The organism is Streptomyces clavuligerus (assembly GCF_005519465.1).
GTDB lineage: Bacteria > Actinomycetota > Actinomycetes > Streptomycetales > Streptomycetaceae > Streptomyces > Streptomyces clavuligerus.
Genome location: NZ_CP027858.1, coordinates 3,207,177 through 3,437,862, shown reverse-complemented (window position 1 = coordinate 3,437,862; position 230,686 = coordinate 3,207,177). Strand labels below are relative to the sequence as shown.

Genomic DNA, 230,686 nt, shown 5'->3' with positions numbered 1-230,686 from the left:
GAGCGGCAGCAGCCGCCAGCCCATGCGGTGCACCTCGGCGACCCAGGACCGGGTGGGCCGCGACCGCCCCGGGCACTCGCCGCCCCGGCCCGCGTACGGCACCCCCACCGCCCCGTACGGCGAGGACTTCCGCCAGGCGCTCATCACCGCCAGCGGCGGCGCCTCGCAGAGGTCGAACACGAGCCCCCGGAAGGTCACGGCGGTGTCCTCGGTGGTGTCGGCCTGCATGCCCGTCGTCGACGTCGAGGTGTACGCGGTGTCCGTGCGCGGGCCGGGCGACGGGGAGAGCAGCAGGTCGGGCACGCCGAGCAGCGCGGTGAGGACGAGGGCGGCGGCGGCCTGGGCCCGGCTGCGGGTGCGCATGGACCGAGTCAACGGCCCCCCGCGCCGCCCGGCCAGCGCAGAGGGCCCTCGCTCAGCCGTCCGCGCCCAGGATCAACCCGGACGTGGGAACGCCGGTACCCGCCGTGACCAGGACCCTGGCCGCGTCCGGCGTCTGGTTCACGGAGGTGCCCCGGAGCTGCCGGACGGCCTCCGCCACCCCGTTCATCCCATGCAGATACGCCTCGCCGAGCTGACCGCCGTGGGTGTTCAGCGGCAGGGTGCCCGCCGCGACGAAATCCGCTCCCTCCCCCGGCCCGCAGAAACCGAACTCCTCCAGCTGCATCAGGACGAACGGGGTGAAGTGGTCGTAGACGATGCCGACGTCGATATCGCCGGGGCCCAGCCCCGAACTCCGCCAGAGCTGACGCGCGACCACGCCCATCTCGGGGAGCCCGGTGAGACCGTCCCGGTAGAAGCTGGTCATCAGCTCCTGCGACCGGCCCGCACCCTGCGCGGCGGCGGTGATCACCGCGGGCGGATGCCGCAGCTCCCGGGCCCGCTCCACCGAGGTGACGACGAGCGCCTGGCCGCCGTCGGTCTCCTGGCAGCAGTCCAGCAGCCGCAGCGGCTCCACGATCCAGCGGGACGCGGCGTGGTCGGCGAGGGTGATGGGGCGGCCGTGGAAGTACGCGGCGGGATTGCGGGCGGCGTACCGGCGGGCGGTGACCGCGACATGGCCGAAAACCTCGGGCGTCAGGCCGTACGTGTACAGATAGCGCTGCGCCGCCATCGCGACCCATGAGGCCGGGGTGAGCAGTCCAAACGGCAGATTCCAGCCAAGCGCCGCGCCCTCCGCCGACGGCTCCCGGTGCTGGACGCCCGCACCGAAACGGCCACCGGAGCGCTCGTTGAACGCGCGGTAGCAGACGACCACGTCGGCCACGCCCAGCGCGACGGCGAGGGCCGCCTGCTGGACGGTGGCGCAGGCCGCGCCGCCGCCGTAGTGGACCCGGGAGAAGAAGGACAGCTCACCGATGCCGGTCGCCTGGGCGACGGTGATCTCGGGGCTGGTGTCCATGGTGAACGTGACCATGCCGTCGACGTCGGACGGGCGCAGCCCCGCGTCGTCGAGGGCGGCGCGCACCGCCTCCGCCGCCAGTCGCAGCTCACTGCGGCCGGAGTCCTTGGAGAACTCGGTCGCGCCGATACCGACGACGGCGGCGCGTCCGCCGAGGGTGTCCCCGCGGTGGAGGCTCATGGGGCACCGCCGCCCGGGGTGCCACCGGGACCGGCGGAGTCGTGAACAGAGGTGGGGACGGAGCCGTGAGCGGGGGCCTGGGCGGAGTCGTGAGCGGGGACGGGGAACGCGGGGTCATCGGGGACGGGGGCGGCGGCGAGGCCGGGGGCCGTGACCGTGACGGCGCCCGTGACATGGTCGCCGAGCCCGTTGGCGCCCACCACCCGGACCTCGGCGGTGTCCCCGTCGACCGCGGAGACCGTCCCCCGTAACACCATCGTGTCTCCGGGGTAGTTGGGCGCACCCAGCCGGATGGCGACCCTGCGGAGCACCGCGCCCTCCCCGAAGCAGTCGGTGATATACCGCCCCACCAGGCCGTTGGTGGTGAGGATGTTCATGAAGATGTCGGGGGCGCCCCGCTGCCGCGCCAGCTCCGGATCGTGGTGGACGTCCTGGTAGTCGCGGGAGGCGATGGCCCCGGCGACGATCAGGGTGCGGGTGATGGGGATCTCCAGCGGCGGCAGTCGGTCACCGGGCCTCACCGCGGCCCCCTTCCTTCTCGCGTGTCGTCTCCTTCTCGTGTGTCGGCGGGCCGTCCGGGCGCCCGAACCGCCGGTCGTCGGGGCGGCCCGGCCGCCGCGCGGAAGACCGGAAGTTCCAGTTCCTTGTCCACCCGCAGAAACTCCAGTTCCACCGGCATCCCGATCCGTACCTCGTCGTACGGCACACCGATCACATTGCTGACGATCCGCACCCCCTCCGCGAGTTCGATCAGCGCGACCGCGTACGGTCCCGGCGCCCCGGTCCCGTCGTCGGTGCCGTCGTCGGTGCCGTCGTCGGTGCCGTCGTCGGTGCCGTCGTCGGTGCCGTTATCGATGCCGGGACCGGTGCCGGGGCCGGTGCCGCTGTCGATCGCGGCGAAGGCCGGAAAGGGAGGGTGGTGCATCACGACGAAGGAGTAGACCGTCCCCCGGCCGCCCGCCGCGACGGTGTCCCACTCCGGTGAGCCGCACCCCTGGCACCCGGGCAGCCAGGGGAAGCGGAGCCGTGCGCACCCCTGGCAGCGCTGGATCAGCAGCCGGTGGCCTGCGACGCCCTGCCAGAAGCCGGCGTTGTCGCGGTTGATCACCGGTCGGGGGCGGAGGGGACGGGCCGGACCGGGCCCGGGGGGCGCCGAGGCCGGGACAGAAGGGGAACGGGGGGCCACCGGGGCGTATTTCAGGATGCGGAAGCGATGAGTTCCGGCCAGTTCCCCGTTCACCCGGAGCTGCATAAGGGTGGTCAGGAAGTACCCCGTCCCCAGCCGGGTCGTCTTCCGCTCGGACACCGACTCGATCACGACGTCGTAGGTGATCCGGTCCCCGGGCCGCAACGGCCGCAGATACTCCTGCTCGGAGTCGGTCGCGACGACCGAGGTGCACCCGGCGCCGTCCAGCAGGGCGAACAGCTCGTCGTGGACCGGCGAGTGCCCCGCGTGCCCCGACAGCCCGCTCATCGTCCACGCCTGGAGCATCGTCGGCGGCGCCACGGCGTCCGGCCCCCGGTACGCCGGATTCCGGTCGCCCATCGCCTCGCACCAGTGCCGGATCATCGGCTCGTTGACGGGGTCCATGCCGGGCCCGGCGGTGCGGACCGCGAGACCCACGAATACCGTGAGCCGCTCGTACAGTGCGTCCGGCGGCACCGCGCGCCACCTCCCCCTCGGTATCCGGCCCCGGCGACCAGATTTCTGACTGTCCGTCAGGAATCTTTCTCTGTCAAGGTCCACCGCCGGTCGCATCGGCGGGCCCGTCGACGGTCGCGCCACCACCCTCCTCGTCGCCACCACCGTCCTCGCCACCGTCCCCGCCCCCGTCGCCGTCGCCGTCCGGGAAGTCGAAACCGAGCTGCGTCGCGGCATACGCCTCCGGCAGCAGTTCCCCGGCCCGCAGGGAGAGCCCCCGCACCCGGGCCCGCTGGAGGCCCAGCGACTCGTACAGCGAGCAGGCGGCCGAGACCAGTACCGGCCCGCTGTGGGACGGTTCGGGCAGCGCCCTGTCGCGGGCCGTGGTGCTGCCGTCGGCATACCGGACCGTCAGGGTCAGCCGACCCGCGATCCGCCCGTCCGAGCGCAGCCGTCCGCCGATCCGCTCGGCGAGCGCGGCGACGGCGCGACGCCTGCGGCCGGGGTCGAGTTCGTCGCGCGCGAAGGCATGCCCGGCCGTACGGAAGGCGGGCGGCTCCCCCGGGCTGACCGGCCGGTGGTCGACGCCGTGGGCCCGTTCGGACAACCGCTGTCCCTCCGCCGCGCCGAGCAGGCGCCGCAGCGTCGGGAGCGGGGTGTCGGCGACCGCGCCGACGGTGCGCAGTCCGTGATGGACGAGGAGACGGGCCGTCGCGGGCCCGACGCCGGGAAGCGCGGTGACCGGGCGGGGGCGCAGAAACCCGGCGACCGCTTCCGGATGGCGCGGGATCAGGACGGTCCGGCCCGGCCCGGCGGCATCGGCGGCCATGGCGGCGAGCGTCCGGTTCTCCGCGCAGCCGATCGAGGTGACGACACCGTGGAACGTGAGGGCCCGCGTCCGGATCAGCCGGGCGAGGGCACCGGGGTCCCCGTCGAAGGCGCGCGGACCGCCGGTGACCTCGCAGTCGGCGTCGGCGGGCGGCAGCGCCTGGACCCGGGGGGTGACCTCGCGCAGCAGATCCAGCAGCCGTCCGTACGCGCCGGACCCGTCGTCCTCGGGGACGGGGGGCCGGAAGTGGAAGTGGACGTGCAGCACCTGCCGTCCGGCGGGTCCGGGGGCGGGTCCGGTGGGCATGGCGGTTCACCCCGCGCTGCCGGGGCTGGTGTATCCGAGGGAGGTCAGATCGGGAGCGTCCCGGTGCTGAGGCTCCTCCGCCGTCCGCGATGCCTCCGGGGTGTCGTGGCGGGCCAGGGCTCCCGGGTCGGCGGCGCGCCTCCCGGCGGGCTGGAGGTCGGCCCAGGGGTGGAGCAGCGCCCCTGTCTCCTGCGGGATGCCGCGCCGGAGCCGCCGCGCGTCGGACGCCGTATCGGGGGCGGAGGGAGCGGAGGGGACGGAGTCGGCGGGGGCGGCCGGTGCGAGCAGTCGGCGGACGGCCTCGGGGCCGCCGTCGCGCCGGGCGAGGGCCAGCGCCTCCAGGTCCCAGGCCATCGTGCCGACGACGGTGGCGCGCCCGCCCCGCCGCTGGACCGTGCCGCGCACCAGCAGCAGCCCGGAGTGGAAGACCGTATGGGCGCAGGCGTCATGGCTGTCCTCGAAGAAGGCGAGGTCGACCAGTCCGGACCCGTCGTCGAGGGTGACGAAGATGATCCGCTTGCCGGAGGGGATGGGCGGGGTCTGGGTGGCGGCGCGCACCCCGGCGACCAGGACGGAGTCCCCGGCGCGCAGCCCGCCGAGGCGGCGGGCGTCGGTGGCGCCCAGTTCCCGCAGCAGCCGCCGCTGATGGTCCATGAGGTGCCGGCTGACATCGATTCCGAGGACGCGCAGCTCGGCGTCGAGGGCCTCGCGCCCGGTCATCTCGGGCAGGCCGTCGGGCCCGTTCTCCCCGTACGGGACGTTGTTCGGGGCGTTGTCCGGAACGTTGTCCGGAACGTTCTCGAAGGTGAGCTGTCCGTCACCGGCGGTCCGTCCCCGGTGTCCCCCCTGATGGCCCGGGTGTCGCCGGTGTTCGCGGTGGCGCTGGTGGTCCCGGTGCAGTTCGGCGATCCGGAGCAGCAGATCGCGCCGGGTGACGCCGTCCCCCGCGAGCGGGGAGAGGGCGCCGATGTCGGCGAGACGTTCGGCGGTGGGACGCGTGGGGTGGGCGCGCCGCCAGAGGTCCGTGAGCGATATGTAGGGCTGACCGGCGGCGATACGGGTGACCTCGGCGCGGCTGATGCCGTGGACGTCGGAGAGCGCGAGCCGGACGCCCCAGGTGCCGTCGGGGGCCCGTTCGACGGTATGGGTGGGCCGGGAGCGGTTGATGTCGACGGGGAGGACGGCGATGTGGTGGCGGCGGGCGTCGGCGACGATGACTCGTTTCGGCCACATGCCGGGGTCGTGTTCGAGCAGTCCCGCGTAGAGCGCGGCCGGGTGATGGGCTTTCAGCCAGGCCGTCTGGAGGGCGGGGACGGCGAACGCGACCGCGTGCGCGCGGCAGAACCCGTACGCCCCGAACGACTCGACCGTCCCCCAGACCTCGTCCCGTACGGCGGGGGAGTAGCCGCGGGCGGCGGCCCGGCGGTGGAACCACTCCCGTATCCCCGGCAGCCGGGCCCGGTCGCCGAGCGCGCGCCGGACATGGTCGGCGTATCCCCGGTCGCAGCCGGTCAGCACCCGGAGGATCTCGATGATCTGCTCGTGCCAGATGACCACGCCGTAGGTGTCGGAGAGGACGGGTACGAGATCGGGGTGGGGGTAGGAGGGCGGTCCGCCGTGGCGGGCGGCGACATAGCGCTCCGGCATCCCTCCGGCGACCGGTCCCGGCCGGAAGAGGCTGATGTCGGCGATGACGTCCCGGGGGTCGCGCGGCTGCATCCGGGCGAGCAGGTCCATCTGGCCGGGCGACTCCAACTGGAACATGCCGAGGGTGTCCGACGCCTGGATCATCCGGAACGCGAAGGGGTCGTCGAGGGGCACCTGACGCGGGTCGTCGAGGTCGATCCGGCGGCCGGTGACCCGTTCGATCTCGGCGGTGGCGTGGGCCATCGCCGACTGCGTGCGGACACCGAGGACATCCAGTTTGATCAGGCCCAGATCCTCGATGTCGTGTTTGTCGGCCTGGACCATGGGGTAGCCGCCGGTCGGCGTGGGCTGTACGGGGAGCCGGGCGCGCAGCGAGGCATCCCCGATGATCACTCCGCAGGGGTGCATGGCGATGCCCCGGGGGAGCGCGTCCAGACCTTCGGCGAGGGTGAGGAGGAGCCGGTACGGGGCGGAGGCGGCGGCCAGTCCGCGCAGCTCGGGAAGGTCGGCGAGGGCGGCGGTGATGTCGCGGGCGCGGATGTGCGGAAACGCCTTCGCCATCCGGTCGGCCTCGGCGGGGGCGATGCCCAGGGCGAGCGCCGTGTCCCGCAGGGCGTGCCGGGCCCGGTAGGTCTCGGGCATCGCGGCGAGGGCGACCCGTTCCCGGCCGAAACGCTCGATGATCCTGTCGTACGCCTCCAGTCGGCGGGCGGACTCCACATCGAGGTCGATATCGGGGAGGTCGGTGCGCTGACGTGACAGAAAACGTTCGAACAGCAGCCGGTGGTCGAGGGGGTTCGCGGTGGCGATACCGAGGACGTGATTGACCATGCTGCCCGCGCCCGAGCCCCGGGCGGCGACCCGGATGCCCCGTTCCCGGATGTCCGCGACCACCTGGGCCACGGTCAGGAAGTAGGTGTCGAGGCCCAGCTCGGCTATGAGCGCCAGCTCTTGCGCGAGCCGCCGCCGGGCCTCGGGGTCGCGGTCCAGACCGCGGCGGACGAGCCCGGCGGCGCAGCGCCCGCGCAGCACCCGGACGGCGTCGGCGGCGTCCCGGGCACCGACCGCCCAGGGTTCGGGCAGATGTCTGCGGCCCAGGCCGAGCCCGGTGCCGGGGTCGAGGACGCACTCCTCGGCGGTCGCGCCCGTCTCGGTGATCAGCCGATCGGCCCGCTCGGGTCCGAGGCCCGCCGCCCCGGCGATCAGCCCGGCGGCCGTGCGCATGGCCGCCGGGTCCTTCAGCCAGCGCTCGCCGGAGTCCAGCCGGTCCCGGTCGAGGGGCCGCAGCAACCGGGCGGCGTCCAGGACGTCGGCGAGGCGGTGCTGCTCCGGGTCGGCGTAGCGGACGGCGTTGGTCAGGACGACGGGGATGCCCAGCCGGTCGCCGAGGAGCAGTGTCCGCGCGGCCAGCCGCAGCGACCCCGGCCCGGCGCCGGGGCGTCCGTGGTGGACGGCTTCCAGCCGGAGGCCGTCGCCCGCGAGCGCCCGCCAGGCCGTGAGCAGCCGCGCGGCGGACTCGTCCCGCCCGGCGGCGAGTGCCCGCGCGGGTTCGGACAGCGGGCCGAGCAGAACGGTCAGCCCGGTGTCCGCGGCTGCGGTGAACGCCTCCCGGGGGATCACCGGGTGCCCGTCGACGGGCCGGGCGTGGGCGGCCGAGACCAGTCGGCACAGCTCCGCCCAGCCGCGCGGGTCCCGCGCCAGCAGGGTGATCCTCAGCGGCGGCTCCCGGACATACGCACCCCCGCGCACGGGCGCCCGCACTACGGCCTCCCGCCCCGGAACAAACGCCTCCACCCCCATGTCCACCCCGAACACCGCCCGCACCCCACCCCCACGAGCCGCCTTGGCGAACCGCACCACCCCGGCGACCCCGTCCCGATCGGTCACCGCGAGCACTTCCATGCCCCGCTCGGCGGCCCGCGCCACCAGCTCCCGGGGGTGCGAGGCCCCATAGCGCGCCGAGTAGCCCGTCGCGACATGCAGATGCGCAAAACCCTCCATGCCGCACCTCCCACCTCGATGACTCCTCGGCCTCCCTCACACCCCTCAAGCCCGATTTACTCCTATAATCCAGAAAATTCCATCGAACTTACATTCGAGAACCGGCACGGCGGCGACCACCCTGAAGCACGACATGGGGCGGTGGGGCACCCACAGCTCCCGTCCGGGGTGCGGCCGGTCTCACGAGTGGGACAGACGGCACGCGCAAGGGGTGCCCCTCTTCGAGGAGCACCCCTTGCGGTCGGCGCGTTCGCCGACGTGTGGCGGTGGGTGTGGGATTTGAACCCACGGTGACATCGCTGCCTCGACGGTTTCAAGAGGGCTGCGGCTGGAGCGGAGAACCCGCCTCTGACCAGGCTCTTCCCCTCCCTGGGGCCGCGTCGGGCCGGGCCGTGGTCCACGCCTGGTCCACAGCCTCGGCACTGAGCCACAAACCGGCCTCAGCCGAGATACGGCCGCTCCCGGCCCTCCAGGAAGTGTCCGATCCTGAGCCGCTGGGTCGGGTGCATGGGCAACTCGTCCAGTTCCTCCGGAGAGACAAATCGAAGCTCCGTCGACTCGTCCGAGATCGCAAGCTGCCCACCGGTGATCCGCGCGGTGAAACAGACGTTGAACTGTCGCCGTACCTCGCCGTCCGTATACGCGATGATGTGCTTCGGGTCGGTGTACGTGCCGACCAGACCCGTGATCTCCACCTCCAGGCCGGTTTCCTCTCGTACCTCCCGGACCGCCGTCCCTGGCAGGGAGTCGGTCAGATCCATCCCGCCCCCGGGCAGCGCCCACAGATCGTTGTCCCGCCGCCGCTGGAGCAGAATCCGCCCCCGCTCGTCGGTGACCACGGCTGAGGCCGCGACGACCATGCTGTTCGGCTCGGGCGCCTCGGGGTCGTCGTAGAACTCGGTCCGCGCCACGCTCATCCCTCCTGATGCACCGGGGCCGCCGCCGCCCACACGGCGTCGAAGCTCTTCACGTAGGTGTCGAATATCCCTCCGCCCTCGCTGCGGCGAAGATGCCACATCGGCGCCCCGTACGCGTTCACGCCCCAGACGTGGGCGTTGACCAGAAGGTGATCGTCGGCGCGGTACAGCGAGTTGTAGAGCGTGGTGTCGTGGGTCCGCACCTCGATGCCGGGCACGCCGACCAGCGGCCGATAGTGCATCAGGGCGAGACGGCACCGGGACTCGATGCCATGGCCGAAGCGCTCCTCCTGGCCGCGTGCCTGGACGTTCTCGCTGGCGGGGTCGCCGATGGCTATACGGACCTGGCAGCCTTCGGCCACCCGTTCCTTGAGAAGGTCATTCAGTCGGGGGTACGCCTCGTGCAGGAAGATCGCCGCGTACACCAGGACATCGATCCGTTCACGTGCCTGAGTGATCAGGTCCACGAACGTGGATACGGGCACGTCCGCCCGCTGCTCGTAAAGGGCCACCAGCTCAGGGCTTATGGCTCGGGCGGGGCGTGCCTGTCGTAGGGCGGGCCAGAGTGCGTGCACGTTCTCTCCCAGGGCGTTCGCTGCCGCCAGGGCGGTCGTACGGCGCGGCGTACGGCCGAGATTGGCCCATCGTTCCACCGACTTGGGGTCGACCTCGACCGCCTTCGCGAGGGTCGCGTACGTCCAGCCTCCGGCCGCCATGGCCGCTCGTAGTCTCTCGTTCGGCATGAGTCTCCCCCTGGGTCTTGGGACGGCACTAGGGACGTTCTATCAAACGCGGGACGTCCCCAAATGGGGTTAGGGGGAGGTTCCCCCGTCCTGGCGGCCAGCGCGAAGATCACCAGACCTTCCGGCACCCCCGTCGCTGTGAAGGTCTCCCCTCTCCTGTTGAGGAGCCTTGTCGTGCTGATGCACATCCCCCGCCTCACCCGGGCGTTCCTGTCCCGGCTGCCCGCGCCTCTGCGCCGTTGCCGTCCCTCCCCCGACGACGCGGCGACGCGTCCCCGTCCGTCGCGCCCTCGGCTGAGCGGCTACGAGATCGCCATGGTCGGACCGTACGTCCTCGTGTACGGCGTTCTCTCCGTCCATTCCGCGAAGTGGCTGGGGTGGGTGGGATGAAGCGCCCCAGCTTCGGCGGGAAGGGCAAGTCGCGCATGACGCTGCGGGTGTCACGGGACTCCGGTCGCACCTGGGGGCCGTCCACGGTCGTCCGTGAAGGCGATGGGGACGGGGACTGCCTTCCAAAGAACGGCATCCCGTACCCGCCCTGCTACTGCCCCCGTTGTACGGGGGTCCAGCCGACTCCGGAGCCGTCGCGATGACACGTCGACGCTGCGGTGCCACGGTCGAGTTGCCGCACGAGCTGGTCTTCGCCCCGGACGGCCCTCTCTACCAGGCACATCAGGACTCTTGGGTCTTCTGCATCCTGGACCCGCATGCCTCGGGCCACCACTACGCCCTGCTGGAAACCCTGGAGGGCAGTGCCCTGTGGACGGTGTGGCTCGATGACGCCCTGTACCTGGCGAGCCTGCCGGACTGCGGACACCTTGGGCCGACGCCTGACGTGCCGTCGTGCTGCTTCTTCGCCGGGCACGGTGGCGGGCACTCCTGGAAGATCGCGCCCCAACCGTCCGTTGGCAGTCGTTCGGGCGGCGTGCCGCCCCCTGAACCGCTCATCCTCGGTCTGCCCGATGTGATCGGGAACCGCTGAGACATCAACGACCGGACCACCCCCTCGCCTGGACAGCATCCGGGGTGGCCCGGTCAAAGAGTCCCTGTTCAGAACCCTGGCGCCCGGTGGTACCGGGGTGATCGTCGTTCTCTCGGACGGCCTTGCCCGTACCGCCACGCGAGAGAGGACGGCAGATACACCGAAGAGACAGGGCAGTTGGCAAGGCGGTCGCCCAGGTGGTGATGCACCCGAGCACGCGGCCGGGCGAAGCCGCGCAGGCCGTCCGCCCCGGCCACGGGAGACCCGCCACGGAAGACCGGGTGTGCGCGCCCGGCCCGGGCCGTTTCTTCTGCTTGGCACGTTGAGAGCCCTGCGGCTTGTCTGGCTTTTCGGTGTGCTGATTGATAGAGCCCGCTCCTAGTTCATGATTACCGCTACCGAGCAAGAGAGGCGGCTCACATGAAGAGGAACCAGACGGAATCCTTTTGGCGGTCCACGAACCGTCCGGTACCTCTCTCTGGTCCACGCCTGGTCCACACACGCTGGTCAAGGGCGTGACAGGGGCGGATCAAGGTGAGCCAGAGCCCATGCAGAAGGGGCGCCCCGGGAACGGGACACCCCTTCTGACCTGCACATACTCTGATCTGGCGGTGGGTGTGGGATTTGAACCCACGGTGACATCGCTGCCACGACGGTTTTCAAGACCGTTCCCTTAGGCCGCTCGGGCAACCCACCCCCCGTCCGCTGCCGGTGGCGGCGGACGAGCGGGTCAAGCGTACCGGTTGGGGGGCGGGGGCGGGGCGGGGGTCAGGAGCGGTTGTCGCCGGTGCGCTGGCCGAGGGTGATGTCCACCGTCTTCTGCTTGCCGTCGCGTTCGTAGGTGAGCTTCACCTTGTCGCCGGGCTTGTGGTTCCAGATCTCGCCGATCAGGGCGGGGCCGCTGTCGATCGGCTTGTCGTTGAAGCGGGTGATGACGTCGTTCTCCTCCAGGCCGGCCTTGTCGGCCGGGCCGTTCGGGACGATGGCCGTGCCGTCGACGCCCTGGGAGGTGATCTCGGCGCCGGTGCCCTTGTCGACCATGTTGACCGTGGCGCCGATCACCGGGTAGACGGGCTCGCCGGTCTTGATCAGCTGCTCGGCGACGTTCTTCGCCTGGTTGATCGGGATGGCGAAGCCCAGGCCGATGGAGCCCGCCTGGGACTGGCCCGGACCGGCCGTGGACTGGATGGCGGAGTTGATGCCGATCACGGCGCCGCGGGCGTCGAGCAGCGGGCCGCCGGAGTTGCCCGGGTTGATCGAGGCGTCGGTCTGGAGGGCGCTCATATAGGACTGGTTGCCCGCGCCGGAGCCGTCGCCGGAGGCCACCGGGCGGCTCTTGGCGCTGATGATGCCGGTGGTGACCGTGTTCGAGAGGCCGAACGGGGCGCCGATCGCGATCGTCGAGTCGCCCACGGCCACCCGGTCCGAGTTGCCGAGGGGCAGCGGGGCCAGCCCGGAGGGGGCGCTCTTCAGCTTGAGGACGGCGACGTCGTAGCCCTCGGCCCGGCCGACGACCTCGGCCTCGAACGACTTGTTGTCGGAGAAGGTCACCGACAGCGTGCCGCCGTCCGCGGCGGAGGCCACCACATGGTTGTTGGTGAGGATGTGGCCTTCCTTGTCGTAGACGAAGCCGGTGCCGGTGCCACCGCCCCCCGGGGCCCGGCCGCCCGGCTCGCCGAAGCCGCCGTCGGTCCGGGCGGAGGCGGAGGCCGCCTGGATGGTGACGACACTCGGCAGGGCCTGCGCCGCGACGGCCGAGACCGTGCCCGGCTCCCGCTTGAGGTCCTTGGGCAGCTCGGCGGCGGCCACCGTCGTCGAGCTGGTGCTGTCGCTGCGGTTGGCCTGCCAGTAGCCGAGGCCGCCGCCGACACCGCCCGCCACCAGGGCGGAGATCAGCACCGCGGCGATGAGGACGCCGGAGCGCCGCCGGGGTGCCGGGGCCGGGACCGGAGCGCCCCAGACCGGTTCACCGCCGCCGTACGCACCGCCGCCGCCGTACACGGGGAGCGTGGGCGGCGGCGGGGGCCAGCCGGTGCCGCCCTGCGGATGGCCGGGGGCACCCGGATGCCCGGGAACCGGCTGCTGCGGCGGCGGCACCTCGCCGGAAGGGATCTGACCGGGAGGGATCTCACCCGACGGGCTCTGCCCCGGCACCGGGTACGGGGCCTGACCCGCCGCGGGGCCCTGACCCGCGGGTGCCGGAGCGTGCGCCATCGGCTGAGGGGCGGCCGGTGCGCCGTCGGGAGCCGCTGCCGGCACAGGAGGTGCCGACGGGGCGGCTGGCTGCGCGATCCCCTCAGTGCCCTCGTTCTCGGTGCTCACAGCTCTCTTCTCCTCAGGTCCGTATAGATCCGTGCGGTCCATGCCGACTCATGCCGGCTCACGCCGGCCCCTGCCGATCGGTGCCGATCCGTGCGGGACACCCCGGAGCGTCTTCCGGAGTGTCCTGGACCAGCATTTCCCATGGCTCGTCAGGCCACTGTAAGCGGGACCTGTGCTTCTCCCGGTCCGCCTTTACATACGAATATTCGTTATATAGAGGGCAACAGTCGGCACCGCCCGGAACCGGCCCCCATCGCGCCGCCCATCCCGTCGCGGTGACACCATGACGCGGTGACTCAAGCACGGCAGCACCACATCCAGGTCGTCGCCCACCGGGGAGCCTCGGAGGACGCCCCCGAGCACACCCTCGCCGCGTACATGAGGGCGATCGAGGACGGCGCCGACGCGCTCGAATGCGATGTCCGGCTCACCTCCGACGGCCATCTCGTCTGCGTCCACGACCGCCGGGTCAACCGCACCTCCAACGGCCGGGGCGCCGTCTCCGCCCTGGAGCTGGCGGATCTCGCCACCCTGGACTTCGGCACCTGGAAGGGGCGCGAGGACGCCACCGAGGTCCCCGACCGCACGGACCCCGCGCTCACCGCCGTCCTCACCCTGGAACGGCTCCTCGAACTCGTCGCCGACTCGGGCCGCCGGATCGAACTCGCCATCGAGACCAAGCACCCCACCCGCTGGGCGGGCCGGGTCGAGGAGCGCCTGGTCGCGCTGCTCGACCGCTTCGGGCTCGCCGCGCCGTCGTCGGCCGGGGAGTCCACCGTACGGATCATGAGCTTCTCGGCCCGTTCGCTGCACCGGATCGCGGCGGCGGCGCCCACCGTGCCGACCGTCTATCTGATGCAGTTCGCGAGCCCCTGGCTGCGGGACGGGCGGCTGCCCGCGGGGGCGCGGATCGCCGGGCCCGGCATCCGTCTCGTCCGCAATCAGCCGGGGCTCGTCGACCGGCTGCACCGGGCGGGCCACCAGGTCCATGTCTGGACGGTGAACGAGCCCGAGGACGTCGAGCTCTGCGCCCGGCTGGGAGTGGACGCGATCATCACGAATCGCCCCCGGCAAGTCCTCTCCCAACTGGGTCGCGGATAAACCCCAGCAGCAGGAGTCACTCGGATGACCCGGATTACCCGGAGTGCACCGGCGCGTTCGAACCGTGCCCGAACGTCAGGTGTGCGTCACCGGCCCGCGCTCGAACGGTTTCCGGTCCAGTCCATTGGGGCATTCACACCGTGGCGTGGGGCAAAGGAGGTCTCGGGGGTGGCGTTGGTGGTGGCACAGAATGTGCCCACGTCGTCGAGCATGGCCGTACCCCATGGCCCTGCGGGCGTGGGAGAGGCACGGCACCGGATGCGCGCGGAGCTGCGCGGCCGGGGCGTGCCCGACGCGGTGGTGGACGACGCAGTCCTGGTGCTCTCGGAGCTGCTCAGCAATGCCTGCCGGTATGCCAGGCCGCTGGGGCGCACGGAGCGGAACGAAGGAGACAGAGGAGCCGTACGCGCGGCCTGGCGGGTCGACGGAGCGGCGCGGCTGACGATCGAGGTGACGGACGGCGGCGGTCCCACCCGCCCGGTACCGGCCACACCGTCGGTCACCGCCCGCGGCGGCCGGGGGCTCAACATCATCAGTGCGCTGGCACAGTCCTGGGGCGTACGGGACGACAGTGCGGCGGGTGAGGTCACCGTATGGGCGGTTCTGCGGGCGAGGCCCCGTCACGACGATTTCGCTACGCGCGTCACATCCTCCGGTTACGAGGGCTACAACACCGGCTACGACCTCATGGAGGTCTACGACGAGCTCGGCTGAAGGCGGCCCCGGCGGGCCGTCGGCCGGCCACCGGCAGCACTGAGCGGCCGGTGGCCGGCAAGCAGGCGGTGGCCGACGAGGAGCCAGGGCCAGGCGGCGGTCGAGGGCCGGGCCCCGGACCGGAAGAACGGCCGGGAAGCCCGGAAAGCCCGGGGAGCCGTGCGACCGCGGAAGGCGGCGGAAGCCGGGAGCGCACCGGTCCGGAAGAACGGCCGGGGAGCCGTGCCACCACGGGACACGGCGGGAGAGAGCACCGGGGCCGCCCACCGGGCGCCATGGCAGCGGGTGCCCGGTGGGCGGCTAGGGTCGGGGGCGGACCAGCACCGCCGACCGGGGCGGCCCGGGGCATCGGCACCGGCAGCCCGGTCGGTACGCACGACGCCCAGCAGCACCGCCGCACTCGGGAGAAGCCGCACCATGGCCAAGAAGCGCCCCCAGACCAAGGCATCGAACGCCCGGACCAGGGAACGGGCCGCCGGTGCCCATGAGCCCGTGCCCGTGGTCGGGGCCCGGGAGCCCTGCCCCTGCGGGTCGGGCCGCCGCTACAAGGCGTGCCACGGTCGCGCCGCCGCGCACGCCGTGACCGAGCTGGTCCACCGGCCCTTCGAGGGGCTGGCGGGCGAGTGCGACTGGGTCGCGCTGCGCGAGCTGGTACCCGCCGCGACCGTACGGCTCACCCTCGCGGGCGGGCTGCCCGACGGCGTGCCGTCGGTGACGCTCGCGACGGTCCTGCCGATGGCCTGGCCCGCCCTGCGCCGGGAGGACGGCTCCGTGCTGCTCGGTCTCCAGAACGACACCTCGTCCGGCGACCTCAGCCGTGATCTCGCGGACACCCTGAGCCGTGCGCTGACGGCGGAGCCCGGCAGCCCGGTGGCGGGGGAGCGGGTCTCCGGCGACGGCCCCCGGCTCCAGGACCTGCTGGACCCGGACGCCGTGTTCGCCCCGGAGGTCCACTCCGGCTTCGAGTTCTGGCTCCCGGAGACCGCGGGGGAGGCCGCGTCGCCGGAGGTCGCGGCCTCCCTGGAACGGGCGAACTCCGCCGCGATCCCCACCGCGAAGCTCGCCGGGGTGGACGCCGCGTACTGGTGCGAGACCCCGGAGAAGAACCATCTGCGCTGGGTCATGCCCCACCCGGAGGAGGAGCTCCTCGACGCGCTGGCCCGGCTGCACGCCGCCGATGCGAGCTCCCTCGGCGAGGGCACCCGGCTCGTCGGCTCCTTCCGGGCGCACGGCCTGATGGTCCCCGTCTGGGACCTGCCTGTCGGCATGGGCGCCGAGGAGTGCGAGAAGCCCGCGGCCGAGTTCGCGGAGCGGCTCGCCGATGCTCTTGCGAAGGACGTTCCGCTTACGGCCGGGGAACGTCGCGCGCGCGGCGGGCTGACCAACCGTCAGATCACCCTGAGCTGAGTTCCGCTCCCGGCCCGGGGGCCGTACCACCGGGCCGGGGGCCGTCTGGGCGCCGAGGGAGCGGGCCGGGAAATCCCGAGTGACTCCAGTCACAACTCACTCAAAGGGAAGCTGAATCCCTGTCCGAATACCCGAGATCGAATTTGCGAACCGCAGATCTCTTGTTACCGTTCTGGAAGCCCGGTCGCTGGTGCATCCCCCGTCGCCAGCGATCGGGCATCTCCATTTTCCGGAACCATAACGGAATGGATCATTCCGCTGACGCTTGGTCAGCGGCGCGGCGCGTCAGGGCAGTTGCGCCCGGCCTCCCGGGGCGACGGCACCCGGTCTCCCCCCCACCCCGGTCGATCTTCGATCACTCCTTGATCCCTCTTGGATCGCACCCGTTCAGGAACTCCGGCGACCCCCTGAATTTCCCATGCCCATGTCATCGCCATCGCGACAGGAAAGGCGGGGAGATCACACCCGGGTGCTCTCGGACAACACCCTCGTCATCGGTCTGTACCAAGGGTTCCGCCGGGTTCACGGGCGGGAGGACGGGCCCTCCGCAGCCCCTCGGCACGGGCCGCAGCCCCGGTGCCCCGGCCCGTCCCCGCGACTCCCGCGGAGGGGCGCGACGGGTTCGGTGCGGCGGTGCCCCCGGTCCACGTCCCGCCGTGTTCCGCCCGGTCCCGGTGGCGCGCGACGCGTCCTCCCAAGAGGGTCGGCCGCTCCCCCGGGGCTCCGTCGCACCGCCGGGCGGGGAGCCGTGCTCCGGGGCGGCGGAAGCCCGCCGCCCGCGGCCCGGCCCCAGGGGGCGGCGCGGAGGGCCGAGGGCGGCGAGAAGCGTCGAGGGGTGCCAATCGGACACCTCGGGCAGGACGGCCCACTCGATTTCGGCCGACTCTCACGGCCTTGACCGGACCCGGCATTTCCCCTGGAACCGGACAGTGGCCCCTGTGCCGGGAACCGGCCCCGCACCGGAGCCGACCCCGGGCCGGGCACGAGCCGGAGCTTCCGCGGACACCTCGTGGGCCCGGCTCCCCGCAAGCGCTCCCGACCACCGCCCCGGGATTCCGGAAAACCCCGGGGCAGGGCGTACGGCCCGGCGGCCCCGGTGTCATCGGTCGGCAGCGGGGTCTCCGGAGATCCGCGGGGCCTCTCGTATCCCGGCCGTCCCCGCGGCCCCGCCCGCTCTCCCGGGACGGCTCGGTACGCGAAGCCTCGTGGAGCTCATGGAGCTCATGGAGCTCATGGAGCTCGCGAAGGCCCGCGAAGGCTCAGTACGCGAGCCGGCTGCCGCCGTCCGGAGCGTTGATGCTCGCCTCCACCAGCGCGTCGACCAGCGTCTCCACCCGGGGCAGCCACGGAGTCGCCGACCCCGGCAGCGGCGCGCGCTCCCAGCGGACCTGGCCCGCCCCCGTCTCCGACGGCGGCAGCACCACATAGCCGCCCTCGCCGTGGAAGCGCAGCGAACTCGGCACGCAGTCCTTGGCGAAGAGCAGCTCGCCGAGTTGCTCCAGGCTGTACGGGGCCACCAGCAGCGACCACCGGGTGGGGCTCGCGACCACGGGCCCGAGCCGCAGTTCTCTTCGTTCCAGCTCGGCCAGCGCACGGGCCCCGGCCGCTGCCGGAAGGCTCACCGCGCACGGCGCACACCCCCCGGTGGCCAGCACGACGGGAGCGGCCGGCCGGTTCGTCCACCACCAGCGCACCATCCGCTCGTCGGTGGTCGCGGCGAGGACTCCGGGGTCAAAGGGGTGCGCTCCGGGCACCACACATTCGAGGTCGGGGCAGGCACAGCCCTCCCCGCGCTCGCCGCGGGCACCGGCGGGCCGCCGCTCCACACCGGGGAGTACGGGCCAGTGCCACTCGGCGGCGCAGGTGAGTGCCACATCGAGCTGTGCCGGCTGCACGGGCCCCTTCCTCCGCCGGAACCAGAGCCTGCGTCGCCTTCCGAGGATCTCGCGCATGTGCGCTCGTTCCTTTCCGTTGAACGCCGACGAAAACATCACAAGGTGTGCAAATCTTCACTGCGCGTACGATTGGAACCGACGTACGGGTATCTACTGATCGGCGCATCACCGCCCGATCACCGACAACCCTGAACGACCCTCGCTTCATCTGCGGCAGGATCGCCGCGGAGGGCCGAACGCGAGCTGTACTCCATCACACTCAGCCCTGCTGGTGGCACGCACCCGGCGCTTGCCGTCCGCGCCGGTCCACTTCCGTGATCGCCCCCGTCCCGGCGGGGATCTGCCATGGAGCTCCGGCAGCGGCCTACGGCCATAAGGACGCGCGACCCGATCGCCGGGTTCCGAGGCGGCCCTCTTTGCCCCTGAACGTCACCGTTTACGCCTCATCATGTCCGGCGTGACGCTTTCCATGAGGGCTCTCCGGGGCTGACACTCCGAAGAGGTCCACCGACGAATCCTCCGCCGAACGCCTTCAGTCGACCTCAATTAACCTCCCTCAGCGGCATTTTTCAGCCAAGTTCAAGATTGCCCCAAGGGGGGCTCAAAGTCCCATAGACACCACCAACCCCACTGATGCAATGCTGGACATCTCCTCACCTCTCCGTGTAGATGTGGATCTCATGGACAGCGGCGCAGAATGACATGAATGACATGGGGGTTAGCCATGGTCTTGAGCGAAATGCGCCAGTCGGAAAGTCGGCCTCGATGAGTGCCCCTCATCCGTCGAAAGTGGCCGGAATCAACTCTTCAGTGCCCCCGCCCGCGCACACTGCCGCAGCCCTTTCCGCCCCCTCTGCCACCGTCGCCGCCCCCTCCGGGGAACGGGGCGGTTCCCCCGCCGCGACGGCCCCCACCCCCACCGGGGCGCTCCAGGACCGGCTCGTCGGCTGGGTCACCGACCTGGCCGCGCTGCACGATCTGACCGAACGGATGGTCAGGACCCGTTCGGTGGAATCCGCCCTCCAAGAGCTGTTGCACGCGGGCGCCGCGCTGATGGGCGCGCGCCGGGGGCTGGTCGTCCTCGAACCTCCGGCGGACCTTCCCCGCGCCGGACGGCCGGGACGCGCCACGGAGGACCGCGGTCCGTCGGTCACCCGTGGACTGGGGCTGACCCACGCCGAGTTGGGCTCCATCGAGACCATTCCCCGGACCGCCACCGCCTATGGCCGGATTCTGGAGGGACGGGAAGGAACGGAGAGCACGGAAAGCGCAGAGGGGTCGGAAGGGCCGGAGGGGGCGGGCGCGCCGGACGGTACGGACGGAGCGGGCCGGGCTGCCGTGACGGCGGACGGCTCCGAAGCTCGCGAAGATTCTGAAGCTCCCGAAGATCAGGACCAGGGCCGGGACCACGGCCACGGCGAGGACCACGGCCGGGCCCAGGAACGGGAACGGGGCCAGGAGCGCGACCGGGACCGCTCCGGCCACTTCGGGGATCTCTCCCTCGACCCGCGCGGACGCGAGGTGGCCGCCCGTCTCGGCTGCGCCGCCGCCTACACCCAGCCGCTCACGGCCCGGACGACGGACACCCTCGGGGCCGCCGTCTGGCTGTACGACGACCCCGGCGCCCCCGCCCCCGGCGAGCGCCGCCGCCGCATCGGCTCCCTCTACGCGGGCTACGCGGCCGAGCACCTGGCCCGGCTGCTGGAAGTGGAACGGGCCCGCGAGACGGTGGCTGCGGTCGCCGAGGAACTGCTGCCCAGCAGGCTGCCCCGGGTGCCGGGGGTCAGCCTCGCCGCCCGGCACCGCACCGGGGCCCGCGGCGGGGGCGACTGGTACGACGCGATCCCCCTGCCCGAAGGGGCGCTGGGGCTCGCCGTCGGCTCGGTCGGCGGCTCCGGCCCCGGTACGCCCGCCGTGATGGGGCGGCTGCGGGCCTCCCTGCGCGCGTACGCCGTGATGGAGGGCGAGGACCCCGTCGCCGTCCTCTCCGATCTGGAGCTGCTGCTGCGGATGACGGAGCCCTCCCGCACCGCCACCGCGCTCTTCGCCCACGCCGAGCCGACGGCCGGACGAATGGTGCTCGCCGGGGCCGGGCACACCCCGCCGCTGGTGATCGGCGAGCGGCGGACCGAGTTCGTGGAGACCTCGCTGTCCGCGCCGCTGGGGATGCTCACCTGCTGGGAGGCGCCGAGCGTGGAACTGTCGCCCGCGCCCGGCGAAACGGTGCTGCTGTACACGGACGGGCTGCTGCGGCGGACCGGCGACTCCATGGACCGGGCCTTCGCCCGGCTGCACACGGCCGCGGCGAGCGTGCCGAAGGCCGCGCTCGCATCGCCGGGTGCGATCGCCGACCACATCCTGCACATGATGTTCCCCCCGGGGGCCCCGGGCGGAGCGGGCACGGCGGGCGGGCCCGGCGCGCCCGGCAGCGACGAGGACATCGTTCTGCTGGCGGCGCGCTTCGGCTGACCCGGCCCGGGAGACGGGACCGGCCCGGGAGACGGGACCGGCTCGGGAGACGGGACCGGCCGCCCCACCGTCCCCACACCGCGGCCCGCCCCGCGCACCACCGCCCCCGACCCCGCCTCCGACCCCGCGTCTCGGGCCCGCCCCCGCCGCACGCACGCTCCGCACATCAGCCGTGAGTCATGACCCTTTTGTCTCACTTCTCACACCTCGTGAACCCGCTCCCGGCGCCCACATACGATGGAGACCTGGTCCAGCGTTGTACTTAGAGGAGGCAGACGTGGCCGAGGAGCTCAACCCGAGCACTGCGGAAGAAGAAGAGCAGCAGATCAAGCCGCGTAAGAACGGTCTCTACCCGGGTGTCTCGGACGAGCTGGCCGAGAGCATGGCGAGTGGCTGGGCCGACACCGAGCTGCACGATCTCCAGCCGATAGCGCAGGCCACGCACACCGCGGCGCGCCGTGCCGCCCTCTCCCGGCGTTTCCCGGGCGAGCGCCTGGTGATCCCGGCGGGGAATCTGAAGACCCGTTCCAACGACACGGAGTACTCGTTCCGTGCCGCCACGGAGTACGCCTACCTCACCGGCGACCAGACCGAGGACGGCGTCCTCGTCCTGGAGCCCACCGCCGACGGCCACACGGCGACCATCTATCTGCTGCCCCGCTCCGACCGGGAGAACGGCGAGTTCTGGCTCTCCGGCCAGGGCGAGCTGTGGGTGGGCCGCCGGCACTCCCTCGGTGAGGCGGAGCAGCTTCTCGGCCTGCCCGCGAAGGACGTCCGGGAGCTGCCGGAGCTGCTGCGCGAGGCCACCGGTCCGGTCCGCGCCGTCCGCGGCCACGACGCCGGTATCGAGGCCGCCCTCACCGACAAGGTCACCGCCGAGCGGGACGAGGAGCTGCGCGTCTTCCTCTCCGAGGCGCGGCTGGTGAAGGACGCGTTCGAGATCGCGGAACTCCAGAAGGCGTGCGACTCCACCGCCCGCGGCTTCGAGGACGTGGTGAAGGTCCTCGACAAGGCCGAGGCCACCAGCGAGCGCTACATCGAAGGAACGTTCTTCCTGCGCGCCCGGGTCGAGGGCAACGACGTCGGCTACGGCTCCATCTGCGCCGCCGGTCCGCACGCCACCACCCTGCACTGGGTCCGCAACGACGGCGCGGTCCGCTCCGGCGATCTGCTGCTGCTCGACGCCGGTGTGGAGACCACGGAGCTGTACACCGCCGACGTCACGCGCACGCTGCCGATCAACGGCCGCTTCTCCGAGCTCCAGCGCAAGATCTACGACGCGGTGTACGACGCCCAGGAGGCGGGCATCGCGGCCGTGCAGCCGGGGGCCAAGTTCCGTGACTTCCACGACGCCGCCCAGCGGGTGCTGGCCGAGCGTCTGGTGGAGTGGGGCCTGGTCGAGGGCCCGGTGGAGCGGGTGCTCGAACTGGGTCTCCAGCGCCGCTGGACCCTGCACGGCACCGGTCACATGCTCGGCATGGACGTCCACGACTGCGCCGCCGCGCGTACCGAGAGCTATGTCGACGGCACCCTGGAGCCGGGCATGTGCCTGACGGTGGAGCCCGGTCTCTACTTCCAGGTCGACGATCTGACCGTGCCGGAGGAGTACCGCGGCATCGGCGTCCGGATCGAGGACGACATCCTGATCACCGAGGACGGGAACCGGAACCTCTCGGACGCGCTGCCGCGCCGTGCCGAGGAGATCGAGTCCTGGATGGCCTCGCTCAAGGGCTGACCCGCCCCGGCCCGGCCCCGACGGGGCCGGGCCACCCGGGCGGCCGGAGGGCCGGTCCGGACACGAGGAGGGCGCGTTGCTCAAGGCGTCGTGGAACCCGGGTGGGGCTCACGACACTTTGAGCAACGCGCCCTCCTGGAATTTCAGCGCCTTGTCGAAGCTGACCACGGCCCCGTGCCCGGGCCGGTTGCCGAAGTGCACATGGTCGGCGAGCTGCTCGATCAGACAGAGTCCGCGCCCGCTCTCCGCGGTCGGCGGGATCTGCTGCGCTCTGGTGTGGGCGCAGCCCGCGCGCCGCGCGGGAAAGCCGGGCCCCGAGTCCGTGACCTCGATGCGGCACTTCTCGCCGTCCAGGTAGGCGGTCACGCGATAGGCCCCCGCGGAGTGCCCCGTTCCCTGACCGCCGCCGTGCTCGACGGCGTTGGCGCATGCCTCGCTGAGCGCCACGGAGAGATCGAAGGAGACATCGGGGTCGACTCCGGCGGTCTCCATCGCGCCGACCAGGAGCCGGCGTGCGAGCGGAATGCTCGCGGCCTCACGCCGCAAATGGAGTGACCACCAGATGCTCATACTCCGGCCTCCTGGCTGCGGCTCGACATACCGATACGTATTGCCCCTGGGAGGTGAACCATAAGCACGCCGTCCCCGGGATTGCGCTCATTCGGCCGACGGTGTGGCGGTGCCCCGGCCGTACCCGCCGGTCGCACCGGAGTGCGGGGGTCCGGGTGATCCCCGGGACATGGCCGAAGTCGGGCGCTCGGCGGAGCCGGTGCCCGGCGGCGCGGCCCCGGTGTCCGGCACGGCGCACGGTCCGGCGGGCGAAGCATGGACCTGGCGTCCGGGGGCACGGGGCGCAGTGGGATGATGACCCGGCCATGTCGTCCCCGTCCTCGCCGCCCCTTCCGCCCCGCGCGCCGTTGCCGCCGGACCCCTCGTCCGGACCGCTCGGCCGGGTGCGGACGAAGGCCGGCCCACGGCTGCTGAGGGCCGCGGTGTTCGCCGCGGTCTGTGTCGCGCTGTCCGCGACGGGGCATGCGGTGGCCTCCTGCGCGGCGGTCCCGTGGTGGACGCTCGCGGCCGGTTTCGCCGGGGTGTTCGCGCTGGTCCTGCCGCTGGCGGGGCGCGCGCGCTCCCTTCTCGTGATCGGTCTCGCGCTGGGCGCGGGGCAGCTCGCGCTGCACACGCTCTTCGGGCTGGGGCAGCGGCACCGCACCGGGGCCGGTGGCTCCGCGAGCGGTTCCGTGAGCGGTGACGACGCGCTGATCCGGATGGCGGCGGAGCTGGTCTGCGGGGCCGGTCCGGCCACGCTGGACGCGGCCGAGGCGCGACGGGTCGTCACACTCGCCGGTCTGAACCCGCCGGTGGCACCGGGTCCCGCGCACCCCGTGCCCGCGCCCGAGCTGCTGCCGTCCCTGCCGATGCTGCTCGGTCATCTGCTGGCCGCGGTGGCCACGGGCTGGCTGCTGCGGCGCGGCGATCTGGCGCTGGCGCGGCTGGTCCGGCTGTCGGAGCGCTCGGCGCGTACGGCCCGGGAGACGGCCGGGCAGGCGGAGGCGGCGTGGCTGGCCCCGCTGCGGGCCGCGCTGGCGCTCGCGTGCGCGCTGGGGGCCGGTCTGCCGACGGGGTCCGCCGCTCCGGCAGGGCCGCGGCGCCATCGGGAGGAACCTCCTCCGCCGGTCTCCGGCGAGGCACTTCAGCACACCGTGATCAGGCGCGGGCCGCCCGCCCGCTGCGTTCTCGCCGCCTGATCCGGCCCGCTCGTCAGGAGTGGGGCCGTGGTGCCCGTGTGGGTCGATCCGTCCACCCGGCACATCCCCTTTCCGCTCGCTTTCTCCCTGACGTGATGGAGTGTTCGCACCATGACCTTTATGCGTGGTTTTCAGCGTTCCCGCACCGCCGACACCGACGCCGCCGCCCCGGCCCGTACGGGCCGCGGTGCCCGTTCCCCTCGTATCGTTCGAACGGTGATCGCGGGCGGGATCGGCGCCTCCGCCGTACTGCTGTTCTCCGGCCCCGCCTTCGCGCACGTCAGCGTGCAGCCGCAGGGCGAGGCGGCGCGCGGCGGCTACGCCACCGTCAACTTCAAGGTCCCCAATGAGCGCGACGACGCCTCCACCGTGAAGCTGGAGGTGAACCTCCCCACCGACCAGCCGATGGCGTCGGTGCTGCCGCAGCCCGTCCCCGGCTGGAAGGTCTCCGTCACCACGGCGAAGCTGGACAAGCCGCTCACCGTGCACGGCAAGCAGATCACCGAGGCCGTCTCGCGGATCACCTGGACCGCGGACGGCTCCAAGATCGGGCCGGGCCAGTTCCAGCAGTTCCCCGTATCGCTCGGACAGCTTCCCGAGGACAGCGGCCGGGTGGTCTTCAAGGCGCTCCAGACCTACGACAACAACGAGGTCGTGCGCTGGATCGAGGTGCCCGCCGAGGGCGGTGAGGAGCCGCAGTCGCCCGCTCCGGTGCTGGAGCTGACCGCCGCGGGCGCGGACCACCACGCGAGTGGCGGGCAGCAGAAGGCCCAGAAGGGCGCGACGGACGGGAAGGGCACGAAGGAGGAGAAGGGCGGGGCGCACGGCGGTCACGACGGCGCGTCCGGCACCACCTCCTCCGCCGGGTCCGACCAGGGCGACGACGGGTCCGACCCGACCGCCCGGGTGCTGGGCGTGGTCGGCATCCTGGTCGGTGCCGCCGGTGTCGCCTTCGGTGTCCTCGCCGGCCGCCGCCGCGCCGCGTGACCCCACCGGTGACCCGCCGGATGAACCGCCGCACCGCCGCCCGTACCCGCCGAGCCGCACACACCCCTGGGATGTCGTTCCATGCGTAACGCCCGTACCCCCCGCACTCCCCGTACCTCCCGTACCTCCCGTACCTCCCGGCAGAAGACCGTGACCGCCGCCGCGCTCACCCTGGCCGCCGCCCTCACCCTCTCCGCCTGCTCCGGCGGCTCCGGGAACAAGGCGTCCGACGACGGCGTCGCCGAGATCTCCGCCACCCAGGAGGCCAAGCCCGGCACGGTGCTCGACCGCCCGTACACCAAGCCCGACCTCGTCCTCACCGACACCCGGGGCAAGAAGTACGACCTGCGGGAGCAGACCAAGGGCAAGCCCACGCTGCTCTTCTTCGGCTACACCCACTGCCCGGACGTCTGCCCGGTGACGATGAGCAACATCGCCATCGCCGAGAAGACCCTCCCCCAGGCCGACCAGGACAAGCTCCAGGTCGTCTTCGTCACCACCGACCCCGAACGCGACACCCCCAAGGCGCTGGGCGAGTGGCTGCCCGCCGCCGGGGACAAGTCCTTCATCGGCCTCAGCGGCGACTTCCCCACCATCCAGGCGGGCGCCCGTCAGGTCGGCATCGGCATCGACCCCGCCAAGAAGGAGAAGGGCTCGGTCGTGTCCATGCACGGAGCCCAGGTCGTCGCGTTCTCCCCCGAGACCGACCAGGGATATGTACTCTACGGCGAGAACACCTCGTCCGACGAGTTCGCCAAGGACCTGCCCAAGCTCGTACGGGGGGAGAAGCCGTGACCCCCCGGGACCCCCTGCGCACCACCGGCCGCCGGACCCCGCGCGCCGACCGCCGACGCCGGGACCCGCGCGCCCGCCTCGGAGCGGCACTCGCCCTCGCCGCGGCACTGGCGCTCACCGGCTGCTCCACCGGCGGCGACGGCTCCGGCCCGGACGACGGCCCGCCCCGGCTCACCGTCGACGGCGCCTTCATGCCCCAGCCCGTCAACGACGTGGCCGCCGGATTCCTCACCGTACGCAACGAAGGCGGCACCGCCGACAAGCTGACCGGTGTCACCAGCGCGCTCTCCGACGATGTGTCGATCCACGAGTCGAAGGACCAGCGGATGCGGAAGGTCGCGGAGTTCGACGTCCCCGCCCGTGGCGCGCTGGACCTCGAACGCGGCGGCAGCCACATCATGTTCATGGGCCTCAAGCACCGCCCCGAACAGGGCGACACCGTCACGGTGGAGCTGCGCTTCGAGAAATCCGACCCGATCACGGTCGACCTCCCGGTCGAGGAACCGTCGCACAACCCGAAGAACCACCGGTGACGAGGGGACGGACCACCGCATCATGACCGCCACCACCGCCCCGCGCCCCGTCCCGGCACCAGGCCCGGTACGCGCGCTGCTCGCCCTGGCCGTGCTGCTCGGCACGGTCATCGGCGCGCTGCTCGCCGCCGCGCCACCCGCGTCGGCACACGCCGCCCTGACCGGGAGCGATCCCCAGGACGGGGCGGTGGTCGCGACCGCCCCCCGGGAGGTGTCCCTCACCTTCTCCGAGCAGATCGCCCTGGGGAAGGACTCCATCCGGGTCCTCGAACCCAGCGGGAAACGCGCCGACACCGGCACCGTGCGCGACCTCTCCGAAGGCGGGACGGTCCGGTACGGCACCGAACTGCGGCCGGAGCTGCCCGACGGCACCTACACCGTGGCCTGGCAGGGCGTGTCCGCCGACAGCCACCCCATCTCGGGCGCGTTCACCTTCTCCATCGGCGCGCCCTCCGCGACCCAGGTCGCCCTCCCCGACCAGGAGGCGGGCGGCGGCGCCGTCGGCGTCCTCTACGACCTCGCGCGGTACACGGCGTACGGCTCGTTCGCGCTGCTGGTCGGCGCGGTCGCGTTCATCCAGCTGTGCTGGCGGCCCGGCGCGGGGGCGAGGCCGCTGCAACGGCTCGTCGCCCGGTCGTGGGTCGCCCTCACCGCGTCCACCCTCGCCATGCTGCTGCTGCGCGGCCCGTACACCACCTCCGGGACGCTCGCCGACGTCTTCGACCTCGGCGGGCTCCAGCCCGTCCTGGAGACGAAGACGGGCGCGGCGCTCGTCTCCCGGCTGCTGCTGCTCGGCGCGGCGGCGCTGTTCATCGCGGTGCTGTTCGGCACCTACGCGAGGGAGACGCGGGCGGTGGCGGCGGGCGGCTCCGGCGCGGACAGCGCGGATGACGCGGGTGACGGTGGTGCCACTGGTAACGGTGGTGCGCGGGACGGCGGTGACGGCGGCGCGCGGGACGGCGGCCGGGAGAAGGACCTCACCTTCGGGCTCGCGGTCGGCGGCACGGTGGTCGCCGCCGGGATCGCCGCCACCTGGGCACTCTCGGAACACGCCTCGACGGGCATCCAGACGGGGCTCGCGATGCCGCTGGACGTGCTGCATCTGCTGGCCGTCGCCTGCTGGCTCGGCGGGCTCGCGGCCCTGCTGACGGCGCTCCACCGGGTGCCGTCGTTCGGGGCGGACGCGGCGCGGCGGTTCTCCCGGGTCGCCTTCGCGAGCGTGGTCGTCCTCGCGGTCACCGGGCTCTACCAGTCCTGGCGGCAGCTCGGGTCGTGGTCCGCGCTGACCGGTACGGAGTACGGGCGCTGGCTGCTGGTCAAGGTGGCGCTGGTGGCCGTGATGCTCGGGGTCGCCCGGTACTCACGGACATGGACGGCGCGGCTGGCCGGTGCCGAACGCGGGCCGGAGGGGGCGGAGACGGGCGGCTCCGGGGCCGCTGAGGCTGCCGGTACCGCTGGGACCACTGGGACCGAAGACATGGGCAGGGGCACCGGCGACGACGACGGCAGCGCCAGCGGCGGCGGCGGCGCACCCGATCCCGTACGCGCCGCCCAGCTCGCCCGGCAGCGGGCCGTCATGGCGACCGCCCGCCGCAAGAAGGAGCGCGACGCCGACCCCGACCGCGCCGGACTGCGCCGTTCCGTGCTCGCCGAGACCGGCGTCGCGGTGGTGCTGCTCGCCGTGACCACCGTTCTGACCACCACCGAACCGGGCCGCACGGCCGAGGCGACGGAACAGAACGGCGGCCCGGGCGGCTCCTCGGCCGCGGCCCCGGCCGCGCCCCGCGGCCCGGTGGAGCTGAAGCTGCCGTTCGACACCGGCGGCACCGACGGCAGCGGCACCGTGCGCCTCACCCTCGACCCGGCCCGCCCCGGCGGCAACGCCCTGCATGTGTGGGTCGACGGCAAGGACGGCAGGCCCCTGGACGTGCCCGAGCTGAAAATCTCGTTCACGCTCCAGGCCCAGCAGGTCGGCCCGCTGCCGGTGGCACCCGAACGGCTGGCGCCCGGGCACTGGAGCACGGCTTCGGTGCAGATCCCCTTGCCCGGCGACTGGAAGGTCCAGGTGACCGTGCGGACCTCCGACATCGACCAGACGACCGTCGCCGACACTCTGAAGATCGGCTGATGCTCCCGTGAAACCCGTGCACGACACGTCCGGCGCATCGAGCGAACAGACCCGGCGGACCCCGCAGACGCAGCAGACGCAGCAGACGCAGCAGACGCAGCAGAACGAACAGACCCGACGCACCCGACGCACCCGGCGGACCGAGAAGCCTGTGAGAAGCGCCAAGCCCATGGAGTCCGGCGGACACCCGGCGGAGAAGGCCGCGCCGGAAAGCACCGTTCCGGAAACCCCCGTTACGGAGAGCACCGTTCCGGAGAGCACCGGTGTATCGAGACGACGACTCCTCGGCACGGCGGGCGCGGTCGGCGCCGGAGGGCTGGCCCTGGGGGCGGTGGGCGGCGCGGCCGTCCGGGCCGCCGCCCTCGACGACACCCCCGCCGAGCTGGCCTCGGTCGGCTCCACCACCGTCGCCTTCCACGGCGAGCACCAGCCCGGAATCACCACCCCGGCGCAGTCGCGCGGCCATCTGGTCGCCTTCGACCTCGCCCCCGGCGCAGGCCGCAAGGAAGCCGCCGCCCTGATGCGCCGCTGGTCCGCGCTGGCCGCCGGGCTGATGGACGGGCAGCCCGCCGGAACCGACGACACCGGGATCGCCCTGGACGCCGGGCCCTCCTCGCTGACGCTCACCTTCGGCTTCGGACGCACCTTCTTCGACCGCACCGGCCTGGCCGACCGGCGGCCCGCGGGACTCGACCCGCTGCCGCCCTTCTCCGCCGACCGGCTGGACCCCCGGCGCTCCAACGGCGACCTGTGGATACAGATCGGCGCCGACGACGGCCTCGTCGCCTTCCACGCGCTGCGGGAGATCCAGCGGGCCGCGGCGGACGCGGCACGCGTGCGCTGGCAGATGAACGGATTCAATCGTTCCCCCGGCGCGACCGCCCGCCCGATGACCGCCCGCAACCTCATGGGCCAGGTCGACGGCACCAACAACCCCCAGCCCTCGGACCCCGACTTCGACCGCCGGATCTTCGTCCCCCCGGCGGGCGCGGGAACCCCTCGGGGCGGCACGAACAGCGCGGGCGGCGCGGACGACTGGCTCGCGGGAGGCTCGTACGCCGTCGTCCGCCGCATCCGCATGCTGCTCGACGACTGGGAGCGACTCGCCCTGACCCGGCAGGAGGAGATCATCGGACGCCGCAAGGCGGACGGCGCGCCCCTCACCGGAGGGACGGAGACCACCCCGCTCGCCCTCGACGAGCTGCGCCCGGACGGACAGCCGGCCATCCCGGCCAACGCCCACGCACGGATCTCCGCGCCGGAGCAGAACGGCGGGGCCGCGATGCTGCGGCGGCCCTTCTCGTATCACGACGGGATCGGGCCCGACGGCACACCGGACGCCGGGCTGCTCTTCGTCTGCTGGCAGGCGGACCCGCTGCGGGGCTTCGTCCCGGTGCAGCGGAAACTCGACCGGGGCGACGCGCTCTCACCGTTCATCCGCCATGAGGCGAGCGGACTGTTCGCGGTACCGGGCGGGGCGCGGGAGGGCGAGTACGTGGGGCAGCGGCTGCTGGAGTCCTGACGGCTCAGGGCCCGGGGCGGTCGCGGCTCGGGGCGGCCGGGGCTCGGGGCGGTCGGGCACGGTCCTGCGGTGGGTCGGGCGCCGTCCCTCAGCGGGGCGGGCGCCGTCCCACGATGGGCCGGGCGGTGCGCGGACGGCGGGCCGGGCATCCCCGGACAGCCGGGGCCCGGCCCGGGTGCCGGTGGCCGCCCCGGTGGGACGGAGCCCGCTCCGGCTCGCATTAGGGTGACCGTATGTCAGCCACGCGCTACACGTATCTGGGTCCCGAGGGCACCTTCACCGAAGCCGCCCTCCGCACGCTCCCGGAAGCCGCCACCCGGGAACTCGTCCCGATGGTGTCCGTGCCCGCCGCCCTCGACGCCGTCCGCAACGGGGACGCCGCGGCGGCCCTCGTCCCCATCGAGAACTCGGTGGAAGGCGGCGTCACCGCCACCCTCGACGAGCTGGCCTCCGGCACACCGCTGATGATCTACCGCGAGGTGCTGCTGCCGATCGCGTTCGCCCTGCTGGTACGGCCCGGTACCCGGCTGTCCGACGTACGGACGGTGACCGGGCACCCGGTCGCCCAGCCCCAGGTCCGCAACTGGCTCCGGGCCAACCTGCCCGACGCGCTGTGGGAGTCCGCCGCCTCCAACGCCGACGGGGCGCGGCTCGTCAAGGAAGGCAAGTACGACGCCGCCTTCGCGGGCGAGTTCGCCGCCGCGACCTACGGGCTCGAAGCCCTGGTCACCGACATCCACGACGCGCAGAACGCGGAGACCCGATTCGTCCTGGTGGGCCGCCCGGCCCGGCCCGCGGCACCCACCGGCGCCGACCGGACCTCGGTGGTCATCTGGCTGGGCACCGACCGGCCCGGCGCGCTGCTCGAACTCCTCCAGGAGTTCGCGGTACGCGGCGTCAACCTGATGCTGATCCAGTCCCGGCCCACGGGAGAGGGAATCGGGAACTACTGCTTCGCCGTGGACGCCGAGGGCCACATCACCGAGCGGCGGGTGGCCGAGGCACTGATGGGGCTGAAGCGCACCGCCCCGAAGGTGCGGTTCCTCGGCTCCTACCCGCGGGCCGGGGTGACACCGGACAAGGTGTCGAAGCCCCGGGCGGGAACATCGGACGCGGACTTCACGGAGGCGTCGGACTGGCTGGGGCGCTGCCAGGACGGGCGGGGCTGAGGCTTCCCTTCACGCGCCTGGGGGTCGGTCCCCGGGGGGCTCCCCTCCCCCCCACCCCGCCCTCCCCGCTCCCCCGTCCCCACCCCCTCGCCGGGCGCCCCCGTCCCTCCGCGCCTCCCCGTCCCGGCTGCCCCTGCTCTTCCGGCCCTTCCGGCTCTTCCGGTTCCAGGCGATGACCGGGGGCCGCTTCCGCGTCATCCTCGTCGCTCTGGACCGCTCGCAGGTGTCCGATCCGATGACCGGAACTGTCCTACCTGCTGACTTTCTCTGTCCACAGAGTTATCCACAGGCTTTCCCGGGAGCCTGGGGACAAGTCGACATCACCGCGTTCGGCGACGGCATGCGACCTGACGGCCACCCTCCGCTTCCCGCCCTCCGCCAGAGATTCACCTCCCTCGCACGCCGTCTCCCCGTCACCCCGATTTCATTGATCAACTCTTTGGAGCGAGCATTTCCCACCCGAATGACCGCATCGAGAAGGTTTAAGAGGAGATGACTCCGCTCCTTCGCCGATCGCGTTATGGCTATGCTCCACGATCCACAAGACTTCCGCACAGCCTGTGGATAACTTTCTGGAATCCCGCAATCCTGTGGACAAGGTCCGGCCAAGTGCCGCACGACACACCGGACATGGGTCAAATTTCAGCCTCACCCCTGCCCCGTACCGGCGAATGCGGACACTCCGGCTTGACGGCACCATCACACATCACTGCATTCAGAATCTCGCTCACCCAATCCGGCAAAACGAGCAATTTAGACAAAAAGCCGTAGGTGGCGGTAAAGGAGTGGCCGGGCCGGGAGCGCACCCGGGTAGCCTGGTGGGGTGATTGACCTTCGCCTGCTCCGTGAGGACCCCGACCGTGTTCGCGCCTCCCAGCGCGCCCGTGGAGAGGACGTCGAGCTTGTCGACGCCCTGCTCTCCGCCGATGAGCGGCGCAGGTCGTCCGGCGTCCGCTTCGACGAGCTGCGCTCCGAGCAGAAGCAGCTCGGCAAGCTCGTCCCCAAGGCGTCGCCCGAGGAGCGGGCGGAGCTGCTGAAGCGGGCGGAGCAGCTGAAGAGCGAGGTCAAGGCCGCCGAAGCCACGCAGAACGAGGCCGACGAGGAGGCCAAGCGGCTGCTGCTGCGCCTCGGGAACATCGTCCACGAGGACGTCCCGGTCGGCGGCGAGGACGACTTCGTCGTCCTGGAGACCCATGGCACGATCCGCGACTTCGCCGCCGAGGGTTTCGAGCCCAAGGACCATCTGGAGCTGGGCGAGGCCCTCCGCGCCATCGACGTCGAGCGCGGCGCCAAGGTCTCGGGCTCGCGCTTCTACTACCTCACCGGTGTCGGCGCCCTGCTGGAGCTGGCGCTGGTGAACGCGGCGATCGCCCAGGCGACCGAGGCCGGTTTCACCCCGATGCTGACCCCGACGCTGGTCCGCCCCCGCGCCATGGAGGGCACCGGCTTCCTCGGCCAGGCCGCCGAGAACGTCTACCACCTGGAGAAGGACGACTACTACCTGGTCGGCACCTCCGAGGTGCCGCTCGCCGCGTACCACATGGACGAGATCATCGACGCGGACCAGCTTCCGCTGCGGTACGCCGGTTTCTCGCCCTGCTACCGCCGCGAGGCCGGTACGTACGGCAAGGACACCCGGGGCATCTTCCGTGTGCACCAGTTCGACAAGGTCGAGATGTTCTCCTATGTGATGCCGGAGGACGCCGAGGCCGAGCACAAGCGGCTGCTGGAGTGGGAGAAGCAGTGGCTGACCAGCCTGGAGCTGCCGTTCCAGGTGATCGACGTGGCCACCGGTGACCTCGGTGCCTCCGCCTCGCGCAAGTACGACTGCGAGGCGTGGATTCCCACCCAGGGCAAGTACCGCGAGCTGACCTCCGCGTCGAACTGCGACAGCTTCCAGGCCCGCCGGCTGTCGGTGCGGATGCGGGAGGGCAAGAAGGTCCAGCCGCTGGCGACGCTCAACGGCACGCTGTGCGCGGTCCCGCGCACCATCGTGGCGCTCCTGGAGAACCACCAGCTCGCCGACGGGTCGGTCCGGGTGCCCCCGGTGCTCCGCCCCTACCTCGGCGGCCGGGAGCTGCTGGAGCCGGTCGCCAAGTGAGCCCGGCCCTCTTTCCGTACACGCTGATCGCGACGGACCTCGACGGCACGCTGCTGCGCGAGGACCAGACGGTCTCGCGGCGCACCCGTGAGGCGCTGGCCGCCGCCACGGCGGCGGGCGCGGCGCACATCGTCGTCACCGGCCGGTCCGTGCCCTGGACCCGGCACATACTCGACGACCTCGGCTACGAGGGGCTGGCCGTCTGCGGCCAGGGGGCGCAGCTCTACCACGCCGGTGAGCACCGGCTGCTGACCTCGCTGACGCTGGACCGGCAGCTCGCCGGGCTCGCGCTGTCCAAGCTGGAGGCCGAGGTCGGTCCGCTGGCGCTGGCGGCGAGCCGGGACGGTCTCGATGGCGAGGTGCTCGTCAGCCCCGGTTACGCGGTCCATGAGGGACCCCTGCCGGTGATCGCTCTCGCGGACCGCTCCGAGCTGTGGGCGGCCCCCCTGAACAAGATCTACATCCAGCACCCCACCCTCGGCGACGACGCTCTGGCCGAAGCCGCGCGGGAGACCGTGGGCGCTCTGGTGGATGTGGTCATGGCGGGCGAGGGGATCGTGGAGATCCTCCCGCTGGGGCTCAACAAGGCCACCGGTCTCTCGCTGGCCTCCCGTCGGCTGGGGCTGCGCGCGGCGGACACCATCGCGTTCGGTGACATGCCCAACGACATACCGATGTTCGGCTGGGCCGCGCACGGTGTGGCGATGGCCAACGCGCATGACGACCTGAAGGCCGTGGCCTCCGAGATCACCGCGTCGAACGACGAGGACGGCATCGCCGTGACCCTGGAGCGCCTGCTCCAGGTCTGACCTCCGCCGCCGCGACCGAGCGGAAGCCCCGTTCCCCCGAGGACATCCGGAGGGAACGGGGCTTATCGCGCTCACCTACAGATCGGCCCCCGGGCTATGGTCACCAGCCCGGTGAACGCGGCGGCGGACACCATGAGAACGGGCCCATCACTCCGCTTGCTGTCACGGACGGGGACGACACCGTGTACGGACGCGTACGACGGCGCCCACTCCACGCACTCACCCCCATCGGGTCCGCTGTGGGTGCTCTTGACCCATACAGCGATCCTCGGGTCGAACTCAGAGGCCATGGCGCACTCCTTACTCGCTACTGCTCAACTCCCCGGGCTATGGTCACCAGCCCGGTGAAGGCGGCGGCGGACACCATCAGGACAGGACCGTCGCTCTGCTTGCTGTCACGGACGGGGACGACACCGTGCGCGGACGCGTACGACGGCGCCCACTCCACGCATTCGCCACCCTCGGGGCCACTGTGGCTGCTCTTGACCCACTCAGCGGTCTTCGCGTCGAACTCGGAAGTCATGGCGCGTACTCCTTGTGAATCTCTCGAATGCGGGCGACAGATGCATCATGCCCCAGGGCCTCCGCCCGCAGACGATCAAAGATCGCCAATGCCCTCTTCACTATCCTCGGCGTCTCCAACGGGCGGCCTCCCTGCGGCCCTTCGACATGCAGCACGGTATGTGAGCCGTCGAAGACCAGCAACGTAAAGGCAGCGCTGGACGCCGGGACCACATCGGAGGGGACGAGCTGAAGGGTGACGTTCGGCGCCTCCGCCTCCTGGAGCAGACGGTCGAGCTGGGCGGCCATCACCTCCCGGGAGCCCACGCACGTACGCAGGCACGCCTCGTAGAGGACCACCCACAGCTCGGGAGGGTTCTCCCGTTCCAGCACTTCATGGCGGCGCATTCGGGCAACCAATCGGGCTTCGATGGCGGCCGCCGTGAGCCGTGGCACACTCGCCCGATACACCGCACGGGCGTACTCCGGCGTCTGGAACAGCCCCGGCACAAATAACGTCGAGTAGTTGAGAATCCGAACGGCCTTGCGTTCCTGCTCGGTGTACGGCTCGAACCACGTGGGATCGTCCCCCTCCACCGCGCGAACGCGCTGCCGGGCGAGCATCGTTCCCGTTCCGAACGCCCGATCGCACCCCACCGCGAACCGCTCACTGGGAACAAGCAGCGCCCGCTCGACCTTGGAGACATAGGCCGCCGAATATCCGACGGCCTTCCCCAGGGCGTCCAAGGTGATCTTGCGGCCCGTCCGCATGCTTCTGACGTCAATCCCGAATGTCTCAAGCGGACTCAAAGAATACGAGAGATCGTCGTCTTGCATGGCTTTGACCTCCTGGTTTGGGGTTCCAGACGCTCTCGAACACGGGAGCGAATATTGAGGAATCACCCTCAACTGGTGTGACCTCAGCCATAGTTGTGCTCACCTGGTGACGCATCGAAACCGCCCGTCCGAGGGCTTTCTCCCAGGCGCCCGAAACTCCGGCCGCCCATCGCATCCAGCGGTGGCGGCAACGGCCCCCCGGACAGGCAACACCCCCATGATCAATACCCTCACCGGAGGTTGGCGATGAGTCAGCCCTATCGCTTTGACCTGGAGTTCAACCCCTTCGACTTCGGCCCCTGCGAATGCCCCAAGAAAGACTGCCCGCTCAAGCCGAGCCCGCCGCCCCAGGACGCGCCCTCACCGGATTCGAAAGGATTTCCGTGCGATCCCGAAAGCCCAAGCACCCCATAGCGAGCGCTCTGGTGATCTTCTCGCTGTGGGCCATCACCCTGGGAATCATCGCCTCGGGGATCGCGCGAGAACTGGAAGCACTTCATCTGCCCGCCTAACCGCGGGGCCTCCCATGAGGGGACGGTCCGCGCTCACGCGCGCTCGAAGCGACCGCCCCCTCACAGGGGTTGATATCTGCCGGTAGTGGTGCACATCCGGCTCCACCACTGTGCCTCCGCCGCCCGGTGCCCCGCCACCCGTTTTCCCCGGGCGCACCGGGCACCGGGCACCGTCACCGGCACCGGCACCGGCGACACGATCAGGTCAGGTCAGGTCACTCATCCCCCGCCAGCTTGAGCACCCGCAGCCGCTGCCCCGCGTACCAGGTGGCGGCCACCGTGAGCCCGGCGAGCAGGACGACCGCGACCGGCAGCCCCACCTCGGAGCTGATCACTCCTTCGGTACCGATCCGTTCGGCCACGGCGAGCGCCCACTGCAACACACTCAGCGTGCGGGCCCCCGGGACCAGGCTCCCGAAGAGGGACTCCCAGATCAGGGCGTAGATGAGGCCGATGACAACGGCGTTGCGGCTGACCGTTCCGATCAGCAGGAAAAGGGCGCTGTACGCGATCGAGGCGACCAGCGCGGCCACGGTGTAGGCGATGGCTATCTGCTGGCCGTTGCCGTTGAGGATGTATCCGGCGATCAGCGTGGGAACGGCCGAGAACACCATCGTGACGGCTATCGCGACCGTCAGCTTGGTCAGGATGATCGTCGGCCGCTTCACCGGCTTGGCGAGCAGATAGACGATCGAGCCGTCGTCGATCTCGGGGCCGATCGCCCCGGTCCCGGCGATCACACCGATCAGCGGCACCATGGTGGCGAGGGCGAACTGCCCGAGGATCTGATCGGCGACCTGGTCGTCCGCGCCGTGGAAGAAACGGACCGCGGTGGCGATCACCAGCAGCAGCGCGGGCAGGACGAAGAGGATGGCCGCCCGGCGGCGGCCGAGCACGGCCCGGTAGGTGAGCCGGGCGACGGTGGGGTCATACATGAACGTCACCGCTCCTTTCAGGCCGTTACGAGGTAGGAGAAGACGGATTCCAGGGACTCGTCCGAGGGCGAGACCGTGAGCAGCCGGATTCCGTTCGCCCGGGCGACCTGCGGCAGGAGCTGGGTGAAGCGGCCGAAGTCGACGGCCTGAATCCGCAGCCCGCCCTCGGCGAGGTCCACCTCGATCCCGGCCGTGGAGGGGTCGGAGATCAGGGCGGCGGCCAGGGCGCGGTCGTCGCTGGAGCGCACCTGGTAGCGGTGCGGGCGGTCCTTCATCAGCCGGCGAATCCTGCGGAAGTCGCCGGACGCGGCGTGCCGTCCGGCCACGATGACCTCGATGTGCGAGGCGAGCTGTTCGACCTCCTCCAGGATGTGCGAGGAGAAGAGCACCGTGCGGCCCTCGGCTCCCATCCGCCGCAGCAGTTCCATGAGCTGCATCCGCTGGCGGGGGTCCATCCCGTTGAAGGGCTCGTCGAGCAGGAGCACCGAGGGGCTGTGCACCAGGGCGGACGCCATCTTCACCCGCTGGCGCATGCCCTTGCTGTAGGTCGAGATCTTGCGATCCTGCGCGTACTCCATCTCGACCGTGGCCAGTGCCGTCTGGGCCTCCTTGGCGCCGAGTCCGTGCAGTTCCGCGTTGGCGACGACGAACTCGCGGCCGGTGAGGAAGTCGTACATCGCCTCCCGCTCGGGCACCACGCCGATCTCGCGGTACACGGACTCGTTGCGCCAGATCTGCTGGCCGTCGAGGGTGACGCTGCCGGTCGAGGGGGCGAGGAAGCCGCCCATCATATTGATGAGGGTGGACTTGCCCGCGCCGTTGGGTCCGAGGAGTCCGGTGACCCCGGGGCCGATGGTCATGGTGACGTCGTTGACGGCCACGACATTGCCGAACCACCGTGAGGTGTGGTCGATCGAGAGAGTGCTCATGGGCGCTGCCCGTTCCGTGAAAGGCTGCTGGGAGGGGTGGTGGCGGTCGGCGGGGTGCGGAGCGGGGGGCGCGGGTGGTCCGCGGCGGCGCTCACAGCCCGGCCTTGGCGTAGCGGCGCATCAGGGCGGCGTAGGAGCCGGCGCTGAGCCCGAGGATGACCAGCAGATAGAGCAGTCCGACGGCGGTGCTCGGCTCCGCTCCGCGGATGTCCGACGAGGCGCCCAGGAACACATCCTGGAATCCGGAGATCAGGCTGGACGGCGAGAACAGGCCGAGCCACTGGATGGCGGCGGTCGAGCCGGAGGAGTCGGCTATCAGTTGCACCACGCTGACGGCCATCGAGGTGGTGACGAGGGTGGCGATGATCGCGGCCACGCCGAAGCCGCGGCGCGGGGTGAGGGCGGCCAGTACCAGGCCGATGCCTCCGAACAGCAGCGAGAGCAGCACGACTCCGACCAGGCCCTGGCCGAATCCCGCGGTCTGGTCGGCGAAGTCCATTTTGGCGAGCAGTGCTCCGAGGTAGAGGACGATCAGGGGCACGGTGGTGAAGATGAGCAGCGCCGAGACCATCGCCCCGTACTTCGCGGCGACGTAGTCGACCCGTTCGATGGGGCGGGAGAAGTACAGCGGCACGGTGCGGAACCGCAGGTCGCGGGAGACGGACTGGGGTGCCTGGGAGGCCAGGTAGAGCCAGATCACCGGCTGGAGCGCCATCGCGTAGCCGGTGTATTCGATGGGCAGGGCCTTGGCTTCGGTGGCGACGGCGACCGCGACGACGATCGCGGCGGGCAGCACCATGATCGCGGCGAGGGTCATGGGCATGACCTTGGACTTGGCCGAGCGGCCGAGGCCGTAGGCGCCGCGCAGCGACTGGGCGAAGAGCGAGCGGCGCGCGTAGGAGCGGCCGAGCCTGCGGCCCTCGTAGTCGCGGTATCCGATGTTGTGGATCCGGGTGGCCTCGGGGACCGGCCCGGGGGTCTGGGTGCTCATCGGGGCTGTCCCTCCGTCGGCTGCTCGGCGCCGTGCTCCGCCGCCTCCGGGCGGAACACCTCGGCTATGTGGTGACGCCGCTGTTCCATGCGGACGAGTCCGAGGCCAAGCTCGGCGACGGTGTCGCGCACCAGGTCGTAGGTCTCCTCTCCCGCGGCCTCGACGAGGAGGATGTGCCCGGCCCCGGGCAGTCCTTCCTCGGTCGCCCGCTGGAAGACGGCCCCGGCGGCGGTCAGCCGCTCCCGGAGGGCGGCGGTGCCGTCGGGGTGCTCGTCGCTGTCGGTCACCTCGACCGCGAGGGTCGTGGTGGTGCGGGTGAACTCGCTGGTGGAGCTGGAGCGCAGCAGGGAGCCGCCGTCGATGACGACGACGTGGTCGCAGGTGCGTTCGAGTTCGCCCAGGAGGTGGGAGGTGACGAGGACGGAGATGCCGAAGTCGGTGTGGATGCGGCGGATCAGGCCGAGCATCTCGTCCCGGCCGACCGGGTCGAGGCCGTTGGTGGGCTCGTCGAGGAAGACCAGCCGGGGGTCGTGGACGAGGGCCTGGGCCAGCTTCACCCGCTGCTTCATACCGGTCGAGTAGCCGCCGATGGGGCGGTAGCGCTCCTCGTACAGACCGACGTGGCGCAGGGTGTCCGCGGTGCGTTCGCGGGCGGCCGTCGGCGGCAGGCCCGACATGCGGGCCATGTGCACGACGAACTCGGTGGCGGAGACGTCGGGTGGCAGACAGTCGTGCTCGGGCATGTAGCCGACACGTTCACGGATCTCGCCGCCTCGGGTCGCGACGTCGAGCCCGAGCACCGAGGCCCGGCCCTCCGTGGCGGGTGTGAGCCCCAGCAGGATCTTGATCAGGGTCGATTTGCCGGCCCCGTTGGAACCCACGAGCCCGGTCACACCCGGTCCGATGTCCAAGGAGAGCCGGTCGAGCGCGGTCACTCGGGGGAACCGCATACTCAGGCGTTCGGTCACGATCACAGTCACCACTCGACCGTAGTGGCGGGGCCCGTGCCGGGGCGTCAGCCCTGCGGTTGGATCGTTCTCCGACTCTGGGCGGACCCGACCCCGAGAGGGTGGCTACCAAAGAGGACAGCGCGGCCCCCACAGGACGACCGAAGAACCATGGACGGGGCAGGGCACATGCACCGGAGGAGGTACGGGAGGGGGCGGAGGAGTAGGGGATGGGGCAGGGAGAGGGGACGGGAGCAGTAGGGGACGGGGCGGGGAGACGTAAGGGAGAACGGGCGATTCCGGCCCCGAAGGCGATACCGGCGGGTATTGGCGCGGTCACTGGGCATGGTCCCTTGCGTCAGTGTCACCTTGGGCTGCGTACCGCGTGCGGTACGGAAGGGGGTCCCGCGGACGTGAGTGGGCAGGACATACGGGAACGCCGGGTCCGTACGGGCGGAATCGAACTCAGCGTCGCCGAGCGGGGAGACCCCGACCGGCCCACGATCGTGCTGGTGCACGGCTATCCCGACAGCAAGGCGGTGTGGTCGCCGGTCGCCGAGCGACTGGCCGACCGTTTCCATGTGGTGGCGTACGACGTGCGCGGCCATGGCCGGTCGACGGCTCCCCGGCCGCTGCGCGGGGGTTTCACGCTGGAGAAGCTGACGGACGACTTCCTCGCCGTCGCCGACGCGGTGAGCCCCGGCCGTCCGGTCCACCTGGTGGGCCACGACTGGGGTTCGGTGCAGTCGTGGGAGTTCGTGACGGTGGAGCGCGCCGCGGCGCGGATCGCCTCGTTCACCTCGCTGTGCGGCCCGTCCCTGGACCACGCCGCGCACTGGTTCAGGGCGCGGCTGTCCCGGCCCACGCCCCGGGGGCTCTCCCAGGTCGTGGAACAGGGGGTGCGGTCGTGGTACGTGGGGTTCTTCCACACCCCGGTCCTGCCCGAGCTGCTGGTGCGGGGGCCGGTGGGCAGCCGCTGGGTCGCGCGGCTGGAGCGGGTGGAGAAGGTGCCCGACGGTGACCGTCCGGCGGGTTCGCTGCGGCGGGACGCCCTGCACGGGCTCTGGCTCTACCGCGACAACATCCGGGCCCGGGCGCGGCGTCCGCGTACCGACGCCGTGACCGGGGTCCCCGTCCAGGTGATCACTCCGACCGGCGATCCCTTTCTCTCCGGGCACATCCACGACGACCTGGAGCGCTGGGCGCCGCGGCTGACCCGCCGCACGCTGCGGGCCCGGCACTGGTGCCCGCGCAGCAGGCCCGATCAGCTCTCGTCCTGGATCGCCGATTTCGTCCTGGAGCAGGAGGCGGCCGGTGCCGCCGGGGCGGCGGACACGGCGGGGGTGCCCGGGGCCGGTGCCGCCGCGACCGCCGCGGCGGGGACGGCGGGGACGGCGGGGACGGCGGGGGGACTTCGGGGCGTGCTGCGGACCCTGCGCCGGGGCGCGCGTCCGGTGCGGGGAACCGCCCGGGGTCCGGTGGCCGAGGAAGCGGGTTCCCGGAAGGCGGTGGCGGCCCGGGCGGCGGGCCGTGACCGCTGCGCGGAGCGGTTCGGCGGGCAGCTCGTCCTGGTGACGGGGGCGGCGAGCGGGATCGGGCGGGCGACGGCCCTCGCGTTCGCCGCGGCGGGCGCACGGGTCGTCCTCGTGGACCGGGACGCGGAGGGCGCCGCCGCCGCTGCCGGGGCGGCCCGGCGGGCGGGGGCGCCCGCGGCCTGGGCGGAGGCCGTGGACGTGGCCGACGCGGAGGCGATGGAGAAGCTCGCGGAGCGGGTCGCCCGCGAGTACGGCGTGGTGGACGTCCTCGTCAACAACGCGGGCATAGCCGTCGCCGGGTCCTTCCTGGACACCGGTGCCGAGGACTGGCGGCGGGTCATCGACGTCAACCTCTGGGGGGTCGTCCACGGGTGCCGGCTCTTCGCCCGGCAGATGGCCGACCGCGGACAGGGCGGCCATATCGTCACCATCGCCTCGGCCGCCGGGTACCAGCCCTCGCGGATTCTGCCCGCCTACAGCACGTCGAAGGCGGCCGTCCTCATGCTCAGCCAGTGTCTGCGGGCCGAGCTGGCGGGCCGGGGCATCGGCGTCACGGCGGTGTGCCCCGGGATCGTCCGGACGAACATCACGGCCACCACCCGGTTCACCGGGGTGGACGCGGCCGAGGAGCAACGGCTCCGGGACCAGGTCACCCGGCGCTACCAGATGCGCGGCTTCCCGCCGGAGAAGGTGGCCGACGCGGTGCTGCGGGCCGTGCTGGAGAACCGGGCGGTGGTCCCGGTGACGCCGGAGGCGCACGGGCTGCTGGCGCTGTCCCGGATCTCCCCGAAGGCGATCCGCGCCCTGGCCCGGCTGACCCCGCCCCGCTGATCCGGGCGGACGGGACGCGGCGGAAGCGGTCGAACGGGCGGTGAGGGCAGCGGCCTTGGGCCGGGTTCCGCATCTTCCGGAGGGTTCGGAGGTGTTGCCCAACACCTCCGAACCCTTCGGCTCGTTGTCCACAGAAAGGCCAAATAGCCTGTGGATAACTCGCATTGGCTGTGGATCAAACCTGGTGAACGAGGTTTTTGCCAATCCCTTCCCCGTCGCCGGGGCCCGGCCGCCCCGCCCGCGCACGGGCCCGTCCCGCCGCCCGTTCCCCCGCCCGCGCACCCGGGCCCGTTTCCCGCCGACCCGCCGCCCGTCCCCCGCCCGTGCCGCCGCGTCCGGCCACCGGAAGCCCCCGGGCGGAGCCCTCCGGGTCACCGGACGGCTCCACCCGGTGACAGCCGCCGTCCCCACCCGGGGCGGGACACCGCTCCGCGCACCGCCCTGCTCCCGGACGCCCGAAGCTCCCGATCCCCGGGCCCGCTCCCGCCCGTACCCGCGCCCGACCCGTGCGGGAGAATGGACCGGTGACCCCAGCTACCGACCCCCAGCCCGTGGCCGCCGTCCCCCGGCTGATCGCCACCGATCTGGACGGCACCCTGCTGCGCGACGACAAATCGGTCTCCGAGCGCACGGTCGCGGCCCTCGCCGCCGCCGAGAAGGCCGGGATAGAGGTCTTCTTCGTCACCGGCCGCCCCGCCCGCTGGATGCATGTCGTCAGCGAGCACGTCCACCGCCACGGGCTCGCGATCTGTGCCAACGGCGCCGCCGTGGTCGACCTCCGGGCCGGTGGGGAGCTGCTGACGGTCCACCCCCTGGAGCGCGCGACGGGCCTCGCCGTCATCGCCGCTCTGCGCGAGGCGGCCCCCGGGGTCTCCTTCGGCGTCGAGACGACCGCGGGCTTCCACCACGAGGCCGGCTACCCCCGGATCCAGGCCCACGACCCCGGAATGATCGTCGCCGTCGCCGAGAAGCTGCTCGGGGACACGGACGCGCCGTACGGGCAGGCCCCGGTGATCAAGCTGCTCGCCCACCACGGGGAGATGGCCCCCGACGACTTCCTCGCCCTCGCCCGTGCCGCCGCCGGGGAGCTGGCGACCTTCACCCGCTCCAGCCCCTCCGCCCTGCTGGAGATCAGCGCCCCCGGGGTGAGCAAGGCCAGCACCCTGGCCCTGTGCTGCGCCGAGCGCGGCATATCCGCCGCCGAGGTGGTCGCCTTCGGGGACATGCCCAACGATGTGGAGATGCTGACCTGGGCGGGCAGCTCGTACGCCATGGGCAACGCCCATCCCGACGTGCTCGCCGCCGCCTCCGGCCGGACCGTCGCCAACAACGAGGACGGAGTCGCGGTCGTCATCGAACGCATCCTCCGCGACCTCCCCCGCCCGGGCGTCTGACACCCCGCGCAGCGGACCGCCGGTACGCCGGACCGCGTCCACCGGTCCGCGATCCGCGATCCTCTACAGCGGGGCCTCCCAGCGCACCGTGGTACCCCGGCCGCCCGGCCCGATCCCCGGGCCGCAGACACTCGACCCGCCGAGGGACTCGGCCCGCCGGGCGAGGTTCCGCAGCCCGCTGCGGCGCCCTCCGGCCGGAAGGCCGACCCCGTCGTCGGCGACCGTCAGCCGGACCCCGGCGACACCGTCGGGAAGACGCGCCCCCGCGTCCACGACGACCTCGATCCGGGAGGCACGGGCGTGGCGGAAGGCGTTGGACAGCGCCTCGCGCAGCGCCGCGATCAGGTTCTTGCCCGTCAGTTCGGTGACGGCGGCGTCCACCGGCCCGAGGAAGCGGTGGCCGGGGGTGAAACCGAGCGGCACGGCCGCCATGTTGATCTCACGGAGGACCCGGGTCCGCAGCCCGGCCGGGGCCTCGGCCGGGCCCTGCTGCAACGCGAAGATCGCCGTACGGATCTCCTGGATGGTCACATCCAGTTCGTCGACGGCCTTGCCGACACCGTCCTGGAGCGCGGGGACCACCGACTTCCGCTGGGCGCCCTCCAGCATCATCCCCGTGGCGAACAGCCGCTGGATCACCAGGTCGTGCAGATCGCGGGCGATGCGGTCGCGGTCCTCGTACACCGCGAGCCGCTCCCGGTCCCGCTGCGCCTCCGCCATCACCAGCGCGAGCGCCGCCTGGTCGGCGAACTGGGTGGCCAGGGTGCGCTCGGCGGCGGTGAAGGGCCGGGCTCCGCGCGCCCTCGGGATGGCGAGGGCGCCCAGCACCCGGCCGCCGCTGTGCAGCGGCAGCAGCATGCACGGTCCGTACGCGGCGGCCTCACGGGTGGTGATCCTCGGATCGCCGGCCGCGTCGGTCAGGAACACCGCCTCCCCGCTCAGCAGCCGCGTCACCACGGGGCTCTCGGGGCCGACGACGAGCCCCAGCGGGACGACCGGTTCGGGGGCGGCCACCGCGACGACCTCCAGTCCGCCGTCGGCGGCGGCGGGCAGCATCACGATCCCGGCGGCGGCGTCGGCGAGTCGGCGGGCCTGTTCGGCGACGACGCTGATGCTGTCCTCGGCGTCGCCGCCCGACAGCAGGGCCGTGGTGACGGCGACGGAGCCGTCGATCCAGCGTTCGCGCCGCCGGGCGGCCTCGTAGAGACGGGCGTTCCCGATGGCGATCCCGGCCTCGGTGGCGAGGGCGCGCACCGTGCGGAGGTCGTCGTCGTCGAACTCCCCGCCGCCCCGCTTCTCCGCGAGATAGAGATTGCCGAAGATCTCGCCCTGGACCCGGATGGGCACTCCGAGGAAGCTCCGCATGGGCGGATGGCCGGGCGGGAAACCGGCGAACCGCGGATCGGTGGCCAGATCGGCCAGCCGGACCGGCGCGGGGTCGTGGATCAGCGCGCCGAGCAGCCCCCGACGGCCGCTGGGGCGGTGGCCGATCCGCTCGGCGGTGTCCTCGCCGACGCCATGGGTGACGAAGTCGGACAGGCCCTGTCCCTCCTCGTCCACCACGCCGATGGCGGCGTAGCGGGCGTCGGCGAGACCGGCGGCGGTCTCGCAGATCCGGTCCAGGGTGGAGTGCAGCTCCAGGCCGGTTCCGACGGAACGCATGGCCTCCAGGAGCCGGGGCACCCGGGCGGCCGGTTCGGAGGACAGCCCCTGGAGGCCGCGGGTCGCCGCGGTCCCGGCGTCGAGCGGGTCCCCCGGGCCCTTCGGCCCGTCGTCCTGCGGCTCCTGAGCGTCCTGGGGTGCGGGCACGGTCATGACCTTGAGCCTAGTAATTCCCATTTACGGAGGAAAGTCAGACCGGCATTCCCCCACGTGATCACCGCTCGGCCGCGCCACGACCGGCACGCGATCCCCCCTCGGCGGCCCCGCGGCCGGGACGCGGTCACCCCGCTGCCACCGGAGCCGCGACGGCCTCCGCCGCCTTCTCCGCGGACGGTGCGACCGCGTCCGGCGCCCCCGGGCGCTCCCCCACGACCGCCTCCCGGCCCAGCCGGTCCGCCGTCCGTTCCCGCTCCAGCATCCGCCGCAGCGGCCCGTCCACGGTGCTCAGCAGGGCGTACGGGCCGCGCTGCGCCACCCGGCCGTCCTCCAGGACGACGATCTCGTCCACCGTGTCGAGGCCGCGCAGCCGATGCGTGATCAGCACGGTGGCCCCGCCCCGGGCGGTCCGGCTCTCGCCCGCCGCCAGCAGATCGGCGGTCAGCGCGTCGGCGGTCTCCAGGTCGAGATGTTCGGCGGGCTCGTCGAGCACCAGCACGGGGAAGTCGGCGAGCAGCGCCCGCGCGAGCGCCAGCCGCTGCCGCTGGCCGCCGGAGAGCCGGGCCCCGTGCTCGCCGACGAGGGTGTCCATCCCCTCCGGCAGCGCGTCGACCCACTCCAGCAGCCGGGCACCGGCGAGCGCCCGCCGCAGTTCCTCCCCGGTCGCGTCCGGCCGGGCGATCCGCAGGTTCTCGCGTACGGAGCTGTCGAAGAGATGGGCGTCCTGGGCGCACAGCCCCACCCGGGCGCGGACCTCGTCCCCGTCGAGCGCCGCGGCGGGCACCCCGCCGAGCGTGTACGAGCCCTCCCGGGCGTCCAGGAACCGCAGCAGCACCTGGGCGAGGGTGGTCTTGCCGGAGCCCGAGGCGCCGACGACGGCGATCCGGCTGCCCTCCGTCAGAGTCAGGTCGATCCCGTCGACGGCGTCCCGCGCGGCTCCGGCGTGCCGGGCCCGCAGCCCCCGTACCTCGACGGGGAAGACGGACGCGGGGGCCGCCGCCGGGTGTTCGGGCTCCGCCACCGGTACGGGCGCGTCCAGCACCTCGTACACCCGCTCGGCACTGCGCCGGACCCGCTGCCGGTACTGCACCGCGAGCGGCAGGGCGTTGACCGCCTCGAACGCGGCGAGCGGGGTGAGGACGACGACCGCGAGGGCGACCCCGTCGAGCCGTCCGTCGCTCACCGCCCGGATACCGGCGAGGGTCGTGAGAACGACGGTCAGTCCGCAGGCGAGCGAGGTCAGTCCGCTGCCGAGGGCGGTGGCGGCGGCGGTGCGCGCGGCGATCCGGGTCAGCCGCCGGTCGGCCTCGCGCACGCCGTCGCGACGGGCCGGCATGGCTCCGGCCACGGTGAGTTCGGCCGTTCCGCGCAGCAGGTCGACCAGCCGGGCGGCGAGTTCACCGCGGGCCGGGGCGAGCCGGGGTTCGGCCCGGCGGGCGACGGCGCCGCTGATCAGCGGCACACCCACGCCCGCGCACAGCAGTCCGGCGGCGAGCAGCGCCCCGGCCTCGGGCAGCAGCCAGGCGGTGAAGCCGACGGACGCGGCGCTCACGAGCAGGGCCGCGCCCGCGGGCAGCAGCCAGCGGAGCCAGTAGTCCTGGAGTGCGTCCACGTCGGTGACCAGCCGGGAGAGCAGATCGCCCCGCCTGCTCCGGCGCAGTCCGGCGGGGGAGATCCGCTCCAGCCGGGAGTAGACCGCGACCCGGAGTTCACCGAGGGTCCGCAGCACCGCGTCATGGGAGACGAGGCGTTCGGCGTAGCGGAAGACGGCGCGGCCGATACCGAAGGCGCGGGTGGCCGTCACCGCCATCATCAGATAGAGGACCGGCGGCTGCTCGGAGGCGCGGGAGATGAGATAGCCGGAGACGGCCATGAGGCCCACGGCGGAGCCCAGGGCCAGGCTGCCGAGCAGCAGGGCCAGGGCGTACCGGCCCCGCTGGGTCCCGGCGGCGTCCCGGACCCGGGTGAGCGCGGGGACGGCGACCGCGTCCCGGCGGCCGTCGCTGCCGCCCGGTGCCGGGGCACCGGCCGCCTCCGGGGTCTCCGCGCGGTCCCCGAACGGGGTCTCCGCACCTTCCCCGGGCGGGGTCTTCGCGAGGTCCCACAGCTCCGGCGCCCAGGGGTCGTCGGCCCGCGCGGGCCGGTCCTCGTGCCGGTCGTCCGGCCGGTCGGCGTCGGGCGCACCGGACGCGCTCCCGTCGGCGGACGGGCGGCGGGTCAGGGTCACCACCCGGTCGGCGACCGCGAGCAGCGCCGGCCGGTGGACCACGAGCAGGACGGTCCGGCCCGCCGTCAGCCTCCCCACAGCCTCGACGAGCTGTGCCTCGGTCTCGCCGTCGAGGGCCGCGGTCGGCTCGTCGAGCAGCAGCACCGGCCGGTCGGCGAGGAAGGCCCGGGCCAGGGCGAGCCGCTGGCGCTGTCCGGCGGAGAGCCCCGCGCCGTCCTCGCCGAGCGGGGTGTCGGCCCCCTGCGGAAGCGCGGTGACGAAGTCCTCCGCACCGGCGTCCCGCAGCGCCGCCCGCACAGCGTGGTCGTCGGCGTCGGGCCGGGCGAGCCGGACATTGTCGGCGATCGTGCCCGCGAACAGGCAGGGCCGCTGGGGCACCCAGGCGATCCGCTCGTGCCAGCGGGCGAGGTCCAGGTCCGTGAGGTCGGTGCCGCCGATCAGCACCCGTCCCCCGTCCGGTGCGGTGAAGCCGAGCACCGTGTCGAGGAGGGTGGATTTGCCGATGCCGCTGGGGCCGACCAGGGCGACGGTCTCCCCCGGTGCGACGGTCAGCGAGGTCCGGTCGAGGGAGGGTTCGGCGCGTCCGGGGTGGCGGACGGTGACCCCGTCCAGCTCCAGCCCGGCCCGGTCGGGGACCGGTGCGCCGCCCTGTTCACGGGGCTCCGTCTCCAGGACGGTGAAGATCTCCTCGGCGGCGGCCAGTCCCTCGGCCGCCGCGTGGTACTGCGTCCCGACCATCCGGAGCGGCAGATACGCCTCGGGGGCGAGGATCAGGATGACGAGGCCGGTGTAGAGGTCCATGTCGCCGTGGACGAGCCGCATACCGATGGTGACGGCCACCAGGGCGACGGAGAGCGTGGACAGCAGCTCCAGGGCGAACGAGGAGATGAAGGCGATCCGCAGGGTGCGCAGGGTCGCGCGCCGGTACTCGGAGGTGATGGTCCGGATCGACTCCGCCTGTGCCCTGGCCCGGCCGAAGACCTTGAGGGTGGGCAGTCCGGCGACGACGTCCAGGAAGTGGCCCGACAGCCGGGAGAGCAGCCGCCACTGCCGGTCCATCCGGTTCTGGGTGGCCCAGCCGATGAGCACCATGAAGACGGGGATCAGCGGCAGGGTGCCGACGATGATGGCGGCGGATACCCAGTCCTCGGTGACGATCCGGGCGAGCACCGCCACCGGGACGACCACCGCGAGGCCGAGTTGTGGCAGATAGCGGGAGAAGTAGTCGTCCAGGGCGTCGATGCCCCGGGTGGCCAGGGCGACCAGGGAGCCGGTGCGCTGTCCGGTGAGATATCCGGGGCCGAGCGCGGCCGTGTGGGCCAACAGCTTCTCGCGCAGTTCGGACTTGACCGCCGCGCTGGCCCGGTGCGCGGCCAGCTCGGTGAGCCAGGAGACCGCCGCCCGGCCCACCGCGACCAGCGCCAGCAGGGCCAGCGGGGTCATGAGGTCGGCGGCGGAGAGTCCCTTCTCGAAGGAGCCGACCACCGCCTCGGCGATCAGCATCGCCTGGGCGACGACCAGCGCCGCCCCGACCAGTCCGAGGAGCACCACCGCGAGCAGGAAGCCTCGGGTGGAGCGGGCGTGCCGGAGCAGACGCGGGTCGATCGGTTTCACGTGAAACACACCCCTCAGTGGGCGTCGGCGATGTGCTGGGTGCCGATCCGCTTGCGGAACACCCAGTACGTCCAGCCCTGGTAGAGCAGGACGACCGGGGTGGCGATCCCGGCACACCAGGTCATGATCTTGAGGGTGTACGGGGTCGACGAGGCGTTGGTGACCGTGAGGCTCCAGGCGTCGTCGAGCGAGGACGGCATGACGTTCGGGAAGAGCGTCAGGAAGAGCATGGCCACCGCGGCCACGATCGTGACCCCGGAGAAGGCGAAGGACCAGCCCTCACGCCCCACCCGGACGGCCGCGATCGCCGCCACCAGCGACACCACCGCGACGATCATCGCGACCAGGCTGGCGCTGTCGCCGCGGGTCGCCTGCGTCCAGGTGAGGAAGCCCAGCGCGAGCACCGCGGTGAGCAGCCCCACCCTGAGGGCCAGGGCACGGGCCCGGACCCGGATGTCGCCCACCGTCTTCAAGGCGACGAAGACCGTGCCGTGGAAGGTGAAGAGGGTCAGGGTGACCAGACCGCCGAGGATCGAGTAGGCGTTGAGCAGATCGAGGACATTGCCCACGTACTCCTTCTGGGCATCGATCTTCACCCCGCGGACGATGTTGCCGAAGGCGACACCCCAGAGGAACGCGGGGATCAGCGAGGTCCAGAAGATCGCGTTCTCCCAGTTCCGCTGCCAGTTCTCCTCGGGCCGCTTGTGGCGGTACTCGAAGGACACACCGCGCACGATCAGACAGATCAGGATCAGCAGCAGCGGCAGATAGAAACCGGAGAAGAGCGTGGCGTACCAGTCGGGGAAGGCGGCGAAGGTGGCACCGCCCGCGGAGAGCAGCCACACCTCGTTGCCGTCCCAGACCGGGCCGATGGTGTTGATCAGTACCCGTCGTTCCTTGCGGTCACGGGCGAGCAGTTTGGTCAGGACGCCGACCCCGAAGTCGAAGCCTTCGAGGAAGAAGTACCCGGTCCACAGGACCGCGATCAGGACGAACCAGACGTCGTGGAGTTCCATGCCTCAGCTCAGCTCCTCGGGGCCTCAGTAGGAGAAGGCCATCGGGCGGTCGGCGTCCCGGTCGTCGCCGCCGATCTTGGTGGGCGGATTGAGGTCGGCCTCGGTCAGTTCGGGCGGGCCCGCCTTGGCGTACTTGACCATCAGCTTGAACTCGATCACGGCGAGGATCGCGTAGAGCGCGGTGAAGATGATCATCGAGGTCAGCACCTCGCCCTGGGAGACCCCGGGGGAGACGGCGTCCTTGGTGCGCAGCACCCCGTACACGACCCAGGGCTGCCGCCCCATCTCGGTGAAGATCCAGCCCCAGGAGGTGGCGATCAGCGGGAAGGTCATGGTCCAGAGGGCGACGACCCAGTACCAGCGGCTGAAGCGGGCGCCCAGGGGCTTGCGGAAGAGGACCAGATGCGGCACCTCGTCCTCCCCGGTCCGCAGCGCCCGGGGCAGCAGGAACTTCTTGCGGGTGAGCCAGAGGCCGAACGCCCCGATGGCCAGGGAGGCCATACCGAAGCCGATCATCCAGCGGAAGCCCCAGTAGGCGACGGGGATGTTGGGCCGGTAGTCGCCGGGCCCGTACTTCTCCTGCTCGGACTTGTTGACGTCGTTGATGCCGGGGACATACGAGTCGAAGTCGCCGTTGGCGAGGAAGGACAGTATCCCGGGGATCTCCAGGGCGACCGTGTTGTGCCCCTTCTCGACGTCGCCATAGGCGAAGAGGGAGAACGGGGCGGGCGCCTCGCCGTCCCACAGGGCCTCGGCGGCGGCCATCTTCATCGGCTGCTGCCGGAACATGACCTTGCCGAGCAGATCGCCGCTGACGGCGGTGAGCAGACCGGCGACGATCACCGTGACCAGACCGAGCCGGAGCGAGGTGCGCATCACCGGGATGTGCTTCTTGCGGGCGAGGTGGTACGCGGCGATACCGACCATGAACGCGCCTCCGACGAGGAAGGCGGCGGTGATGGTGTGGAAGAACTGGGTGACGGCGGTGTCCTGCGACAGCACCTTCCAGAAGTCGGTCAGCTCGGCCCGTCCGCGCTCCTCGTTGATGCGGTAGCCGACGGGGTGCTGCATCCAGGAGTTGGCCGCCAGGATGAAGTACGCGGAGCAGATGGTGCCGATCGACACCATCCAGATACAGGCCAGATGGATCTTCTTCGGCAGCTTGTCCCAGCCGAAGATCCACAGGCCGATGAAGGTGGACTCGAAGAAGAACGCGATCAGCGCCTCGAAGGCGAGCGGGGCGCCGAAGATGTCGCCGACGAAGCGGGAGTAGTCCGACCAGTTCATCCCGAACTGGAACTCCTGCACGATGCCGGTGACGACACCCATGGCGATATTGATCAGGAAGAGCTTTCCCCAGAACTTGGTCGCCTTGAGGTACTTCTCCTTCCCCGTTCTGACCCAGGCGGTCTGAAGACCGGCGGTGAGTGCCGCGAGCGAGATCGTCAGCGGCACGAAGAGGAAGTGGTAGACGGTCGTGATGCCGAACTGCCATCGCGCCAAGGTCTCCGGCGCCAGAGCCAAGTCCACGTCGTCATCTCCTTACATCGACGAGGTCGAGCGGCAGTTTGCCTGAATAATCCCAGCGATCACGGGACGAACAGGGACACGCTTGTGAACGCGTTCACATTCACAAGCAATTATGTCCCATGGCTGATTCACGATGACGACCGGGGGTCCCCTTCTCCCCGCCCTCTCCGTACAGAAGGGGACATATACCAGCAAAGCGGAGAGCGCCACCGTGCCGCCGCACCGCCGCACCGCATCGGCGGGCGAGCGGCACGGCGATCAGCGCACAGCAGTCAGCGCACAGCGCCCGGCGGGTCAGCGCCCGGCGGTCACAGCTCCTTGCGGAACTCCGCGGCGGCCCGCAGCAGGAGGTCGTTGGCCTCCTCCTCGCCGATGGTGATCCGCACCCCCTCCCCGGGGAAGGGCCGCACCGTCACCCCCGCCGCCTCACAGACCGCGGCGAAGGCGGCCGACCGCTCGCCGAGCCGCAGCCAGACGAAGTTCGCCTGGGTCACGGGCACCGTCCACCCCTGGGCGACCAGGGCCTCGTACACCCGGGTCCGCTCGCAGACCAGGGAGCCGACCCGGCCGAGCAGCTCGTCCTCGGCCCGCAGCGAGGCCACCGCCGCGTCCTGCGCGAGCTGGCTCACACCGAAGGGCACCGCGGTCTTGCGCAGCGCGGCGGCCACCGGTTCCCGGGCGACCGCGAAGCCGACCCGCAGCCCCGCGAGGCCGTACGCCTTGGAGAAGGTCCGCAGCACCGCCACATTGGGGCGCTCCCGGTAGATCTCGATGCCGTCCGGGACCTCGGGGTCACGGATGAACTCCCGGTACGCCTCGTCCAGCACCACCAGGACGTCCGACGGCACCCGGTCGAGGAAGCGCTCCAGCTCGGCCCGGCGCACCACGGTGCCGGTGGGGTTGTTGGGGTTGCAGACGAAGATCAGACGGGTCCGGTCGGTGATCGCGTCCGCCATGGCGTCGAGGTCGTGCGCCTCGCCCCCGGTCAGCGGCACCTGCACCGAGCGGGCCCCGCTGACCTGGACGATGATCGGGTACGCCTCGAAGGAGCGCCAGGCGTAGACGACCTCGTCGCCCGGGCCCGAGGTGGCCTGGACGAGCTGCTGGGCGACGCCCACCGACCCCGTCCCGGTGGCCAGGTGCTCCACCGGTACGCCGAAACGGTCCGCCAGCTCGTTCATCAGACCGGTGCAGCCCATATCGGGGTACCGGTTGAAGTCCCGCGCGGCGCCGAGCGCGGACTCCATCACCCCCGGCAGCGGCGGATACGGATTCTCGTTGGACGAAAGCTTGTACGCGACCGGACCGCCCGCCGCCGCGGGCCTGCCGGGCCTGTAGGTGGGGATGCCGTCCAGCTCGGCGCGCAGCCTGGGGCTTGTCTCGCTCACCGCGGGTCCTCCTCGACCGTAGACCAGATGACCAGTTGACTGGTCGACCACCGCTCCACCCTGGCGTGGCGGTGGGGCGCATCAGCACACCGAACAGCGGATTCCGGCCTCCGGAGCCCCGTTCCCGCGCCAATGCTGATCACTTTAAGAGGATTTCCCGGCGCTGCGTATGGGCTTTCGCGCGGGCTTCGCACGGAACGCCCGGCGCCGCGCGCCCGCCGCGCGACGGTCCCGGGGAAGGGCGCCGGGGGAGCGGTCGCCAGGTACCCGGCGACCCGCCGGACAGACCGGGGGCGCTCGTCACCCTGGCGCACGCCGGTGGCTCACTCCGTGGCGCGCATCCCCCGTAGAGGTGAGTTGAGACCTCTCCGAGACCTCCCGTTTCCGGTAACTCCATGCCGGAGGACTCCCCACTCGCTATAGATGTAGCGGTCAACTCCTTTATTTTCCAAGGCAGTTAATGCGTTATGATCATGCAGAAACGTGCCTGTCAACGAGTGAATATGCGACCGGGCCAACCCCCCGTGCGAGCCCTACTATCGGCTCGCCATGACAGCAGCAGGGAAGCACCAGGTGAGCCGGACGGACACATCCCGCCGGAGCAGCCGGCAAGGTCGGGCGGGCATCCGAGACGTCGCCGCCGCAGCCGGTGTCTCCATCACGACTGTCTCCGACGCGCTCAACGGGAAGGGCCGGCTCCCGGACGCCACACGCCGGCATGTCCGCGAGGTCGCCGACCGGCTGGGCTACCGCCCGTCCGCGGCGGCCCGCACACTCCGTACCGGTAAATCAGGGCTCATCGGCCTGACCGTGACCACGTACGGGGATGAACCTTTCACCTTCACGGAATTCGCCTACTTCGCCGAGATGGCGCGGGCCGCGACCTCCGCCGCGCTCGCCCGTGGCTACGCGCTGGTGATCCTCCCCGCCACCTCGCGCCACGACGTCTGGTCCAATGTCGCCCTCGACGGCACCATCGTCATCGACCCCTCCGACCACGACCCCGTCGTCACCGAGCTGGTGCGCCAGGGTCTGCCGGTGGTCTCGGACGGCCGCCCGGCGGGCACCCTCCCGGTGACCGCCTGGGTCGACAACGACCACGAGGCCGCCGTCCTCGATCTGCTGGACCATCTCGCCGACGCGGGGGCCCGCCGGATCGGGCTCCTCACCGGAACCACCACCGACACCTATACCCGACTCTCCACCACGGCGTATCTCCGCTGGTGCGAGCGGGTCGGCCAGGACCCGGTGTACGAGTCCTACCCGGCCCACGACCCCTGTGCCGGGGCCGTCGCGGCCGATCGTCTGCTGGCCCGCCCGGACCGGCCCGACGCCGTCTACGGCCTCTTCGACCCCAACGGCACCGATCTGCTCGCCGCCGCCCGGCGCTACGGCCTGCGGGTCCCCGACGATCTGCTGCTCGTCTGCTGTAGTGAGTCGACCGTGTACGCCACCACCGAACCGCCCATCACCACGCTCTCCCTCAAGCCGCGCCGGATCGGGACGGCGGTCGTCCAGCTCCTCATCGACGCGATCGAGGGCATCGACGAGGGGCGGCCGGTCGAGCAGGTGATACCGACCGAGCTGATCGTCCGGACCTCGTCCCAGCGCCGTTCCCCGAGGACGACGGTGAGCGCTCCGCGGTCACCGGCACCGGACTAGACCTCCTCAATCAGGACGAAACAGCCGACGCATCAGGGGTACGCGTCGATTCACCACCCCTGGTGCGTCACAGAGCGCGGACCTCGTTCCTATGATGGGCGCACAACACCGCGGACCACCCCGACCAGGCTGGGCCGAGAGGTGAACGGCGGCGCGACGGTGGTGGAGGGGTCAATGACTCAGGGGGCCGGTCAGGGACCCGTGGTGCGGACGGCGACAGGGCGTGACTTCCGTGTCCCCCCCTACGCCCAGGTGCCCGTCCAGTCGGAGACCGCCCCGCAGCAGACCCCCGAGGAGACGGCGCACCACGGGCACTCCGGCCCGCCCGCCGCCGGGGCGGCCCCCGCGGAGCCGCACTTCATGGAGCCGCTCCCCACCGCGGGTCATCAGCACCCCGATGACCACGGGACCGCCCCGGGCCACACCGCCCACCCGGAGGCGCCCGCGCGGACCTACCCGGGGACGCACCGGACAGAGCAGTACGAACCGCACCCGCATCCGTCCGCCGACGGGTACCCCCCGGCGCCGTATCCGCACCACCACGCCCCGGCGGAGCCCGTTCCCCCGCACGCGCCCGCGCCCTCGCACCTCCCCGACGCGCATGAGCCGCACCCCGCGCCGGGCACGCACTTCTCGCCCCCGGCGCACTCCGTCCACCCCGGCAACGCCGTGCCCGAGCATGAGCTGCCCGAGGGCTACACCCCCACCGAACGCGATCTTCCGGTGATCGGCCTCGCCGGCCCCGGAGACCTCAGGACCCGGCTCGCCCCCGAGACGTCCGAGACCGCCGAGGGACTCGGCCCGCTCTATGTCGTCGGCGATGTCCACGGCTATCTGGACGAGCTGGTCTCCGCCCTCACCGCGCACGGCCTCATCGACCTGGACGGCCACTGGGCCGCGGGCAACACCCGGCTGTGGTTCCTCGGCGACTTCACCGACCGGGGTCCCGACGGGATCGGCGTCATCGACCTGGTGATGCGTCTGTCCGCCGAGGCCGCCGCCGCGGGCGGCTACTGCAAGGCCCTGATGGGCAACCACGAGCTGCTGCTGCTCGGCGCCCGGCGGTTCGGTGACACCCCGGTCAACTCCGGTGCGGGAACGGCCACGTTCCAGGCGGCGTGGCTGCTCAACGGCGGCCAGAAGTACGACATGGACCGGCTTCAGGACGTCCATATCCAGTGGATGTCCCGGCTGGACGCGATCGTGGAGGAGGACCGGCATCTGCTGCTGCACTCCGACACCACCGCGTACCTCGAATACGGGGACACCATCGAGGACGTCAACGACACCGTCCACTCGATCCTCACCCGCAACGACGCCGACGAGTGCTGGGACCTCTTCCGCAAGTTCACCAAGCGCTTCGCCTTCCGCGACGACGCCGGTCCGCTGGCCGTGCGCGAGCTGCTGGCCACCTACGGCGGCGAACGTGTCGTCCACGGCCACAGCCCGATCCCCTATCTGACGGGGGAGGTCGGCACCGAGGACGGGGAGGCCGGGGAGCGCCCGGTGGTCGAGGGTCCGCATGTCTACGCCGACGGGCTGGCGATCGCCATGGACGGCGGCGTGACCATGGCCGGAAAACTGCTTGTGGCTCAGCTTCCGCTGCCCAACTGAACTTCGCGCCCTGCGCGTTTTTACCGAAAACCCCTGCCATCACCCGCTGTTGACGCCTTACCATCGAATGGTCCGTAGCAGGCTCTCTCCTCCGTTTCGGCCCCCTTGCCCCGGGTGGTTTCGCGGCGATCCGGCCGGACGGAGCATCGGGGGATGCACATGGGAAGCGCTCCACAGCTACCGGCCGAGGACCGGGCCGAATTCGAACGGGTCCTGGAAGAGGCACTGCGCACCGCGAGCGACAGACCGGATCTGGCCGCCCTGGGAGAACGGCTCAACGCGACACAGCTCCGGACGATGGCGCTGAACGCGATCGCCGTGATCACCGATGCCGCGGCGGCCGAGTACGCGCACTACACGGAGATCCGTGCGGAGGCACACGCCCCGCCGGGGTCCCCGCCCCCCGATGGGACGGCCGCCTCCCGGGGGTCACCAGGACCATCGGGGCCACCGGGCCGTATGGGACGGCCGGGACCGACCGCCACGGCCGAGCCCGCCCCGGACGGAACCGGAACCACCGGAACCACCGGCGGCTCAAGCAGCTCCAGCGGCCCTGGCGTCCCCGGCGGCTTTCACGGCAACGGAACCAGGACGGCGAGCAGCAGCCGGGCGAACGCGGGAAAACCAGGACGCGCCGGGCTCACCGCCATGATCACCGTGCTGGCCCCGGTGCTCGCCGCCACCGCCGCGCTCGCCCTTCTGCTCGTCGGCCATCTGCTGAAGCTGCTCGACCCGCCGCCGCCCTTCGCGTCCACGCTGATCACCACGGGCTGGTTCTTCGCGGCACTCACCGCGGCGGCGCTCCTCATCGCCGCGGCCGGTCTGCTGACCACCGCCCTGCGCAACACGTCCACACAGGTCCCGGCCGAGGAGCGGAACGACGAACTCCCGGACGAGCTGGCCCGCGCCAAGGACGCCTGGCGGCATGCCCTGCTGGAACGGGGCATCCTGCCGTTCCTGCGGGAGACGCTGGCCGACCCCGGCGCCGATCCGGCCGCACCGCTCCCGCCGCGCTCCCGGAACCGTCTGCCCAGAGTCGGCTACAGCGGACCGGACTGGTCCGGTCCCGGCGAGGGCGCCACGGAGGGGCAGCGTCCCGCCTTCAGCAGCCCCGATTTCACCAGTCCGGACTTCGGCGGTCCGGAGACCCGTACCTCCTGAACGTACGGAGCCGCCCCCCACGCCGAACGGTACGGGGGCGCGGCGGCACGGCCGTACGGGTGGATCACCGTCCACCCGTACCCGTCCGTACTCCCGTCCGTCCCCCGTCCGTGTCCGGCCCGGAGCCGTCAGTCGGCGAGCGGCAGATAGACCCGGTTGCCCGCCGCGGCGAACTCCCTGGACTTCTCCGCCATGCCCTCCTCGATCTCCTCGGCGGTCCCTCCGTGCTGCCTGCGGATGTCCTGCGAGATCCTCATGCTGCAGAACTTGGGGCCGCACATGGAGCAGAAGTGCGCGGTCTTCGCGGGCTCCGCCGGAAGCGTCTCGTCGTGGAACTCCCGTGCGGTGTCCGGGTCGAGCGCCAGATTGAACTGGTCCTCCCACCGGAACTCGAAACGCGCGTCGGACAGCGCGTCGTCCCACTCCTGCGCGTCCGGGTGGCCCTTGGCCAGGTCCGCCGCATGCGCCGCGATCTTGTACGTGATGACACCGGTCTTCACGTCATCACGGTTGGGCAGGCCCAGGTGCTCCTTGGGCGTCACATAGCAGAGCATCGCGGTGCCCCACCAGGCGATCATCGCCGCGCCGATCCCGGAGGTGATGTGGTCGTACGCGGGAGCGACATCCGTGGTGAGCGGGCCGAGGGTGTAGAACGGCGCCTCCTCGCAGACTTCCTGCTGAAGGTCGATGTTCTCCTTGATCTTGTGCATCGGGACATGGCCCGGGCCCTCGATCATGGTCTGGACGTGGTGGCGCTTGGCGATGCGGTTGAGTTCGCCCAGCGTCTCCAGCTCGGCGAACTGCGCCGCGTCGTTGGCGTCCGCGATCGAGCCGGGCCGCAGACCGTCACCGAGGGAGTAGGTGACGTCGTAGGCCGCCAGGATCTCGCACAGCTCCTCGAAGTTCTCGTAGAGGAACGACTCCTTGTGGTGGGCGAGACACCAGGCCGCCATGATCGAGCCGCCCCGGGAGACGATGCCGGTCTTGCGGCGCGCGGTGAGCGGGACGTACCGCAGCAGCACCCCGGCGTGGACCGTCATGTAGTCGACGCCCTGCTCGGCCTGCTCGATGACGGTGTCCTTGTAGATCTCCCAGGTCAGCTCCTCGGCCCGGCCGTCGACCTTCTCCAGGGCCTGGTAGAGCGGAACGGTGCCGATGGGCACGGGGGAGTTGCGCAGCACCCACTCGCGGGTGGTGTGGATATTGCGACCGGTCGACAGGTCCATGACCGTGTCCGCACCCCAGCGGGTGGCCCAGGTCATCTTCTCGACCTCCTCCTCGATGGAGGAAGTGACCGCGGAGTTCCCGATATTGGCGTTGACCTTCACCAGGAAACGCTTCCCGATGATCATCGGCTCGATCTCGGGGTGGTTCACATTGGCGGGCAGCACCGCACGTCCCGCGGCGATCTCCTCGCGCACCACCTCGGGAGAGACGTTCTCCCGGAGGGCGACGAACTCCATCTCCGGGGTGATCTCACCGCGGCGGGCGTACGCGAGCTGGGTCACCGCCCGGCCGTCGCGGCCCCGGCGCGGCTGACGGGGCCGGCCGGGGAAGACGGCGTCCAGATTCCTGAGGCCGCCCCGGGGGGAGGTGTGTTTGACACCGTCGTCCTCGGGGCGGACGGGACGGCCCGCGTACTCCTCGGTGTCGCCCCGGCTGATGATCCAGTTCTCCCGCAGCGGGGTCAGCCCCCGCCGTACATCGGTCTCCACCGCCGGATCGGTATACGGACCGGATGTGTCGTACAGCGTCACGTCCTTGCCGTTGGTGAGGTGCACTTGCCGAACCGGCACCCTGAGGTCGGGGCGGGAACCCTCGATGTACCCCTTGTGCCATCCCGGGGTGCGCTGAGCGGTCCCGTCCGACGGGTCGACGGCAGCCGTGCGTGCATCCTGAACAGTCATAACAGCTACTCCCTACGCCGGCATTACCCGGTAACAGGTTCGGCGGTCGACGCAGCCATGTCCGTGGTCGGCGTACTGGCTGCTGCCAGTCGGCCACCACGGAGGTCAGCGCCCTCTCAGCCCGGTGCTCCGAGCTCCCGCGTGTGCAAAGGTGCCCCCACGCTAGCGTCCCCGCTGGCGTGCTGAACAGAGGGAGTCCCTCGTTCTTGCGATGATCGGTCGGTGACCTCTTCGCCGCAGGACCCTCAGCAGGAGCACGCGCCCGGCCCTGGGCACGGCCACGTCCACAGCCCTGGCCACGCACACGGACAAGGCCACGCACACGGGCACACGCATGGGCACACGCACAGCCATGGCCCCGCCGCCCCCGTCTCCCGGCAGCTGCGCCGGGTGATCGCCGCCGTGCTGATCCCCTTCGCCGCGGCGGTCGCCGTGGGCCTGTTCGCCCTCTGGCCGGGTTCGGCCCCCGCCCATGAGCGCACCGGCGTGGGCTTCGACCGGCAGACCGAGAGCGCGGTGGTCGTCTCCGTCGAACGGATCGACTGCGCGAAGGTGAACGCCGGACGGGTGCCGCCCACCGGTGACACCAGCACCCCGCAGGGCCGTGAGGCGGTCACCTCCCAGCAGGGGAGCTGCGCCGCGGCCCGGATCGAGGTCACCAGCGGGGAGAACAAGGGACGGATCTTCGGCGAGGTGGTCCAGCCCGATGCGCCGCGCCAGCTGAAGAAGGGTCAGGAGGTGGTGGTGGCGTATGCGCCGGACGCGCCCCGGGAACTCCAGTACTCGGTGATCGACATCCGGCGCACGGTCCCGATGGCCCTGCTCGCCGGGATCTTCGCACTGGCGGTGGTCCTGGTGGGACGGATGCGCGGGGTGATGGCGCTGATCGCCCTCGCCGCCTCCTTCGCCGTGCTGACCCTCTTCATCCTGCCCGCGATCCTGGAGGGCTCCAACCCGCTGCTGGTCGCGGTGATCGGCGCGAGCGCGATCATGCTGATCGCGCTCTATCTCTGTCATGGTCTGACCGCGCGGACCTCGGTCGCGGTGCTCGGGACCCTGGTCTCCCTCATGCTGATCGGCCTGCTGGGCTCGGTCTTCATCGGCTGGGCGGCCCTCACCGGCAACACCGACGACAACACCGGGCTGATCCATGGGCTCTATCCCGGCATCGACATGAGCGGTCTGCTGCTCGCCGGGGTGATCATCGGCTCGCTCGGTGTGCTCGACGATGTGACGGTGACGCAGACCTCGGCCGTCTGGGAGCTGCATCAGGCGGACCCGCGCATGGGGCCGCGCGCGCTGTACCGCGCGGGCATCCGGATCGGCCGGGACCATATCGCCTCAGTGGTCAACACCCTGGTCCTGGCGTACGCCGGTGCCGCCCTCCCGCTGCTGCTGCTGTTCTCGATCGCGCAGAGCAGCGTCGGATCGGTGGCGGGGAGCGAGGTCGTGGCCACGGAGATCGTGCGCACGCTGATCGGGTCGATCGGGCTGGTCGCGTCGGTGCCGGTGACCACCGCGCTCGCCGCGCTGGTGGTGTCCGCCGACCGTCCCTCGTCCGGTGGTGGTGCCGCTTCCGCTCCCGCCGCCGGTACGGGTCCCCGTGGCGCAGCCGCTGCCGATACCGGTGTCGTCGGTGCAGGTGTCGGTGCCGGTGCCTTCGGTGCAGGTGCCGGACAGGTCGTCCCGGGGCCGCCCCGGACGCCGGAGGTCCCCGGGCAGCATCCCGGGCGCGGCGGAGGCAGGCTCCCCGGTTTCGGCGGCAAGGGCCGCCGCCGCAAGCGGTAGCGCCTCTCCTCAGCCCGCGTCTCTCCCCGGCCCGCGTCCCGGATCAGCCCGCGTTCTCCTCAGCCCGTGTCCTCGCCTCAGCCCGCGTTCTCCTCGGCCTCGGCGAGGATGCCGCACAGCGCGGAGTCGAGGTCGCCCGCGCAGTTCCCGTACGCCCGCTCCTGCCCCAGTGGCACCAGTCGGTCGGTGCGGTCGAGGAATGCCACCACCGGGGGCGCGCCGACCACGAAGTACGCGCGCTCCTGCCCCACCTGGAGCCGAATCCCGAGGTCGGCGCGGCGGCCGGGGCCGGTCGGCGCGATGTGGACATCGCCGTCGCCGGTGGGACCCGTCACTCCCCCCACCAGGAGATCGCGGCTGAACGCCCAGGTCACCGGTGCGTCCCCGGGCAGATGGAAGGTCATGCGCACGGCATAGGGATCATCTGTCTCATAACGCAGTTCCACCGGAATCCGGAACGACAACTCCTCGGAGACAAGGAAGTTCATCAGGACCTCGGCCTGGACCGACTCGCGCATCATGTACCCCGCGGTGGATGAATACTGCTGAAAAGTCTGTCGAAATCAGCCAGGAACGGTCCCCTGACCCTCTGCCGACATCGTGCTGTACGCAACCGGGGGACTACAAGGAGTGATTTTTCAGATGCTGATAGAGAAAAATCCTGGCGTTCCGTGACCGACTGGGGACCTTGGATGGCGCCTGACTAGACCAGTGGCGGTCATTCGGTCATTTTCGGGCGCTGGGGGTGACGTTCCCGCCCATGGCCAGTCGGCCGACCGCGCCGCCGATCACGAAGACACCGTTCTCCCGGCGCAGATAGCCCTCGTGGGCCAGAGTGCGCAGCAGGTGGTACGCGGTCGGCAGCGGAATGCCGGCTTCTCGGGCGAGTTGCTTGGCGGGGGCTCCGTCCGGGTGCGTGGCCGTGGCCTCCAGCAGGCGCAGGGCACGCTGCACCGAACCGATCAGCGTCGGGGCCGTGGCACTCGCATCGGTGGCGTCTGTGCCGTCTGTGGCCAAAGGTCACCCCTGGGCATGGTGACGAGCCGACGGCCCGCCCGCGGGGGCCTCCCCCGCGTACCCGCGCCCGGCCGCCCGGGGCCTCCCGAGAAGGCGGGACCGGGTCCAGGCAACGGCCTGCCACTGTAACGGCCCCGCGCCGGGCGGTTCGCCGAGCGCGGGACGGGTTCCCCCGGGCGGGTCAACGTCGGCCGCTGCGCCGCCCCGCTCAGTCAGTCCTCCGGCGGCGAGAAGACCACCATCACCCGCAGATCCTCGGTGATGTGGTGGAACTTGTGCGGCACCCCGGCGGGCACATGGACCACGCTCCCCCGCCCCACCTGGGTGGTCTCCATGCCGACCGTGAGCGAGGCCCGTCCGCTGACCACGAGATAGACCTCGTCCTGGTCGTGCGGCAACTGAGGGTCCAGCTCCCCCGCGTTGAGCGCATACAGACCGACGGACATGTTCCGCTCCCGCAGAAACCGCAGATAGGCGCCGTCGTTCGCGGCCCGCTCGGCTTCCAGTTCGTCCAGTCTGAACGCTTTCATCCCTTTTCTACCCCTGCCTTCGTCCCCATCACGTCTGCCACGATCAGACACATGATGAATTTCCTCGTCAAGACGATCGCCAACGGGGCAGCCTTGGCGGTGGCCGTCTGGCTGGTCGGCGGAATCACCCTCACCGGGGCGAACGCCGGCGAGAAGACCCTGACGCTGCTCGCCGTCCTACTGCTCTTCGGCGTGGTCAACACCGTCGTCAAGCCGGTCGTGAAGCTGCTGGCCCTGCCCCTGTTCATCGTCACCCTGGGGCTGATCGCGCTGGTCGTCAACGCGCTGATGCTGATGGTGACCTCCTGGCTGGCCGACTCGTTCGAGCTGGGCTTCCACGTCGACGGCTTCTGGCCCGCCCTGCTCGGCGGAATGATCATTTCGGTGGTCGCCTGGGCGCTGCACCTGGCGATACCCGACCGGGACTGACCCGGAGCGCCGCCCGGATGGGCGGCAGCGCCGAGCCGCACGTCCCCCAGCACACACCGCGCCACACAACGCACAGCACAGAACGCGAGAGAACCGGATGAACAGCACCACACCTCTGGGCGACGGAACACGAGCGGTACGGGCGGGACTGCCCGAGCCGGTGCCGTACGAGCCACCGCTGCCCGGTCCGGTCTTCGCCGCGCACTTCCATCTGCCGGGCGAGCCGACCGGCCCCTACACCTACGGCCGGGACTCCAACCCGACCTGGACCCGGCTGGAACGGGCGATCGGGGAGCTGGAGGCCCCGGGCGAGCAGGTGGAGACCGTCTGTTTCGCCTCGGGCATGGCCGCGATCTCCGCGGTGGTCTTCTCCCAGTTGAGAGCGGGCGACACGGTCGTCCTGCCGGTCGACGGCTATCAGGCGCTGCCGCTGATCGCCGAACGGCTGCGCGCCTTCGGTGTCGAGGTCCGGACCGCGCCGACGGGCGGGGACGCCCAACTGTCCGTGCTGGACGGGGCCCGGCTGCTGTGGATCGAGTCGCCGTCCAATCCCGGGCTCGACGTCTGCGACATCCGGCGACTGGCGGACGCCGCCCACACGGCGGGTGCGCTGGTCGCCGTCGACAACACCCTCGCCACCCCGCTGGGTCAGCGGCCTCTGGCCCTGGGCGCCGATTTCTCGGTGGCCAGTGACACCAAGGGGACCACCGGTCACGGCGATCTGCTGCTCGGCCATGTGACCTGCCGGGACGCCGCGCGGGCGGCGGAGGTACGGGACTGGCGCAAGGTCGCCGGGGCGATCCCCGGCCCCATGGAGAGCTGGCTCGCGCACCGTTCACTCGCCACCGTCCAGCTACGGATCGACCGGCAGTGCGCGAACGCCCTGGCGCTGGCGCGGGCGCTGGGCGACCGGAGCGAGGTCTCGGGGCTGCGTCATCCGGGGCTGCCGACCGATCCGTCGCATTCGCTCGCCTCCCGGCAGATGCGCCGATACGGCAGTGTGGTCTCGTTCGTCCTCCCCGACCGCGCCCACGCGGAACGCTTTCTGGAGACGCTGCGGCTCGTGGACGACGCGACCAGCTTCGGCGGCGTGCGCTCGTCCGCCGAGCGCCGTGGACGGTGGGGCGGGGACGCGGTGCCCGAGGGTTTCGTCCGGTTCTCGGCGGGGGTGGAGGACCCGGAGGACCTGGTGGCGGATGTGCTGCGGGCGCTGGACGAGGCGGCGGCCGGATAGGGCCGGGCCCGAGGCCCTGCCGCCGGGGCGCGCCGACGGGCGGCCCGAGCCTCCCCCCTCATGGCTCGGACCGCCCCGGTTCATCCCCCCAGAAGAACCGCGCGAACAAGGCTAGTTGACTCTGCGTCAGAGTCCAATCACCGTAGCGACAGCGGCCTATCGACTTATTTATGGTTGTCCGGTCCGTGGATATAGTCGGCCGGGAGGGGATCGGTATGGATTTGGCCCTGTTACGCACATTCGTCACCGTGCACCGGGCCGGTTCCTTCACCCGGGCCGCCGCCCTCCTCGGACTCTCCCAGCCCGCGGTGACCGGACAGATACGGACGCTGGAACGACAGCTCGGCAGACCGCTCTTCCTCCGGCAGGCCCGGGGCGTGACCCCCACCACCATCGGCGACGAGCTGGCCCACCGGGCCGCACCCCATCTGGACGCCCTTGTCGAGATCGCCGGGGCGGGACTGGACGAGGAGGCAGGCACCCGGACCCTGCATCTGGCGGGTCCGCCCGAGTTCACGGCGCTGCGCGCCCTGCCCGCCCTCTCCCCGCTGATCTCCCAGGGACTGGCCCTGCGGGTCTCCTTCGGCACCGCCGAGGAGATCCTCGACGGCCTGGCCGCAGGCCATCACGACCTCGCGATCACCACCGCCCAGCCGCGCGGCGGACTGCTGACCTCCGCCCCGCTCTGCGACGAGGAACATGTCCTGGTGGCCGCGCCCCGCTGGGCGGCCCGGCTCGGGCCCGACGTCCTGCGGGGCGGGGACGTTCTGCTGGAACAGCTCCCCGTGGTCGATGTCCATGAGTCGCTGCCCCTGATCTCGCGCTACTGGGCCACGGTCTTCGAGTCCCGCCCGGCCGCCGCCGGTGCCGTCATCGCTCCCGATCTGCGAGCCGTTCTGGAGACCGCCGCCTCCGGCGCGGGTCTCGCCGTCCTGCCGCGCTATCTCTGCGCGGAGGCCCTGGAACGCGGACGGCTCATCGCCCTGCTCGATCCCCCGATGCCTCCGCTGCGTACCTACTTTCTCGTGGTCCGCACGGGAACGCTCACCCTGCCGCCCATCGCGCGGGCCCATGAATGGCTGATGCGCGCCGCCGTCGACTGGTGACCGTGCGGCCCGGAAGCGTTTCAGAGCGGACCGAACGGGCCATTTTCCAGACATGACCGAACGTCCCGTGGTCAAACGCACCGCTCGCGCCATCCTGCTCGATGGCGACGATCTGATTCTGATCAAGCGCACCAAGCCCGGAGTCGATCCCTACTGGCTGACACCGGGTGGCGGAGTCGAGCCGGGTGACGCCACCGTGGTCGCGGCGCTCCACCGCGAGCTGGACGAGGAGCTGGGGGCCAAGGTCACCGATGTGGTGCCCTGCTTCGTCGACACTGTGGAGCACATCGCGGGCGGCGGGATCACCGGGGTGAAGGTCCAGCACTTCTTCGTCTGCCGACTGGAGTCCATGGACCCCGCCCGCCGCCATGGCCCCGAGGTGGAGACCCCCCGGGGGGAGTACGAGATCGTCCGGGTCCCCTTCAGCCGTATGGGAATCGCCGCCGTCCATCTCGTCCCGCTGTCGCTGCGCCACTACCTGGACGGCAATATCGAGGGCGTACGCGCCATGCACGCCCCCGACCTGGGGTAGCCCCGCTCACGATGGGTTCTGCCGGGTTCCCGCGCCCGGCAGACGCCTCGCCGTGCGGCCCGTATCCGGGCCGTGTTTCACGTGAAACATCGTCAGTTGCTTCCTCGGCCGGAGGCATTCCCGCCCTGCCGGGCCCTTCTGGCTCTCTGGGCCCTTCTGAGCCTTTCGGGAAAGCAGTGAACGCTTCCGGGAAAGCACTGGACGAGTGATCACCGTGTCAGCCAGCCTGATCCCTATGCCGACACCACTCCCCGAGCTGCCCATTCGCCGTCTCACCGTGGACGATCTCCCGTCCTGCGTCGATCTCGCGGAGAACCGAGGGTGGCAACGGGAGGAACACCGGTGGGGGCTGTTGCTCGCGGCCGGAACCGGTTACGGCATCGACGACCCCGTGGACAAGGGGCTGGCGGCGGCCTGCGTGGTGACCTCGTACGGCCCCCGGCTCGCGGCCGTGGGGATGGTGCTCGTCGCCGAGCAGTACGCGCGGCAGGGCATCGGCCGTCGTCTGATGCGGCATGTGCTGGCCGAGGCCGGGGACACCCCGGTCACCCTCCATGCGACCCCGCTCGGCCGACCGCTCTACGAGCAGCTCGGCTTCTCCGCCACCGGGCGGGCGGAGATGGTCTGCGGGCACTTCCGCGCGAACGGGGCGGACGGCAGGGACAGCGGGAAGGGCGGGGCGGTGACCACCCGCCCGGCCACCGCGGAGGACCTTCCGGCGATCATCCGGCTGGACAACGAGGTCTTCGGGGTGGACCGCACCCATCTGATCACGCGGCTCCCGGCCTTCGCCGACCAGATCCGGGTGGCGGAGCAGGGCGGTCTGCTGACCGGGTACGCGGCGGCCTGGCCCAATAGGGAGACCCATGTCGTGGGCCCGCTGGTCGCCGAGACCACCGAGACGGCGAAGGCCCTGGTCAGCTCGGTGGCGGCGGCCACGGACCGGCCGCTGAGGACCGATGTCGATGTGCGTCACACGGAATTTCTCGACTGGCTGAAGGCACACGGGCTGGAGTCGGTGACGTTCAACACCGTCATGAACCACGCCCAGGACGATCTGCCGGGGGACTGGACCCGCCGCTTCGCCCCGCTGTCGATCGCCATGGGCTGACCGGCCGGCCACCCTCGGGTATTTGCATACGCGGACTTTTGCGGATGTCGTCTACCCTGGGGATACGCCGCTGGGGCGTGGAGGAGGACAGAGATGGCCGTGACCGATCCCTCGCTCACCGGGCTCGCCCAGGGCTGGTGCGCCCTCTCCCTGCTGCACGGAAAGATCGAGACCCGGGTGGGGCGTGCCCTGGAGAAGCGGCACGGACTCAGCATGCGGGAGTTCTCCCTGCTGGACGTCCTCAGCCGACAGCACAGCGGCCCCGGCGGCCATCTCCAGATGAAGGAGGTCGCCGAGGCCGTGGTCCTCAGCCAGAGCGCCACCACCCGCCTGGTGACCCGGCTGGAGGACCGCGGTCTGCTGCGGCGCTATCTCTGCGACACCGACCGCCGGGGCATCTACACCGATGTGACCGAGGACGGGCTGACCCTGCTCGACGCGTCCCGTCCCACGCACGACACCGCTCTGCGGGACGCCTTCGACGAGGCGGCGGAGAACCCCGTCCTCGCTCCTCTGGTCCGGACGGTCCAGGAGCTGCACGCCCCGGCGGAGACCGGTTCCTGAACCCCGGGCATCACCCCTGGGACGGGTCGGGGAAGCCCCGCCAGCCCTCGGCGTCCACACCGCCGGGGACCCCGGCGCCGGGCTCGTAGGGCTCCCGGGTGAAGACGAAGGACCCCACGTCGAGATGGCGGACCGAACCGTCCTCCCGGCGCACCACCCGCAGCGTCTCCCCCGCGTGGTAGCCGTTCTGCCCCGTCCAGGTGCCGTCCTGTTCCGGGGTGAAACGGGCGCCCCGGCCGGAACCCTTCAGCGGCTGGAGCTCCAGCGCCCGGCCGGGAAGCAGCCGCAGCGCATACGTGTACGTCCCCCAGTACCAGGGGCCGGTCAGCGCCAGCAGCTCCGGATCAACCCCGGCCAGCGGCTTCCAGGGGGCGGGCAGCGGCGGCTCGGCCTCCGCCACGATCCGTACGAGGTCGGCGGCGACCGCCGGGACGGCGGGTCCCGAGGTGGCATTGGCGAGCGCGACCGCGGCGATCCGGTCCTCCACGCTGAACCAGAGTCCGGCGAGGAAGCCCGGCAGTGAGCCGCTGTGCCCGGCCAGGGTGCGGCCGTCGGCCCGGACGACCTGGAGCCCCAGACCGTAGGCGCTGTCCCACTCGCCGTTCTCCGCGGGCGTGGACGGCGTCCTCATCTCGCGCACCGAGGACGCCCCGAGCACCCGGTCGTCCCCCTCGGCCAGGAAGACGGCGAACCGGCAGAGGTCGGTCACCGTGGACCAGAGCCCTCCCGCCGGGGTCATCAGCCCCAGGTCCGCGCAGGGTTCGGGGAGCAGCACATCCGCCCAGGGGTGCACCGCCCAGCCCTCGGCGGCGGGCGCCTCGGGCCTGAGGCCGGTGCGGGTGAGCCCCAGGGGCTGAAGGATCCCGGTGCGCAGCGCCTCCTCCCAGGGGACACCACGGACCGCCTCGACCAGGGAACCCAGCACGGTGTAGCCGGGGTTGGAGTAGTGGAAGCGCCGTCCGGCGGGGTGGATCGGGCCCTCGCCGAGCACATCGGCGAGTCCGGGCCGGAGCGTGCCCGGGGTCCGCTCCCACCAGGGTCCGGGCGACTCGGCGCGCAGCCCGCCGCCGTGCCCGAGGAGCTGGGCGATCGTCACCGGCCCCAGCCCCGTGCCCGGCAGGTGCCGCTCCACCGGGTCGTCCAGGTCGAGCAGCCCCTCGTCACGGAGGCGCAGCACCAGGACGGCGGTGAAGGTCTTGGTGATCGAGCCCATGCGGTACTGCGTCTGCGCCGGCCGGAATCCGTCCGTCTCGGGACAGCCCCCGGTCCACGCGAGCTGCCCGTCGCGCGCGACTCCGGCGACCAGGGAGGGGCTGCGGCCCGTGGACTGGGCGGTGGCGACGCTGGTCAGCAGGGCCCGCTCGGTGGCGGGCAGCAGAGTGGTCACTGATGAGGTCATGGAGCAGGTCTATCGAAGTCCCCGCACCGCACCGTCCGCCGGGTCCCGGAGCTGCGGGGGCCGTACTCATCGATCCCGCTGTCACGTGATCGCGCGGAGGCGCGACAGGCATGCGCCGACGAAGGCGGGATAGGTGTCCCAGTAGTACGCCACCCCGCTGACTCCGACGGCGATGGCCCACGCCCGGGCACGCGACCACGTCACGTCGTCGAGGCTCATGGCGTCCCAGTACGCCTGTCGGGCCCCGGGGGGCAGATCCCACACAGGCGCGTGCTCGGCGTCGGGAAAGCCGACCGAGAGACACCCGAAGTCGATGACCGCGTGCAGCTTCCCCTGCTGAACCAGAAGGTTGGTGGGTTTGAGGTCGCCGTGGAGCCATACCTGCCGGCCGGACGGCTCGGGCAGGGCGAGCGCACTCCGCCACAGGTGCCGCAGGTACGCGAGGTCGAGGTCGAGACCCGGGATCGTCCCGCAGGTGTCGAAGTACTCGCTGATCCACCGGTCGCACGCTCCCAGGCCACCCCCGCGGTACCAGCTGAGCCCGCCCTGCCGCACAGCTCCCATCAGAGGGACGGAGTGCAGCCTCTGCACGGTCGCCGCCAGGTCGGCCCCGAAGGCGGGCCAATCGGTGACCGATCCCGGGCCGGCCTCGTCACCGTCGATCCAGCGGTAGACCGACCAGGCGAGCGGAAAGGCGGAACTCGGGGTACCGGCGTGCACCGGCTCCGGGATGCGACAGGGAAGATGCGGCGCCAGCCGCGGCAGCCACGTCTGTTCCTTCTGTACGGCCTTCGCGTTGTCCGGCGTGCGCGGCAGCCGTATGAGCAGATGGCTGCCGAGCCGGTACATGGTGTTGTCCGTGCCCGCGCCGGCCGGGGAGACGGGGAGGTCGGCCCACTCCGGTCGCTGCTCCCGCAGCAGCGACCGGACGACCGCCTCATCCACACCGATCTCGTTCTCATGAAGTGTCACGGTGACAGCCTTCTGCCCGGGCTCCGCCTCGGCCAGTGAATTACCCGGGCGGTCGGCTCAGGTCTGGGCCATGTCCACGAAGCGCGAGTAGTGGCCCTGGAACGCGACCGTGATGGTGGCGGTCGGGCCGTTACGGTGCTTGGCCACGATCAGGTCGGCCTCGCCCGCGCGCGGGGACTCCTTCTCGTAGGCGTCCTCGCGGTGCAGCAGGATCACCATGTCGGCGTCCTGCTCGATGGAGCCCGACTCACGCAGGTCGGAGACCATCGGCTTCTTGTCGGTGCGCTGCTCGGGGCCACGGTTCAGCTGGGAGAGCGCGATCACCGGGAGCTCCAGCTCCTTGGCGAGCAGCTTGAGGTTACGGGACATGTCCGAGACCTCCTGCTGCCGGCTCTCGGCGCGCCGGGAGCCGCCGGACTGCATCAGCTGGAGGTAGTCGATCACGACCAGTTTCAGATCGTTGCGCTGCTTCAGCCGACGGCACTTCGCGCGGATCTCCATCATCGAGAGGTTCGGGGAGTCGTCGATGTAGAGCGGCGCCTGCGACACGTCCGGCATCCGGCGGGCGAGCCGGGTCCAGTCCTCGTCCGTCATGGTGCCGGAGCGCATGTGGTGCAGCGCGACGCGGGCCTCGGCGGACAGCAGCCGCATCGCGATCTCGTTCCGCCCCATCTCCAGGGAGAAGATCACGCTCGGCAGGTTGTTCTTGATCGAGCAGGCCCGGGCGAAGTCCAGGGCGAGCGTGGACTTGCCCATCGCGGGACGGGCGGCGATGACGATCATCTGGCCGGGGTGGAGGCCGTTGGTCAGCGAGTCGAAGTCGGTGAAGCCGGTGGGTACCCCGGTCATCTCACCGCTGCGGGAGCCGATCGCCTCGATCTCGTCGAGCGCGCCCTCCATGATGTCGCCGAGCGGCAGATAGTCCTCGCTGGTGCGCTGCTCGGTGACCGCGTAGATCTCCGCCTGGGCCGAGTTGACGATCTCGTCCACGTCGCCGTCGGCCGCATAGCCCATCTGCGTGATCTTGGTACCGGCCTCCACGAGACGCCGGAGCACCGCCCGCTCGTGGACGATCTCGGCGTAGTACGAGGCGTTGGCCGCCGTCGGCACCGACTGGACGAGGGTGTGGAGGTAGGAGGCACCGCCGACGCGGGTGATCTCCCCCCGTTTGACCAGCTCGGCGGCGACGGTGATGGGGTCGGCGGGCTCGCCCTTGGCATAGAGGTCGAGGATGGCGGTGTAGACCGTCTCATGGGCCGGACGGTAGAAGTCGTGGCCCTTGAGGACCTCCACGACATCGGCGATCGCGTCCTTGGAGAGGAGCATGCCGCCGAGGACCGACTGTTCGGCGTCGAGGTCCTGGGGCGGCACCCGCTCGAAGCCGGGGGAGCCGCCGTCCCAGCCCTCGGAGTCCCTGCCCCGGTCGTGCTGGTCGTCCCGGCCGGAGCGCTGGTCCCCGCGCCGCTGACGGGAGACGGGCAGACGGTCGCCGGGGCCGCCTTCGGCCGCCCAGGGGTCGTCCAAGGGCTCGGAGACACTCACCCGGGCCACCTCCTCCCGTCCGCTCAGCGGACCTCGCCGTGCCCCCTCTTTCTACGGCACAGGACTGACAAAACGAGTGGCCCAACTCCGCTTCCGGCGCGTCGGGCGAGGGTCCACGGTAGGGCCCCGGGCACCGTCAGCCAATCTGGTTATCCACAGGCCATGTGGATGAGCGCCCCGATGCTGTGGAGAACTCCCCGGAACCTGTGCATGGAGCGGGGGACAGTGCTGTGGACAAAATCATGTCACGCCCGGGAGGACCCCTCTGACCAGCGAGTCTTCCATCCACGGCCTGTGGGGGAGAAAAACTTTTCCCCGGGGGCCAAGATCGCGACAAACGAGACGCCCCGGAACCGGCGCTTCGATGAGAAGTAATAGCCACACACGGTTTGCATCTATTACCTGTGGACGATTACCTTGAGCCCATGACCCAGGCCCCCACCTCCCCGAAGGCGCTCCGGCGGCGGCACGACCGAGAGATCGTCTCGCTCGCCCTCCCCGCCTTCGGAGCGCTGGTCGCCGAACCCCTCTTCGTCATGGTCGACAGCGCCGTCGTCGGCCACCTCGGCACCGCCCAGCTCGCCGGGTTCGCCATCGCGGCCGCCCTGCTGATGACCGCCGTGAGCGTCTGTGTCTTCCTCGCCTACGCCACCACGGCCGCCGTCGCCCGGCGGGTCGGCGCGGGCGATCTCGGTGCCGCCATCCGCCAGGGCATGGACGGCATCTGGCTGGCCACCCTCCTCGGAGCCGCCCTGGTGGCCCTGACCCTGCCCGCCGCGCCCGCGCTGGTGGACATCCTCGGGGCCTCCGACACCGCCGCCCCCTACGCCGTCACCTATCTCCGCATATCCAGCCTGGGCATCCCCGCCATGCTGATCGTGCTGGCCGCCACCGGCGTACTGCGCGGCCTCCAGGACACCCGCACTCCGCTCGTGGTCGCCGGGGCCGGTTTCGCCGCGAACGCCGTCCTCAATGTGGGCCTGGTGTACGGGGCCGGACTCGGCATCGCCGGTTCCGCCTGGGGCACCGTGATCGCACAGTGGGGGATGGCCGTCGCCTATCTGATCGTGGTCATCCGCGGGGCCCGGCGCCACCGTGCCTCCCTGCGTCCCCATGCGGCGGGCATACGGGCCAGCGCCCGTGCCGGAGCCCCCCTGCTCGTCCGCACCCTGTCGCTGCGGGCCGTGCTGATGATCGCCACCGCCGTCGCCGCCCGGATGGGGGACGACCAGATCGCCGCCCATCAGATCGTTCTCTCGCTGTGGAGTCTGATGGCCTTCGCCCTGGACGCGATCGCCATAGCGGGCCAGGCGATCATCGGCCGCTGCCTGGGAGCCGGGGACGCCCAGGGAGCACGGCAGGTCTGCCGCCGGATGGTGCAGTGGGGCATCGTCTTCGGAGGAGTCATGGGCATGCTGCTGGTGATCTCCCAGCCGCTGTTCACCCCGCTGTTCACCGACGACCCCCTGGTCCAGGACGCCCTGCTGCCGGCCCTGCTGGTCGTCGCGCTCTGCCAGCCCATCGCCGGAGTGGTCTTCGTCCTCGACGGTGTCCTGATGGGAGCCGGTGACGGCCCCTATCTGGCCTGGGCCATGCTGGCCACCCTGGCCGTCTTCGCCCCGGTCGCCCTGCTGATTCCCGCCCTCGGCGGCGGGCTGACCGCGCTGTGGTGGGCGATGACACTGATGATGGCCGTCCGGCTGGCCACCCTGTGGCTCCGTGCCCGCTCGGGGCACTGGATCGTCCTGGGCGCCACCCGCTGAGCCTCACGGCTCCTCCCGAAAGAGACTGTTTCACGTGAAACCGAGCGTTTCACGTGAAACATCGAGGCGTTCCGGAGCAAGGCGCATCTCAGAGCAGAGGCACGTCTCGGAACAACGGGAAGGGCCGTACCCCCCGGGGTACGGCCCTTCCGTGCGTTCACACGCGTGCGCTCAGACGCTGCCTCAGGCGGCGACGACCTCGATACCGAAGGTCGCGGCAACCTCGGGGTGCAGACGCACGGACACCTGGTGCGAGCCCAGGTTCTTGATCGGCGAACCGAGCTCAACGCGGCGCTTGTCGACCTCGGGGCCACCGGCGGCCTTGATCGCCGAAGCGACGTCGGCCGGGGTGACGGAGCCGAAGAGACGGCCGGCGTCGCCGGAGCGAACGGCCAGACGGACCTTCACGCCCTCGATCTTGGCCTTGACCTCGTTGGCCTGCTCGATGGTCGCGATCTCGTGGATCTTGCGGGCGCGGCGGATCTGCGCCACGTCCTTCTCGCCGCCCTTGGTCCAGCGGATCGCGAACCCGCGCGGAACAAGGTAGTTACGGGCGTAGCCGTCCTTGACCTCGACGACATCGCCAGCGGCACCGAGACCGGTGACTTCCTGGGTGAGGATGATCTTCATGATGCTGTCACCCTTCCCTTATCGCGCGGTGGACGTGTAGGGCAGCAGCGCCATCTCACGGCTGTTCTTCACGGCCGTGGCGACGTCACGCTGGTGCTGAGTGCAGTTGCCGGTCACGCGGCGGGCACGGATCTTGCCACGGTCGGAAATGAACTTCCGCAGCATGTTCGTGTCCTTGTAGTCCACGTACACGGTCTTGTCCTTGCAGAATGCGCAGACCTTCTTCTTCGGCTTGCGCACAGGCGGCTTCGCCATGATGTATCTCCTGTGTGATCAAGAAGTTGGGAGTGCGAGCACCCCGAAGGACCGAAGGGGTCCTTAGAAGGGGGGCTCGTCCGAGTAGCCGCCGCCGGAACCACCGGAGCCACCGGAGCTTCCGCCCCAGTTGCCTCCGCCGCCCTGCTGGCCGCCGGACGGCGCACCGGTCGCCCACGGGTCGTCGGCGGGTGCACCGCCGCCGCCCTGCTGGCCACCACTGGGGGCACCGCCCCAGTTGCCGCCCTGCTGGCCGCCGCCACCGCCGCCGTAGCCACCCTGGCCACCACGTCCGGTGGTCTTGGTGACCTTGGCCGTGGCGTTCTTGAGGCTGGGGCCGACTTCTTCGACGTCCAGCTCGTAGACCGTGCGCTTCACGCCCTCGCGGTCCTCGTACGACCGCTGCTTCAGCCGACCCTGCACGACGACACGCATGCCGCGCTGGAGGGACTCGGCGACGTTCTCCGCCGCCTGACGCCAGACCGAGCAGGTCAGGAAGAGGCTCTCGCCGTCCTTCCACTCATTGGTCTGACGGTCGAAGGTGCGGGGGGTGGACGCGATACGGAACTTCGCGACCGCCGCACCCGACGGGGTGAAGCGCAGCTCGGGGTCGTCGACAAGATTGCCGACGACCGTGATGACGGTCTCGCCTGCCATGGGTGAACCTCTCGGCGGGGATTGCTTCTGGCTGCTTGCTGCTACTCAAGCCCGATGACTGCTGAGCGGAGAGCTCAGTGGGTCTCGGGACGGAGGACCTTGGTCCGGAGGACCGACTCGTTCAGGTTCATCTGCCGGTCGAGCTCCTTGACGACCGCGGGCTCGGCCTGCAGGTCGATGACCGAGTAGATGCCCTCGGGCTTCTTCTTGATCTCGTAGGCGAGACGACGACGGCCCCAGGTGTCGACCTTCTCCACCTTTCCGTTGCCCTCACGGACGACGGAGAGGAAGTTCTCGATCAGCGGGGCGACAGCGCGCTCCTCCAGATCGGGGTCGAGGATGACCATCACCTCGTAGTGACGCATGTGGAACCCACCTCCTTTGGACTCAGCGGCCACGGGCGTTCCGTGGCAGGAGGGTCGTAATGCGTAAGCACCGGGCGCCTGAGCGCAACAGCTGGGGGTCGCCCCTCACCGACAGTGACGGACGTCCGGCTCTGGCCTGGGCAGACACCGGTGCAGACCGTACAGAGTACCCGCAGAGACGCGTGCGGTTGAAATCCAGTGCCCGGCGGAAGCAATCTGTACACATCGGGTGCGCACGGCGCTACGGAGCGCCGTGCTCCGGCAACGCCAGGAGGTGCCACATGGCACAGGCCATGCGACGTCAGACATCCCTCTTCGCCACGGACGGCAAGCCCCACCCCCTCCAGGACACCCTGGCCGCGGTGACGCTCGTCCTGGGCGCCCTCGCGCTCATCACCTCGCTCTTCCACCATCTGCACCTGGTCAGCTCCTGGGCGGGCCTGCTGGGAATCCTCACCGGGGGCTACGGCCAGTTCATCTCGGTGACGACACGTGAGCGCACGGCCCTGGTCATCGGTCTGGGCGCCTCCGCCGTCGGCTTCTTCCTCGGCATGGCGCACGGCGGGCTCTTCGGCGGCGTCATCGGCGGCTGATCCGGCACTGCCCCTGGATGGCCGCGTGGTCGGAGGGCCACGCGGCCATTCGGGCTGTTCCACCCGCCCAGTAGGCTTCGGCGCGAGAGCTGGAGCCCCAGACCCATGGGGACACACCTGCCGAGGAGCGCCCCGCATGAGCCTGACCCTGAGGACCATCAGCCGAGAGCAGCATCTGGCGTACATCCAGTCCCTGCCAGCGGCCAGTCACTGCCAGGTTCCGGCGTGGGCCGATGTGAAGACGGAGTGGCGTTCGGAGAACCTCGGCTGGTTCGACCGCACCGGACAGCTCGTCGGCGCGGCTCTGGTTCTCTACCGCCAGCTTCCCAAGATCAAGCGCTACCTCGCCTACCTCCCCGAGGGACCGGTGATCAACTGGTACGCGCCGAACCTGGAGGACTGGCTCCAGCCGATGCTCGCGCACCTCAAGCAGCAGGGCGCCTTCTCCGTGAAGATGGGGCCCCCGGTGGTCATCCGCCGCTGGGACGCGCCCGCCATCAAGTCCGGCATCCAGGACCCGGAGGTGAAGCGGCTGCGGGACGTGCAGGCCACCCATATCGAGCCGCGCGCCTTCGAGGTGGCCGACCGGCTGCGGAAGATGGGCTGGCAGCAGGGTGAGGACGGGGGCGCCGGCTTCGGCGACGTCCAGCCCCGGTACGTCTACCAGGTGCCGCTGGCCAACCGTTCGCTGGACGATGTCCACAAGGGCTTCAACCAGCTCTGGCGACGCAACATCAAGAAGGCCGAGAAGGCCGGTGTCGAGGTGGTCCAGGGCGGCTACTACGACCTTGAGGAGTGGCAGCGCCTCTACGAGATCACCGCGGTCCGTGACCGCTTCCGGCCCCGTCCGCTCTCGTACTTCCAGCGCATGTGGACGGTCCTCAACACCGAGGACCCCAACCGGATGCGGCTCTACTTCGCCCGGCACAACGGGGTGAACCTCTCGGCGGCCACGATGCTCGTGGTCGGCGGCCATGTCTGGTACTCGTACGGGGCCTCCGACAACATCGGCCGCGAGGTCCGGCCCTCGAACGCGATGCAGTGGCGGATGCTGCGGGACGCCTACGCGATGGGCGCCACCGTCTACGACCTGAGGGGCATCAGCGACTCCCTGGACGAGACCGACCATCTCTTCGGTCTGATCCAGTTCAAGGTCGGCACCGGCGGCGAGGCCGTCGAGTACGTCGGCGAGTGGGACTTCCCGCTCAACAAGCTCCTGCACAAGGCGCTCGACATGTATATGTCCCGCCGCTGACCCGGGGGCGACGTCCGGCGACCGCCGGCCGTCGGGTGGACACGGGCCCTCACGGCGCCCGCGCCCACCCCGTAACCTCGTAGATCCCGTCCATTTCGCACAGACTCCCGATACACCGCAGTCATCAGAAAGGTTCCGGGCCGGCCATGGCGCTCTCCCTGTATGTCGACACCGCACGCTGGCGGGCCCACCAGAAGTCCGTGATCGACCAGTTCCCCGGACTGGTGCCGGTCTGCAAGGGGAACGGCTACGGCTTCGGCCATGAGCGGCTGTCGGAGGAGGTCAACCGCTTCGGCACGGACATGCTGGCCGTGGGCACCACCTATGAGGCGGCCCGGATCAAGGACTGGTTCGGCGGCGATCTCCTGGTGCTCACCCCCTTCCGCAGGGGCGAGGAGCCGGTGCCGCTGCCCGACCGGGTCGTCCGTTCCGTCTCCTCGGTGGACGGGGTCCATGCCCTGGTCGGAGCGCGGGTCGTCATCGAGTGCATGAGCTCCATGAAGCGCCACGGTGTGCTGGAGCACGAGCTGCCGCAGCTCACGGCGGCCATCGACAACGTCCGGCTGGAGGGATTCGCCCTCCATCTGCCGCTGGACCGCACCGACGGCTCGGACGCGGTCGAAGAGGTCATCGCGTGGATGGACCGGCTGCGGGCCGCCCGGCTGCCGCTGCACACCATGTTCGTCAGCCATCTGCGCGCCGATGAGCTGGCCCGGCTCCAGCAGCAGTTCCCGCAGACCAGGTTCCGGGCCCGTATCGGCACCCGGCTGTGGCTCGGCGACCACGACTCGACCCAGTACCGCGGCGCGGTCCTCGATGTCACCCGGGTCGCGAAGGGCGACCGTTTCGGCTACCGGCAGCAGAAGGCGGCCTCCGACGGCTGGCTGGTCGTCGTCGCCGGGGGCACCTCCCACGGGGTCGGCCTCGAAGCCCCGAAGGCGCTGCACGGGGTGATGCCGCGGGCCAAGGGCGTGGCGCGGGCCGGTCTGGCGACCGTCAACCGCAATCTCTCGCCGTTCGTGTGGGCGGGCAAGCAGCGGTGGTTCGCCGAGCCTCCGCACATGCAGGTGTCGATCCTGTTCATCCCGTCCGACGCGCAGGAGCCCCGGGTCGGTGACGAGCTGGTGGCGCATCTGCGGCACACCACGACGCAGTTCGACCGGCTGGTCGACCACTAGGGCAGGTCAGGGGGCTCCAGGGCCTCCTCCGACCGCGGACCCGGCCCCGGAAAGCCCTACGACGGCTCCCGGGGCGTCCCGGGCTTTCCCGCGATCTTCGTGTTCCCTGCGGTCTCGGTGGTCTCCGGGTCCGTCTCCGGGCTGCGGTCCGGCCGCACGGCCGCGCCGTCCGGTTCCGCGGCAGGTCCCGTCCGCACCGGGTCGCCGGACGGCACGGGCCCCGCGGGCCGTACCGGACCCGGCCCGGAGGCGCCCGCGGGCTCGACGCCCCAGCTCACCGCCGGGCCTCCGAGCGGCCCGGCCCCGGCGGGTGCCCTCCGTGCCAGGGTGAACCGGTCCGGGGCGCCGTCGAGCACCCCGCCCGACGGATCGTCGGCGCCGTCCTGCCGTACTCCGTCCCGGTCGGGCCGCAGGATATCGCGCACCACGACCGCGCACAGATACAGCGTTCCCACCAGATGCGCCACGACGGCCAGGTGGTAGCCCTCGGCGGGCAGCCCCTGGTTCTTCCCGCCGGTGGTGAACGCGAGGTACATCCAGATCCCCAGGAAGTACAGGACCTCGCACGCCTGCCAGATCAGGAAGTCGCGCCAGCGCGGGCGGGCCAGCGCGGCGAGCGGGATCAGCCATAGGACGTACTGCGGCGAGTAGACCTTGTTGGTGAGGATGAAGGCCGCGACGATCAGAAAGGCGAGCTGCGCGAAGCGGGGGCGCCGGGGCGCAGACAGGGTGAGCAGGGCCATACCCGCGAAGATCAGCACCATGAGCAGCATCGCGTAGTTGTTCGCCGTCTCCGGGTCGAGCGCGGAGTCGGTGCGCTGCTGGAGGACCAGCCAGAGGGAGCCGAAGTCGACCTGGCGCTCCTGGCTGAAGGTGTAGAACTTCTTCCACCCCTCGGGAGCCCCGATCATCACCGGCAGATTGACCGCGAGCCAGGTCCCGGCGGCGGCGAGGGAGGCCGTGAGGAACTCCCGCCACCGCCCGGCCCGCCAGCAGAGCAGCAGCAGCGGGGCGAACAGCAGCGCCGGATAGAGCTTGGCGGCGGTCGCCAGGCCGATCAGCACCCCGAAGGCCACCGCCCGGCCGCGGGACCACATCAGCATCGCCGCGGCGGTGAGCGCGACGGCCAGCAGATCCCAGTTGATCGTGGCGGTGAGGGCGAAGGCGGGGGCGAGGGCGACCAGCAGCGCGTCCCAGGGGCGGCGGCGATGGGTCCGGGTCACACAGACGGCGATGACCGCGGTGCAGATCATCAGCATGCCCGCGTTGACCATCCAGTACATCTGCTGCTGTTCCTGGAGGGTGCCGTCGGACAGGTCGAGCCAGGAGGCGATCTGCATGAAGAGCCCGGTCAGAACGGGATACTCCAGATACTCCATGTCGCCGGTGAGGCGGTCGAAGTACGGAAGGAGACCGTCCGAGAAGCCCCGGCCCACATAGAGGTGCGGGATGTCGGAGTAGCAGGCGTGGGTGTACTGGGAGTTCGCGCCCCGGAACCAGGCCCAGTTGTAACAAGGCAGTTTCTGCACCATGCCCAGCGCGAACATGCCGATGGCCACCAGGGCGACGACCCGTACAGGGGTGGCGGAGCCGCCGGGTGAGCGCCGGGCCCAGCGTCCTGCCGGACCGCCGATGAGTTCACTGCCGGACGCCGCGACGGAGTCCCGCCGGGTGGGCCGGACGTCCGGCCGGTCGTCGTACACGCTCGTCTCTTCTGCGCTGGGCATGGTGCTCATCCTGCCGTACGGAGGGAAGGGCGGGAGCGCTGTCCGCGGGGGCGGATACGGGCGAGGGCCGCCGCACCGGGCGCCGCCTGCGTACACGGGGTACGGATGGCGTGCGCCGGGTGCGACGGCCCTCATGGCCGGTCCGGCCCCGCTCCGGCACACGGGGCCACAGGGCCGCGCGGGTGTCGGAGGGGCTGCGGGTGCTACTCCCTCGGGGCGCCCCAGAACCCGTTCGGGCCGGGGGCGGGTTGTCCGTCGTTGTCCCCGGTGTCTCCGTCACCCGGTCCGCCGGGGTCGCTCGACTCCGAGTTGGTGGGACTGGGGCTGCTGGGCTTGCCGCAGTCCCACTCCCAGGCGGGGCAGGAGGACGTGGCGGACGCCGTGGGGCTCGGGATGGTCGGCGGCTTCTCGGACGTGCTCGCCGTCGGGGAGGGGGAGGTCGGCTCCTCGGTCTCCTTCGGCGGCGGGCTGCTGTCCGGCTCGTCGGAGGCGGAGGCCGTGGGGCTCGGGGGCGGGCTGATCGCGCCGGCGCCCCAGACGGTCTCGCCCATGGGCACCGGCTTCGGGAACCGCTCCGTGGGCTCTCCCTTCAGGACCGCCTGCATGTACGCCTGCCAGATCTCCGACGGGAACGAGGCGCCATGGATCTTCATCTGGCCGCCGGTGCCGTACATGACCTCGAAGCCCCGGTTGGCGACCTTCTCGTCGTCGTTCAGCCGGAACATGTCGATCGCGGTCGAGAGCTGCGGGGTGTAGCCGACGAACCACGCCGACTTGTTGCCGTCGGTGGTACCGGTCTTCCCGGCGACGTCACGGCCCGAGATCTGGGCGTTGGTGCCGGTGCCCTTCTCGTTGTCCTCGACGACGTCCCGGAGCACATCGGTGACGTTGTCGGCGATCTGCGGGGAGAACGCCTGCTTCGGTGAGTCCTTGTGCTCAAAGATCACCGCGCCGCGCTTCTTCACCTTCTGCACCGAGTACGGGTCGCGCTGGGTACCGCTGGCGGCGAAGGTGCCGTAGGCGGACGCCATCCGGATCGCGCTCGGGCTGGAGATACCGAGGGAGAACGACGGGACCTCGGCCTTCTCCAGCGAGGAGTCCAGCAGACCCGCGTCGATGGCCGCCTTGCGCACCTCGGGAACGCCGACATCCATGCCGAGCTGCACATACGAGGAGTTCGCGGAGACGATCATCGAGTCCCGCAGGGTGATCTCACCGTGGGACAGATTGCCGTCGTTGACCTGCCGGAAGTCGTTGCCCGCCTCGTCGCGCCAGATCTCGCCGTTGTATCTCTTGATCACCTGTCGGTCGTCGGCCCGGTAGATGCTCTTGTCGGGGTCGACGATCGTGCGCTGCTGCGCGGTCTGGACGGGGCCCAGCTTCGGGTCGCGCTTTCCGTCCCGCAGGGCGGCGGCGAGCACAAAGGGCTTGAAGGTCGACCCGACCTGGGCACCGGTCTCGTTGGCGTTGTTGGCGAAGTGCTTGGTGGCGTCCTCACCACCGTAGATGGCCACGATCTTGCCGGTGTCCGGCTCGACCGAGGCGCCGCCGAACTGGACATGCGTGTCCGTCTTCGGGCGCTTCTTGGGGTCGATGTTCTTCGCGTAGACGTCCTCGACGGTCTTTTCGAGGATCCGGATCTTGGCCTTGTTGAAGGTCGTGTGGATCTCGTAGCCGCCCTGCGCCAGGTCCTTCTCGTCGATGCCCTGGTTGTTGTTGACGAGGAAGTTCTGCTTGGCGAGGTCGACCAGATAGCCGACCTGACCGCCGAGCTGTGCGCTCTTCTTCACCGGCTTGGGCATGGGGAAGCCCTTGTCGATGAACTTGTCACGCTCCGTCGCGGACAGGTGCTTGTCCTTGACCATCTCGTCGAGGATCCAGCGCCAGCGCTTCTCCGCGCGCTCCCGGTTCCGCTCCGGGGTCGCGGCGGGGTTGAGCTCCGGGGCGCCCGCGGGGTCGAAGAGCGTCGCCCCCTTGAGCAGCGAGGCGAGCACCGCGGACTCGCTCACGTTCAGATCCTGGGCGTCCTTGCCGTAGTACGTCCGGGAGGCGGCCTGTATGCCGTGGGCGTTGCGGCCGTAGTACGAGGTGTTCAGGTACCCGGTGAGGATGTCCTTCTTGTCGACCGTGCTGTCGATCTTGATGGAGATGAACAGTTCCTTGAACTTCCGGCTGAAGGTCTGGGACTGATCGTTGAGCCGGGCGTTCTTCACATACTGCTGGGTGATGGTCGAGCCGCCCTGGGTGTCCTGGCCCTTGGCCATGTTCACCATCGCGCGGGTGATACCGCGCGGGTCGATGCCCGAGTCCTTCCAGAAGGTCTTGTTCTCCGCCGAGATGACGGCGTTCTGCATGACCTTCGGGATCTGGCTGATGTCGATGTTCTGCCGGTTGACCTCACCGCCGGTCGCCGCCATCTGGGTGCCGTCGTCCCAGTAGTAGACGTTGTTCTCGGCCTCGGCCATCTTGTCGGGGTCCGGCACGTCCACCCATGCGTAGGCGAGGGTGGCCGCGGCCATCAGACTGCCGATGAAGCCGAGGCAGAGGCCGCTCACCAGCTTCCAGGAGGGCATCCAGCGGCGCCACCCGTACTTGCCCCGGCGCGGGTAGTCGATCAGCCTCTTCTTGCCGGGACGGCCGTCGTCAGGGCCTCCGTGGCCACCGCCGCGGCGTCCGCCGCCCGGGCCGCCATGGCCGCCGTGACCGGCTCCCGCGCCGTTCTGTGTCCGTCTGCGGCCACCGCGGCGCGCGGCGCGGCGGGCCTCGGCCCGTCCGCCGTAGGGTCGCTCCGGCTCACCGTACGGCCCGGGGGGAGAGCCGGATTCGGCTTCCTGGTGCGGGGCCGCCCGGCGGCCGGAGGACTGCTGGGCACGCCTGGCTGCCGCACGCCCGCCACCTTGGGGCTGCGGCGGTTTGCGACGGTGCTCGCTCATCGAACAACTACTCCTCGGGCAGGCGCGTACGCCTGGAAGCGGCAGTGGTGGTCCGGTACCCCCGAAATGGATACGGGCGAGTCCCGCGGAGGACTCAACCGCTGTGCATCCACGGTGATGACGCCTGAGGGCGGCACACGGTTCCCGGTGGTCTGCATCCGCACAGACTACGCACGCTCAAATCACTCCGGATCTCGAAGTTCACCCCAAAACAGGCAAGTTGCTCCGTATCAATTGACGATGTGACGCCGTTCACGATGACCCCTCTTGTCGCAGCAGAACCACCGGCCTATCGTGCTGATGTATCGAGTCGATACATCAGCACGGCATAAGCAGCCGGAACGGTGAAGGAGCGCCATGGTGAGCAGACGCTCGGGCATCCTTGAGTTCGCCGTACTCGGCCTGCTCCGTGAGGCTCCGATGCACGGGTATGAGCTGCGGAAACGGCTCAATACCTCACTGGGGATCTTTCGAGCGTTCAGCTACGGGACGCTCTACCCCTGCCTCAAGATGCTGGTCGCCAACGGCTGGCTGATCGAAGAGACGGGCAGCGCTCCCGAGGAAGCCCTGTCCGCTTCACTCGCAGGGCGCCGCGCCAAGATCGTCTACCGGTTGACGCCGGACGGCAAGGAGCGCTTCGAGGAGCTCCTCGCCCACACCGGGCCGGACAGCTGGGAGGACGAGCACTTCGCCGCCCGCTTCGCCTTCTTCGGACAGACGGAGCGCGAGGTGCGGATGCGGGTCCTGGAGGGCCGCCGCAGCCGGCTGGAGGAGCGCCTGGAGAAGATGCGGGCCTCACTGGCCCGCACCCGGGAGCGCGTGGACGGCTACACGCTGGAGCTACAGCGCCACGGCATGGAGTCGGTGGAGCGCGAGGTGCGCTGGCTGAACGAGCTCATCGAGAGCGAGCGGGCGGGGCGGGACCAACGGCGGTCCCCCTCCGACGGCTCCGCTCAGCAGGACGACAGAACCGGGCCGTCGGGCGGCCTGCCCCGGGACAGGGGTGACGCGTCCCCCGGAGGAACCTCCTCCGGGCCCGCCACCCCGCCGGATACGTCCGACGGACCCGTCAACTGAGACCTCGCGGTCGCGGGGTCTCATCCGAGATCACACAGGGAGCAACCGGAATGGGTTCGGTTCGCGTAGCCATCGTCGGCGTGGGCAACTGCGCCGCCTCGCTGGTCCAGGGCGTCGAGTACTACAAGGACGCCGACCCGAGCAGCAAGGTGCCGGGTCTGATGCACGTCCAGTTCGGCGAGTACCACGTCCGCGACATCGAGTTCGTCGCCGCCTTCGACGTGGACGCCAAGAAGGTCGGCCTCGACCTCTCGGACGCCATCGGCGCCAGCGAGAACAACACCATCAAGATCTGCGATGTGCCGAACACCGGCGTCACCGTGCAGCGCGGCCACACCCTCGACGGTCTCGGCAAGTACTACCGCGAGACCATCGAGGAGTCCCCCGAGGCCCCGGTCGACGTGGTCCAGATCCTCAAGGACCGCCAGGTCGACGTGCTGGTCTGCTACCTGCCCGTGGGCTCCGAGGACGCGGCGAAGTTCTACGCCCAGTGCGCCATCGACGCCAAGGTCGGCTTCGTGAACGCCCTCCCGGTGTTCATCGCCGGTACCAAGGAGTGGGCGGACAAGTTCACGGAGGCCGGTGTCCCGATCGTCGGCGACGACATCAAGTCCCAGGTCGGCGCCACCATCACGCACCGTGTGATGGCGAAGCTGTTCGAGGACCGCGGAGTCATCCTGGACCGCACGATGCAGCTGAACGTCGGCGGCAACATGGACTTCAAGAACATGTTGGAGCGGGAGCGCCTGGAGTCGAAGAAGATCTCCAAGACGCAGGCCGTCACCTCGCAGATCCCCGACCGTGAGCTGGGCGAGAAGAACGTCCACATCGGTCCCTCCGACTACGTGGCCTGGCTGGACGACCGCAAGTGGGCGTACGTCCGCCTGGAGGGCCGTGCGTTCGGCGACGTCCCGCTGAACCTGGAGTACAAGCTGGAGGTCTGGGACTCCCCCAACTCGGCCGGTGTCATCATCGACGCCCTGCGCGCCGCGAAGATCGCCAAGGACCGGGGCATCGGCGGTCCGATCCTCTCCGCGTCCTCCTACTTCATGAAGTCCCCGCCGGTTCAGTACTTCGACGACGAGGCGCGGGAGAACGTCGAGAAGTTCATCGCGGGCACCGTCGAGCGCTGAGCCACCGAGGCCGGTTCCCGTACGCTCCTCGGTCGTCGATGAGCGTGCGGCGATGACGGCCGCCCCGGTCCGGACGGCCGGAACTGCCAAGATCTGAGTCCGGTCATCGGCTGCTGTGCCAGAGAGGGTCCCCGGGTCATCGCCCTGGGGGCCCTCCGCGTATGTGACGCTTGACCGCATGCCCGTCGTCAGTGATCTTCGCGCTCTGCTGCGTCTGACCGGCTTCCGCCGACTGCTGACGGTGAGGCTGCTCTCCCAGTCGGCCGATGGCGTCTACCAGGTCGCCCTCGCCACCTATGTGGTGTTCTCCCCGGAGAAGCAGACCTCACCGGCGGCCATCGCCTCCGCCATGGCCGTACTACTGCTGCCCTACTCCCTGGTCGGCCCGTTCGCCGGTGTTCTGCTCGACCGCTGGCAGCGACGACAGGTCCTTCTCTATGGGGGCCTGCTACGGGCCGCGCTCGCGGGCGGAACCGCCGTCCTGATCCTTGCCTCCGTGCCCGACTGGCTCTTCTACGCCTCGGCCCTCACGGTGACCGCGGTCAATCGCTTCGTCCTGGCCGGACTCTCCGCGGCACTGCCCCGGGTCGTCGACGAGGAGCGTCTCGTCGTCGCGAACTCCCTCTCCCCGACCGCCGGGACCCTGGCCGCGACCGCGGGTGGCGGGCTCGCCTTCGTGGTGCGGCTGATCTCCGGCGACGCCGGACACTCCGACGCCGCCGTGGTGCTGCTCGGCGCCGCCCTCTATCTCTGTTCGGCCCTGGCGTCCCTGCGCATGGCCCGTGAGCTGCTGGGGCCCGACCTCGGCGGCTCGCAACCGGGCCTGGGCGCCGCCATCGCCTCCACCGCCCGCGGCCTGGCGGGCGGGGTCCGACATCTGGCGGAGCACCCGGTGGCGGCGCGGGTACTGGCCTCGATGACGCTGATGCGCTTCAACTACGGAGCCTTGACCGTCATGGTCCTGATGCTCTGCCGCTACGCCTGGTACGAGAACGAGGAGGACGGGCTCGCCCTGCTGGGTCTGGCCGTCGCGGTCTCCGGTGCCGGTTTCTTCGCCGCCGCCGTTCTGACCCCCTGGGCCGTCGGCCGTCTGGGACGCCCCGGCTGGTTGGTGCTCTGTGCCACTGCGGCAGCCGTACTCGTACCGGCCCTGGGACTGCCCTTTGCTCCGGCCCCGACCCTGGTCGCTGCCTTCGTTCTGGGGTTCATCACGCAAGGGTCGAAGATCACCACCGACACCGTCGTCCAGACCTCGGTGGACGACGCCTACCGGGGGCGGGTCTTCTCCCTCTACGACGTCCTGTTCAATGTCGCCTTCGTCGGCGCCGCCGCCATCGCGGCGCTACTCCTCCCCTCCGACGGCAGGTCGGTGGAGCTGGTCGCTCTGGTGGCGCTGATCTATGCGGGGATCGCCCTGACCCTGAACCACTGGCGACGGACGGGCGGAGTCCGCTGACCCTCGCGATGTTTCACGTGAAACATCGCGAGGGTGTTTCACGTGAAACACCGAGGGGTCGGGGTCATGTTTCACGTGAAACATGACCCCGACCCCTCGCGGATGCTTCAGGCTCTCCGGCCGCTCCAGCCGGTAAGGGCCGGCGTCACTGCTCGTTCTGCGCGGCCCACCAGCTCCTGAGCGCGGCGATGGCGGCCTCTTCCTCCATGGGGCCGTTCTCCAGCCGCAGCTCCAGCAGATGGGCGTACGCCTTGCCGATCACCGGCCCCGGGCCCACCCCCAGGATCTTCTGGATCTGGTTGCCGTCGAGGTCGGGCCGGATGGCGTCCAGCTCCTCCTGCTCCTTCAGCTCGGCGATCCGCACCTCCAGACCGTCATAGGTCCGGGAGAGCGCCGCCGCCTTGCGCTTGTTCCGGGTGGTGCAGTCCGAGCGGGTCAGCTTGTGCAACCGGTCCAGCAAAGGGCCGCCGTCGCGGACATAACGCCGCACCGCCGAGTCGGTCCACTCTCCACTCCCGTAACCGTGGAAGCGAAGATGCAGCTCCACCAGCCGTGAGACGTCCTTGACCAGCTCGTTGGAGTACTTGAGCGCGGTCATCCTCTTCTTGGTCATCTTGGCGCCCACCACCTCGTGATGGTGGAAGGAGACCCGACCGTCGCTCTCGAAGCGGCGCGTCCTCGGCTTGCCGATGTCATGGAGCAGCGCGGCCAGGCGCAGCACCAGGTCGGGCCCGTTCCCCTCCAGCGCGATGGCCTGCTCCAGCACGGTCAGGGAGTGCTCGTAGACATCCTTGTGCCGGTGGTGCTCGTCGCTCTCCAGCCGCAGCGCGGGCAGTTCGGGCAACACCTGGGCGGCGAGACCGGAGTCCACCAGCAGGGCGAGTCCCTTGCGCGGATGGGCGGAGAGGATCAGCTTGTTCAGCTCTTCGCGCACCCGCTCCGCGGAGACGATCTCGATCCGTCCGGCCATGTCCTTCATGGCCTCGACGACCTCGGGTGCCACATCGAAGTCCAGCTGGGCGGCGAACCGGGCGGCCCGCATCATCCGCAGCGGGTCGTCGGAGAAGGACTCCTCCGGGGTGCCCGGGGTCCGCAGCACCTGGGCCGCGAGGTCCTCCAGACCGTTGTGGGGGTCGATGAACTCCTTCTCCGGCAGCGCGACAGCCATCGCGTTCACAGTGAAGTCACGGCGGACGAGGTCGTCCTCGATCGAGTCGCCGTAGGCCACCTCGGGCTTGCGGGAGGTCCTGTCGTACGCCTCGGAGCGGTAGGTCGTGACCTCGATCTGGTAGCCGCCCTTCTGGGAGCCGACCGTGCCGAAGGCGATACCCACGTCCCAGATCGAGTCCGCCCAGGGGCGCATGATCCTCAGGACGTCCTCGGGGCGGGCATCGGTGGTGAAGTCCAGATCGTTGCCGAGCCGACCGAGCAGGGCGTCCCGCACGGAGCCGCCGACCAGGGCAAGGCGGAATCCCGCCTCCTGGAAACGGCGGGCGAGATCGTCGGCCACCGGCGCTACCCGCAGTAGTTCCGCGACCGCGCGGTGCTGCACCTGGCTCAGGGGGGTGGAGGTGTTGTCATTGGCGTTCGGCACAACAGAACAGGGTACGTCCCTCCGCCCGTCCGGACCTCCCTCCGCGGCGGAAGCCCGCGCCGCAGGAGCGGACAGCCGTTGCGATCTTGTGAAGCGGTCCGCGGCACCTCCGCGGGGCGCACCTCGTTACCATGCGTGGACGCGACCAGGGTCCGGCGACCGGACCCGGTGACTGCGACCAACCGCAACAGACGACGAGGGACGGACGTGCGCGTGGCCGAGGCGGCAGTCTTCCAGGGGATTCCTTCCCCCTCTCCGGCCCGCCGGTGGCTGCGCCGTACCGCCTCGGCGCTCCTCGGGGTGCCCCTCACGGCGGGGCTGCTGGGCGGGATGGCGGCCTCCCCCGCGCACGCCGGACCGCAGGCTCCGTCGGACGCGAGCACCGTGGATGTGTCCCTCACCACACTTCAGCCCATGGCTCCGGTGGCGGGGGAGACACTCACGGTCACCGGCACCGTGGTCAACAAGGGGAAGCAGCCCGTCACCGATGCCGAGGTCGCCCTGCGGGTGGGGCCCCAGATCTATGGCAGGACCGGGATCGACAGGGCGGCGCAGCGGGAGGACTTCCATCCCGACTACGACGGCACCCCCGTCGATGACTCCTTCACCGTCAAGCTGCCCCGCCTCGCCTCCGGGGTGAGCCGGGACTTCTCCCTCCGGGTCCCGGTCGACGAGCTGAACCTCGGGGACAACGGCGTCTACCAGCTCGGGGTGGCCCTCTCGGGCAGCCCCGGCTCGCAGTCCTACAGCCAGGTCCTCGGTATCGAGCGGACCTTCCTCCCCTGGCAGCCCGAGGCGCTGGAGAAGAAGACCCGCCTCACCTATCTCTGGCCGCTGATCTCGTCCACCCATCTGACCTCGGAGACCGGCTCCGGCAACGAGCAGCCCCCGGTCTTCGAGGATGAGTCGCTGGCGCGGGAGATCGCGCCGGACGGCAGGCTGGGGCAGATGGTCTCCCTCGGCCGGGAGCTTCCGGTCACCTGGGTGATCGATCCGGATCTGCTGGCCGGTGTGGCCGCGATGGCCGACGGCTACCGGGTCAAGCGGGAGGACGGCGAGGGCACCGTCCCGGGCCGGAACCAGGAGCTGGCCAAGACGTGGATGAGTGATCTCCAGGCGGCCGTCAAGGGCGCCAAGGTCGTGGCGCTGCCCTACGCCGATCCCGACCTCGCCTCGCTGGCACACCGGGGCAAGAACGTCTCCGGTTCGCTCAAGCAGCTCCAGCAGGCCACCTCGGTCTCCGCGTCCACGGTGGAGACGCTGCTGCACGTCAAGCCCTCGACCGACTTCGCCTGGCCGGTGGAGGGGGCCATCGACTCCTCGATCGTGAAGGTCGCCACCTCTGCGGGAGCAGACAAGATCATCACCCGGGGGGACAGCCTCCGGGACCAGCTGAACTACACGGCCAGCGCGGCCCGGCCGATCGGGGGCGGCACCACCGCGGTGGTCGCCGACTCCCGGCTCTCCAAGGCGTTCCAGGGCGACATGCTCGACAGCGGCAGGGCGACCCTGGCCGTGCAGGATTTCCTCGCCCAGACGCTGGCGGTGACCCTCCAGGACACCGACAAGCAGCGGAGCCTGGTGGTCGCCCCGCAGCGGACGCCGACCACCTCCCAGGCCCGGTCCATGGCCGCCGCGCTGCTCGCGCTGGGGCCGCAGCGCTGGACCCAGCCGCTGGACCTGCCCGGTGCCGCGGCGTTCAAGCCCGACCCCGACGCCACGACCCGGGTGCCGTCCACCGCGCGCTATCCCGAGGCGCTGCGCCGCCAGGAGCTGCCGGTGCAGGCGTTCCAGGACATCAGGAACACCCAGGACGACCTGAACCGGTTCTCGGTGATCCTCACCCAGAAGGACCGGGTGGAGACGCCCTTCGGCCGGGCCATCGACCGGGAGATGTCCACGTCCTGGCGCGGCCGTCCCACCGAGGCACAGGAGTACCGCACCTCCGTCCGGGACAACCTCCAGGTGCTCACCGAGCAGGTGCGGCTGATCGAGAAGTCGCAGATCACGCTCTCGGGGCGGAGCGCGACCATCCCGATCACCGTGCAGAACCGGCTGATGCAGGACGTGGACCGGCTGGTCCTGCGTCTCAGCTCCGACAACGCGGCCCGGCTCAGCCTCGACGGCGAGGAGAACGTCGCCAGCCGCCCCATCGAGATCCAGGCCGGTCACAGCGAGTCCGTGAAATTCGACGCCATGGCCAACGCCAACGGCCAGGTGCGGATGAGGGCCCAGCTCTTCACCGAGGACAACAAGCCCTACGGTCAGGAGATGGAGTTCACCGTCAAGGTCTCCGAGATCACTCCGACGGTGATGCTCGTCATCGCGGGCGGCGTACTGCTTCTCGTCCTCGCCGGTGTCCGGATGTACACCCAGCGCAAGCGGGCGGCGGCACAGGAGCAGCCGATGGCGGACGGACCGGAGCCGGACGACAGCGGCAGTACCGCCGAGGGGTCCGGAGCGGCAGCGGCCCAGGAGGGTGCCCCGGACGGCGGACAGCGCCCCGAGGGCGGTATCGACGGCCCCGATCCCGGGCAGCCGAGTGACCCGACACCGGACACCGGTCCGGAAAACGGCAAGCCGTCGGGCACGGGTGAGAAAGTGGACCGTTGAGCGATGTCGTGGCCGGCCGGCCCGGGACGATGAGGTGGGGTAGCAATGAACGCGCCGTACGACGGTGACCGCGGTCAGGGCCCGGGGATGGACCCGGCAGGCCAGGTCCCGCCGCAGCCCGCACCCGACCCCTCCCCGCAGGACGACCTCTATGCCCAGGGGTACGACCCCTATGCCCAGGGGCCCTATCAGCAGGGTGTCCAGCACCCGGGGGGCTACCCCCAGGACGCACCCCCGCCGGGCTACCCCCAGGACGTCTACGCCCACGATCCCTATGTGCAGGACGCCTATGCCCAGGACCCCTACCGGAGCCAGGACCTGTCCGCTCAGGACCCGGTGACGGAGGCGCTGTACGACCGCGCCTCCCATCCGCCGCCCCCGCCGGGCACCTACCAGGAACCCCAGCCGCTCTATCAGCAGCCCCCGGCACCGCAGTATGCCCCCGACCCCCGGGTATGGGCCCAGACCCCGCCGCCCGAGCCCGCCGGTCCCTCCCGTCATCTGCCCTACGGCGACGACGCCCGGACCACCCAGTACACGGGCGTCGACGATCTGGTGACACAGGCGGGCGAGCGGGAGCCGGAGCCGGACGCCTTCGCCCATCTCTTCCGGGACCAGCAGGTCGCGGAGCGGACCGTGCCCGCGCCCACAGCGGCGCCGGAGGCCCCCGCGCCCCCTGCGGCCCCGGCCGCCCCCCCGGCTCCCAAGGGTTCGGGCGGCAAGGCATCCAGCCTGCTCAAGTCGAGCGCGGTGATGGCGGCGGGCACGATCGTCTCCCGGATCACCGGCTTTCTGCGGGCGCTCGTGATGGCCGCCGCCATCGGCGTCAGCACCCTCAACGACTCCTACCAGGTCGCCTACGCCCTGCCGACGATGATCTACGTCCTCGTCGGCGGCGGCGCCCTCAACTCGGTCTTCATCCCTCAGCTCGTCCGGGCGATGAAGAACGACGACGACGGCGGCGTGGCCTACGCCAACCGGCTGCTGACCCTCGTGGTCGTCCTGCTCGCCGGTGTCACCACCATCTGTGTGCTGGCCGCCCCGCTGCTCATCCGGATGATGTCCGACTCCATCGCCTCCGATCCGCAGCGCATGGAGGTGGCGGTCACCTTCGCCCAGTACTGCATCCCGACCATGTTCTTCATGGGGCTGCATGTGGTGCTCGGACAGATCCTCAACGCCCGTGGCCGCTTCGGCGCGATGATGTGGACCCCGGTCCTCAACAACATCGTGGTCATCGCGACCTTCACCGCCTTCATCTGGGCCTTCGGCGGCTTCACCACGACCGAAGTCACCGAGGCCACGATCACCCCGGAGGGGGTGCGGCTGCTGGGCATCGGCACCCTGCTCGGACTCGTCGTCCAGGCGCTGGCGATGTTCCCCTACCTCCGGGACGCGGGCTTCTCCCTCCGGCTGCGCTTCGACTGGAAGGGCCAGGGCCTGGGCAAGGCGATGGGGCTCGCGAAGTGGACCTTCTTCTTCGTCCTCGCCAACCAGCTCGGCCTGATCGTCGTCACCCAGCTCGCCACCTGGGCCGGGACCCAGGCCGTCAAGGACGGCCACGAGGGCGCCGGTATCACCGCGTACCAGTACGCGCTGCTGCTCTGGCAGATGCCACAGGCCATCATCACCGTCTCCGTGATGACGGCCGTCCTGCCCAGGATCTCCCGGGCGGCCCACGACGGCGACCACGCGGCGGTCCGCGACGACATCTCCTACGGGCTGCGCACCTCGGCCGTCGCCATCGTGCCCTGTGCCTTCGCCTTCCTCGCCCTCGGCCTTCCGATGGCCACCCTGCTCTTCGCGGGGTCCGGTGGCGGCGCCCAGGGCATCGGATTCACTCTGATGGCCTTCGGCCTCGGACTGATCCCCTACTCCGTGCAGTACGTCGTCCTCCGCGGCTTCTACGCCTACGAGGACACCCGGACGCCGTTCTACAACACCGTGATCGTCGCCGCCGTCAACGCCGCCGCCTCCACCCTCGCCTTCCTGGTGCTGCCCGCCCGCTGGGCGGTCGTCGGCATGGCGGCGGCCTACGGCCTCGCCTACATGGTCGGCGTCGGTGTCGCCTGGCGCCGGCTCAAGCGTCGCCTCGGCGGCGATCTGGACGGGGCCCATGTCCTGCGGACCTACGCCCGGCTCTCCATCGCCGCGCTGCCCGCCGCCGCGGCGGCGGGGGCGATCAGCTACTTCGTGCTCCAGACCCTCGGCCGCGGCGCCCTCGGCTCGCTCGCGGCGCTCGCGGGCGGCGGGATCGTGCTGCTGGCCGTCTTCTTCCTCGCCGCCAAGCGGATGCGGATCGCGGAGCTGAACTCCATGGTCGGCATGGTGCGCGGGCGCCTCGGCCGCTAGGGAACACCGTCGCGGGAGCCCCGTCCCCACAGCGCACCCGCCGGGCGGGCGGGGCCGCGACGACCCGACCAGGGCCCCGCGACGGGGCTCGACCAGTTCCCGGCATACGCTGCCGCAACCATCGTCCGATGCCGCGTGTCGTGCATAGCAGCGGACTGTGGGCACAATTGGCTTGGCTGTTGGTTATGCGCAACGGATGGGGAGGCAGGAACGACGGTGGCGGAACGTAGCACGGCCGCCGTCGACGTGGCCGACAACAGCGGAAAGAAACCGCTGACCGCGCACGCGGACAAGGCCACGGCCGACGGGGCGGATCGATCCCACGAGACGGCGGAGCAGCCCGTGCCGGACACGGACGGTGAGCGCTCCGGTGCGGAGCCCGCCATCACCAGGCCCGAGCTCCACAGCGGTCACAAGCTGGCCAGACGCTATCGGCTTGAGGAGTGCATCACCCGTCTGGACGGTTTCAGCAGTTGGCGTGCTGTCGACGAGAAGCTGCGCCGCGCGGTGGGAGTCCATATCCTGCCCGCGGACCACCCCCGTACCCGCTCCGTCCTCGCCGCCGCCCGCTCCGCCGCCCTGCTGGGCGATCCCCGCTTTGTCCAGGTCCTCGACGCCGTCGAGGAGAACGACCTCGTCTATGTCGTCCATGAGTGGCTGCCCGACGCCGTCGAGCTGACCACCCTGCTCGCTCTGGGCCCCATGGAGCCGCACGACGCGTACCAGCTCGTCGACCAGCTCTCCCAGGCCATGGCGGCGGCCCATCGCGAGGGGCTGTCCCATCTCAGGCTCACCCCCGGAGCCGTGCTGCGGACCTCCACCGGCCAGTACCGCATCCGCGGCCTGGCGGTGAACGCCGCGCTGCGCGGGATCACCGCCGAGCGCCCCCAGCGCACCGACACCGAGGCGATCGGCGCGCTTCTGTACGCCGCTCTGACCCAGCGCTGGCCCTACGAGAACGATGCCCACGGTCTGTCCGGGCTGCCCAAGGGCATCGGGCTGCTTCCCCCGGACCAGGTCAAGGCGGGAGTCCACCGGGGACTCTCCGAGCTGGCCATGCGAGCCCTGGTCAACGACGGAGCCACGGCGTCCCGCCAGGAACCTCCCTGCACCACACCGGACGAGCTGATGAAGGCCGTGGCGGCGATGCCCCGCATCCGCCCGCCGGAGCCCACCTTCGCCCCGCCCCACGAGTACCCGCGGCCCGGCTACGGCCGTACCGCCCTGCACCCGGGACATGCGGCCACCCAGTCGGTCCCGATCCCTCCGGCGCCCCTGGAGAGTCGAGCCGGGCGGGTGCTGAAGTGGACGGTCTCCGCTCTGTTGATCGCCGCTCTGGGACTCGGGAGCTGGCAGATCGCCGACAAGATGCTCGGCCGGGACAACACCCGGGGCAGCGAGCAGGAGGCTCCGCCACCGGACGGGGACAAGAAGAACGACGGACCGAAGACCTCTGCGCGGACCGGCGACCCGGTGGCGATCTCCACGGTCCATGACTTCGACCCCTTCGGCGGAGATCCCACCGAGAACTCCCGGAACATAGGGCGAAGCCATGACGGCGACCCCGGCACCGCCTGGCAGACCGACTGGTACGCCAGCCGTGACTTCGGACGGCTGAAGAGCGGGCTCGGCGTCATCGTGGACCTCGGCTCGGTCCAGCAGATCGGTTCGGTGAAGGTCTCCTTCCTCGGCCACACCGCCGCGGATCTGCGGGTCGCGCCCGAGAGTTCCGCTGTCCGGCCGACCGCCCTCTCCGGTTTCACCCAGGTCGCCGAGGGTTCGGGAACCGAAGTCTCCCTCACCCCCGACAAACCGGCCCGGTCACGGTACGTTCTGGTCTGGCTGACCGAGTTGCCGCAGGACTTCGACGGCACGTTCCGGGGCAAGATCTCGGAGATCAAGGTCACCGGCTGACGTCAGCAGGGGAGGGGGCACACCGGTGGACGATGTGACACTCCAGGGCGTCAGCGACCAGGAGCTTCTCACTCGCCATGTGGAAGGGCACCCGCACGCGTTCGGGGAGTTGGTACGCCGGCACCGCGACCGCCTCTGGGCCGTCGCCCTGCGTACCCTCGGGGACCGTGAGGAGGCCGCGGACGCCGTCCAGGACGCCCTGGTCTCCGCCTTCCGTGCCGCGCACACCTTCCGGGGTCAGTCCGCCGTGACCACCTGGCTCCACCGCATCACCGTGAACGCCTGTCTCGACCGGGCGCGCAAGGCCGCTTCCCGGAGAACGTCCCCGGTGGAGGACACCGAGCGTCTGGACCAACTCCTTGAGCCCCATGAGTCCGCCGAGGCCCCCACGGAGCGCCGGGCCCTGCACCATGAACTCGTGGCGGCTCTGGCGCAGCTTCCCACTGATCAACGGGCCGCACTGGTACTGGTGGACATGCAGGGCTACCCCGTGGCGGAAGCGGCGCGAATCCTCGGGGTGCCGACCGGTACGGTCAAGAGCCGCTGTGCCCGGGGCCGGGCACGGCTGCTGCCTCTCCTCACCCATCTGCGCGGTGAGGCCGGGGGTAACAGCGAACTGGCCGGGGGAAGGAACCGGACACCGGGGGATTCCGTCCCACCGGCGTCGAGACCCAGGGACGCAGGGCCGCATGACCCTGCCGCTGCGAAGGGCGGAGGTGGGCGCACATGACATCGACGGCCGATATGACTCAGCACCCCGATGTCTCCGAGATCTCCGATCTCACGGAGGGCTTGCTGTCCCCATCCCGGAGCGTGGCTCTCCGTCAGCATCTGGACATCTGTGAGTTGTGTGCCGATGTCCGGGCCTCCCTGGAGGAGATCCGCGGTCTCCTCGGCACCCTCCCCGGGGCCTCACGGATGCCTGCCGACATCGCCGAACGCATCGATGCAGCGCTGGCTGCCGAGGCGCTACTCGCGTCGACCTCCCCCGGAGGGTCCGGAGCGCATGTTTCACGTGAAACATCGACGGTCGTTCCCGTGCTGGAGCCTCGACCCACCGTCGACCGCCCCCTGGGCAAGGGACAGGGGACAAACGGCCCTGACCGTGGCACGACCGGCCCCGGGCGTACCGTCCGTTTCCGGCGCCGCCGCAGGGCCATCGGAGCCGTGCTTGCCGTGGCAGCCGCCGGAATGAGTGTTCTGCTGGTCCAGAGCTTCTCCTCCCCGGACGAGGTGAAGCCTCCTTCCGCTCGGGGGGAGTCGATCGACACTCCGGTGGCCGGGTCCCAGGAGTTCTCCGACGAACGGTTGGAGGAGCAGGCCCGTGCGCTGGCTGCCGACCATGAGGGCCACACACGGGACTCCTCCGGCAGGAGCACGGACTTCGGCGCTCTGGACGAGGGCGGCGCCCCTCAACTGAAGCATCTGCCGACCGCACCGCCCTGTGTCCAGAAGGCCACCGACCGCGCGGACTCCCCCCTGGGAGTGGACACGGGCACCTATCGCGGTGCTGCCGCCTTTCTGCTGGTGTTCCGTGACGGCGGGGACTCCGCACGGATCGAAGCCTTTGTGATCAGCGCGGACTGTGTCGGCTCCACGCGCTCGTCCACCGGGAAGGTGCTGTTCCAGCGCGACTATCCGCGCCACTGAGGGCCGTGGAGCGCTGCGCGGAGCTCTCGGGAATGCCAGCCCCTTAGTATCCGTTGGGTGGGGTGAGAGTCATTGACCCGGCCCAGTAGCAGCAGCGCAGTCTTCAGAGACGAGGAATCCATCCGTGAGCGACGTCCGTAACGTGATCATCATCGGCTCCGGTCCGGCCGGCTACACGGCGGCGCTCTACACGGCGCGCGCTTCCCTTCAGCCGCTGGTGTTCGAGGGAGCCGTCACCGCCGGTGGCGCCCTGATGAACACCACCGATGTGGAGAACTTCCCCGGGTTCCGCGACGGGATCATGGGCCCGGATCTGATGGACAACATGCGGGCGCAGGCCGAGCGCTTCGGCGCCGAGCTGATCCCGGACGATGTGGTCTCGGTCGACCTCACCGGCGACATCAAGACCGTCACGGACTCCGCGGGCACGGTCCACCGGGCCAAGGCCGTCATCGTCACCACCGGTTCCCAGCACCGCAAGCTGGGCCTCCCCCGTGAGGACGCGCTCTCCGGCCGGGGAGTCTCCTGGTGCGCCACGTGCGACGGCTTCTTCTTCAAGGACCAGGACATCGTCGTGGTGGGTGGCGGCGACACCGCCATGGAGGAGGCGACCTTCCTCTCCCGGTTCGCCAAGTCTGTCACCATCGTCCACCGCCGGGACTCGCTGCGCGCCTCGAAGGCCATGCAGGACCGGGCCTTCGCCGACCCGAAGATCAGCTTCGCCTGGAACAGCGAGGTCGCCACGATCCACGGTGAGCAGAAGCTCACGGGGCTGACCCTGCGCGACACCAAGACGGGTGAGACGCGGGAGCTGGCCGCCACGGGACTCTTCATCGCCGTGGGCCACGACCCCCGCACCGAGCTGTTCAAGGGCCAGCTCGACCTGGACGACGAGGGCTACCTCAAGGTCGCCTCGCCGTCGACCCGCACCAACCTCACCGGGGTCTTCGCGGCGGGTGACGTGGTCGACCACACCTACCGTCAGGCCATCACCGCCGCCGGCACGGGCTGCTCGGCCGCGCTCGATGCCGAGCGTTACCTCGCGGCCCTCGCCGACAGTGAGCAGATCGCAGAGCCCGCCCCTGCGGTCTGACCCCCCACCCACCCTAGAGTCAAGGAGGCCGCCGTGGCCGGCGTGCTGAAGAACGTTACCGATGACACCTTCGAGGCTGATGTCCTCAAGAGCGACAAGCCTGTTCTGGTGGACTTCTGGGCCGAGTGGTGCGGTCCGTGCCGCCAGATCGCCCCGTCGCTGGAGGCGATCGCCGCCGAGCACGGTGGGCAGATCGAGATCGTCAAGCTCAACATCGACCAGAACCCCGCCACCGCCGCGAAGTACGGCGTCATGTCGATCCCGACCCTGAACGTCTACCAGGGCGGCGAGGTCGTCAAGACGATCGTGGGGGCCAAGCCCAAGGCTGCGCTGCTGCGCGACCTGGACCCGTTCCTCGGTAAGTAATCAGCGCCCCGCCAGCGGGACGGCGAATGTTTCACGTGAAACATGAAGCGTGAAACGCGAGCACATCAGGGGCTCACCCCCTCAGGGGGTGGGCCCCTTCGCCGTAACCGCTCACAGCGGACGCAGCGCCGGCTCTTTCTGTACGGCTCCCAGCAGCCGATCCAGAGCCATTTCGACGTCTTCCTTCCAGGAAAGCGTCGTCCGCAGCTCCAGCCGCAGCCGGGGAGAGACCGGGTGCGGCCGTACCGTCTTGAAGCCGACCGCCAGCAGATGGTCGGCGGGCAACAGACAGGCGGGTTCTTTCCAGCGTGCGTCGCCGAACGCCTCAATGGCCCGGAAGCTCCGCCGTAGAAGATCCTTCGCGACCGCCTGCACCATCATCCGTCCCAGGCCCTGCCCCTGGTGGGAGGGGTTGATCCAGGCCGTCATCAACTGAACGGCGTCAGCCGAGACCGGGCTGGTCGGAAAGGCCATGGAGCGGGGGACATAGGCCGGAGGGGCGTAGAGCACAAAGCCGACCGGTACATCGTCGACCTGGACCACCCGGCCACAGGAGCCCCACTCCAGCAGAACCGCGGAAATCCATGCTTCCTTCTCCAGCTCCGATCGTCCCGCTGTGACCGCAGCATCCCCGCTGACCGGATCGAGCTCCCAGAAGACACAGGCCCGACAGCGCCGGGGCAGTTCGGAGAGGTTGTCCAGGGTAAGGGGTACAAGCCGACGCCCCATGAAGGCTGTTCCTCGCTTCCTTCCCAGGCCGGGCCGCACACCACCGTCCAGTGCATCCCTCTCCCGCAGAGGGGCGCGAACCGTAAACGATCGTATCGATCCATCCGGACAGCGGCACCGTCAACAGGCAAAGGGGCGGGCCGTGTTCACCACGGCCCGCCCCTGGAACATCCCTGCTATTCGATCAGTCCTCGTCATCCGGAGCGGTGTCCTGGGCCAAGCCCTGGTCCAGGACCCGGCCCTCGCCCGGGGCAAGGGTGCTCAGAATGCGGTCCAGATCATCCATGGAGGCGAACTCCACAACGATCTTCCCCTTCTTCTGCCCGAGGTCGACCTTCACCCGGGTCTCAAAGCGATCCGAGAGTCGGGCGGCCAGATCGGAGAGTGCGGGGGAGAGCCGGGTCCCGGCACGAGGGCCCTTGGGCTTGGTGACACTCTGCGGGTGGGAGTTGAGCAGCGTCACGATCTCTTCGACCGCACGCACCGACAGCCCTTCGGCGACAATGCGATGGGCCAGCCGGTCCTGATCCTCGGAGTCCTCGACGGAGAGCAGCGCCCGCGCATGCCCGGCGGAGAGCACTCCCGCAGCGACCCGGCGCTGCACCGACGGCGACAGCCGCAGCAGACGGAGCGTATTGGAGACCTGCGGACGGGAGCGCCCGATCCGGTCGGCCAACTGGTCATGGGTGCAGTTGAAGTCCCTGAGCAACTGGTCGTAGGCCGCCGCCTCCTCCAAGGGGTTCAGCTGCGCCCGGTGCAGATTCTCCAGGAGGGCGTCCAGGAGAAGCTTCTCGTCCTCCGTGTGGCGGACGATCGCGGGAATGTGCTCCAGACCGGCGTCACGGCAGGCCCTCCAGCGCCGCTCCCCCATGATCAGTTCATAGCGCTCGGGCCCCAGTTGCCGGACCACCACCGGCTGGAGGAGCCCCACCTCCTTGATGGAGGTGACCAGCTCCGCCAGTGCGTCCTCGTCGAACACCTCACGGGGCTGGCGCGGGTTGGGGGTGATCGCGTCCAGCGGCAGCTCGGCGAAGTGCGCCTCGGAGGGCGACCGGTCCACGGCCACCGGCTCCGGGGCCGGTGCGGGCACCACGACCTCGGGCGCCACTGTGGGCAGGGTGGCCACCTTGGCCGCCGCCACACCGCGTTCCCCGGGTAGCACCGGAATCGTCCCCGAGGAGCTTGCGGCTCCACCGGGAGTCGTCTGCTTCTCCTGGGGAGCGGCAGGGATCAAGGCACCGAGCCCACGCCCCAATCCCCTACGTCGCTCACTCACTGAATCCCCTCCGAGATGTTCCGCTGGCTGTTCTGATGGCCCATGTGGGCATGCTGCGGGTCGTAGTGAACTCCCACGCCCCGCAAGGCGATCTCCCGCGCCGCCTCAAGATACGACAGGGCCCCGCTGGACCCCGGGTCATAGGTCAGCACCGTCTGCCCATAGCTCGGCGCCTCCGAGATACGGACCGAACGGGGAATGCTGGTCCGCAGCACCTCTTCCCCGAAGTGGCTGCGCACCTCCTCGGCCACCTGGGAGGCAAGGCGCGTCCGACCGTCGTACATGGTCAGGAGGATGGTGGAGACATGCAGTGTGGGGTTCAGATGCCCGCGTACCAGATCCACGTTCCGCAGGAGCTGGCCCAGGCCCTCCAGCGCGTAGTACTCGCACTGGATGGGGATCAGCACCTCGGCGCCCGCCACCATGGCGTTGACGGTCAGCAGACCGAGCGACGGAGGACAGTCGATCAGGATGTAGTCCAGGGGCTGCTCATACGCCTGAATGGCCCGTTGCAGCCGACTCTCGCGCGCCACCAGTGACACCAGCTCGATCTCCGCACCGGCGAGATCGATCGTCGCGGGGGCGCAGAAGAGCCCTTCGACGTCCGGGACGGGCTGAACCACCTCGGCCAGCGGCTTGCTCTCCACCAGGACGTCATAGATGGAGGGCACTTCGGCGTGGTGATCGATCCCCAGCGCCGTGGAGGCGTTGCCCTGCGGGTCGAGGTCGATGACCAGGACACGTGCTCCGTGCAGCGCGAGCGAGGCAGCGAGATTGACCGTGGTCGTGGTCTTCCCTACGCCACCCTTCTGGTTGGCGACCACCATGACACGCTTCTGCACAGGTCGGGGCAGCCGCGTGCCGCTCCGCCCCATCGCTTCCATCGCCATCTGGGCAGCTCTGCCGATAGGGGTGTCGTCCATCGGGGGGAGCGTTTCACGTGAAACATCCTCCCCCGCGGACTCGGTGCGGGGACCGGGGACCGGATCGGCCATCGGCCCCGCGAGGTTGGCGTCGGACCGCAACGGTTCACTCTCCTCGACTTCAGGCTCGCGATGAACAGAGCCTGCCATGCTTTCGGGTTCATGAACCAGCGAGGCCCGTGCTTCTGTGGATGAATCCGTCTCTGTGGACAACTCCGCAGCCCGCCCGAGGGGCTGCTTGAGGCTCCGGATCGGGGCGGCAGCGCGCCCGCGGCTGATGATTCCGTGCAGCAGTGAGCGACGTTTCACGTGAAACACGATGCACGGACCGTGGGACTACCTCAGGGCGACACTCCGAATAAATGGAGCAAAACGACCACTGTCGACCATTCTGGACATTTATCTCCACGCTGATCTCCGCCGTGATCTCCGCCCCTGCTGTCTCCGCTCAGCGGCGGCGACGGGCAGTCCGCCCGGCCCGGGCGGCCTTGGCCCGCTTCGTGGCGAAACGCACACCGCCGGGACTCTCCCCGACCTCCACCCGGACCACGGTGGAGAGCGGGTCGACCAGCCCTTCACCCACCTGGAGTACCGAGGTCTCCACCACACCGAGCTTGCTCAGCGCACTCCGGGCCGCCTGGAGCTCCTCCTCGGCCGTGTCGCCCTTGAGCGCCAGCATCTCCCCATAGGGACGGAGCAGGGGAACCCCCCAGCCCGCGAGCCGGTCCAGCGGCGCGACCGCCCGCGCGGTGACCACATGGACCGGAGGCAGCTTGCCCAGCACTTCCTCCGCCCGGCCCCGCACCACGGTCACATGGTCGAGTCCCAGCAGCTCCACGACCTCCTGGAGGAAGTTCGTCCGCCGCAGCAGCGGCTCCAGAAGAGTGATCTTGAGGTCGGGCCGCACCAGTGCCAGCGGAATGCCCGGCAGCCCGGCCCCCGAGCCCACATCGCAGACCGTGACGCCCTCCGGAACCACCTCGGAGAGCACGGCGCAGTTCAGCAGATGGCGCTCCCACAGACGGGGCACCTCACGCGGCCCGATGAGACCGCGTCTGACCCCGGCATCAGCGAGCAGCTCCGCGTAGCGGACGGCCTCGGGAAAGAATTCTCCGAAGACCGTCCGCGCAGCGTCGGGTGCCTGGGGAAGCTCCTGTGCTGCCTCCGTCACGGGGACCGTCCTTCCATACCGCACTGTCGCAATGGTGATTTCAGGCTGACAAAGATCGGCCCCGTCTGCTCAACAGACGGGGCCGAGAAAACGATCGAGGATCAGGCAGGGAGCACGACGACGAACCGCTGCGGCTCCTCGCCCTCGGACTCGCTGCGCAGACCCGCGGCGGCGACCGCGTCATGGACGACCTTGCGCTCGAAAGGCGTCATCGGCTTCAGCTTCACCGGCTGCCCGGAGCTCTTCACCTCATCGGCGGCCTGTGCTCCCAGCTTGGCCAGCTCGGTGCGCTTCTTGGCCCGGAACCCCGCGATGTCCAGCATCAGTCGGCTGCGGTCACCGGTCTCCCGGTGCACGGCGAGCCGGGTCAGCTCCTGAAGGGCTTCCAGGACCTCACCGTCACGGCCGACCAGCTTCTGGAGATCCCGGCTGTCCGAGTCGCTGACGATCGAGACGGCGGCCCGGTCGGCCTCGACGTCCATGTCGATGTCACCGTCGAGATCGGCGATGTCGAGCAGACCTTCGAGGTAGTCGGCGGCGATCTCCCCCTCCTGCTCAAGGCGGGTGAGGGTGTCGCCTTCCTCGGCGGCGGCGGGGATGGTGCCTTCCGTCACGGATGGACTCCTTCTTACTTCTTGGAGGACGGGTGCTTGGGTCGCTGCTGGCCCTTGCGCGGTCCGGCCTTCTTGGGCTGCTGGCGGCCGGCGGGCTTGCCGGGAGTCTTCGGCTGGGTGTCCTGCTCGGTGTCCTGCTCGTCCTTCTCCAGCGAGACCGTCTCGGAGTCGTCGGCGGACGCCTTCGTACCGGTCTGGGCACGCTGCGCCTTCGTCTGCCGCTTGGGCTGCTGGCGCCGGGCGGCGGCACCGCCGGTCTCGGCCGCCGTCTCCTCACCGCGGGCCACCGTGCCGTCGGCCTGCGCGACGAAACCGGCCTTCGCGAGACCGCTGATGAACTTGCGCTCGTTGTCGTTGCGGTTCGAGCCCTTGGCGACGATGTCCTGGACGACCTTGCGCCGACGCCGGGAGTGCACTTCACCCCGGGTGGAGACGGCCTTGAGCAGACGGTGCAGATACTCGTCCTGGGCCTTGCTGCCCGGGGTCGGGTTCTGGTTGATCACATACATCTGCTGGCCCATGGTCCACACATTGGTGGTCAGCCAGTAGACGAGAACGCCGACGGGGAAGTTGATGCCCATCACGGCGAAGATGACCGGGAAGATGTACATCAGCATCTTCTGCTGCTGCATGTACGGCGTCTTGACCGAGAGGTCGACGTTCTTCTGCATCAGCTGGCGCTGGGTGTAGAACTGCGACGCCGACATCAGGACGATCATGACCGCGGTGACGATGCGGACCGTGGTCAGCGAGGCGTCCAGGGAGGCGACCTTGGCCTCGCTGTCCATGAACTTCGCGGCCAGGGGGGCACCGAAGATATGGGCCTGTCGAGCGCTTTCGAGCAGCGACTCGTTGATCACACCGACGGTCTTGCCGGAGGCGATGTTGGAGAGGACGTAGTACAGCGCGAAGAAGAAGGGCGACTGCGCCAGAATCGGCAGACACGAGGAGAGGGGGTTGGTCCCCGTCTCCTTGTACAGCTTCATCATCTCTTCGGACTGACGCTGCCGGTCGTTCTTGTAGCGCTCCTGGATCGCCTTCATCTTCGGCTGGAGCGCCTGCATGTTCCGCATCGACTTGATCTGCTTCACAAAAAGCGGGATCAGACAGATACGGATCAGGACCACGAGCGAGACGATCGACAGTCCCCAGGCCCAGCCCGTGTCGGGGCCGAACATCGCCCCGTAGAGCTTGTGGAACTGGACGATGATCCACGAAACGGGTGTGGTGATAAAGCTGAAGAGACTGGCAATCGTGTCCACTAATCAGGCTCCTTGAGCATTGGGCGAGGTCTCTGCGGCCGGACTCGGGAGCTCGGTGACCGATCCCCAGTTAGGCATATCGGCGGCGGAGGTCCCGCCCTTGTTGCCCCGCAGGGCATCACGCAGCGTTTCGTGCCAGCGCGGACGCCTACGGGGCGGCACATGGTCCACACCGCCGGGCGACCACGGGTTGCACCGCAGGATTCGCCACGCGGTCAGCACCGTGCCTTTGACCGCGCCGTGCCGGTCGATGGCCGTGTATCCGTAGTGGGAACACGACGGGTAGTACCGGCAGACGGGTCCCAGCAGGGGACTGATCGTCCACTGGTACAGCTTGATCAGGGCCAGCAGCGGGTACTTCATCGCGCGCCCCCTCCCAGCAGCCGCTGGAGGGCGGCATCCAGGTCTTGGGCCAGCTGTTGATGATCGGCGTCACCCGCTCCGGGCAGCGCCCGTACGACCACCAGGCTACCGGGGGGCAGCGCCGCCAGCCGGTCGCGTATGAGGTGCCGCAGCCTGCGTTTGACCTGGTTGCGAACGACCGCTCCACCTACTGCCTTGCTCACGACGAAACCCGCACACGTCGGGGGAGCGCTCTCCCCAGGCGCGTGCGGGTCCGGTGAACCGCTTCGTAGATGGACGACCAGCAACGGGCGTCCGGCCCGTCGTCCTCGCCGTACCGCGGTCGCGAAGTCCTCGCGCCGCCTCAGCCGATTCTCGGTAGGCAGCACGTCATGACCTGTACGCGATCAGGCGGACAGGCGGGCGCGACCCTTGCTGCGGCGAGACGCGAGAATCGCGCGGCCGGCGCGGGTACGCATGCGCAGACGGAAACCGTGGGTCTTGGCCCGACGACGGTTGTTCGGCTGGAAGGTGCGCTTGCTCACTCGGGGGCTCCAGTAGTGACTCGTAGATGGCGGGGCATCGCCTGGCTGTCACCGTGCGCCCACGAGGAAGCTCGCGTCTACGCCCGAGTGCACCGCTTCACAATCACAGGGTGTGATCTTTGCCCATCGGAGGCAGGCGGCAGCAGCCATCGACAACTCGACCTGGTTACGGTACGCGCGGCTACGCCATCCGGTCAAACCAGGGCGACGGCGGGGGCCACTGTGCACAGCCTGTGGACAACAACTTGAACCGCGCGGGTCGGCCTGACTACCGTGGCTGGACTCCGGAACTTTTCCTTTCTGTCCCTTCCCGGTCGGACTCCCCCACTCCATCCCCCCGTCCCGAGAACCACACATTCGTGGGACCTGCGAGAGAGCGTGCCCTGTGGCTGACGTACCTGCCGATCTTGCCGCAGTGTGGCCGCGCGTTCTGGAGCACCTGCTCGCGGAGGGCCGGGCGGGCATCGAGCCGAAGGACAAGCAGTGGATCGAGCGCTGCCGCCCGCTGGCCCTGGTCGCGGGCACGGCGCTGCTCTCCGTTCCCAATGAGTGGGGCAAGCGGGTCCTCGAAGGCCGGCTCGCCCCGCTGATCAGCGAGACGCTGAGCCGCGAGTGCGGCGGTCCGATCCGGATCGCGATCACCGTCGACGACTCCGCCGCCGGAGCACCGGCACCGCAGGAGACCGCTCCCCAGCCGTCCGCCTACCCCCAGCACGACGAGGCACCGGGGTACCCGCCGCAGCCGGACCCGTACGGAGGGTACGGGCATCGCGCGGCCGACGAGGGGCTGCCGGAGATCCGGCCCGTCTACCCGGAGTACCAGCAGCAGCGCCCCGAGCCCGGCGCCTGGCCGCGCGCGCAGGAGGACCTGTCCTGGCAGCAGCCCCGGCTCGGCGGCTTCCCGGAGCGGGACGCGTACCAGGAGCGGGAGACCTTCCAGGACCGGGACCCGTACGCCACGGCGCGGCCGGACCGGACCCCGCACGACTACCGCTCCCCGCAGCCCCCCGCCGAGCGCCCCGGGTACGAGCAGCGCCCGGACCGCCGCGAGCTGCCCGCCCCCGCCGCACCGCACCGCGGCACCGGCGGCACGGGCCCCGGCCCGCTCGGGTCACCGTCCCCGGCGGCCTCCGGCCCCGGGGAGCCGCACGCCCGGCTGAACCCGAAGTACCTCTTCGACACCTTTGTGATCGGCGCGTCCAACCGCTTCGCGCACGCCGCGGCCGTCGCGGTCGCGGAGGCCCCCGCGAAGGCGTACAACCCGCTCTTCATCTATGGGGAGTCCGGGCTCGGGAAGACCCATCTCCTCCACGCCATCGGGCACTACGCGCGCAGCCTCTACCCGGGGACCCGGGTGCGGTACGTCAGCTCGGAGGAGTTCACCAACGAGTTCATCAACTCGATCCGCGACGGCAAGGGCGACGCCTTCCGCAAGCGGTACCGCGATGTGGACATCCTGCTCGTCGACGACATCCAGTTCCTGGCGAGCAAGGAGTCGACGCAGGAGGAGTTCTTCCACACGTTCAACACGCTCCACAACGCCAACAAGCAGATCGTGCTCTCCTCCGACCGGCCGCCCAAGCAGCTCATGACGCTGGAGGACCGGCTCCGAAACCGCTTCGAGTGGGGGCTGACCACCGATGTGCAGCCGCCGGAGCTGGAGACGCGAATCGCGATCCTGCGCAAGAAGGCGGTCCAGGAGCAGTTGAACGCGCCGCCGGAGGTGCTGGAGTTCATCGCCTCGCGGATCTCGCGCAACATCCGTGAGCTGGAGGGCGCGCTGATCCGGGTGACGGCCTTCGCCTCGCTCAACCGGCAGCCGGTGGATCTGGGGCTCACCGAGATCGTGCTGAAGGATCTGATCCCCGGCGGCGAGGACAGCGCTCCGGAGATCACCGCGGGCGCGATCATGGCGGCGACGGCGGACTACTTCGGTCTGACGGTGGAGGACCTGTGCGGCTCCTCCCGCAGCCGGGTCCTGGTCACCGCCCGGCAGATCGCCATGTACCTCTGCCGTGAGCTGACGGATCTGTCGCTGCCGAAGATCGGGGCGCAGTTCGGCGGGCGCGACCATACGACCGTGATGCACGCGGACCGGAAGATCCGCGCGCTGATGGCCGAGCGGCGCTCGATCTACAACCAGGTCACCGAGCTGACCAACCGCATCAAGAACGGCTGACCCCGGGGCCCCTCAGCGGCCCCTCAGCGGCCGTACGGTGCGCTACGGCGCCCTTCGCCGCCCCTCGGCGTCGCGTCCGCCCCCTCGGCGCCCTCGCCGTCGCGTCCGCCCGCGCGGCCCCGTACACCCCCGCCCGCGGCGTCCCGCGTGCCGTCCTCGACCCCCGTCCGCAGTGCCCCGGGAGCCCCTCCCGGGGCACTTCTCATGTCCTCCGCCGCCGTGGTCGACCGCCCCACCGGCTTGGCGATGTTCGATTAGGGAGGTGTGTCACCGTGTTCTCCACAGGTCGGGCGGAAATCCACCGTCCACAGCCTGGGGACTCAAAAGTTGTCCAGACGCTGTCCACAGGTGCGCCTGGGGAAAGATCATCACACCAGGTCAGGTGCCTGTGGAATTGTGGCAAACCGTGATCCACAGCCCGTGGACAGAGCGGGCGTCCACAGGGGGCCCGCGCGGTTGTCCACCGCCCGTCCCCAGGCTGGAGGCAGTTGCCCACAGCTTCTCCACAGCCTTGTCCACTGTTCGGCAACGTCCAGGCCCCTCTCACCGTGTCGAGTGAAAGGCGTCACACCGATGCGCGGGGTTGGGCTGTGGGGAACCGGGGTAAAACTGGGGACACAGCTGGGGAGAACTCCCCGTGGGCTGTGCATGGCCTGTGCAGAACTTTTCGCTGTCCACAGGAACCCCCGGTTGTCCACCGGCTCCATCCCCAGGGGCAGTGGATAAAAAACCGCCTCTGACCTGCGAAAACGGGGTTATCCACGGTATCCACAGGCCCTACTACTACTCCCACATAGAGTTACCGGGGAAATCGCTTCGAAGTGGGGACTGTGGACAACTCGCCTCCCCGAGCCGCGACACCCTGGGGCACGACTTGACCCCGACCCGTGCCGACTGTCAGTGCGGTGCGTCAGACTGGTCCCCGGCAACACAGCCGACGAGAAGGCCAGCAAGGCGAGCCAGCAACAGCAGGAGGCGGTTTCCGGTGAAGATCCGGGTTGAGCGCGATGTACTCGCGGAGGCGGTGGCCTGGGTGGCCCGGAGCCTCCCGGCCCGTCCGCCGGCGCCCGTGCTCGCGGGCCTGCTGCTGAAGGCGGAGGACGGCGCCCTCAGCTTCTCCAGCTTCGACTACGAGGTCTCCGCCCGCGTCTCCGTCGAGGCCGAGGTCGACGAGGACGGCACGGTCCTGGTCTCCGGCCGCCTTCTCGCCGACATCTGCCGCGCCCTCCCCAACCGCCCCGTGGAGATTTCCACAGACGGTGTACGGGCGACCGTGGTCTGCGGCTCCTCCCGCTTCACCCTCCACACCCTGCCGGTGGAGGAGTACCCGGCGCTGCCGGAGATGCCGACCGCGACCGGCACCGTGCCCGGTGAGGTCTTCGCCTCCGCCGCCGCCCAGGTCGCCATCGCCGCCGGACGGGACGACACCCTCCCGGTGCTCACCGGTGTGCGGATCGAGATCGAGGGCGACACCGTCACCCTCGCCTCCACCGACCGCTACCGCTTCGCCGTCCGCGAGTTCCTGTGGAAGCCGGAGAACCCGGAGGCGTCCGCCGTCGCACTGGTGCCCGCGAAGACGCTGCTCGACACCGCCAAGTCGCTGACCAGCGGTGACACGGTCACTCTCGCGCTCTCCGGCTCCGGCAAGGGCGAGGGCCTGATCGGTTTCGAGGGCGCGGGCCGCCGCACCACCACCCGGCTGCTCGAAGGCGATCTGCCGAAGTACCGCACGCTCTTCCCGACCGAGTTCAACTCGGTGGCGGTCATCGAGACCGCGCCGTTCGTCGAGGCCGTCAAGCGCGTGGCCCTCGTCGCCGAGCGGAACACCCCGGTCCGGCTGAGCTTCGAGCAGGGTGTGCTGATCCTGGAGGCAGGCTCCAGCGACGACGCACAGGCTGTGGAGCGCGTCGACGCGCACCTGGAGGGCGACGACATCTCCATCGCCTTCAACCCGACCTTCCTGCTCGACGGGCTGAGCGCGATCGACTCCCCGGTCGCCCAGCTCTCGTTCACCACCTCGACCAAGCCCGCGCTGCTCAGCGGCAAGCCCGCCGTGGACGCCGAGGCGGACGAGGCGTACAAGTACCTGATCATGCCCGTACGACTCTCGGGCTGAGCCCCCGCGGGGGCGCCGGAGCGCGTTCGGCCGACGACGGGCCTGTCCCCACCCGGGCAGGCCCGTCGGGCTGTACGGCACACCCCGGCGTAGGCTCGGAACCGTTCACGCACCACGACGCTTAAGGACATGAGATGCAGCTCGGCCTCGTCGGCCTCGGGAAAATGGGCGGCAACATGCGCGAGCGCATCCGCCGCGCGGGCCACACCGTCATCGGCTACGACCGCAACCCGGACATCTCCGATGTCCACAGCCTCCAGGAGCTTGTGGACAGCCTGGAGGGCCCCCGGGTGGTGTGGGTGATGGTCCCGGCCGGAGCCGCGACCCAGTCCACCATCGACGAGCTGGCCGAGCTGCTCTCCCCCGGCGACATCGTCGTGGACGGCGGCAACTCCCGCTGGACCGAGGACGAGCGCCACGCCGTCGAGCTGGGCATCAAGGGCATCGGCTTTGTGGACTGCGGTGTCTCCGGCGGTGTCTGGGGCCTGGAGAACGGCTACGCGCTGATGTACGGCGGTGCCCCCGAGCACGTCGCCCAGGTGCAGCCGGTCTTCGACGCGCTCAAGCCGTCCGGCCCCTACGGCTCCGTCCACGCGGGCAAGGTCGGCGCCGGGCACTTCGCGAAGATGGTCCACAACGGCATCGAGTACGCCATGATGCAGGCGTACGCCGAGGGCTGGGAGCTGCTGGAGAAGGTCGACTCCGTCACCGATGTGCGCGAGGTCTTCCGCTCCTGGCAGGAGGGCACCGTCATCCGCTCCTGGCTGCTCGACCTCGCGGTCAACGCCCTGGACGAGGACGAGCACCTGGACAAGCTGCGCGGCTACGCCGAGGACAGCGGCGAGGGCCGGTGGACGGTCGAGGCCGCCATCGACAACGCCGTGCCGCTGCCCGCGATCACCGCCTCGCTGTTCGCGCGGTTCGCCTCCCGTCAGGACGACTCCCCGCAGATGAAGATGATCGCCGCGCTGCGCAACCAGTTCGGCGGCCACGCGGTGGAGACCAAGTAACACACCCTTCAGCCGGGGGAGGTCGGCGAGATCCATGCATGTCACGCATCTGTCGCTGGCCGACTTCCGTTCGTACGCCCGGGTCGAGGTCCCGCTCGGCCCGGGCGTCAGCTCGTTCGTGGGGGCGAACGGGCAGGGCAAGACCAATCTGGTGGAGGCGGTCGGCTATCTGGCCACACTCGCCAGCCACCGGGTCGCGTCGGACGCGCCCCTGGTCCGGGCCGGTGCCCAGCGCGCGGTGATCAGGGCCGCCGTCACCCAGGGGGACCGCTCCCAGCTCATTGAGCTGGAGCTGAACCCGGGCCGGGCCAACCGGGCCAGGATCAATCGGTCCTCGCAGGTCAGGCCGCGGGACGCGCTGGGGATCGTACGGACGGTGCTGTTCGCGCCGGAGGATCTGGCGCTGGTGAAGGGCGACCCGGGCGACCGCCGCCGCTTCCTCGACGAACTGATCACCGCGCGCTCACCCCGGATGGCGGGCGTCCGCTCCGACTACGAGCGGGTGCTCAAGCAGCGCAACACCCTGCTGAAGTCCGCGGCCCTGGCCCGGCGGCACGGCGGGAGCCGGTCCGGCGCGGACCTGTCCACGCTGGACGTCTGGGACCAGCATCTGGCCCGGGTCGGCGCGGAGCTGCTGGCCCGGCGGCTCGACCTGGTGGCCACCCTGCGCCCGCTGGCGGACAAGGCGTACGAGTCGCTGGCCCCGGGCGGCGGACCGCTGGAGCTGGAATACCGTTCCTCCGCCGGTGCCACCGCCCCGCCGGAGGACGGTGCCGAGGGCCGCGAGGAGCTGTACGGGCTGCTGCTCGAAGCGCTCGGCGAGGCCCGCAAGCAGGAGATCGAACGCGGGGTCACCCTCGTCGGACCGCACCGGGACGAGCTGCTGCTGAAGCTGGGTGAGCTGCCCGCGAAGGGGTACGCGAGCCACGGCGAGTCCTGGTCGTACGCGCTGGCGCTGCGGCTGGCCTCGTACGAGCTGCTGCGTTCCGAGGGCCATGAACCGGTGCTCGTGCTGGACGACGTCTTCGCCGAGCTGGACGCCAAACGGCGCGAGCGGCTGGCGGAACTGGTCGCTCCGGGCGAGCAGGTCCTTGTCACGGCGGCGGTGGACGACGATGTGCCCCAAGTGCTCAGCGGCGCGCGGTACGCGGTCTCCGGTGGAGAGGTGACACGGGTATGAACGGCGTCCCCTCCACCGGACCCGGGGCGGGGGCACCCGGCGGACCCGGTGCATCCCGTTCCGCCGCGTCCCCCGCGGAGCCGGTGGGTCCCGCGTCCACGACGGCGTCCCCGGTCCCCGGGGCCGCTTCCTCCGGTGTGGACCTCGCCCGCGTCGCCCTGCGCGCGGCCAAGGAGCAGGCCCGCGCGCGCGGCGCGGCGGCCCAGGAGAAGCGCCAGGCCAGAAGGGGCGGAGGGCTTCGCTCCGGCGCGCGCGCCGACGGTCGTGACCCGCTGCCGCTCGGTGCGGCGATCCATCGGCTGCTCGCCGAGCGCGGCTGGGAGACCCCGGCGGCGGTGGGCGGGGTGATGGGCCGCTGGCCCCAGATCGTCGGCGAGGACCTGGCCAAGCACTGTGTCCCGCTGCGGTACGACGAGGCCCCGGACGAGCGGGTGCTGACCGTGCAGTGCGACTCCACGGCGTGGGCGACGCAGCTCCGACTGCTGGCCCCCCGGCTGGTGGCCCGGCTCAACGAGGACCTGGGGCCAGGCACCGTACGGATGATCAAGGTGCTGGGTCCCGGGGCCCCGAAGAAGGGGTACGGCCCGCTGCGCGCGCCGGGCAGCAGGGGCCCGGGCGACACCTATGGCTGAGCCTCTGCCCCCCGGTGTCGATTTGCCCATCTTTCTTAAGGTTCGATGAGTTTTCAGCCACGGCCCGTCCCTGCGGAATGATCGATTCAGCCGTGCGGGGGCAGCCGTGTCTCCTCGCGCCGGACCCCGTTCCGTGATAGGTGCGTCACCGGTTTCGCCCATTGACAGGCCAAAGCGCTCAACGCCCGTGTGAGCCTCCTGGAGCCCCTTCCCGGATATGGGGAGTCGGACCGACGGGGTTGAGGGCGGCACATGCGGACTCAGCTACCGGCAAACCCCCATTCGTGTCAGTGGTACCGGTAGACTGGTGGACAATCCCGCCACCTTGCGGAACATGTCGAACGACGCAGCCGCTCCCGCATGCCCGGAGAACGGCTTGTGCTGTGCCAGAAAGGGCGCTTCGTGGCCGATTCCGGCAACCCCAACGAGAACAACCCGTCCACCCCCGTCGGCTCGTCGGGTGAGGTCACCGCCTCGTACGACGCCAGCGCGATCACCGTCCTCGAAGGGTTGGACGCGGTCCGCAAGCGCCCCGGCATGTACATCGGCTCGACCGGTGAGCGTGGGCTTCATCACCTGGTGTACGAGGTCGTCGACAACTCCGTCGACGAGGCTCTGGCCGGGCACGCGGACACGATCCAGGTGACGATCCTGGCCGACGGCGGTGTCCGGGTCGTCGACAACGGCCGTGGCATCCCTGTGGGCATCGTCCCCTCGGAGAACAAGCCCGCCGTCGAGGTCGTGCTCACGGTCCTGCACGCGGGCGGCAAGTTCGGCGGCGGCGGCTACGCGGTCTCCGGCGGTCTGCACGGCGTCGGCGTCTCCGTGGTGAACGCCCTGTCGACCAAGGTCGCCGTCGACGTCAAGACGGACGGCTACCGCTGGACCCAGGACTACAAGCTCGGCGTCCCCACCGCCCCCCTGGCGCGGAACGAGGAGACGGCGGAGACGGGCACCTCGGTCACCTTCTGGGCCGACGGCGACATCTTCGAGACCACCGAGTACTCCTTCGAGACGCTGTCGCGCCGCTTCCAGGAGATGGCCTTCCTCAACAAGGGCCTGACCCTGACGCTGACCGACGAGCGCGAGTCGGCCAAGGCGACGTCCGGCGCCGACACCGCCGAGGAGGCGGAGCAGGAGCAGGTCCGCACGGTCACGTACTACTACGAGGGCGGCATCGTCGACTTCGTGAAGTACCTGAACTCGCGCAAGGGTGAGCTGATCCACCCCACCGTGATCGACATCGAGGCCGAGGACAAGGAGCGGATGCTCTCGGTCGAGATCGCGATGCAGTGGAACTCGCAGTACACCGAGGGTGTGTACTCCTTCGCGAACACGATCCACACCCATGAGGGCGGTACCCACGAGGAGGGCTTCCGCGCCGCGCTCACCGGTCTGGTCAATCGTTACGCCCGGGACAAGAAGCTGCTCCGGGAGAAGGACGACAACCTCTCCGGCGAGGACATCCGCGAGGGTCTGACCGCGATCATCTCGGTCAAGCTGGGCGAGCCGCAGTTCGAGGGCCAGACCAAGACCAAGCTGGGCAACACCGAGGCGAAGACCTTTGTCCAGAAGGTCGTGCACGAGCACCTGACCGACTGGTTCGACCGCAACCCGAACGAGGCGGCGGACATCGTCCGCAAGGCCATCCAGGCGCAGACGGCCCGGGTCGCCGCCCGCAAGGCCCGTGACCTCACCCGGCGCAAGGGTCTGCTGGAGTCGGCCTCGCTGCCCGGAAAGCTCAGCGACTGCCAGTCCAACGACCCCACCAAGTGCGAGATCTTCATCGTCGAGGGTGACTCCGCCGGTGGCTCGGCGAAGTCCGGCCGCAACCCGATGTACCAGGCCATCCTGCCCATCCGCGGCAAGATCCTGAACGTCGAGAAGGCGCGGATCGACAAGATCCTCCAGAACACCGAGGTCCAGGCGCTGATCTCCGCCTTCGGCACCGGTATCCACGAGGACTTCGACATCGAGAAGCTCCGCTATCACAAGATCATCCTGATGGCGGACGCCGACGTCGACGGTCAGCACATCAACACCCTGCTGCTGACCTTCCTCTTCCGCTTCATGCGTCCGCTGGTCGAGGCCGGGCATGTCTTCCTCTCCCGCCCGCCGCTCTACAAGATCAAGTGGGGCCGGGACGACTTCGAGTACGCCTACTCCGACCGTGAGCGCGACGCCCTGGTCGAGCTGGGCAAGCAGCAGGGCAAGCGGATTCGCGAGGACTCGATCCAGCGCTTCAAGGGTCTGGGCGAGATGAACGCCGAGGAACTGCGCGTCACCACCATGGACGTCGAGCACCGGGTGCTCGGCCAGGTCACGCTGGACGACGCCGCCCAGGCCGACGACCTGTTCTCGGTGCTGATGGGTGAGGACGTCGAGGCCCGGCGCTCCTTCATCCAGCGCAACGCCAAGGACGTCCGCTTCCTCGACATCTGAGTCGGTCTCTGCTGACCGCACGAAAGGACTGAAGACCAGCAATGGCCGACGAGACCTCCACCCCCGCCGCCGCGGAAGAAGAGCAGCCGCAGATGCGTATCGAGCCCGTCGGGCTCGAAACCGAGATGCAGCGCTCCTACCTCGACTACGCGATGTCCGTCATCGTGTCGCGCGCGCTGCCCGATGTACGGGACGGCCTCAAGCCCGTCCACCGCCGGGTGCTCTACGCGATGTACGACGGCGGCTACCGGCCCGAGAAGGGCTTCTACAAGTGCGCCCGTGTCGTCGGTGACGTCATGGGTACCTACCACCCGCACGGCGACACCTCGATCTACGACGCCCTGGTGCGACTGGCGCAGCCGTGGTCCATGCGGATGCCGCTCGTCGACTCCAACGGAAACTTCGGCTCCCCGGGCAATGACCCCGCCGCCGCCATGCGCTACACCGAGTGCAAGATGGCGCCGCTCTCGATGGAGATGCTGCGGGACATCGACGAGGACACCGTCGACTTCCAGGACAACTACGACGGCCGGAACCAGGAGCCGACCGTCCTCCCGGCCCGTATCCCGAACCTGCTGGTCAACGGCTCGGCGGGGATCGCGGTCGGGATGGCGACCAATATCCCGCCGCACAATCTGCGCGAGGTCGCGGCCGGTGCCCAGTGGGCGCTGGAGCACCCGGAGTCCTCCCACGAGGAGCTGCTGGACGCGCTGATCGAGCGGATCAAGGGCCCGGACTTCCCGACCGGCGCCCTGGTCGTGGGCCGCAAGGGCATCGAGGAGGCGTACCGGACCGGCCGCGGCTCCATCACCATGCGCGCGGTGGTCGAGGTCGAGGAGATCCAGAACCGCCAGTGCCTGGTGGTCACGGAGCTGCCGTACCAGGTCAACCCGGACAACCTCGCGCAGAAGATCGCCGACCTGGTGAAGGACGGCAGGATCGGCGGCATCGCCGACGTCCGCGACGAGACCTCCTCCCGCACCGGTCAGCGGCTGGTCATCGTGCTCAAGCGCGACGCGGTCGCCAAGGTCGTGCTCAACAACCTGTACAAGCACACCGACCTCCAGACCAACTTCGGCGCGAACATGCTGGCGCTGGTCGACGGGGTGCCGCGCACCCTGTCGCTGGACGCCTTCATCCGCCACTGGGTGACCCACCAGATCGAGGTCGTCGTCCGGCGGACGCGGTTCCGGCTGCGCAAGGCGGAGGAGCGGGCGCACATCCTGCGCGGTCTGCTCAAGGCGCTGGACTCCATCGACGAGGTCATCGCGCTGATCCGGCGCAGCGACACGGTCGAGATCGCCCGCGCGGGCCTGATGGACCTGCTCTCCATCGACGAGGTCCAGGCCAACGCCATCCTGGAGATGCAGCTCCGCCGGCTGGCCGCGCTGGAGCGCCAGAAGATCCTCCAGGAGCACGCCGAGCTCCAGGAGAAGATCAACGAGTACAACGCGATCCTGGCCTCGCCGGAGAAGCAGCGCCGGATCGTCAGCGAAGAGCTGGCCGTGATCGTCGAGAAGTACGGCGACGACCGCCGCAGCCAGCTCGTGCCCTTCGACGGCGACATGTCCATCGAGGACCTGATCGCCGAGGAGGACATCGTCGTCACCATCAGCCGGGGCGGCTATGTGAAGCGCACCCGGACGGACGACTACCGCTCGCAGAAGCGCGGCGGCAAGGGCGTCCGGGGGACGAAGCTCAAGGAAGACGACATCGTCGACCACTTCTTCGTCTCCACCACCCACCACTGGCTGCTCTTCTTCACCAACAAGGGGCGGGTCTACCGCGCCAAGGCGTACGAGCTGCCGGACGCGGGCCGGGACGCGCGGGGTCAGCATGTGGCCAATCTGCTCGCCTTCCAGCCGGACGAGCGGATCGCCCAGATCCTCGCCGTACGGGACTACGAGGCCGCGCCGTACCTGGTGCTCGCCACCAAGGCCGGCCTGGTCAAGAAGACCCCGCTGAAGGACTACGACTCGCCGCGCTCGGGCGGTGTCATCGCGATCAACCTCCGGGAGACGGACAACGGCGCCGAGGGCACCGCCGACGAGCTGATCGGCGCCGAGCTGGTGTCGGCCGCGGACGACCTGCTGCTCATCAGCAAGAAGGCCCAGTCGATCCGGTTCACCGCGACGGACGAGGCGCTGCGCCCGATGGGGCGCGCCACCTCGGGCGTCAAGGGGATGAGTTTCCGCGAAGGGGACGAACTCCTCTCGATGAATGTGGTGCGGCCGGGTACGTTCGTGTTCACCGCCACAGATGGTGGGTACGCGAAGCGAACCGCGGTGGACGAATATCGCGTCCAAGGACGTGGGGGCCTGGGTATCAAGGCCGCCAAGATCGTTGAAGACCGTGGATCGCTCGTGGGCGCGCTGGTGGTGGAGGAGTCCGATGAGATTCTCGCCATCACCCTCGGCGGCGGTGTGATTCGTACGCGAGTCAACGAAGTCAGGGAGACGGGCCGTGACACCATGGGCGTCCAACTGATCAATCTGGGCAAGCGGGATGCCGTTGTCGGTATCGCCCGTAACGCCGAAGCAGGGCATGAGGCCGACGAGGTCGACGGGACCGACGAGGCCGCGGTGGTTGATGGGACCGACACCGGTACGGCCGTGTCGGAAGGCGAGGGCACGGAGCCCTCGGCCGGGGAGCGCGAGGAGTAGAAGCGTGAGTGGAGCCACGGGCGCCGGTTCGGCCGCTGGAGCGGCTGGAGCAGCTGGAAAGAACGGTGCCCGTGGCTCCGCCGCGGACTCCCAGGGGGGAACCGCGACGGAGACCCGGGGGCCCAAGACCCCCTTCGACAAGCCGAAGCCCGCAGCCGGAGCCGGAGCGACCGGTCCGGCCGCTCCCAAGCCCGCGGCCGGGCAGCCCTACCGCCCCCCGCAGGCCTACCAGGCGCCGCACGCCGACGAGGCCGAGTCGGCCATGCGGCTGGCCCGTACCGGCGCCAAGACGACCCCCCGCACCCGCAAGGCGCGGCTGCGGGTGGCCAAGGCCGACCCGTGGTCGGTGATGAAGGTCAGCTTCCTGATCTCCATCGCGCTGGGCATCTGTACGATCATCGCCGCCGCGGTGCTGTGGATGGTCATGGACGCCATGGGCGTCTTCTCCACGGTCGGCGGGACGATCAGCGAGGCCACCGGCTCGAACGAGAACAACGGCTTCGACCTCCAGTCGTTCCTGTCGCTGCCCCGGGTGCTGATCTTCACCTCCGTGGTCGCGGTGATCGATGTGGTCCTGGCCACAGCGCTGGCCACCCTCGGCGCCTTCATCTACAACCTCTCCGCCGGTTTCGTGGGCGGCGTCGAGCTGACGCTGGCGGAGGACGAGTAACCGGGCCCCGGCCCCGTCGGACCGGATTTGGGAACAGCGCGTCACGTGCGCTAATCTTCAGAGGTCAGCGCAGAGCGCGGCGGGGCTATAGCTCAGTTGGTTAGAGCGCATCCCTGATAAGGATGAGGCCACAGGTTCAAATCCTGTTAGCCCCACCAGCACGAAAAGACCCCCGGTCCACCAGGATCGGGGGTCTTTCGCGTCGGTGGTCGAAGTGGCGGAGTGGGCCGGGGACGCACAGGTCACCGAACGGTATCGGTCGGTGTGTATAGTCGGGCGGCAGAAGTCCTCATACGTCATACGCCAAGGAAAGACGAGGTCGCGCGGTGAAGAAGCTTCTCCTGGTCGCACTGGCCGCCATCGGCGGGCTCCTCGTGTACCGCCAGATCCAGGCGGATCGCGCCGAGCAGGATCTGTGGACGGAGGCGACTGACTCCGTGCCCGCAGGTTCGGGTGTGTGAGACACGCACGGTATTCGACTGAGCCCCGGTGCCCTTGAGGCGGCCGGGGCTCAGTGCTGTTCCGGGGGGTGGTGAGCGCCGGGACTTTTCGCTTGTGAAGGATTTCTCGGGGGCGTGTGAAGAGGGCGTGTCCGGCGGGGCGGGACACGGGCGCGCGGGGCGGGTCAGGCCGCGGCGAGGGCCCAGAAGCCGACGGTGAAGCAGATCAGCGCCAGGATCAGCACCGGTACGACGATCTTCGCGGGTGGTCCCTGGGGCCTGCGGGCCGGGCGGGTGGCCGGTGCGGGCGTCGGTGGCGCCGGGATCGGGACCGGCAGCGGGTGGGCGGGGTATCCGCCGGTGAGGGGCGCGGGGGCCGGGTGCGGTGACTCGGCGGCGTACGGGTAGCGCGGGTCCGGGACGTGCGGGGCGACCGGGGTCGGGGTGGGGTCCTGTGCCAGGGGCAGCGGTGGCGGGGTGAGCGGCATGGCCGGGTGCGGCGGTGGCGTGGGCGGCTGACGCGGTGGCGGGGGCACGGTGAGGCCGCCCGTCCCCGGGTGCGCCGTCGGCGGCAGCGGAGGGCGGGCCGCCCCCTGCTGCGCGGAGACGCCCGTTCCGCCGTGCAGGGGTGCCGTGGGGGCCGTTCCGCTGTGCGGGGAGGACGGCATCGGTCCGGGGCCCGTGCCGAGGCGCGGGGGCGGCAGCGGCGCGGAGGCGCCCGTTCCGCCGTGGGGGGTGTGCGCGGTGCCCGAGGAGCGGGGGACAGCCGCCGACGGTGCTCCCTGGGGCACGGGTGGCGCCGGTGTCTCCTGTGCCTGGCGGGGGCTGCGGGGAGCGGGCACCCCCGGCATACCGTGCGCACCGCCGGGAGGAGCCCAGGGGCCACCGGCTCCCGGACCGCCGCCGGAGGGGGCCGAAGCGGCCGAGGAGGTGTCGCCGGACGCGGTACCGGAGGCCGCCGAGCGCAGCAGACCGGAGGGCGGCGTGTTCTCGGGGCCGCCGGGGCCGAACCCCGGCGGCAGCGGGCCCAGTTGGTCGAATATCTCCACCGGTTCGTCGTCGGGGCCGCTCTCGGGAAGCAGTTCCACGGCGGCGGCGAGGGCCTTCCGGGCCCCCGTCGCCGTACGGAACCGGGCGGCGGGGTCGGGCTGGATCAGCCCCGCGAGCACCTGCCACAGCGGCTCCGGTATCCCCCGGGGAGCACCGGGGGTGCCATGGGCGGTGAAGAAGTCCACCAGGGCCTTGGTGTCGGGTTTCTGACCCTCCAGCAGATAGAGGGCGACCAGGCCGACGGCGAAGAGATCGGCGGGGAAGTCCGGCTCCGCGCCCTCGACCTGCTCGGGGGCGAAGTAACCGGGCGTACCCACGACATAGTTGGTCTCGGTCAGCCGGGGCTCGCCCTTGCGCATGGAGATGCCGAAGTCGGACAGGCGCAGATGGGGGCGGCCCGTCCCGGTGGCCTCCATCAGGATGTTCGCCGGTTTGATGTCGCGGTGCACCACGCCCTCGGCGTGCACCGCGGCGAGCCCGGAGAGGAGTTGGTCCAGCAGGGCGCACACATAGCGCGGCGGGAGCGGGCCGTAGTCGCCGATCACGTGCGCGAGTGATCCGCCGCCCACGAGATCCATGGTGAAGAGGACTTTGTCGTCGTCCGCGGCCCAGCTCGCCGGGGCCAGGACATGGGGATGGTCGATCCGCAGGGCCTGCTCGCGGACGAAGCGCAGCAGGGTGTGCGCGTCGCTCTGCTGGAGCACCTTGGCCGCCACATAGCGGCGGCGCCGGTGGTCCCAGGCGCGCCAGACCGCGCCGACCCCTCCGCGTCCGATCGGGTCGACCAGCTCGTACCGGCCGGCGAAGACCTCACCCATGGTGCCGCGTCCGCTCCCCGTCCCTCATGAGGCTCTGGTCCGTTCCGGGGCCGGCCTCGGTCGTCAGCTCTGGTGGGACTCGTAGTGCGCCACGGCGTCCGCGGTGCGCCCGGCCCCGTACACCCGCAGGAACTCTGCCAGCTCCGGATGGGTCGGGGCGAGGGAGTTCGCCGCGTCGATGATGTCCCCCGCGGCGGACACGGACCGCAGCAGCGACTGGATCTCCCGGACGACCCGGCGGACGGTCGGCGCCCCCGAGCTGTTGGTGGTCTGGCTGTTCGCGGTCAGGACGGAGCCTCCCTGCGACTTCTTGATCTCCTCCATGCGGTCGGTGGCCTCCACCGCGCTGACGCTGCCGTCGGCCACCTGTCCGGCCAACTCCTGGAGCGCCTGGACCCGTTGGACCACGGCCGGGTTGCCGATCTTGGCCCGCTGGCCGCTCATGAGCTGGGAGAGCATGGGGGCGGAGAGGCCCAGCACCGCCGCGAGACGCGCCTGGTTCAGCCCCAGATCGTCTATCAGCCTGCGGAACAGGGCCCCCAGGGGCTCCCCGTACCAGCTTCGCTGTAGCTCCCGGGCTCTTGCGGTCGTCTCCTGCTGAGCGGCGTCCATGCGCGTCTCCCCATCGCTTCCCCAAGCGGGCTTCGCTGCTGCGAACCACGTCGAGCATCTTACGGAGAGTGGTCGCCCACCGGGAGACCTCAATGTTTTGGAGGATCACCGGGAACACCCGGTACTCTGGTCTGCGGCAGTGGCCGGGACGGAGCAGTCCAGGGCCGTTCTGTCGCTTCGGGGCCTTAGCTCAGTTGGTAGAGCGCTGTCTTTGCATGGCAGATGTCAGGGGTTCGACTCCCCTAGGCTCCACTGCACCAGACCCCTCTGACCTGCGGAAACGCAGGCAGAGGGGTCTTTTTGCGCTCGGGGTGCGGCGGGGTGGTGCCCCGGTGGGGCCGGGGAGGGCCAAAGGGGTCAGAGCACCCGGCCGTCCGGCCTGGTGCGGGCGAGTACGGAGCGCAGGCCCGCCACGAGTTCGTCGGCGTCTTCCTGGGTGAAGATCAGCGGGGGGTTGACGATGAGGGCGTTGCCGTTGGCGCGCAGCAGGATGCCCGCCCGCTCGCGCAGGGCCTCGGCGACGGCGGCGCCCGGCAGCGGCTCCCGGGTTCCGCGGTCGGCGACCAGTTCGACACCGAGCATCAGACCGGTCTGCCGGACGTCCCCGACGATCGGCAGATCGCTCAGCTCGGCCAGGCGTTTGCCCAGGTAGGCGCCGACGGTGCTGGCGTTGTCGAGCAGATTCTCGCGCTCGATGATGTCCAGGTTGGCCAGGGCCACCGCGCAGGCCGTGGCATGGCCGCTGTAGGTGAAGCCCGCCGGGAAGCCCTGGTCGCCGACGACCTCGTCGGCGACGGCCTCGGTGGTCAGGACGGCGCCGTGCGGCACATACCCCGAGGTGATGCCCTTGGCGGTGACCATGATGTCCGGGACCACGCCGAAGTGGTCGGCGGCGAACCAGTGCCCGGTGCGCCCGTACCCCGTGATCACCTCGTCGGAGATCAGCAGGATGCCGTAGGAGTGCAGCAGCTCGGCGACCCGGGGCCAGTAGTCGGCGGGCGGGGCCGCGGCGCCGACCGCGCCCATGATCGGCTCGCCGATCATCGCCGCGATCCGCTCCGGGCCGATCCGGTCGATGGTCTCGCGCAGTTCGGCGAGGCAGAAGTCGGTGACGTCGGAACCGGCGAACAGCTCCCGGCGGTAGGGCTGCGGCGGGGTCAGGAAGTCGACGTCCGGGAGGGAGGGGCCGAAGCCCTGGTGGTAGGCGGGGAAGCCGGTGACGCCGCCGCTGCCGTATCCGACGCCGTGGTAGGCCGACCGGCGGGAGAGTATCCAGGTACGGGCGGACTCCCCGCGCCGGTGGTGGTAGAGCCGGGCCATCCGCAGGGCGATCTCGTTGCCCTCGGCCCCGCCGCTGGTGAAGTAGACGCGGGTCAGCGGCTCCGGGCTCAGCCCCACCAGCCGTGCCGCCAGCTCCACCGCCCGGTCGTTGCTGATCGTCCCCCAGGTGTGGAAGTACTCCAGCCGGGCCATCTGCTCGGCCGCGACCCGGGCCAGCTCGGCCCGGCCGTGGCCCACCTGGGTCACCCCGAGGACGGCGCTCGCGTCCAGGTACTCCCGGCCGTCGGTGTCGCGGACCCGGCTGCCGGACCCCGAGGTCAGCACGATCCGTTCCGCGGTGTTTCCGGAGAGGGTGGGGTGGATGAGGGTGGCACGGTCCAGTGCTTCGAGTCCGGAGCCGGGCACGGTCGGGAGCGCGGAGATTGCTGTGGTCAAGGCGGGACCTCCTCAGGGAATGGCGATGAGCGCCTTGACCAGGCTGGGTACGGGGGCTTGCCTTCCGTTGGACGTCCCGCTGAGCACCCCGTCGAGCCCGGTGCCCCGAAGCGCCGCGCGCGCGGTGCGCGCCGTGCCGTCCGGCGGGTGCGGACCCCGGCGGGCACCCCGGCGGACGGCCCGCCGACTGGCGCGGCGTCAGACGGAACTCAAGGGCGGAGTGGGACGGTCGAGCCGCTTTCGGCGCACGTCAATGGAGGGCGCCGCGAACCGGAGGAGCCAGGGTGAAGTCCATTCTCTTCTATCTGCCAACGGTCGGCAGTCATGCGCAGGTCCAGCGGGGTATGGCGGGGGTCAATCCGCAGAACTACCAGAACATGCTCCGGCAGCTCACCCGGCAGGCGCAGGCGGCCGACGAACTCGGCTACTGGGGACTGTCCTTCACCGAGCACCACTTCCACACCGAGGGTTTCGAGGTCTCCAACAACCCGATCATGCTGGGGCTCTACCTCGGCATGCAGACCCGGCACATCCGGGTCGGCCAGATGGCCAACGTCCTGCCGCTGCACAATCCGCTGCGGCTGGCCGAGGATCTGGCGATGCTCGACCACATGACCCGGGGCCGCGCCTTCGTCGGGATCGCGCGCGGGTTCCAGAAGCGCTGGGCCGACATCATGGGGCAGGTGTACGGGGTCGGCGGCACCCTGTCCGACGCCGGGGAGCGGGACCGGCGCAATCGTGCCCTCTTCGAGGAGCACTGGGAGATCATCAAGAAGGCGTGGACGACCGAGACGTTCACCCACTCCGGGGAGCAGTGGACGATCCCGGTGCCGGACCTGGAGTTCCCCTACGAGGCGGTGCGCCGCTACGGCCGGGGCCTCGACGAGAACGGCGTCATCCGCGAGGTGGGCATCGCGCCCAAGCCCTACCAGCGCCCCCACCCGCCCGTCTTCCAGCCGTTCAGCTTCAGTGAGGACACGTTCCGGTTCTGTGCCCGGGAGGGCGTGGTGCCGATCCTGATGAACACCGACGACCAGATCGTCGCCCGGCTGATGGACATCTACCGGGAGGAGGCCGAGGCGGCGGGCCACGGCACCCTGCGGCGGGGCGAGCGGGTCGGGGTGATGAAGGACGTCCTGGTCTCCCGGGACTCCGGCGAGGCCCACCACTGGGCGTCCCGCGGCGGCGGCTTCATCTTCGAGAACTGGTTCGGCCCCATGGGCTTCACCGAGGCGCTGCGCGCGACCGGCGAGACGGGTCCGATCGGCTCGGACTACAAGACCCTGGTCGACCGGGGGCTGGAGTGGGTCGGCACCCCGGACGACATCAACCGCATGATCGAGAAGCTGGTGGAGCGGCACGATCCGGAGTATCTGCTCCAGTGCCAGTACTCCGGGCTGATCCCGCACGATGTCCAGCTGCGCAGCCTGGAGCTGTGGGCCACCGAGATCGCCCCCAACTGGCTCTGAGTCTCCGGCCACGACCGACCTGTTGTCCGGGGGGATCGAACAAGGAGGTCAGCGGTGGAATGCCGCATATTCGAGATCGACGAACTGCCGTTGCTGAACGGGGAGGTCCTGCGGGACGCCCGGATCGGTTACGCCATGTACGGCACGCCGAACGCCGACGGGACGAACGTGGTGCTCTGTCCGTCGTTCTTCGGCCGGGACCACACCGGGTACGACTGGCTGATCGGTGCGGGGCTGCCGCTGGACACCCGGCGGTACTGCGTCGTCACCGCCGGACTCTTCGGCAACGGGGTCTCCAGCTCGCCCGGCAACCACCCGTCGGGGTCCCGCTTTCCGCTGATCACTCCGCAGGACAATGTCGCGGCGCAGCACCGGCTGCTCACCGAGGAGCTGGGGGTACGGGAACTGGCCCTGGTCACGGGCTGGTCGATGGGCGCGGCCCACGCCTACCAGTGGGCCGTGTCGCATCCGGGGATGGTGCGCCGGATCGCCCCGATCTGCGGGGCGCCGGTGAGCAGCCCGCACAGCCTGGTCCTGCTGTCCGGTCTGGCCGCGGCGCTCAGCGCCGACGCCGGGGAGCGGGGGCGGAAGGCGGCGGGCCGGGTGTTCGCCGGGTGGGGGACCTCGCGTTCCTTCTGGGCCCGCCGTGCCCACCGGGAGCTGGGTTTCGCCACCCGCGAGGAGTACCTCACCGGCTTCTGGGAGCAGGTCTTCCTCTCCGGGCCCGGCGCCGCGGATCTGCTCACCATGGTGCGCACCTGGGAGAACACGGATGTGGGGGCGACACCCGGGGCCGGGGGGAGCGTCGAGGCGGCGCTGGCCTCCGTCACGGCGCGGGCCGTGGTGCTGCCGGGCGCCCTGGACGTGTGTTTCGCCGTCGAGGACGAGAAGCGGGTGGCCGATCTGCTGCCGTATGCCTCGCTGGAGGTGATCCCGGGAGTGTGGGGGCATCTCGCGGGGTCCGGGGGGTCGGCCGCCGACCGGGAGTTCATCGGGGGCGCGCTGCGGCGGCTGCTGGACAGCCCGGTGGACGGGGGCTGAGCAGCGCGGGCACCGTGCGGGCGGCGTGGCGCCTGTGGTGGCTGCCGGCGCGGGCGGTGCGGTGCCGGTGGCGCCTGCGGCACGGTCGGGTGCGGTCGGTGCGGAACGGTGGGGAGCCGGGTGCGGGAGGACGTCCTCCCGCACCCGGCTCTGTCCGTCCCCCGGCGGGGCGGCGGTCCGCCGGGCGCTTCAGGTGTACGGGCCCGGGCGGGACCGCCGTACAGGCGGGCGCGTCCGGTGCGCGGGGGCGGTCGGGCGGTGGCCCGGGGCGGGGGTTCAGCCGCCCGCTGCCGGACCCGGGGGCTCAGCCGCGCGGTGCCGGACCGTGGGCCCCGGACCGTGGGTTCAGCCGCGCGGTGTCGGACCCGGGAGCTCAGCCGCGCGGTGTGAAGGCGACGACGTCGCCCGCGCGCTCGCCGCCGGAGAGCTGTCCATTGCGGTCGGTGCGGATGTAGACGCGGTGCAGCCAGCGGTCCTTCCCGTCCCAGCGGGGCGAGAACGGCGTCCGCGCGTGCGTGGTGCGGAAGTTGTCGACGATCAGCAGATCGCCGGGCTCCAGATACACCGCCTCCGTGACCTCGTCGAGCGCCTTGGACAGGGCGGCGACGGCCTCCTTGTCCGCGGGGTCCTCCGGCGCCAGCAGCTCGCGGTCGTACCCGAGGAAGGGATCGTCCGCGTCCCCGTAGAGCGGTTTGACCTGGGCGATGGCGCCCGGGTCGTCCACCCCGCCGCGGAAGGCCACATCCACGCAGCAGGGCATCCTCCGGTCGAGGAGCCGGGCCCGGGTCCTCTCGTCCAGCAGGGGCAGCGCCTTGCGGACCGAGGCGACGAGTGTGGCCGCCGTGCGCTCGTGGTCGGCCCGGGAGCAGGCCAGCATGACGTAGTTCGGCTGGAGCCGGTGGTAGGCCATCTCCGTGTGGAACTCCAGCAGCGTCTCGGAGGTCTCCGAGGACAGGTGGTGCGCGCCGGGCGACGGGTACACGTCGTGGTAGACCGTGCCCGAGCGCAGCTCCCGGTACCCCGTGTGCAGACCGAGCCGGCGGCCCACCAGTCCGAGCATGGCCTCCATGGTCAGCAGGGAGCGGTCCTCGGGCGCCGGGGTGCTGCTCGGGGTGGTGGGGAGGTCGGCGTCGGCCTCCACCGGGAGGCCGCGCAGCAGCAGATGGCCGTCCTCGCTGCCCTCGGCGTTGAAGGTGTCCAGCGCGGTGGCGAGGGCGCCGGGGAGCGAGGCGGCGGCTGTGTGCGCGGCGTCCAGGAAGGCGTACAGGTCGGCCCGGGGGGTCCGGGGCAGCCGGGCGGCGAGCGCGCGCAGCTCGGGGCCGTACGCGGTGCAGTCCACTGAGGTCATGGTGGTGTGGTTCCTTTCCTTGGTTCCTCGTGCCGGTGGTGCTGTGCTGTGCCGTGCGATGTGGTGCTGTGCGGTGCTGTGCTGTCCGGTGGGGACCGGCCACGGTGTGGGGGACGGGGCGGACGTGGTGCCCACTGTGCGGAGCGCTCCTTGTGCGGCTGTGGATGTTCCTCTTGCAGCGAGCGGCCCGGATCGCCGCTCCGGCCGGGGCGGGCCGGGGTGGCCGCGCGGGCCCTGGCGGGCGCCCGGGCGGCGGCGCGTGGGGTCCCGTACCGGCGCTCACCGCCGCTCACCGGCGGGCACGGGTCCCCATCGGGCGCCCGGCGGCGGCTGTCGGTGCCGTGTCAAGCGCTTGGAAAGGGCGGCGGTGTTGGCTGGAGGACGGGAGAGGGAACGGGGGAGAACGGCGGATGGCGGGGAGGACGGGGGAGGGCCAAGGACGGCCCGGTTCCGGTCACCCCCCCCGGTTCCCGACTCCGTTCCGTCCGTCCCGTCCGTGCTGTCCGTCCCGTCCTCTCCTTCGTTCCGTCCCGTCCTCGCCCTCGTCCCGTTCCCGGCTCCGCCTGTGGAGGTTCCGTATGTCCCGCTCTCCGTCCGAGTCCCCGGCCGGTTCCGTGTCCGCCGCGGTTCCGCGTCCGCCGGTCCGCGCCCTGCGGGACCTTCCGGTCAGTGCCCAGGGGCTCGGCTGCCTGCCGACCACCGACTTCTACGGACGCCCGGACCGCGCCCGGGCGACGGCCACCATCCGCGCCGCCGTCGACGCCGGGGTCACCCTGCTGGACACCGCCGACGTCCAGGGGCTCGGCGCCGGTGAGGAGCTGCTCGGACGGGCGGTCGCGGGCCGCCGGGACGAGGTGCTGATCGCCACCAAGTTCGGCATGGTGCGCTCGTCCGACGGCGCCTTCCAGGGCTTGTGCGGCGAGCCGTCCTACGTCCGCGCGGCCTGCGAACGGTCCCTGCGTCGTCTCGGCACCGACCGCATCGACCTGTACTACCAGCACTGGACGGACCCGGCGGTGCCGATCGAGGAGACCGTGGGTGCGGTGGCCGAGCTGGTGCGCGAGGGCAAGGTCCGCAGGCTCGGTCTCTCCGAGCCCTCCGCGGCCACGCTGCGCCGGGCGGACGCGGTGCACCCGGTGACGGCGGTGCAGAGCGAGTGGAGCCTGTGGTCGCGCGGGATCGAGGACGAGGTGGTGCCCGTCTGCCGGGAGCTGGGGATCGGGATCGTCGCTTACGCCCCTCTGGGACGGGGTTTTCTCACCGGCACCATCCGCACCACCGACGATCTGGGGGACGAGGACTTCCGCCGGGGCCAGCCCCGGTTCAGCGCTCCGGCCCTCGCGCGCAACCGCTCGTTGCTGCACCGGCTGCGCCCGGTCGCGGACGGTCTGGGGCTGACCCTGGCACAGCTCGCGCTCGCCTGGCTGCACCACCGGGGCGAGGACGTCGTCCCGATCCCGGGCACCGCGAACCCGGCCCATCTCGCGGACAATCTCGCCGCCGCCTCGATCCGGCTGGACGACCGGTCCCTCGCGGAGGTGACGGCCGCGATCTCCCACCCGGTGTCCGGGGAGCGGTACACCCCGGCATTGCTCGCCATGATCGGCAACTGACCCGTCCGGCGTGCCGGAACCACGCGCACCGTCCGACCCGTCCGAGCTGTCCGACACACCGGAACCACGCGCACCGTCCGGCCCGTCCGAGCTGTCCGACACACCGGAACCACGCGCACCGTCCGACCCGTCCGGCTCGCTCGGGCCGGTCCGGCGCGTCCGTACCCCCGGAGCCGCCGGGGTCGGCCGGCTCCGGGGGTACGAGGGGTCCCGACCGGCGTACACGTCCGGTGCAACGCCCGTACGCTGGCCGGTACTTCGCGTTCCGCAAGCCGCGGGACAGCACGGCGTCAAGCCGCCGCCAAGCCCTCTCCAGGACGCTGGGACCCGTCCGCCGGGGAGACGGCCGCGGCGTCCGCGGCGTCCGCCGTCCTTCGCGGGGGACACCCCTTCCGCAGCCCCAGCACAGCCACCCGGAATCTCTGGAGGTCGTTTCATGTCCGTGGCATCGGCCGGTATGACGGACGAGCAGCGCAAGGCGGTCATCACCGCGTACTTCAAGGCGTTCGACAACGGCGGCGTCGGCAGCGACGGCACCCCCGCGATCGACTACTTCGCCGAGGACGCGGTCTTCTTCTTCCCCAAGTGGGGTCTGGCCCGGGGCAAGTCCGAGATCGCCCGGCTCTTCGACGACCTCGGGGGCACCATCCGCTCGATCACCCACCATCTGTGGTCCGTCAACTGGATTCTGACCGGGACCGAACTCCTCGCCGCGGAGGGCACCACCCACGGTGAGCACCGGGACGGGCCGTGGCGGGCGGGTGACCCCGAGTGGGCCGCCGGGCGCTGGTGCACGGTCTACGAGGTGCGGGACTTCCTCGTCCACCGGGCCTTCGTCTATCTGGACCCCGATTACGCGGGCAAGGACACCGCGCGTTACCCGTGGCTGTGACCCGGCCTCCGGGCCTTTCCGCGCACACCCACGGGTCCGTGTCCGGGAGTCTGCTGCGCCGGGTGGCGGGCCACTATCCCACCGGGGTGGTCCTGGTCACCGGTCCGGCCGAGGCTCCGGGGCAGCCGCCGCCCGCCATGGTGGTGGGGACGTTCACCTCGGTGTCGCTCGATCCGGTGCTGGTGGGTTTCCTCCCGGCCAGGTCGTCGACGACCTGGCCGCGGCTCCGGGCGGCCGGGCGTTTCTGCGTCAATGTGCTCGGCGCGGATCAGGGCCCGGTCTGCCGGAGTTTCGCCGGGGGCGATCCGGGGCGCTGGGAGGTGCCGTACCGGACGACGGCCACCGGCTCCCCCGTCCTGCTCGACGCGCTCGCGTGGTTCGACTGCGAGGTGGCGGGGGAGACGGAGGCGGGCGACCACTGGTTCGTCACCGGGGCGGTGCGCGACCTCGGGGTGATCCGCGAGGGTTCGCCCCTGGTCTTCCTGCGGGGCGACTACGGGCACTGGGCCGGGGGCGGCGGCTCGGGCCGGGCGGGGCGGCGGTCCGCCGTCTGCCCGGTCTGAGCGATCGGGGGCCGCCCCCTCCCACAACCGCCGGCCCCGGAACCGTCGGGCCGCCCCGCCCCGCCCGGCTCCGGGCCGCCGGGTCCGGAGCCGGACCCGTACCGTACGGGCCCGGCTCCGGCCGGCCCCGGGTCAGTGCCTGCCGTGGACGACCCGGTGCTCCGCCGCGGCGGAGGTGCCGTGGCTGTGGAGGAGCCGGGCCCAGGGCCACTGCGGCCGGAGACAGAAGTACTCGCCGCGGCGCTCGATCTCCCGTACGGCGGAGGACATCGTGCGCCGGGCCTGTTCCCGGGCGCCCGTGTACTGGAGGGCGTCGGCGAGCAGGCCGAGGTGGAGCGTACGGCGCAGCAGGGTCCGGTGCCGGGCCGCCTCGTGCAGCGCCTCCCGCATCCGGGCCAGCCCCTTGTCGTGCGCCCCCTGGTGGACCTCGGCCCAGCCGAGGGGGACGGCGAGCATCCGCTGCCAGAACGGGAGCTGGCAGCGGGCGGCGAGGTCGAGCCCCGCCCGCGCGGCCAGCCACACCCCCTGGACATCGCACTCCGTGACGGCGATGAGCGCGTCCACATAGCGGGCGAAGGCCCGGTCCCACGGCCGGTCGTACCGTTCCGACTGGGTGAGGTGGAGGAGTTCCGTCCGGTAGCGCTGGGTCTGAATCCGGTCGCCGCTGAGACAGTGGCCGAGCGCCAGATAGGCGCGGAAGTCGATACGCCGGTCCTGGAGGTGCCCGCCGCCGTGCGGGGCGGCGGTCCTGCGGTGTCCGGCCAGGAGGGCGTCCGTGATCTCGGTGCCCTGGGCGAGCGCGGCGAGGGCTTCGTCGACCCGTCCGCCCACATACAGGGTGACGCCGTCCACATAGCAGGCCGCCGACCGGGCCTCCGGTCCGCCGCCGTGGTCGGCCAGCTCGTGCAGCAGCCCGGCCAGCTCCGCCGCCTGCTCATGGCGGCCCGTGGTGAGCGCGCTCAGCGCCTGGACGTGCAGCAGCCCGGTGGGCTGGGTGTTGTCGAAGACGTGTTCCCACTGGGTGACCTGGGAGAGGAACGTCTCGACGCGGGCCGATCCATAGCCGTCCATCAGCGCGTGCAGCGCCATCATCCGTTTGCGCAACTGGAGTTCGACGGCGGACACCGGCTGGTCCCGGGGCAGCGCCGCGACGACCGCGACCGCGCTCTCCAGCCAGCGCAGCGCCTCCGCGTGGGAGAAGCGGGACTGCTCCCGGTCGGCCAGCGCCAGCAGGGGGCGCACCCCCGCGCGGGCGCCGAGCAGACGGGCCGCGGCCAGACAGTGGCGGCGGATCTCGGCGTGGTCGTCGCCCTGCTGGAAGCGCAGGGCGAGGGTGGCGGCGACCCGGTGGTGCCAGCGGGCGCGGGTGACCGGCGGGGTGTCGTCGAGCAGGAAGTCCCGGGTCAGCCCATGGGCGAAGTGGACCATTCCGTCGGTGTTCCGGTCGTGGCGCAGCAGCCCCGTGCCGAGCGCGTCGTCGAGCGCGGTGTGCGGGATGTCGAGCGTGGACATGATGTCGGTGAGCAGCGGTCGGCGCACGCTCATGCCGAGCACGGCGCAGAGCGTGAGCACGTCCTGGGTGGACGGGGAGCATTCGCTCAGCCGCTCGTGCAGCACCTCGCGCACCTCGAACGGGACGCACGGCCGTGCCCACTCCTGGGTGCCGTCCTCCCCTGTGACCATGCTGAGCAGCAGAAACGGGTTGCCGCCCGAGGCGCGCTGGAGCCGTTGGGCGTCATGGGGCGCGAACGGGGCCCCCGCGACCGAGACGATCAGCTCCCGGCTCTGCTCCTCGGTGAGCCCGTCCAGCCGGAGGGTGCCGGTGTTGCCCGCCTGGAGGATGCGGCCCACGGCCCGGCGGACGGCGGGGTCCCGGGCGAGATCGTGCTCGCGCAGGGTGGCGACGACCATGACGGGGGCCTGGCCGATCTGTTTGACCAGGAGCTGGAGCACATCCAGGACCGGCGCGTGGGCGAGGTGCAGATCCTCCAGGATCAACAGGAGCGGGGTCCGCCGCGCCGCGGCGAGCACCGTCCGGCAGATCCGCATCTGGTGGGTGAGGTGGTGTTCCGGCAGCCACTCGGCCTGGGCGACGGGGTCGGCGTCGCCGTCGTCACCGAGGCCGCTGTCCGGGTCGAGCTGGCGTACGAGGTGCTCCCAGGGCCAGTAGCCCGGTGCCGGGAGGGTGGCGACGCAGTGCGAACGGACCACCCGGAACGCGCCCGCGGCCAGGGTGTGCTCGGTGTGCTCCAGGAGCCGGGTCTTCCCGATGCCCTGTTCGCCGCAGACCAGCAGGACATGGCCGTGGCCCGCGCGGGTCTTCGTCAGCAGCAGCCGCAGCCTGCGCAGTTCGGCGCGGCGGCCGATGAGTCGGCCGCCCGGCGGAGGGGGAGGGGGCGGCGCCGGTTCCGGGTCCTCGGTCTCGGCGGGTGCCGCTGAACGGAGGGCCGAGCGGGGGACCGGGGGAGGCACCGGGGTGACCGGCGGGACGGCCCCTGACGGATGGGGGAGCGGTACGGGGGACGGCATGGGGGGCGGGGTCCCGGGCGCCGCCGGGGCGGGGGGCGCGGCGCTTTCCTCCGCCACCGTGGTTTCGGCCATGTCCGCGGGTGCGGCGGGGGTGCCGGTTTCGGCCAGGGGCGGGGGCCCGTGCGGGCCCGCCGCCCGTGTGAGGGAGGCCGTCGATCGCGCGGCGGGTGTCTCCGTGAGTTCCTGGCGCAGAATCTTTCCATGGAGTTCCTGGAGCTCCGGACTGATATCGGCCCCCAGATTCTCCGCCACCGCGGTACGCATACGTTCATACGTCAACAGGGCTTCCGCCGACCGTCCGGAATGATACTGGGCCCGCATGAAGAGACCGCCCAGCCGTTCCAGTTCCGGATTGCGGTGGATCTCCTCGCCGAGCTGAAATGCAACCTCTTCATAGTGCTGGAGATCGAGACACGCCTGGGACCAGGTCTCCAGCGCGCGTAACCGGATTCCTTCCAGCCGGTCGGCCTCCGCCGCCACAAATTCATAATCATGCAGCTCGCCCATGGGTGTGCCCTTCCACATCTCCAGGGCGGACCAGGCCACGGCCCGGGTGGCCTCGGGGTTCCGGGCCCTGCTCAATTCCCGGCACTCCCTGACACGTGTCTCGAAAACCACGGCGTCCACCTTCGCCGAATCCACTTCGAGGAGATACCCCTGGAGCTGGTGGACAAGGCGAAGGGAACGGTCATGGCGGTGCAGGAGTTTCCGCAGTCGGGACACATAAGCCTGGAGCGTCCCCCGGACCCGGGACGGTGGGTCGGCCCCCCAGATCGACGCGGTCATGACCGGCAGCGGGACCACGTTGCCGACATCGATGAGCAGCAGGGCGAGCAGGGCGCGCTGCCGTGGCGCGCCCAGGTCCACGGGTTGCTCGCCGGCGGTCACGGTCAACGGGCCGAGGAGGTCGAACCGAAGGCCGGATGGTGGGGTTATGTCGTACTTCATTGCACATCCCGACTGGAGAGAACAATGGAGGCTGAGTAGATCAAGGCCCGGTTGATACGTACTCAATATTCTCTGTAATCGGGAGTTGACGCCGATGCGGAGACGGTCGTCCGATGTGTCCTCCGAATTTTCTGGACCCGGGCGGGCGGCGATGTCCGTTCTGCCTTGCGGCGTATGGGCCGTCCTGTTCGGCAGACGCTCCCGCTATGAAATTTCTTCACACTGGGAAGCATCTATTCCGGGTGGGGAGGGCTCATTTTTTGGTCAGGTTGGCCTGTTCCATGCATGGGTAAGTGGCCAATGCACTTATATCGGGATTCATGGGGTAACGGATAAGCTCTCCGAACGGTTGCCCAGGGGTGCCTTCGCGTCGGCTCCCGGTCCGGCGGCCTCAGGAGACGGGTGCGGCGGGGGCGGAGGTGTCGAGGGCCAGGGAGACCGCGAGCGTACCGAGCGCCGCGCCCATCACGCGGCGCTGAACCCTGAGCCAGAAGGGGTGGCGGCCGAGAAAGGCGGCGATGGCTCCGGCCGCCAGCACGATCGCGAGATTGACCGCGACGCTCACCGCGATCTGGAGACCGCCGAGAATCAGCCCCTGGAACAGGACACGGTCCGCGTTCGGGTCGACGAACTGCGGGATGAGTGCGAGATACATGACGGCGATCTTGGGGTTGAGGATGTTCGTCATCAGCCCCATGGTGAACAGCCTGCTCGGGGAGTCGTGCGGAACCTCCTCGGGGGAGAACACATTCACGCCACCGGGCCGCAGGGCGTTCCAGGCGAGATATGCCAGATAGGCCGCACCGGCCAGTTTGACCGCGACATACAACTCCGGCACGGCGACGAAGATCACCGACAGGCCGAGATTCGCGGCGAGCAGATAGACCAGAAAACCGAGGGCCACACCGCCCAGCGAGATGATCCCCGCACGTCGGCCCTGGGTGATGCTGCGGGAGACGAGATAGATCATGTTCGGTCCCGGGGTGAGGACCATTCCGAGGGCGACCATCACCACACCGGCGAGTGCGCTGGTCTCCACCATCTCCTTCTCTCTCCTGTGCGCGAACGGGGCGGGCGGGGCGACGGCTCCGCGCGGGTGCGGTCCGACGGGGCGTCAGTACCGGTGTGCGGCAGATGCGTCGACGGTCTGTGTGAGGCAATTCCGAGCGTAGATCGGTGTTTTGATCGGTGCAATAGGGAATATTGCTCTCGGTGCAATTCTGGAACGGGGAGCTTCCGGACGGGGAGCTTCCGGACGGGGAGCTCCGGAACGGGGTGCTTCCGTTTCACGGTCGGCGGGGCCGGGCGGGAAGCGGTCCACCGGACAGGGGAGGTACGGGAGATGAAGGACTACCGGCAGGTGGCCGACGCGGTCGCCGAGGAGATCAGGACGGGCGGGCTGCGCCCCGGGGACCGGCTTCCGCCGCAGCGGGAGTTCGCCCGCGGGTGCGGCATCGCCGACTCCACCGCCGCCCGGGTCTACCGGGAGCTGGCCCGCAGAGGGCTCACCGTCGGCGAGGTGGGGCGCGGCACCTATGTCCGCGCGGCGCGGGCGGGCGTCGGCCCCGCGCTCTCCGAGCCCGCCGGAAGCCGGATCGACCTGGAGCTGAACCACCCCGTCGTCCCCGAGCAGGCCGCGCTGCTGGCCACCGGGCTCGGCGGGCTGCTGCGGCCCGATGTCCTGGAGTCCGTGCTCCGGCCGGCCGGTGCCGCCGGGACCCCCGAGGCGCGCGAGGCCGCCGCCGGGCTGCTCGCCCGGGGCGGCTGGCGGCCGGACCCCCGGCGGGTGCTGTTCGCGGGCAACGGTCGGCAGGCACTCTCCGCCGTGCTCGGCGCGCTGGTGCCGCCGGGGGGCCGACTGGGGGTCGAGGAGCTGACCTACCCCGTGGTCAAGGCGATCGCGGCCCGGCTCGGCATCACGCTCGTCCCCCTCGCCATGGACGCGGACGGGGTGATTCCGGAGGCGCTGGACGAGGCCAACCGGAGCGCTCCGCTCCGGGCGGTCTATGTCCAGCCCACCCTGCACAACCCGCTCTCCCTCACCCTGTCGGACGGGCGTCTCGCCCAGCTCGCCGCGGTCCTGGAGCGGCTGGACCTTCCCGCGGTCGAGGACGCCGTCTGGGGCTTCCTGCGGGAGGGCACGGCTCCGCTCGCGGCGGTCGCCCCCGGGCGGACGGTGCTCGTCGACAGCCTCTCCAAGCGGCTCGCCCCCGGGCTGACCCTGGGGTTCGCGGTGGTGCCCCCGGGGCTCGACGGAGCGGTCGGCGCCGCGCTGCGCTCCGGCGGTCTCGGCCCCGCGCGGTTCGCGCTGGAGGCGGCGGTCCGCTGGCAGACCGACGGCACGGTCGACGCGCTGGTACGCGCCAAGCGGCGGGACGCGGGCGTACGGCAGGAGATCGCCCGGCGCGCGCTCGACGGCTTCGCCGTGTCGGGCGACCCCGGCTCGTACCACTGCTGGTGGGTGCTGCCCCGCCCCTGGCGCGCCGACACCTTCGTCGCCGCCGCCGCGCGGCACGGGATCGGGGTGACGCCCGCCGCCGCGTTCTGCGCCGGGCAGGGCCGTACACCGCACGCGGTCCGGCTGGGCCTGGCGTCGCCGTCGGCGGACGAACTGACCCGGGCGCTCGGCACACTCGCCGGACTCGCCCGCTCCGCCCCGGAGGACCTGGCCCTGGACTGAGCGCGCCGGGCGGGCGCCGCCGGGCGGCGGGGAGGGCGGAAGGCGGCTCCGGGGCACTAGAGGGGGCATGGGCATGTCAGTACAGTCGGCCGGAGCGTCTCTCACCCCCGTCCCGAGGAGTGCCCGATGCCCCACCGCCCCGCCACCGCCTGGCTGGCGTCCTCCCTGCTCGCCGCCGCGGTGCTGACGACCACGCTCATCGTCGTACCCGGGGCCTCGGGCGGCCATGGACCCACCGCGGCGGCCCACACGACGCAACAGAAGCAGGAGCAGCAGGCGCGGGAGGAGAAGAAGGAACGGGGGAGCGCGCCGGGGAAGCCCCGGCCGGACGCCCGTGACGTGGTCATCGCCGTCCACGGCGGGGCCGGAGCCGCCCTGGACCGGGAGACGACCGGCCCGGAACGGGAGAAGGCGTACCGGGACGGGCTCGCCGCAGCGCTCCGCGCCGGACAGCGGGTGCTCGCGCGCGGCGGGGACAGCCTGGACGCGGTCGAGGCCGCCGTCCGCGAACTGGAGGACAACCCGCTGTTCAACGCGGGCAAGGGCGCCGTCTTCACCGCCGACGCCGGGCATGAGCTGGACGCCTCCGTGATGCGGGGCTCCGATCTGAAGGCGGGAGCGGTCGCCGGGGTCACCTCCCTGCGCAACCCGGTCGAGGGCGCCCGGCTGGTGCTGGAGAAGTCGAAGCACGTCCTCCTCTCCGGCGAGGGCGCCGACGACTTCGGCGCCCGGCACGGGCTGCGCACCGTCACCCAGGACTACTACTGGACCCAGGCCCGCTGGGACGCGCTGCTGCGCGCGAAGGAGACCGAGGCGGGCGATCCCGCCGCCCGGAGGGCCCCGGAGGCACTGGCCGACGCGCAGTCGACGGGGACGGTGGGCGCGGTGGCCCTCGACCGGCGCGGCGATCTCGCGGCGGCCACCTCCACCGGCGGGCTCACCAACAAGCTCCCCGGCCGGATCGGCGACTCCCCGCTGATCGGGGCCGGGACCTACGCCGACAACCGGACCGTCGCCGCGAGCGCCACCGGCGCCGGTGAGGTGTTCATCCGGGGCGCGGCGACCTCGACCCTCTCCCATCTGATCGAGTTCAAGGGGCTCGGCGTGGCGTCCGCCGCTTACGAGGTGATCGTCAAGCGCCTGCCCCGGCTCGGCGGGCAGGGCGGCGTGATCGCCCTCGACCCCCGGGGCGACTTCGACGCGCCGCACAGCAGCCCCGGGATGCTGCACGGCTATCTGACCGAGGACGGGACCGTCGTCACAAAGATCTTCCCGGACGAGTCCCCCGCCAACACCTGATCCGCCCGCCGACCGGTGGCTGCCTGCGGGCCTGACCGGCGGCTTCCCACGGGCCTGCTGTCCGAACGGGCGTCCGAGCGGGTGCCCAGGGCCTGTGCCCTGGGCCGCGCCCCGAGCGGGGCCGTGTCCGGCTGCCGGTCGCCGCCTCCGGGGCACCGACCGCCGGGAGCCGGGCGCTCGCACGGGTGTGCCGGGCCGGGCGCCTGGGGCGGCTGCCCCGCGCCGACTGGCGGATGCCGGCTGTCAGGAACCTGCCGCCTCAGCGGGTGCGCAGGGCCGGTGCCTTGAGCCGGGCTCCTGTCCCGGGCCTGGGGCGGCTGCCGATTGCGGGTCGCCGGACACCGACCGCCGGGAGCCGGGCCGCCCGGCCGGGGTGTGCCGGTGCCTGCCTCCGGGTCCTGCGCCCGGGGCCTGGGTCGGATGCCGGTACCGACTGCTGAGAGCCTGCTGCCCTGAGCGGGTGCCCAGGGCGGGGCTCGGAGCCGGGGCCCGGGCGGCGGACGGCCGTGGGCCGCTGAACACCGGCTGTCGCGAGCCGGACTCCTGAACAGGGCTCCAGGACGTGGGCTCTGGTTGGCTGTCTCGCGCCGACTGCGGGGCACCGGCTGCCGAGAGCCGGGTGCCTGAGTGGGCTTCCAGCGTCCGGGCTTTGAGCCCGGGCCTGGTCCTGGTCGGTGCCGACTTCCGGTCGCCGACCGCCGCGAGCCGGGCCGCCCGGCCGGGGTGCGCCGGGCCGGGCGCCGTGGCCAGCGCCCGTGCCGACCGCCGAGAACCTGCTGCCTCACAGCGGGTGCCCAGGGCCTGCGCCCGGAGCCGGGCGGCTGTCGGTCGCCGCCCCCCGGGGTACCAAGTGCCGGGCGCTCGCACGGGTGTGCCGGGCCGGGTGCCCTGGGCGGCTGCCCCGCGCCGGTCGCCGACCGCCGGGCGCCGGACTCCTGCGGCGGGCGCCGAGGGCCTGGGCCCCGGCCCACCGGGTGCCCGTGGCGGACGCGCGGGTCGGCGCGGGTCGGCGCGGCGGGGCGGGGCGGGTCCGCGCTCCGGCGGCGCGCCCCTGTGCCGCTCCAGCCCGGTCCCTGATCGCGGCCGTAGGCTGCCGATGTCGCCGCCGCCCGCCCGCAGGCCGTTCCGTCGGCCGAGGAGGAGCCTTGTCCCGACCGCTCCACTCCCCAGGAGTCCGCCCGATCGTGCTGGACGCGGGCGGAACGACGCTTTCCGCGCTGCTCGCCGAGGCCCAGGGGCCGCCACGGGCCACGCTCCTCGCCCTGCACGGCGGCGGGATGACCGCCGCGTACTTCGACGGCCAGGCGGACCCGGCGCTCTCCCTGCTCACCCTGGGCGCCTCGCTCGGCTGGACCGTTCTCGCGGTCGACCGGCCCGGCTACGGCGCGTCCGCCGAAACACTTCCCGACGGACTGCCCCTCGCCGAGCAGGCCGTGGCGCTGCGCCACGCCCTCGCGGACTTCGGCGGGCGGTATCCCCTGGGCGCCGGTCTGTGCGTGCTGGCCCACTCCTACGGCGGCAAGCTGGCGCTGACCGCCGCCGCCCAGGGGCTGCACGACGAACTCCTCGGCATCGAGATCTCGGGCTGCGGACACCGTTACGCCGCCGATCCCCCGGCCGGGCGTCCCGCCCCGTTCGGCGGCCCCGGCGGGCCCCGGCTGAACTGGGGCCCGCTGACGCTCTACGCACCGCGGACGTTCTCCCTGGCCGGTTCGGTCGTCGCCCCGATGCCGCTGCGGGAGGCGGTGGAGGCGGCCCGCTGGGAGGGGGCATTCCGGACCCTGGCGGGAGCCGTGCGCGTTCCGGTGCGCATGACGTTCGCCGAGTACGAGGGCTGGTGGCGGCACGACCCCGAGGCATTGGCCGAGCTGACCGGACTGTTGTCCTCCGTGCCGAGGCTGGTGATCGAACGTCAGCCGGGCGCGGGGCACAACATCAGTCTGGGCTGGGCGGCACGCGCCTACCATCTGCGGGCGCTGGGCTTCCTGGAGGAGTGCCTCCAGCCCCGCCTCGCCCGCCCCGCTTCCGTTTCCGCCTCCGCCTCGGCTTCCGCCTCCGCCTCGGCGCGTGCCGCGTCCGCACCGGAGCCGATCCAGCGCTGACCCGGGTCAGCGCTGACCCGGGTCGGGCCCGGGGGCCGGAGCCGCCGCCCGAAGGGCGTCCGGCCGGAGCGGACGGACGCGGGGTCCCGGCCGGCGGGACCCCGCGTTCACGCTGCCGCCCTGACCGGTGTCAGGACCGCCACGTGCCCTTCCACCACGGCTGGGAGGTGTCGCGCAGCGTGTTGGTGCCGCAGTGCACCTCCCCGCTCATGACGTGATACGTGTACCAGTCATCGATATAACGGGTGGTGAAGCCCGCCCGGGCGTAGGCCGCGGAGACCGCCTCACCGAAGATGTCCTTGCCCTGGATGACCGGGCCCCACTGCTTGGCGGCGAGATAACGGGAGTCGCTGAGCACCACACCGTTGACCGCGCCCGGCACATAGGCCCCCGTCGGCCAGGCCCGCTCCCCGGCCCGGCCGCTCGCCGCGAAGGGCTGCTTCCGGTCCGGGCCCGCCTGGTCGAACGTGAGCGCGGTGTCGATGTCGAGCCTGCTGAGCTTGGCCCGGCCGCCGCCGAAGACCGAACCGTCCATGTCACCGCGCGAGTACAGCCCCGGAATCCGGATGATCTCGGCGTCCGTGATGCCCGTCTCGTTCTTGAGGATCCGGAGGTTGGCCTCGATCCGCTCGGTGGCCAGCTTGTTGTCCGCGTGGAAGGAGCGGTTCTTCAGCACCTCGTCGATGGTCTGCTTCGGCGCCTGCCCCTCCGGCCCGTTGGGCACCGAGAACATCTTCGCCCTGCCGTGGCCGTCCTTCTGGGCCTTGCGCAGCAGCGCCACGCCCGCCTGTGGGTCGGCCACCCCGATCCGCCAGCCCCGCTCCGTCGCGGCGGGCAGGAACTGCACGAACTCGTCCACATGGCCGACGCCCAGCCAGGCCGTGTCCAGCAGCAGCGGCGACTGCGCCCCCTGCGAGCGGAGGAAGGTCGACATCGACTTGGCGGGCCTGTTCCTGGCGTCGGGCTGATGCCCCATGATGATCCGGCCGGCCGGGTACTCCTTGCCCCCGTGGGCATAGGGCGGGATGGTCTCCAGGTTGCCCATGGAGTCCAGGGTGTTCCAGCCGAGCCTGCCGCTCATCTGGACGGCGCCGATGTCCTTGCCGCGCAGCTTCTCGAAGACCTCGCGGCCCGCCTTCCGGTCCTGGGCGGAACGGATCATCACCCGCATCGCGTGGGGCTTGCCCCCGGGCCCGGTCATGCTCACATAGCCGGGCTCCAGGAAGTCCTGCGCCCAGCGGTCGCCCCCGGCGCCGCCGAGCTTCCGCACCGGCTTGGTGATCCCGGCGGCCTTCACCTCGCGCTCCAGGTCCTTGACGAACTTCTCCTGGAGCTTCTCGCCCTTCACCGCCGTCACCAGGACTTCCTGGGCCTTCTGCCGGTGGTGGTGGGTGAGGACGGGCGCCGTCCCCATCCGGACGTCGTCCTTCACCGTGGTGGTGCTGTCGGTGACGCTGAAACGGACGATGGCCTGGCCGTCCCAGACCGTGGCGTTCCGGATCACATCGGTGGCCTCGATGCCCAGCTCCACCCCGGCGCGCAGCTCGGCGGCGGTGAGCCGGTCGGTCGGCCTGAGATGCGTCCAGCCGTTCGCCCGCTTGACGAAGAGCCGCGCCCTGTCCTTGGCGAGCACGACGGCCGTTCCGTACGCGCCGTCGGAGACCTCCGGCAGCGGAACGGTTTTCAGCCGCGCCAGGTCGGCGGCGTCGCTCGCCCCGTTGAGCACGGTGTCGGCGGCGTCGTTGCACTTCGCCAGCTCGGCGTCGGTCAGCGGCTTGCCCTGGGCGGTCCTGACCGGGCAGCGCTTGGTGTCGTCGTCGATGTTCGGCAGCATCACCGCGCCCCGGTCGCGGGTCCAGACGTTCTCCCCCGGTGTGTCGGAGCCGCCGGTGATGTCGACGCTCCCGTCGCGGTCGACGTCCGCCCGGAGATCGGCCGTCAGCGCCGCCCGGGCCGCCGGACCCGCCGCGGGTCCTACGGCGTGCACCACACCCGCGGTGCCGATCAGGGCACCGGCCACCCCGGTGGCCACGGCCGCGTTCCTCCATCCCGTGACACGCACGGAAACCCCCTCTGCTGAAACCTTTCCTTGGTCGGGGAGAAAGATCGATGCCGACCGGGGGAGGTTGACGTGGCCCGGGAAGAACATGACGGAATGGCCGAAAATCGTTCCATCACGCTGCTCTCCAGCCACAGTGGGCGACTTTTCGCACGCGGGAGTGGGCCGGACGGGTGGTGTTCATCGGAAGAACTGCGTAGCGGCTGCGTCGGTCCTTCGCAACTCGGGATCCATACACATCATGAGAAAGGTATGTAGATCGCCCAACCCGAAAGCGAGGGGTCATGGCTGCCGTCACGGTCAGAAATCTCTGGACCGCACTGGTCACCGCTTTTGTCGCTCTGCTCACCTGGATGGGGCTGAGCAACTCCTTCACCGCCCGCCGCACCACCGCCCCGGCTGCCCCGGAGCAGCCCGCACCGGAGGCCCCGCCCATGGCCTCCGTCCCGCTCACGACGGGACATCCGGAACGGGATACGGACGCCACCGCCGCGATGGTGGGACCCGGGGCCGTCCCCCCGGACACCCGGAGCACCGCGCACCGGGACGAACGCCGCCGCCACCCGCACCCCCGGCAGGCGACCCGCGCGACCCGGACACCACGGTCGACACGGACACCACGGTCGACCCGGTCGACCCGTACCCCGCGTACGGCCGTACGGGCGACGGCGGGCCGGCGGACGGTCCCCGCGAGCAGAAGACCCGCCGGACGGGTGGCGCCGACCGGTCCCGGCACACGATCCACCGGACGGACGACGGCGGCACCCGCCGGACGGACGCCCTCGGCACATGCCCCGGTGCGCCCCGGCACCCGGCCGGCCGTACGCCCGTCGGGCACCCGGCCCCTGATCCCCGCGCAGAGCCGCCGGTGGAGCCCCGGAGCCCGGGCCCGTTCGCTGCCGCCCACCATCAAGCAGCGCATCCGGGCCGAGGCCCACAACTCCTCGCCCTCCGTGCGCAAACTGCCCGCGCTCGACGCGATCCCGGCGGACGCCGGTTCGGTGACGATCGTCTCGCGGTCCGTACGGGGCGCGGAGCGGTCGGCGGACCGCAGCCGGCTGACGACGGCCGCATGAGGCCCCGCAGCACCGGAGCCCAGCTCTCCGGCCGGCCCGACCGCTTCTTCTTCCGCCTCTGTCTCTGTCTCTGCCTCCGCGGTTTCCTGTCATCCGTGGCGCACGCCCGGCCCGGTGCCCCCGGCCGCGGGCAGCGCTACCGCGGCGGATGCGGAGACGGAGTCCGAGCCGGAGCCGGAAGCCCGGACAGGAACGGGACCGGAAGCCGAAGCGGAACCGGATGCCAGAGCGGCATCGGGCGCGGAGCCGGAAGCAGCCGCCGCCCGCGCGGGACTCCCGCACCGTGCCGTGACCCCGCCGCCGCGGCAGCCCCACGGGAAGCACCGGGCACGCCGACAGCACCGACAGCACCCGAGGCGCCCGCGCCGTCCGCGGTGCCCGGGGTCCACGAGGTCCGCGGACCGGCGCCCGGCCCCCGCGCCGGGGCGAGCGAGGTCCACGAGGTCCACGAGGCGAACCCGGAGCACACGGCGTACGAGGCGCATGAGGTACCCGGAGCTGAGGCACGAGAAGCTGAGGCACCCGGAGCGCATGAGACGCACGGGGCGCCACCCGCCCCGCACCGTCTCCGCCCCCACGCCGGCCCGCCCCGCCTCCGCCGCGTGCGGGCCCCCCGTTCGGTGTCCGGTCGCTACGCCTGTGCCGGGCCCCCGGGGTCCACGGGGTCCACCGCCTCCGGGCTGCCGTCGACGGACGACAGCCGTCCGGTCTCGGTCGCCGCGGGCGGTTCCACCAGCCAGTCGGGATTGGCCTGCCGGTCCCACCACCGCCACAGGGCGAAGGCGCACCCCGCCGCCGCCCCGACGATCAGCAGCACCTTCCCGGCGTGCGCCGCCTTCGACCGGCGCTCGTGCCTGCGCAGCAGCTTCTGGATCTCCTCGGCCGTCACCTGACCGCGCAGCGCGGCCAGCGCGGCGGAGGAACGGGCCAGCGCCTCGTCCCGCACGGGACCGGCGGCGGCCACCGCGTGCTCCACGCGGGGTTTGGTGTAGTCGGCCGCCTGACGCGCGGCCTTCCGGGCCTGGAGCGCGGCCCGGTGCGCGGCGTCGTCCACCGCGGGCGGCACATGCGGCGCCAGATGGGCGTCGTACTGATGACGGGCCTGGACACGGGCCCGGTGCGTGGCCGCCGATACTTTCGGGGCGATCCGTTCGCGCGCCTCGTGCGCGTACTGAGCGGCCTGGTCACGGGCCGTACTGGCGTAGGGCGCCACCACTTCCGCGGCGTGCAGCACGCTGTCCTTGGCCGAATCGGTCGCGGCGCGCACGCTCTCCATGCGGGTCACGGGGGAACCTCCTCCTCGGTGGCGACAGGGGCTCGATCCAGCCCCCAGTTCCGTACATTTCACCTTTCCGTCTGTTGGCACATCATGCCCGCTGACCGTGTGCCCGGCATGTGGGACGGGCAACCGGGTCATCCGTGCCGGGGGAGTACCGGAGGCTCTTCCGCGTGCGCGGCCCTTCCGTGCGAGGATCGTGGCGACCAGAGAAAGTCCCCCGAGCAGTCATACGGAAGGCAGGACCGTGGCCGAGCAGCTTTACGCCACCCTGAAGACCAACCACGGCGACATCGAGATCCGGCTGCTGCCGAACCACGCGCCGAAGACGGTCAAGAACTTCGTCGAGCTGGCGCAGGGCGAGCGCGAGTGGGTCAACCCGGCGACCGGCCAGAAGAGCACCGACCGGCTCTACGACGGCACGGTCTTCCACCGGGTGATCTCCGGCTTCATGATCCAGGGCGGCGACCCGCTGGGCAACGGCACCGGCGGCCCCGGCTACAAGTTCGCCGACGAGTTCCACCCGGAGCTGGCCTTCACCAAGCCGTACCTGCTGGCCATGGCCAACGCGGGCCCGGGCACCAACGGCTCGCAGTTCTTCATCACGGTGGGCCCCACCACCTGGCTGACCGGCAAGCACACCATCTTCGGCGAGGTCTCCACCGAGGCCGGCAAGAAGGTCGTGGACGCCATCGCGTCCGCGCAGACCAACCCGCGCACCGACCGCCCGGTCAACGACGTCGTGATCGAGTCCGTCGTCGTCGAGACCCGCGAGGGCTGATTCCCGCCGCCCGGCGCGGGCACAGGGAACAAAGACGCCCCGTCCATCCGTCTGGATGGACGGGGCGGTGTTGTGCTTCGGGAGCTTCGGAGGTTGAGGGATCTCATGGAACAGGCGCCAGGCGGCCCGCAGGAGCCGCGGGGACCGCAGGGGGTACCGCGGCTGCCCGACTGCTATCGGCACCCGGGCAGTGAGACCGGGATCAGCTGTACCCGCTGCGACCGCCCCATCTGCCCGCAGTGCATGATCAACGCCTCGGTGGGCTACCAGTGCCCGGAGTGTGTGCGCAGCGGCTCGGGGACGGGGCACAGCGCCTCGGCCCAGCAGCCGCGCACCATCGCGGGCGGCTCCCTCCACGGCGATCCCGCCCTGGTCACCAAGGTCCTCATCGGCCTCAATGTGGCCGTCTTCGCCCTGGTGCTCTCCCTCGGTGAGCGCTTCGTCTCCCAGCTCGAACTGATCGGCTACGCCTTCAGCCCCCAGCTCGGGGAGATCGTCGGTGTCGCGCACGACCAGTGGTACCGGCTGCTGACGGCGGTCTTCCTGCACCAGGAGCTGTCGCACATCCTCTTCAACCTGCTCGGGCTCTGGTTCCTGGGCCGGATGGTGGAGCCCGCGCTCGGGCGCCGCCGTTTTCTCGCCCTGTATCTGCTCTCCGGGCTCGGCGGCAGCACGCTCGCCTATCTCGTCGCCGAGCCGAACCAGCCCTCGCTCGGCGCCTCGGGGGCGATCTTCGGCCTGATGGGGGCGTTCGTCGTGCTGGCCAGGCGGGTCCAGCTCGATATGCGGCCGGTGGTGCTGATCCTCGGGGTGAGCCTGGTGCTCACCTTCACCCGTCCGGACATCTCCTGGGAGGGCCATATCGGCGGTCTGGTGACGGGAGCCGTGATCGCCGCCGGGATGGTGTACGCGCCGCGGGAGCGCCGGGCGCTGGTCCAGTCCGCCGTCTGCGGGGCGGTGCTGCTGGTCATGGTGGTGGCGGTGCTGGCCCGGACGTCCGTGCTGACCTGAACCGGGCTTTCCCCATGGTTGTCCACAGTGGGCGACGGCGGCCCGACGGAGCGCACACGGCCGGTGGGGAACGGCTGTGCCCCTTGTCACCGATCCGGGTTTTCCCAGTGGGGACAAGGGGTGAACACCGTCACCCGGACGACCGAAGCGGTCACACCGGCGTCAACACGGTGAAAGGTTATCCACAGATCGTCTGACCTTTTCCCCACTGTGGACAACTGCTGTGGATAACTACTTCCACTGAGTGGAGACGCCGAAGCCCGCGGCGATGAAGCCGAAGCCCACGACGATGTTCCAGTCGCCGATGGACTTGATCGGCAGCTCGCCCTCGGTCACATAGAAGAGGACGATCCAGGCCAGCCCGATCAGGAACAGCCCGAGCATCACCGGTGCCACCCAGCTGCGGTTCGTCAGCTTGATGGCGGTCGCCTGCCGGTTGTTCGGCGGCGGCGTGAAATCGGCCTTCTTGCGGATACGTGACTTCGGCACGAGGGACTCTCCTGTCGATGCGCTGCGTGACCGCGCAGGGAACTGTGGCTGGCGTCCGGGGCTGGAGCGACGGGGACCACTGCCTCCCCCGGGCGTCCGTTAGCGTAGTGCTTCCGCGGCGCCTGAGGAGATAAGGGTACGTTGAGCAATTCCGCCAACTCCAGGCCAGTCCCGGTTCACCTGGTGAAAAGGCGGGCCGGGCGGGTGCTGACCGCCGCCGTCTTCGCCGTGGCCGGGCTGATCTTCGTCACCAGTTTCAACACCGCCCGGGGCACGGATCTGCGGACCGACGACTCCCTGCTGAAGCTCTCCGACCTGATCCGTGAGCGCAGTGGGCGCAACGGTGACCTGGAACGGTCCACGGGGGCCCTGCGCGACGAGGTCGACTCGCTCGCCGACCGCGACGACGGCTCCACCCGGGCCGAGGACGCCCGGCTCGGCGCGCTGGAGCGGACGGCGGGCACCAGCCCGGTGCGCGGCCCGGGGCTGACGGTCACCCTCGACGACGCCCCCGCGAACGCCCGCGCGACCCCCGGCTACCCCGAGCCGCAAGCCAATGACCTGGTGATTCACCAGCAGGATCTGCAAGCGGTCGTCAACGCGCTGTGGGCGGGCGGGGCCCGTGGCGTCCAGGTGATGGACCAGCGGCTGATCTCCACCAGCGCCGTGCGGTGTGTCGGCAACACCCTGATCCTCCAGGGCCGCGTCTACTCCCCTCCCTACAAGATCACCGCTGTGGGCGACCGGGACCGGCTGGAACAGGCGCTGGAGCGGTCCTCGGCGATCCAGAACTACCGGCTCTATGTGAAGGCGTACGGGCTCGGCTGGAAAGTCGACGAGCGCGGGGCGGTGACTCTCCCCGGCTACTCGGGCACAGTGGATCTCCACCATGCGAAGCCCCTGAACCCCTGAGCCGCGCCCCGGGCGTCCGGCCGGGGCGCGGGGCCGGAACAGGGGTCGCGATGCCCATGACAATGGCTGGATTCATACGCCGGATCGTCCGATTCCTGAGTGAGCTGTGCATCACCGTCGGCACGGTGATCGTGCTCTTCGTCGTCTATGTGCTGTTCTGGACGGGGGTCAAGGCCGCCGACGCCGCCGACGCGGAGCTGGACCGGCTCCAGAGCCGCTGGGCCCAGGGCCGGATCGAGACCCCGGCACACCCCCCGGACCCCGGCCCGGACGATCCGGGCCCCCCGGCCCCCGGCTTCCGGACCGCACCGCCCGCACCACCACCCCCGCCGGTGGACCCGGTGGACCCGTCCGCCCCGGCGAAGCCCCTGCCCCCGGCACAGCCCACGCCCCCGGCGGCCCCCGGGAACGGACCGCCCCCCGCCCCCCGGGCCGGGGAGCCCTTCGCCGTCCTCCGCATCCCCCGCTTCGGCCGCGACTGGGACTGGCCGGTCCTGGAGGGAACGGCGGTGGCCACCCTGAAACGGGGACTCGGCCACTACCCCGGCACCGCGCTGCCCGGCCGCACCGGGAACTTCGCCGTCGCCGGACACCGCCGCACCTACGGCGACCCGTTCAAGGACTTCCCCCGGCTGCGCACCGGCGACGCGGTCGTCCTCACCGACGGCACCACCCGGTACACCTACCGGATCGCCCGCAGCCCCTTCCGTACCGTCCCCTCCGACACCGGGGTGATCGATGCCGTGCCGGACAAGTCCCCGTTCACCCGTCCTGGCCGGTATCTCACCCTCACCACCTGCGAGCCGGAGTGGGGCAGCAGCCATCGGCTGATCGCCTGGGCCCGGCTGGAGTCCACCGCCCCCGCGACCCACGGCAAACCGGCGGCTTTCCGCTCCTGACCCCGAGGGTGCCCCCGACGCCCTTAATCTGGAGCGGTACCGAAGGGAAGGGACCGGGCCATGTACGGCTGGATCTGGCGGCATCTGCCGGGCAACGCGTGGATCAGGGCACTGATCTCGCTCGTCCTGGTGCTCGCGGCGGTCTACGTACTGTTCCAGTACGTCTTCCCCTGGGCCGAACCACTGCTTCCGTTCAACGATGTCACGGTCGACGGGGCGGGCGCCGGGAGCGCCCCCGCCGGAGCCGAAGAGGGAACCGCCCGATGAGCGCACGCATCCTGGTCGTCGACAACTACGACAGCTTTGTCTTCAACCTCGTCCAGTACCTGTACCAGCTCGGAGCCGAGTGCGAGGTGCTGCGGAACGACGAGGTCGCCCTCTCCCACGCCCAGGACGGCTTCGACGGCGTACTGCTCTCCCCCGGGCCCGGCACCCCCGAGCAGGCGGGCGTCTGCGTCGACATGGTGCGCCACTGCGCCGCCACCGGCGTCCCCGTCTTCGGGGTCTGCCTCGGGATGCAGTCGATGGCGGTGGCGTACGGCGGGGTCGTGGACCGCGCCCCCGAGCTGCTGCACGGCAAGACCTCCCCGGTCACCCACGAGGGCCGGGGCGTCTTCGCCGGGCTGCCCTCGCCGTTCACCGCCACCCGCTACCACTCGCTCGCGGCGGAGCCCACCCGGCTGCCCGCCGAGCTGGAGGTCACGGCCCGGACCGAGGACGGCATCATCATGGGGCTGCGCCACCGCGAACTGCCCGTCGAAGGGGTGCAGTTCCACCCGGAGTCGGTGCTCACCGAGCACGGCCATCTGATGCTCGCCAACTGGCTGGAACGGTGTGGTGACACCGGGGCCGTCGGACGCTCGGCGGGGCTCGCCCCGGTGGTGGGCAAGGCCCTGGCGTGACCGACCGGCGTCCTGGGGAGGGGTGGTACGGCCCTCCGGGAGGGTACGAGGACGCGACAGGGCACGGCGGAGGGGCGGAGCACGGGCCGCCGGGACCCAGGCAGCAGGGACACGGGCAGCCCGGGTACGGGGACCCGTGGCACCCCGCCCCCGGCCCGGCGTACCCGGCGTACGGGCAGCCCTACGCCCAGGGAGCGGCCCCGGCCCCCGACCCCGGCCCGGGGTATCCGCCGCCGCCCGGTCCCACCGTCCCCGAGCCGCCGCCGGGATACGCCTGGCCGGGGCAGGGAGGCCCGACGGCGCCCGGCCCGTATCAACCCCCCACCCCGGCCGTCCCGCAGGCTCCATACGCCCCACAGGGCCCGTACGGCGCCCATGGCACCCAGGGCGCGTATGCCCTGCACCCCCCGGGCGTCCCCCCGGCCCCCGCGCCGGAACAGTGGGGAACGCCCCGGCCGCCGGGACAACCCGAGCCGCCCGGACCGTATGAGCCGCCCGAGACATATGAGCCGTATGAGCCGTATGAGCCGTACGAGCACGCCCCCACCGGCCCCACCGCCCCCACCGGCCCCGGGCGGGCCGAACGCCGCAGAGCGGCCCGTTCCCCGGGACACCGCGCCCGCCGCCGCCCGCCGAAGCCGTCCCCGCAGGCCACCGCCCCCTCCCGCCCGCTCACCCGGACCGAGGCCCGCAGAGCCGCCCGCGCGGCCCGGGACAGCCCCGGCGTGGTCGTCAGCCGGGCCCTGGGCGAGGTCTTCATCACCCTCGGCGTGGTGATGCTGCTCTTCGTCACCTATCAGCTCTGGTGGACCAACGTCCGCGCCGATCAGCAGGCCGGCCGGGAGAAGGAGCGGATCCAGCGGTCCTGGGCCGCGGGCCGGGCCCCCGGGGCGTTCCGGCCCGGCGAGGGTTTCGCGATCATGTACATCCCCAAGCTGGACGTCGTCGTCCCCGTCGCCGCGAGCATCGACAAGGAGAAGGTGCTCGACCGGGGGATGGTCGGCCACTACAGCGAGGGCGGGCTCAAGACCGCGATGCCCTCGGCGCGTACGGGCAACTTCGGGGTCGCGGGCCACCGCAACACCCACGGCGAGCCCTTCCGCTACATCAACCGTCTCGAACCGGGTGATCCGATCGTGGTCGAGACCCGCGAGGCGTACTACACGTACCGCATGGCGAGCCTGCTCCCCCAGACACCGCCCTCCAATGTCCGGGTGCTCCGCCCGGTCCCGGCCGGCTCGGGCTTCACCCGTCCCGGCCGCTATATCACCCTCACCACCTGCACCCCCGAGTTCACCAGCACCTATCGGATGATCGTCTGGGGCGAGCTGGCCGAGGAGCGGCCACGTGCGCAGGGCAAACCAGACGCGCTCGTAGGCTAGGACCCGTCAGCGCGGCCCTGGGGCCCGGACGTCGAAGGGCCGCCGGGGTCCAGACGGGAACGATGCAGTGTCACGTGCGCGCAGCCGGATCGCCGGTGTCATCAGTCTCTTCGGCGAGTTGCTGATCACCGCGGGGGTCGTCCTCGGCCTCTTCGTCGTCTATTCGCTGTGGTGGACCAACGTCCTCGCGGACCGGGAGGCGTCCCGGCAGGCCGACCGGATACGCGAGGGCTGGACGAAGCCCCGCCCCGGTGGGGCCCAGGGCCCGGGCGCCCTCGACACCAAGGACGGCATCGGCTTCCTCCATGTCCCCGCCATGGGCGACGACGAGGTGCTGGTGAAGAAGGGCACCACGCCCGCACAGCTCAACGGCGGGGTCGCGGGCTACTACACCGAGCCGGTGAAGTCCGCGCTGCCCTGGCAGCAGAAGGGCAACTTCACCCTGGCCGCGCACCGCGACGGCCACGGCGCCAAGTTCCACAACATCCACAAGCTGGACGAGGGCGATCCGATCGTCTTCGAGACCCGTGACACCTGGTACGTCTACAAGGTCTACAAGACCCTGCCGCAGACCTCCAAGTACAACGTGGACGTGCTCAAGCCGGTCCCCAAGCAGTCCGGGAAGACCGCGCCCGGCCGGTACATCACCCTCACGACCTGTACGCCGATCTACACCTCGGACTACCGCTACATCGTCTGGGGGGAACTCGTCCGCGCGGTCAAGGTCGACCGGGACCGCACCCGGCCGGCCGAACTGCGCTGACCGCCGCCAGGTACCGGGAGTCCGTTCCGGGACGCCGCGGCCCCGGCATCCGCTCGGGATGCCGGGGCCGGGTGACGCATCGTCCCGCAGGGCGGGTGCCGGGTGGCTCAGCGCAGGCCCGCGAAGGGGTTCCAGCCCCCGTCGGAGTCCTCCTCGCCGTTCCCCGGGTCACCGTTGTTTCCGTTGTTGCCCTGGTTCCCGTTGTCGCTGTTGTTTCCGTTGTTGTCGCCACCGCCCAGGTCGAGGGTGGTGACATCGACCTTCTTCTCCTCGCCCGGCTGGCCGCCGCCCTTCGGGTTCTGGTCGATCACCCGGGCGTTGTCGTCGTCCGGGCCGGTGACGTCGCCGAGTTCCAGACCCGCCTGGGAAAGGAGCAGCTTGGCCTCACCGAGGGTCTTGCCCGTCAGCGGCGGGACCGTGATGACCTGCTCGGGCCCCTTGGAGACCGTGAGCGTCACCGTGCTGTTCTCGGGCGCCTGGCTGTTCCCGGCCGGCTTCTGGGTCAGGACCTGGTCCCGGGGCTTGTCCGAGTCCACATACTCGACGTTCACCTGGAAGCCGTTGACCTGGAGCTGCTGCTGCGCCGACGGGTACGGATTGCCCTCGACGAACGGCACCGTCTTCAGCGCCTGCTTGGCCACCGTCAGCGTCACCGTGGTGTTCTTCTCGGCCATGCTGGCGCCCCGGGGCCGCTGCTCGATGACCGTGCCCGGGTCCTCGGAGGTCGACTCGACCTCGTCGACCTCCACCTTGAAGCCCTTGCGGGTGAGCTGCTCCCGCGCGCTGTCCAGGGACTTCTCGGTGACGTCGGGGACCTCCACCTTGGGCGCGCCCTCGGAGAGCACATAGGTGACGGTGTCGCCCTTGGACACGGTGCCATCGGCCGGGATCTGACTACAGATCCTGCCCTTGGGCTGGTCGCAGCGTTCCGCGCCGGACTGGGTGAGGGTGACCTCCGCGTTGTCGGCGAGCCGCTGGGCCTCCGCCGGGGTCTTGCCCACGAGCACCGGCACCGGCACATCACCGGCCTCGGGCTTGTCCCCGAAGACGGCGCGGGCGATGAGGACCGCGCCGATCAGCACCAGCACACCCGCGACCACGAGCAGCACCGTGGAGGTGCTGGACTTGCGCTGACGGCGGCGTCCGCGACCGTCGTCGTATCCGTCGTAGCCCCCGTCCTCCGGGTTGATCGGCGGGAGCATCGAGGTCTGGGCGACCGCCGGGTCCGCCTGGCGCAGGGCCGTGGTGGCGTGCTCCTCCGGCGGATAGCCGCCGTAGCCGACCGCGCCCATGGCCGCGGCCGCCGCCGTGACCGGCTGGCCGTCCAGGCACGCCTCGATGTCCGCCCGCATCTCGTCCGCCGACTGATAGCGGTAGTCGGGGTCCTTGACCAGCGCCTTGAGGACGATCGCGTCCATCTCGGGGGTGATCTCGTGATCGAAGTTGGACGGCGGCTGCGGCTCCTCGCGGACATGCTGGTACGCCACCGCCACGGGTGAGTCCCCGATGAACGGCGGGCGCACGGTCAGCAGCTCGTAGAGGAGGCAGCCGGTGGAGTAGAGGTCGGAGCGGGCGTCGACCTGCTCGCCCTTGGCCTGCTCCGGGGAGAGGTACTGGGCGGTGCCGATGACGGCGGAGGTCTGTGTCATCGTCATCCCGGCGTCGCCCATGGCGCGCGCGATGCCGAAGTCCATCACCTTGACCTGGCCGGTGCGCGTCAGCATGACGTTCGCCGGCTTGATGTCACGGTGGACGATGTTGTTGCGGTGCGAGTACTCCAGGGCCTGGAGGATGCCGATCGTCATCTCCAGGGTGCGCTCGGGCAGCAGCTTCCGCCCGGAGTGCAGCAGCTCCCTGAGGGTGGAGCCGTCGACGTACTCCATCACGATGTACGGGATGGAGACCCCGTCGACGTAGTCCTCGCCCGTGTCGTAGACCGCGACGATCGCAGGATGGTTGAGCGAGGCGGCCGACTGGGCCTCACGGCGGAACCGGGCCTGGAAGGACGGATCACGGGCCAGGTCCGCCCGGAGCGTCTTCACGGCGACGGTACGGCCGAGACGGGTGTCATGGGCGAGGTAGACCTCCGCCATGCCACCGCGGCCGAGCACCGAGCCCAGTTCGTACCGCCCGCCGAGGCGACGCGGCTCTTCCATAGCTGTTCCAGCCCTCTCCGTCAGTCCCCGCCGTGCCGGGGTGTGGTCCGGCGGTGTGCTGTTCGCGACTACGCTACCGGGCTCGCACGGCCCGACCGGCCCGTGACCGTCACCTGATACCCGACCGGTATCGCGGGGCGCGGAAAGGGAACGTGGGCGTGACCCGGGTCACTTCTTGAGAACCGCCTCCATCACGCTCCGGGCGATCGGCGCGGCGAGCCCGCCGCCCGAGATGTCGTCCCGCGCGGTCCGTCCGTCGTCCTCGACGATGACCGCGACGGCCACCGGCGAGCCCTCGTCGGTCTTGGCGTACGAGATGAACCAGGCGTACGGCCGCTTGCTGTTCTGGGGCCCGTGCTGGGCGGTGCCGGTCTTGCCGCCCACCGTGACGCCCGGGATACGGGCGTTGGCGCCGCTGCCGCTCTCGACGACGTTCTCCATCATCTCCTGGACCAACTGCGCGGTCTTCTGGGAGACGGGGCGGCTCAGCTCCTCGGGCTCGTGCTGCTCGATCACGTCGAGATCGGGCGACTCCAGCCGGTCGATCATGTACGGCTTCATCAGCCTGCCGTCGTTGGCGATACCCGCCGCGACCATCGCCATCTGGAGCGGGGTGGTGGCGGTGTTGAACTGCCCGATCGCCGAGAGGGAGTTCTCCGAGCGCTCCATCTCCCGGTCGTAGACGGACGCCTCGGCCCGCACCGGGGTGAAGTGCTCCCGGTTGAAACCGAACTTCTCCGCCGTCTCCAGCATCTTCTCGCGGCCCACCTCGTCGGCGAGCTTGGCGAAGACCGAGTTGCAGGAGATCTCCAGCGCCTTCTTCAGGCTCACGTTCTCGCAGCCCTGTGCGAGGTTCTTCATCGGCACCCGGGTGTTCGGGAGGATGTACGGCTCGGGGGTGTCCGTCGGCTCCTCGATGTCGTCCACCGCGCCGTGCTCCAGCGCCGCGGCGGCCGTCAGCACCTTGAAGGGGGAGCCCGGCGGGTAGATCTCCCGCAGCGCCCGGTTGAGCATCGGCTTGCTCTCGTCCCGCTCCAGCGCCTGCCACCGCTTCTCGTCCGCCCGGGAGTAACCGGCGAAACCGGCGGGGTCGTACGAGGGGGTGGAGGCGAGCGCGAGAATCCTGCCGGTCCGCGGTTCGACCGCGACGACCGCGCCCTTCTTCTTGCCGAGCCCCGTGAACGCCGCCTTCTGCGCGGCGCCGCTCAGCGTGGTGACGACATTGCCGCCCTTCTTCTTGTCGCCGGTGAACATCGCCGTCGTCCGGTCGAAGAAGAGCCGGTCCGAGGTGCCCGAGAGGATGCCGTCCTCGATCTTCTCGATCTGGTTGGCGTCGAACGCCTGGGAGGCGTATCCGGTCACCGGGGCCCACATGGGGCCGTCGACATAGGTGCGCTTGTAGACGTAGTCCGTGTCGTCGGTCTGCTCGGAGCCGGTGATCGGCTTGCTGTCGACGATGATGTCGCCGCGCTCACTGGCGTACCGGGCGATCTGGACCCGGCGGTTGCGGTCGTTCTCGTTCAGCTCTTCGGCCTGGAAGTACTGGAGCCAGTTGGCCCTGATGAGCAGGGCGAGCATCAGAACGCCGCAGAAGACGGCGATCCGACGCAGCGGTCTGTTCACGGACGGACCACCTGGGTCATCTCCGCGTCGGGAGAGGGCGCCGGGGCCGGGGCGGGACGGCGGGCGGTGTCGCTGATCCGGATCAGGATGGCGATGAGCGCCCAGTTCGCGATCACGGAGGAGCCACCGGCCGCGAGGAACGGCATGGTCATACCGGTCAGCGGGATCAGCCCCATCACACCGCCGGCCACCACGAAGACCTGGATGGCGAAGGCGCCGGAGAGACCGACCGCGAGCAGCTTGCCGAACGGGTCGCGGGCGGCGAGCGCCGTGCGCACCCCCCGTTCCACGATCAGGCCGTAGACCATGAACAGGGCCATGATCCCGGCGAGACCCAGCTCCTCGCCGAAGCTGGAGAGGATGAAGTCGGAGTTGGCCGCGAACTTGATCAGGTCGGAGTTGCCCTGGCCCCAGCCGGTGCCCAGGGTGCCACCGGCGCCGAAGGACATCAGCGACTGGCCGATCTGGTCGCTCTGGCCGTCGAAGACCGCCGTGGAGAACGGGTTGAGCCAGGCGTCCACGCGCTGCTGGACATGGGGGGCGAAGGAGGCGACGCCGACGGCCCCGGCGGCGGACATCAGCAGACCGAAGACGATCCAGCTCGTGCGCTCGGTGGCCACGTACAGCATGACCACGAACATGCCGAAGAAGAGCAGCGAGGTGCCGAGGTCCGTCTCGAAGACAAGGATCAGGATCGACATCGCCCAGACCATGAGGATCGGTCCGAGGTCCCGGCCGCGCGGCAGATAGAGGCCGAGGAAGCGGCGGCTGGCGAGCGCGAGCGCGTCCCGTTTCACCATGAGGTAGCCGGAGAAGAACACCGCGATGATGATCTTGGCGAACTCGCCGGGCTGGATGTTGATCGGGCCCAGGCTGATCCAGATCCGCGCGCCGTACCGGGCGGGGAAGAACATCGGCAGGGTCAGCAGGACCAGCGCCGCCGCCATCGAGATATAGGTGTAGCGCTGGAGGATGCGGTGGTCCTTGATGATCAGGAGCACCGCGACGAAGAGCGCCACACCGATCGCCGAGTACAGCATCTGCTTGGGCGCGTCGGCGGAGAAGGCGCCATAGGCGCTCTCCGCGCGCAGGATCAGCCGGGGCGACTGGTCCAGCCGCCAGATCATCACCAGTCCCAGCCCGTTGAGCAGCACCGCGAGCGGCAGCATCAGCGGGTCGGCGTACTTGGCGAACTTCCGCACCACCAGATGGGCCACGGCGGCCAGCAGCCCGAGCCCGAGGCCGTAGCCGAGCACCCCGGCGGGCAGCTTCCCGTCGAGGGCGAGTCCGACGTTGATGTACGCGAACACCGGGATGGCGACCGAGAAGGCCAGCATCATCAGTTCGGTGTTGCGGCGGCTCGGCGCTTCGATCGCGCCGATCGTGGTGGTGTTGGTGACAACGCTCATGGCGGAGAGGGCCCCCTACGGCTGATTACTGCTTACCGCAGTTCGAGGCCAGCTTCTGCTCTTCCTCCGAGAAGACGGGTCCCGGGGGAGGAGTGGGAGAGGCAGCGGTCGGTTTCTTCGAGTCGGTCTTCCCCCCGGCCCCCGGCGAGGCGCTGGGGGTGGGGGAGGGCGGGGTCTTCCGCTGCGGGGCCGCGGTGACCTTCTCGGCCTCCTGGCGCGCCTCCTCCTTCTTGCAGGCGTTGGCCTGCGCGGAGAGCTCGCCGATCTTCGCCCGGGCCTTGTCGAGGCTCTTCTGCGGGATTGTGGCCTCCACCTGCTCGCGCTGGTAGGGCGGGAGGTACTTGAGTTCGATCTCCGGGTGGTCCTTCTCCACCTTCGACAGGGAGACCCAGGCGAGATCCTGGCTGAGGCCCTGGTAGAGGGCCACATGTCCGCTGCTGGAGCCGACGTAGTACTGCGTCTGCGTCCAGCGGTGGCCCGCGTAGAGACCGCCGCCGAGCACACCGAGGGTGAGCGCCGTGTACAGCGAGCGCCGCAGCCAGATCCGGCCCCGGCCGGGCTTCTCGAAGTCGTCGTCGGCGTAGGCGTCGAAGCTGCCGTCCGGCGTGTCGTACTCCTCGCCGCCGCCGTAGCCGCCGCCCCGGGGGGTGCGGCCGAGCCCGGAGGCGCGGCCCGCGGGGGTCTGCATGGCGCCGCCGTCGTTCAGCTGGAGCTGGTTCTCGGCGACCGCGCCGACGACCACCGGGGTGTCGCTGAGCTGCCCGGCCAGGCCCTCGCCCGCGTCCGTGTCGAGGACGTCGGCGACGATGCAGGTGATGTTGTCCGGTCCGCCGCCGCGCAGGGCGAGCTGGATCAGGTTCTGGATGGTGTCCTGGGGGCCCTGGTAGCTGGCGAGGGTCTCCTCCAGGGTCTGGTGGGAGACCACCCCGGAGAGTCCGTCGGAGCAGATCAGATAGCGGTCGCCGATCCGGACCTCACGGATGGAGAGATCGGGCTCCACATGGTCGCCGCTGCCCAGCGCGCGCATCAGCAGCGAACGCTGCGGATGTGTGGTGGCCTCCTCCTCGGTGATCCGGCCCTCGTCCACCAGCCGCTGCACCCAGGTGTGGTCCTGGGTGATCTGGGTGAGGACGCCGTCGCGCAGCAGATAGGCCCGGGAGTCACCGACATGGACCAGACCCAGCCGCTGGCCGGTCCAGAGCAGCGCGGTGAGGGTGGTGCCCATGCCTTCGAGCTGGGGATCCTCCTCGACCATCACCCGGAGCTGGTCGTTGGCGCGCTGGACGGCCGTGCCGAGCGCGGTGAGGATGTCCGAGCCGGGGATGTCGTCGTCGAGCTGGACCAGGGTGGAGATGACCTCCGACGAGGCGACCTCGCCGGCGGCCTGGCCGCCCATGCCGTCGGCGATGGCGAGCAGCCGGGGACCGGCGTAACCGGAGTCCTCGTTGCCCTCGCGGATCATGCCCTTGTGCGATCCGGCGGCGAAGCGCAGAGACAGACTCATGCGCACCTCGCCGGTCGGCTCGGGGTACAGCCGGTCTCGCGCCACACTGCCCGCCCTCCGGTCGGGAGCCGGTCCCGGTCCGCTGTGGGGACCGCTGTGGCTCGCTCGCTCCGCTCGCTCATTGTCGTACTACTTCCGCAGCTCGATGACGGTCTTGCCGATGCGGATCGGCGCGCCCAGCGGAATCGGTGTCGGGGTGGTGAGCCGGGTCCGGTCGAGATAGGTGCCGTTGGTGGACCCGAGGTCCTCGACGATCCACTGGCCGTCACGGTCCGGGTAGATCCTGGCATGCCTGCTGGACGCGTAGTCGTCGTCCAGGACGATCGTGGAGTCGTGCGCCCGGCCCAGGGTGATGGTCTGGCCCTGGAGCGCCACCGTGGTGCCGGTGAGACTCCCCTCGGAGACCACCAGCTTGGTGGGCGCGCCGCGGCGCTGCCGCCCGCCCGACTGCCGGCCGCCGGACTGGCGCCCGCCGCCCGACGGCTGCTGCTGCCGCTGCTGCGGGGGCGCGGCCTGGCGGGTCTGCTGGGGACGGGTGTCCGCGCCGCGGCGCGAACCGCGCTGGGTGACACGCGTCCCGAACAGATCGCTGCGGATGACCTGGACGGCCACGATGACGAACAGCCACAGAACGGCCAGGAAACCCAGCCGCATGACCGTCAGGGTCAGCTCTGACATTGCCCCCGCTTCACCCTTCGGCTTGCCGGTAAACGATGGTGGTGCTGCCCACGACGATCCGCGAGCCGTCGCGGAGCGTAGCGCGGGTGGTGTGCTGCCCGTCCACCACGATGCCGTTGGTGGACCCGAGATCCTGGATCGTCGAGGGCGTTCCGGTCCGGATCTCACAGTGCCGGCGGGAGACGCCGGGGTCGTCGATCCGCACGTCGGCGTCGGTGCTGCGGCCCAGCACCAGCGTCGGGCGGGAGATCTGATGGCGGGTGCCGTTGATCTCGATCCAGCGCCGTACCTGGCCGCTCGGCACCGGTCCCGGCCCGGACCCGGCCGCGGACGCGCGGTCCGGCACCGGGGACGGGCGGGCGCCCGGGGGCGGCCCGGAGGGCATCGGCGGCGCGGCCGACTGCGCTCGGCCGAAGCCCTGGCCGGGGGCTTCGGGGCCCGTGGCGGACGGGCCGGGCGACTGTGACGTACTCGACGCGAGGGTGCGGCTGCGCACCCGGTACAGACCCGTGTCGAGGTCGTCGGCCTTCTCCAGATGGACCTTGATGGGGCCCATGAAGGTGTAGCGCTGCTGCTTGGCGTAGTCGCGGACGAGTCCGGCCAGCTCGTCGCCGAGCTGGCCCGAGTAGGGGCTCAGCCGTTCGAAGTCGGGCGCGCTCAGCTCCACGATGAAGTCATTGGGGACGACGGTCCGCTCGCGGTTCCAGATGGTCGCGTTGTTGTCGCACTCGCGCTGGAGGGCGCCCGCGATCTCGACCGGTTGGACCTCGGACTTGAAGACCTTGGCGAAGGTGCCGTTGACCAGACCTTCGAGACGCTGCTCGAAACGCTTCAGGACTCCCATCGGGCACCTCCTCCGTTGCTGCCGTCCTGATACTGCTTACTGATCGTATCCACGCGTCGGGAAATCGGCTGGTTCCCCTTGTCTGCCCCGTCGATGAGTGTCACCTCTCACACGGATCGTAGAGGCGGCCTGATGACAGTGTCCCGCACCCGGGGTGCGCCGGGGAGGAGCGGGGGCGGTGCGGAGGGGGCTTGTGGGCGGGTCTCGTCTCACTCCTTCCCTTTGTGTGCCGTTTGCCCGCCGCCGCCCGCCGTACACGGTCGGCTCCGGGCGGACCGGAAGCGTTCCGGAGGGCGCCCGGGGCCCGCCGGGAGGGGCGTCGGGGCGCCGCCGGAGGGGCGCCGGGAGGCGGTACGGGAGGTGGTGCGGCGGGTCGTGGGCCGGCCGCCCGGGGGCCGCCGGGAGGCCGTCGAACAAACGGATGTGATTCCACCCTGCGCAGCGTGCTAATCTTCTGCATGTCGCCACGGGGGACACGCCGAAAAGCGGGTCAACCGAGCAACAACACCCAATGCGCGGGTGGCGGAATAGGCAGACGCGCTGGATTCAGGTTCCAGTGCCCGAAAGGGCGTGGGGGTTCAACTCCCCCCTCGCGCACCAAGCAGATGTCTCTGATATCTGTGAGATCGTCGGAGAGGGCGGTATCGCGGAAGCGATGCCGCCCTCTCTATCTGTCTGCCGTCTTTTCGGCCCTGCTACGGCTGGTCACGCTCCGCGGTGACCGGGGCGGCGGGGTGGTTCAGCGGCGGAGCGCCTCGACGGGTTCGATCCGGGCGGCGCGCCAGGCCGGGTAGAGGCCCGCGAGAAAGCCGACGAGGGCGCCGATGAGCGGCGCGGGCAGGACGGCGTACGGCTCCAGGACGGCGGTCCACTCCTGGACGAGGGCCGTGACCAGCACGGTCGCGATACCGATGGCGGTGCCGACGAGCCCGCCGAGGGCGCCGAGGGCGGTGGACTCGGTCAGGAACTGGGCGGTGATGTGCCGTCCGCGTGCCCCCAGCGCCCGGCGCAGCCCGATCTCTCCGGTGCGTTCCAGTACGGCGACCAGGGTGGTGTTGGCGATCCCGACGGCGCCCACGGCGAGACAGATGGCGGCCAGCAGGAGGAAGAGGCCCGACAGATCGGTGTCGACCCGGTCCCGCAGGGTGCGGGGGTCCGGCGGGGGGACGGCCTTGAGCAGTTCGGGCCGGTCCGGGCGGAGCGCGAGGGCGGCCTGGGCCGCGACGACCCGGGCGGCGCCGGGCCGGGTGTGCACCAGGGCCTGGGCGGGGGTGTCCCGCGGCGGGCCGTAGCGGGCGGTGGCCGTACCGCTGGGAATGATCACACCGAGCAGGGTCTGCGGCAGGCGCTCCGTGTCGTCCACGATGCCGAGCACGGTGTACGCGGTGTCATTGATGAAGACGGCGGCCCGGGTGTCGGCGCGGTGGATGCCGAGCCGGCGGGCGGCGCCACTGCCGAGGAGGCACACACGTTCCGCGCGGCGCTGGTGGAAGTCGTCGAAGACCGTGCCGTCGGACAGCGTCGGCCGCATGGCCCGGATCGCTCCCGGGCTGGCCGCGTACAGGCCCACACTGCTCCGGCCGTCCGGGGCCGTGGCCGTGGGCCGGGCGGCCACCCGTGGGTCGCGCAGCGGCAGGGGCCACCAGACGCCGCCCGCGCTGACCCCGGTCAGCCGCTCCAGCCGGGCGTCGGTGTCCTCGGGGAAGGACATTCCGCCGCCGCTCCCCGGGGTCCCGGGGCCGGTCGCGGTGTCGTCGACGGTGACGGTCGTCTCCTGGAGGAGGCTGAAGGACTGGCCGATCTGGCTGGTCGCGGTCGAGGTGAGGCCGAGGACGGCGACGAAGGAGCCGACGCCGAGGACGGTGCCGAGCAGGGTGAGCACGGAGCGGCCGGGACGCTGGACGAGTCCGGCCAGGGCCTCGGCGACCGTGTCGGCGAGGGAGAGCCGGGTACGGGGTGTTGCCGGTGAGGCGGGTCCCGCGCCGACGCCGCGGCGGGAACGGATCATGAGGCGGCTTCCGCTTCGGTGAGGTGGCCGTCGAGCATCGTGACGATCCGGCGGGCGCGGGCGGCGACGGCGGGGTCATGGGTGATCACGACGACGGTGACCCCGGAGGTGTTCAGCTCCTCCAGGAGGTCCATGACCGAGGCGGCGGTGACGGAGTCGAGGTTGCCGGTCGGCTCGTCGCACAGCAGCAGATCGGGGGTGTTGACGAGAGCCCGGGCCACGGCCACGCGCTGGCGCTCGCCACCGGAGAGGACGGTGGGCAGGGCGTGCAGCCGGTGTGACAGTCCGACGCGGTGGAGCGCGGCAGCCGCCGCGGCCTCCCGGGACGGGCCGCGGGGGGTGACATAGAGCCGCGCGAGGGCGACGTTCTCCAGCGCCGTGCGGTGGGGCAGCAGATGGAACGCCTGGAAGACAAAGCCGATGCGATGGCCGCGCAGGGCCGTGCGCTCGCGTTCGTCCAGGTCCGCGGTGTCCCGTCCGGCCAGGGTGTAGGTGCCCGAGGTCGGCCGGTCCAGCAGGCCGAGCACGTTCAGGAGGGTGGATTTACCGGAGCCGGACGGGCCGACGACGGCGACGTAGTCCCCGTGGGCCACTCCCAGGTCCGCCGGGCGCAGGGCGACGACGGGCGGGGTGCCGGAGAAGGTGCGTCCGCAGCCCGACAGCTCCACCACCCAGCGGCTTCGGCGGCTGCCGTCCGGGGCGGCATCGGCGGCGGGCGGTGGCGCGGGGGTGCGGGCCCCGGCCCGGGGGCGGCGCGTCAACCGGCGCAGACGCTGGATCACCGGCCGACCACGACCTGGTCACCGGCGCGCAGCCCGCCGTTCACGGGGGTCACGGCCACCATCCCGTCGGCGGACACCCCCGCCTTCACCTCGACGGTGCGTTGTTCCGTGCGGCCGGTGAGCACGGTGACGGTGGTCCGGGTGTCGGCTCCGGCGGAGACCGCGGCCAGCGGGACGGCCAGGACCGGGCCGTCGGTGGCGGCCGAGGTGATGGTGATGCGGACGTCCTGGCCCGCCAGCGCGTCGTCCCAGGGGCGGGTGGGCTTGATGGTGAGCGGGACATGGGGGGTCAGGGCGGTGGGGTCCTTGTCCGGGGCGGTGTCCCCGGTGCCGCTTCCCTCCGCTCCGGTTCCGGCTCCCGGCTTTCCGCCGGGTGCGGGCGTGACCGGCTTGCCGACGGAGTCCACGGTGCCCCGCTGCTCCGCCCCGGTGGTCTCGGAGAGCACGGTCACGGCGAGGCCCTCGGTCACCAGGCCCGCCTGGGCGGGGTCCAGCCGTCCGACGAGGGTCATCCCGCTGCGGGCCAGGGTGATCACCGGGCCGTCGACGCTGTCGCCGACGCGGACGGGGACGGAGACGACCCGGGCGGGCAGGCCGGGTACGTAGACGACCTCGGACGCGGGGAGCATCGGCTGCGCGACGGCGTCCCGTACGGCCGGCGCGGCGGTGGGCGCCAGGGCGAGGGAGGGGTCGCTCGTGGCTCCGCCTCCCCTGCCCGTGCCGGTGCTCGTGGGGGGCCGGGCGGGGCCGGTGGCCGCTGTGTCCAGGGACGGGGCCGTGCCCGTGCCCGTGTCTTCGGCCTGGGCCTTTGCGCCGGGCGCCGCGAGCGGGGGTTCGTAGCCCATCGCGCGGTACAGCTTCCCCAGCGCGCCGGCGGTACCCGATCCGAATCGCCCGGCAGCGTCGGCGCCGGTGCCGTGGCCGAGTGAGCGCAGGGCCCGTTGCAACTGGTCGACGTCCTTCCCGCGGTCCCCCGGGGAGAGATCGCGGTACGCGGGTATCGCGCCCGGGAGCGCGAACACCGGCCGTCCGGAGTACTCCAGCAGGGCCCGGCCCGCGGGCGCGGGTCTGCCCGGCCGGGTGAAGACGCCGGTGACGAGCAGCGTCCCCGTCGGGTCGGACGTCGCGGTCGCGGCCACCGAGACGGGCCGGGCCGCGACCGCCCGTCCGCTGGAGAACGTCCCCCGGACCACCGTGGTGGAGCGCAGGACCTTCCTCTCCACGGGGGCCGTGACGGCGCTCGGCGCGGGCGGGCTGGTGTCGGCCGCGGCCTGGGCCGGTGACTGCACCCAGCCGGAGGCGGCCATACCGCCCGCGGCGATCACGGCGGCGCCCACGGCGACGGCCACGGCGAGCCGTCTGCGCCGGGCCAGCGCGGTGTCCCGGGCCCGTTGCGGGACCTCGGGTCGCGGCTCTTCCGTCACCGCTGCCCCTGCTGTCCCCACTGTCACCGGATTCATGGATACATCCGCCGATCTGCTGCCGAACCGAGCTGAACCAAACCGAAGAGAGTCATCAGGACATCTGCCGCGGTACCGCCCGGTCCGCGCGGACCGGGCGGACCGGGCGGTACCGGGGGTCAGGACGTGCGCTTGATGGAGGCGTTCTCGTTCTTGAGGGTCGCGTTCAGGTTCGCGGTGGAACGGGGCGCGAAGCTCTGCGAGGGGCCGGTGTAACCGGAGTTGAAGTAGACGGTGTTGGTGGCGGAAGCCTCGCCGCTCGTCCCGGCCGCGGCGTTGTTCTTCACCGCCTGTGCGTCACCGTCGCCGACACACCGGGAGACACCCAGGTTGCTGTTGATCGTCACCTCGTGCGGACGGAAGACGAAGCGCACCAGCGTGGCACCGTTGGGGCTGTATCCGTAGAGGTCGTTGATGCTCTGGTTGGAGAGGAAGCAGGACGACGTCCAGGTATTGACACCGGAGTTGTAGAACAGGGCGAAGCAATTGGCCTTGCTGGCACTGCATTCGTTGCCCGAGTACGAGATCGGGGTGGCCTGGGCCGTCGGGACGGCGAAAAGGCTCGCGGACGCGGCCAGGGTGAAGCCTGCGGCCAGCCGGGCGATGTTCTTCATGGGAATTCCTCCTGTGGACGGGGCCGGTCGGACAACTGGGTCAGGAGTCCGTGCGGGCCGCGTTCCTGACCGCGGCCTCGGTGGTCTGCTTGGCCTCCTGAAGAGCGAGCTGGTTCTTCTCGATCAGCTCGTTCTGGATCGCGGTCTCCGCCGCGAACCAGACCGCGACGAGATCCGTGGACTGCTTGCACTCCACGTCGGCGACGGCGACGGCGATCTCCCTGGGTGTGGGGGAGGGGGCGTTCAGGGAGCCGGGGAGTTCGGCCGCGTCCAGCGGGGTGGAGACGGTGTAGCCCTTCTGCCGCATGCACGCGGACCATTTCCCGACGACCTCGCGCACCGCCGGATCGGCCTGGGAGGAGTCGAATCCCTGATTGTTCAACCGGCTGGCCAGAGCGCCGTCGACCCTGCCGATCCGGCGTTCGGACTCGCCCAGGCAACCGCCCTCGGGAATTCCCGCGGTGGTGGGCTTCTCCCCGGTTTTGGTCCGGCCCATGAGCGCGGCCTCGGCGGCTTCCGACTCCATGGAGTAGGCGGGTGGTTCACCGCTGTTGTCCGGCAGGTGATAACCGTGCCGGCGTACCTGTTCCAGGTCGGCCACGCCGTAACGGCGGGGCATATTGGCGTCGTCCGCGCTCGGCGGGGGATGGAGCCCGGGCTCCGGTGGTTCGTAGGTGAAGCCGAATTTCGCCATGCACGCGCTCTGTAGGGCCTGCTGGGCACGGAGGACGGTCACCTGCTGCGCATAGCCGATCAGATAGCTCTGGAGCGGCAGGGCCAGGCCCTTGGCGAGACCGTCGGCCGCCTGGGCGGCGGGCCAGGTGCCGCGGTCGGGGTCCCTGGGGGCGCCGGCTGTCGTGCCGTTGCCGGTCCGGTCGTCGTCCCGGGCACAGCCCGTGACCATGACCATGGCCACGGAGGAGGTCAGAACCGCCACGGAGGCAAGGCTGCGGCGGAGCGCCACGCACCGCGGTCCGTTCACTGGGGCCCTTCTTTCTCGGAGCAGCCGGAAACAGCCGGAAACAGCCGGAAGAGCAGCAGGGGGCGGGTTGTCGGAGCGCGCGCATTCTCCGGACCGCTCCGGACCACTTCCGGACACCTTCCGAACGTCTTGGAGTCGTCCAGGAACATAAGTCAGCCGAGGGTTATCGCGGAGTGATTTTGTGCTGTTTTATTTGGTGTGCGGGCGGCCATTTTTTCTGTGGGCGGCGCGCAGCCGGATGGAATCGGCCGCGTGCCGGGACCAGCCCGTTCCGTCGGGGCCGTCGGGGCCGTGCCGCGGGGTCCGGGGGCCGGACAGGGCGGTGTGGAGCCGGGCCCAGACGCCGTCGGTGCTCCACCGGGCGAAGTGCCGGTAGACCGTGGGCCAGCTCGGGCCGAAGACCGGGGGGAGCTGCCGCCAGGTGCAACCGGACGTGGCCACGAAGACGATCGCGGCCAGGGTCGCGCGGTCCTCGGCGCGACGGCGTCCGCCGCCCTGGGGGCGCCGTGTCTCCGCCGGGGGCACCACCTGCCGGAAGGCCGTCCACAATTCCTCCGGCACCAGCCGGTCCACCAGGTCGGTCATGAGCCATGCATCGCCGGGGTCCACCAAAAGAAACAACGCCGGCAGGGGATTTGCGCGGGCGTCCGATGAAGAGGCGTGACCATGTGTGGCTCGGCCTGACCGTTTTAAGATCCCATAGCGGGACAGCGCACTTTTCCCGTGGTATTCCCCGGGTCATAGGGAAGTCGCCGCTCGGTCGTCGGCCACCTGGGCGCCGCCGCGGAGGGCTGGTTCCGGCCGTGCGCGGGTGCGCCGGGAAGGCCGCAAGTCTCCTCGTCCCCGGGGCGGTTCGGAGCGTGATCCCTCCGCCGGGCGGAGAGGCATCCGCCATCAGCGGGGTGGTTTTCGGCCATGCTCTCCGCAGTGGTGGGGCCACAGATGCTCCTGTGAAGGGTGAACGCAGAGTGACGCCCTTCCGTTGCGTGTCCTTCGTCACATTCGAGGCTTCTCCTTGTTCCGGGCCGCTCGGGGACCGCCCGGCGCGCGGGGCCCGTTCGGCGGGGTCTGTTCGGCGGGGTCGCGACCTTCGTCGTGCCGGAGCGGGACGAAAGTCGGCGGTCCTGGCCGGATTCCGCTTCCTAGGGTGCTGCTGTGAAGCTCTCATCCTCGAAGACCCTGGCCGGACTGCGCGCGGGCTGGACCTGGCTGGCGTCGCCGCCCTCGCAGCGCCCCGGCCGGAACCAGCTCCTGGAGCCGGGCCGGGGCATGGGCGCCGAGCTGGTGCTCGTGCTGGCCGTGACGATCCTGACGGCCTTCCTGGAGAAGACGCTCGACGAGGGGACCGTCCGGGCCGCCGGGTTCGCCGTCGTCGCCGCGGTGCTGACGCTGCTGCGGCGCCGGTTCCCCGTTCCCGTGCTGATCGTGAGCTGCGCCCTCGGCGGGGACTCCGGCGGCATGATCCTCGTGGAGATCCTGGCGGGCTGGTCCGCGGGTCTGAGGGTGGCGGGCCGGGCGCGGGCGGCCCTCGCGTTCTGCGGCGCGTACGCGGCGGGCACGGCCGTCATGGCCGCCATGGCCGTCGTCGGCCGGGAGACGCTGCCGTTCACCCCGAACACCCTGCTGCTGTCGCTGCTCTTCTTCCTGGCGATGGTGGTCGTCCCCGGCCTGGTCGGACGGTACTGGGCCCAGCGGCAGACACTGCTGCACGCCCTTCAGGAGCGCAACGCCAAGCTGCTGTGGGAACGCCAGATGATCGCCGGTCAGGCACGGCTCAAGGAGCGCCAGCGCATCGCCCAGGACATGCACGACAGCCTCGGGCACCAGCTCGCGCTGATCGCCGTGCACACGGGCGCGCTGGAGGTCGACCCGGAGCTGACCGGGCGCCAGCGGGAGGCGGTCGGGGTGCTGCGGACCGCCGCCGTCAGCGCCATGCACGAGCTGCGCGAGGTGGTGGGCATCCTCCGGGACGGCGTCGAGCAGCCGTCGCCGGACCCGGTGGACGAGACGGGGCGCGCCGCCCGGGGGACCGCGGGGATCGCCGCCCTGGTGGAGGCCGCCTGCGCCGCGGGGAACACGGTGCGGCTGCGGACCGAGGGGGAGCCCCGTCCGCTGGCCGCCGCGGCCGACCACGCCGCGTACCGCATCGTCCAGGAGGCGCTGACCAACGCGTACAAGCACGCGCCCGGGGCGCCGATCGACGTGGCGCTGCGGTACGAGCCCGACTCGCTGGTCGTGGAGACCGTCAACGGGCCGCCCCTGTCGGCCGTCGGCGACGTGGTCAGCGGCGGACAGGGGCTCACCGGGCTGCGGGAGCGGGCGCGGCTGGTCGGCGGCATGGTGCACGCGGGGACCGTCGAGGGCGGTGGGTTCCGGGTGGCCGGAGTGCTGCCGTACGGGGAGACGGAGCACACCGCGGTGGCGGCCGTTCCCGACGATGCGCTGTGGCAGCCGCCGCAGGATCTGCCGGGGGGCGCCGGTGCCGGTGGCGCCGGTGTCGGCGGTCACCGTGTCGGCGGTGGCTTCGGCGGTGTCGGCGGTGGTGCGGGGCCCGACGGGATGCCGGTCATGGACTGGAGCGCGTCGACCCGGGAGATGCTGATGGGGGAGCTGGACGCGAGCAGGCGCCGGGGCCGGGTCAGCGGGGTGGGCATCGGCTGCATGGCGGCCGCCGGCGGAGCGCTGGTGCTGCTGCTGCTGATCGTCGGCGGACTGTGGCTCGCCGTCAACGAGGTCGACGACTCGTCCGTCACTCCGGAGCTGTACGACCGGATCGAGGTCGGGACCGCGGAGGCGGAGGTACGCGAGCTGCTGCCCGAGGGGGAGCCCTTCGTCCCGGAGGAGCTGAAGGACAAGGGGCCGAAGCGGCCCGCGGACGCCGAGTGCGTGGTGCTGCTGTCGACGGACATACCCGACTCCTTCACGTCCGACGCGGTGTTCCGCTTCTGCTTCCGGGACGGGGAGCTGATCGAGAAGCGGTCCTACGAGGTGGAGGGCTGATCCGGGGGCCGAGGGCCGGCCGCGGTGGCGGGGGCGTGGCGCGCGGGGCGCCGGAAGGGCGTGCGGAGGCGTGCGGGGGTGATGGAGACTGTGGGCTGGTGTCCGGACCGGCGGCGCCGGGGACTCGATTCCCGGTCGGCCGGCGGACGGGAGGACGTTCGACCGGGCCGGTTTCATCGCCGTCCGGCGACCTGGCTGAGTGAGGGTGACTATGACGGGGGCGCCGATCCGGGTGGTCATCGCCGATGACGAGCCGCTGATCCGGGCCGGGATTCGGATGATCCTCACCTCGGACCGGGAGATCCAGGTCGTCGCGGAGGCGTCCAACGGGCGGGAGGCCGTGGAACTGGTCCGCGCCCATGGGGCGGACGTGGTGCTCCTGGACATCCAGATGCCGGTGATGGACGGACTCACCGCGATGGCGGAGCTGCGCCGGGCGGTGCCGTCGGCCCGGGTGGTCATCCTCACCACCTTCGGGGAACGGGACAACGTGCTGCGGGCGCTGGAGGCGGGCGGCGCGGGCTTCCTGCTGAAGGACACCGCCCCCGCCGAGCTGATCGCCGCGGTCCGGGCCGCCGCCGCGGGGGACGCCTATCTCTCCCCCGGCGCGACCCGGCATGTGGTCGACCAGCTCGCCACCGGGCACGCGGCGTCCCGCAACGAGCGGGCGCGGGAGCGGGTGGCGCAGTTGAGCGCGCGGGAGCGGGACGTCCTCTCGCTGCTGGGCGAGGGGCTGTCCAACGCGGACGCGGGGAGACGGCTGCACATGAGCGAGGCCACGGTGAAGACCTATGTGAGCCGCATCCTGGCGAAGCTGGAGTGCGAGAACCGGGTGCAGGCCGCGCTGCTGGCGCGGGACGCGGGTCTGGGCGTGGGCTGAGCCCCGGGCTTCCGGCCCCTGTCCCCGGGCCCCTGTCCCCGGCCTCTCCCCCGGTGTCTGCCGCCTGGCCGTCGGCTCCCGGCTGCCGGCCCCGTGCCCGGCCGTACCCGGTGATCGGCACAGGTCAGCGAGGGGGCCGAGGGGTTGTCCACAGGGGGAGACGAGGGCGGGACGGCGGGGGTACGGTCGGGACGGCGGGGTGAACAGCGGAGCGGGGCGGACGACGAGGGGGGCCTTTCATGGGGCACGAGGCCGAGACGGTGGCGCTTCCGGCGCAGGGAGCACCACCGGGTGGCGGGGCGGAGGCCCAGGGCTTCGGGACGCGTGTCCGTGCGGGTTCCGCTCTGGGTGCGGGTGCGGGTGCGGGTGCGGGTGCGGGTGCGGCTTTCGGCGCTGGTGCGGGCGCTGGTGCGGCTCTTGGTGCCGGTGCCGGTGCGCGTATTCCGGTGGTGCCGGGTTTCGCGCGGCGCACGGGCGGCGGGGGCGCCGCACCGTCCGGAGCCGGGCCCTTGGCCCAGTCGCCGAAGCAGTGGGGGAAGGCGCTGCGCGGACGGGTGCCGCGCGCGGCGCACGAGCTGCTGCCCCCGGTGGCCGTGGGGCGACCCGGCGCGGTGGCGGCCGTCGAGGAGTCCAGCCGGGGCCGGGTCCCCGGGCTGACGCCGATCCGGGTGGGCCGGATGGCCGCGTCGCCCTTCGCCTTTCTGCGCGGGTCCGCCGGGCTGATGGCCCATGACCTGGTCGGCACCCCCGTCACCGGGGTGAGCGCCCAGATCTGCGGCGACGCGCACGCCGCCAACTTCGGCCTGTACGGCGACGCCCGGGGCCGACTGGTGATCGACCTCAACGACTTCGACGAGACCGCCGTCGGCCCCTGGGAGTGGGACGTCAAGCGGCTCGCGGTCTCACTGGTGCTCGCGGGCCGGGAGGTGGGCGCGGACGACACGGTGTGCGCCGCCGCCGCCTTCGACGCCATGGGGGCCTACCGGCGGACGATGCGGCTGCTGGCGAAGCTGCCCGCGCTGGACGCGTGGAACGCGATCGCGGACGAGGAGCTGGTCTCCCACGCCGACGCGCGCGATCTGCTGGGCACGCTGGAGCGGGTCTCGGCGAAGGCACGCAACAACACCAGCGCCCGCTTCGCCGCGAAGTCGACCGAGCCGTACCAGGACGCCCTGGGTCCCGGCCGCCGCTTCGTGGACGCGCCCCCGGTGCTGCGCCGGGTCTCCGACGCGGAGGCGTCGGCGGTGGCGGCCTCGCTGGCGGAGTACCTGGGCACCGTGGCCGAGGACCGGCTGCCGCTGCTCGCCCGGTACGAGATCCACGACGTGGCCTTCCGGGTGGTGGGCACCGGCAGCGTCGGTACCCGTTCCTATGTGGTGCTGCTGCTCGACCACCGGGGCGAGCCGCTGGTGCTCCAGGTGAAGGAGGCGCGGGCCTCGGCGCTGCTGCCGCATCTGGCTGCGGCGGGCTTCCCGGCGGCGTCCGCCGGGCACGAGGGCCGCCGGGTGGTGCTCGGGCAGAAGCGGATGCAGGTGGTCAGCGACATGCTGCTCGGCTGGACGACGGTGGCGGGCCGCCCCTTCCAGGTGCGGCAGTTCCGCAACCGCAAGGGCAGCGTGGACCCGGCGGCGCTCACCCCGGCGCAGCTCGACGACTACGGCCGGATGACGGGGGCGCTGCTCGCCCGGGCCCACGCCCACAGCGCCGACCCCCGGCTGATCGCGGGCTACTGCGGCCGGGGCGAGGAGCTGGACACGGCTCTGGCCCGGTTCGCGGTGCGGTACGCGGACCGCACCGAGGCGGACCACGCCGAGCTGCTGAGGGCGATCGCCACGGGCCGGACAGCCGCCGAGACCGGGGTGTGACGGCGGGGGCCGCGCCGCCCGTAGGCTGGGCGGGTGACCCAGGATGTGCCCGCCGGGCCGACGCCCCGGAACGAGGAAGAGCAGCAGGCGAGGCCGGAGGACCGGCTCCACCGGGCGGTGCTCGCGGCCGAGCAGGCGCTGATCGAGTTCGAGATCGCGCTGGAGACCTTCCGGGTGGAGGTGGAGAACTTCTCCCGGCTGCACCATCAGAAACTCGGCCCCATGTACGCCCGGCTGGACGAGCTGGACGCGCGGATCGCCGAGGCCAGGGCCGCCCGCACCGGTGACCCGGAGGATCTGCGCAAGGCGCGGGAGGCACGGGCGGCGGTGCTGCCGATGCCGGGCGTCGAGGAGCTGTTCCACGGCTGGATGGACTCCGACGGGCTCTATCCGGAGGCCGCGGCGATGCTGGGGGGCCAGTCCGTCCGTACCCCGCAGCGGGTGCGGCCGACCGAGGAGGCCCGCAAGCTCTTTCGCGAGCTGGCCCGCCGGGCCCATCCCGATCTGGCGCGGGACGAGTCGGAGCGGCTCCGGCGGGAGGAGTTCATCACCCGGGTGAACGCCGCCTACGCCCTCGGTGACGCCGACGCGCTGCGGACCCTGGCCGAGGAGTGGGACGCCGGTCCCGCGCCCGCCGGGCAGCCGTGGGACGAGCACGAGGAGCTGTACGCCCGGCTGGAGTGGCTGGCGCAGCGCAAGGAGCGGCTGGCCGTGGTCGCCCGGGAACTGGAGGAGAGCGCCATCGGGGCGATGCTCCGGCTGGCGCCGGACGACCCCGACCGCCTCCTCGAAGAGATCGCCGAGCAACTGCTGACCCAGGTCGCGGAACGCGAGGGGGAACTGGCCCGGCTCCTGGAGTAGCTTGTCGATGCGGGCGCGCCGCACGACCCGGTACGGGGCGCCGCACACAACGGCTCGATGCGGACGGACCGCACGGCCGCACCGCACAGCGCATGGACCTGTGTGTCGACGAGAGAGGCTTGACCCATGAATTTCGCCCCGCTCCCCTCGGTGGAGGCCGCGGCGGTCCCGGCCGACGGTCTGATTCTGGACGTCCGGGAGGACGAGGAATGGGAGGCGGGGCATGTCGAGGGTGCGCTGCACATCCCGATGAGCGCGTTCGTGGCCCGTTTCGGCGAGGTGACCGAGGCGGTCGCCGACGGCCGCCGGGCCCATGTGATGTGCCGGGTCGGGGGCCGGTCCGCGCAGGTCACCCAGTATCTGGTGCAGCAGGGCATCGACGCGGTGAACATCGACGGCGGCATGATCGCCTGGGACGCCGCCGGACGCCCGATGGTCACCGACAACGGCACCCCCGCGTTCGTCGCCTGAGTGACTGAGTGACTGAGTGACTGAGTGACTGAGTGACTGAGTGACTGAGTGACTGAGTGCCTGAGTGCCTGAGTTCGCCTGGGCTTCAGGGGGTCGGGGTGTCGGGGCGGGTGGCCGTGGGATGCCCGCGGGGTGGTCAGCCGAGGGGGTGGGCGGCCAGGAGGTCGCCCAGGGCCTCCTCGTGCGCGGCGGCCGGGCCGAGGGACAGCTCCAACTGCTTGGCCCAGGCGTGATACCGGTGCAGCGGATAGTCGGTGTCGGCCCCGACCCCGCCGTGGAGATGCTGGGCGGTCTGCACCACCCGGCGCACCCCTTCCGCGGCCCAGATCTTCGCCACGGCCACATCGGCGGCCGGTGGCAGCGGTCCGCCGACCCCGGCCCCACCGCGCGCGGGCGTCAGCCGCCAGGCGGCCTGCCACAGCGTCGCCTCCATGGCGCGCAGATCCATGAAGCGGTCGGCGGCCTGCACCGCGACGGCCTGGAAGGTGGCGACGGGGAAGCCGAACTGCTCCCGCTTGCCCGTGTACTCGCTCGTCATGACGAGCACCCGCTCGCCCAGGCCGAGCGCCAGCGCGCAGGTCCCGGTGGTCAGCACCAGCCGTGTCCACTCCCAGGCGCCCTCGGCGGCGATCAGCTCGGAGTCGTCGACCCGTACCGAGTCCAGCCGCACCTCGGCCAGCCGCTCCCCGGTGGTGGAGATCTGCTCGGCGAGGCCGACGCCCGGCCGGTCCGGGGGGACCAGGGCCAGGACCGCCCGGCCCTCGCCGTCCTGCGCGGGGACGGCGATCAGATCGACACCATGGGCCCAGGGGACCGCCGTCTGCGTCCCGTCGAGCGTCCAGGGGCCGGTGGCACCGTCCCGCCGGGCCGCGACCGCCAGCTCGGCCGGGTCGTGCCCGGTGAGCCCCTGGGACCCGACGGAGAGTGCCAGCTCGCCCCGGGCGATCCGGGGCAGCAGCCGTGCGCGGATCTCCTCCTCGCCATAACGGTCCACGGCCATGGCGACGGCACAGGTCTCCAGCAGGGGCACCCGGGCCAGGACCCGCGCGGACTCGCGCAGCACCAGACAGAGCGCGATCGTGTCGAGCCCGGCGCCGCCGTGCTCGGGCGCCAGGACGAGCCCCAGCAGATCGGCGGCGGCCAGCCGGGCCCACAGCGGCCGGTCGAACCCCTCGGCCACCGCGCCCGCGACACGCGACGGACTCGGCACCCCGTCGGGCGCGACGCCGGAGAAGACCGCCTTCGCCGTCTCGACGGCCGCCTGCTGCTCCTCGCTGAAGGTGAAGTCCACTGCCTGTCCTTCCACGCGCCGCCGGTGCCACGGCCGCGTCCGCAGCCGTATCTGACGGTTCGTCAAGATAGAACAGGTTCTCAAAAATGAACACAGCGCGGCGCGGGCGGGAGCGGGACCCCGTGGTCGCCGCGCGGCGCGCGGCGGCCGGCGCTCGGCGGCGGGCCGTCAGCGGTCGAAGTCCAACTCCACCTTCCCCGTGGCCGGATGGGACTGGCAGGCCAGCACATACCCCGCCCCGGTCTCCTCCGGCTCCAGCGCGAAATTGCGGTCCATGCGCACCTCGCCCGAGACGAGGAAGGCACGGCAGGTGCCGCAGACCCCGCCCTTGCAGGCGTAGGGGGCGTCCGAGCGGGCCCGGAGCACCGTCTCCAGCAGGGACTCGCCCTCCCGCACCGGCCAGCTCCCCGAGCGGCCGTCGAGCGTCGCGGTCAGTGTGGCGTGTGCCGGGGCCGCGGCCCGCGCCGCAGCGGCGGAGGCACCGTTGTCCACATGGAAGATCTCCTGGTGGATACGGCCCCGGTCCACACCGAGCCCGCGCAGCGCCCGCTCGGCCCCCGCCACCAGGCCGAACGGCCCGCACAGGAACCAGCCGTCGATGTCCGTGACGGGCAGCAGCCTCGGCAGCAGCTCCGTCAGCCGCTCCCGGTCCAGCCGCCCGGACGGCAGCCCCGACTGCTGATCCTCCCGGGAGAGCGCGGTGACGAGCTGGAAGCGCTCGGGGAAGCGGTCCTTCACCTCCGCGACCTCGTCCAGGAACATCGTGGAAGCCACCGTCCGGTCGCTCCGGATCAGGCAGAAGCGGGCCTTCGGCTCCCGTGCGAGCAGGGTCGACACCATGGAGAGCACGGGGGTGATCCCGCTGCCGCCGACGATCCCCGCGAAGTGTCCCGGCCGGGGGACGAGCCGGAAGCGGCCCATCGGCGGCATGACCTCCACCGTGTCGCCGACCGCCAGCTCCTTGAGGGCGAAGGTCGAGAACGCTCCGCCGTCGACCAGCCGGATTCCCACCCGCAGTACCGGCGGTTCACCGGGGGCGGGGGCCGCGGCACAGATCGAGTACGTACGGCGGACCTCCTCGCCGCCCGCCGTCCGGCGCAGTGCGAGATGCTGTCCGGGGGTGTGGCGGAAGGTCTCCCACAGCTCGGGCGGCACCGTGAAGGTGACCGCCACCGAGTCGTCCGTGAGCCGCTCGACCGCGCCGACCCGCAGGGGATGGAACATCTACACCTCCTTGAAGTGGTCGAAGGGCTCACGGCAGGAGACGCAGCGGCGCAGCGCCTTGCAGGCGGTGGAGGAGAACCGGCTCAGCAGCTCGGTGTCGGTGGACCCGCAGTGCGGGCAGCGCACCGACAGCGTGAGCGGAACCGGCTCGCCCTGCGCCGCCGGGCGCGGCGGGGCTATCCCGTGCTCGGCCAGCTTCCGCCGCCCCTCGGCGCTGATGTCCTCCGTCGACCAGGGCGGGGCCAGGACCGTGACCACACGGACCTCCGCGATCCCGTCCTCATGGAGCACCCGCTCGATGTCCTCGGCCATCGTCCCGACCGCGGGACAGCCGGTGTAGGTGGGCGTCAGCGAGACCTCCACCCTCCCGGGGCCGAGCACCTCGACGCCCCGCATCACCCCCAGCTCCGCCAGGGTCAGGACCGGCAGCTCCGGGTCGGGCACCGAGCCGGCGAGGGCCCGCAGCCGCTCCTCCAGCGCCGTCCCGGCTGCGGGCGCACCCTCCGAGGGCGCGTCCGGGGCCGTGCGCGCCGCAGGAGCGCCGTGTCCGCTGTCGTGCCCGGCGGCCGGGCGGGTCCCGGTCACCATGACGCCCCCGGGTGGCTGCGGTGCAGATGCTGCATCTCGGCGAGCATCCGGCCGAACGGCTCGGTGTGAATGCCCTGCCGTCCCGCTCCGGCGGCCCAGGACAGGGAGCGCGGCCCCGTCGGCACCGTCAGCGTGGCCCGCTCCAGCACCTCCGTCACCGCCTCCAGCCACGCGGCCTCCAGCGCCTCCCCGTCCACGTCGACGCCCTCGACGGGCCGGAACGGCTCGGCGGTGAACCGCCACAGTGCCTCGCACGCCCGCCGCATCCGCTCATGGCTCTCCGGGGTGCCGTCGCCCAGCCGCAGCGTCCACTGCTCGGCGTGGTCCCGGTGGTAGGCCACCTCGTTGACCGCCTTGGCGGCGAGCGGGGCGAACGGGCCGTCGCCCGCCGCCAGCCGCTCGTACAGCAGATGCTGGTGGACGGAGAAGAAGAGCTGCCGGGTGATGGTGTGGGCGAAGTCGCCGTTCGGCTGCTCCACGAGCTGGAGATTGCGGAACTCGCGCTCCTCCCGCAGATAGGCCAGCTCGTCCTCGTCCCCCGCCAGGGAGAGCAGCACCCGGGCCTGCCCCAGCAGGTCCAGCGCGATATTGGCGAGCGCGACCTCCTCCTCCAGCACGGGCGCGTGGCCCGCCCACTCCCCGAGGCGCTGGGAGAGCACCAGGGCGTCGTCGCCGAGGGCGAGCGCCGCCGTCCGCACGCTGTCCGTCACAGGTGCTTCACCCCCTCGGGGATCTCGTAGAAGGTGGGATGGCGATAGGGCTTGTCGGCGGACGGCTCGAAGAAGGGGTCCTTCTCGTCCGGGGACGAGGCGGTGATCGCGGTGGAGGGGACGACCCACAGGGAGATGCCCTCGTTCCGCCGGGTGTAGAGGTCCCGGGCGTTGCGCAGGGCCATCTCGGCGTCCGGGGCGTGCAGGCTGCCGGCGTGGGTGTGGGAGAGGCCGCGCCGTGAGCGGACGAAGACCTCCCACAGCGGCCATGCGGTGGAACTGCTCATGCCGTCCTCTCCTCGCGCTGCTCGGGCCGGGACCCGCCCCGGGGGGTGCGGTGCCGGGCGGCGTGGGCGGCGGCTGCCTCGCGGACCCAGGCACCCTCCTCGTGCGCCCGGCGGCGCTGGCCGAGCCGCTGTTCATTGCAGGGGCCCTCGCCCTTCAGGACCCGCTGGAACTCGGACCAGTCGATCGGGCCGAAGTCGTGGTGGCCCCGCTGCTCGTTCCACCGCAGCTCGGGGTCGGGGAGGGTGAGGCCGAGTGCTTCCGCCTGGGGGACGCAGATGTCCACGAAGCGCTGGCGCAGCTCGTCGTTGGAGTGGCGCTTGATCTTCCACAGCATCGAGCGGGCCGAGTGGGCCGACTCCTCGTCCGGCGGGCCGAACATCATCAGCGAGGGCCACCACCAGCGGTCCACCGCGTCCTGGGCCATCGCGTGCTGGGCGGGGGTGCCCCGGGAGAGGGCGAGCAGCAGCTCGTAGCCCTGCCGCTGGTGGAAGGACTCCTCCTTGCAGATACGGACCATCGCCCGGGCGTAGGGGCCGTAGGAGCAGCGGCAGAGCGGCACCTGGTTGGTGATCGCGGCGCCGTCCACGAGCCAGCCGATCGCGCCGACGTCCGCCCAGGTCAGCGTGGGGTAGTTGAAGATCGACGAATAGCGCTGACGGCCGGAGTGGAGCTTGTCCAGCAGTTCGTCACGGCTGGCGCCCAGGGTCTCCGTCGCGCTGTAGAGATACAGCCCGTGGCCCGCCTCGTCCTGGACCTTGGCCATGAGGATCGCCTTGCGGCGCAGCGAGGGCGCCCGGGTGATCCAGTTGGCCTCGGGCTGCATGCCGATGATCTCGGAGTGGGCGTGCTGCGCCATCTGGCGGATCAGCGTCGAGCGGTAGGCGTCCGGCATCCAGTCGCGCGGCTCGATGCGCTCGTCCGCGGCCACGGCCTCGTCGAACGCCGCCTCGTACCGCTCCGCCGCGTCCACGGTCCCTGTCGTCATCGGGCCCCCTACCGACCGATCGTTCGGTTCATTGACTTCAATGGTGAGTCGCTGGCCCTTAAGGTGTCAACCCTGTGGACAACCGAGGCGCGGCGAGCGGGATCGGGGCGGGATGAGCTCGTACGACGACGGGAGCGCCGAGCAGGCCGCAGCCCCAGGTCCCGTTCCCGGGACCGCCTCCGGGCAGGGCCGCCCCCGACCCGTCGGACCACGGCGTCCCCCCTGGCCCGAGGTGCGGACGGACACCGGACCCCTGTCGGCGCCATGGATCGGCCCCCCGCGCCCGAACGGCCCGCCGACCGCCGGGCCCGTTCCCCCCGCGCCCGACGGCGCGGCTCCCCCCGGCGGCACCGCCCCGGGCCCGGCCGGAGGCATCCTGGCGCTCGCTCCCCCCTACCGGGCCGCCGCGGCGCTCGCGCTCGTCCTCGTCACCGCCGTGGCCGCCGGCCACATCGGCATGGTCTTCCTCCATGTGGCGCCCCCGAACACCGCGACCAGGCAGTACGGCGACGCGATCGACGCGTGGATCTACCCCGAGTTCGAACAGAACTGGAAGCTCTTCGCCCCCAACCCCCTCCAGCAGAACATCGCGGTCGAGGTCCGTGCCGAGGTCCGTACCCCGGAGGGGGAGCGGCGGACCACCGGCTGGGTCGGGCTGACCGCCGAGGACACCCGGGCGATCCGCGGCAATCCCCTGCCCAGCCATGTGCACCAGAACGAGCTGCGCCGTGCCTGGGACTTCTACGTCAACTCGCACGACGGGAAGGGCCGGGCCACCGGGGAGCGCGGGCGGCTCTCCGAGCGCTACATCCGCCGGATCGCGCTGCTCCGCCTCCAGCGGTACGAACTCGGCGGCCCGGTGACGTACATGCAGCTCCGCTCGACGACGAGGCCGGTCGAGGCACCGCCCTGGAGCGGCGAGAAGACCGACACCCGGCCGGTGCACCGGCTGCTGCCCTGGTGGACCGTCACCGAGGCGGACCGGCCGGAGGCAGCGGGATGACGGCACCGCTCCCCGACGGATCACCGCTCCCCGCCGACGGACCACCACCGGCCGAGCGATCACCGCTTCCCGGGCGACCGTCCCCGTCCGGCCGGGCGCCGCTGTCCGGCCGGGCGGTCGTCGCTCTTCAGCGGATCACCGCCCATGCCCTCGGCCCGTACCAGGCGGCCGTCGTCCGGATCGGCTTCGCGGGCGTCTGGACCCTCTTCCTCCTGTGCGAACTGCCGCACCGGCACGAGCTGTACGGACCCGACGGGCCCTGGAGCTGGGAGCTGGGCGACCGGTTCATCGGCGGCAACGACGCCTTCACCGCGCTGATGTGGACCGACAACACCCTCTGGTTTGAAGCGGTCTATCTGCTCGCGCTGCTCTCCGGGGCGCTGCTGCTGCTCGGCTGGCGGACCCGGACCATGTCGGCGCTCTTCATGGCCGGGGTGCTCTCCCTCCAGAACCGCTCCATCTTCATGGGGGACGGCGGGGACAACGTCATCCATCTCATGGCGATCTATCTGGTCGCGACCCGCTGCGGACAGGTCTGGTCCCTGGACGCCCGGCGGGCGGCCCGCGAGCGCGCCCGTGCGGCCGAGGGGCTTCCTCCCGGTCGGGACCCGGTCGGGCCCGTGCTCTGGGGCGCTCTGGGCGCACTGCTCATGGCCGGGAACCTGCTGAACCGGACCGGTACCCCGGTCCTGGTGGCGCTGTGGACCCTCTGGGGGGTGCTCGGCCTGTGGTGGCTGGTGACCCGGTACTTCCCCAGGAGCCAGCCGCGGCTGCTGATGGACACCGTCGCCAACGTCCTCCACAACGCGGCCCTGGTCGTGATCATGGCCGAGGTCTGTCTGATCTACGCCACGGCCGGCTGGTACAAGATCCAGGGCTCCCGCTGGCAGGACGGCACCGCGCTCTACTACCCGCTCCGACTGGAGTACTTCACTCCCTGGCCGCCCCTCTCCGATCTGCTGGCGTCCAACGGGCTGATCGTGCTGGCCCTCTCCTATGGAACGGTCGCGGTCCAGGTCGCGTTCCCGTTCACCCTCTGTAACCGGCGGGTCAAGAACGTCCTGCTCATGGTGATGATCGCGGAACACGCGGCGATCGCCGTGGTGCTCGGACTGCCCTTCTTCTCCCTGGCGATGATCGCCGCCGACGCGGTCTTCCTCCCGACGGCCTTTCTGCTGTGGCTGGGCGCCCGCGCCGCTCGCGTCCGCCTCCGGCTGCCCGCCGTCCGACCGCGGCACCCGTCGCGGAGCCGCCCGCCCGGCGGAGCGGGCGACCCGGGCGCCGCCGACGCCCGGCGCGGCTCCGCTTAGCCTTGAGGGCGATGAGCGAGAACGGCGCCGCCACGGCGGTACAGCACTGGCGGGAGACGGCGACGGCACCGGACGGGGTGCTGCTCGACGGTTTCCACGCCCTGAAGCACGCACTCCGCTTCCAGGCGGACATCCGGTGCGCGATCACCAGCGACCGGGCGGCCGTGCTCGCGCTCGCGGACGCGCTCGCTCCGGATGTCCGGGAGCGGATCGCGGAGTTGCTGACCGAGGTGGCGCCGGAGACCCTGCGCGAGCTGCTGCCACGGGTCCACCCCACCCGGGTCGCCGCCCTCGCCGTCAGGCCCGGTCGCCGGGACCGCCTCGACCTGCTGTCCGCGCGCCCCCGGCACGCGCCCGTCGTCCTCCTGGACAACCCCCGCAATCTGGGGAACGTCGGCGCGGTGGTCCGGCTCGCCGCGGGTTTCGGGGCCACCGGCGTGATCACCACCGGTGACCTGGACCCCTGGCACCCCAACGCCGTACGGGCCGGGGCGGGCCTCCACTACGCCACCGCCGTGGCCCGGCTCGACCCGGACGACCTCCCCGGCGGCCCGCTCCTCGTCCTCGACCCGGAGGGCGACGACATCCGCACCGTGGCGCTGCCCGACGACGCCCTGCTCGTCTTCGGCTCGGAGCGGCACGGTGTCTCCCCGGAGCTGAGGGCCAGGGCCACCCGGCTGCTCTCCCTGCCCATGCGGCCCCAGGTCTCCAGCTACAACCTGGCCACCAGCGTGGCCATGACCCTCTTCCACTGGGGCGGCACGCCCTTGGCCCCCGGGACCCCGGAAACCCCGGAGCACGGCTGAGCCGCGCCCCGGCCCCGGAAGCGCCCGGGGCCGGACGGCCCGCTCAGGCCGGGCGGCGCACCTCCACCACCCGGAAGCGGTTGGCCACGAACGCGCTGTCGCACAGCGCCACATTCGCCGCCGGGTTGCCGCCCGAGCCGTGGAAGTCCGAGAACGCGGCCGTCTGATTGACGTACACCCCACCCGTGAGGTTCAGCGAGAGCTGCGCCGACTCGTCGAGGCAGACCTCCTCGACGGCGCGCTCCGTCTCCCGCGAGGTGGTGTAGGCCCCCACGGTCATCGCGCCCCGGTCCCGGACGGTGCGCCGCAGCAGTTCCACGGCGGCCTCCGCCGAGTCCACGGCGACCGCGAACGACACCGGGCCGAAGCACTCCGACAGAAAGACCGCCTCGTCCTCGGGCTTGGCGCCGTCCAGCTTGACGATCACCGGTGTGCGGACCACGGCGTCGGGGAACTCCGGGTTGGCGATCTTCCGGGTGGGCAGCGCCACCTCGCCCAGCTCGGACGCCCCGTCCAGCCTGCTCTTGACATCCGTGTTGACCAGGGCGCCCAGCAGGGCGTTGGCCCGGGCGTCGTCGCCGAGCAGACCGCCCATCGAGGCCGCGAGATCGCCCACGACCTCCTCGTACGACTTGTGGCCCGCGTCCGTGGCGACGCCGTCCCGGGGGATCAGCAGATTCTGCGGGGTGGTGCACATCTGGCCGCTGTAGAGGGAGAGCGAGAAGGCCAGGTTGGAGAGCATGCCCCGGTAGTCGTCGGTGGAGTCGATGACGACGGTGTTGACCCCGGACTTCTCCGTGTAGACCTGCGCCTGCCGGGCGTTGTCCTCCAGCCAGTCGCCGAAGGAGCTGGAGCCGGTGTAGTCGATGATCTTGATTTCGGGGCGGACCGCGAGCGTCTTGGCGATGCCCTCGCCGGGCCGTTCGGCGGCGAGCGCGACCAGATTCGGGTCGAACCCGGCCTCGGCCAGCACCTCACGGGCCACCCGCACGGTGAGGGCGAGCGGCAGCACGGCGCGGGGGTGCGGCTTGACCAGCACCGCGTTGCCCGTGGCCAGGGAGGCGAAGAGCCCCGGATAGCCGTTCCACGTCGGGAAGGTGTTGCAGCCGATCACCAGGGCGATGCCGCGCCCGGTCGCGGTGAACGTCTTCCGCAGCTCCAGGGGGTCGCGCTTGCCCTGCGGTTTGGACCAGTCGGCTCCGGCGGGGACGCGGGTCTGCTCCGCGTACGCGTGCGCCACCGCCTCCAGACCGCGGTCCTGCGCGTGCGGACCGCCCGCCTGGAACGCCATCATGAACGCCTGCCCGCTGGTGTGCATGACGGCCTGCGCGAACTCATGGGTGCGGGCGCTGATCCGGGACAGGATCTCCAGACAGACCAGGGCCCGCAGCTCGGGGCCCGCCGCGCGCCAGGCGGCCAGGCCCGCCCGCATCGCGGGCAGCAGCACATCCGGATCCACCTGCGGGTACTCGATGTTCAGCGCGGGGCCGTAGGGCGAGATCTCGCCGCCCGCCCAGCCGTCGGTGCCCGGCTGGTCCAGCTCGAAGCGGGTGCCCCGCAGGGCCTCGAAGGCGGCGAGGCCGTCGGCCGGGGCGCTCTCGCCGTACGCCTTGGGGTGCTCGGGGTGCGGGGACCAGTACCCGCGGGTGCGGATCGCCTCCAGGGCCTGATCGAGTGTCGGCCGGTGGCTGTCGGTCAGCCGGGTCTCGGTCAGCTGCATGACGGACCAACTCCTCGTCGAGCTGGGCGGGAAGGGGTGGACAGAGTTAGAGTAACCGAACGATCGGTCGGTACAAGGGGGCCTGTCAATCCTGTGGAAAACTCATCGGGGAGGATCACTCCCATGACCGCCTTGGAGCAGAGCGCGGCCGTGGACCGCGGCCGTACCGTCGCCGTTGTCGGAACCGGCACCATGGGCCAGGGAATCGCCCAGGTGGCCCTGGTCGCCGGGCATCCCGTACGGCTCTACGACGCCGTCCCCGGACGGGCGGCCGAGGCGGTGGAGGCGATCGGCGCGCGGCTGTCCCGGCTGGAGCAGAAGGGCCGGATGACGGCGGCCGAACGCGCCGCCGCGCGCGCCCGGCTCCACCCGGTGGCGGAGCTGGACGGGCTGTCCGACGCGGCGCTCGTCGTCGAGGCGGTCGTGGAGCGGCTGGACGTCAAACGGGAGCTGTTCACGGCGCTGGAGGAGATCGTCGCCGAGGACTGTCTGCTCGCGACCAACACCTCTTCCCTGTCGGTGACGGCGGTCGCGGCCGCGCTGCGCCGCCCCGGCCGCGCCGTCGGACTCCACTTCTTCAACCCGGCCCCGTTGCTGCCCCTGGTGGAGGTGGTCAGCGGCTTCGCCACCGACCCCGCTGCGGCCCGCGCCGCCACGGCCACCGCCGCCGCCTGGGGCAAAACTCCCGTCCACAGTGCTGACCTGCCCGGATTCATCGTCAACCGGATCGCCAGACCCTTCTACGCCGAAGGGTTCGCGATCCACGGGGACCGGGGCGCCGACCCCGCCACCATCGACGCCGTCCTGCGCGAGTGCGGCGGATTCCGGATGGGCCCGTTCGAGCTGACCGACCTGATCGGTCAGGACGTCAACGAGGCCGTCACCCACTCCGTCTGGGAGTCGTTCTTCCGGAACGTGAAGTTCACCCCCTCGCTGGCCCAGCGGCGGCTGGTCGAGGCGGGGCTGCTCGGCCGCAAGTCCGGCCGGGGCTGGTACGACTACGCCCCGGACGCGGTCCGCCCCGAACCGCACACCGCGGACCCCGCCCCGGCGCCGGAGTACGTGGTCACCGCGGGTGGTCTCGGCCCGGCGGCCGAGCTGTTGCCGATGATCGCCGAGGCCGGGATCACCGTCCGGGAGGGGGACGGCGAGGGCGGGCCCGGGCTCGTCCTGCCCGGCGGCGGACAGCTGGTGCTCGTCGACGGACGGACGGCCGCGGAGTTCCGCGACGTCGTCCACTTCGACCTGGCCTTCGACTACCGCGCCGCGGGCCGGATCGCCCTCGCGCCCGCACCGCACACCGAGGAGCGCACCCTGAGGGAGGCGATCGGCCTCTTCCAGGCGCTCGGCAAGAAGGTCAGCGTGATCGGGGACGTCCCGGGCATGATCGTGGCCCGCACCGTCGCGATGCTGATCGACCTCGCCGCGGACGCCGCCGCCCAGGGGGTCGCCACCGAGGCGGACATCGACACCGCGATGCGACTCGGTGTGAACTACCCCGTCGGGCCCTTCGAGTGGGACGGCCGACTCCCCCACGACTACGCCCACGACCTCCTGGAGGCGCTGCACGCGCGGGTGCCGGGCGGGCGGTACGCACCCGGGCTCGCGCTCTTCCAGCGCAGCTCGGCCCGGGAGGCGGACGACGAGGGAGCCGAGCGGGCGGGACGGTCCGGACGGTCCGGCACAGAGGGAGCGGAGTCATGACCACGGCCAAACGGGACACCTATACGCCGGAGAGCCTGCTCACCGTCGCCGTACGCGTCTTCAACGAGCGCGGCTACGACGGCACGTCGATGGAGCACCTCTCCCGGGCGGCCGGAATCTCCAAGTCCTCCATCTACCACCATGTCTCCGGCAAGGAGGAACTGCTGCGCCGGGCGGTGAGCCGGGCCATCGACGCGCTCTTCGCGGTGCTCGACGAGCCGGGGGCGTGCGAAGGGCGGGCCATCGAGCGGGTCGAGTACGTCACCCGGCGCACCGTCGAGGTGCTGATGGCGGAGCTGCCCCATGTGACGCTGCTGCTGCGGGTCCGGGGCAACACCAAGACCGAGCGCTGGGCCATGGAGCGCCGCAGGGAGTTCGACCAGCGCGTCGCCGAACTGCTGACGTCCGCCGCCGCCGACGGCGATCTGCGGGCGGACGTCGACATCCGGCTGGCGACCCGGCTGCTCTTCGGCATGGTCAACTCCCTGGTGGAGTGGTACCGGCCGCACTCCGGCGGCGGTGACGAGGAGGAACAGCTCGCGGAGACGGTGGTGCGTCTCGCCTTCGACGGGCTGCGCACGGTCCCCGGGGACGCGCACCGGGGCTGACCCGGTGCGTGGTCACGACCTGGCGGGCGGTGCGGGGTCGCCGTCCCCGGGCGGCGGGGGCACGGCGGGCAGGTCGGTCTCCTCGAAGACCAGCAGCGTCCGGGTCGACAGCACCTCGGGGATCGACTGGAGCCGGGTGAGCACCAGCTCCCTCAGGGTGCGGTTGTCCGGGGTGTGCACCAGCAGCAGTACATCGAAATCGCCGCTGACCAGTGCGATGTGCGCGGCCCCCGGCAGCGCCCGCAGCTGTTCGCGGACGGTGCGCCAGGAGTTCTGGACGATCTTCAACGTGATGTAGGCGGAGGCGCCCTGGCCCGCGCGCTCATGGTCGACGCGGGCGCCGAAGCCGCGGATGACCCCGTCGTCCATCAGCCGGTTGATCCGGGCGTAGGCGTTGGCGCGCGACACATGGACCCGGTCGGCGACGGAGCGGATCGAGGCACGGCCCTCGGACTCCAGGATGCCCAGGATGGAACGGTCGATGGCGTCGAGCGGCCGGGGCGGAGCAATCGGCTCCGGTCTGGCCGCCGCAAGCTCGGCCCGGCCGCCGGGGCCGTCCGCCCTGCCGCCCGTCGGCTCCGCCCTGGCCGGGGCGGGCTCCGCCGCGGCGCCGCACGGCTGCGGGTGCGGCTGTGCTCCGGGATGTTCGCCCCGGTCCGTCCCCGGTTCGGTCCGGCCCTCGTTCTCGGCCATTTGTTCAGGACCCATATCCCCCCGCCTCCCCGGCATGGACGACCTGTGTCCATCTCAGGCTGTGGAGAACCGTTTGTCCACAGGCTGGAGGTGGCTGTAGCCAAAATGCGTCCACGACCGAACAATCGGTAGGTGAGGCGCGCCACATTCCGGCCGTTTCGCTGTCCGCTCCCACGAGGAGGTGCTCGCTTTGAGAGCCGTCGTCTACCGGCCCGCTCCGCCCCCGGAGTGGAAGCCCCGCACCGACCCCGCACCACTGCTCCCGGACCCGGAGCCGTACCGGCTGCTGGGTACGGACGCCGCCGCCGGCGTAGACCCCGGCCTGCTGCTGACGCTCCACGCCCATCTTGTGCGCGGGCGGCGGTTCAACACCCAGGCCACCGCGCTGACCCGGCAGGGCAGGCTCGCCGTCTACCCGTCGAGCACCGGGCAGGAGGCATGCCAGGTCGCCGCCGCGCTGGCCCTGGAGGAGCGGGACTGGCTCTTCCCCAGCTACCGCGACACCCTCGCCGCCGTGACGCGCGGTATCGACCCGGTGCAGGTGCTCACCCTGCTGCGGGGCGACTGGCACACCGGGTACGACCCCCGGGAGCACCGCACCGCGCCCCTGTCCACCCCGCTCGCCACCCAGCTTCCGCACGCCGTGGGTCTCGCGCACGCGGCCCGGCTGCGCGGGGACGACGTCGTCGCGCTCGCCCTGGTCGGCGACGGCGGCACCAGCGAGGGCGACTTCCACGAGGCGCTGAACTTCGCCGCGGTGTGGCAGGCGCCCGTCGTCTTCCTCGTCCAGAACAACGGCTTCGCGATCTCCGTGCCGCTCGCGAAGCAGACCGCCGCCCCGTCCCTGGCCCACAAGGCCGTGGGGTACGGGATGCCCGGCCGCCTGGTCGACGGGAACGACGCGCCCGCGGTGCACCGGGTGCTGTCCGACGCGGTGGCCCGCGCCCGGCGCGGCGGCGGGCCGACGCTGGTGGAGGCCGTCACCTATCGCCTGGAGGCCCACACCAACGCCGACGACGCCACCCGCTACCGGGAGGAGCCGGAGGTCGAGGCATGGCGGGCGCACGACCCCGTCGTCCTCGTCGAGCGGGAGCTGACCGCGCGCGGTCTCCTGGACGAGCAGCGCAGACGGTCCGTGACCGAGGACGCCGAGGCGATGGCGGCCCGGCTGCGCGAGCGGATGAACGCCGACGCGGAACTCGACCCGATGGACCTGTTCGGCCAGGTGTACGCGGAGCGCACGAGCCAGCTCCGGGAGCAGGCGGCGCACCTGCGGGCCGAGCTGGAAGCGGAAGGAGAGGCCCGATGACCACGGCGACGAGCCCGGCCGGTGCGGCGGCGGCCCTGCTGAAACCGGCCACCATGGCGCAGGCGCTCCAGCGGGCGATGCGGGACGCGATGGCCGAGGACCCGACGGTCCATGTGCTCGGCGAGGACGTCGGGACGCTCGGCGGGGTCTTCCGGGTCACCGACGGGCTGGCCAAGGAGTTCGGCGAGGACCGCTGCACCGACACCCCCCTCGCGGAGGCGGGCATTCTCGGGACGGCCGTCGGCATGGCGATGTACGGGCTGCGGCCCGTGGTGGAGATGCAGTTCGACGCGTTCGCCTACCCCGCGTTCGAGCAGCTCATCAGCCATGTCTCCCGGATGCGCAACCGCACCAGGGGAGCGCTGCCGCTGCCCATCACCGTCCGGGTCCCCTACGGCGGCGGCATCGGCGGGGTCGAGCACCACAGCGACTCCTCCGAGGCGTACTACATGGCGACCCCCGGGCTCCACGTGGTGGCGCCCGCGACCGTCGAGGACGCGTACGGCCTGCTCAGGGCGGCCATCGCCAGCGACGACCCGGTGGTCTTCCTGGAGCCCAAGCGGCTCTACTGGTCCAAGGCCGCCTGGTCGCCCGAGGCCCCGGCGGCGGTCGAGCCGATCGGCCGGGCCGTGGTCCGGCGGTCCGGCCGCAGCGCCACCCTGATCACCTACGGCCCGTCCGTGCCCGTCTGCCTGGAGGCGGCCGAGGCGGCCGTCGCCGAGGGCTGGGACCTGGAGGTCGTGGACCTGCGTTCCCTGGTCCCCTTCGACGACGCCACGGTCTGCGACTCCGTGCGGCGCACCGGCCGCGCGGTCGTCGTCCACGAGTCCACCGGCTTCGGCGGACCCGGGGGGGAGATAGCGGCACGGGTCACCGAGCGGTGCTTCCACCATCTGGAGGCGCCGGTCCTGAGGGTGGCCGGTTTCGATATCCCCTATCCGCCGCCCATGCTGGAACGGCACCATCTGCCGGGAGTGGACCGGGTACTCGACGCGGTGGCGCGTTTGCAGTGGGAGGCGGAGAGCTGAATGGCACAGGTGCTTGAGTTCAGGCTGCCGGACCTCGGGGAGGGACTGACCGAGGCGGAGATCGTGCGCTGGCTGGTCTCCGTGGGCGACGTGGTCGCGGTGGACCAGCCGGTGGTGGAGGTGGAGACCGCCAAGGCGATGGTGGAGGTGCCCTGCCCCTACGGAGGCGTGGTGACCGCCCGTTTCGGCGAGGAGGGCACCGAACTTCCGGTCGGCGCGCCGCTGCTGACGGTCGCCGTCGGGGCGGACGCGGACCGGCGGCCCGGCACCGATGGTGACGGTCAGCAGGGCGCCCACGGTGGTCAGGGCGGTCAGGGTGGTCAGGGCGGTCAGGGTGGTCAGGGCGGTGCGGCGGCTTCCGGCCCGGTGGCGGGCGCGGGGCCGTCCGGTGCCGTGCGGGGCGGGGCCGCGGAGTCTTCGGGCAATGTCCTCGTCGGCTATGGCACAGGGGCCCCGTCGGCCCGGCGGCGCCGGCTCAGGCCCGACCCCCGGACGGCGACCGGCGGGAGCCGGGCCGTGGCCCCGGTGAGCGACCTGGACGAGGACGCCGACCAGAGCGGGCCCCTGCCCGTGATCTCCCCGCTGGTGCGCCGTCTGGCGCGGAGCTACGGGCTCGATCTGCGGCAGCTCTCGGGCTCGGGGCCGGACGGGCTGATCCTGCGGGCCGATGTCGAGTACGCGATGCGGGCCGCCGGGACGGCCCTGCCCGGTTCCGCGGCGGCTGCCGCCGGGCCTGCCACCGCTTCCCCTTCGGCCGCCGCTTCCCCTTCGGGCGCCGTGGCGTCCTCGGTCTCGGCCCCGTCCTCGGCCGTGCCCTCGGCCCCGGCGGAGGCCGCCGTCGAGCGCATCCCGCTGCGCGGGGTGCGCGGGGCCATGGCCGACAAGCTGACCCGCAGCCGGAGCGAGATCCCGGACGCCACCTGCTGGGTGGACGCCGACGCGACCGAGTTGCTGGCCGCGCGGACCGCCATGAACGCCGCGGGCGGGCCGAAGATATCGATCATCGCCTTGTTCGCCCGGATCTGCGCGGCGGCGCTCGCCCGCCACCCCGAGCTGAACGCCACCGTGGACACGGCGGCCCGGGAGATCGTCCGGCTGTCCGCTGTGCACATCGGGTTCGCCGCGCAGACCGAGCGCGGGCTGGTCGTCCCCGTGGTCAAGGACGCCCACCGCCGCTCGGCCGAGTCGCTGACGGCGGAGTTCGCCCGGCTCACCGAGGCCGCCCGGGAGGGCAGACTCTCGCCCGCCGAGCTGACCGGCGGCACCTTCACGCTGAACAACTACGGAGTCTTCGGCGTCGACGGCTCCACGCCGATCATCAACCATCCGGAAGCGGCGATGCTCGGCGTCGGCAGGATCGTGGCCAAGCCCTGGGTCCACCGGGGAGAGCTGGCCGTGCGTCAGGTCGTGCAGCTCTCGCTCACCTTCGACCACCGTGTCTGCGACGGTGGCACGGCGGGCGGGTTCCTGCGGTACGTCGCGGACTGCGTCGAGCAGCCCGCGGTCCTGCTGCGCACGCTCTGAGGGAGGGCCGGCCGCCGCGACCGGCCGGTGTTCCGGCCGCCGGGGGCCGAGCGCCCCCGGCGGCCGGGCCCATACTGCCGCCATGACCCTGACCCCATCGCCGAACGACCCCGCGCCCCCCGCCCACGACGCCGTCGTCCTCGCCGGAGGAGCCGCACGGCGGCTGGGGGGCGCCGACAAGCCGGGGCTGAGCGTGGGCGCCCGCTCCCTGCTCGACCGGGTCCTGTCGGCCTGCCGGGACGCCGCCACCACCGTGGTCGTCGGAGACCGCAGGGCCACCCCGCGGCCGGTTCTGTGGGCCCGGGAGACCCCGCCCGGCGGCGGCCCGCTCGCCGCCCTCGACGCGGGGCTGCGCCGACTCGGCCCGGAGTCGCAACAGGTGCTCGTCCTCTCCGCCGATCTGCCGTTCCTGTCCGCCCCGACGGTGCGGCGGCTCATCGCCGCCCTCGACACGGGCGGACGCGAGGCGGCGCTGCTCGTCGACGCCGACGGACGGGAACAGCCGCTGGTCGCGGCCTATCGCACCGAACCGGTCCGCCGGGAACTGGCCCTGCTCGCGACCGAGTACGGCTCCCTCGCCGGGCTGCCGTTGCGGCTGCTGCCCGAGCAACTGGAGGTCGTACGGGTGACCGACCGGCCGTCGGCGTCGTTCGACTGCGACACCTGGGAGGACATCGCCGCCGCCAGGGCCCGGATCAGGGAGCATGGACACGTGCTGGAGGAATGGATCACCGCGGTCAGGGAAGAACTCGGCATCGATCTCGACGTCGACACCGATCTGCTGCTCGACCTCGCCCGGGACGCCGCGCACGGGGTGGCCCGTCCGGCCGCGCCGCTCACCACCTTCCTGGTGGGGTACGCGGCGGCGGGCGGCGGCCCGGAGGCCGTCGCGGAGGCGGCGCGCAAGGCGGCGGCCCTCGCCAGGCGCTGGGAGGAGGAGTCCTCCGGCCCCGCCGCCCCGGACCCGGCCGGTGGCGGTGCCGGATGACCCCCCGGGACAGCCGGGGCCGATTCACCCGCGGCCCCTCCGCCGCCGCCCCGGCCCCCGGCACACCCGCCGGTGACGAGCCGCCGCCCCGGCCGTTCACCGGGGCCGACGGCTCTGACGACCGTCCCCTGGGCACCCCGCCCACTCCGTCGGGCCCGGTGCCGGACAGTCCGCCCGCCTGTGCACGGGCGGGCCGTGAGCGGGACGGTGCGGACGGGGACGTACCGGGTGCTCCGCGTGAGGGCGGTGTCGCTTCTCCACCCGGTGGCACGGAGGGCGGGGCCGGACCAGGTGGTCGGGCCGGTGGTGCGGCGCGCGACGGTGGCGTGGGCCCTTCGCCCGGCGGTCCCGACGGTCGCGCTGCGGGTGCCCTGTCCGTCTCGGCCGGTCCGGCGGCGGACGGGCTCTCTCCGGCTTCCCCTGCCGGGTCCGGCGGTCGGGCCGGGAGCACCGCGTCCGCCCCGGCGGGCCCTGGGCGGGGCGGTACGGGTGGGGTCGCCTGCGGTGTCCCGGCCGGTGGTGTGCCCCGTGCGGGCCGTGTGACCTCTTCGCCCGGTGGCATGGACGGTGGGGCGGCGGATGCGCTGTTCGCTTCGGACGGTCCCATGACGGCCGGTGCGGGCGGGGATTCCCCGGCTTCCCCCGTCGGGTCCCGTGGTCGGGCCGGGAGCACCGCGTCCGTCCCGGCGGGCCCTGGGCGGGGCGGCGGGGACGGAGCCGTGTCGGGTGGTTCTGACGGCGGGGTTGTGGGCGCTCCGTCTGCTCCGGCGGGTTCCGTGGTGGGCGGTATCGCCGGAGCCCGGTCGGCTTCCTCCACCGCCTCCGTCCCGGCGGGGCCGGGACGCGGTGATGCGGACAGGGGTGCCTCGGGTGGGCCGGACGACGGTGTGCCGTGCGGACCCGGTGTGGCTTCCCCGGTCGGTGGGGGCGGTGAGGCGGGGCCCGGTGGTGGGCGGCGTTCCTCCCCCGGGCGTCGGTCGCGCCGCACGGACCGGGCTCCGGCGCCGTCCGGCGGCGGCGGTGGGGCCGATGGGGACGGGGTGGAGGACGCCCTCGCCCTGCTGGACGGACCCACCCTCCTGGATGGGGACGCACCCCTCCGGATGCGGGTGGTGTCCGGCGGCGGGGAGTGCGTCGGCGGGCTGGAGGACATGCTCGCCGCGCTGCACGGGGTTCGGCCCCCGGCGCGGGTGCGGTCGGTGCCCCGGGCGCAGCCCGACGGGGACGACGGGGACGACGGGGACGACGGGATGGAGGACGCCTTGGCGCTGCTGGGCGAGGACGGGCGGGTCCGGACCCCCGGCCTGGTGCGTTCACTGAACGGTGCCGGTGCCGGTGCCGATGCTGGTGCCGAGGGGACGGGAGACGGGGCCGACGGCGTCGAGGACGCTCTCGCGCTGCTGGACGAAGAGCTGCTGGACGACAAGGGGAAGGGGGGTGCGCGGCGGGGCGCGGGCCCCCTGTCCGAGGTCCGGGGCGCGCAGGACGGGTCCCCACCCGGCGGTGACCGCGAAGACGGTGTCGAGGATGCGCTCCTCCTGCTGAGCGCGGACGCGCGGACGCCCGCCGGAAGCGCCGCCGGAAGCGGTCCGGGAGGTCCGGGCGGCTCTCCCGCCGCCCCGGGGCGACCGGGCGGTCCCACCGGCCCGGCGGAAGGCCGCGCCGGGGCGGCCGGCGCCGTCCCGCACGGCGGCCCGGACGCGGTGCCCTGGGCGGAGGCCCGGGAGATCGCCGTACACGCGGGCCGCGGCGGACGGCCGTCGTCCGAGCGGGTCCCCCTGGCGCGGGCCCTCGGCCGGGTGCTGGGCGAACCCCTGACGGCGCTCTGCGATCTGCCGTCCTTCGACACATCCGCCATGGACGGCTGGGCGGTCGCCGGGCCCGGCCCCTGGACCGTCCGGTCCGGCGCGGTCCTCGCCGGACGCGGGGCCGTGTCACCGCTGGAGGACGGCACGGCGGTACGGATCGCCACCGGAGCGCGGATTCCGCCGGAGGCCACCGCGGTGCTCCGCAGCGAGCACGCCCGCCTCGACGGCCGTCAGCGGCTGCTGCACGCCGACCGGGGGCTCCCGCACGGGCAGGACATCCGCCCCCGTGGTCAGGAGTGCCGCTCGGGCGACCGGCTGCTGCCCGCCGCGCGACGGGTGACCCCGGCCGTGCTGGGGCTCGCCGCGGCGGCCGGATACGACGCGTTGGAGGTTGTCGCCCGGCCACGGGTCGAGGTGCTGATCCTCGGGGACGAACTGCTCGCCGACGGCCTGCCCCACGAGGGGCTGATCCGGGACGCCCTGGGGCCGATGCTGCTGCCCTGGCTGGAGGGGCTGGGCGCCGAGACGGTCGCCGTCCGGCGGATCGGCGACGACGCCGATGTGCTGCACCGTGCTGTGACGGCCTCCCCCGCCGAGCTGTTGATCACCACCGGGGGCACGGCCGCCGGACCCGTCGACCATGTCCACGCCGTCCTGCGCCGGACGGACGCCGAGACGCTGGTCGACTCCGTCGCGGTACGGCCCGGCCACCCCATGCTGCTGGCCCGCCTCGGCGGTGGCACCGGGGCCATGACCGGCGGGGCCCCCGTACGCCATCTCGTCGGACTGCCGGGGAACCCCCTCGCCGCCGTGGCCGGGCTGCTCACCCTCGCCGATCCCCTGGTGAGAGGGGTGCTGGGGATGGCACCCCGGGCACCGCACCGGGCACCCGTGGACGAGGAGGTGCCGGGCCACCCCCGGGACACCCGGCTGGTGCCCTGCGTCCAGCAGGACGGCCGACTGCTGCCCCTGCGCTACCACGGCCCCGCCATGCTGCGGGGCATCGCCGCCGCCGAAGGGCTGGCCGTGGTGGAACCCGGCGGCGCTCGCCCGGGGGACGAGCTGGAGGTGCTGCGTCTCCCCTGGGCCCCGTCCTGACCCATGGCCCCGCGCGGCCCGGGACACGCGCCCCCGGAGCCCGGCCCCCGGACCCGCAGCCCGCTCCCAGACCCGGGGCCCTGACTCCCGTTCACCCGTTGGGCTGTTTCACGTGAAACATGCGGCGTGGCGCCGTGGGCCCGGTATCCGACGGGCAGACGGCCGCCCGTCGTCCGGGCACGGCCCCTATCGTCCGGGCACGCCCCCGTCGTCCGGGCACGGCTGCCCGCCGTCGGGACGCGCCCGGACGTGTCCGGAACGAGGTCAGACCGCCGGCTGTTCCCGGCTGATGGTGATCAGCCGGTCCCCGAACTGGAGCTGTGCGCACTCCGGGTCGGTGTAGTCCAGCATCCGTTTGCGGCGGACCACGGCCACCACCAGATCCGCGCACTCCCGGGGAGAGCGGCCGACCTCACCCTGGGCGACGGGGCGTTCGGCCAGATTCAGTCCGCTGCCCCGGGTCATCAGATCCTCCAGGGTGTCGGCCACCTGGGGACTGGCCATCGAGACCCCGAGCAGCCGTCCGGCGGAGCTGGAGCTGGTGACCACGGTGTCGGCCCCGCTCTGCTTGATCAGGGGCACATTCTCGTCCTCGCGGACGGTGACCACGATGGCGGCCCGCTTGTTGAGCTGCCGGGCGGTGAGCGTGACCAGCGTCGCCGTGTCGTCCCGCTGGGGAGCGATGATCACCCGGGCGGCCCGCTGGATCTCCGCCTTCAGCAGCGACCGGGACCGGGTGGCATCGCCGAGGACGGCCACCAGTCCATCGACGCTCGCCGCGTCCACGGCCTTCTGCTGGGAGTCGACCACCACGATCTTCTCGATGGGCACCCCCTGACCGAGCAGGGTCTCGATCGCGTGCCGCCCCTTGGTGCCATAGCCGACCACGATCACATGGTCGGTCATCCGGGACCGCCAGCGGTGGACCCGTACCTGTTGGCGGGTGCGCTCGGTGAGGACTTCGAGGGTGGTGCCGACCAGGATGATCAGGAAGAGCACCCGCAGCGGCGTGATGATGAAGATATTGGTGAGCCGGGCAGCGTCGCTGACCGGGGCGATATCGCCGTAGCCGGTGGTGGAGAGGGTGACGGTGGTGTAGTAGGCCGCGTCCAGGAAGTCGACGCTGCCATCGGCGTTGTCGTTGTAGCCCGACCGGTCCAGCCAGACCAGCAGCGTGGTGACCGCGAGCACCAGCAGGGCCATGGCGAGCCGCCGCAACACCTGGACCAGGGGAGGGACGACGGCCTGCGCGGGCATGGTGATGGAGCGCCCGGCCTCGAAGTCGTCCTGGGCCTCCCGGTTCGAGCGGTACCAGAGCGAGCGCATGATCGAGAACCTGCCTGCCCTCGGGGGTTTCTTCTCGCCCCTCATCGGAAATCCCCTCTGCCCATGGTCCGGTCGGTCGAATGTGAAGAGACCATCGTCCCCGATCCGGCGCCGGAACGTGTGTGCGTCCACCGTGTTGGCGGTAGCGTCGTTCCTCCGGGGGCGGCGGGTACACCCCCGGGGTTGACGTCGAAGGAGCAGTGGAGGTCGAGTGCGCGGGCACACCGTGATCGTGGGGTTCGGTACCAAGGGACGTTCCGCGATCCAGACCCTGACCGCGACGGGGCTCAAGCGGGACCAGATCGTGATCGTCGACCCGAGCGGCAAGGTCGTGGACACCGCCGTCGCCGAGGGCTACAACGGCATCGTCGGCGACGCGACCCGCAGCGATGTACTGATCAAGGCCGAGGTGCAGCGCGCCGGGCAGATCATCATCTGCACCCAGCGGGACGACACGGCGGTGCTGGTCACCCTGACGGCGCGCCAGCTCAACAAGGAGGCGAAGATCGTCGCCTCGGTCCGGGAGGAGGAGAACGCGCCGCTGCTCCGCCAGTCCGGCGCGGACGCCGTCATCACCAGCGCCAGCGCGGCCGGGCGGCTGATGGGCCTCTCGGTGCTCAGCCCCAGTGCGGGAGCGGTGATGGAGGATCTGATCCACCAGGGCAGCGGACTCGATCTGGTGGAACGGCCGGTGATAAAGGCCGAGGTGGGGATGAATGTCCGGGAGACGGACGACCTGGTGGTCAGCGTGTTGCGCGGCCATCGGATGATCGGCTACGACGACCCCGCCGCCAGCCCGCTGCAACTGACGGACCGGGTGATCACCATCGTCCGGGTGGGGGACGGCGACCGGCGCAGAAAGGCATAGCGCCCGACCCGCTTCCCCGCACCCGTCGCACTCCCCCGCTCCCGACCCGCCTACCCGTTTCCCCGCGCCCGACCCGCCCACCCGCGCCCGGCAGCTCCGGGCGGTACCGAGGCGGTACCGGGCCCCGGGCCGGGCCCGGTACCGCCCGGAGCGGACCCGCCCGGCGGTAGCCTCGCGGCCATGCATGCGATCACGATTCCCGAACCCGGTGGTCCCGAGGCGCTGCTCTGGGCGGAGGTACCCGATCCCGTACCCGGCGAGGGCGAGGTCCTGGTCGAGGTGGCGGCGAGCGCGGTCAACCGTGCGGATCTGCTCCAGCGCCAGGGCTTCTACGATCCGCCGCCCGGCGCCTCCCCCTACCCCGGCCTGGAGTGCTCCGGCAGGATCGTCGACCTGGGGCCCGGTGTCTCCGGATGGGCCGTCGGCGACGAGGTGTGCGCGCTGCTCGCCGGTGGCGGCTACGCCCAGCGGGTCGCCGTCCCCACCGGGCAACTGCTCCCCGTGCCCACGGGCCTCGACCTGGTCACGGCGGCGGCCCTGCCCGAGGTGACCGCGACGGTCTGGTCCAACGTCTTCATGATCGCGCATCTGCGGCCGGGTGAGACGGTACTGATCCACGGCGGCGCGAGCGGCATCGGCACCATGGCCATCCAGCTCGCCAAGGCGGTGGGCGCCCGGGTCGCGGTCACGGCGGGCGGCCCCGAGAAGCTGGCGCGCTGCGCCGAGCTGGGCGCGGACATCCTGATCGACTACCGCGAGCAGGACTTCGTGGCGGAGCTGCGGGCCGCGACGGACGGCGCCGGGGCCGATGTCGTCCTCGACATCATCGGAGCGAAGTATCTGGAGCGGAACATCCGCGCCCTCGCGCTCAATGGACGGCTCGCGGTGATCGGCCTTCAGGGCGGGGTCAAGGGCGAGGTGAACCTGGGGGCGCTGCTCGCCAAGCGGGCGGCGATCACCGCGACCTCGCTGCGGAGCCGTCCGCTGGGGGAGAAGGCCGCGATCGTGGCGGCGGTGCGCGAGCATGTCTGGCCGCTGATCGAGAACGGTCGGGTCCGGCCGGTCGTGGACCGGAGTCTGCCGCTCAGGCAGGCGGCGGAGGCGCATCGGGTGCTGGAGTCCGGCGCCCAGGTCGGCAAGGTCCTGCTGATCAACGAGTGAACGGCCGAACGGATCGGCGGCCGGGCGGCTGAGTGACACGGCGGCCGACGCCGGAGCGGAGCCCGTCCGAAGGGAAGGGCCCCGCTCCGGCGCCCGCGCGTGGCTCGGGCGCCCGCAGACGACGGGCGGGCTCGGCTACAGATACGGGCCCGAACGGATCGGCCCCTGATGGGGGTTGCCGTCGTCCTCGTGGTGGGACCCTGCGGGCAGCGCGCGGCGCATCTGCTCCAACTGCGCCCGGGCGGCCATCTGCTGGGCGAACAGGGTCGTCTGGATGCCGTGGAAAAGACCTTCGAGCCACCCCACGAGCTGGGCCTGAGCGATCCTCAGCTCCGCCTCGGAGGGCACCGCCTCATCGGTGAAGGGAAGCGACAGCCGCTCCAACTCGTCCACCAGCTCGGGGGCGAGACCGTCCTCCAGCTCCTTGACGGACCCGGCGTGGATCTCCTTGAGGCGCACCCGGCTCGCCTCGTCCAGAGGAGCCGCCCTGACCTCCTCCAAGAGCTGTTTGATCATGCTGCCGATGCGCATGACCTTCGCGGGCTGCTCGACCATCTCCGTCACCGGGATCTCGCGGGACTCCTCGTCACCGCCGCCGAGCATCATCCCGTCCTGCCCCACGACAAGGACCGGGGGCTCCTGCGACCGTTCATTCGTCGGCATCTCCATGCGGCCATTGTCTCCCACCCATGTGTGCGCCCGGGCTGTGACCCTGTAACCAGGGGTGTGCCCCCGTACCGGAACGTTCGCTCCGATACGGGGGCACACCACCGCGGGCGGCTGTGATCAGGACGCCTCGCGGCGGGCCAGGGCGCCCCGGGAGCGGGTCACCAGTGCCGCCAGCAGGGCCGCGCCCAGTGGGACGGCGATCACCAGCACCCCCAGGGTCAGCCAGGGCAGCTCGATCGGCACATAGGGCTTGTCGGCGAGGTCGGCGTACCCCTCTGCGACGCTCTCCTTCCAGCCGGTCGTCTGGCTGCGCCGGTCGGCGAGGACGAGACCGATCGCGGGGACGACTCCGGTGGCCGAGCCGAGCACCACACCCATCGCGGCCACCACCCCGCACTGGAAGCCGCTGAGCGTCCTGCGCACCCTCGGCGGGGCGCCGACCGCCGCCAGCGTCTTCAGATCGGCTTCGGCGTCCGCCTGGGAGAGGCCCGTGGCGATACCGGCGGCACCGATGGTGATCAGCCCGGCGAAGACCGCCAGCGCCAGCATCATGACGTTGTTGTCGCTCTGGAACCCGCTCTCGACGAACGGGAAGTCCTCGATGCCGATACGGGCCAGCTCGGCGTCGAGCCGCTGGGTCTCCTCGCTCCGGGGAAGGCGGTCCAGGGTGTAGTAGGCGCCGTAGGGAGCCGTGGTGATCTTCGCGGCCTCGGCCGCGGCGGGCGGCACGATCGCCTGGATTCCGTACCCCTGGGCCTTGCTGTCGAGCTGGTACGCGGGGAGCTTCACCACCCTGCCGGGCGGGGTCTGGCTCTTCTCCCGCGCCTTGTTGGCGGCGGCGACATCGGTGATCAGCTGGATGCCGATGGTGTTCTTGGCGTCCAGGTACCTCCGGTCGAGCACGACGGCCTTTCCGGCGGCCAGGGCCTTCGCGGCGGCCGGATCGTCGATCTTGAGCACCTTCAACAGCGAGGCGTCACCGATCAACGTGTTGACCTCCGAGTACGTCTCTCCGCGCCGGGACGCGCACCGCCAGTCGCTGTCCACCAGCTTGCGGCGCTCCGCGGCGGTGAACGTCTCCTCAAGGCTCTCGCCGGGCCGTGCCGGGTCGGCGGCGTGGATCGGGCAGACATTGGCGGTCGGCACCAGCAGTTCGGACTCGCCGCAGCTCCCCGGGTTGTCCGCGTAGCTCCCATGGACCGAGCAGTTCGGGTTGCCGACCGCGATCCGTCGCACATCGGCCCGCAGAGCGACGGGGAAGGACTTCTCCACGGCCGCACGGGCGGCGTTCTCGTGCTGTGCGGCCCCTTCGGAGCCGAGCGTCAGGGCGGCGGTCCCGTAGGGCAGCCGGGGGTAGTACTTGGCCTCGCTCTGGGCGTCCATGCTGGCCGCGTAGGTGGCCACGGCGACCGTTCCGGCGACGGCGGCCAGGACGGCGGCCACCGCCGGGGCCGTACGGCCCCGGTTGCGGACCGCGTCCCGCAGCGCCAGCCGGGGCGAGAGCGGCAGAAAGCGTCCGATCCGGCCGAAGACTCCGACGAGCGCCGGGGTCATGGCGACCACACCCAGCTCGGCGATGGCGCTGCCGCCCGCGATCAGCAGAAAACCGTCGGACATCGTCGTACCGAAGAAGGCGGCGGCGGCGCCCAGGACGACGGCGATCAGGCCGACCGTCGGCAGGACCCGATTGCTCTTGCGGACCCCCCGGCGGCCGGTGAGGGAGGCCAGCACGGGCTGACGGGAGGCGTTGACGGCGGGGATCAGGGCCGCGGCGAGACCGGTGAGGACGGCCAGCAGCGCGATGCCGAGGAGTTCCAGGGGGCGCAGCTCCAGCGCGTCGAACCGGCTCCCGGAGTACTCCTCCAGCCAGGGCCGTGCCACGTAGGTCAGCGCGATGCCGAGCACCGTGCCCACCACGGCCGCCACGGCGCCGAGCACCAGACCCCCGGAGAGCACGATGGCGCGGATATGGCGGCGGTCACCGCCGTTGGCGCCGACCAGCCCGAGCTGTCGGCGGGAGCGGCGTGCCCCGACGGCGAAGGCCGGACCCGCGAGCAGACAGATCTCCAGCAGGGCCATGACGACCACGGTGGCCAGGACCATGAGGGCGCCCTCGTCCATGGTCTGGTAGGTCATGCCGGGCTGGTAGCCCTTCTTCTGGAAGAGCGGGACCTCGGAGTCCGGCGGCGGGTCGAGGATCACGTCACGGGACGTGACCGTCACTCCGTGCTGGTTGGCCTCCTTGACCATGTTCCACGTGAAACCGCCGTCGATCTTGACCAGATAGGAGGTGCTGGACGTGCTCGACGGAAGCTCCGCCTTCTCCAGCGCCTTGCGGAGCGGTTCGAGCAGGGCGCCCGGAAGGGCGTTGATCTGGTCGGTGTTCAGCTCGGAGGGCAGCTCGTACGAGCCGACGATCGTGTACGTGCGCTCCAGTTGGCGCACGGTGATCGTGGAACCCAGCTTCAGACCGCTGTTCTTGAGGAAGAGCCCCGTCACGGCGACCTCGTCGGGCGCGGTGGGATAGCGGCCGTCGAGCAGCGGCATGATCGGCCCGGCCATCGGGTCGGAGGACTTCAGCTCACGGACGGAGGTGCTGAGCAGGCCGTGCTTGGTGTGCACCTTCGCGGAGCCGTAGGTGTCGGTCAGGGAGGCGGCACCGGCGGGCAGCGCCTTGGTGATGTCGGCCGGACCGGTGGGCAGCTCGTCGTTCTCCCCGTACTGCTTGGCCCGGTCCGTCTCCTCGTTGTCCGGGCTCTGGAAGACGGCCTCTCCGCCGGTGTCGTAGTCCATCACCCGGGCGTCGGCGGTACCGATCTGCCGCTCCAGTTGCGCCTCGGTGGAGAGGTTGGAGCTGCGATAGGTGACGTCCGCCGCGCTCACGCCGATGATGGGCAGCGTCAGCATCGCGAGGACGAGCAGGCTGCGGCCCTTGGCGCGCCAGGCGTCGCGGCGGGCGATACGGATCGCCGCCAGCCAGGAGTGGTACCAGCTCCTCACTGCTCGGCCGCCTGTCCGGAGAGCAGCGACTCGGCGTCGCTGCGGACGGTCTGGTCGACCATGGCGCCGTCGCGGAGGAAGACCACGCGGTCGGCCCAGGCGGCGAAGCGGGGCTCATGGGTGACGAGGATGCCCGCGGCTCCGGCGTCGCAGCGGGCGCGCAGCAGGGCGAGGACGGACTCGCCGGTCTCGGAGTCCAGGGCGCCGGTCGGTTCGTCGGCGAGCACCAGTCGCCGGTCGCCCACCAGGGCGCGGGCGAGGGCCACCCGCTGCTGCTGACCACCGGACATCTCGTCCGGGAAGCGGTCGGCGAGATGGGCGAGGCCGATCTCCTCCAAGGAGGCCAGGGCCTCGACCCGGGCCTTGCGGGCGGAGATCCCGTCCAGCTCGCGGGGGAGGGAGACGTTCTCGGCCGCGGTGAGCGCGGGGATCAGGTTGTAGTCCTGGAAGACATAGCCGATGCTGCGGCGGCGCAGCGCGGCGAGCGCCTTGCGGTCGGCCGATGTGATGTCGGTGTTCTCGACCAGGACCCGGCCGGAGGTGGGCAGATCGAGTCCGCCCGCGATGGTGAGCAGGGTGGACTTGCCCGATCCCGAGGGGCCCATGACGGCGACGAGTTCACCGGGGAAGACACTGAGGTTGATACCGCGCAGCGCGTGCACCTCGGTGGCGCCCGAGCCATGGACCCGGGTCAGTTCCTGAAGTTGCAGAACAGGCTGCTGTGACTGAAGTGAACTCTGTGTCTCGGCTGTGGGCGATATGGACATGGTGTCCCCCTGTGGGTTGCGAAAGTGAGCGGTGTGCGGCTCCGGGCGGGGCGAAGCCGATGACGATCGGGTCGGGCGGTCGGGCGGTCCGTATGCCTCGTTGCCGAACGCCGGGTGGCCGTGGGGACGGCCGGTGGCGGGCCCATGGCCGGCGGGCCTGCCGTGGGGCGAGCCCTCCGGCTGTTCCCCCGACCGGTGGTCTGCGGTGTGTCGTTCCGAGCGGTGGCCGGGCGCCGGCCCGGCGGTACGGATGGCCGGGTGCCGGGCGGCCCGTGCCGGGTGGTGCGGGACGGCGGTCCGGGGCGGTCCGAGGGCAGGGCGAGGCCCCGTGCCCGGCCCCGTCCCGCCGCGCGGGTCCCGGCCCGGGACCGGTGGCCCCGGACAGGAGCCCCGCCCGGGACCGGACGGCCCGGCTCTGTCGAGTCGCCTTCGTCGAGCCGCGCTCGTCGAGTCGTACGGATCAGGACGGACGGCCGGGCCGGACAGGGGCGGCGCGGGCGTGGTGCGCCCGTGGTCCGCGGCCCCTGTCCTGGCCCGACAGCCCGCCGGAGTGCCTTCCGGGCCCCGGGTCCGCGGGCACCGTGGTCCGGGCCGCGGTCGGTCCCCCCGTGGAACCGGCCCCGGCCCGTGCGGCGCCCGGTGCCCGCCCCGGCCTCCGGTTGATCGGGACCGGCCGCGTACTACGCCGGTCGCCCGGGGCCGCCCCTGCGCCGGACGGCTCCGGCCAGGAAGCCCTTCCGGGGCTCGGGCGGCTCGTCCTGCCCCGGTGGCACGGCGGGCGGCGGGGCGTCCCGGGCCCGTTCCCCGGCCGTGGCCGAGAGCCTGATGAGCCGTGACTCGCAGTGGTCGAGCCAGCGGGCCTCGGCCTCGGTCTGGAAGATGAGCTGTTCCAGGACGAGCAGCCAGGCCACGTCGTCCCGCTCCTGCGAGTCCCCGCTCTCGACGGCCGCCAGTGCCTGGCCCTTGAGCCGGGTGTAGTCCTGCATCGCCTTCACGGTGTGCCGCCGCTGGGACTGGATGACCTCGCGGATGTCGACCCCGGGGGCCCCCACCGCCATGGCGAGCTTGATCGCCAGCTCGTCGCGCGGCGGGTTGCTGCGGTCCACGGGCCGTTCGAACCAGCTCCGCAGCTCGCTGTGGCCCGCCTCGGTGATGGCGTAGAGGGCGTGGCCGGCCTCGTCCTCGCCGCTCTGCGCGACGAGTCCGTCCCGCTCCAGCCGGTTGAGGGTCGTATAGACCTGGCCGACGTTGAGCGGCCAGGTGGCTCCCGTGCGTGCCTCGAACTCCGTTCGGAGCTGAGAGCCGTAGCGAGGGCCGTGCTCAAGAAGGGCGAGCAGCCCGTGGCGGATCGACATACTGAGTATGTATACCCGGTATGCCAAGGAACTCCAACCGTCTCCGGAGGGAACCCGGAGCGTCCGTCTCCAGGGGGAGGCCGACCGTCGTGAGAGGGATGCGCAGGGGGCGCGGAGCGGTCAGCGGCGTCTCATCCGGATGCCCAGAAAGCCGATCCCCAGCCCCATGAGAGCCATGCCGACACCGAGCGAGAGCGGCGAGACCCGATGGGGGACGGGCGCGGACGGGCCGGTCTCATGGACCTGTTGACGTGCGGCGGCGGGCGTCAGCGGGGCCCCGGACGGCAGCGGCACGGCAGCCGCGTCCCGTTCGTCCCACGCGCCCTCGCCGTCCTCCGGGACATCGTCGGAGCGAGGGGAGCCGGGCCTCTCGGGGCGGTGCTCCCGGCGCTCCCGCTCCGGTGGCTCCCGTGTGCTGGAGGCACCGTCCGGGGGCGGGCCGGAGACGGAACCGGGACGGGACTGTGACACGGACGCCGCCGCTGTCGGGGTGGCCGCGACGGTCGGATCGAGGGCGGCGGACTCCCCGGGGGAGGGCGCCTGGGCGGCCCCGCCCTCCTCGGCCGCTCCGGCGTCCGGGGGCGCCGGAGGCGCGGAGACCGGGGGGAGTCCCGGACGGGGCCGTCCCTCGCCCGCGGGGTGCCCCGCGAGGGAGGCGGAGGGTGCCGCCGGGGGCCGGTGCGCGGCCGGGGCCCCCGGATCGACCTCCACCGCGCCCGCCCGTGCGGCGGTCAGCAGCAGGAACGAGACGACCGCGATCGCGCACCGGGTGCGCAGCCCTGGAGTCACCGGGTGACCCCCTCCCGTACCGAACGACCGGACGTGCTGACGTACTGAGCCCGTGTACGGGCGTACCGGGCACAACGAGCGCGGGTGGTCGACGATCACGCGGATTCCGGCCGTACCGGGCCCTTGTGCCGTTGGGCTCAGCGTCACATGACGTGACAGATCCGGCATCTCGGGGTGTATCGATGAGCGGTGACGGCGGTACGACGGGGCAGGACGGCGTCACCCGGAGGGGCGGCCGGGAGGAGGGGTCGACGGACGGGGCGGCGGCCCCGTGTCCGGGCGCCGGAGCGGGTGTCGCGGGGGGACGCCGCCCCGGTGCCCGGCGGCGAGGGGGTCAGCCGGCCCGGCCCGTGGAGAGGTGCAGCTCGAACTCCTGGTTCTTCGGTGCCACGGCCGTCCCCTGGCTCGGGAACTGGCGGACCACGGTGTCCTTCGGCCACTGCGGGTTGTCGACCTCGATCACGGTCCAGGTCCAGCCCGCCGAGCGCAGGCATTCCTTGACGGACAGCACGTCCTTGTAGAGCAGATCGGGCGACTGCACCTTCGCCGGGTCGGTGCCGTCCTCCATGGCCCCGCTGCACCTGGCGGGGTCGATCTTCCGGTTCCGGTCCGGCGGCAGCGCCTCGCCCCCCGCTCCGGAGCTGCCCGTTCCGTTCGCGTCCTGTGCCGCTCCCGGCGCGGTGGACCGGGCGGGCCGCTCCGGCTCCGACTCAAAGTCCTCCGAGTTCAGCCATGCCTGCAACATGCCGATGAACATGGTCCCCAGCAGCACCGACGCGATCGTGACCGCGATGGTCCGCGCCCGCTTCCGCCGGGGGCTCCCGCCCCCGTTCCCGGGCCGCGGCGGGGCCGGGGAGATGGTGAACGAGGTGGCCGGCGGCGCGACCGGCTGATGCGGGTGGCCCAGTTGGTGCGGATACCCCGGCTGATGCGGATGCGTCGGCTGGTGCGGCTGATAGGCAGCAGGGGCCCCGGGGCCCTGAGGCCCCTGGGGATAGCCGTACGGCGGAGCGGGGTGGCCCGGAGGCGGGTGCCCGGGGACCGGCGACCCGTACGGGCCCGCGGGCTGCGCGTACGGCGCCACCCCCTGCGGGAACCCCGGGTGCCCCGGGTGCCCTTGACTCACCGGACCCACCGGACTCACCGGACCCATCGGATGCGCCGGGTGCACCGGATTCGCCGGGTGCACCGGAGGGAAGACGGCGGACCCCACACCCGCTCCGCCCGGCGCGGGCCCACCGGAGACGATCACCGGTGCCGTCTGCTGTCCGGCGGCGGCGACCCGTTCGCACTCCTCGCGCATGGCCGCCGCCGTCGGGAACCGTTCCGCCGGGTTCTTCCGCAGCGCCCGCGCCACCAGCGCGTCCATCGCCGGGGTGACGGAGCGGTTGATCGTGGAGGGCGCCACCGGCGCCTCCTGGACATGCGCGTACACGATCGCCAGCGGTCCGTCCGCGTCGAACGGGAGCCGTCCCGTCAACAACTGGAAGAGCATCACTCCGACGGAGTACAGATCGGAACGGGCGTCCACGCCCCGCCCCAGCGCCTGTTCGGGCGAGAGGTACTGCGGGGTGCCCACCACCATGCCGGTCTGGGTCATCGAGGCGACGCCCGACTGCATGGCCCGCGCGATGCCGAAGTCCATCACCTTGACCACGCCGCGCGGCGTCATCATCACATTGCCGGGCTTGATGTCGCGGTGGACCAGACCGACCTCGTGGCTGGTCTCCAGCGCGGCGAGGACATCCGCCGCCACCCGCAGCGCTGTGTCGGCGGGCATCGCCCCGTACCGCCGTACGTCCTCCTGGAGAACGGAGCCGAGCGGGCTGCCCCGCACGTACTCCATGACGATGTACGGCATGGGCAGGGCGCCCGGGGCGGGGGCCCGCGCGCCCTCCGGGACGACCGTGTCCTCACCGGTGTCGAAGACCGAGACGATATTGGGATGCGACAGTTTGGCAACGGCCTGGGCCTCGCGCCGGAACCGTTCGCGGAAGGACTGCTCGCGCCCCAGTTCGGTATGGAGTGTCTTGATGGCGACCTGACGGTCCAGAGCGGTGTCGTAGGCCAGATGGACGGCGGCCATGCCGCCCTCGCCGAGCAGCGCACAGAGCTGGTACCGGCCACCTGCCAGGAATCCGGCCGGATAGTGGCCCCCGGCGCCGTGCTGGCTCATACGCGCGTCCCCCTCGGCCCGTCCCTCTGACGGGGCAAGTCTGCCCGAGGGGTACCCCACGTCAAGCGGGGTGCCGCCGCCGTGACCGTACGGGGCAGTCACGTCGCGCGAGAGTCACAGGTGTGGCACGAAATACGCGTGGTCGTCCTCACAGCGCCGAGTGGGGCGGTCGTTCTCCTGCGGGGGTGTCCGAGGAAGGCTGTAGCGTGAGGCCACACGGCACCAGGACACAAGACACGACGGCGAGGACTGATGGCACCCGAACCCCCAGCCGGCAACGGCGTGCCGGACCCGGCGGAAGCATGGGGAGCGGGCGGGCTGGTCGGCGACGGCCGCTACCGCCTGACCCACCGCCTCGGGCGCGGTGGCATGGCCGAGGTGTTCGCCGCGGAGGACGTACGGCTCGGCCGCACCGTCGCGGTCAAGCTGCTCCGTGCCGACCTCGCCGAGGACCCGGTCTCGAAGGCGCGCTTCACCCGCGAGGCGCAGTCGGTCGCCGGGCTGAACCACCACGCGATCGTGGCGGTCTACGACTCCGGCGAGGACGTGGTGAACGGCCAGCCGGTGCCGTACATCGTGATGGAGCTGGTCGAGGGCCGCACGATCCGCGATCTGCTGATCAACGCCGACGCCCCGCCGCCCGAGCAGGCGCTGATCATCGTCTCCGGGGTGCTGGAGGCGCTGGCCTACTCCCATCAGCACGCCATCGTGCACCGGGACATCAAGCCCGCGAACGTCATCATCACCCACTCCGGCGCGGTGAAGGTGATGGACTTCGGCATCGCGCGCGCCCTGCACGGGGCGTCCACGACGATGACCCAGACCGGCATGGTCATGGGCACGCCGCAGTACCTCTCGCCCGAGCAGGCCCTCGGCAAGGCCGTCGACCACCGCTCGGACCTCTACGCGACCGGCTGTCTGCTGTACGAACTGCTGGCGCTGCGGCCCCCGTTCACCGGGGAGACCCCGCTGTCGGTGGTCTACCAGCACGTCCAGGACATCCCGGTGCCCCCGTCGCAGATCTCGGACGTGGTCCCGCCGGAGCTGGACGGGCTGGTGATGCGGTCGCTGGCGAAGGACCCGGACGACCGCTTCCAGAGCGCGGAGGAGATGCGCGGTCTGGTGCAGTACGCCCTCCAGATGCTCCAGCAGCAGGGCAGCCACAGCGGGAGCTGGGACACCGGCTATGTCCCGGCGCGGGAGACGGCGCCCACGACGGCGCTGGGCCACGGCGGGGTCGGCGCGACGGCCGTGCACCCGATCCACGGGGAGACCGCCCAGGGTCCGATCCTGCCGCCGATGAACCCGGACGACGGGGCGTACGAGGGCGGGCACGGCGGCGGTGGCCGCAGGCGCGGCAAGGTGTGGCTGTTCGCCGCGCTGGCGCTGGTCGCGGTCGTGACCGGGGTCGCGCTCGCGCTCAACGCGGCGGACACGGCGGACAATGACCAGAAGTCCCCGGTGAAGACCACGCAGTCGCCCGAGCGGCCGAAGGAGCCGGAGACCAAGCCGTCGCAGTCGCCGGAGCGTCCGAGCAAGTCCGTGAACACGCCCGATCAGGGCAACCAGCAGACGTGGGCGCCGAAGTATCCGACGAAGCCCCAGTCGCCGCGGCCGACGCTCTCGGAGCCGGTCCAGCCCTCGCCCACCCAGAGCGCGGGCGAGTCGAGCCAGCCGACCACACCGCAGCAGCCGTCGCCGTCGATCGACCCGCCGGAGGGCGGGGACCCGGGCGGCCCCTCGGGCGACCCGGGCGGCGGCGACCCGGGCACCGGGCAGCCGGGCGGGGGCGAGTCCGGCGGCGAGACCAATGGTGAGCCGGGCGGGGAGGAGCCGGTCGCTCCCTGAGCCACCGCCGCTCCACCGCCGTTCCCCGGGCGCACCGCCGCCTGGACGCACACGTTCCGCGGGCCCCGTGCCGGACTCCTCCGGCCGGGGCCCGTCGTGCTGTCCGGGCCCGTGCCGCCCGGCGTCCGCCTCGCCCGTCTGCCCCGGTGCCCGTGGTGCCCGTGGCGCCGGGCCCCGGGGCTCCGACCGCCCACGGCCCCGGCGGGGACCGGCCGTTCAGGCCGTGAAGGCCGCGTGCACCGCCTCGTACTCCCTCGTCCACCACACCACCAGGGCCGACACCGCTGCGAACTGCGGGTCGGCCCTGCGGTCGTGCAGCTGATAGCGCCAGCGCAGTATCCAGAAGTCGTTGAGCCGCTCCCACCAGACCCGGTGCACGGCCGCCGCCATCTCCCCGGCGTCGGCGCCCGCCGCCCGGCGGTAGGCCCGTGCGTAGGCGCGGACCTTCGGCAGCTCCAGCACCCCGGCCGGGCGCAGGAAGAAGATCGCGGCGGCCCGGACGGCCTCCTCCGCGCGGGGCTGGACGCCTAAGCGGTCCCAGTCCACGATTGCGGCCGGCTCGGTGCCCCGGTAGAGCAGATTCAGCGGGTGGAAGTCCCCGTGCACCCAGCCGCCCGCCTTGGCCGGGGGCGGTCTGCGGTCCGCGTACCGCTCCAGCAGCGCCCTGCGCTCCAGCAGCCGGTGCTCGGCGAGGGTGTCGAAGGTGTCGTGCGGCCGGGAGCCCCGGGCCAGGGCGAGCAGTTCGTCGATGAGGGCGAAGGTCTCCGTGGGGTCGGCGCTGTCGTACGGGCGGGAGTGCTGGGGGGCGTACTGACGGGTGTAGCGCCGGGGGGAGGGCGGGGCGGGCGGCCGGGAGCGGGGCCGGGGGATCGTGGGCGGCTCCGCCTGGTGCATCACCCGTTCCAGACAGGTATGGACCAGTCCGAGAAGCGACCCCAGACGGCGGGACTGGCGGCTGGAGAGCTGGGCGCCGTCGCGATGGCGCCCCTCGACCCAGGGATGGAGGGCGTAGCAGCGGTCGCCGATGACCGCGACCGTCTCCCCGTGCGCGTCCGCGACCGGCGGAGCGACGGGGACCCCGAGCGCCTGAAGGCGCTGGGTGGCGCGGTGCTGACGGGCGATGACCTCCCGATCGCCGTCGAGATGATGTTTCAGGAAGTACGCGCCACGGGTGGTGGAGAGGCGGTAGCCGCGATTGAGGAGCCCTTCGGAGACCCGCTCACAGGAGAGCGGTTCACCCGGGTCCTCGTAGCGGCGCAGCAGGGCACCAACCGGCGGCGCGGTGACAGATGAGCGCGGCACTTACCAAATGATAGATCACTCAGAGTGTCGGTTGTGCTGCTCTTCGCGATAATCCAGGGTGTGGACGGTGACGAACTGAGGTTCTATCCGCATATAGACCGGCTCGAAGCGCTCACCGTCCGCGTGCAGGGGCTCGTCGCCGAACCGCCGGAGGTCCTCCTCCGTCGGGCAGACGATCTCCGCCATGCCCGTGAACTGCACGGACCACATGTCCCGTCCGCCGGAGTGGAAGTTGTCCGCGCCGTACGCCACCACACTGCCGTTGCACGCGCGGTGATAGCCGAAGCCCCGGTGCATCCGGAGGACGACGGAGCGGTCGTCGCGCACGATGTGCCGGGCGGGGGCCACGAAGGGCATGGCGCGCATGCTGGTCGCGAGCCGGCCGTACGAGACGCCGTCGAGCAGCCGTACGCCGTGCTGCTCCAGGGGGGTCGCGGCGGTCGCGGCGGGTGCTGCGGGTGCCGGGGGCGCGCCGGGGGCCGCGGGCGGGGCGGAGGCCGCGGTCGCCACGGGGGCCGCGGGCGCGGTGGCGGGCGCGAGCGGGGCGGCGGCGCACAGTTCCTCGGTGGGCATGGGCACCACTCTCGGCCCGTCGCCGCTCCGGGTAAAGGGGCGGCAGCCCCTGGTCAGCGGGACATAAGTCCCGGTGTACCCCGGCCCCCGCCGCCTCCCGAACCCTCCCCGGCCCCTTGGCCGACCGCTGCCCCCGCTGCCCCGCGAGCCCTCGCCCCCATGGCCGACCCCGGCCGCCCGCCGGGGCACCCCGTCGCCCGTCCTGTCCGCCGGGACCTCAGTGGTGCTGGCGCTCCGCCTGCATCCGGGCCACGAACGCCGCCGCCTGCGACCGTCGCTCCATCCCCAGTTTCGAGAGCAGACTGGAGACATAGTTCTTGATCGTTTTCTCGGCGAGATGCAGTCGTTCGCCGATGGCCCGATTGGTCAGGCCCTCCCCGATCAGATCGAGGATGCGGCGCTCCTGATCGGTCAGCGCGGCCAGCTTGTCGTCGCCCTTGGGGTTGTTGCCGTCCCGCAGCCGCGCCAGTACCCGTGCCGTCGCCACCGGGTCGAGAAGCGACTTTCCGGCCGCCACCTCCCGTACCGCCGTCAGCAGCTCGTTGCCCCGGATCGCTTTGAGGACATATCCCGAGGCCCCGGCCATGATCGCGTCGAACAGCGCCTCGTCGTCGGCGAACGAGGTCAGCATCAGGCATTTGATGTTCTCGTCCCGGGAACGGATCTCCCGGCAGACCTCCACCCCGCTGCCGTCCGGCAGCCGCACGTCGAGCACCGCCACATCGGGGCGGGTGGCCGGAATCCTGACCATGGCGTCCTCGGCCGTCCCCGCCTCGCCGACGACCTCGATATCGTCCTCGACGGAAAGCAGCTCATGAACTCCGCGCCGGACCACTTCGTGATCATCCAGCAGGAATACGGTGATTTTTCCTTCTTCACGCACGAATGCAGTCTCACACACCAGCCCTTCCCGTGCCCGGGGTGGCCGAGATAGGTTGCCCGTGTCTTCGGCAACCCGCAAGGCCGTGACCAGTGCCTGACCAGTGATGTTCCCCTTTTTCTGGATTTACTTGGAAATCCAAGCAAAATCCCAGGTCAATAGGGGTTTCGCAGGAATGGTTCGTTCTGGGTAACGTGCTTTTGACAGGGCTTCGTCGGGGGCACCTGTCACGCCCGTCCCCTTCCGGACACCCACCCCGTGCGCCGGGTGAGGACGGACGAGCCTCCCCCTGCTCCGGACAACGTTCTCGGACAGGGGTACACCCAGGCTCCCGGCGACCCCGGGGGACCGGACCGACGGAGGAGCACGCACGTGACCGTGGACAGCACCGCCGCGCGCAAACCGCGCCGTGGCGGCAAACGGGTGAGCGCCGCGAAGAAGACGCAGGGTTCCGAGCCTCAGCTCGTGCAACTGCTGTCACCGGAGGGCAAGCGGATCGAGCACCCCGAGCACAGCATCGACCTGAGCGGCGAGGAGCTGCGCGGTCTGTACCGGGACATGGTCCTCACCCGGCGCTTCGACGCCGAGGCCACCGCCCTCCAGCGCCAGGGCGAGCTGGGCCTGTGGGCCTCGCTGCTGGGCCAGGAGGCCGCGCAGATCGGCTCCGGCCGGGCGCTCCGCGACGACGACTATGTCTTCCCCACCTACCGTGAGCACGGCGTCGCCTGGTGCCGCGGGGTCGACCCCGCCAATCTGCTGGGCATGTTCCGGGGTGTGAACCACGGTGGCTGGGACCCCACCACCAACAACTTCCATCTGTACACGATCGTCATCGGCTCGCAGGCGCTGCACGCGACGGGGTACGCGATGGGGGTCGCGAAGGACGGGGCGGACGCCGCCGTGATCGCCTACTTCGGCGACGGCGCGTCCAGCCAGGGCGATGTGGCCGAGGCCTTCACCTTCGCCTCCGTCTACAACGCCCCCGTGGTCTTCTTCTGCCAGAACAACCAGTGGGCGATCTCGGAGCCGACCGAGCGGCAGAGCCGGGTGCCGATCTACCGGCGGGCCGAGGGGTACGGCTTCCCCGGGGTGCGGGTCGACGGCAATGACGTCCTGGCCACGCTCGCGGTGACCCGGTGGGCGCTGGAGCGGGCCCGGGGCGGTGAGGGCCCGACGCTGGTGGAGGCGTTCACCTATCGGATGGGTGCCCACACCACCTCGGACGATCCCACCCGGTACCGCCATGACGAGGAGCGGGCGGCCTGGGAGGCCAAGGACCCCATCCTGCGGCTGCGCGCCCTGCTCGTGGGGGAGGGCCACGCGGACGACGCCTTCTTCGCCGCGCTGGAGGAGGAGAGCGACACGCTGGCCCGCCGGGTCCGTGAGGCCGTGCGGAGCATGCCCGAACCGGACCGTCTGACGATGTTCGACCATGTCTACGCCGACGGGCACGCCCTGGTGGACGAGGAGCGCGCGCAGTTCGCCGCGTACCAGGCGTCCTTCGCCGACGGGACGGACGGGGACCGCGCTCACGCCGAGGGAGGCAACTGACCATGGCCGTACAGAAGCTGCCGCTCGCGAGGGCGCTGAACGAGTCCCTGCGCAAGGCCCTGGAGACCGACCCGAAGGTCCTGGTCATGGGCGAGGACGTGGGGAAGCTGGGCGGGGTCTTCCGGATCACGGACGGCTTGCAGAAGGACTTCGGTGAGGAGCGGGTGATCGACACCCCGCTCGCCGAGTCGGGGATCGTCGGCACGGCGATCGGGTTGGCCCTGCGCGGCTACCGGCCGGTGGTGGAGATCCAGTTCGACGGGTTCGTCTTCCCGGCGTACGACCAGATCGTCACCCAGCTCGCGAAGCAGCACGCGCGGGCGCTGGGCACGGTCAAGCTCCCGATCGTGATCCGTATCCCCTATGGGGGTGGCATCGGCGCGGTGGAGCACCACTCGGAGTCGCCGGAGGCGCTGTTCGCGCATGTGGCCGGGTTGAAGGTGGTCTCTCCCGCCAGTCCGTCCGACGCGTACTGGATGCTTCAGCAGGCGATCCAGAGCGACGATCCGGTGATCTTTTTCGAGCCGAAGCGGCGCTATTGGGACAAGGGCGAGGTCGACACCGAGGCCATCCCCGGTCCGCTGCACCGCGCCGAGGTGCTTCGTGCGGGGTCGGATGTGACGCTGGTGGCGTACGGGCCCATGGTGAAGGTCTGTCTGGAGGCCGCGGCGGTCGCGGAGGAGGAGGGCCACTCGCTGGAAGTGGTCGATCTGCGCTCTGTCTCGCCGCTCGACTTCGACACCGTCCAGCGTTCGGTGGAGAGGACCGGGCGGCTGGTGGTCGTGCATGAGGCGCCGGTGTTCTTCGGCTCCGGCGCGGAGATCGCCGCGCGGATCACGGAGCGGTGCTTCTACCACCTGGAGGCCCCGGTGCTGCGGGTGGGCGGCTACCACCTGCCGTATCCGCCGGCCCGGCTGGAGGAGGAGTATCTGCCGGGACTCGACCGGGTCCTGGACGCCGTCGACCGTTCGCTCGCGTACTGAGGAGGGCCGCTGTGATCCGCGATTTCAAGATGCCCGACGTGGGCGAGGGGTTGACCGAGGCCGAGATCCTCAGCTGGTATGTGCAGCCCGGGGACACGGTCACCGATGGACAGGTCGTCTGCGAGGTCGAGACGGCGAAGGCGGCGGTCGAGCTGCCGATCCCCTATGACGGGACCGTGCACGAGCTGCGTTTTCCGGCGGGGACGACGGTCGACGTCGGCCAGGTGATCATCTCGGTGGACACCGGGGGCGGGACCGCCGCCGCCGAAGAGGCCGGTGAGACCGGTGACGCCGGTGAGACCGCTGAGACCGGCCAGGCGCCGAAGGGGCGGCAGCCCGTCCTCGTCGGCTATGGCGTGGCCGAGTCGTCGACGCGGCGGCGCCCGCGCAAGCAGACCGCCGCCGGGTCCGCGCAGGCGCCGTCCGCGCCCGGGTCCGCGCAGGCCGCCCCGGCGTCAGCCCCGGCGTCCGTGCCCGCGCCCGTTCCCGTGGCGGTGCCCGTTCCGGAGCAGTCGGTTCCGGAACGAGGGGTTGCGGAACGGGTGGTTCCGAATGGCGGGTCCGGCCTGAACGGGCACGGCCCGGCCGCCCCGGCCGCTGCGCCCGGCGTCCCCACCGCCGGCGGGCGCCCGCTGGCCAAGCCGCCGGTCCGCAAGCTGGCCAAGGATCTGGGCGTGGACCTGGCCACGGTGGTGCCGAGCGGCCCGGACGGGATCATCACCCGCGAGGATGTGCACGCCGCCGCGGCCCCCGCCCCCGCCCCCGAGCCGGAGGTGGCCGCCGACCTGCCGGTGACGGCCGGGGCGGCGGTGACGGCCGGTGCGCGTGAGACCCGTGTCCCGGTCAAGGGGGTGCGGAAGGCCACCGCGCAGGCGATGGTGGGCTCGGCCTTCACCGCCCCGCATGTCACCGAGTTCATCACCGTCGACGTCACCCGCACGATGAAGCTCATCGACGGGCTGAAGTCCGATCCGGACCTCGCCGGGGTGCGGATCAACCCGCTGCTGATGATCGCCCGGGCGCTGCTGCTCGCGATCCGCCGCAACCCGGGGATCAACGCCTCCTGGGACGAGGCCCGCCAGGAGATCGTGCTCAAGCACTACGTCAACCTGGGCATCGCCGCCGCGACCCCGCGCGGGCTGCTCGTCCCGAACATCAAGGACGCGCACACCCGGACCCTGCCCGAGCTGGCCGGGGACCTCGCCGAGCTGGTCACGACCGCCCGCGAGGGCCGCACCACCCCCGCCGCCATGCAGGGCGGCACCGTCACCATCACCAATGTCGGGGTCTTCGGCATCGACACCGGCACCCCCATCCTCAACCCGGGCGAGGCCGCGATCCTCGCGGTCGGCGCGATCGGGCTCCGGCCCTGGGTGCACAAGGGGAAGGTCAAGCCCCGCCAGGTCACCACGCTGGCCCTCTCCTTCGACCACCGGCTCGTCGACGGCGAACTCGGTTCCAGGGTCCTCGCCGACACCGCCGCCGTCCTCGAACAGCCCAAGCGGCTCATCACCTGGACCTGATCCGCCGCGCGGATCCCGTCGGACGCACCCGGGGCCGGGACACAGGACGTGTCCCGGCCCCGGGCCGTCGCACCGGACCTCGTCGCGCGGGCTAGTCGCGCGGCGCGTCGACCGGCATCGTCCGCAGCTTCACGGACTTCGCGCCCGTCGTCCCGAAGGCGTGGTTGAGCATCTTCTCGGCGTCCCGGAAGCGGTCCGGGCCGTTGAGGACGACACCGATATAGGTCTTGGAGCCCCGGGTGGCGGCGAAGACCAGGCACTTGCCCGCCTTGCTGCCCGAGCCGGTCTTGATGCCGACCATGCCCTGGTAGGAGCCCAGCAGGGTGTTGGTGTTGGTCCAGGTGTAGTACCGCTTCTTGCCGTTCGCTGCGGTGGCGGTGGCGTGGTACGTCCTGGTCTTCACCACATCACGGAAGAGCTGGTTCGAGAACGCGTGCTTCGCGAGCTTCGTCAGGTCGCTCGGCGTGGTGTAGTTCTGACCGCCCGGCGATATGCCGTCGAAGGAGTCGAACTTCGTGTTCTTCAGCTTCAGGTCCGCGGCCTTCTTGTTCATCATCCCGATGAACGACTTGGTGCGCGCGGCGGTCGTCGTGCCCTTGCCGAAGGCGTCGGCGAGGGCGTAGGCGGCGTCGCAGCCCGAGGGCAGCATCAAGGCGTGGAGGAGCTGCCGGACGGTGAGCTTGTCGCCGGTCTTGAGGTCGGCCGTGGAGCCCTTCTCCCGGGCGACGTAGTCGCGGTAGGACTGCTTGACGGTCAGCTTGCGATTGAGGTCGAGGCCCTTGGTCGTCAGCACCGTGATGGCGGTGGCCACCTTGGTGGTGCTGGCCATCTGGCGACGGGTGCTGTCGCTCTTGCTGAAGACGCTCTTGCCGGTCTTCAGATCCATCAGATACCCGGCCGCACCGCTGATCTTCGGCGCGGGCCTGGTCGCCGCGTGCGCCGGCGCGGTGAGGGGGGACGCGGTGAGCAGCAGCCCGCCCGCGAGAACGACCGTGGCGGTTCTGCGCACGCTCGTGTGGGTGAGAGTCAAGGGAAACACTCCGGAGTGGACGTCCGTCGTCGATGTCTGAGTGGGTGCCCGCGTCCGTGCCGGAGGCTGTGCCGGGTCTGTGCCCGTGGCGGTGCCAGTGCGACCAGTGCCCGTCCCGGCCGTAAGCGGGGCCCCACATTCTGACGACCTGTTGGGGGGAAAGGATGTGGGAAGGGGGTCAGAAGTGGCGCATATCTCATGGGGAAACGCTTCTTCAGGCCGAACGGGCTGAATCCCGGAGGCATCGCACCGGTCTCGCGCCGCCCCGCACGGCCTCGTCCCGGCCCGCTCCCCGCCCGTCGGGCTCCGTCGGGCGTCCGTCGGGCGCCCGGCAACCGCTCGGCCATGGTCCGGCCACGGTCCGGCCATCGAGCGGCCATCCACCGGCCATTGGCGTGTGCACAACTTGTATCTAAGCTGTGCACATGACAGTTGCAGCGCCCGCAGCCGAACGGGTTTACACCCACGTCAAGCAGGCCGTACTGGACCGCCGTTACGAGGGCGGGACCCTGCTGACCGAGGGCGAGCTGGCCGACGCGGTGGGCGTCTCCCGCACCCCCGTACGGGAGGCGCTGCTCAAACTGGAGGTCGAGGGGCTGATCAAGCTCTACCCCAAGAAGGGCGCGCTGGTCATCGCCGTCTCCGCGCAGGAGATCGCCGATGTGGTCGAGACCCGGCTGCTGGTCGAGGAGCACGCGGCCCGCAAGGCCGTCCCCGCCCCGCCCCGGCTGATCGACCGGCTCGAAGAACTGCTGGAACAGCAGAGACAGCAGGGCGAGAGCGGTGATCTCGCCGCTGTCGCCGTCACCGACCGGCTCTTCCACGCCGAGATCGTCCGGCACGGCGGCAACGAGATCCTGTCCCGCCTCTACGACCAGCTCCGCGACCGCCAGCTCCGGATGGGGGTGGCCGCCATGCACGCCCACCCCGACCGGGTCGCCAAGAACGTTGCCGAGCACGGCGAGATCCTCCAGGCCCTGCGCGACGGCGACGCGGAGCGCGCCGCCGCCCTGGTCCGCCGGCACATCGGCTGGTTCTCCACGCTGGCCAGGGGCGAGGTCCGGTGAGCGCTCCGGGTGCGATACCCGGCGATCCGCCGGGCGGCCGGCGCGCGCTGGTCGTCTGGGGGACAGGGGTCGCCGTCTACTTCGTCGCGATCGTCTTCCGCACCTCGCTCGGGGTGGCGGGGCTCGACGCCGCCGACCGCTTCGATGTCAACGCCTCCGCGCTCTCCACGTTCTCCATCCTCCAACTGCTGGTGTACGCGGGCATGCAGATCCCCGTGGGGCTGCTGGTGGACCGGCTGGGCACCCGGAAGGTCCTCACACTGGGCGCCCTGCTCTTCACCGCCGGACAGCTCGGCTTCGCGCTCGCCCCGACCTACGGGATGGCGCTGGCCGCGCGCGCCCTGCTGGGCTGCGGGGACGCCATGACGTTCATCAGTGTGCTGCGGCTCGGCAGCCGCTGGTTCCCGGCCCGGCGCGGACCGCTGATCGCGCAGGTCGCCGCCCTCTTCGGGATGGCGGGCAACCTCGTCTCCACCGTCGTCGTCGCCCGGCTGCTGCACGACGTGGGCTGGACCGCCACCTTCGCGGGGAGCGCGGTGGCCGGGGCCGTGGCCGTGCTGCTCGTCCTGCTGCTGCTCAAGGACCACCCCGAGGGGCAGGGGCCGCCGCCCGCCACCGGGCACCGGGGGGCGTCCTTCGTCCGCCGTCAGGTCGCGCTGTCCTGGCGGGAGCCCGGCACCCGGCTGGGGATGTGGGTGCACTTCACCACCCAGTTCCCCGCGATGGTCTTCCTGCTGCTGTGGGGGATGCCGTTCCTGATCGAGGCCCAGGGGCTGTCGCGGGAGACCGCCGGTTCGCTGCTCACCCTGGTGGTGCTGGCGAGCATGGTGGTGGGGCTGGTGTACGGGCAGATCATCGCCCGTCATCACGCGGCCCGGGTCCCGCTCGCGCTGGGCACGGTCGGTGCGACGGCCCTGGTGTGGGCGGCGACGCTGGCGCACCCGGGGGACCGGGCCCCGATGTGGCTGCTGATCGTCCTCTGCGCGGTGCTCGGCGCGGGCGGCCCCGCCTCGATGATCGGCTTCGACTTCGCCCGTCCCGCCAATCCGCCGGAGCGGCAGGGCACGGCCTCGGGGATCGTCAATGTCGGCGGTTTCACGGCGTCGATGACCACGCTGCTGGTGATCGGTGTGCTGCTGGACGCGACCGGGGGCGACTACCGGACCGCCTTCTCCTGTGTCTTCGTCCTGGAGGCGCTGGGGGTGGTCCAGATTCTGCGGCTGCGGGGGCGCGCGGCCCGGCTGGAGCGGGAACGGCTGGTGGCGAGCCGGGTGGAGGCGGTTCACGTTCCGGCGTGAACGTTTCGTCGTGCACGTTCGGCCATGGAGGCTTCGACGCGCACGTTCCGTCGTGCACGTTCCACCGCGCACGCTCACCCGTGTGGACGCTTACCCGTTTCCGGCTCCGCGCGCGTTACGGAGGGAACGTTCCTGCGGACAGGTTCCGCCGTGGACACCCGGCGTTCCGGGACCGGCCCGCCCCGGTCCCGGGCGCCGTGCCGCTCAGGGTGTCACCGCGAACGACGCCAGGATCGCGGCGCCCAGCTCCTGGTCCCCCTCGACCTTCACCCGGTCCGCGACCGCCGGATACCGCACCCGTCCGCACGCCAGCCGGTAGTACGTCTCCCAGTCCAGCGCGAGCGAGACGACGGGCCCGAGCGAGGGCGAGCCGTCGATCGAGCCGCGCCCCTCCGCGTCCACCCGGACCGTCCGTAGGAACTCCAGCGGCCCGTGCACATCCACCACCACGGCCGAGTTCGCGGGGACCCCCGCGTCCTTCGCCACCACCTTCGGCAGCGCCTCCAGCAGCAGATCCCGGGCGACGTGCGCACCGGGCGAGTCCAGATTCCCCGGCCTGCCCAGCGCGATCCGCAGATCCTGCTCGTGCGCCCAGGTGTCGAACGCCCGCATCCGCAGGGCCAGCTCCAGCGTCTGCTCGGCCCCGAGCGGGGCGCGCACCAGGGTGTCCGGGGCGCGGGTCTCGTTCCGGAGCTGCCGGGCCCGCCGGATCACCGTGTACTCCAGTTCGGCGGTCATCTCCGGGCCGGTGTGATGCCTGCGCACATCGACCTGGACCTCCATGTAGCGCGCGAAGTCGTTCCGCATATGGCGCAGGTCGCGCGGCAGGGTGTGGATGGGCCGGGGGTCGCCCAGCATCTCCGTCTCCACGCCGATCACATGCGAGACCACGTCCCGTACCGACCAGGCGGGGCAGGGGGTGGCCCGGTTCCACTCCCCTTCGACAAGGGGTTGGACCAGTTCGGATATCGCCTCGATGGAGTGGGTCCAGGCATCGGCGTAGTTCTGGAGGACGGGATGGACGGTCACGGGACCCCTCGGCGGTTCTGCGGGACAGCGGGAGACATGGGTGCGTGGCGTGCGGGCGCGAAAGGCGCGGTGGTTCTCAAAGTTACGCCGCCGGGCGGGGGCCCGGCAGGGCTTGTTCGGTGCTTTCCTGACGATCGTAGGCCCGTCCCCGGGCCGATCACAGGCCCGTGCCCGGGGTTCTCCTCCCGGCGGGCGGAGCGGCCCGGGACGCGGACGGCCTGCCCGGGGACGTGCGCGGTCGGCCCGGGGACGGGTGCGGTTGGATGGGGACATGGCGACACGTGCACGCGTCAGGGCCCCCGAGCTGATCGGCAGGGGCGGCTGGCTGAACACCGGTGACAAGCAGTACACACTCCGCGAGCTGCGCGGAAAGATCGTGGTGCTGGACTTCTGGACCTTCTGCTGCATCAACTGTCTGCATGTCCTGGACGAGCTGCGCGAGCTGGAGGAGAAGCACCGGGACACCCTGGTGATCATCGGGGTCCACTCGCCGAAGTTCGTGCACGAGGCCGACCACCGGGCCGTCGTCGACGCCGTCGAGCGCTACCAGGTGCACCACCCCGTCCTCGACGATCCGGACCTCGCCACCTGGAAGCAGTACGCCGTCCGGGCCTGGCCCACGCTGGTGGTGATCGACCCCGAGGGGTATGTCGTCGCCCAGCACGCGGGCGAGGGGCACGCGCACGCCATCGCCCGGCTGGTGGCGGAGCTGGAGCGGGAGCACACGGCCAAGGGGACGCTGCGGCGCGGGGACGGGCCCTATGTGGCGCCGGAGCCGGTGGCGACCGAGCTGCGCTTCCCGGGGAAGGCGGTCCTGCTGCCGTCCGGGAACTTCCTGGTCTCCGACACCACCCGGAACCGGCTCGTCGAGCTGGGACCCGACGGGGAGAGCGTCGTCCGGCGGATCGGGAACGGGCTGCCCGGCGGTGTGTCCGAAGAGCCGTTGTCCGACGAGTCGCCCGGGGATTCGCCTGGGGAGTCGTCCGGCCGGGTCCTCAACGAGCCGCAGGGGCTGGCCCTGCTCCCCGACGGCCGGGTCGCGGTCGCGGACACCGTCCACCACTCGATCAAGGCGTACGACCCGGAGAGCGGGACGGTCACGACCCTCGCCGGGACCGGGCGGCAGTGGTGGCAGGGCTCACCCACCGCCGGGCCCGCGCGCGAGGTCGACCTCTCCTCCCCCTGGGACGTGGCCTGGTGGCAGGGGAGGCTCTGGATCGCGATGGCCGGGACGCACCAGCTCTGGACGTACGACCCCGCGACGGACACGGTCGCGGTGGCCGCCGGGACCACGAACGAGGGGCTTGTCGACGGGCCCGCCGCCGAGGCGTGGTTCGCCCAGCCCTCAGGGCTCGCGGCGGCCGGGGACCGGCTCTGGATCGCCGACTCCGAGAACTCGGCACTCCGCTGGATCGACACCGGGGGCACCGTGCACACGGCCGTCGGAACCGGCCTCTTCGACTTCGGACACCGGGACGGGGCCGCCGCGCAGGCGCTGTTCCAGCACCCGCTGGGGGTCACCGCGCTGCCGGACGGCTCGGTCGCCGTCAGCGACACGTACAACCACGCGCTGCGCCGCTACGACCCGGCGACCGGCGAGGTGACGACGCTCGTCACCGATCTGCGGGAGCCGTCCGGCGCGGTGCTCGTGGACGGGGACATCGTCGTGGTGGAGTCGGCCCGGCACCGGCTGACCCGGCTGCGGCTGCCGGAGGAGGCGGTACGGGTCGAGGCGGTGGCCCACCGCACGCGGCGGGCCGCGACCGCGATCGCGGCGGGGACGCTCCGGCTGGACGTCGTCTTCCAGGCCCCGGCCGGGCAGAAGCTGGACACCCGTTACGGGCCCTCCACCCGGCTGCTGGTCTCCGCGACCCCGCCGGAGCTGCTGGCCTCGGGCGCGGGCGCGGGGACCGATCTCTTCCGTGAGCTGGAGATCGACGCGTCGGTGGGCGCGGGGGTGCTGCATGTGTCGGCGATGGCCGCCTCGTGCGACGACGACCCGGCGAACGAGTACCCGGCCTGCCATGTGCATCAGCAGGACTGGGGGGTTCCGGTGCGGGTGGCGGACGACGGGGTCCGTCGGCTGCCGCTGGTGCTCGCGGGGATGGACCCGCAGGCGCAGGGCGATGGGGCGGACGGGGCGAACGGGGCCGCCGGGCCGGGCTGACCGGGCGGGACTGGGCCGGGCGGACCTCGGACGGGAGCGGCCCGCGGGCCGGATCGGCCCCGGCCGGCGGGGCGGGGGCGGGGCTCAGCCGACGAGGCCCTGTTCCCGCGAGGGGCGGCCCGCCGCTCCGTCGAGACAGCCCTCGATCCACAGCGCGGGGTTGAACGTGGCGTTGCGGCCCCCGTACCCGTCCCGTTCCAGCAGCACGCACTCGCCGGAGAGCAGCTTCTCCACCAGCTCCCCGGTGGGGTCGCCCTGCCGGATGCGGTTGCTGTAGAGGTACCCCGACTCATAGGCGATGTCGTCGGCGCGCGGCGGCCGGTCGTTGTACTGCCGGACCAGCAGCCCGCCGCCGCCGAACAGCACGGCCGCGCCCACGGCGGAGGCGATGAGCCGGGTGCGGCGGGAGGGGCCGGAGTGCCGGGCGAGCGAGGGGTCGCCGGGCTGACCGGGACCGGGGAGGAGGACCATGCCCGGCACTCTGCCGGGGGGAGCCTTTCGCGGATGTTTCGCGACCGCTGCCGATCCGGCGGGGACCGGCAGCGGACCCGGGCTCAGCCCTGAAGGAACGCCGTCAACACGTTCGCCAGCAGATACGGGTCGTCCGCGCCGCACAGCTCCCGCACACTGTGCATCGACAGACACGCGACGCCGATGTCCACGGTGTGGATGCCGTGCCGGGCCGCCGTGATCGGGCCGATCGTGGTGCCGCACGGCATCGCGTTGTTGGAGACGAACGACTGCCACGGCGACCCGGCCCGCTCGCACGCCGCCGCGAAGACCGCCCGGCCGCTGCCGTCGGTGGCGTACCGCTGGTTCACGTTGACCTTGAGGATCGGGCCGCCGTTGGGGAGCGGGTGGTGGGTCGGGTCGTGCCGCTCCGCGTAGTTGGGGTGGACGGCGTGGCCCACGTCGGAGGAGAGGCAGACCGTGCTCGCGAAGGCGCGCGCCCTGTCCTCGTAGGTTCCCCCGCGCGCGAACACGGAGCGCTCCAGCACCGAGCCGAGCAGCGGGCCGTCCGCGCCGGTGTCGGCCTGCGAGCCGTTCTCCTCGTGGTCGAAGGCGGCGAGAACGGGGATGTACGCGAGGTCCGGGGTGCGGGCGGCGGCGGCGAGCGCGGCCGTCGCGGCGTGCACGGAGAGCAGGTTGTCCAGGCGGGGCGCGGCGAGCAGCTCGCGGTCCCGGCCGAGGTAGGCGGGTGCCTCGACGGAGTGGGTCATCAGGTCCCAGCCGACGATGTCGTTCGCGTCCAGGCCGGACTCCTCGGCCAGGAAGTGGACGAGGTCGCCCTCATGGACCTCGCCCAGGCCCCAGATCGGCTGCATATGGCGCTGTTTGTCCAGCTTGAGGCCGTCGGTGTTGACGGCTCGGTCGAGATGGATCGCGAGCTGCGGCACGCGCAGCAGCGGCCGGTCGACGTTCACCAGCCGGTGCGAGCCGTCGCGCAGGCTGAGCCGCCCGGAGATGCCCAGATCGCGGTCGAGCCAGCTGTTGAGCAGCGCCCCGCCGTAGATCTCGACGGCGATCTGCCGCCACCCGTGCGCGCCGGTGTCCGGGTCCGGCTTGACCCGCAGATTCGGCGAGTCCGTGTGCGCGCCGACGATCCGGAACGGGGTGTGGGGGTCGGCCCCCTCGGGGACGTACCACGCGATGAGCGCGCCGCCGCGGACGACGTATTTGCCGCCCGTGCCGGCGCCCGCGCCCGTGTCCCAGGCGTCCGTCTCCCGGACCTGCCGGAATCCGGCCTTCTCCAGTCTCTGGGCGGCCGTCGCCACCGCGTGGTACGGAGAGGGCGAGGCAGCCAGGAAGGTCATCAGGTCGTCGGTGTGTCCGCGGTCGAACCGGACGGGTGCGCTGGTGCTCATGGGGTCACCTTAACGAGGGGGGTGCGCGGGGGGCGCATGTTCTGGTCCCGCGCCGTTTCACATCGGCCGCGAGCCCCCTGCCGGGGGCATCTGCCGGTGGCTTCTGTCCGAGGGGCGGCCTCGGGCCCGTATACGTTCAGCCCCTTGGGGGTGCCCCCTCTGGGGGAGGTTGCCCCGCGTACATTCAGCCTCGCCGGCGATTGAGGCGCGGGGGTTCGGGGGCTGGCCCCCGACGACGGGCCCGCGCGGGGGGTCCGTCGGCTTACGCGTGAGCCTTGCGTTGGGTGCGGGGTCCGTCCTCAAACGCCGGACGGGCTTGTTGTGCTCGGGTCGGTCGTCGGGTGCGGGGGTGGGCGCCTCCGGGCTCGACTCCTCAGGGCCGGCAGACCGGGCGTCCGACGTCCAGGCGCGGGCCATTGTCCGCCGGTCCCTTCCGGGGACGACCCTGCACCCCCCACCACGGGGCCGGGCCGTCCCGGTGCGGGAGGGTGACACGGCGGCGTTGGGACAGTCCCGCCCACGCGGCCGCGTAGAACCGCTCCCGCTGGTCTCATGTGAGCCCTCGCGTCTCCGGCGCGGTGAAGATCGCGCGGGCCGTGGCGCTGCTTGGCCCTGATGACTGTGTCGGTGGAGGAGCATCGGGGGCCACGTGCACAGAGGCCAGGCGGCAGAGGTCATGGGCGTCAACGGCTCCTCGGCGGTGCTGCTGGGGTAGATCACCACAGAGTCGAAGGTCCGGCCGGAGTCGCGGGACACCCGCACGGTCATGGTCGTCGTTCGCCTTCCGTTGCCCGGTCCGGTTGGTGAGGCGATGCTCCAGCCGTCGAGGCGCTCGGCGCGATGACGCTTCGGGCGTCGTCCGGGCGTCGCTCTGGAGGGTGCCGATGACACCCCCAAGGGCGTCAAACCGGTGTCATTGAGTGGCTGTTCGATCTATCTTTGACGTCATGACGACGACCGCCCTGGTGCCGAATGATGTGCTGCGGGCCGTGCGTATGGGCCTGCGCTTGAGCCAGGACGACTTCGCCAAGGCGCTCCGCCGGGCAGGCGTGGAACTGGGGGAGCCGAACGAGGCTTCCAAGCGTCTGGTGCAGCGCTGGGAGTCCGGCACGAGCAGGACGCCCCGGGGCGTGTACGCCAGGGCCTTGGAACGGGTCACCGGCCGTCCGGTCGAGGTGCTGGGGTTCGCACTGCCGGTGCCGGTGGCACGGGTCCACGTGGACGGGAAGGGAGGGCATGACATGGAGGCCGACGCAACCGGTGCCGCAGGCGCGGAGCCCGGTGTGCAGGCGGGTGAGGAGATGTTCTCGGCGGTGTGGCTCAGCCGCTACGAGTTCTTCTCGTCGAGCCGGGGTGACTCGTACGAGGGCAAGCACTACGTGGTGATCGTCCAGCACGGGAACCGGCTGACCGTGCAGAGCCTGCCCGGGGCGAGCAGCAACCCGGACAGCCCGCTCACGCTGGACCTGACCGTCGATCGCAACGTGGTCACGGGCACCTGGGTCGAGCAGACCGCCGCGGACGGCTACTACAACGGGGCCCGCTACCACGGTGCCGTTCAGCTTCTGGTCGAGCCGACCGGGCGGCGCATGGCGGGGAAGTGGGTCGGCTTCGGCAAGGACTTCGACGTGAATACCGGCCCCTGGGAACTGCGGCTGGTGGACCGCTCCCTGAGCAGGGCGACGCTGGAGAGGTACAGCCGGCCGCCGGAGTGATGCCGGTGGTCAAGTGGGCCGACGCGGAGAAGCCCGCCGCCGCGTCGTGCGGGGGCGGGCCTCTCCGTTGCCGGGCAGAGCGTCAGAACGTCGGAACGTCGGAACGTCAGAACGCCGACTCGTCCAGCTCCATCAGCGTGAGGTCCACGGACTCGGCGAGGGCGCGGGCGGCGGAGACGCCCGGGAGGATGTTCGACGCGAAGAACTTCGCCGCGGCGATCTTGCCCTGGTAGAACGCCACGTCCTTGCCGGTCGCCGTGGGCAGCTTCTCGGCGGCGACGGCGGCGCCGCGCAGCAGCAGATAGCCGACGACGACATCGCCGGAGGCCAGCAGCAGCCGGGTGGTGTTCAGACCGACCTTGTAGATGTTCTTGACGTCCTCGCCGGTGGCGATGAGGTCGTTGGTCATCGCGCCGACGATCGCCTCCAGGTCGACCGCCGCCTTGGTCAGCGCCTCGCGGGCGCCCGCGAGGTCCTCGCCGCCGGTGCCCACGGCCAGGAACTTCTTGATCTCCTCGGAGAGCGCGTTCAGCGACTGGCCCTGGTCCCGGACGATCTTCCGGAAGAAGAAGTCCTGGCCCTGGATGGCGGTGGTGCCCTCGTAGAGGGTGTCGATCTTGGCGTCCCGGATGTACTGCTCGACCGGGTACTCCTGGAGGTAGCCGGAGCCGCCGAAGATCTGGAGGGACTGGGCGAGCTGCTCGTACGAGCGCTCCGAGCCATAGCCCTTGACGATCGGCAGCAGCAGGTCGTTCAGGGCGATCAGCTCGGCGGCGGACTCGTCCGCGGCCTCCTTGACGGCGATCTCGTCCTGGATGGACGCCGTGTAGAGGACGAGGGCGCGCATGCCCTCCGCGTACGCCTTCTGCGTCATCAGCGAGCGCCGCACGTCCGGGTGATGAGTGATCGTCACCTTGGGCGCGGTCTTGTCCATGAAGTTGACCAGATCCGAGCCCTGGACGCGCTCCTTCGCGTACTCCAGCGCGTTGAGGTAGCCGGTGGAGAGGGTGGCGATCGCCTTGGTGCCGACCATCATCCGGGCGAACTCGATGATCTTGAACATCTGCCGGATGCCGTCGTGCTTCTCGCCGATCAGCCAGCCCTTGGCGGGGTGGCGGTCGCCGAAGGTCATCTCGCAGGTGTTGGAAGCCTTCAGGCCCATCTTGTGCTCGACGTTGGTGGCGTAGACGCCGTTGCGCTCGCCCAGCTCACCGGTCTCGACGTCGAACTCGTACTTCGGGACGAGGAAGAGGGACAGGCCCTTGGTGCCGGGCCCGGCGCCCTCGGGGCGGGCGAGGACGTAGTGGAGGATGTTCTCCGACATGTCGTGCTCGCCCGAGGTGATGAAGCGCTTCACACCCTCGATGTGCCAGGAGCCGTCCTCCTGCCGTACCGCCTTCGCGCGGCCCGCGCCCACGTCCGAGCCCGCGTCCGGCTCGGTCAGGACCATGGTGGAGCCCCACTCCCGCTCGACCGCGATCTCCGCGATCTTCCGCTGGGCCTCGGTGCCCTCCTCGTAGAGCAGCCCGGCGAAGGAGGGGCCGGAGGAGTACATCCACAGCGCGGGGTTGGAGCCCAGCAGCAGCTCGGCGTAGGACCACACCAGGGAGCGCGGAGCGGTGGTGCCGCCGATCTCCTCGGGCAGGCCGAGCCGCCAGTACTCGGACTCCATGAAGGTCCGGTAGCTCCGCTTGAACGACTCCGGTATCGGCGCGGTGTTGGTCTCCGGGTCGAAGACCGGGGGGTTGCGGTCGGCGTCCGCGAAGGACTCCGCCAGCTCGTTCTCCGCGAGGCGGGCGACCTCGTCCAGGATGGACTTCGCGGTGTCCGGGTCCATCTCGGCGAACGGGCCGGAGCCGTACAGCTTGTCGCGGCCGAGCACCTCGAACAGGTTGAACTCGATGTCACGAAGATTCGACTTGTAGTGCCCCATGGCGACGGCTCCGTAGGTTCGGGAGTCTCAGTGCGAGAGTGCGGTGCGAGAGTGCGGTGCGGGGTGCGAGGGGTCCGGCGAGTCGGTGCGCCGACCCATCTACCAGCTGGTAGCTACGATGATGCTACCCACCAGTAATAAGTTGCAACCCCCTATCGCCCAACTGTGACTGGTTACTCTTGCCGTCATGTACGGCTACGACCAGAACCAGGGCGCTCACCAGCAGTACGCGGCCCAGCAGCCCTACGGGGGTCAGCCACAGGGCCAGCCGCTGTATCCGGAGCCGTCCCCGCCGTCGCTCGCCGACGCGGTGCGTGCCTTCACCACCGGAACGCTCTCCGCCGAGGACTTCCAGCAGATCTTCGCGACCTCCAAGGTGTACTGCCCGCGCGGCGACAACCCCGGTTTCCTGGCGCTGCACAACACCCAGCAGCCCGTGATCCCCATGTTCACCTCGCTCAAGGAGCTGCGCCGCTACGCGGGCAAGGAGTCGAAGTACTTCGTGATCACTGGGGCGGAGGTGATCGATCTGCTGCCGACCGGGTACGGCTTCGTCCTCGACATGGAGGGGGAGCACCGGATGGTCTTCGACGCCAAGGCCGTGGAGCAGATGGTCGACTTCGCGATGCGGCGCATGTACGGCTGAGTGCGGCGGGCGCGGCCGGGTGCCGTGCCGGTGTGCCCCCGTGCGGGTGGGCGGGGGATGTGGATCGGGACATCGGTCGGATCGGACGGTGGAAGCAGGCGCCCGGGAGGAATACCTTCCGGGCGTCTCTCGTTGTCGCTGGCGGAAAGTTCAGTGTTCAACTAAACTGACCGCACAAGGAGGTCTTCCCATGCCCGCTGTGACTGTCGAGAACCCGCTCACGCTGCCGAGCGTCGCCGCCCCCGCCGACGCGGTGTCCCGTCCCGTACTCACGGTGACCACCGCCCCCAGCGGCTTCGAGGGGGAGGGCTTCCCGGTGCGCCGCGCCTTCGCGGGGATCAACTACCGCCACCTCGACCCGTTCATCATGATGGACCAGATGGGCGAGGTGGAGTACGCCCCCGGGGAGCCCAAGGGCACGCCCTGGCACCCCCACCGGGGCTTCGAGACCGTGACCTATCTGATCGACGGGACCTTCGTCCACCAGGACAGCAACGGTGGCGGCGGCACGATCCAGAACGGCGACACCCAGTGGATGACCGCCGGTTCCGGACTGCTCCACATCGAGGCCCCGCCGGAGGACCTGGTGATGTCCGGCGGCCTCTTCCACGGCCTTCAGCTCTGGGTCAACCTGCCCGCGTCCGACAAGATGATGGACCCCCGCTACCAGGACATCCGCGGCGGCCAGGTCCAGCTCCTCACCTCCCCCGACGGCGGCGCGCTGCTGCGCGTCATCGCGGGTGAGCTGGACGGACACGAGGGGCCCGGCATCACCCACACCCCCATCACCATGATCCACGCCACCCTCCGTCCGGGCGCGCAGATCACCCTGCCCTGGCGCGAGGACTTCAACGGACTCGCCTATGTCCTGGCCGGACGGGGCTCCGTCGGCACCGAGCGGCGGCCCGTCCGCATGGGGCAGACCGCGGTCTTCGGCCAGGGCGGCGCGCTGACCGTCCGCGCCGACGACACCCAGGACTCCCATACCCCCGACCTGGAGATCGTCCTCCTCGGCGGGCGTCCCATCCGGGAGCCCATGGCGCACTACGGCCCCTTCGTGATGAACACGCAGGACGAGCTGCGCAAGGCGTTCGAGGACTTCCAGGCGGGCCGGCTCGGCACCGTCCCGGCCGTCCACGGCATGTGATCCGCACCCCGGCCGACCGGGGACAGCGCGAAGGGGCCCGCACATCGGCGTGCGGGCCCCTTCGCCGTGCCCTTCCCGCGCCGTCCCCGTGCCACATCCGTCGCGCCCGTGCTGTCCGTGCCGTCCGCGGTACCTGCGCCTCCCGTTTCGCGTCCGTGCACCCGCGTCCGTGGCACCCGCGTCCGTCACCCGTACGGGCGGCCAGTACGCGCCGCAGCCCCCGCGCCGTGGTCGGGTGGGGGCGTGCACACCCTGCTGCCCGAGCCGGTGCGGCGACTCGCCGCGTGGTGCGCCGTCATCCTGCTGCTCGCGGGTGTCGGCGCGGTCGCCCTCTGGCTGGTGCAGACCTTCCGGATCGCGGTGACCCCCGTCCTGCTCGCGCTGCTCGGGACCGCGCTGCTCGGACCGTTCTACCGGCGGCTGCGCGCGATGAAGGTGAGCGCCTCGCTGGCGGCCGGACTGACCTGCGCGGCCGTGGTGTGCGTGGTGGGCGGGGCGATGTACGTCGTCGTGAAGGCGCTCATCGACAACGGTCCGCAGATCCTCGCCTCGCTGCGGGACGCCGCCATGGGGATCACCGAGCACTTCGGGGCCGCGGGGACCTCGCTGGCGGATCTGGCCGTCAACGCGAAGGAACTGCTGGCGAAGTTCGGCGGCACGGCCGCGTCCGGGGTGATCAGCGGGCTGAGCGTGGTCGGCCAGGGGATCGCCACGGCGGTGCTGGCGCTGCTGCTGATCTTCTTCTTTCTGCGGGACTCCGACCGGGCCTCGAAGCTCGCGCACTCCGTCGCCCCCGGGCACAGCGGACAGATGGTCGAGGAGATGGGCCGCCGGGCCTTCGAGGCGGTCGAGGGCTTCATGCGCGGCACGACCTTCATCGCCCTCATCGACGCGCTCCTGATCACCGTCGGACTGCTGGTCCTGCGGGTGCCCGGCGCGGTGGGCCTGGGCGCGCTGGTGTTCGTGGGGGCGTACATCCCCTATCTGGGGGCCTTCATCTCCGGCGCGGTGGCGGTGCTGGTCGCGCTCGCCGACCGGGGGTGGGTGATCGCGCTCTGGGCGCTGGGAGTGGTGCTCGCCGTCCAGGTACTGGAGGGGCATGTGCTTCAGCCGATGATCCAGAGCCGGACGGTGCAGATGCATCCGGCGGTGGTGATGCTGGCGATCACGGCGGGGGCCGGGGTGGCGGGCATCCTCGGGATGCTGCTCGCGGTGCCGGTGGTCGCGGCGGCGTTCGGGGTGATCGGGGTGCTCAGGGAGCGTTATACGGGGACGGGGGCCGCGTCCTCCTCCGGTCCTGACAGTCCTGACGGTCCCGGCAGTTCCGCCGGTCCCGCCGACTCCTGACGGTCCCGCCGGTTCCTCCGGCTTCTCCGGTCGCGCCGACTCCTGACGGTCCCGCCGGCAGCGGTTCCTCCGGCGGGCCGAGCTGACCCCCGCCGCCCCGCCGCCTCACCCCTCGCCGAAGCGTTCCAGCAGATCGGTGAGGTCCGTCTCCGCCTCCGCCGCCCTCTCCGTCGCTTCCGTCTCCCCCGTCGCCCGCGGGCCCGCCGCCGCCCCGCCCGCGCCCGCCGTGCCGGACTCCCGCAGCTCGAACCAGATCGACTTGCCCTCGCCCCGCGGGTCCACCCCCCACGCGTCCGACAGCATCTCCATCAGCACCAGCCCCCGCCCGGAGGAAGCCAGCTCCCCCGGGCGCCGCTTGTGCGGCAGGTCGTCGCTCGCGTCGGAGACCTCCACCCGCAGCCGCCGGGCACCGTCGCCGCAGGTCACCTCGGCGACCAGCAGGGCGTTGCCGTCGGTGTGCACCAGGACGTTGGTGACCGTCTCGGAGACCATGAGCACCGCCGCGTCGACCTGCTCGGGATCGGCCCAGTCGTGCAGCAGCCCGCGCACCTGACGGCGGGCGACGGCGATCTTCTCCGGCTCGGCCTGCGCGACGGTCATCGCGGTGCGCCGCGGGGGCTCCCGGAGCGCCCCCGTGGGATCGGGCACCCGGGAGAGCAGCACCAGGGCCACGTCGTCCTCCCGCCGGTCGGCCAGCGGCCCGGTGGTGTAGTGGGAGGACGGCCCGTGCACGGCCTGGACCAGCGCGTCGGCCAGCTCCTCCAGGGACTGACCGGACGGGTTCTCCAGCACCCGGCGCAGCCGCTCCCAGCCGGTGTCCAGATCGTGTCCGCCGGTCTCCAGCAGACCGTCGGTGCAGATCATCATCGTTTCCCCGGGCTCCAGCGTCAGCCGGGTGGTCGGATAGTCCGAGTCGGGGTCGATGCCCAGCGGCAGCCCGCCCTCGGTGGGGCGCACCAGTACCGTGCCGTCGGCCATCCGCACGGCGGGCTCGGGGTGCCCGGCCCGGGCGATCTCCACCCCGCCGGAGGCCGGGTCCACCTCCAGATAGAGGCAGGTCGCGAAGCGGGGCAGGGAGTGGTCGGCCTTGCCGTGCCCATCGGTGATGCCGTGCAGGAAGCGGGAGGCGCGCGAGAGCACCGCGTCGGGCCGGTGCCCCTCGGACGCGTACGCCCGCAGCGCGATCCGCAACTGCCCCATCAGCCCGGCGGCCCGGACGTCGTGCCCCTGGACATCCCCGATGACCAGGGCCATCCGGCCGGACGGCAGCGGGATCATGTCGTACCAGTCGCCGCCGACCTGGAGCCCGCCGCCGGTCGGCACATAGCGGCCCGCCACCTCCATGCCCGGGATGGCGGGCCCGATGACCGGCATCATCGAGCGCTGGAGCCCCAGGGAGAGTTCCCGTTCCGACTCGGCGGTCCCCGCCCGGGTGAGCGCCTGCGCCAGCATCCGCGCGACCGTGGTGAGCACGGACCGCTCGTCGGGGGTGAAGGCCACCGGGTGCCGGAAGGCCGCCAGCCAGGCGCCCATCGTGCGGCCCGCGACGGTCAGCGGCAGATAGGCCCAGGACTGCCGGCCCAGCCGCTGCGCCAGCGGCCAGCTCGTCGGGTAGCGGCGGTTGTACTCCTCCGGGCTGGGCAGATAGACCGCCCGCCCGGTGCGCACCACCTCGGCCGCCGGGTGGTCGGTGTCCAGCCGCATATTGCTGAAGGGGTCGCCGTCCGCGCTCTGGTGCCCGTGCTGACCGGTGATCGTCAGCCGGTCGCCCGCCGCGCCGAAGACCGCGAGCCCGTCGGGCGAGAACCCCGGCATGGAGAGCGAGGCCGCCACCCGCAGCACCTCGGCCGTGGACCGCGCCTCGGCCAGTGCCCGTCCCGCGTCCAGCAGGAACGCCTCGCGGGAGCGGCGCCAGTCGCCGGTGATGGGGGTGCGGGCCGCCGTGCCCTCGGTGGGCTCGGCGACCTCCTGGAGGGTGCCGTCCAGGAGGTAGGAGCCGTTGTGCAGCACCGGCTTGGAGCGGACGCGCACCGTGCGCAGCACCCGGCCCTCGTCGTCGACCACCCGCAGCCGGCCCTCGGCCAGCGTCCCCTCGGCGATGGCGAGCGAGATCACGCCGTTGATCTCGTTCCAGTCGACGGGGTGGAAACGGGCCCGGACCTCG

The 230,686-nt window shown here is 71.6% G+C and carries 186 protein-coding genes, 4 tRNA genes and 2 pseudogenes (2 of these 192 only partly in view); 100 read left to right on the top strand and 92 right to left on the bottom strand.

Features of this window, described 5'->3' with window-relative positions; all coding sequences use genetic code 11:
* From CRV15_RS14415 to CRV15_RS14380, 8 genes are all read right to left on the bottom strand, one after another.
* Positions 1 to 363: the beginning of a DUF1906 domain-containing protein gene (locus CRV15_RS14415; RefSeq protein ID WP_003961061.1), read on the bottom strand. 564 nt of this gene lie to the left of the window's left edge; only the first 363 of its 927 coding nucleotides appear in the window; the start codon lies at positions 361 to 363; the stop codon falls past the left edge of the window.
* Positions 364 to 415: 52 nt separating this feature from the next.
* On the bottom strand, positions 416 to 1,582 hold the full coding sequence (locus CRV15_RS14410) for a lipid-transfer protein (RefSeq protein ID WP_003956258.1): 1,167 nt from the start codon (positions 1,580 to 1,582) through the stop codon (positions 416 to 418).
* Entirely contained in the window at positions 1,579 to 2,103 is a 525-nt protein-coding gene (locus CRV15_RS14405; RefSeq protein ID WP_003956256.1) for a MaoC family dehydratase, read from the bottom strand. Before CRV15_RS14405 ends, CRV15_RS14410 begins: the two co-directional genes overlap by 4 nt.
* A complete protein-coding gene (locus tag CRV15_RS14400) occupies positions 2,100 to 3,245 on the bottom strand; it encodes a bifunctional MaoC family dehydratase N-terminal/OB-fold nucleic acid binding domain-containing protein (protein WP_003961062.1) in 1,146 nt (381 codons plus the stop codon). Before CRV15_RS14400 ends, CRV15_RS14405 begins: the two co-directional genes overlap by 4 nt.
* A gap of 73 nt (positions 3,246 to 3,318) precedes the next feature.
* Positions 3,319 to 4,359 (bottom strand): DNA polymerase Y family protein, encoded by a 1,041-nt coding sequence (locus CRV15_RS14395; protein ID WP_003961063.1) that lies wholly within the window; start codon positions 4,357 to 4,359, stop codon positions 3,319 to 3,321.
* Between the two features lie 6 nt (positions 4,360 to 4,365).
* Positions 4,366 to 8,007: a DNA polymerase III subunit alpha gene (locus CRV15_RS14390; protein ID WP_003956252.1), complete on the bottom strand. Its 3,642-nt coding sequence runs from the start codon at positions 8,005 to 8,007 to the stop codon at positions 4,366 to 4,368.
* 440 nt (positions 8,008 to 8,447) lie between these two features.
* Positions 8,448 to 8,918, bottom strand: coding sequence for an NUDIX domain-containing protein (locus CRV15_RS14385; RefSeq protein ID WP_003956251.1), 471 nt, complete (start codon positions 8,916 to 8,918; stop codon positions 8,448 to 8,450).
* A 2-nt stretch (positions 8,919 to 8,920) separates the two neighbouring features.
* Positions 8,921 to 9,667, bottom strand: a complete 747-nt coding sequence (locus CRV15_RS14380) for a hypothetical protein (RefSeq protein ID WP_003956250.1) — start codon at positions 9,665 to 9,667, stop codon at positions 8,921 to 8,923.
* 174 nt (positions 9,668 to 9,841) lie between these two features.
* Between CRV15_RS14380 and CRV15_RS14375 the strand changes: the two genes are divergently transcribed.
* Together CRV15_RS14375 and CRV15_RS14365 are read left to right on the top strand one after the other, a co-directional pair.
* Positions 9,842 to 10,057 (top strand): hypothetical protein, encoded by a 216-nt coding sequence (locus CRV15_RS14375; RefSeq protein WP_009996770.1) that lies wholly within the window; start codon positions 9,842 to 9,844, stop codon positions 10,055 to 10,057.
* Between the two features lie 199 nt (positions 10,058 to 10,256).
* A complete protein-coding gene (locus CRV15_RS14365) occupies positions 10,257 to 10,649 on the top strand; it encodes a hypothetical protein (RefSeq protein ID WP_003956246.1) in 393 nt (130 codons plus the stop codon).
* Between the two features lie 606 nt (positions 10,650 to 11,255).
* Here the strand turns inward: CRV15_RS14365 and CRV15_RS14355 are convergent.
* A tRNA-Ser gene (locus CRV15_RS14355) sits at positions 11,256 to 11,345 on the bottom strand.
* A gap of 72 nt (positions 11,346 to 11,417) precedes the next feature.
* On the bottom strand, positions 11,418 to 12,971 hold the full coding sequence (locus CRV15_RS14350; protein ID WP_003956244.1) for a S1C family serine protease: 1,554 nt from the start codon (positions 12,969 to 12,971) through the stop codon (positions 11,418 to 11,420).
* A gap of 291 nt (positions 12,972 to 13,262) precedes the next feature.
* Here CRV15_RS14350 and CRV15_RS14345 point away from each other — a divergent pair, with 291 nt between their 5' ends.
* From CRV15_RS14345 to CRV15_RS14335, 3 genes are all read left to right on the top strand, one after another.
* Positions 13,263 to 14,072, top strand: a complete 810-nt coding sequence (locus CRV15_RS14345) for a glycerophosphodiester phosphodiesterase (RefSeq protein WP_003956243.1) — start codon at positions 13,263 to 13,265, stop codon at positions 14,070 to 14,072.
* Positions 14,073 to 14,153: 81 nt separating this feature from the next.
* Entirely contained in the window at positions 14,154 to 14,786 is a 633-nt protein-coding gene (locus CRV15_RS14340; protein ID WP_003956242.1) for an ATP-binding protein, read from the top strand.
* A 417-nt stretch (positions 14,787 to 15,203) separates the two neighbouring features.
* Positions 15,204 to 16,193: a DUF5926 family protein gene (locus CRV15_RS14335; RefSeq protein ID WP_003956241.1), complete on the top strand. Its 990-nt coding sequence runs from the start codon at positions 15,204 to 15,206 to the stop codon at positions 16,191 to 16,193.
* Between the two features lie 1,259 nt (positions 16,194 to 17,452).
* Here CRV15_RS14335 and CRV15_RS14330 read toward each other — a convergent pair.
* Positions 17,453 to 18,145: a bifunctional DNA primase/polymerase gene (locus CRV15_RS14330; RefSeq protein WP_029182974.1), complete on the bottom strand. Its 693-nt coding sequence runs from the start codon at positions 18,143 to 18,145 to the stop codon at positions 17,453 to 17,455.
* Positions 18,146 to 18,853: 708 nt separating this feature from the next.
* Between CRV15_RS14330 and CRV15_RS14325 the strand changes: the two genes are divergently transcribed.
* Both CRV15_RS14325 and CRV15_RS14320 read left to right on the top strand, forming a co-directional pair.
* A complete protein-coding gene (locus CRV15_RS14325) occupies positions 18,854 to 20,557 on the top strand; it encodes a PP2C family protein-serine/threonine phosphatase (protein ID WP_003961067.1) in 1,704 nt (567 codons plus the stop codon).
* A gap of 277 nt (positions 20,558 to 20,834) precedes the next feature.
* The gene (locus CRV15_RS14320; protein WP_009996775.1) at positions 20,835 to 22,292 is read left to right on the top strand and encodes an aminopeptidase P family protein; all 1,458 of its coding nucleotides are present in this window, start codon (positions 20,835 to 20,837) and stop codon (positions 22,290 to 22,292) included.
* Positions 22,293 to 22,400: 108 nt separating this feature from the next.
* On the opposite strand, the gene CRV15_RS14315 is transcribed toward CRV15_RS14320, so the two are convergent.
* Positions 22,401 to 22,862: an ATP-binding protein gene (locus tag CRV15_RS14315; RefSeq protein WP_003961068.1), complete on the bottom strand. Its 462-nt coding sequence runs from the start codon at positions 22,860 to 22,862 to the stop codon at positions 22,401 to 22,403.
* 305 nt (positions 22,863 to 23,167) lie between these two features.
* Between CRV15_RS14315 and CRV15_RS14310 the strand changes: the two genes are divergently transcribed.
* From CRV15_RS14310 to CRV15_RS14270, 9 genes are all read left to right on the top strand, one after another.
* Positions 23,168 to 24,040, top strand: a complete 873-nt coding sequence (locus CRV15_RS14310; protein WP_231631899.1) for a hypothetical protein — start codon at positions 23,168 to 23,170, stop codon at positions 24,038 to 24,040.
* A gap of 120 nt (positions 24,041 to 24,160) precedes the next feature.
* Positions 24,161 to 25,027 (top strand): YcnI family copper-binding membrane protein, encoded by an 867-nt coding sequence (locus CRV15_RS14305; RefSeq protein ID WP_003961070.1) that lies wholly within the window; start codon positions 24,161 to 24,163, stop codon positions 25,025 to 25,027.
* 81 nt (positions 25,028 to 25,108) lie between these two features.
* A complete protein-coding gene (locus tag CRV15_RS14300) occupies positions 25,109 to 25,822 on the top strand; it encodes an SCO family protein (protein WP_003961071.1) in 714 nt (237 codons plus the stop codon).
* Positions 25,819 to 26,355 (top strand): copper chaperone PCu(A)C, encoded by a 537-nt coding sequence (locus tag CRV15_RS14295; protein ID WP_003961072.1) that lies wholly within the window; start codon positions 25,819 to 25,821, stop codon positions 26,353 to 26,355. The genes CRV15_RS14300 and CRV15_RS14295 overlap by 4 nt, the downstream gene beginning before the upstream one ends.
* 22 nt (positions 26,356 to 26,377) lie before the next feature.
* The gene (locus CRV15_RS14290) at positions 26,378 to 28,483 is read left to right on the top strand and encodes a copper resistance CopC/CopD family protein (protein WP_003961073.1); all 2,106 of its coding nucleotides are present in this window, start codon (positions 26,378 to 26,380) and stop codon (positions 28,481 to 28,483) included.
* A 169-nt stretch (positions 28,484 to 28,652) separates the two neighbouring features.
* Positions 28,653 to 30,005 carry an iron uptake transporter deferrochelatase/peroxidase subunit gene (gene efeB / locus CRV15_RS14285; protein ID WP_231630510.1) on the top strand — a complete coding sequence of 451 codons (1,353 nt, stop codon included), beginning with the start codon at positions 28,653 to 28,655 and terminating at the stop codon, positions 30,003 to 30,005.
* A 233-nt stretch (positions 30,006 to 30,238) separates the two neighbouring features.
* Positions 30,239 to 31,174 (top strand): prephenate dehydratase, encoded by a 936-nt coding sequence (gene pheA / locus CRV15_RS14280; RefSeq protein WP_003961075.1) that lies wholly within the window; start codon positions 30,239 to 30,241, stop codon positions 31,172 to 31,174.
* 823 nt (positions 31,175 to 31,997) lie between these two features.
* Positions 31,998 to 33,275 carry a serine--tRNA ligase gene (serS, locus tag CRV15_RS14275; protein WP_003958886.1) on the top strand — a complete coding sequence of 426 codons (1,278 nt, stop codon included), beginning with the start codon at positions 31,998 to 32,000 and terminating at the stop codon, positions 33,273 to 33,275.
* Positions 33,272 to 34,084 (top strand): HAD family hydrolase, encoded by an 813-nt coding sequence (locus CRV15_RS14270; RefSeq protein ID WP_003958887.1) that lies wholly within the window; start codon positions 33,272 to 33,274, stop codon positions 34,082 to 34,084. Before serS ends, CRV15_RS14270 begins: the two co-directional genes overlap by 4 nt.
* 71 nt (positions 34,085 to 34,155) lie before the next feature.
* Here CRV15_RS14270 and CRV15_RS14265 read toward each other — a convergent pair whose 3' ends face one another.
* Genes CRV15_RS14265 through CRV15_RS14255 form a run of 3 tightly spaced genes read right to left on the bottom strand, consistent with a single transcriptional unit; the run spans position 34,156 to position 35,422 of the window.
* The gene (locus CRV15_RS14265; RefSeq protein ID WP_003958888.1) at positions 34,156 to 34,374 is read right to left on the bottom strand and encodes a DUF397 domain-containing protein; all 219 of its coding nucleotides are present in this window, start codon (positions 34,372 to 34,374) and stop codon (positions 34,156 to 34,158) included.
* Positions 34,375 to 34,391: 17 nt separating this feature from the next.
* On the bottom strand, positions 34,392 to 34,607 hold the full coding sequence (locus CRV15_RS14260) for a DUF397 domain-containing protein (RefSeq protein ID WP_003958889.1): 216 nt from the start codon (positions 34,605 to 34,607) through the stop codon (positions 34,392 to 34,394).
* Positions 34,604 to 35,422, bottom strand: coding sequence for a helix-turn-helix domain-containing protein (locus CRV15_RS14255; protein ID WP_009996781.1), 819 nt, complete (start codon positions 35,420 to 35,422; stop codon positions 34,604 to 34,606). The genes CRV15_RS14260 and CRV15_RS14255 overlap by 4 nt, the downstream gene beginning before the upstream one ends.
* A gap of 383 nt (positions 35,423 to 35,805) precedes the next feature.
* Between CRV15_RS14255 and CRV15_RS37420 the strand changes: the two genes are divergently transcribed.
* Entirely contained in the window at positions 35,806 to 35,934 is a 129-nt protein-coding gene (locus tag CRV15_RS37420) for a hypothetical protein (protein ID WP_003961077.1), read from the top strand.
* A gap of 215 nt (positions 35,935 to 36,149) precedes the next feature.
* Here CRV15_RS37420 and CRV15_RS14250 read toward each other — a convergent pair whose 3' ends face one another.
* The 4 genes from CRV15_RS14250 to CRV15_RS14235 form a co-directional block, all read right to left on the bottom strand.
* On the bottom strand, positions 36,150 to 36,869 hold the full coding sequence (locus CRV15_RS14250) for an ABC transporter permease (protein WP_003958893.1): 720 nt from the start codon (positions 36,867 to 36,869) through the stop codon (positions 36,150 to 36,152).
* A gap of 17 nt (positions 36,870 to 36,886) precedes the next feature.
* The gene (locus tag CRV15_RS14245) at positions 36,887 to 37,798 is read right to left on the bottom strand and encodes an ABC transporter ATP-binding protein (RefSeq protein ID WP_003958894.1); all 912 of its coding nucleotides are present in this window, start codon (positions 37,796 to 37,798) and stop codon (positions 36,887 to 36,889) included.
* A gap of 91 nt (positions 37,799 to 37,889) precedes the next feature.
* A complete protein-coding gene (locus tag CRV15_RS14240; protein WP_003958895.1) occupies positions 37,890 to 38,789 on the bottom strand; it encodes an ABC transporter permease in 900 nt (299 codons plus the stop codon).
* Positions 38,786 to 39,763, bottom strand: coding sequence for an ABC transporter ATP-binding protein (locus CRV15_RS14235; RefSeq protein WP_009996785.1), 978 nt, complete (start codon positions 39,761 to 39,763; stop codon positions 38,786 to 38,788). Before CRV15_RS14235 ends, CRV15_RS14240 begins: the two co-directional genes overlap by 4 nt.
* A gap of 386 nt (positions 39,764 to 40,149) precedes the next feature.
* Here CRV15_RS14235 and CRV15_RS14230 point away from each other — a divergent pair, with 386 nt between their 5' ends.
* Positions 40,150 to 42,102 carry an SDR family oxidoreductase gene (locus CRV15_RS14230; protein ID WP_009996787.1) on the top strand — a complete coding sequence of 651 codons (1,953 nt, stop codon included), beginning with the start codon at positions 40,150 to 40,152 and terminating at the stop codon, positions 42,100 to 42,102.
* A 524-nt stretch (positions 42,103 to 42,626) separates the two neighbouring features.
* On the top strand, positions 42,627 to 43,496 hold the full coding sequence (locus tag CRV15_RS14225) for a Cof-type HAD-IIB family hydrolase (protein WP_029182976.1): 870 nt from the start codon (positions 42,627 to 42,629) through the stop codon (positions 43,494 to 43,496).
* A gap of 63 nt (positions 43,497 to 43,559) precedes the next feature.
* Here the strand turns inward: CRV15_RS14225 and CRV15_RS14220 are convergent, their stop codons facing one another.
* The 5 genes from CRV15_RS14220 to hisC all read right to left on the bottom strand — a co-directional run bounded on the left by CRV15_RS14220 (position 43,560) and on the right by hisC (position 53,089).
* Entirely contained in the window at positions 43,560 to 45,311 is a 1,752-nt protein-coding gene (locus CRV15_RS14220; protein ID WP_003961083.1) for a sensor histidine kinase, read from the bottom strand.
* 127 nt (positions 45,312 to 45,438) lie between these two features.
* Complete coding sequence (gene cydD, locus CRV15_RS14215) at positions 45,439 to 49,155, bottom strand: thiol reductant ABC exporter subunit CydD (protein WP_009996792.1); 3,717 nt, start codon at positions 49,153 to 49,155, stop codon at positions 45,439 to 45,441.
* Positions 49,156 to 49,169: 14 nt separating this feature from the next.
* Complete coding sequence (gene cydB / locus CRV15_RS14210) at positions 49,170 to 50,171, bottom strand: cytochrome d ubiquinol oxidase subunit II (RefSeq protein ID WP_003956564.1); 1,002 nt, start codon at positions 50,169 to 50,171, stop codon at positions 49,170 to 49,172.
* A gap of 24 nt (positions 50,172 to 50,195) precedes the next feature.
* Complete coding sequence (locus CRV15_RS14205; protein ID WP_003956563.1) at positions 50,196 to 51,701, bottom strand: cytochrome ubiquinol oxidase subunit I; 1,506 nt, start codon at positions 51,699 to 51,701, stop codon at positions 50,196 to 50,198.
* A 308-nt stretch (positions 51,702 to 52,009) separates the two neighbouring features.
* Positions 52,010 to 53,089, bottom strand: a complete 1,080-nt coding sequence (gene hisC, locus CRV15_RS14200; RefSeq protein WP_009996793.1) for a histidinol-phosphate transaminase — start codon at positions 53,087 to 53,089, stop codon at positions 52,010 to 52,012.
* A 549-nt stretch (positions 53,090 to 53,638) separates the two neighbouring features.
* On the opposite strand from hisC, the gene CRV15_RS14195 reads away from it, so the two are divergent.
* The 3 genes from CRV15_RS14195 to CRV15_RS14185 all read left to right on the top strand — a co-directional run bounded on the left by CRV15_RS14195 (position 53,639) and on the right by CRV15_RS14185 (position 57,526).
* Positions 53,639 to 54,751: a LacI family DNA-binding transcriptional regulator gene (locus CRV15_RS14195; protein WP_003956561.1), complete on the top strand. Its 1,113-nt coding sequence runs from the start codon at positions 53,639 to 53,641 to the stop codon at positions 54,749 to 54,751.
* Positions 54,752 to 54,925: 174 nt separating this feature from the next.
* On the top strand, positions 54,926 to 56,365 hold the full coding sequence (locus CRV15_RS14190) for a metallophosphoesterase (protein ID WP_029182977.1): 1,440 nt from the start codon (positions 54,926 to 54,928) through the stop codon (positions 56,363 to 56,365).
* A 153-nt stretch (positions 56,366 to 56,518) separates the two neighbouring features.
* Positions 56,519 to 57,526, top strand: a complete 1,008-nt coding sequence (locus tag CRV15_RS14185; RefSeq protein ID WP_003956559.1) for a hypothetical protein — start codon at positions 56,519 to 56,521, stop codon at positions 57,524 to 57,526.
* Between the two features lie 128 nt (positions 57,527 to 57,654).
* On the opposite strand, the gene thiC is transcribed toward CRV15_RS14185, so the two are convergent.
* Entirely contained in the window at positions 57,655 to 59,433 is a 1,779-nt protein-coding gene (gene thiC / locus CRV15_RS14180) for a phosphomethylpyrimidine synthase ThiC (protein WP_003956556.1), read from the bottom strand.
* Positions 59,434 to 59,655: 222 nt separating this feature from the next.
* Between thiC and CRV15_RS14175 the strand changes: the two genes are divergently transcribed.
* Positions 59,656 to 61,221, top strand: coding sequence for a YibE/F family protein (locus CRV15_RS14175; RefSeq protein ID WP_003961088.1), 1,566 nt, complete (start codon positions 59,656 to 59,658; stop codon positions 61,219 to 61,221).
* 77 nt (positions 61,222 to 61,298) lie between these two features.
* On the opposite strand, the gene CRV15_RS14170 is transcribed toward CRV15_RS14175, so the two are convergent.
* The 3 genes and pseudogenes from CRV15_RS14170 to CRV15_RS14160 form a co-directional block, all read right to left on the bottom strand.
* Positions 61,299 to 61,739, bottom strand: a complete 441-nt coding sequence (locus CRV15_RS14170; protein ID WP_003961089.1) for an SsgA family sporulation/cell division regulator — start codon at positions 61,737 to 61,739, stop codon at positions 61,299 to 61,301.
* Between the two features lie 235 nt (positions 61,740 to 61,974).
* Positions 61,975 to 62,238: pseudogene (locus tag CRV15_RS14165) on the bottom strand (helix-turn-helix domain-containing protein); the annotation flags it as partial.
* A 212-nt stretch (positions 62,239 to 62,450) separates the two neighbouring features.
* Entirely contained in the window at positions 62,451 to 62,768 is a 318-nt protein-coding gene (locus CRV15_RS14160) for a cupin domain-containing protein (RefSeq protein ID WP_003956552.1), read from the bottom strand.
* Positions 62,769 to 62,819: 51 nt separating this feature from the next.
* Here CRV15_RS14160 and CRV15_RS14155 point away from each other — a divergent pair, with 51 nt between their 5' ends.
* The 6 genes from CRV15_RS14155 (at position 62,820) to CRV15_RS14130 (ending at position 67,744) form a co-directional block, all read left to right on the top strand.
* Positions 62,820 to 63,197, top strand: coding sequence for a phage holin family protein (locus CRV15_RS14155; RefSeq protein ID WP_003956551.1), 378 nt, complete (start codon positions 62,820 to 62,822; stop codon positions 63,195 to 63,197).
* A 97-nt stretch (positions 63,198 to 63,294) separates the two neighbouring features.
* Complete coding sequence (locus CRV15_RS14150; RefSeq protein ID WP_003956549.1) at positions 63,295 to 64,431, top strand: cystathionine gamma-lyase; 1,137 nt, start codon at positions 63,295 to 63,297, stop codon at positions 64,429 to 64,431.
* Between the two features lie 215 nt (positions 64,432 to 64,646).
* Positions 64,647 to 65,537 carry a LysR family transcriptional regulator gene (locus CRV15_RS14145; RefSeq protein ID WP_003956548.1) on the top strand — a complete coding sequence of 297 codons (891 nt, stop codon included), beginning with the start codon at positions 64,647 to 64,649 and terminating at the stop codon, positions 65,535 to 65,537.
* Between the two features lie 52 nt (positions 65,538 to 65,589).
* Positions 65,590 to 66,069 (top strand): NUDIX domain-containing protein, encoded by a 480-nt coding sequence (locus CRV15_RS14140; RefSeq protein WP_003956546.1) that lies wholly within the window; start codon positions 65,590 to 65,592, stop codon positions 66,067 to 66,069.
* A 235-nt stretch (positions 66,070 to 66,304) separates the two neighbouring features.
* The gene (locus CRV15_RS14135) at positions 66,305 to 67,180 is read left to right on the top strand and encodes a GNAT family N-acetyltransferase (RefSeq protein ID WP_003956545.1); all 876 of its coding nucleotides are present in this window, start codon (positions 66,305 to 66,307) and stop codon (positions 67,178 to 67,180) included.
* A gap of 93 nt (positions 67,181 to 67,273) precedes the next feature.
* On the top strand, positions 67,274 to 67,744 hold the full coding sequence (locus CRV15_RS14130) for a MarR family winged helix-turn-helix transcriptional regulator (protein ID WP_003956543.1): 471 nt from the start codon (positions 67,274 to 67,276) through the stop codon (positions 67,742 to 67,744).
* 10 nt (positions 67,745 to 67,754) lie between these two features.
* On the opposite strand, the gene CRV15_RS14125 is transcribed toward CRV15_RS14130, so the two are convergent.
* From CRV15_RS14125 to dnaB, 3 genes are all read right to left on the bottom strand, one after another.
* Positions 67,755 to 69,143, bottom strand: coding sequence for a serine hydrolase domain-containing protein (locus tag CRV15_RS14125; protein ID WP_003956542.1), 1,389 nt, complete (start codon positions 69,141 to 69,143; stop codon positions 67,755 to 67,757).
* 81 nt (positions 69,144 to 69,224) lie between these two features.
* Positions 69,225 to 70,115 (bottom strand): aminoglycoside phosphotransferase family protein, encoded by an 891-nt coding sequence (locus CRV15_RS14120; protein ID WP_003956541.1) that lies wholly within the window; start codon positions 70,113 to 70,115, stop codon positions 69,225 to 69,227.
* 57 nt (positions 70,116 to 70,172) lie between these two features.
* Entirely contained in the window at positions 70,173 to 71,639 is a 1,467-nt protein-coding gene (gene dnaB, locus CRV15_RS14115; RefSeq protein WP_174391426.1) for a replicative DNA helicase, read from the bottom strand.
* A 443-nt stretch (positions 71,640 to 72,082) separates the two neighbouring features.
* On the opposite strand from dnaB, the gene CRV15_RS14110 reads away from it, so the two are divergent.
* Positions 72,083 to 73,420 carry an MATE family efflux transporter gene (locus CRV15_RS14110; RefSeq protein ID WP_003956536.1) on the top strand — a complete coding sequence of 446 codons (1,338 nt, stop codon included), beginning with the start codon at positions 72,083 to 72,085 and terminating at the stop codon, positions 73,418 to 73,420.
* 183 nt (positions 73,421 to 73,603) lie between these two features.
* Here CRV15_RS14110 and rplI read toward each other — a convergent pair whose 3' ends face one another.
* From rplI to rpsF, 4 genes are all read right to left on the bottom strand, one after another.
* Positions 73,604 to 74,050 carry a 50S ribosomal protein L9 gene (gene rplI / locus CRV15_RS14105; RefSeq protein WP_003956535.1) on the bottom strand — a complete coding sequence of 149 codons (447 nt, stop codon included), beginning with the start codon at positions 74,048 to 74,050 and terminating at the stop codon, positions 73,604 to 73,606.
* 18 nt (positions 74,051 to 74,068) lie between these two features.
* Complete coding sequence (gene rpsR / locus CRV15_RS14100; protein ID WP_003956534.1) at positions 74,069 to 74,305, bottom strand: 30S ribosomal protein S18; 237 nt, start codon at positions 74,303 to 74,305, stop codon at positions 74,069 to 74,071.
* Positions 74,306 to 74,368: 63 nt separating this feature from the next.
* Positions 74,369 to 74,962 carry a single-stranded DNA-binding protein gene (locus CRV15_RS14095; RefSeq protein ID WP_003956533.1) on the bottom strand — a complete coding sequence of 198 codons (594 nt, stop codon included), beginning with the start codon at positions 74,960 to 74,962 and terminating at the stop codon, positions 74,369 to 74,371.
* Between the two features lie 74 nt (positions 74,963 to 75,036).
* Positions 75,037 to 75,327: a 30S ribosomal protein S6 gene (gene rpsF / locus CRV15_RS14090; protein WP_003956532.1), complete on the bottom strand. Its 291-nt coding sequence runs from the start codon at positions 75,325 to 75,327 to the stop codon at positions 75,037 to 75,039.
* Positions 75,328 to 75,608: 281 nt separating this feature from the next.
* Between rpsF and CRV15_RS14085 the strand changes: the two genes are divergently transcribed.
* The 3 genes from CRV15_RS14085 (at position 75,609) to CRV15_RS14075 (ending at position 78,353) form a co-directional block, all read left to right on the top strand.
* Positions 75,609 to 75,920: a hypothetical protein gene (locus CRV15_RS14085; RefSeq protein ID WP_003956530.1), complete on the top strand. Its 312-nt coding sequence runs from the start codon at positions 75,609 to 75,611 to the stop codon at positions 75,918 to 75,920.
* Positions 75,921 to 76,056: 136 nt separating this feature from the next.
* The gene (locus CRV15_RS14080; RefSeq protein ID WP_003956528.1) at positions 76,057 to 77,175 is read left to right on the top strand and encodes a lipid II:glycine glycyltransferase FemX; all 1,119 of its coding nucleotides are present in this window, start codon (positions 76,057 to 76,059) and stop codon (positions 77,173 to 77,175) included.
* 146 nt (positions 77,176 to 77,321) lie between these two features.
* Complete coding sequence (locus CRV15_RS14075; RefSeq protein WP_003956526.1) at positions 77,322 to 78,353, top strand: alanine racemase; 1,032 nt, start codon at positions 77,322 to 77,324, stop codon at positions 78,351 to 78,353.
* A 56-nt stretch (positions 78,354 to 78,409) separates the two neighbouring features.
* On the opposite strand, the gene CRV15_RS14070 is transcribed toward CRV15_RS14075, so the two are convergent.
* Together CRV15_RS14070 and CRV15_RS14065 are read right to left on the bottom strand one after the other, a co-directional pair.
* A complete protein-coding gene (locus tag CRV15_RS14070; RefSeq protein ID WP_078564457.1) occupies positions 78,410 to 80,080 on the bottom strand; it encodes a glycosyltransferase family 87 protein in 1,671 nt (556 codons plus the stop codon).
* A 203-nt stretch (positions 80,081 to 80,283) separates the two neighbouring features.
* Positions 80,284 to 83,013 carry a transglycosylase domain-containing protein gene (locus CRV15_RS14065; protein ID WP_230864145.1) on the bottom strand — a complete coding sequence of 910 codons (2,730 nt, stop codon included), beginning with the start codon at positions 83,011 to 83,013 and terminating at the stop codon, positions 80,284 to 80,286.
* A 360-nt stretch (positions 83,014 to 83,373) separates the two neighbouring features.
* Between CRV15_RS14065 and CRV15_RS14055 the strand changes: the two genes are divergently transcribed.
* From CRV15_RS14055 to CRV15_RS14045, 3 genes are all read left to right on the top strand, one after another.
* On the top strand, positions 83,374 to 84,090 hold the full coding sequence (locus CRV15_RS14055; RefSeq protein ID WP_003956521.1) for a PadR family transcriptional regulator: 717 nt from the start codon (positions 83,374 to 83,376) through the stop codon (positions 84,088 to 84,090).
* A 50-nt stretch (positions 84,091 to 84,140) separates the two neighbouring features.
* Positions 84,141 to 85,223, top strand: coding sequence for an inositol-3-phosphate synthase (locus CRV15_RS14050; protein ID WP_003956520.1), 1,083 nt, complete (start codon positions 84,141 to 84,143; stop codon positions 85,221 to 85,223).
* A 178-nt stretch (positions 85,224 to 85,401) separates the two neighbouring features.
* A complete protein-coding gene (locus CRV15_RS14045; protein WP_003956519.1) occupies positions 85,402 to 86,679 on the top strand; it encodes an MFS transporter in 1,278 nt (425 codons plus the stop codon).
* Between the two features lie 145 nt (positions 86,680 to 86,824).
* Here the strand turns inward: CRV15_RS14045 and CRV15_RS14040 are convergent, their stop codons facing one another.
* A complete protein-coding gene (locus tag CRV15_RS14040) occupies positions 86,825 to 88,273 on the bottom strand; it encodes a CCA tRNA nucleotidyltransferase (RefSeq protein WP_003956517.1) in 1,449 nt (482 codons plus the stop codon).
* 213 nt (positions 88,274 to 88,486) lie between these two features.
* On the opposite strand from CRV15_RS14040, the gene CRV15_RS14035 reads away from it, so the two are divergent.
* The 7 genes from CRV15_RS14035 to trxA all read left to right on the top strand — a co-directional run bounded on the left by CRV15_RS14035 (position 88,487) and on the right by trxA (position 98,261).
* Complete coding sequence (locus CRV15_RS14035; RefSeq protein WP_003956516.1) at positions 88,487 to 90,886, top strand: DUF6049 family protein; 2,400 nt, start codon at positions 88,487 to 88,489, stop codon at positions 90,884 to 90,886.
* A gap of 45 nt (positions 90,887 to 90,931) precedes the next feature.
* On the top strand, positions 90,932 to 93,238 hold the full coding sequence (gene murJ, locus CRV15_RS14030; RefSeq protein ID WP_003956515.1) for a murein biosynthesis integral membrane protein MurJ: 2,307 nt from the start codon (positions 90,932 to 90,934) through the stop codon (positions 93,236 to 93,238).
* A 216-nt stretch (positions 93,239 to 93,454) separates the two neighbouring features.
* A complete protein-coding gene (locus CRV15_RS14025; protein ID WP_003956514.1) occupies positions 93,455 to 95,152 on the top strand; it encodes a protein kinase family protein in 1,698 nt (565 codons plus the stop codon).
* Between the two features lie 25 nt (positions 95,153 to 95,177).
* Entirely contained in the window at positions 95,178 to 95,882 is a 705-nt protein-coding gene (sigM, locus tag CRV15_RS14020) for an RNA polymerase sigma factor SigM (RefSeq protein WP_003956513.1), read from the top strand.
* A 446-nt stretch (positions 95,883 to 96,328) separates the two neighbouring features.
* A complete protein-coding gene (locus CRV15_RS36725) occupies positions 96,329 to 96,802 on the top strand; it encodes a hypothetical protein (protein ID WP_231405998.1) in 474 nt (157 codons plus the stop codon).
* Positions 96,803 to 96,926: 124 nt separating this feature from the next.
* Positions 96,927 to 97,895, top strand: coding sequence for a thioredoxin-disulfide reductase (gene trxB / locus CRV15_RS14010; RefSeq protein WP_003956511.1), 969 nt, complete (start codon positions 96,927 to 96,929; stop codon positions 97,893 to 97,895).
* 33 nt (positions 97,896 to 97,928) lie between these two features.
* Positions 97,929 to 98,261: a thioredoxin gene (trxA, locus tag CRV15_RS14005; protein ID WP_003956510.1), complete on the top strand. Its 333-nt coding sequence runs from the start codon at positions 97,929 to 97,931 to the stop codon at positions 98,259 to 98,261.
* Between the two features lie 111 nt (positions 98,262 to 98,372).
* On the opposite strand, the gene CRV15_RS14000 is transcribed toward trxA, so the two are convergent.
* The 9 genes from CRV15_RS14000 to rpmH all read right to left on the bottom strand — a co-directional run bounded on the left by CRV15_RS14000 (position 98,373) and on the right by rpmH (position 105,123).
* The gene (locus CRV15_RS14000; RefSeq protein WP_003956509.1) at positions 98,373 to 98,990 is read right to left on the bottom strand and encodes a GNAT family N-acetyltransferase; all 618 of its coding nucleotides are present in this window, start codon (positions 98,988 to 98,990) and stop codon (positions 98,373 to 98,375) included.
* Between the two features lie 184 nt (positions 98,991 to 99,174).
* Positions 99,175 to 100,266, bottom strand: coding sequence for a ParB/RepB/Spo0J family partition protein (locus CRV15_RS13995; RefSeq protein ID WP_003961105.1), 1,092 nt, complete (start codon positions 100,264 to 100,266; stop codon positions 99,175 to 99,177).
* Positions 100,263 to 101,339 (bottom strand): ParA family protein, encoded by a 1,077-nt coding sequence (locus tag CRV15_RS13990; protein ID WP_003956507.1) that lies wholly within the window; start codon positions 101,337 to 101,339, stop codon positions 100,263 to 100,265. The genes CRV15_RS13995 and CRV15_RS13990 overlap by 4 nt, the downstream gene beginning before the upstream one ends.
* A 298-nt stretch (positions 101,340 to 101,637) precedes the next feature.
* A complete protein-coding gene (gene rsmG, locus CRV15_RS13985) occupies positions 101,638 to 102,384 on the bottom strand; it encodes a 16S rRNA (guanine(527)-N(7))-methyltransferase RsmG (RefSeq protein ID WP_003956505.1) in 747 nt (248 codons plus the stop codon).
* A gap of 77 nt (positions 102,385 to 102,461) precedes the next feature.
* Positions 102,462 to 102,974, bottom strand: a complete 513-nt coding sequence (locus CRV15_RS13980; protein ID WP_003956504.1) for a Jag family protein — start codon at positions 102,972 to 102,974, stop codon at positions 102,462 to 102,464.
* A 14-nt stretch (positions 102,975 to 102,988) separates the two neighbouring features.
* Positions 102,989 to 104,236, bottom strand: a complete 1,248-nt coding sequence (gene yidC, locus CRV15_RS13975; protein ID WP_003961107.1) for a membrane protein insertase YidC — start codon at positions 104,234 to 104,236, stop codon at positions 102,989 to 102,991.
* A 3-nt stretch (positions 104,237 to 104,239) separates the two neighbouring features.
* Positions 104,240 to 104,599: a membrane protein insertion efficiency factor YidD gene (yidD, locus tag CRV15_RS13970; RefSeq protein WP_003956502.1), complete on the bottom strand. Its 360-nt coding sequence runs from the start codon at positions 104,597 to 104,599 to the stop codon at positions 104,240 to 104,242.
* Positions 104,596 to 104,967, bottom strand: coding sequence for a ribonuclease P protein component (gene rnpA / locus CRV15_RS13965; protein ID WP_003956501.1), 372 nt, complete (start codon positions 104,965 to 104,967; stop codon positions 104,596 to 104,598). The genes yidD and rnpA overlap by 4 nt, the downstream gene beginning before the upstream one ends.
* 18 nt (positions 104,968 to 104,985) lie before the next feature.
* Entirely contained in the window at positions 104,986 to 105,123 is a 138-nt protein-coding gene (gene rpmH, locus CRV15_RS13960; protein ID WP_003956500.1) for a 50S ribosomal protein L34, read from the bottom strand.
* Between the two features lie 385 nt (positions 105,124 to 105,508).
* Here rpmH and dnaA point away from each other — a divergent pair, with 385 nt between their 5' ends.
* From dnaA to CRV15_RS36300, 10 genes are all read left to right on the top strand, one after another.
* The gene (dnaA, locus tag CRV15_RS13955) at positions 105,509 to 107,302 is read left to right on the top strand and encodes a chromosomal replication initiator protein DnaA (RefSeq protein ID WP_003961108.1); all 1,794 of its coding nucleotides are present in this window, start codon (positions 105,509 to 105,511) and stop codon (positions 107,300 to 107,302) included.
* 985 nt (positions 107,303 to 108,287) lie between these two features.
* A complete protein-coding gene (gene dnaN, locus CRV15_RS13945) occupies positions 108,288 to 109,418 on the top strand; it encodes a DNA polymerase III subunit beta (protein ID WP_003958719.1) in 1,131 nt (376 codons plus the stop codon).
* 134 nt (positions 109,419 to 109,552) lie between these two features.
* Positions 109,553 to 110,428 carry a phosphogluconate dehydrogenase (NAD(+)-dependent, decarboxylating) gene (gene gnd / locus CRV15_RS13940; protein ID WP_003958718.1) on the top strand — a complete coding sequence of 292 codons (876 nt, stop codon included), beginning with the start codon at positions 109,553 to 109,555 and terminating at the stop codon, positions 110,426 to 110,428.
* Positions 110,429 to 110,462: 34 nt separating this feature from the next.
* Positions 110,463 to 111,608: a DNA replication/repair protein RecF gene (gene recF, locus CRV15_RS13935; RefSeq protein ID WP_003958717.1), complete on the top strand. Its 1,146-nt coding sequence runs from the start codon at positions 110,463 to 110,465 to the stop codon at positions 111,606 to 111,608.
* Positions 111,605 to 112,240, top strand: a complete 636-nt coding sequence (locus CRV15_RS13930) for a DciA family protein (RefSeq protein WP_003961109.1) — start codon at positions 111,605 to 111,607, stop codon at positions 112,238 to 112,240. Before recF ends, CRV15_RS13930 begins: the two co-directional genes overlap by 4 nt.
* 378 nt (positions 112,241 to 112,618) lie before the next feature.
* Positions 112,619 to 114,682, top strand: coding sequence for a DNA topoisomerase (ATP-hydrolyzing) subunit B (gene gyrB / locus CRV15_RS13925; RefSeq protein ID WP_009996841.1), 2,064 nt, complete (start codon positions 112,619 to 112,621; stop codon positions 114,680 to 114,682).
* A 41-nt stretch (positions 114,683 to 114,723) separates the two neighbouring features.
* Positions 114,724 to 117,345: a DNA gyrase subunit A gene (gene gyrA / locus CRV15_RS13920; RefSeq protein WP_003958714.1), complete on the top strand. Its 2,622-nt coding sequence runs from the start codon at positions 114,724 to 114,726 to the stop codon at positions 117,343 to 117,345.
* Between the two features lie 4 nt (positions 117,346 to 117,349).
* The gene (locus CRV15_RS13915) at positions 117,350 to 118,015 is read left to right on the top strand and encodes a DUF3566 domain-containing protein (protein ID WP_003958713.1); all 666 of its coding nucleotides are present in this window, start codon (positions 117,350 to 117,352) and stop codon (positions 118,013 to 118,015) included.
* A gap of 81 nt (positions 118,016 to 118,096) precedes the next feature.
* Positions 118,097 to 118,173: transfer RNA gene (locus CRV15_RS13910), tRNA-Ile, on the top strand.
* Positions 118,174 to 118,341: 168 nt separating this feature from the next.
* Positions 118,342 to 118,476 carry a DLW-39 family protein gene (locus CRV15_RS36300; RefSeq protein WP_003958712.1) on the top strand — a complete coding sequence of 45 codons (135 nt, stop codon included), beginning with the start codon at positions 118,342 to 118,344 and terminating at the stop codon, positions 118,474 to 118,476.
* A gap of 164 nt (positions 118,477 to 118,640) precedes the next feature.
* Here the strand turns inward: CRV15_RS36300 and CRV15_RS13900 are convergent, their stop codons facing one another.
* Both CRV15_RS13900 and CRV15_RS13895 read right to left on the bottom strand, forming a co-directional pair.
* Complete coding sequence (locus tag CRV15_RS13900) at positions 118,641 to 120,323, bottom strand: serine/threonine-protein kinase (protein WP_003958711.1); 1,683 nt, start codon at positions 120,321 to 120,323, stop codon at positions 118,641 to 118,643.
* A 63-nt stretch (positions 120,324 to 120,386) separates the two neighbouring features.
* Positions 120,387 to 120,935 (bottom strand): helix-turn-helix domain-containing protein, encoded by a 549-nt coding sequence (locus tag CRV15_RS13895; RefSeq protein ID WP_003958710.1) that lies wholly within the window; start codon positions 120,933 to 120,935, stop codon positions 120,387 to 120,389.
* Between the two features lie 179 nt (positions 120,936 to 121,114).
* Between CRV15_RS13895 and CRV15_RS13890 the strand changes: the two genes are divergently transcribed.
* Positions 121,115 to 121,187, top strand: a tRNA-Ala gene (locus tag CRV15_RS13890).
* 105 nt (positions 121,188 to 121,292) lie between these two features.
* Here CRV15_RS13890 and CRV15_RS13885 read toward each other — a convergent pair.
* Positions 121,293 to 122,651, bottom strand: coding sequence for an aminotransferase family protein (locus CRV15_RS13885; protein ID WP_003961111.1), 1,359 nt, complete (start codon positions 122,649 to 122,651; stop codon positions 121,293 to 121,295).
* A gap of 284 nt (positions 122,652 to 122,935) precedes the next feature.
* Here CRV15_RS13885 and CRV15_RS13880 point away from each other — a divergent pair, with 284 nt between their 5' ends.
* Together CRV15_RS13880 and CRV15_RS13875 are read left to right on the top strand one after the other, a co-directional pair.
* The gene (locus CRV15_RS13880) at positions 122,936 to 124,120 is read left to right on the top strand and encodes an LLM class flavin-dependent oxidoreductase (protein WP_003961112.1); all 1,185 of its coding nucleotides are present in this window, start codon (positions 122,936 to 122,938) and stop codon (positions 124,118 to 124,120) included.
* Positions 124,121 to 124,174: 54 nt separating this feature from the next.
* Complete coding sequence (locus CRV15_RS13875) at positions 124,175 to 125,161, top strand: alpha/beta fold hydrolase (protein ID WP_003961113.1); 987 nt, start codon at positions 124,175 to 124,177, stop codon at positions 125,159 to 125,161.
* A gap of 373 nt (positions 125,162 to 125,534) precedes the next feature.
* Here CRV15_RS13875 and cs1 read toward each other — a convergent pair whose 3' ends face one another.
* A complete protein-coding gene (gene cs1, locus CRV15_RS13870; RefSeq protein WP_003961114.1) occupies positions 125,535 to 126,509 on the bottom strand; it encodes a clavaminate synthase Cs1 in 975 nt (324 codons plus the stop codon).
* Positions 126,510 to 127,087: 578 nt separating this feature from the next.
* On the opposite strand from cs1, the gene CRV15_RS13865 reads away from it, so the two are divergent.
* The 3 genes from CRV15_RS13865 to CRV15_RS13855 all read left to right on the top strand — a co-directional run bounded on the left by CRV15_RS13865 (position 127,088) and on the right by CRV15_RS13855 (position 129,577).
* Complete coding sequence (locus CRV15_RS13865) at positions 127,088 to 128,122, top strand: aldo/keto reductase (protein ID WP_003961115.1); 1,035 nt, start codon at positions 127,088 to 127,090, stop codon at positions 128,120 to 128,122.
* A 436-nt stretch (positions 128,123 to 128,558) separates the two neighbouring features.
* Positions 128,559 to 129,014 (top strand): nuclear transport factor 2 family protein, encoded by a 456-nt coding sequence (locus tag CRV15_RS13860; protein WP_003961116.1) that lies wholly within the window; start codon positions 128,559 to 128,561, stop codon positions 129,012 to 129,014.
* A gap of 38 nt (positions 129,015 to 129,052) precedes the next feature.
* Positions 129,053 to 129,577: a flavin reductase family protein gene (locus tag CRV15_RS13855; RefSeq protein ID WP_063646043.1), complete on the top strand. Its 525-nt coding sequence runs from the start codon at positions 129,053 to 129,055 to the stop codon at positions 129,575 to 129,577.
* A gap of 132 nt (positions 129,578 to 129,709) precedes the next feature.
* Here CRV15_RS13855 and CRV15_RS13850 read toward each other — a convergent pair whose 3' ends face one another.
* Together CRV15_RS13850 and CRV15_RS13845 are read right to left on the bottom strand one after the other, a co-directional pair.
* On the bottom strand, positions 129,710 to 133,054 hold the full coding sequence (locus CRV15_RS13850) for an ATP-binding protein (RefSeq protein WP_003961118.1): 3,345 nt from the start codon (positions 133,052 to 133,054) through the stop codon (positions 129,710 to 129,712).
* Positions 133,055 to 133,445: 391 nt separating this feature from the next.
* Complete coding sequence (locus tag CRV15_RS13845; RefSeq protein ID WP_003961119.1) at positions 133,446 to 134,096, bottom strand: LysE family translocator; 651 nt, start codon at positions 134,094 to 134,096, stop codon at positions 133,446 to 133,448.
* A 300-nt stretch (positions 134,097 to 134,396) separates the two neighbouring features.
* On the opposite strand from CRV15_RS13845, the gene CRV15_RS13840 reads away from it, so the two are divergent.
* The 3 genes from CRV15_RS13840 (at position 134,397) to CRV15_RS13830 (ending at position 139,135) form a co-directional block, all read left to right on the top strand.
* Complete coding sequence (locus CRV15_RS13840; protein ID WP_003961120.1) at positions 134,397 to 135,734, top strand: aminotransferase-like domain-containing protein; 1,338 nt, start codon at positions 134,397 to 134,399, stop codon at positions 135,732 to 135,734.
* Positions 135,735 to 135,860: 126 nt separating this feature from the next.
* On the top strand, positions 135,861 to 137,033 hold the full coding sequence (locus tag CRV15_RS13835; RefSeq protein WP_003961121.1) for an isoaspartyl peptidase/L-asparaginase family protein: 1,173 nt from the start codon (positions 135,861 to 135,863) through the stop codon (positions 137,031 to 137,033).
* A 1,145-nt stretch (positions 137,034 to 138,178) separates the two neighbouring features.
* On the top strand, positions 138,179 to 139,135 hold the full coding sequence (locus tag CRV15_RS13830; RefSeq protein WP_003961122.1) for an alpha/beta hydrolase: 957 nt from the start codon (positions 138,179 to 138,181) through the stop codon (positions 139,133 to 139,135).
* 130 nt (positions 139,136 to 139,265) lie between these two features.
* On the opposite strand, the gene CRV15_RS13825 is transcribed toward CRV15_RS13830, so the two are convergent.
* Positions 139,266 to 141,167, bottom strand: a complete 1,902-nt coding sequence (locus CRV15_RS13825) for a protein-arginine deiminase domain-containing protein (protein WP_009996865.1) — start codon at positions 141,165 to 141,167, stop codon at positions 139,266 to 139,268.
* Between the two features lie 311 nt (positions 141,168 to 141,478).
* Between CRV15_RS13825 and CRV15_RS13820 the strand changes: the two genes are divergently transcribed.
* Positions 141,479 to 142,270: a DUF6344 domain-containing protein gene (locus tag CRV15_RS13820; RefSeq protein WP_009996867.1), complete on the top strand. Its 792-nt coding sequence runs from the start codon at positions 141,479 to 141,481 to the stop codon at positions 142,268 to 142,270.
* 631 nt (positions 142,271 to 142,901) lie between these two features.
* Here CRV15_RS13820 and CRV15_RS13810 read toward each other — a convergent pair.
* Complete coding sequence (locus CRV15_RS13810) at positions 142,902 to 143,555, bottom strand: DUF5324 family protein (protein ID WP_009996870.1); 654 nt, start codon at positions 143,553 to 143,555, stop codon at positions 142,902 to 142,904.
* 238 nt (positions 143,556 to 143,793) lie between these two features.
* Here CRV15_RS13810 and CRV15_RS13805 point away from each other — a divergent pair, with 238 nt between their 5' ends.
* Both CRV15_RS13805 and CRV15_RS13800 read left to right on the top strand, forming a co-directional pair.
* Complete coding sequence (locus CRV15_RS13805) at positions 143,794 to 144,327, top strand: peptidylprolyl isomerase (protein WP_009996872.1); 534 nt, start codon at positions 143,794 to 143,796, stop codon at positions 144,325 to 144,327.
* A gap of 105 nt (positions 144,328 to 144,432) precedes the next feature.
* A complete protein-coding gene (locus CRV15_RS13800; RefSeq protein WP_003961127.1) occupies positions 144,433 to 145,338 on the top strand; it encodes a rhomboid family intramembrane serine protease in 906 nt (301 codons plus the stop codon).
* Between the two features lie 231 nt (positions 145,339 to 145,569).
* Here CRV15_RS13800 and crgA read toward each other — a convergent pair whose 3' ends face one another.
* A complete protein-coding gene (gene crgA, locus CRV15_RS13795) occupies positions 145,570 to 145,827 on the bottom strand; it encodes a cell division protein CrgA (RefSeq protein ID WP_003961128.1) in 258 nt (85 codons plus the stop codon).
* 141 nt (positions 145,828 to 145,968) lie between these two features.
* Between crgA and CRV15_RS13790 the strand changes: the two genes are divergently transcribed.
* From CRV15_RS13790 to CRV15_RS13765, 6 genes are all read left to right on the top strand, one after another.
* Entirely contained in the window at positions 145,969 to 146,739 is a 771-nt protein-coding gene (locus CRV15_RS13790; protein WP_003961129.1) for a DUF881 domain-containing protein, read from the top strand.
* 62 nt (positions 146,740 to 146,801) lie between these two features.
* Positions 146,802 to 147,638, top strand: coding sequence for a class E sortase (locus tag CRV15_RS13785; RefSeq protein ID WP_009996876.1), 837 nt, complete (start codon positions 146,802 to 146,804; stop codon positions 147,636 to 147,638).
* A 60-nt stretch (positions 147,639 to 147,698) separates the two neighbouring features.
* A complete protein-coding gene (locus CRV15_RS13780) occupies positions 147,699 to 147,905 on the top strand; it encodes a hypothetical protein (RefSeq protein WP_003957457.1) in 207 nt (68 codons plus the stop codon).
* The gene (locus CRV15_RS13775; protein WP_003961131.1) at positions 147,902 to 148,540 is read left to right on the top strand and encodes an aminodeoxychorismate/anthranilate synthase component II; all 639 of its coding nucleotides are present in this window, start codon (positions 147,902 to 147,904) and stop codon (positions 148,538 to 148,540) included. The genes CRV15_RS13780 and CRV15_RS13775 overlap by 4 nt, the downstream gene beginning before the upstream one ends.
* Positions 148,537 to 149,922, top strand: a complete 1,386-nt coding sequence (locus CRV15_RS37880; protein ID WP_003961132.1) for a class E sortase — start codon at positions 148,537 to 148,539, stop codon at positions 149,920 to 149,922. Before CRV15_RS13775 ends, CRV15_RS37880 begins: the two co-directional genes overlap by 4 nt.
* 67 nt (positions 149,923 to 149,989) lie before the next feature.
* Positions 149,990 to 150,685 (top strand): class E sortase, encoded by a 696-nt coding sequence (locus tag CRV15_RS13765; RefSeq protein ID WP_003957460.1) that lies wholly within the window; start codon positions 149,990 to 149,992, stop codon positions 150,683 to 150,685.
* 107 nt (positions 150,686 to 150,792) lie between these two features.
* On the opposite strand, the gene pknB is transcribed toward CRV15_RS13765, so the two are convergent.
* From pknB to CRV15_RS13735, 6 genes are all read right to left on the bottom strand, one after another.
* Positions 150,793 to 152,841 carry a Stk1 family PASTA domain-containing Ser/Thr kinase gene (pknB, locus tag CRV15_RS13760; protein WP_003957461.1) on the bottom strand — a complete coding sequence of 683 codons (2,049 nt, stop codon included), beginning with the start codon at positions 152,839 to 152,841 and terminating at the stop codon, positions 150,793 to 150,795.
* Between the two features lie 168 nt (positions 152,842 to 153,009).
* The gene (locus CRV15_RS13755; RefSeq protein ID WP_003957462.1) at positions 153,010 to 154,464 is read right to left on the bottom strand and encodes a peptidoglycan D,D-transpeptidase FtsI family protein; all 1,455 of its coding nucleotides are present in this window, start codon (positions 154,462 to 154,464) and stop codon (positions 153,010 to 153,012) included.
* Positions 154,461 to 155,873 (bottom strand): FtsW/RodA/SpoVE family cell cycle protein, encoded by a 1,413-nt coding sequence (locus tag CRV15_RS13750; protein WP_003957463.1) that lies wholly within the window; start codon positions 155,871 to 155,873, stop codon positions 154,461 to 154,463. The genes CRV15_RS13755 and CRV15_RS13750 overlap by 4 nt, the downstream gene beginning before the upstream one ends.
* Positions 155,874 to 155,898: 25 nt before the next feature.
* A complete protein-coding gene (locus tag CRV15_RS13745; protein ID WP_231632965.1) occupies positions 155,899 to 157,377 on the bottom strand; it encodes a PP2C family protein-serine/threonine phosphatase in 1,479 nt (492 codons plus the stop codon).
* Positions 157,378 to 157,506: 129 nt separating this feature from the next.
* Complete coding sequence (locus tag CRV15_RS13740) at positions 157,507 to 158,055, bottom strand: FHA domain-containing protein FhaB/FipA (RefSeq protein ID WP_003957465.1); 549 nt, start codon at positions 158,053 to 158,055, stop codon at positions 157,507 to 157,509.
* Positions 158,056 to 158,065: 10 nt separating this feature from the next.
* Positions 158,066 to 158,899, bottom strand: coding sequence for an FHA domain-containing protein (locus tag CRV15_RS13735; protein WP_003957466.1), 834 nt, complete (start codon positions 158,897 to 158,899; stop codon positions 158,066 to 158,068).
* Positions 158,900 to 159,412: 513 nt separating this feature from the next.
* On the opposite strand from CRV15_RS13735, the gene CRV15_RS13730 reads away from it, so the two are divergent.
* Positions 159,413 to 159,499 (top strand) — tRNA-Leu (locus tag CRV15_RS13730).
* A 139-nt stretch (positions 159,500 to 159,638) separates the two neighbouring features.
* Here CRV15_RS13730 and CRV15_RS13725 read toward each other — a convergent pair.
* The 6 genes from CRV15_RS13725 to CRV15_RS13700 form a co-directional block, all read right to left on the bottom strand.
* Entirely contained in the window at positions 159,639 to 160,907 is a 1,269-nt protein-coding gene (locus CRV15_RS13725; protein ID WP_003957467.1) for an ABC transporter permease, read from the bottom strand.
* Positions 160,904 to 161,689: an ABC transporter ATP-binding protein gene (locus CRV15_RS13720; protein ID WP_003957468.1), complete on the bottom strand. Its 786-nt coding sequence runs from the start codon at positions 161,687 to 161,689 to the stop codon at positions 160,904 to 160,906. The genes CRV15_RS13725 and CRV15_RS13720 overlap by 4 nt, the downstream gene beginning before the upstream one ends.
* Positions 161,686 to 163,113, bottom strand: coding sequence for a permuted SH3 domain-containing protein (locus CRV15_RS13715; protein WP_009996885.1), 1,428 nt, complete (start codon positions 163,111 to 163,113; stop codon positions 161,686 to 161,688). The genes CRV15_RS13720 and CRV15_RS13715 overlap by 4 nt, the downstream gene beginning before the upstream one ends.
* A 155-nt stretch (positions 163,114 to 163,268) precedes the next feature.
* Positions 163,269 to 163,763, bottom strand: coding sequence for a hypothetical protein (locus tag CRV15_RS13710; protein WP_003957470.1), 495 nt, complete (start codon positions 163,761 to 163,763; stop codon positions 163,269 to 163,271).
* Between the two features lie 40 nt (positions 163,764 to 163,803).
* The gene (locus tag CRV15_RS13705; RefSeq protein ID WP_230864146.1) at positions 163,804 to 164,700 is read right to left on the bottom strand and encodes a hypothetical protein; all 897 of its coding nucleotides are present in this window, start codon (positions 164,698 to 164,700) and stop codon (positions 163,804 to 163,806) included.
* A 234-nt stretch (positions 164,701 to 164,934) separates the two neighbouring features.
* Positions 164,935 to 165,330 (bottom strand): IS5 family transposase, encoded by a 396-nt coding sequence (locus CRV15_RS13700; protein ID WP_009996886.1) that lies wholly within the window; start codon positions 165,328 to 165,330, stop codon positions 164,935 to 164,937.
* 570 nt (positions 165,331 to 165,900) lie between these two features.
* On the opposite strand from CRV15_RS13700, the gene CRV15_RS13695 reads away from it, so the two are divergent.
* The 5 genes from CRV15_RS13695 to CRV15_RS13675 all read left to right on the top strand — a co-directional run bounded on the left by CRV15_RS13695 (position 165,901) and on the right by CRV15_RS13675 (position 171,822).
* On the top strand, positions 165,901 to 167,745 hold the full coding sequence (locus tag CRV15_RS13695; protein WP_003961137.1) for a sensor histidine kinase: 1,845 nt from the start codon (positions 165,901 to 165,903) through the stop codon (positions 167,743 to 167,745).
* Positions 167,746 to 167,956: 211 nt separating this feature from the next.
* Positions 167,957 to 168,625, top strand: coding sequence for a response regulator (locus tag CRV15_RS13690; protein ID WP_003957476.1), 669 nt, complete (start codon positions 167,957 to 167,959; stop codon positions 168,623 to 168,625).
* A 344-nt stretch (positions 168,626 to 168,969) separates the two neighbouring features.
* The gene (locus tag CRV15_RS13685) at positions 168,970 to 170,490 is read left to right on the top strand and encodes a DUF2252 domain-containing protein (RefSeq protein WP_003957477.1); all 1,521 of its coding nucleotides are present in this window, start codon (positions 168,970 to 168,972) and stop codon (positions 170,488 to 170,490) included.
* A 33-nt stretch (positions 170,491 to 170,523) separates the two neighbouring features.
* A complete protein-coding gene (locus tag CRV15_RS13680; protein ID WP_003961140.1) occupies positions 170,524 to 171,351 on the top strand; it encodes a hypothetical protein in 828 nt (275 codons plus the stop codon).
* A gap of 126 nt (positions 171,352 to 171,477) precedes the next feature.
* Complete coding sequence (locus CRV15_RS13675) at positions 171,478 to 171,822, top strand: rhodanese-like domain-containing protein (RefSeq protein ID WP_003957479.1); 345 nt, start codon at positions 171,478 to 171,480, stop codon at positions 171,820 to 171,822.
* 136 nt (positions 171,823 to 171,958) lie between these two features.
* On the opposite strand, the gene CRV15_RS13670 is transcribed toward CRV15_RS13675, so the two are convergent.
* The 6 genes from CRV15_RS13670 to paaA all read right to left on the bottom strand — a co-directional run bounded on the left by CRV15_RS13670 (position 171,959) and on the right by paaA (position 176,908).
* The gene (locus CRV15_RS13670) at positions 171,959 to 173,113 is read right to left on the bottom strand and encodes an acyl-CoA dehydrogenase family protein (protein ID WP_003957480.1); all 1,155 of its coding nucleotides are present in this window, start codon (positions 173,111 to 173,113) and stop codon (positions 171,959 to 171,961) included.
* 168 nt (positions 173,114 to 173,281) lie between these two features.
* Positions 173,282 to 174,337, bottom strand: coding sequence for a 2Fe-2S iron-sulfur cluster-binding protein (locus tag CRV15_RS13665; protein WP_003957481.1), 1,056 nt, complete (start codon positions 174,335 to 174,337; stop codon positions 173,282 to 173,284).
* Complete coding sequence (paaD, locus tag CRV15_RS13660; RefSeq protein WP_003961142.1) at positions 174,338 to 174,925, bottom strand: 1,2-phenylacetyl-CoA epoxidase subunit PaaD; 588 nt, start codon at positions 174,923 to 174,925, stop codon at positions 174,338 to 174,340.
* Positions 174,919 to 175,635, bottom strand: coding sequence for a 1,2-phenylacetyl-CoA epoxidase subunit PaaC (gene paaC / locus CRV15_RS13655; protein ID WP_003957484.1), 717 nt, complete (start codon positions 175,633 to 175,635; stop codon positions 174,919 to 174,921). The genes paaD and paaC overlap by 7 nt, the downstream gene beginning before the upstream one ends.
* On the bottom strand, positions 175,632 to 175,922 hold the full coding sequence (gene paaB / locus CRV15_RS13650; RefSeq protein ID WP_003957485.1) for a 1,2-phenylacetyl-CoA epoxidase subunit PaaB: 291 nt from the start codon (positions 175,920 to 175,922) through the stop codon (positions 175,632 to 175,634). Before paaB ends, paaC begins: the two co-directional genes overlap by 4 nt.
* Positions 175,919 to 176,908, bottom strand: a complete 990-nt coding sequence (gene paaA, locus CRV15_RS13645; protein ID WP_003961143.1) for a 1,2-phenylacetyl-CoA epoxidase subunit PaaA — start codon at positions 176,906 to 176,908, stop codon at positions 175,919 to 175,921. Before paaA ends, paaB begins: the two co-directional genes overlap by 4 nt.
* Before the next feature lie 232 nt (positions 176,909 to 177,140).
* Here paaA and CRV15_RS13640 point away from each other — a divergent pair, with 232 nt between their 5' ends.
* From CRV15_RS13640 to CRV15_RS13630, 3 genes are read left to right on the top strand one after another with little or no spacing between them, the layout of a single operon-like run.
* Complete coding sequence (locus CRV15_RS13640; protein ID WP_009996893.1) at positions 177,141 to 177,911, top strand: DUF5819 family protein; 771 nt, start codon at positions 177,141 to 177,143, stop codon at positions 177,909 to 177,911.
* Positions 177,908 to 179,221 carry an HTTM domain-containing protein gene (locus CRV15_RS13635; RefSeq protein WP_003957488.1) on the top strand — a complete coding sequence of 438 codons (1,314 nt, stop codon included), beginning with the start codon at positions 177,908 to 177,910 and terminating at the stop codon, positions 179,219 to 179,221. The genes CRV15_RS13640 and CRV15_RS13635 overlap by 4 nt, the downstream gene beginning before the upstream one ends.
* A gap of 11 nt (positions 179,222 to 179,232) precedes the next feature.
* Entirely contained in the window at positions 179,233 to 180,027 is a 795-nt protein-coding gene (locus tag CRV15_RS13630; protein WP_009996896.1) for a TrmH family RNA methyltransferase, read from the top strand.
* A 43-nt stretch (positions 180,028 to 180,070) separates the two neighbouring features.
* On the opposite strand, the gene paaN is transcribed toward CRV15_RS13630, so the two are convergent.
* Positions 180,071 to 181,747: a phenylacetic acid degradation protein PaaN gene (paaN, locus tag CRV15_RS13625; protein ID WP_003957490.1), complete on the bottom strand. Its 1,677-nt coding sequence runs from the start codon at positions 181,745 to 181,747 to the stop codon at positions 180,071 to 180,073.
* A 123-nt stretch (positions 181,748 to 181,870) separates the two neighbouring features.
* On the opposite strand from paaN, the gene CRV15_RS13620 reads away from it, so the two are divergent.
* Positions 181,871 to 183,451, top strand: a complete 1,581-nt coding sequence (locus tag CRV15_RS13620; RefSeq protein WP_009996898.1) for a 3-hydroxyacyl-CoA dehydrogenase — start codon at positions 181,871 to 181,873, stop codon at positions 183,449 to 183,451.
* The gene (locus CRV15_RS13615) at positions 183,448 to 184,059 is read left to right on the top strand and encodes a TetR/AcrR family transcriptional regulator (RefSeq protein ID WP_003957492.1); all 612 of its coding nucleotides are present in this window, start codon (positions 183,448 to 183,450) and stop codon (positions 184,057 to 184,059) included. The genes CRV15_RS13620 and CRV15_RS13615 overlap by 4 nt, the downstream gene beginning before the upstream one ends.
* Positions 184,060 to 184,071: 12 nt before the next feature.
* Here the strand turns inward: CRV15_RS13615 and CRV15_RS13610 are convergent, their stop codons facing one another.
* Positions 184,072 to 184,767 (bottom strand): Lrp/AsnC family transcriptional regulator, encoded by a 696-nt coding sequence (locus CRV15_RS13610; protein ID WP_003961147.1) that lies wholly within the window; start codon positions 184,765 to 184,767, stop codon positions 184,072 to 184,074.
* A gap of 166 nt (positions 184,768 to 184,933) precedes the next feature.
* Between CRV15_RS13610 and pdhA (CRV15_RS13605) the strand changes: the two genes are divergently transcribed.
* The 5 genes from pdhA (CRV15_RS13605) to CRV15_RS13585 all read left to right on the top strand — a co-directional run bounded on the left by pdhA (CRV15_RS13605) (position 184,934) and on the right by CRV15_RS13585 (position 192,507).
* On the top strand, positions 184,934 to 186,061 hold the full coding sequence (pdhA, locus tag CRV15_RS13605; protein WP_003957494.1) for a pyruvate dehydrogenase (acetyl-transferring) E1 component subunit alpha: 1,128 nt from the start codon (positions 184,934 to 184,936) through the stop codon (positions 186,059 to 186,061).
* A complete protein-coding gene (locus tag CRV15_RS13600; RefSeq protein ID WP_003961148.1) occupies positions 186,058 to 187,089 on the top strand; it encodes an alpha-ketoacid dehydrogenase subunit beta in 1,032 nt (343 codons plus the stop codon). Before pdhA (CRV15_RS13605) ends, CRV15_RS13600 begins: the two co-directional genes overlap by 4 nt.
* The gene (locus CRV15_RS13595; protein ID WP_003961149.1) at positions 187,090 to 188,613 is read left to right on the top strand and encodes a dihydrolipoamide acetyltransferase family protein; all 1,524 of its coding nucleotides are present in this window, start codon (positions 187,090 to 187,092) and stop codon (positions 188,611 to 188,613) included.
* A gap of 82 nt (positions 188,614 to 188,695) precedes the next feature.
* A complete protein-coding gene (locus tag CRV15_RS13590) occupies positions 188,696 to 189,601 on the top strand; it encodes an NTP transferase domain-containing protein (RefSeq protein ID WP_003961150.1) in 906 nt (301 codons plus the stop codon).
* Positions 189,602 to 190,641: 1,040 nt separating this feature from the next.
* Entirely contained in the window at positions 190,642 to 192,507 is a 1,866-nt protein-coding gene (locus tag CRV15_RS13585) for a molybdopterin molybdotransferase MoeA (RefSeq protein ID WP_003961152.1), read from the top strand.
* A 264-nt stretch (positions 192,508 to 192,771) separates the two neighbouring features.
* Here the strand turns inward: CRV15_RS13585 and CRV15_RS13580 are convergent, their stop codons facing one another.
* Entirely contained in the window at positions 192,772 to 193,833 is a 1,062-nt protein-coding gene (locus tag CRV15_RS13580) for a potassium channel family protein (RefSeq protein WP_003955358.1), read from the bottom strand.
* A gap of 211 nt (positions 193,834 to 194,044) precedes the next feature.
* Here CRV15_RS13580 and CRV15_RS13575 point away from each other — a divergent pair.
* Together CRV15_RS13575 and CRV15_RS13570 are read left to right on the top strand one after the other, a co-directional pair.
* A pseudogene (locus CRV15_RS13575) lies at positions 194,045 to 194,668 on the top strand (potassium channel family protein); the annotation flags it as partial.
* Positions 194,669 to 194,881: 213 nt separating this feature from the next.
* Positions 194,882 to 195,862: an NAD(P)H-quinone oxidoreductase gene (locus CRV15_RS13570; protein ID WP_003955360.1), complete on the top strand. Its 981-nt coding sequence runs from the start codon at positions 194,882 to 194,884 to the stop codon at positions 195,860 to 195,862.
* 135 nt (positions 195,863 to 195,997) lie between these two features.
* Here the strand turns inward: CRV15_RS13570 and CRV15_RS13565 are convergent, their stop codons facing one another.
* The 6 genes from CRV15_RS13565 to CRV15_RS13540 all read right to left on the bottom strand — a co-directional run bounded on the left by CRV15_RS13565 (position 195,998) and on the right by CRV15_RS13540 (position 204,618).
* On the bottom strand, positions 195,998 to 196,531 hold the full coding sequence (locus CRV15_RS13565; RefSeq protein WP_003955361.1) for a bacterial proteasome activator family protein: 534 nt from the start codon (positions 196,529 to 196,531) through the stop codon (positions 195,998 to 196,000).
* A 117-nt stretch (positions 196,532 to 196,648) separates the two neighbouring features.
* Positions 196,649 to 199,531, bottom strand: a complete 2,883-nt coding sequence (locus CRV15_RS13560) for an ABC transporter permease (protein WP_003955362.1) — start codon at positions 199,529 to 199,531, stop codon at positions 196,649 to 196,651.
* Positions 199,528 to 200,298: an ABC transporter ATP-binding protein gene (locus tag CRV15_RS13555; RefSeq protein ID WP_003961156.1), complete on the bottom strand. Its 771-nt coding sequence runs from the start codon at positions 200,296 to 200,298 to the stop codon at positions 199,528 to 199,530. Before CRV15_RS13555 ends, CRV15_RS13560 begins: the two co-directional genes overlap by 4 nt.
* Positions 200,299 to 200,978: 680 nt before the next feature.
* On the bottom strand, positions 200,979 to 201,653 hold the full coding sequence (locus tag CRV15_RS13550; protein WP_003955364.1) for a PadR family transcriptional regulator: 675 nt from the start codon (positions 201,651 to 201,653) through the stop codon (positions 200,979 to 200,981).
* A gap of 120 nt (positions 201,654 to 201,773) precedes the next feature.
* Positions 201,774 to 202,442: a hypothetical protein gene (locus CRV15_RS13545; protein ID WP_009996907.1), complete on the bottom strand. Its 669-nt coding sequence runs from the start codon at positions 202,440 to 202,442 to the stop codon at positions 201,774 to 201,776.
* A gap of 334 nt (positions 202,443 to 202,776) precedes the next feature.
* The gene (locus CRV15_RS13540; protein WP_003955366.1) at positions 202,777 to 204,618 is read right to left on the bottom strand and encodes a Stk1 family PASTA domain-containing Ser/Thr kinase; all 1,842 of its coding nucleotides are present in this window, start codon (positions 204,616 to 204,618) and stop codon (positions 202,777 to 202,779) included.
* Between the two features lie 252 nt (positions 204,619 to 204,870).
* Here CRV15_RS13540 and CRV15_RS13535 point away from each other — a divergent pair, with 252 nt between their 5' ends.
* The gene (locus CRV15_RS13535) at positions 204,871 to 206,466 is read left to right on the top strand and encodes a protein kinase domain-containing protein (RefSeq protein ID WP_003955367.1); all 1,596 of its coding nucleotides are present in this window, start codon (positions 204,871 to 204,873) and stop codon (positions 206,464 to 206,466) included.
* A 216-nt stretch (positions 206,467 to 206,682) separates the two neighbouring features.
* Here CRV15_RS13535 and CRV15_RS13530 read toward each other — a convergent pair whose 3' ends face one another.
* The 3 genes from CRV15_RS13530 to CRV15_RS13520 all read right to left on the bottom strand — a co-directional run bounded on the left by CRV15_RS13530 (position 206,683) and on the right by CRV15_RS13520 (position 209,224).
* Positions 206,683 to 207,768 (bottom strand): phosphotransferase, encoded by a 1,086-nt coding sequence (locus CRV15_RS13530; protein WP_003955368.1) that lies wholly within the window; start codon positions 207,766 to 207,768, stop codon positions 206,683 to 206,685.
* 15 nt (positions 207,769 to 207,783) lie between these two features.
* Entirely contained in the window at positions 207,784 to 208,194 is a 411-nt protein-coding gene (locus tag CRV15_RS13525; RefSeq protein WP_003955369.1) for a pyridoxamine 5'-phosphate oxidase family protein, read from the bottom strand.
* 364 nt (positions 208,195 to 208,558) lie between these two features.
* The gene (locus CRV15_RS13520; RefSeq protein ID WP_003955370.1) at positions 208,559 to 209,224 is read right to left on the bottom strand and encodes a response regulator; all 666 of its coding nucleotides are present in this window, start codon (positions 209,222 to 209,224) and stop codon (positions 208,559 to 208,561) included.
* A 369-nt stretch (positions 209,225 to 209,593) separates the two neighbouring features.
* Here CRV15_RS13520 and pdhA (CRV15_RS13515) point away from each other — a divergent pair, with 369 nt between their 5' ends.
* The 3 genes from pdhA (CRV15_RS13515) to CRV15_RS13505 are packed head-to-tail and all read left to right on the top strand — an operon-like array spanning position 209,594 to position 213,278.
* Positions 209,594 to 210,772 carry a pyruvate dehydrogenase (acetyl-transferring) E1 component subunit alpha gene (gene pdhA / locus CRV15_RS13515; protein ID WP_003955371.1) on the top strand — a complete coding sequence of 393 codons (1,179 nt, stop codon included), beginning with the start codon at positions 209,594 to 209,596 and terminating at the stop codon, positions 210,770 to 210,772.
* Positions 210,773 to 210,774: 2 nt separating this feature from the next.
* A complete protein-coding gene (locus tag CRV15_RS13510) occupies positions 210,775 to 211,755 on the top strand; it encodes an alpha-ketoacid dehydrogenase subunit beta (RefSeq protein WP_003955372.1) in 981 nt (326 codons plus the stop codon).
* 29 nt (positions 211,756 to 211,784) lie between these two features.
* Positions 211,785 to 213,278, top strand: a complete 1,494-nt coding sequence (locus CRV15_RS13505; protein ID WP_174391427.1) for a dihydrolipoamide acetyltransferase family protein — start codon at positions 211,785 to 211,787, stop codon at positions 213,276 to 213,278.
* A 91-nt stretch (positions 213,279 to 213,369) separates the two neighbouring features.
* On the opposite strand, the gene CRV15_RS13500 is transcribed toward CRV15_RS13505, so the two are convergent.
* On the bottom strand, positions 213,370 to 214,287 hold the full coding sequence (locus CRV15_RS13500; protein WP_009996911.1) for a D-alanyl-D-alanine carboxypeptidase family protein: 918 nt from the start codon (positions 214,285 to 214,287) through the stop codon (positions 213,370 to 213,372).
* 446 nt (positions 214,288 to 214,733) lie between these two features.
* Between CRV15_RS13500 and CRV15_RS13495 the strand changes: the two genes are divergently transcribed.
* Both CRV15_RS13495 and CRV15_RS13490 read left to right on the top strand, forming a co-directional pair.
* Positions 214,734 to 215,375, top strand: coding sequence for a GntR family transcriptional regulator (locus CRV15_RS13495; protein WP_003961162.1), 642 nt, complete (start codon positions 214,734 to 214,736; stop codon positions 215,373 to 215,375).
* A complete protein-coding gene (locus tag CRV15_RS13490) occupies positions 215,372 to 216,673 on the top strand; it encodes an MFS transporter (protein WP_003955377.1) in 1,302 nt (433 codons plus the stop codon). The genes CRV15_RS13495 and CRV15_RS13490 overlap by 4 nt, the downstream gene beginning before the upstream one ends.
* A gap of 204 nt (positions 216,674 to 216,877) precedes the next feature.
* Here the strand turns inward: CRV15_RS13490 and CRV15_RS13485 are convergent, their stop codons facing one another.
* Entirely contained in the window at positions 216,878 to 217,702 is an 825-nt protein-coding gene (locus tag CRV15_RS13485; RefSeq protein WP_003955378.1) for a maleylpyruvate isomerase family mycothiol-dependent enzyme, read from the bottom strand.
* Positions 217,703 to 217,973: 271 nt separating this feature from the next.
* Between CRV15_RS13485 and CRV15_RS13480 the strand changes: the two genes are divergently transcribed.
* Positions 217,974 to 219,869, top strand: a complete 1,896-nt coding sequence (locus CRV15_RS13480; RefSeq protein WP_003955379.1) for an NHL domain-containing thioredoxin family protein — start codon at positions 217,974 to 217,976, stop codon at positions 219,867 to 219,869.
* A gap of 84 nt (positions 219,870 to 219,953) precedes the next feature.
* Here the strand turns inward: CRV15_RS13480 and CRV15_RS13475 are convergent, their stop codons facing one another.
* On the bottom strand, positions 219,954 to 220,340 hold the full coding sequence (locus CRV15_RS13475) for a hypothetical protein (protein ID WP_009996913.1): 387 nt from the start codon (positions 220,338 to 220,340) through the stop codon (positions 219,954 to 219,956).
* 83 nt (positions 220,341 to 220,423) lie between these two features.
* Complete coding sequence (locus CRV15_RS13470; protein ID WP_003955381.1) at positions 220,424 to 221,734, bottom strand: M18 family aminopeptidase; 1,311 nt, start codon at positions 221,732 to 221,734, stop codon at positions 220,424 to 220,426.
* A 947-nt stretch (positions 221,735 to 222,681) separates the two neighbouring features.
* Between CRV15_RS13470 and CRV15_RS13465 the strand changes: the two genes are divergently transcribed.
* Complete coding sequence (locus CRV15_RS13465) at positions 222,682 to 223,449, top strand: helix-turn-helix domain-containing protein (protein WP_003955382.1); 768 nt, start codon at positions 222,682 to 222,684, stop codon at positions 223,447 to 223,449.
* 106 nt (positions 223,450 to 223,555) lie between these two features.
* Here CRV15_RS13465 and CRV15_RS13460 read toward each other — a convergent pair whose 3' ends face one another.
* The gene (locus tag CRV15_RS13460) at positions 223,556 to 225,382 is read right to left on the bottom strand and encodes an acyl-CoA dehydrogenase (RefSeq protein WP_003955384.1); all 1,827 of its coding nucleotides are present in this window, start codon (positions 225,380 to 225,382) and stop codon (positions 223,556 to 223,558) included.
* A gap of 187 nt (positions 225,383 to 225,569) precedes the next feature.
* Between CRV15_RS13460 and CRV15_RS13455 the strand changes: the two genes are divergently transcribed.
* The 3 genes from CRV15_RS13455 to CRV15_RS13445 all read left to right on the top strand — a co-directional run bounded on the left by CRV15_RS13455 (position 225,570) and on the right by CRV15_RS13445 (position 228,522).
* The gene (locus tag CRV15_RS13455; protein ID WP_003955385.1) at positions 225,570 to 226,028 is read left to right on the top strand and encodes an SseB family protein; all 459 of its coding nucleotides are present in this window, start codon (positions 225,570 to 225,572) and stop codon (positions 226,026 to 226,028) included.
* A gap of 190 nt (positions 226,029 to 226,218) precedes the next feature.
* Positions 226,219 to 227,175: a pirin family protein gene (locus CRV15_RS13450; protein ID WP_003961164.1), complete on the top strand. Its 957-nt coding sequence runs from the start codon at positions 226,219 to 226,221 to the stop codon at positions 227,173 to 227,175.
* A 243-nt stretch (positions 227,176 to 227,418) separates the two neighbouring features.
* Complete coding sequence (locus CRV15_RS13445) at positions 227,419 to 228,522, top strand: AI-2E family transporter (protein WP_003955387.1); 1,104 nt, start codon at positions 227,419 to 227,421, stop codon at positions 228,520 to 228,522.
* 105 nt (positions 228,523 to 228,627) lie between these two features.
* Here the strand turns inward: CRV15_RS13445 and CRV15_RS13440 are convergent, their stop codons facing one another.
* Positions 228,628 to 230,686, bottom strand: the 3' portion of a protein-coding gene (locus CRV15_RS13440; RefSeq protein WP_003955388.1) for an ATP-binding SpoIIE family protein phosphatase. Its footprint extends 134 nt past the window's final position; only the last 2,059 of its 2,193 coding nucleotides appear in the window; its start codon lies off the right edge, out of view — the gene reads right to left on this strand; the stop codon is at positions 228,628 to 228,630.

Excerpts from the sequence above, each read along its gene's own strand:
- CRV15_RS14410 (WP_003956258.1), bottom strand. The coding sequence starts at position 1,582 with ATGAGCCTCCACCGCGGGGACACCCTCGGCGGACGCGCCGCCGTCGTC.
- CRV15_RS14395 (WP_003961063.1), bottom strand. The coding sequence starts at position 4,359 with ATGCCCACCGGACCCGCCCCCGGACCCGCCGGACGGCAGGTGCTGCAC.
- CRV15_RS14390 (WP_003956252.1), bottom strand. The coding sequence starts at position 8,007 with ATGGAGGGTTTTGCGCATCTGCATGTCGCGACGGGCTACTCGGCGCGC.
- CRV15_RS14380 (WP_003956250.1), bottom strand. The coding sequence starts at position 9,667 with ATGCCGAACGAGAGACTACGAGCGGCCATGGCGGCCGGAGGCTGGACG.
- CRV15_RS14365 (WP_003956246.1), top strand. The coding sequence starts at position 10,257 with ATGACACGTCGACGCTGCGGTGCCACGGTCGAGTTGCCGCACGAGCTG.
- CRV15_RS14335 (WP_003956241.1), top strand. The coding sequence starts at position 15,204 with ATGGCCAAGAAGCGCCCCCAGACCAAGGCATCGAACGCCCGGACCAGG.
- CRV15_RS14330 (WP_029182974.1), bottom strand. The coding sequence starts at position 18,145 with ATGCGCGAGATCCTCGGAAGGCGACGCAGGCTCTGGTTCCGGCGGAGG.
- CRV15_RS14325 (WP_003961067.1), top strand. The coding sequence starts at position 18,854 with ATGAGTGCCCCTCATCCGTCGAAAGTGGCCGGAATCAACTCTTCAGTG.
- CRV15_RS14315 (WP_003961068.1), bottom strand. The coding sequence starts at position 22,862 with ATGAGCATCTGGTGGTCACTCCATTTGCGGCGTGAGGCCGCGAGCATT.
- CRV15_RS14310 (WP_231631899.1), top strand. The coding sequence starts at position 23,168 with ATGTCGTCCCCGTCCTCGCCGCCCCTTCCGCCCCGCGCGCCGTTGCCG.
- CRV15_RS14305 (WP_003961070.1), top strand. The coding sequence starts at position 24,161 with ATGCGTGGTTTTCAGCGTTCCCGCACCGCCGACACCGACGCCGCCGCC.
- CRV15_RS14300 (WP_003961071.1), top strand. The coding sequence starts at position 25,109 with ATGCGTAACGCCCGTACCCCCCGCACTCCCCGTACCTCCCGTACCTCC.
- CRV15_RS14290 (WP_003961073.1), top strand. The coding sequence starts at position 26,378 with ATGACCGCCACCACCGCCCCGCGCCCCGTCCCGGCACCAGGCCCGGTA.
- efeB (WP_231630510.1), top strand. The coding sequence starts at position 28,653 with ATGGAGTCCGGCGGACACCCGGCGGAGAAGGCCGCGCCGGAAAGCACC.
- pheA (WP_003961075.1), top strand. The coding sequence starts at position 30,239 with ATGTCAGCCACGCGCTACACGTATCTGGGTCCCGAGGGCACCTTCACC.
- CRV15_RS14265 (WP_003958888.1), bottom strand. The coding sequence starts at position 34,374 with ATGGCCTCTGAGTTCGACCCGAGGATCGCTGTATGGGTCAAGAGCACC.
- CRV15_RS14260 (WP_003958889.1), bottom strand. The coding sequence starts at position 34,607 with ATGACTTCCGAGTTCGACGCGAAGACCGCTGAGTGGGTCAAGAGCAGC.
- CRV15_RS14255 (WP_009996781.1), bottom strand. The coding sequence starts at position 35,422 with ATGCAAGACGACGATCTCTCGTATTCTTTGAGTCCGCTTGAGACATTC.
- CRV15_RS14250 (WP_003958893.1), bottom strand. The coding sequence starts at position 36,869 with ATGTATGACCCCACCGTCGCCCGGCTCACCTACCGGGCCGTGCTCGGC.
- CRV15_RS14245 (WP_003958894.1), bottom strand. The coding sequence starts at position 37,798 with ATGAGCACTCTCTCGATCGACCACACCTCACGGTGGTTCGGCAATGTC.
- CRV15_RS14240 (WP_003958895.1), bottom strand. The coding sequence starts at position 38,789 with ATGAGCACCCAGACCCCCGGGCCGGTCCCCGAGGCCACCCGGATCCAC.
- CRV15_RS14220 (WP_003961083.1), bottom strand. The coding sequence starts at position 45,311 with ATGACCGTGCCCGCACCCCAGGACGCTCAGGAGCCGCAGGACGACGGG.
- cydB (WP_003956564.1), bottom strand. The coding sequence starts at position 50,171 with ATGGAACTCCACGACGTCTGGTTCGTCCTGATCGCGGTCCTGTGGACC.
- CRV15_RS14195 (WP_003956561.1), top strand. The coding sequence starts at position 53,639 with ATGACAGCAGCAGGGAAGCACCAGGTGAGCCGGACGGACACATCCCGC.
- CRV15_RS14190 (WP_029182977.1), top strand. The coding sequence starts at position 54,926 with ATGACTCAGGGGGCCGGTCAGGGACCCGTGGTGCGGACGGCGACAGGG.
- CRV15_RS14185 (WP_003956559.1), top strand. The coding sequence starts at position 56,519 with ATGCACATGGGAAGCGCTCCACAGCTACCGGCCGAGGACCGGGCCGAA.
- thiC (WP_003956556.1), bottom strand. The coding sequence starts at position 59,433 with ATGACTGTTCAGGATGCACGCACGGCTGCCGTCGACCCGTCGGACGGG.
- CRV15_RS14170 (WP_003961089.1), bottom strand. The coding sequence starts at position 61,739 with ATGCGCGAGTCGGTCCAGGCCGAGGTCCTGATGAACTTCCTTGTCTCC.
- CRV15_RS14160 (WP_003956552.1), bottom strand. The coding sequence starts at position 62,768 with ATGAAAGCGTTCAGACTGGACGAACTGGAAGCCGAGCGGGCCGCGAAC.
- CRV15_RS14155 (WP_003956551.1), top strand. The coding sequence starts at position 62,820 with ATGATGAATTTCCTCGTCAAGACGATCGCCAACGGGGCAGCCTTGGCG.
- CRV15_RS14150 (WP_003956549.1), top strand. The coding sequence starts at position 63,295 with ATGAACAGCACCACACCTCTGGGCGACGGAACACGAGCGGTACGGGCG.
- CRV15_RS14145 (WP_003956548.1), top strand. The coding sequence starts at position 64,647 with ATGGATTTGGCCCTGTTACGCACATTCGTCACCGTGCACCGGGCCGGT.
- CRV15_RS14140 (WP_003956546.1), top strand. The coding sequence starts at position 65,590 with ATGACCGAACGTCCCGTGGTCAAACGCACCGCTCGCGCCATCCTGCTC.
- CRV15_RS14135 (WP_003956545.1), top strand. The coding sequence starts at position 66,305 with ATGCCGACACCACTCCCCGAGCTGCCCATTCGCCGTCTCACCGTGGAC.
- CRV15_RS14130 (WP_003956543.1), top strand. The coding sequence starts at position 67,274 with ATGGCCGTGACCGATCCCTCGCTCACCGGGCTCGCCCAGGGCTGGTGC.
- CRV15_RS14125 (WP_003956542.1), bottom strand. The coding sequence starts at position 69,143 with ATGACCTCATCAGTGACCACTCTGCTGCCCGCCACCGAGCGGGCCCTG.
- CRV15_RS14110 (WP_003956536.1), top strand. The coding sequence starts at position 72,083 with ATGACCCAGGCCCCCACCTCCCCGAAGGCGCTCCGGCGGCGGCACGAC.
- rplI (WP_003956535.1), bottom strand. The coding sequence starts at position 74,050 with ATGAAGATCATCCTCACCCAGGAAGTCACCGGTCTCGGTGCCGCTGGC.
- rpsR (WP_003956534.1), bottom strand. The coding sequence starts at position 74,305 with ATGGCGAAGCCGCCTGTGCGCAAGCCGAAGAAGAAGGTCTGCGCATTC.
- CRV15_RS14095 (WP_003956533.1), bottom strand. The coding sequence starts at position 74,962 with ATGGCAGGCGAGACCGTCATCACGGTCGTCGGCAATCTTGTCGACGAC.
- rpsF (WP_003956532.1), bottom strand. The coding sequence starts at position 75,327 with ATGCGTCACTACGAGGTGATGGTCATCCTCGACCCCGATCTGGAGGAG.
- CRV15_RS14085 (WP_003956530.1), top strand. The coding sequence starts at position 75,609 with ATGGCACAGGCCATGCGACGTCAGACATCCCTCTTCGCCACGGACGGC.
- CRV15_RS14080 (WP_003956528.1), top strand. The coding sequence starts at position 76,057 with ATGAGCCTGACCCTGAGGACCATCAGCCGAGAGCAGCATCTGGCGTAC.
- CRV15_RS14075 (WP_003956526.1), top strand. The coding sequence starts at position 77,322 with ATGGCGCTCTCCCTGTATGTCGACACCGCACGCTGGCGGGCCCACCAG.
- CRV15_RS14070 (WP_078564457.1), bottom strand. The coding sequence starts at position 80,080 with ATGCCCAGCGCAGAAGAGACGAGCGTGTACGACGACCGGCCGGACGTC.
- CRV15_RS14065 (WP_230864145.1), bottom strand. The coding sequence starts at position 83,013 with ATGAGCGAGCACCGTCGCAAACCGCCGCAGCCCCAAGGTGGCGGGCGT.
- CRV15_RS14050 (WP_003956520.1), top strand. The coding sequence starts at position 84,141 with ATGGGTTCGGTTCGCGTAGCCATCGTCGGCGTGGGCAACTGCGCCGCC.
- CRV15_RS14045 (WP_003956519.1), top strand. The coding sequence starts at position 85,402 with ATGCCCGTCGTCAGTGATCTTCGCGCTCTGCTGCGTCTGACCGGCTTC.
- murJ (WP_003956515.1), top strand. The coding sequence starts at position 90,932 with ATGAACGCGCCGTACGACGGTGACCGCGGTCAGGGCCCGGGGATGGAC.
- CRV15_RS14000 (WP_003956509.1), bottom strand. The coding sequence starts at position 98,990 with ATGGGGCGTCGGCTTGTACCCCTTACCCTGGACAACCTCTCCGAACTG.
- CRV15_RS13990 (WP_003956507.1), bottom strand. The coding sequence starts at position 101,339 with ATGGCAGGCTCTGTTCATCGCGAGCCTGAAGTCGAGGAGAGTGAACCG.
- yidD (WP_003956502.1), bottom strand. The coding sequence starts at position 104,599 with ATGAAGTACCCGCTGCTGGCCCTGATCAAGCTGTACCAGTGGACGATC.
- gnd (WP_003958718.1), top strand. The coding sequence starts at position 109,553 with ATGCAGCTCGGCCTCGTCGGCCTCGGGAAAATGGGCGGCAACATGCGC.
- recF (WP_003958717.1), top strand. The coding sequence starts at position 110,463 with ATGCATGTCACGCATCTGTCGCTGGCCGACTTCCGTTCGTACGCCCGG.
- CRV15_RS13930 (WP_003961109.1), top strand. The coding sequence starts at position 111,605 with ATGAACGGCGTCCCCTCCACCGGACCCGGGGCGGGGGCACCCGGCGGA.
- gyrA (WP_003958714.1), top strand. The coding sequence starts at position 114,724 with ATGGCCGACGAGACCTCCACCCCCGCCGCCGCGGAAGAAGAGCAGCCG.
- CRV15_RS13900 (WP_003958711.1), bottom strand. The coding sequence starts at position 120,323 with ATGGGTGAGGTCTTCGCCGGCCGGTACGAGCTGGTCGACCCGATCGGA.
- CRV15_RS13895 (WP_003958710.1), bottom strand. The coding sequence starts at position 120,935 with ATGGACGCCGCTCAGCAGGAGACGACCGCAAGAGCCCGGGAGCTACAG.
- cs1 (WP_003961114.1), bottom strand. The coding sequence starts at position 126,509 with ATGACCTCAGTGGACTGCACCGCGTACGGCCCCGAGCTGCGCGCGCTC.
- CRV15_RS13865 (WP_003961115.1), top strand. The coding sequence starts at position 127,088 with ATGTCCCGCTCTCCGTCCGAGTCCCCGGCCGGTTCCGTGTCCGCCGCG.
- CRV15_RS13860 (WP_003961116.1), top strand. The coding sequence starts at position 128,559 with ATGTCCGTGGCATCGGCCGGTATGACGGACGAGCAGCGCAAGGCGGTC.
- CRV15_RS13850 (WP_003961118.1), bottom strand. The coding sequence starts at position 133,054 with ATGAAGTACGACATAACCCCACCATCCGGCCTTCGGTTCGACCTCCTC.
- CRV15_RS13845 (WP_003961119.1), bottom strand. The coding sequence starts at position 134,096 with ATGGTGGAGACCAGCGCACTCGCCGGTGTGGTGATGGTCGCCCTCGGA.
- CRV15_RS13840 (WP_003961120.1), top strand. The coding sequence starts at position 134,397 with ATGAAGGACTACCGGCAGGTGGCCGACGCGGTCGCCGAGGAGATCAGG.
- CRV15_RS13835 (WP_003961121.1), top strand. The coding sequence starts at position 135,861 with ATGCCCCACCGCCCCGCCACCGCCTGGCTGGCGTCCTCCCTGCTCGCC.
- CRV15_RS13820 (WP_009996867.1), top strand. The coding sequence starts at position 141,479 with ATGGCTGCCGTCACGGTCAGAAATCTCTGGACCGCACTGGTCACCGCT.
- CRV15_RS13800 (WP_003961127.1), top strand. The coding sequence starts at position 144,433 with ATGGAACAGGCGCCAGGCGGCCCGCAGGAGCCGCGGGGACCGCAGGGG.
- CRV15_RS13785 (WP_009996876.1), top strand. The coding sequence starts at position 146,802 with ATGGCTGGATTCATACGCCGGATCGTCCGATTCCTGAGTGAGCTGTGC.
- CRV15_RS13780 (WP_003957457.1), top strand. The coding sequence starts at position 147,699 with ATGTACGGCTGGATCTGGCGGCATCTGCCGGGCAACGCGTGGATCAGG.
- CRV15_RS13775 (WP_003961131.1), top strand. The coding sequence starts at position 147,902 with ATGAGCGCACGCATCCTGGTCGTCGACAACTACGACAGCTTTGTCTTC.
- pknB (WP_003957461.1), bottom strand. The coding sequence starts at position 152,841 with ATGGAAGAGCCGCGTCGCCTCGGCGGGCGGTACGAACTGGGCTCGGTG.
- CRV15_RS13750 (WP_003957463.1), bottom strand. The coding sequence starts at position 155,873 with ATGAGCGTTGTCACCAACACCACCACGATCGGCGCGATCGAAGCGCCG.
- CRV15_RS13745 (WP_231632965.1), bottom strand. The coding sequence starts at position 157,377 with ATGAGTCTGTCTCTGCGCTTCGCCGCCGGATCGCACAAGGGCATGATC.
- CRV15_RS13740 (WP_003957465.1), bottom strand. The coding sequence starts at position 158,055 with ATGTCAGAGCTGACCCTGACGGTCATGCGGCTGGGTTTCCTGGCCGTT.
- CRV15_RS13735 (WP_003957466.1), bottom strand. The coding sequence starts at position 158,899 with ATGGGAGTCCTGAAGCGTTTCGAGCAGCGTCTCGAAGGTCTGGTCAAC.
- CRV15_RS13725 (WP_003957467.1), bottom strand. The coding sequence starts at position 160,907 with ATGATCCGTTCCCGCCGCGGCGTCGGCGCGGGACCCGCCTCACCGGCA.
- CRV15_RS13710 (WP_003957470.1), bottom strand. The coding sequence starts at position 163,763 with ATGAAGAACATCGCCCGGCTGGCCGCAGGCTTCACCCTGGCCGCGTCC.
- CRV15_RS13700 (WP_009996886.1), bottom strand. The coding sequence starts at position 165,330 with ATGACCGACCTGGTGGACCGGCTGGTGCCGGAGGAATTGTGGACGGCC.
- CRV15_RS13690 (WP_003957476.1), top strand. The coding sequence starts at position 167,957 with ATGACGGGGGCGCCGATCCGGGTGGTCATCGCCGATGACGAGCCGCTG.
- CRV15_RS13675 (WP_003957479.1), top strand. The coding sequence starts at position 171,478 with ATGAATTTCGCCCCGCTCCCCTCGGTGGAGGCCGCGGCGGTCCCGGCC.
- CRV15_RS13665 (WP_003957481.1), bottom strand. The coding sequence starts at position 174,337 with ATGTTCCATCCCCTGCGGGTCGGCGCGGTCGAGCGGCTCACGGACGAC.
- paaD (WP_003961142.1), bottom strand. The coding sequence starts at position 174,925 with ATGGTGACCGGGACCCGCCCGGCCGCCGGGCACGACAGCGGACACGGC.
- paaB (WP_003957485.1), bottom strand. The coding sequence starts at position 175,922 with ATGAGCAGTTCCACCGCATGGCCGCTGTGGGAGGTCTTCGTCCGCTCA.
- paaA (WP_003961143.1), bottom strand. The coding sequence starts at position 176,908 with ATGACGACAGGGACCGTGGACGCGGCGGAGCGGTACGAGGCGGCGTTC.
- CRV15_RS13635 (WP_003957488.1), top strand. The coding sequence starts at position 177,908 with ATGACGGCACCGCTCCCCGACGGATCACCGCTCCCCGCCGACGGACCA.
- CRV15_RS13630 (WP_009996896.1), top strand. The coding sequence starts at position 179,233 with ATGAGCGAGAACGGCGCCGCCACGGCGGTACAGCACTGGCGGGAGACG.
- paaN (WP_003957490.1), bottom strand. The coding sequence starts at position 181,747 with ATGCAGCTGACCGAGACCCGGCTGACCGACAGCCACCGGCCGACACTC.
- CRV15_RS13620 (WP_009996898.1), top strand. The coding sequence starts at position 181,871 with ATGACCGCCTTGGAGCAGAGCGCGGCCGTGGACCGCGGCCGTACCGTC.
- CRV15_RS13615 (WP_003957492.1), top strand. The coding sequence starts at position 183,448 with ATGACCACGGCCAAACGGGACACCTATACGCCGGAGAGCCTGCTCACC.
- CRV15_RS13610 (WP_003961147.1), bottom strand. The coding sequence starts at position 184,767 with ATGGGTCCTGAACAAATGGCCGAGAACGAGGGCCGGACCGAACCGGGG.
- CRV15_RS13600 (WP_003961148.1), top strand. The coding sequence starts at position 186,058 with ATGACCACGGCGACGAGCCCGGCCGGTGCGGCGGCGGCCCTGCTGAAA.
- CRV15_RS13595 (WP_003961149.1), top strand. The coding sequence starts at position 187,090 with ATGGCACAGGTGCTTGAGTTCAGGCTGCCGGACCTCGGGGAGGGACTG.
- CRV15_RS13590 (WP_003961150.1), top strand. The coding sequence starts at position 188,696 with ATGACCCTGACCCCATCGCCGAACGACCCCGCGCCCCCCGCCCACGAC.
- CRV15_RS13580 (WP_003955358.1), bottom strand. The coding sequence starts at position 193,833 with ATGCGCTCGCTCTGGTACCGCTCGAACCGGGAGGCCCAGGACGACTTC.
- CRV15_RS13570 (WP_003955360.1), top strand. The coding sequence starts at position 194,882 with ATGCATGCGATCACGATTCCCGAACCCGGTGGTCCCGAGGCGCTGCTC.
- CRV15_RS13565 (WP_003955361.1), bottom strand. The coding sequence starts at position 196,531 with ATGGAGATGCCGACGAATGAACGGTCGCAGGAGCCCCCGGTCCTTGTC.
- CRV15_RS13555 (WP_003961156.1), bottom strand. The coding sequence starts at position 200,298 with ATGTCCATATCGCCCACAGCCGAGACACAGAGTTCACTTCAGTCACAG.
- CRV15_RS13550 (WP_003955364.1), bottom strand. The coding sequence starts at position 201,653 with ATGTCGATCCGCCACGGGCTGCTCGCCCTTCTTGAGCACGGCCCTCGC.
- CRV15_RS13540 (WP_003955366.1), bottom strand. The coding sequence starts at position 204,618 with ATGAGCCAGCACGGCGCCGGGGGCCACTATCCGGCCGGATTCCTGGCA.
- CRV15_RS13535 (WP_003955367.1), top strand. The coding sequence starts at position 204,871 with ATGGCACCCGAACCCCCAGCCGGCAACGGCGTGCCGGACCCGGCGGAA.
- CRV15_RS13510 (WP_003955372.1), top strand. The coding sequence starts at position 210,775 with ATGGCCGTACAGAAGCTGCCGCTCGCGAGGGCGCTGAACGAGTCCCTG.
- CRV15_RS13505 (WP_174391427.1), top strand. The coding sequence starts at position 211,785 with ATGCCCGACGTGGGCGAGGGGTTGACCGAGGCCGAGATCCTCAGCTGG.
- CRV15_RS13495 (WP_003961162.1), top strand. The coding sequence starts at position 214,734 with ATGACAGTTGCAGCGCCCGCAGCCGAACGGGTTTACACCCACGTCAAG.
- CRV15_RS13480 (WP_003955379.1), top strand. The coding sequence starts at position 217,974 with ATGGCGACACGTGCACGCGTCAGGGCCCCCGAGCTGATCGGCAGGGGC.
- CRV15_RS13475 (WP_009996913.1), bottom strand. The coding sequence starts at position 220,340 with ATGGTCCTCCTCCCCGGTCCCGGTCAGCCCGGCGACCCCTCGCTCGCC.
- CRV15_RS13470 (WP_003955381.1), bottom strand. The coding sequence starts at position 221,734 with ATGAGCACCAGCGCACCCGTCCGGTTCGACCGCGGACACACCGACGAC.
- CRV15_RS13465 (WP_003955382.1), top strand. The coding sequence starts at position 222,682 with ATGACGACGACCGCCCTGGTGCCGAATGATGTGCTGCGGGCCGTGCGT.
- CRV15_RS13460 (WP_003955384.1), bottom strand. The coding sequence starts at position 225,382 with ATGGGGCACTACAAGTCGAATCTTCGTGACATCGAGTTCAACCTGTTC.
- CRV15_RS13455 (WP_003955385.1), top strand. The coding sequence starts at position 225,570 with ATGTACGGCTACGACCAGAACCAGGGCGCTCACCAGCAGTACGCGGCC.
- CRV15_RS13450 (WP_003961164.1), top strand. The coding sequence starts at position 226,219 with ATGCCCGCTGTGACTGTCGAGAACCCGCTCACGCTGCCGAGCGTCGCC.